This is a genomic window from Methylovorus sp. MP688 (assembly GCF_000183115.1).
In the GTDB taxonomy this organism is placed as follows: Bacteria; Pseudomonadota; Gammaproteobacteria; order Burkholderiales; family Methylophilaceae; genus Methylovorus; species Methylovorus glucosotrophus.
On sequence record NC_014733.1, the window covers coordinates 1,151,408 to 1,382,093 of the forward strand.

Annotated in this window: 200 protein-coding genes, 3 tRNA genes, 1 other RNA gene and 1 riboswitch (1 of these 205 only partly in view); of the genes, 92 read left to right on the forward strand and 112 right to left on the reverse strand. The window is 54.4% G+C overall.

From position 1 onward, the window contains the following. Positions 1-78: 78 nt before the first annotated feature. Positions 79-951 (reverse strand): EamA family transporter, encoded by an 873-nt coding sequence (locus MPQ_RS05605; RefSeq protein WP_041362640.1) that lies wholly within the window; start codon positions 949-951, stop codon positions 79-81. A 213-nt stretch (positions 952-1,164) separates the two neighbouring features. Further along, positions 1,165-1,422, forward strand: a riboswitch (cobalamin riboswitch). Positions 1,423-1,565: 143 nt separating this feature from the next. Between MPQ_RS05605 and MPQ_RS05610 the strand changes: the two genes are divergently transcribed. From MPQ_RS05610 to MPQ_RS05625, 4 genes are all read left to right on the forward strand, one after another. Next, the gene (locus MPQ_RS05610) at positions 1,566-4,379 is read left to right on the forward strand and encodes a ribonucleoside-diphosphate reductase subunit alpha (protein WP_013441930.1); all 2,814 of its coding nucleotides are present in this window, start codon (positions 1,566-1,568) and stop codon (positions 4,377-4,379) included. A gap of 96 nt (positions 4,380-4,475) precedes the next feature. After that, positions 4,476-5,621, forward strand: a complete 1,146-nt coding sequence (locus MPQ_RS05615) for a ribonucleotide-diphosphate reductase subunit beta (RefSeq protein WP_013441931.1) — start codon at positions 4,476-4,478, stop codon at positions 5,619-5,621. Positions 5,622-5,849: 228 nt separating this feature from the next. Further along, positions 5,850-8,162, forward strand: a complete 2,313-nt coding sequence (locus MPQ_RS05620; RefSeq protein WP_013441932.1) for an ATP-dependent endonuclease — start codon at positions 5,850-5,852, stop codon at positions 8,160-8,162. Then, positions 8,155-10,101, forward strand: a complete 1,947-nt coding sequence (locus MPQ_RS05625) for a UvrD-helicase domain-containing protein (RefSeq protein ID WP_013441933.1) — start codon at positions 8,155-8,157, stop codon at positions 10,099-10,101. Before MPQ_RS05620 ends, MPQ_RS05625 begins: the two co-directional genes overlap by 8 nt. A 146-nt stretch (positions 10,102-10,247) precedes the next feature. Here MPQ_RS05625 and dcd read toward each other — a convergent pair whose 3' ends face one another. From dcd to gnd, 3 genes are all read right to left on the reverse strand, one after another. Continuing rightward, entirely contained in the window at positions 10,248-10,817 is a 570-nt protein-coding gene (gene dcd / locus MPQ_RS05630; protein ID WP_013441934.1) for a dCTP deaminase, read from the reverse strand. 60 nt (positions 10,818-10,877) lie between these two features. Further along, positions 10,878-12,356 carry a glucose-6-phosphate dehydrogenase gene (gene zwf, locus MPQ_RS05635; RefSeq protein WP_013441935.1) on the reverse strand — a complete coding sequence of 493 codons (1,479 nt, stop codon included), beginning with the start codon at positions 12,354-12,356 and terminating at the stop codon, positions 10,878-10,880. Positions 12,357-12,510: 154 nt separating this feature from the next. Next, positions 12,511-13,422 carry a phosphogluconate dehydrogenase (NAD(+)-dependent, decarboxylating) gene (gene gnd / locus MPQ_RS05640; protein ID WP_013441936.1) on the reverse strand — a complete coding sequence of 304 codons (912 nt, stop codon included), beginning with the start codon at positions 13,420-13,422 and terminating at the stop codon, positions 12,511-12,513. 117 nt (positions 13,423-13,539) lie between these two features. Here gnd and pgl point away from each other — a divergent pair, with 117 nt between their 5' ends. After that, positions 13,540-14,253, forward strand: coding sequence for a 6-phosphogluconolactonase (gene pgl / locus MPQ_RS05645; RefSeq protein ID WP_013441937.1), 714 nt, complete (start codon positions 13,540-13,542; stop codon positions 14,251-14,253). Between the two features lie 78 nt (positions 14,254-14,331). Here the strand turns inward: pgl and MPQ_RS05650 are convergent, their stop codons facing one another. Together MPQ_RS05650 and apbC are read right to left on the reverse strand one after the other, a co-directional pair. Beyond that, positions 14,332-15,069 (reverse strand): class I SAM-dependent methyltransferase, encoded by a 738-nt coding sequence (locus tag MPQ_RS05650; protein ID WP_041362093.1) that lies wholly within the window; start codon positions 15,067-15,069, stop codon positions 14,332-14,334. A 16-nt stretch (positions 15,070-15,085) separates the two neighbouring features. Then, positions 15,086-16,174: an iron-sulfur cluster carrier protein ApbC gene (gene apbC, locus MPQ_RS05655; protein WP_013441939.1), complete on the reverse strand. Its 1,089-nt coding sequence runs from the start codon at positions 16,172-16,174 to the stop codon at positions 15,086-15,088. A 133-nt stretch (positions 16,175-16,307) separates the two neighbouring features. Here apbC and metG point away from each other — a divergent pair, with 133 nt between their 5' ends. Continuing rightward, positions 16,308-18,356: a methionine--tRNA ligase gene (gene metG, locus MPQ_RS05660; RefSeq protein ID WP_041362644.1), complete on the forward strand. Its 2,049-nt coding sequence runs from the start codon at positions 16,308-16,310 to the stop codon at positions 18,354-18,356. A gap of 106 nt (positions 18,357-18,462) precedes the next feature. Here metG and MPQ_RS05665 read toward each other — a convergent pair whose 3' ends face one another. From MPQ_RS05665 to cmk, 7 genes are all read right to left on the reverse strand, one after another. Continuing rightward, on the reverse strand, positions 18,463-18,762 hold the full coding sequence (locus MPQ_RS05665) for a helix-hairpin-helix domain-containing protein (RefSeq protein ID WP_041362095.1): 300 nt from the start codon (positions 18,760-18,762) through the stop codon (positions 18,463-18,465). A gap of 87 nt (positions 18,763-18,849) precedes the next feature. After that, complete coding sequence (gene pyrF, locus MPQ_RS05670; RefSeq protein ID WP_013441943.1) at positions 18,850-19,566, reverse strand: orotidine-5'-phosphate decarboxylase; 717 nt, start codon at positions 19,564-19,566, stop codon at positions 18,850-18,852. After that, a complete protein-coding gene (gene lapB, locus MPQ_RS05675; RefSeq protein ID WP_013441944.1) occupies positions 19,567-20,730 on the reverse strand; it encodes a lipopolysaccharide assembly protein LapB in 1,164 nt (387 codons plus the stop codon). 4 nt (positions 20,731-20,734) lie between these two features. Continuing rightward, a complete protein-coding gene (locus tag MPQ_RS05680) occupies positions 20,735-21,004 on the reverse strand; it encodes a lipopolysaccharide assembly LapA domain-containing protein (RefSeq protein ID WP_013441945.1) in 270 nt (89 codons plus the stop codon). 140 nt (positions 21,005-21,144) lie between these two features. Next, a complete protein-coding gene (locus tag MPQ_RS05685; protein WP_013441946.1) occupies positions 21,145-21,429 on the reverse strand; it encodes an integration host factor subunit beta in 285 nt (94 codons plus the stop codon). A gap of 12 nt (positions 21,430-21,441) precedes the next feature. Further along, the gene (gene rpsA, locus MPQ_RS05690) at positions 21,442-23,148 is read right to left on the reverse strand and encodes a 30S ribosomal protein S1 (protein WP_041362646.1); all 1,707 of its coding nucleotides are present in this window, start codon (positions 23,146-23,148) and stop codon (positions 21,442-21,444) included. Between the two features lie 106 nt (positions 23,149-23,254). After that, positions 23,255-23,932, reverse strand: a complete 678-nt coding sequence (gene cmk / locus MPQ_RS05695; RefSeq protein ID WP_013441948.1) for a (d)CMP kinase — start codon at positions 23,930-23,932, stop codon at positions 23,255-23,257. 102 nt (positions 23,933-24,034) lie between these two features. On the opposite strand from cmk, the gene MPQ_RS05700 reads away from it, so the two are divergent. Further along, complete coding sequence (locus MPQ_RS05700; protein ID WP_013441949.1) at positions 24,035-24,241, forward strand: DUF2061 domain-containing protein; 207 nt, start codon at positions 24,035-24,037, stop codon at positions 24,239-24,241. Positions 24,242-24,264: 23 nt separating this feature from the next. Here MPQ_RS05700 and aroA read toward each other — a convergent pair whose 3' ends face one another. From aroA to MPQ_RS05725, 5 genes are all read right to left on the reverse strand, one after another. After that, positions 24,265-25,563, reverse strand: coding sequence for a 3-phosphoshikimate 1-carboxyvinyltransferase (gene aroA / locus MPQ_RS05705; protein ID WP_013441950.1), 1,299 nt, complete (start codon positions 25,561-25,563; stop codon positions 24,265-24,267). A gap of 10 nt (positions 25,564-25,573) precedes the next feature. Beyond that, entirely contained in the window at positions 25,574-26,440 is an 867-nt protein-coding gene (locus MPQ_RS05710; RefSeq protein ID WP_013441951.1) for a prephenate dehydrogenase/arogenate dehydrogenase family protein, read from the reverse strand. A 183-nt stretch (positions 26,441-26,623) separates the two neighbouring features. Then, positions 26,624-27,367 (reverse strand): arginyltransferase, encoded by a 744-nt coding sequence (locus tag MPQ_RS05715; RefSeq protein WP_013441952.1) that lies wholly within the window; start codon positions 27,365-27,367, stop codon positions 26,624-26,626. Further along, on the reverse strand, positions 27,354-28,049 hold the full coding sequence (gene aat / locus MPQ_RS05720; RefSeq protein ID WP_013441953.1) for a leucyl/phenylalanyl-tRNA--protein transferase: 696 nt from the start codon (positions 28,047-28,049) through the stop codon (positions 27,354-27,356). The genes MPQ_RS05715 and aat overlap by 14 nt, the downstream gene beginning before the upstream one ends. Positions 28,050-28,106: 57 nt before the next feature. After that, positions 28,107-30,113 carry a Cache 3/Cache 2 fusion domain-containing protein gene (locus tag MPQ_RS05725; protein WP_238525360.1) on the reverse strand — a complete coding sequence of 669 codons (2,007 nt, stop codon included), beginning with the start codon at positions 30,111-30,113 and terminating at the stop codon, positions 28,107-28,109. Positions 30,114-30,387: 274 nt separating this feature from the next. On the opposite strand from MPQ_RS05725, the gene MPQ_RS05730 reads away from it, so the two are divergent. Both MPQ_RS05730 and MPQ_RS05735 read left to right on the forward strand, forming a co-directional pair. Then, a complete protein-coding gene (locus MPQ_RS05730) occupies positions 30,388-31,998 on the forward strand; it encodes a diguanylate cyclase (RefSeq protein ID WP_049821876.1) in 1,611 nt (536 codons plus the stop codon). 86 nt (positions 31,999-32,084) lie between these two features. Further along, positions 32,085-33,230 (forward strand): hypothetical protein, encoded by a 1,146-nt coding sequence (locus MPQ_RS05735; RefSeq protein WP_013441956.1) that lies wholly within the window; start codon positions 32,085-32,087, stop codon positions 33,228-33,230. Between the two features lie 78 nt (positions 33,231-33,308). Here MPQ_RS05735 and MPQ_RS05740 read toward each other — a convergent pair whose 3' ends face one another. Continuing rightward, positions 33,309-33,917, reverse strand: coding sequence for a TetR/AcrR family transcriptional regulator (locus MPQ_RS05740; protein WP_013441957.1), 609 nt, complete (start codon positions 33,915-33,917; stop codon positions 33,309-33,311). 203 nt (positions 33,918-34,120) lie between these two features. Here MPQ_RS05740 and MPQ_RS05745 point away from each other — a divergent pair, with 203 nt between their 5' ends. Next, positions 34,121-35,026, forward strand: a complete 906-nt coding sequence (locus tag MPQ_RS05745) for an alpha/beta fold hydrolase (RefSeq protein ID WP_013441958.1) — start codon at positions 34,121-34,123, stop codon at positions 35,024-35,026. A gap of 119 nt (positions 35,027-35,145) precedes the next feature. On the opposite strand, the gene MPQ_RS05750 is transcribed toward MPQ_RS05745, so the two are convergent. Next, positions 35,146-36,399, reverse strand: a complete 1,254-nt coding sequence (locus tag MPQ_RS05750) for an OmpP1/FadL family transporter (protein ID WP_041362096.1) — start codon at positions 36,397-36,399, stop codon at positions 35,146-35,148. A gap of 120 nt (positions 36,400-36,519) precedes the next feature. On the opposite strand from MPQ_RS05750, the gene MPQ_RS05755 reads away from it, so the two are divergent. Both MPQ_RS05755 and MPQ_RS05760 read left to right on the forward strand, forming a co-directional pair. After that, positions 36,520-38,694: a YgiQ family radical SAM protein gene (locus MPQ_RS05755; protein WP_013441960.1), complete on the forward strand. Its 2,175-nt coding sequence runs from the start codon at positions 36,520-36,522 to the stop codon at positions 38,692-38,694. A gap of 144 nt (positions 38,695-38,838) precedes the next feature. Further along, positions 38,839-39,705 carry a TraB/GumN family protein gene (locus MPQ_RS05760; RefSeq protein WP_013441961.1) on the forward strand — a complete coding sequence of 289 codons (867 nt, stop codon included), beginning with the start codon at positions 38,839-38,841 and terminating at the stop codon, positions 39,703-39,705. A gap of 10 nt (positions 39,706-39,715) precedes the next feature. Here MPQ_RS05760 and MPQ_RS05765 read toward each other — a convergent pair whose 3' ends face one another. The 7 genes from MPQ_RS05765 to MPQ_RS13685 all read right to left on the reverse strand — a co-directional run bounded on the left by MPQ_RS05765 (position 39,716) and on the right by MPQ_RS13685 (position 43,170). Next, a complete protein-coding gene (locus MPQ_RS05765; protein WP_193373543.1) occupies positions 39,716-40,210 on the reverse strand; it encodes a hypothetical protein in 495 nt (164 codons plus the stop codon). 56 nt (positions 40,211-40,266) lie between these two features. Then, positions 40,267-40,581, reverse strand: coding sequence for a multidrug efflux SMR transporter (locus MPQ_RS05770; RefSeq protein WP_013441963.1), 315 nt, complete (start codon positions 40,579-40,581; stop codon positions 40,267-40,269). 120 nt (positions 40,582-40,701) lie between these two features. Further along, entirely contained in the window at positions 40,702-41,091 is a 390-nt protein-coding gene (locus MPQ_RS05775) for a response regulator (RefSeq protein ID WP_013441964.1), read from the reverse strand. Positions 41,092-41,266: 175 nt separating this feature from the next. Beyond that, entirely contained in the window at positions 41,267-41,899 is a 633-nt protein-coding gene (locus MPQ_RS05780) for a response regulator transcription factor (RefSeq protein WP_013441966.1), read from the reverse strand. A 38-nt stretch (positions 41,900-41,937) separates the two neighbouring features. Further along, positions 41,938-42,495: a bacterioferritin gene (locus MPQ_RS05785; RefSeq protein ID WP_013441967.1), complete on the reverse strand. Its 558-nt coding sequence runs from the start codon at positions 42,493-42,495 to the stop codon at positions 41,938-41,940. A 50-nt stretch (positions 42,496-42,545) separates the two neighbouring features. Beyond that, the gene (locus MPQ_RS05790) at positions 42,546-42,968 is read right to left on the reverse strand and encodes a hypothetical protein (RefSeq protein ID WP_013441968.1); all 423 of its coding nucleotides are present in this window, start codon (positions 42,966-42,968) and stop codon (positions 42,546-42,548) included. 40 nt (positions 42,969-43,008) lie between these two features. Beyond that, the gene (locus MPQ_RS13685; protein WP_013441969.1) at positions 43,009-43,170 is read right to left on the reverse strand and encodes a DUF1328 domain-containing protein; all 162 of its coding nucleotides are present in this window, start codon (positions 43,168-43,170) and stop codon (positions 43,009-43,011) included. 119 nt (positions 43,171-43,289) lie between these two features. Between MPQ_RS13685 and MPQ_RS05800 the strand changes: the two genes are divergently transcribed. From MPQ_RS05800 to MPQ_RS05850, 11 genes are all read left to right on the forward strand, one after another. After that, entirely contained in the window at positions 43,290-44,693 is a 1,404-nt protein-coding gene (locus MPQ_RS05800) for a CHASE3 domain-containing protein (RefSeq protein ID WP_238525361.1), read from the forward strand. Between the two features lie 205 nt (positions 44,694-44,898). Then, on the forward strand, positions 44,899-45,414 hold the full coding sequence (locus MPQ_RS05805) for a BON domain-containing protein (RefSeq protein WP_013441971.1): 516 nt from the start codon (positions 44,899-44,901) through the stop codon (positions 45,412-45,414). A gap of 3 nt (positions 45,415-45,417) precedes the next feature. Beyond that, on the forward strand, positions 45,418-45,651 hold the full coding sequence (locus MPQ_RS05810; protein WP_015829884.1) for a BON domain-containing protein: 234 nt from the start codon (positions 45,418-45,420) through the stop codon (positions 45,649-45,651). 18 nt (positions 45,652-45,669) lie between these two features. Further along, positions 45,670-45,921 (forward strand): hypothetical protein, encoded by a 252-nt coding sequence (locus MPQ_RS05815; protein WP_148225262.1) that lies wholly within the window; start codon positions 45,670-45,672, stop codon positions 45,919-45,921. A gap of 217 nt (positions 45,922-46,138) precedes the next feature. Beyond that, a complete protein-coding gene (locus MPQ_RS05820; protein WP_041362099.1) occupies positions 46,139-46,897 on the forward strand; it encodes a membrane protein in 759 nt (252 codons plus the stop codon). A gap of 17 nt (positions 46,898-46,914) precedes the next feature. Beyond that, the gene (locus MPQ_RS05825; RefSeq protein ID WP_238525362.1) at positions 46,915-47,667 is read left to right on the forward strand and encodes a transporter; all 753 of its coding nucleotides are present in this window, start codon (positions 46,915-46,917) and stop codon (positions 47,665-47,667) included. A 16-nt stretch (positions 47,668-47,683) separates the two neighbouring features. After that, positions 47,684-48,349 carry a response regulator transcription factor gene (locus MPQ_RS05830; protein ID WP_041362101.1) on the forward strand — a complete coding sequence of 222 codons (666 nt, stop codon included), beginning with the start codon at positions 47,684-47,686 and terminating at the stop codon, positions 48,347-48,349. Beyond that, complete coding sequence (locus MPQ_RS05835; protein ID WP_049821878.1) at positions 48,325-49,704, forward strand: HAMP domain-containing sensor histidine kinase; 1,380 nt, start codon at positions 48,325-48,327, stop codon at positions 49,702-49,704. The genes MPQ_RS05830 and MPQ_RS05835 overlap by 25 nt, the downstream gene beginning before the upstream one ends. Before the next feature lie 140 nt (positions 49,705-49,844). Then, positions 49,845-50,186, forward strand: a complete 342-nt coding sequence (locus MPQ_RS05840) for a BON domain-containing protein (RefSeq protein ID WP_013441980.1) — start codon at positions 49,845-49,847, stop codon at positions 50,184-50,186. 196 nt (positions 50,187-50,382) lie between these two features. Continuing rightward, positions 50,383-50,661 carry a hypothetical protein gene (locus MPQ_RS05845; protein ID WP_013441981.1) on the forward strand — a complete coding sequence of 93 codons (279 nt, stop codon included), beginning with the start codon at positions 50,383-50,385 and terminating at the stop codon, positions 50,659-50,661. A gap of 205 nt (positions 50,662-50,866) precedes the next feature. Beyond that, on the forward strand, positions 50,867-51,358 hold the full coding sequence (locus MPQ_RS05850; RefSeq protein WP_238525363.1) for a BON domain-containing protein: 492 nt from the start codon (positions 50,867-50,869) through the stop codon (positions 51,356-51,358). A gap of 73 nt (positions 51,359-51,431) precedes the next feature. Here MPQ_RS05850 and MPQ_RS05855 read toward each other — a convergent pair whose 3' ends face one another. The 8 genes from MPQ_RS05855 to dhaL all read right to left on the reverse strand — a co-directional run bounded on the left by MPQ_RS05855 (position 51,432) and on the right by dhaL (position 58,083). Then, positions 51,432-51,971, reverse strand: a complete 540-nt coding sequence (locus MPQ_RS05855) for a lipocalin family protein (protein WP_013441983.1) — start codon at positions 51,969-51,971, stop codon at positions 51,432-51,434. Position 51,972: 1 nt separating this feature from the next. Beyond that, positions 51,973-52,446, reverse strand: a complete 474-nt coding sequence (locus MPQ_RS05860; RefSeq protein ID WP_013441984.1) for a YaiI/YqxD family protein — start codon at positions 52,444-52,446, stop codon at positions 51,973-51,975. Then, positions 52,443-54,068 (reverse strand): DEAD/DEAH box helicase, encoded by a 1,626-nt coding sequence (locus MPQ_RS05865; RefSeq protein WP_013441985.1) that lies wholly within the window; start codon positions 54,066-54,068, stop codon positions 52,443-52,445. The genes MPQ_RS05860 and MPQ_RS05865 overlap by 4 nt, the downstream gene beginning before the upstream one ends. Positions 54,069-54,238: 170 nt before the next feature. Next, the gene (locus MPQ_RS05870) at positions 54,239-54,952 is read right to left on the reverse strand and encodes a pseudouridine synthase (RefSeq protein ID WP_013441986.1); all 714 of its coding nucleotides are present in this window, start codon (positions 54,950-54,952) and stop codon (positions 54,239-54,241) included. Positions 54,953-55,031: 79 nt separating this feature from the next. After that, complete coding sequence (locus tag MPQ_RS05875; RefSeq protein ID WP_013441987.1) at positions 55,032-55,517, reverse strand: DUF3617 domain-containing protein; 486 nt, start codon at positions 55,515-55,517, stop codon at positions 55,032-55,034. Positions 55,518-55,665: 148 nt separating this feature from the next. Continuing rightward, the gene (gene rpiA, locus MPQ_RS05880; RefSeq protein ID WP_013441988.1) at positions 55,666-56,343 is read right to left on the reverse strand and encodes a ribose-5-phosphate isomerase RpiA; all 678 of its coding nucleotides are present in this window, start codon (positions 56,341-56,343) and stop codon (positions 55,666-55,668) included. A 48-nt stretch (positions 56,344-56,391) separates the two neighbouring features. Next, positions 56,392-57,381, reverse strand: coding sequence for a dihydroxyacetone kinase subunit DhaK (gene dhaK / locus MPQ_RS05885; protein WP_013441989.1), 990 nt, complete (start codon positions 57,379-57,381; stop codon positions 56,392-56,394). A 63-nt stretch (positions 57,382-57,444) separates the two neighbouring features. Next, the gene (dhaL, locus tag MPQ_RS05890) at positions 57,445-58,083 is read right to left on the reverse strand and encodes a dihydroxyacetone kinase subunit DhaL (protein WP_013441990.1); all 639 of its coding nucleotides are present in this window, start codon (positions 58,081-58,083) and stop codon (positions 57,445-57,447) included. Positions 58,084-58,286: 203 nt separating this feature from the next. Between dhaL and MPQ_RS05895 the strand changes: the two genes are divergently transcribed. Further along, positions 58,287-59,069 (forward strand): RNA methyltransferase, encoded by a 783-nt coding sequence (locus tag MPQ_RS05895; protein WP_013441991.1) that lies wholly within the window; start codon positions 58,287-58,289, stop codon positions 59,067-59,069. Positions 59,070-59,115: 46 nt separating this feature from the next. Here MPQ_RS05895 and MPQ_RS05900 read toward each other — a convergent pair whose 3' ends face one another. From MPQ_RS05900 to MPQ_RS05915, 4 genes are all read right to left on the reverse strand, one after another. Then, complete coding sequence (locus tag MPQ_RS05900) at positions 59,116-59,673, reverse strand: DUF2062 domain-containing protein (RefSeq protein WP_013441992.1); 558 nt, start codon at positions 59,671-59,673, stop codon at positions 59,116-59,118. A 78-nt stretch (positions 59,674-59,751) separates the two neighbouring features. Next, positions 59,752-60,645 carry an Hsp33 family molecular chaperone HslO gene (gene hslO, locus MPQ_RS05905; protein ID WP_013441993.1) on the reverse strand — a complete coding sequence of 298 codons (894 nt, stop codon included), beginning with the start codon at positions 60,643-60,645 and terminating at the stop codon, positions 59,752-59,754. A gap of 68 nt (positions 60,646-60,713) precedes the next feature. After that, the gene (gene gluQRS, locus MPQ_RS05910; RefSeq protein ID WP_013441994.1) at positions 60,714-61,607 is read right to left on the reverse strand and encodes a tRNA glutamyl-Q(34) synthetase GluQRS; all 894 of its coding nucleotides are present in this window, start codon (positions 61,605-61,607) and stop codon (positions 60,714-60,716) included. A 12-nt stretch (positions 61,608-61,619) separates the two neighbouring features. Continuing rightward, positions 61,620-61,931 (reverse strand): DUF3301 domain-containing protein, encoded by a 312-nt coding sequence (locus tag MPQ_RS05915; RefSeq protein WP_013441995.1) that lies wholly within the window; start codon positions 61,929-61,931, stop codon positions 61,620-61,622. 328 nt (positions 61,932-62,259) lie between these two features. Here MPQ_RS05915 and MPQ_RS05920 point away from each other — a divergent pair, with 328 nt between their 5' ends. Then, the gene (locus MPQ_RS05920) at positions 62,260-62,913 is read left to right on the forward strand and encodes a hypothetical protein (protein WP_013441996.1); all 654 of its coding nucleotides are present in this window, start codon (positions 62,260-62,262) and stop codon (positions 62,911-62,913) included. 54 nt (positions 62,914-62,967) lie between these two features. Here MPQ_RS05920 and pap read toward each other — a convergent pair whose 3' ends face one another. Continuing rightward, a complete protein-coding gene (gene pap, locus MPQ_RS05925) occupies positions 62,968-64,476 on the reverse strand; it encodes a polyphosphate:AMP phosphotransferase (protein ID WP_013441997.1) in 1,509 nt (502 codons plus the stop codon). Between the two features lie 114 nt (positions 64,477-64,590). Beyond that, positions 64,591-65,673: a bifunctional DNA-binding transcriptional regulator/O6-methylguanine-DNA methyltransferase Ada gene (ada, locus tag MPQ_RS05930; RefSeq protein WP_013441998.1), complete on the reverse strand. Its 1,083-nt coding sequence runs from the start codon at positions 65,671-65,673 to the stop codon at positions 64,591-64,593. A gap of 222 nt (positions 65,674-65,895) precedes the next feature. Between ada and MPQ_RS05935 the strand changes: the two genes are divergently transcribed. The 10 genes from MPQ_RS05935 (at position 65,896) to MPQ_RS05980 (ending at position 77,430) form a co-directional block, all read left to right on the forward strand. Next, positions 65,896-66,219, forward strand: coding sequence for a helix-turn-helix transcriptional regulator (locus tag MPQ_RS05935; RefSeq protein WP_013441999.1), 324 nt, complete (start codon positions 65,896-65,898; stop codon positions 66,217-66,219). A gap of 2 nt (positions 66,220-66,221) precedes the next feature. Continuing rightward, complete coding sequence (locus tag MPQ_RS05940; protein ID WP_013442000.1) at positions 66,222-66,707, forward strand: ArsI/CadI family heavy metal resistance metalloenzyme; 486 nt, start codon at positions 66,222-66,224, stop codon at positions 66,705-66,707. A 19-nt stretch (positions 66,708-66,726) separates the two neighbouring features. Continuing rightward, entirely contained in the window at positions 66,727-67,239 is a 513-nt protein-coding gene (locus tag MPQ_RS05945) for an arsenate reductase ArsC (protein WP_013442001.1), read from the forward strand. Continuing rightward, positions 67,236-68,258, forward strand: a complete 1,023-nt coding sequence (gene arsB / locus MPQ_RS05950; RefSeq protein WP_013442002.1) for an ACR3 family arsenite efflux transporter — start codon at positions 67,236-67,238, stop codon at positions 68,256-68,258. The genes MPQ_RS05945 and arsB overlap by 4 nt, the downstream gene beginning before the upstream one ends. Before the next feature lie 217 nt (positions 68,259-68,475). Then, positions 68,476-69,684: an ammonium transporter gene (locus MPQ_RS05955; protein ID WP_041362103.1), complete on the forward strand. Its 1,209-nt coding sequence runs from the start codon at positions 68,476-68,478 to the stop codon at positions 69,682-69,684. Positions 69,685-69,876: 192 nt separating this feature from the next. Further along, on the forward strand, positions 69,877-70,365 hold the full coding sequence (locus tag MPQ_RS05960) for a Spy/CpxP family protein refolding chaperone (protein ID WP_013442004.1): 489 nt from the start codon (positions 69,877-69,879) through the stop codon (positions 70,363-70,365). A 372-nt stretch (positions 70,366-70,737) separates the two neighbouring features. Then, positions 70,738-71,943, forward strand: coding sequence for an efflux RND transporter periplasmic adaptor subunit (locus MPQ_RS05965; RefSeq protein ID WP_013442005.1), 1,206 nt, complete (start codon positions 70,738-70,740; stop codon positions 71,941-71,943). Between the two features lie 8 nt (positions 71,944-71,951). Further along, positions 71,952-75,074: an efflux RND transporter permease subunit gene (locus tag MPQ_RS05970; RefSeq protein ID WP_013442006.1), complete on the forward strand. Its 3,123-nt coding sequence runs from the start codon at positions 71,952-71,954 to the stop codon at positions 75,072-75,074. Further along, complete coding sequence (gene adeC, locus MPQ_RS05975) at positions 75,071-76,522, forward strand: AdeC/AdeK/OprM family multidrug efflux complex outer membrane factor (protein ID WP_013442007.1); 1,452 nt, start codon at positions 75,071-75,073, stop codon at positions 76,520-76,522. The genes MPQ_RS05970 and adeC overlap by 4 nt, the downstream gene beginning before the upstream one ends. A 179-nt stretch (positions 76,523-76,701) precedes the next feature. Then, positions 76,702-77,430: a YoaK family protein gene (locus MPQ_RS05980; RefSeq protein ID WP_013442008.1), complete on the forward strand. Its 729-nt coding sequence runs from the start codon at positions 76,702-76,704 to the stop codon at positions 77,428-77,430. A gap of 89 nt (positions 77,431-77,519) precedes the next feature. Here MPQ_RS05980 and MPQ_RS05985 read toward each other — a convergent pair whose 3' ends face one another. Then, positions 77,520-77,987, reverse strand: coding sequence for a DUF4186 domain-containing protein (locus tag MPQ_RS05985; RefSeq protein ID WP_013442009.1), 468 nt, complete (start codon positions 77,985-77,987; stop codon positions 77,520-77,522). 148 nt (positions 77,988-78,135) lie between these two features. Here MPQ_RS05985 and ssrA point away from each other — a divergent pair. Then, positions 78,136-78,501, forward strand: a transfer-messenger RNA (tmRNA) gene (ssrA, locus tag MPQ_RS13690). A gap of 224 nt (positions 78,502-78,725) precedes the next feature. Here the strand turns inward: ssrA and umuC are convergent. Both umuC and MPQ_RS05995 read right to left on the reverse strand, forming a co-directional pair. Continuing rightward, positions 78,726-80,018, reverse strand: coding sequence for a translesion error-prone DNA polymerase V subunit UmuC (gene umuC / locus MPQ_RS05990; RefSeq protein ID WP_013442010.1), 1,293 nt, complete (start codon positions 80,016-80,018; stop codon positions 78,726-78,728). Continuing rightward, on the reverse strand, positions 79,996-80,433 hold the full coding sequence (locus MPQ_RS05995; protein ID WP_013442011.1) for a LexA family transcriptional regulator: 438 nt from the start codon (positions 80,431-80,433) through the stop codon (positions 79,996-79,998). Before MPQ_RS05995 ends, umuC begins: the two co-directional genes overlap by 23 nt. Positions 80,434-80,548: 115 nt before the next feature. Between MPQ_RS05995 and MPQ_RS06000 the strand changes: the two genes are divergently transcribed. The 5 genes from MPQ_RS06000 (at position 80,549) to MPQ_RS06015 (ending at position 83,177) form a co-directional block, all read left to right on the forward strand. Next, positions 80,549-80,827 (forward strand): hypothetical protein, encoded by a 279-nt coding sequence (locus tag MPQ_RS06000; RefSeq protein WP_013442012.1) that lies wholly within the window; start codon positions 80,549-80,551, stop codon positions 80,825-80,827. A 22-nt stretch (positions 80,828-80,849) separates the two neighbouring features. Further along, positions 80,850-81,938, forward strand: a complete 1,089-nt coding sequence (locus MPQ_RS13870) for a hypothetical protein (protein ID WP_148225263.1) — start codon at positions 80,850-80,852, stop codon at positions 81,936-81,938. A gap of 139 nt (positions 81,939-82,077) precedes the next feature. Next, positions 82,078-82,446, forward strand: a complete 369-nt coding sequence (locus MPQ_RS06005) for a VOC family protein (RefSeq protein ID WP_041362106.1) — start codon at positions 82,078-82,080, stop codon at positions 82,444-82,446. Between the two features lie 207 nt (positions 82,447-82,653). Then, entirely contained in the window at positions 82,654-82,890 is a 237-nt protein-coding gene (locus tag MPQ_RS06010; protein WP_041362108.1) for a hypothetical protein, read from the forward strand. A 23-nt stretch (positions 82,891-82,913) separates the two neighbouring features. Beyond that, positions 82,914-83,177 carry a hypothetical protein gene (locus MPQ_RS06015; protein WP_148225264.1) on the forward strand — a complete coding sequence of 88 codons (264 nt, stop codon included), beginning with the start codon at positions 82,914-82,916 and terminating at the stop codon, positions 83,175-83,177. Between the two features lie 2 nt (positions 83,178-83,179). Here MPQ_RS06015 and MPQ_RS06020 read toward each other — a convergent pair whose 3' ends face one another. Continuing rightward, entirely contained in the window at positions 83,180-83,503 is a 324-nt protein-coding gene (locus tag MPQ_RS06020) for a hypothetical protein (RefSeq protein ID WP_041362112.1), read from the reverse strand. Between the two features lie 601 nt (positions 83,504-84,104). On the opposite strand from MPQ_RS06020, the gene MPQ_RS06025 reads away from it, so the two are divergent. From MPQ_RS06025 to MPQ_RS13875, 9 genes are all read left to right on the forward strand, one after another. Continuing rightward, positions 84,105-84,599: a hypothetical protein gene (locus tag MPQ_RS06025; RefSeq protein WP_148225265.1), complete on the forward strand. Its 495-nt coding sequence runs from the start codon at positions 84,105-84,107 to the stop codon at positions 84,597-84,599. Between the two features lie 187 nt (positions 84,600-84,786). After that, positions 84,787-85,359 (forward strand): DNA-3-methyladenine glycosylase I, encoded by a 573-nt coding sequence (locus tag MPQ_RS06030; RefSeq protein ID WP_013442015.1) that lies wholly within the window; start codon positions 84,787-84,789, stop codon positions 85,357-85,359. 344 nt (positions 85,360-85,703) lie between these two features. Continuing rightward, positions 85,704-88,232, forward strand: a complete 2,529-nt coding sequence (locus tag MPQ_RS06035) for a methyl-accepting chemotaxis protein (RefSeq protein ID WP_013442016.1) — start codon at positions 85,704-85,706, stop codon at positions 88,230-88,232. A 646-nt stretch (positions 88,233-88,878) separates the two neighbouring features. Further along, positions 88,879-90,213 carry a type VI secretion system protein TssL, long form gene (gene tssL / locus MPQ_RS06040; RefSeq protein ID WP_013442017.1) on the forward strand — a complete coding sequence of 445 codons (1,335 nt, stop codon included), beginning with the start codon at positions 88,879-88,881 and terminating at the stop codon, positions 90,211-90,213. Between the two features lie 12 nt (positions 90,214-90,225). After that, positions 90,226-92,340 carry a type VI secretion protein IcmF/TssM N-terminal domain-containing protein gene (locus tag MPQ_RS06045; protein WP_013442018.1) on the forward strand — a complete coding sequence of 705 codons (2,115 nt, stop codon included), beginning with the start codon at positions 90,226-90,228 and terminating at the stop codon, positions 92,338-92,340. Further along, positions 92,316-92,777, forward strand: a complete 462-nt coding sequence (tssJ, locus tag MPQ_RS13560; RefSeq protein WP_304412117.1) for a type VI secretion system lipoprotein TssJ — start codon at positions 92,316-92,318, stop codon at positions 92,775-92,777. Before MPQ_RS06045 ends, tssJ begins: the two co-directional genes overlap by 25 nt. 37 nt (positions 92,778-92,814) lie before the next feature. Next, positions 92,815-94,158 carry a type VI secretion system baseplate subunit TssK gene (gene tssK, locus MPQ_RS06055; protein WP_041362658.1) on the forward strand — a complete coding sequence of 448 codons (1,344 nt, stop codon included), beginning with the start codon at positions 92,815-92,817 and terminating at the stop codon, positions 94,156-94,158. Continuing rightward, entirely contained in the window at positions 94,158-95,012 is an 855-nt protein-coding gene (locus tag MPQ_RS13985; protein ID WP_202944352.1) for a PAAR domain-containing protein, read from the forward strand. The genes tssK and MPQ_RS13985 overlap by 1 nt, the downstream gene beginning before the upstream one ends. 3 nt (positions 95,013-95,015) lie before the next feature. Next, positions 95,016-95,390 (forward strand): hypothetical protein, encoded by a 375-nt coding sequence (locus tag MPQ_RS13875; protein ID WP_148225266.1) that lies wholly within the window; start codon positions 95,016-95,018, stop codon positions 95,388-95,390. A 48-nt stretch (positions 95,391-95,438) separates the two neighbouring features. On the opposite strand, the gene MPQ_RS06070 is transcribed toward MPQ_RS13875, so the two are convergent. Next, positions 95,439-95,900, reverse strand: a complete 462-nt coding sequence (locus MPQ_RS06070; RefSeq protein ID WP_041362115.1) for a YdiL family protein — start codon at positions 95,898-95,900, stop codon at positions 95,439-95,441. Between the two features lie 153 nt (positions 95,901-96,053). On the opposite strand from MPQ_RS06070, the gene MPQ_RS14280 reads away from it, so the two are divergent. After that, positions 96,054-96,449 carry a hypothetical protein gene (locus MPQ_RS14280; RefSeq protein WP_015829921.1) on the forward strand — a complete coding sequence of 132 codons (396 nt, stop codon included), beginning with the start codon at positions 96,054-96,056 and terminating at the stop codon, positions 96,447-96,449. A gap of 165 nt (positions 96,450-96,614) precedes the next feature. On the opposite strand, the gene MPQ_RS06080 is transcribed toward MPQ_RS14280, so the two are convergent. Further along, entirely contained in the window at positions 96,615-96,941 is a 327-nt protein-coding gene (locus tag MPQ_RS06080) for a cupin domain-containing protein (protein WP_015829922.1), read from the reverse strand. A gap of 333 nt (positions 96,942-97,274) precedes the next feature. Between MPQ_RS06080 and MPQ_RS06085 the strand changes: the two genes are divergently transcribed. Then, positions 97,275-99,521, forward strand: a complete 2,247-nt coding sequence (locus tag MPQ_RS06085; protein ID WP_013442025.1) for a bifunctional diguanylate cyclase/phosphodiesterase — start codon at positions 97,275-97,277, stop codon at positions 99,519-99,521. 39 nt (positions 99,522-99,560) lie between these two features. Continuing rightward, positions 99,561-100,832 carry an OmpP1/FadL family transporter gene (locus tag MPQ_RS06090; protein ID WP_013442026.1) on the forward strand — a complete coding sequence of 424 codons (1,272 nt, stop codon included), beginning with the start codon at positions 99,561-99,563 and terminating at the stop codon, positions 100,830-100,832. Between the two features lie 368 nt (positions 100,833-101,200). On the opposite strand, the gene cfa is transcribed toward MPQ_RS06090, so the two are convergent. From cfa to adh, 4 genes are all read right to left on the reverse strand, one after another. Continuing rightward, the gene (gene cfa / locus MPQ_RS06095; RefSeq protein ID WP_013442027.1) at positions 101,201-102,379 is read right to left on the reverse strand and encodes a cyclopropane fatty acyl phospholipid synthase; all 1,179 of its coding nucleotides are present in this window, start codon (positions 102,377-102,379) and stop codon (positions 101,201-101,203) included. Positions 102,380-102,819: 440 nt separating this feature from the next. After that, positions 102,820-105,429 (reverse strand): bifunctional diguanylate cyclase/phosphodiesterase, encoded by a 2,610-nt coding sequence (locus MPQ_RS06100; protein ID WP_013442029.1) that lies wholly within the window; start codon positions 105,427-105,429, stop codon positions 102,820-102,822. Positions 105,430-105,609: 180 nt separating this feature from the next. Beyond that, a complete protein-coding gene (locus MPQ_RS06105; RefSeq protein ID WP_013442030.1) occupies positions 105,610-105,984 on the reverse strand; it encodes a DUF779 domain-containing protein in 375 nt (124 codons plus the stop codon). A 115-nt stretch (positions 105,985-106,099) separates the two neighbouring features. Further along, positions 106,100-107,620, reverse strand: coding sequence for an aldehyde dehydrogenase (gene adh / locus MPQ_RS06110; RefSeq protein ID WP_013442031.1), 1,521 nt, complete (start codon positions 107,618-107,620; stop codon positions 106,100-106,102). 412 nt (positions 107,621-108,032) lie between these two features. On the opposite strand from adh, the gene MPQ_RS06115 reads away from it, so the two are divergent. From MPQ_RS06115 to ispF, 7 genes are all read left to right on the forward strand, one after another. Then, the gene (locus MPQ_RS06115; RefSeq protein ID WP_013442032.1) at positions 108,033-108,503 is read left to right on the forward strand and encodes a formate dehydrogenase subunit gamma; all 471 of its coding nucleotides are present in this window, start codon (positions 108,033-108,035) and stop codon (positions 108,501-108,503) included. After that, a complete protein-coding gene (locus MPQ_RS06120) occupies positions 108,503-110,053 on the forward strand; it encodes an NADH-quinone oxidoreductase subunit NuoF (protein ID WP_013442033.1) in 1,551 nt (516 codons plus the stop codon). The genes MPQ_RS06115 and MPQ_RS06120 overlap by 1 nt, the downstream gene beginning before the upstream one ends. A 20-nt stretch (positions 110,054-110,073) precedes the next feature. After that, complete coding sequence (gene fdhF, locus MPQ_RS06125; protein ID WP_013442034.1) at positions 110,074-112,920, forward strand: formate dehydrogenase subunit alpha; 2,847 nt, start codon at positions 110,074-110,076, stop codon at positions 112,918-112,920. 6 nt (positions 112,921-112,926) lie between these two features. Then, positions 112,927-113,787: a formate dehydrogenase accessory sulfurtransferase FdhD gene (gene fdhD, locus MPQ_RS06130; RefSeq protein WP_013442035.1), complete on the forward strand. Its 861-nt coding sequence runs from the start codon at positions 112,927-112,929 to the stop codon at positions 113,785-113,787. After that, positions 113,784-114,008 carry a formate dehydrogenase subunit delta gene (locus MPQ_RS06135; RefSeq protein ID WP_013442036.1) on the forward strand — a complete coding sequence of 75 codons (225 nt, stop codon included), beginning with the start codon at positions 113,784-113,786 and terminating at the stop codon, positions 114,006-114,008. The genes fdhD and MPQ_RS06135 overlap by 4 nt, the downstream gene beginning before the upstream one ends. A 121-nt stretch (positions 114,009-114,129) precedes the next feature. Then, positions 114,130-114,849, forward strand: a complete 720-nt coding sequence (gene ispD, locus MPQ_RS06140) for a 2-C-methyl-D-erythritol 4-phosphate cytidylyltransferase (RefSeq protein WP_013442037.1) — start codon at positions 114,130-114,132, stop codon at positions 114,847-114,849. Then, positions 114,846-115,328 (forward strand): 2-C-methyl-D-erythritol 2,4-cyclodiphosphate synthase, encoded by a 483-nt coding sequence (ispF, locus tag MPQ_RS06145; protein WP_013442038.1) that lies wholly within the window; start codon positions 114,846-114,848, stop codon positions 115,326-115,328. Before ispD ends, ispF begins: the two co-directional genes overlap by 4 nt. A 107-nt stretch (positions 115,329-115,435) precedes the next feature. Here ispF and MPQ_RS06150 read toward each other — a convergent pair whose 3' ends face one another. From MPQ_RS06150 to MPQ_RS06180, 7 genes are all read right to left on the reverse strand, one after another. Beyond that, positions 115,436-118,543, reverse strand: coding sequence for an efflux RND transporter permease subunit (locus MPQ_RS06150; RefSeq protein WP_013442039.1), 3,108 nt, complete (start codon positions 118,541-118,543; stop codon positions 115,436-115,438). Positions 118,544-118,555: 12 nt separating this feature from the next. Then, positions 118,556-119,674, reverse strand: a complete 1,119-nt coding sequence (locus MPQ_RS06155; protein WP_013442040.1) for an efflux RND transporter periplasmic adaptor subunit — start codon at positions 119,672-119,674, stop codon at positions 118,556-118,558. Between the two features lies 1 nt (position 119,675). Then, positions 119,676-120,962 carry a TolC family protein gene (locus tag MPQ_RS06160; RefSeq protein WP_013442041.1) on the reverse strand — a complete coding sequence of 429 codons (1,287 nt, stop codon included), beginning with the start codon at positions 120,960-120,962 and terminating at the stop codon, positions 119,676-119,678. Between the two features lie 206 nt (positions 120,963-121,168). After that, positions 121,169-121,564, reverse strand: coding sequence for a VOC family protein (locus MPQ_RS06165; RefSeq protein ID WP_013442042.1), 396 nt, complete (start codon positions 121,562-121,564; stop codon positions 121,169-121,171). A gap of 56 nt (positions 121,565-121,620) precedes the next feature. Beyond that, the gene (locus MPQ_RS06170) at positions 121,621-122,142 is read right to left on the reverse strand and encodes a Smr/MutS family protein (protein ID WP_013442043.1); all 522 of its coding nucleotides are present in this window, start codon (positions 122,140-122,142) and stop codon (positions 121,621-121,623) included. Positions 122,143-122,306: 164 nt separating this feature from the next. Then, positions 122,307-123,257, reverse strand: a complete 951-nt coding sequence (gene trxB / locus MPQ_RS06175) for a thioredoxin-disulfide reductase (protein WP_013442044.1) — start codon at positions 123,255-123,257, stop codon at positions 122,307-122,309. Positions 123,258-123,311: 54 nt separating this feature from the next. Continuing rightward, positions 123,312-123,776 carry a Dps family protein gene (locus MPQ_RS06180; protein WP_013442045.1) on the reverse strand — a complete coding sequence of 155 codons (465 nt, stop codon included), beginning with the start codon at positions 123,774-123,776 and terminating at the stop codon, positions 123,312-123,314. Positions 123,777-124,018: 242 nt separating this feature from the next. Here MPQ_RS06180 and MPQ_RS06185 point away from each other — a divergent pair, with 242 nt between their 5' ends. Genes MPQ_RS06185 through serS form a run of 4 tightly spaced genes read left to right on the forward strand, consistent with a single transcriptional unit; the run spans position 124,019 to position 129,626 of the window. After that, positions 124,019-126,325, forward strand: a complete 2,307-nt coding sequence (locus tag MPQ_RS06185) for a DNA translocase FtsK (RefSeq protein WP_041362664.1) — start codon at positions 124,019-124,021, stop codon at positions 126,323-126,325. 3 nt (positions 126,326-126,328) lie between these two features. Further along, positions 126,329-126,958, forward strand: a complete 630-nt coding sequence (gene lolA, locus MPQ_RS06190; RefSeq protein ID WP_013442047.1) for an outer membrane lipoprotein chaperone LolA — start codon at positions 126,329-126,331, stop codon at positions 126,956-126,958. A gap of 22 nt (positions 126,959-126,980) precedes the next feature. Then, positions 126,981-128,303, forward strand: a complete 1,323-nt coding sequence (locus tag MPQ_RS06195) for a replication-associated recombination protein A (protein ID WP_013442048.1) — start codon at positions 126,981-126,983, stop codon at positions 128,301-128,303. Positions 128,304-128,336: 33 nt separating this feature from the next. Further along, complete coding sequence (gene serS, locus MPQ_RS06200; protein ID WP_013442049.1) at positions 128,337-129,626, forward strand: serine--tRNA ligase; 1,290 nt, start codon at positions 128,337-128,339, stop codon at positions 129,624-129,626. 103 nt (positions 129,627-129,729) lie between these two features. Here serS and MPQ_RS06205 read toward each other — a convergent pair whose 3' ends face one another. Further along, a complete protein-coding gene (locus tag MPQ_RS06205; protein WP_015829942.1) occupies positions 129,730-131,484 on the reverse strand; it encodes a cation:proton antiporter in 1,755 nt (584 codons plus the stop codon). A gap of 22 nt (positions 131,485-131,506) precedes the next feature. After that, positions 131,507-132,934 (reverse strand): membrane-bound lytic murein transglycosylase MltF, encoded by a 1,428-nt coding sequence (gene mltF, locus MPQ_RS06210; protein WP_013442051.1) that lies wholly within the window; start codon positions 132,932-132,934, stop codon positions 131,507-131,509. A 227-nt stretch (positions 132,935-133,161) separates the two neighbouring features. On the opposite strand from mltF, the gene MPQ_RS06215 reads away from it, so the two are divergent. Both MPQ_RS06215 and MPQ_RS06220 read left to right on the forward strand, forming a co-directional pair. After that, a complete protein-coding gene (locus tag MPQ_RS06215) occupies positions 133,162-134,094 on the forward strand; it encodes an NAD(P)-dependent alcohol dehydrogenase (RefSeq protein WP_013442052.1) in 933 nt (310 codons plus the stop codon). Next, positions 134,094-134,894 carry a YafY family protein gene (locus tag MPQ_RS06220; protein ID WP_238525364.1) on the forward strand — a complete coding sequence of 267 codons (801 nt, stop codon included), beginning with the start codon at positions 134,094-134,096 and terminating at the stop codon, positions 134,892-134,894. Before MPQ_RS06215 ends, MPQ_RS06220 begins: the two co-directional genes overlap by 1 nt. A gap of 97 nt (positions 134,895-134,991) precedes the next feature. Here the strand turns inward: MPQ_RS06220 and MPQ_RS06225 are convergent, their stop codons facing one another. The 9 genes from MPQ_RS06225 to MPQ_RS06265 all read right to left on the reverse strand — a co-directional run bounded on the left by MPQ_RS06225 (position 134,992) and on the right by MPQ_RS06265 (position 145,513). Continuing rightward, a complete protein-coding gene (locus MPQ_RS06225) occupies positions 134,992-137,004 on the reverse strand; it encodes an SGNH hydrolase domain-containing protein (protein WP_013442054.1) in 2,013 nt (670 codons plus the stop codon). A gap of 291 nt (positions 137,005-137,295) precedes the next feature. Beyond that, positions 137,296-137,385, reverse strand: a tRNA-Ser gene (locus MPQ_RS06230). Positions 137,386-137,554: 169 nt separating this feature from the next. After that, positions 137,555-138,628: a GNAT family N-acetyltransferase gene (locus MPQ_RS06235; protein WP_013442055.1), complete on the reverse strand. Its 1,074-nt coding sequence runs from the start codon at positions 138,626-138,628 to the stop codon at positions 137,555-137,557. A 4-nt stretch (positions 138,629-138,632) separates the two neighbouring features. After that, positions 138,633-139,868 carry a beta-ketoacyl synthase gene (locus tag MPQ_RS06240; RefSeq protein WP_013442056.1) on the reverse strand — a complete coding sequence of 412 codons (1,236 nt, stop codon included), beginning with the start codon at positions 139,866-139,868 and terminating at the stop codon, positions 138,633-138,635. Between the two features lie 5 nt (positions 139,869-139,873). Further along, positions 139,874-140,134 carry an acyl carrier protein gene (locus MPQ_RS06245; protein ID WP_013442057.1) on the reverse strand — a complete coding sequence of 87 codons (261 nt, stop codon included), beginning with the start codon at positions 140,132-140,134 and terminating at the stop codon, positions 139,874-139,876. Between the two features lie 16 nt (positions 140,135-140,150). Beyond that, complete coding sequence (locus MPQ_RS06250) at positions 140,151-140,984, reverse strand: carboxylesterase (RefSeq protein WP_013442058.1); 834 nt, start codon at positions 140,982-140,984, stop codon at positions 140,151-140,153. A 71-nt stretch (positions 140,985-141,055) separates the two neighbouring features. Continuing rightward, a complete protein-coding gene (locus tag MPQ_RS06255) occupies positions 141,056-142,429 on the reverse strand; it encodes an aspartate aminotransferase family protein (protein WP_013442059.1) in 1,374 nt (457 codons plus the stop codon). An 11-nt stretch (positions 142,430-142,440) separates the two neighbouring features. Beyond that, the gene (locus MPQ_RS06260) at positions 142,441-143,145 is read right to left on the reverse strand and encodes an MtnX-like HAD-IB family phosphatase (protein WP_041362667.1); all 705 of its coding nucleotides are present in this window, start codon (positions 143,143-143,145) and stop codon (positions 142,441-142,443) included. A 259-nt stretch (positions 143,146-143,404) separates the two neighbouring features. Further along, on the reverse strand, positions 143,405-145,513 hold the full coding sequence (locus tag MPQ_RS06265) for an autotransporter domain-containing protein (protein ID WP_083801048.1): 2,109 nt from the start codon (positions 145,511-145,513) through the stop codon (positions 143,405-143,407). Positions 145,514-145,729: 216 nt separating this feature from the next. Between MPQ_RS06265 and MPQ_RS06270 the strand changes: the two genes are divergently transcribed. Further along, positions 145,730-146,107: a surface-adhesin E family protein gene (locus MPQ_RS06270; RefSeq protein WP_013442062.1), complete on the forward strand. Its 378-nt coding sequence runs from the start codon at positions 145,730-145,732 to the stop codon at positions 146,105-146,107. Between the two features lie 39 nt (positions 146,108-146,146). Here the strand turns inward: MPQ_RS06270 and MPQ_RS06275 are convergent, their stop codons facing one another. From MPQ_RS06275 to MPQ_RS06295, 5 genes are read right to left on the reverse strand one after another with little or no spacing between them, the layout of a single operon-like run. After that, the gene (locus MPQ_RS06275; RefSeq protein WP_013442063.1) at positions 146,147-146,722 is read right to left on the reverse strand and encodes an SCO family protein; all 576 of its coding nucleotides are present in this window, start codon (positions 146,720-146,722) and stop codon (positions 146,147-146,149) included. A 25-nt stretch (positions 146,723-146,747) separates the two neighbouring features. Further along, a complete protein-coding gene (gene cyoE / locus MPQ_RS06280) occupies positions 146,748-147,653 on the reverse strand; it encodes a heme o synthase (RefSeq protein ID WP_013442064.1) in 906 nt (301 codons plus the stop codon). Position 147,654: 1 nt separating this feature from the next. After that, positions 147,655-148,659, reverse strand: coding sequence for a heme A synthase (locus MPQ_RS06285; RefSeq protein WP_013442065.1), 1,005 nt, complete (start codon positions 148,657-148,659; stop codon positions 147,655-147,657). A 3-nt stretch (positions 148,660-148,662) separates the two neighbouring features. Beyond that, the gene (locus tag MPQ_RS06290) at positions 148,663-149,325 is read right to left on the reverse strand and encodes a hypothetical protein (RefSeq protein WP_041362123.1); all 663 of its coding nucleotides are present in this window, start codon (positions 149,323-149,325) and stop codon (positions 148,663-148,665) included. Next, the gene (locus MPQ_RS06295; protein WP_238525365.1) at positions 149,322-150,011 is read right to left on the reverse strand and encodes an SURF1 family protein; all 690 of its coding nucleotides are present in this window, start codon (positions 150,009-150,011) and stop codon (positions 149,322-149,324) included. The genes MPQ_RS06290 and MPQ_RS06295 overlap by 4 nt, the downstream gene beginning before the upstream one ends. Before the next feature lie 127 nt (positions 150,012-150,138). Here MPQ_RS06295 and MPQ_RS06300 point away from each other — a divergent pair, with 127 nt between their 5' ends. Then, complete coding sequence (locus tag MPQ_RS06300; RefSeq protein WP_013442068.1) at positions 150,139-150,333, forward strand: twin transmembrane helix small protein; 195 nt, start codon at positions 150,139-150,141, stop codon at positions 150,331-150,333. Between the two features lie 26 nt (positions 150,334-150,359). Here the strand turns inward: MPQ_RS06300 and MPQ_RS06305 are convergent, their stop codons facing one another. From MPQ_RS06305 to guaB, 15 genes are all read right to left on the reverse strand, one after another. Continuing rightward, positions 150,360-151,238 (reverse strand): cytochrome c oxidase subunit 3, encoded by an 879-nt coding sequence (locus MPQ_RS06305; RefSeq protein WP_013442069.1) that lies wholly within the window; start codon positions 151,236-151,238, stop codon positions 150,360-150,362. Positions 151,239-151,333: 95 nt separating this feature from the next. Next, on the reverse strand, positions 151,334-151,876 hold the full coding sequence (locus tag MPQ_RS06310) for a cytochrome c oxidase assembly protein (protein WP_013442070.1): 543 nt from the start codon (positions 151,874-151,876) through the stop codon (positions 151,334-151,336). A 128-nt stretch (positions 151,877-152,004) separates the two neighbouring features. After that, on the reverse strand, positions 152,005-153,597 hold the full coding sequence (gene ctaD, locus MPQ_RS06315; protein WP_013442072.1) for a cytochrome c oxidase subunit I: 1,593 nt from the start codon (positions 153,595-153,597) through the stop codon (positions 152,005-152,007). Between the two features lie 41 nt (positions 153,598-153,638). Continuing rightward, positions 153,639-154,808 (reverse strand): cytochrome c oxidase subunit II, encoded by a 1,170-nt coding sequence (gene coxB, locus MPQ_RS06320; RefSeq protein ID WP_049821880.1) that lies wholly within the window; start codon positions 154,806-154,808, stop codon positions 153,639-153,641. A gap of 16 nt (positions 154,809-154,824) precedes the next feature. Then, positions 154,825-155,289: a DUF2244 domain-containing protein gene (locus MPQ_RS06325; RefSeq protein WP_041362124.1), complete on the reverse strand. Its 465-nt coding sequence runs from the start codon at positions 155,287-155,289 to the stop codon at positions 154,825-154,827. Between the two features lie 224 nt (positions 155,290-155,513). Next, positions 155,514-156,104 (reverse strand): Yip1 family protein, encoded by a 591-nt coding sequence (locus MPQ_RS06330; protein ID WP_013442076.1) that lies wholly within the window; start codon positions 156,102-156,104, stop codon positions 155,514-155,516. Between the two features lie 252 nt (positions 156,105-156,356). After that, a complete protein-coding gene (locus tag MPQ_RS06335) occupies positions 156,357-157,577 on the reverse strand; it encodes an ABC transporter permease (protein WP_013442077.1) in 1,221 nt (406 codons plus the stop codon). Continuing rightward, positions 157,570-158,289 (reverse strand): ABC transporter ATP-binding protein, encoded by a 720-nt coding sequence (locus tag MPQ_RS06340; protein WP_013442078.1) that lies wholly within the window; start codon positions 158,287-158,289, stop codon positions 157,570-157,572. The genes MPQ_RS06335 and MPQ_RS06340 overlap by 8 nt, the downstream gene beginning before the upstream one ends. A gap of 2 nt (positions 158,290-158,291) precedes the next feature. Next, a complete protein-coding gene (locus tag MPQ_RS06345) occupies positions 158,292-159,527 on the reverse strand; it encodes an efflux RND transporter periplasmic adaptor subunit (protein ID WP_013442079.1) in 1,236 nt (411 codons plus the stop codon). A 37-nt stretch (positions 159,528-159,564) separates the two neighbouring features. Then, positions 159,565-161,022 carry a TolC family protein gene (locus tag MPQ_RS06350; protein ID WP_193373544.1) on the reverse strand — a complete coding sequence of 486 codons (1,458 nt, stop codon included), beginning with the start codon at positions 161,020-161,022 and terminating at the stop codon, positions 159,565-159,567. 185 nt (positions 161,023-161,207) lie between these two features. Next, positions 161,208-162,803, reverse strand: coding sequence for an ABC-F family ATPase (locus MPQ_RS06355; protein WP_013442081.1), 1,596 nt, complete (start codon positions 162,801-162,803; stop codon positions 161,208-161,210). 126 nt (positions 162,804-162,929) lie between these two features. Further along, positions 162,930-163,532 (reverse strand): nitroreductase family protein, encoded by a 603-nt coding sequence (locus tag MPQ_RS06360; protein ID WP_041362125.1) that lies wholly within the window; start codon positions 163,530-163,532, stop codon positions 162,930-162,932. A 1-nt stretch (position 163,533) separates the two neighbouring features. Then, positions 163,534-164,037: a GreA/GreB family elongation factor gene (locus MPQ_RS06365; RefSeq protein WP_013442083.1), complete on the reverse strand. Its 504-nt coding sequence runs from the start codon at positions 164,035-164,037 to the stop codon at positions 163,534-163,536. Positions 164,038-164,373: 336 nt separating this feature from the next. After that, entirely contained in the window at positions 164,374-165,981 is a 1,608-nt protein-coding gene (guaA, locus tag MPQ_RS06370; RefSeq protein ID WP_013442084.1) for a glutamine-hydrolyzing GMP synthase, read from the reverse strand. Between the two features lie 86 nt (positions 165,982-166,067). After that, a complete protein-coding gene (gene guaB, locus MPQ_RS06375) occupies positions 166,068-167,528 on the reverse strand; it encodes an IMP dehydrogenase (RefSeq protein WP_013442085.1) in 1,461 nt (486 codons plus the stop codon). Positions 167,529-167,749: 221 nt separating this feature from the next. On the opposite strand from guaB, the gene MPQ_RS06380 reads away from it, so the two are divergent. Next, positions 167,750-168,226, forward strand: a complete 477-nt coding sequence (locus tag MPQ_RS06380; protein ID WP_013442086.1) for a DUF4124 domain-containing protein — start codon at positions 167,750-167,752, stop codon at positions 168,224-168,226. 90 nt (positions 168,227-168,316) lie between these two features. Here MPQ_RS06380 and MPQ_RS06385 read toward each other — a convergent pair whose 3' ends face one another. Together MPQ_RS06385 and MPQ_RS06390 are read right to left on the reverse strand one after the other, a co-directional pair. Then, positions 168,317-168,622: an RnfH family protein gene (locus tag MPQ_RS06385; RefSeq protein ID WP_013442087.1), complete on the reverse strand. Its 306-nt coding sequence runs from the start codon at positions 168,620-168,622 to the stop codon at positions 168,317-168,319. A gap of 8 nt (positions 168,623-168,630) precedes the next feature. Next, positions 168,631-169,062 carry a type II toxin-antitoxin system RatA family toxin gene (locus tag MPQ_RS06390; RefSeq protein WP_013442088.1) on the reverse strand — a complete coding sequence of 144 codons (432 nt, stop codon included), beginning with the start codon at positions 169,060-169,062 and terminating at the stop codon, positions 168,631-168,633. A 116-nt stretch (positions 169,063-169,178) separates the two neighbouring features. Here MPQ_RS06390 and smpB point away from each other — a divergent pair, with 116 nt between their 5' ends. Continuing rightward, positions 169,179-169,637 carry an SsrA-binding protein SmpB gene (gene smpB, locus MPQ_RS06395; RefSeq protein ID WP_013442089.1) on the forward strand — a complete coding sequence of 153 codons (459 nt, stop codon included), beginning with the start codon at positions 169,179-169,181 and terminating at the stop codon, positions 169,635-169,637. Positions 169,638-169,644: 7 nt separating this feature from the next. Here smpB and MPQ_RS06400 read toward each other — a convergent pair whose 3' ends face one another. Continuing rightward, positions 169,645-171,048 (reverse strand): phage tail sheath family protein, encoded by a 1,404-nt coding sequence (locus MPQ_RS06400; protein WP_013442090.1) that lies wholly within the window; start codon positions 171,046-171,048, stop codon positions 169,645-169,647. A 78-nt stretch (positions 171,049-171,126) separates the two neighbouring features. After that, positions 171,127-173,742: a chemotaxis protein CheW gene (locus MPQ_RS06405; RefSeq protein ID WP_083801050.1), complete on the reverse strand. Its 2,616-nt coding sequence runs from the start codon at positions 173,740-173,742 to the stop codon at positions 171,127-171,129. Positions 173,743-173,959: 217 nt separating this feature from the next. On the opposite strand from MPQ_RS06405, the gene MPQ_RS06410 reads away from it, so the two are divergent. Together MPQ_RS06410 and MPQ_RS06415 are read left to right on the forward strand one after the other, a co-directional pair. Next, complete coding sequence (locus MPQ_RS06410) at positions 173,960-175,195, forward strand: putative DNA modification/repair radical SAM protein (RefSeq protein ID WP_013442092.1); 1,236 nt, start codon at positions 173,960-173,962, stop codon at positions 175,193-175,195. 5 nt (positions 175,196-175,200) lie between these two features. Continuing rightward, positions 175,201-176,061, forward strand: coding sequence for a TIGR03915 family putative DNA repair protein (locus MPQ_RS06415; protein ID WP_013442093.1), 861 nt, complete (start codon positions 175,201-175,203; stop codon positions 176,059-176,061). A 91-nt stretch (positions 176,062-176,152) separates the two neighbouring features. Here MPQ_RS06415 and efp read toward each other — a convergent pair whose 3' ends face one another. From efp to greB, 3 genes are read right to left on the reverse strand one after another with little or no spacing between them, the layout of a single operon-like run. Further along, on the reverse strand, positions 176,153-176,710 hold the full coding sequence (gene efp / locus MPQ_RS06420) for an elongation factor P (protein WP_013442094.1): 558 nt from the start codon (positions 176,708-176,710) through the stop codon (positions 176,153-176,155). Between the two features lie 59 nt (positions 176,711-176,769). Further along, positions 176,770-177,894 carry an elongation factor P maturation arginine rhamnosyltransferase EarP gene (earP, locus tag MPQ_RS06425; RefSeq protein ID WP_013442095.1) on the reverse strand — a complete coding sequence of 375 codons (1,125 nt, stop codon included), beginning with the start codon at positions 177,892-177,894 and terminating at the stop codon, positions 176,770-176,772. A 14-nt stretch (positions 177,895-177,908) separates the two neighbouring features. Next, positions 177,909-178,403, reverse strand: coding sequence for a transcription elongation factor GreB (gene greB / locus MPQ_RS06430; protein ID WP_013442096.1), 495 nt, complete (start codon positions 178,401-178,403; stop codon positions 177,909-177,911). Between the two features lie 76 nt (positions 178,404-178,479). Between greB and MPQ_RS06435 the strand changes: the two genes are divergently transcribed. Both MPQ_RS06435 and MPQ_RS06440 read left to right on the forward strand, forming a co-directional pair. After that, positions 178,480-181,209 carry a PD-(D/E)XK nuclease family protein gene (locus MPQ_RS06435; RefSeq protein ID WP_041362127.1) on the forward strand — a complete coding sequence of 910 codons (2,730 nt, stop codon included), beginning with the start codon at positions 178,480-178,482 and terminating at the stop codon, positions 181,207-181,209. After that, positions 181,206-184,631, forward strand: coding sequence for an exodeoxyribonuclease V subunit beta (locus MPQ_RS06440; protein ID WP_013442099.1), 3,426 nt, complete (start codon positions 181,206-181,208; stop codon positions 184,629-184,631). The genes MPQ_RS06435 and MPQ_RS06440 overlap by 4 nt, the downstream gene beginning before the upstream one ends. Before the next feature lie 86 nt (positions 184,632-184,717). Here the strand turns inward: MPQ_RS06440 and MPQ_RS06445 are convergent, their stop codons facing one another. Next, positions 184,718-185,353 carry a DedA family protein gene (locus tag MPQ_RS06445; protein WP_013442100.1) on the reverse strand — a complete coding sequence of 212 codons (636 nt, stop codon included), beginning with the start codon at positions 185,351-185,353 and terminating at the stop codon, positions 184,718-184,720. A gap of 156 nt (positions 185,354-185,509) precedes the next feature. On the opposite strand from MPQ_RS06445, the gene MPQ_RS06450 reads away from it, so the two are divergent. Then, a complete protein-coding gene (locus MPQ_RS06450) occupies positions 185,510-186,415 on the forward strand; it encodes a choice-of-anchor A family protein (RefSeq protein ID WP_083801052.1) in 906 nt (301 codons plus the stop codon). A 100-nt stretch (positions 186,416-186,515) separates the two neighbouring features. Here the strand turns inward: MPQ_RS06450 and mfd are convergent, their stop codons facing one another. From mfd to MPQ_RS06480, 5 genes are all read right to left on the reverse strand, one after another. Then, positions 186,516-189,935 (reverse strand): transcription-repair coupling factor, encoded by a 3,420-nt coding sequence (gene mfd / locus MPQ_RS06455; RefSeq protein WP_013442102.1) that lies wholly within the window; start codon positions 189,933-189,935, stop codon positions 186,516-186,518. A 243-nt stretch (positions 189,936-190,178) separates the two neighbouring features. Continuing rightward, entirely contained in the window at positions 190,179-190,460 is a 282-nt protein-coding gene (locus MPQ_RS06465) for a DUF2934 domain-containing protein (RefSeq protein WP_013442103.1), read from the reverse strand. A gap of 91 nt (positions 190,461-190,551) precedes the next feature. Beyond that, on the reverse strand, positions 190,552-192,027 hold the full coding sequence (gene tldD / locus MPQ_RS06470) for a metalloprotease TldD (RefSeq protein ID WP_013442104.1): 1,476 nt from the start codon (positions 192,025-192,027) through the stop codon (positions 190,552-190,554). Between the two features lie 157 nt (positions 192,028-192,184). Continuing rightward, positions 192,185-193,045, reverse strand: a complete 861-nt coding sequence (locus tag MPQ_RS06475; RefSeq protein WP_013442105.1) for a carbon-nitrogen hydrolase family protein — start codon at positions 193,043-193,045, stop codon at positions 192,185-192,187. Positions 193,046-193,158: 113 nt separating this feature from the next. Then, complete coding sequence (locus tag MPQ_RS06480; RefSeq protein ID WP_013442106.1) at positions 193,159-197,076, reverse strand: YhdP family protein; 3,918 nt, start codon at positions 197,074-197,076, stop codon at positions 193,159-193,161. Between the two features lie 240 nt (positions 197,077-197,316). Here MPQ_RS06480 and MPQ_RS06485 point away from each other — a divergent pair, with 240 nt between their 5' ends. Further along, positions 197,317-199,218 carry an ATP-binding cassette domain-containing protein gene (locus MPQ_RS06485; protein WP_013442107.1) on the forward strand — a complete coding sequence of 634 codons (1,902 nt, stop codon included), beginning with the start codon at positions 197,317-197,319 and terminating at the stop codon, positions 199,216-199,218. Between the two features lie 42 nt (positions 199,219-199,260). Beyond that, positions 199,261-199,812: a hypothetical protein gene (locus tag MPQ_RS06490; protein ID WP_013442108.1), complete on the forward strand. Its 552-nt coding sequence runs from the start codon at positions 199,261-199,263 to the stop codon at positions 199,810-199,812. Between the two features lie 116 nt (positions 199,813-199,928). Here the strand turns inward: MPQ_RS06490 and MPQ_RS06495 are convergent, their stop codons facing one another. Together MPQ_RS06495 and MPQ_RS06500 are read right to left on the reverse strand one after the other, a co-directional pair. Further along, a complete protein-coding gene (locus tag MPQ_RS06495) occupies positions 199,929-200,588 on the reverse strand; it encodes an EF-hand domain-containing protein (protein WP_013442109.1) in 660 nt (219 codons plus the stop codon). A 204-nt stretch (positions 200,589-200,792) separates the two neighbouring features. Continuing rightward, positions 200,793-201,332, reverse strand: coding sequence for a Spy/CpxP family protein refolding chaperone (locus tag MPQ_RS06500; protein ID WP_013442110.1), 540 nt, complete (start codon positions 201,330-201,332; stop codon positions 200,793-200,795). Positions 201,333-201,586: 254 nt separating this feature from the next. Here MPQ_RS06500 and MPQ_RS06505 point away from each other — a divergent pair, with 254 nt between their 5' ends. From MPQ_RS06505 to MPQ_RS06530, 6 genes are all read left to right on the forward strand, one after another. Continuing rightward, a complete protein-coding gene (locus MPQ_RS06505) occupies positions 201,587-202,270 on the forward strand; it encodes a response regulator transcription factor (RefSeq protein WP_015829986.1) in 684 nt (227 codons plus the stop codon). A gap of 2 nt (positions 202,271-202,272) precedes the next feature. Beyond that, complete coding sequence (locus MPQ_RS06510; RefSeq protein ID WP_013442112.1) at positions 202,273-203,727, forward strand: HAMP domain-containing sensor histidine kinase; 1,455 nt, start codon at positions 202,273-202,275, stop codon at positions 203,725-203,727. A gap of 509 nt (positions 203,728-204,236) precedes the next feature. Beyond that, positions 204,237-204,920: a Crp/Fnr family transcriptional regulator gene (locus tag MPQ_RS06515; protein ID WP_013442114.1), complete on the forward strand. Its 684-nt coding sequence runs from the start codon at positions 204,237-204,239 to the stop codon at positions 204,918-204,920. Between the two features lie 251 nt (positions 204,921-205,171). Further along, positions 205,172-205,675 carry a DUF2059 domain-containing protein gene (locus tag MPQ_RS06520; RefSeq protein ID WP_013442115.1) on the forward strand — a complete coding sequence of 168 codons (504 nt, stop codon included), beginning with the start codon at positions 205,172-205,174 and terminating at the stop codon, positions 205,673-205,675. 178 nt (positions 205,676-205,853) lie between these two features. After that, the gene (locus MPQ_RS06525) at positions 205,854-206,246 is read left to right on the forward strand and encodes a flagellar brake protein (protein ID WP_013442116.1); all 393 of its coding nucleotides are present in this window, start codon (positions 205,854-205,856) and stop codon (positions 206,244-206,246) included. Positions 206,247-206,405: 159 nt separating this feature from the next. Next, positions 206,406-208,043: a phosphoethanolamine transferase gene (locus MPQ_RS06530; RefSeq protein WP_041362130.1), complete on the forward strand. Its 1,638-nt coding sequence runs from the start codon at positions 206,406-206,408 to the stop codon at positions 208,041-208,043. 28 nt (positions 208,044-208,071) lie between these two features. Here the strand turns inward: MPQ_RS06530 and MPQ_RS06535 are convergent, their stop codons facing one another. Continuing rightward, the gene (locus MPQ_RS06535) at positions 208,072-209,001 is read right to left on the reverse strand and encodes a helix-turn-helix transcriptional regulator (protein WP_013442118.1); all 930 of its coding nucleotides are present in this window, start codon (positions 208,999-209,001) and stop codon (positions 208,072-208,074) included. Between the two features lie 197 nt (positions 209,002-209,198). Here MPQ_RS06535 and MPQ_RS06540 point away from each other — a divergent pair, with 197 nt between their 5' ends. Continuing rightward, the gene (locus MPQ_RS06540) at positions 209,199-209,972 is read left to right on the forward strand and encodes a nuclear transport factor 2 family protein (RefSeq protein ID WP_013442119.1); all 774 of its coding nucleotides are present in this window, start codon (positions 209,199-209,201) and stop codon (positions 209,970-209,972) included. A gap of 57 nt (positions 209,973-210,029) precedes the next feature. Here MPQ_RS06540 and MPQ_RS06545 read toward each other — a convergent pair. The 4 genes from MPQ_RS06545 to MPQ_RS06560 form a co-directional block, all read right to left on the reverse strand. Then, positions 210,030-210,105 (reverse strand) — tRNA-Asn (locus MPQ_RS06545). Positions 210,106-210,162: 57 nt separating this feature from the next. Beyond that, positions 210,163-210,238: transfer RNA gene (locus MPQ_RS06550), tRNA-Asn, on the reverse strand. Positions 210,239-210,370: 132 nt separating this feature from the next. Further along, positions 210,371-211,582 carry a pyridoxal phosphate-dependent aminotransferase gene (locus tag MPQ_RS06555; protein ID WP_013442120.1) on the reverse strand — a complete coding sequence of 404 codons (1,212 nt, stop codon included), beginning with the start codon at positions 211,580-211,582 and terminating at the stop codon, positions 210,371-210,373. Between the two features lie 129 nt (positions 211,583-211,711). Further along, complete coding sequence (locus MPQ_RS06560) at positions 211,712-212,722, reverse strand: trypsin-like peptidase domain-containing protein (protein WP_013442121.1); 1,011 nt, start codon at positions 212,720-212,722, stop codon at positions 211,712-211,714. A 149-nt stretch (positions 212,723-212,871) separates the two neighbouring features. Between MPQ_RS06560 and uvrB the strand changes: the two genes are divergently transcribed. After that, positions 212,872-214,908 carry an excinuclease ABC subunit UvrB gene (uvrB, locus tag MPQ_RS06565; protein WP_041362678.1) on the forward strand — a complete coding sequence of 679 codons (2,037 nt, stop codon included), beginning with the start codon at positions 212,872-212,874 and terminating at the stop codon, positions 214,906-214,908. Between the two features lie 154 nt (positions 214,909-215,062). Here the strand turns inward: uvrB and MPQ_RS06570 are convergent, their stop codons facing one another. Beyond that, complete coding sequence (locus tag MPQ_RS06570; protein WP_013442123.1) at positions 215,063-217,804, reverse strand: Rne/Rng family ribonuclease; 2,742 nt, start codon at positions 217,802-217,804, stop codon at positions 215,063-215,065. Between the two features lie 547 nt (positions 217,805-218,351). Between MPQ_RS06570 and MPQ_RS06575 the strand changes: the two genes are divergently transcribed. From MPQ_RS06575 to MPQ_RS06590, 4 genes are read left to right on the forward strand one after another with little or no spacing between them, the layout of a single operon-like run. Then, the gene (locus MPQ_RS06575; protein ID WP_041362132.1) at positions 218,352-219,353 is read left to right on the forward strand and encodes an RluA family pseudouridine synthase; all 1,002 of its coding nucleotides are present in this window, start codon (positions 218,352-218,354) and stop codon (positions 219,351-219,353) included. A gap of 15 nt (positions 219,354-219,368) precedes the next feature. Continuing rightward, positions 219,369-220,028 (forward strand): HAD-IA family hydrolase, encoded by a 660-nt coding sequence (locus MPQ_RS06580; RefSeq protein ID WP_013442125.1) that lies wholly within the window; start codon positions 219,369-219,371, stop codon positions 220,026-220,028. Then, positions 220,007-220,369, forward strand: a complete 363-nt coding sequence (locus MPQ_RS06585; RefSeq protein ID WP_013442126.1) for a Rieske 2Fe-2S domain-containing protein — start codon at positions 220,007-220,009, stop codon at positions 220,367-220,369. The genes MPQ_RS06580 and MPQ_RS06585 overlap by 22 nt, the downstream gene beginning before the upstream one ends. Beyond that, the gene (locus MPQ_RS06590; protein ID WP_013442127.1) at positions 220,362-221,312 is read left to right on the forward strand and encodes a S49 family peptidase; all 951 of its coding nucleotides are present in this window, start codon (positions 220,362-220,364) and stop codon (positions 221,310-221,312) included. Before MPQ_RS06585 ends, MPQ_RS06590 begins: the two co-directional genes overlap by 8 nt. Positions 221,313-221,409: 97 nt before the next feature. Here MPQ_RS06590 and pgi read toward each other — a convergent pair whose 3' ends face one another. Next, positions 221,410-223,065, reverse strand: coding sequence for a glucose-6-phosphate isomerase (gene pgi, locus MPQ_RS06595; RefSeq protein WP_013442128.1), 1,656 nt, complete (start codon positions 223,063-223,065; stop codon positions 221,410-221,412). A gap of 174 nt (positions 223,066-223,239) precedes the next feature. Next, on the reverse strand, positions 223,240-225,420 hold the full coding sequence (gene glgB / locus MPQ_RS06600) for a 1,4-alpha-glucan branching protein GlgB (protein ID WP_013442129.1): 2,181 nt from the start codon (positions 225,418-225,420) through the stop codon (positions 223,240-223,242). 162 nt (positions 225,421-225,582) lie between these two features. Here glgB and glgC point away from each other — a divergent pair, with 162 nt between their 5' ends. From glgC to MPQ_RS06615, 3 genes are all read left to right on the forward strand, one after another. Beyond that, the gene (glgC, locus tag MPQ_RS06605; RefSeq protein WP_013442130.1) at positions 225,583-226,863 is read left to right on the forward strand and encodes a glucose-1-phosphate adenylyltransferase; all 1,281 of its coding nucleotides are present in this window, start codon (positions 225,583-225,585) and stop codon (positions 226,861-226,863) included. Between the two features lie 71 nt (positions 226,864-226,934). Then, on the forward strand, positions 226,935-228,653 hold the full coding sequence (locus MPQ_RS06610) for a glycoside hydrolase family 57 protein (protein WP_013442131.1): 1,719 nt from the start codon (positions 226,935-226,937) through the stop codon (positions 228,651-228,653). A gap of 75 nt (positions 228,654-228,728) precedes the next feature. Then, positions 228,729-230,686, forward strand: partial view of an alpha-amylase/4-alpha-glucanotransferase domain-containing protein gene (locus MPQ_RS06615; RefSeq protein WP_013442132.1) — the 5' portion only. The gene runs 49 nt beyond the window's last position; 1,958 of the gene's 2,007 nt are visible here — the first part of the coding sequence; the start codon lies at positions 228,729-228,731; its stop codon lies beyond the right edge, outside the window.

Sequence of the window (230,686 nt, forward strand, 5' to 3'; positions counted from 1 at the left end):
TCGTTCTTGTAACCCTTGCCAGCGGCCCACGTATGAATGCATGCGTGGGCCGCTGGCATTTTTAATGCTCGGCTTGGCTCAGGCGCTAATCACCAGCAGGCTGCCCAGCATCATGACGATGGCGGCGATCAGCTTGCGCAGAATGTCTTTTTCCTTGAACACCTGATAGCCCACCAGCACCTGCAACACCATGCTCATCTGAAACAGCGCCAGCGTGTACGCCACCAGCATGTGCGACAGCAGCACCAGCGTGCAGTACTGCATGATGAAAATCATGACGCCTATGCTGGCAATCGTGGGCAAATGCGACAGCGAGGTTTTGGTGCTTTCTTTAACACTCGCGGGTATGAACAGCAGATTCGCCAGCATCACCAGCGGCAAGCCCAGCAGCGACCAGAACACCAGCGTGGCCAGCGGCCCGCCATCCGTCACCGCGTTTTTCAGGAACAGCGTGCCGATGGAAAACAGCAAGATGGACAGAAAACGCGCCTGCACGCCGCGCTCCTTCAGCAACAGCAGCATGCGGTTGGCCTCGCGCTGACCATTGGCAGGCATCAGAAAAAAACTGCCCACTACGATGATGGCCACGCCTGCAAAGCCCTGCAGGGTAGGCACCTCGCCCAGAAACACAATGGCGAGCAGCATGGAAATCACCACCTTGTAGGCATTCAGCGGCCCAAACACCGACAGATCGGTTTTGGCGAGCGACATCACCATGAACATCCAGCCGCCCACATCGAGCAGGGCGGCCAGCAAGACATTCACCCAGAACGCCTGCGGCAGGCTGGCAGCATGCACCACAGGCACAAACGGTAGCGCCAGCACACTCAGCACCACATAGCTGGTCGCCACCATGAAGAAGGGGTGCAGCGGATGCTGCGACAGTTTTTTCTGATAGACATTGGCGAGGATGGAAAACACCAGCCTGCCAAATACGAACGCGATTTCCACGAACAACAACTTTCTTTTTTGGGGGATGAAATGCCGGGGAAGGGCAACAACCGACATTATGCGGGTGGATGTCATGTGATTGAAATATTTGTCGCCCGGGCCTGCGCCATCAGGCGTTTTAGCTTGCGGCGATAGCTTGATTCCGGACAGAGTACATAGGGCGTTATGCCCATATTTTGTATTTCTCTGTTGACGATACCACTCCCTATTGTGTTACATTGCCAGCACTACGGTCCTCAAGGTTTGATTCAAACCGCGAGTTAAAAGGGAATCCGGTGCGTGTATCTGCAGATGTTATCTCGCCGATATGCAACGCCGGGGCTGCCCCCGCAACTGTAACCAGCCATCGGGCTGACGCCATGTCAGTCTGGTAGCGCAAGGCATCTGAAGCCACTGAACCTGCCGGGGTTCGGGAAGGCGCCAAGCGTAAGGCCGGGAGCCAGGAGACCTGCCGTGGATTTTTTCAACGCGTTTGAGGCGGGGTGTCCTCGGCAGATGGAAGGTTTGCGCCTTCTCCCTTGCTGGTCCTGGTGGTGGATATACAGCGGCAGTGCAATGTCATTGCGCCTGCGTATGTCGGTCGCCGACTCCCGCTCCTGATAGGAGCCAAGTAGATGGATGATATCAATACCGCGCAGCCGGTTTTAAATGCTGCACTTCCCAGTTTGCAAGTCATACGCCGTGATGGCGCGGCCGTGCCGTTTGCCGCCGACAAGATTTCCATTGCGCTGACCAAGGCGTTTTTGGCGGTGGCGGGCGAGCACTCGACTATTTCCACCCATATGCGCACCGAGGTGCAGGCGCTGACCGATACCGTGGTGGCCGCCCTGGTGCGCCGCAAGCCAGCCGGTGGCTCCATCCACATTGAAGATATTCAGGATCAGGTAGAGCTGGCGCTGATGCGCTCCGGCGAGCATGACGTGGCGCGCGCCTATGTGCTGTACCGCGAAAAGCGCGCCGCCGAGCGTGCCGCCCAGCAAGCGCCTGCGCCCACCCTGCATGTGCTGCAGGATGGCAAGCGCGTGCCGCTGGATCAGCAGTTGCTGCTCAGCATGGTGACCGAGGCCTGCGTGAATCTGGGCGATGCCGTGCAACCCGCCGTGATTGTGGAGCAGGCCATGCGCGACCTTTACGACGGCATGCCGTTTGATGAAGTGCGCCGCGCGCTGATCCTCTCCGCACGCAGCCTGATTGAGCGCGAGCCTGCCTACAACTACGTCACCGCCCGTTTGCAGCTGGACCTGGTGCGTGCGGAGGTGCTGGGCGAAGCCGTGAGCCATACCGCCATGGCGCAGCGCTATGCCGAATATTTTCCGCAATACATCAAGGCCGGCATTGCCGCCGAATTGCTGGATGAGCGCCTGGCGCAGTTTGATCTCAGCCGCCTTGCCAGCGTACTGGTGGCCGACCGCGATCTGCAGTTTGGCTACCTGGGTTTGCAGACGCTATACGACCGCTACTTTTTGCATATTGAAGAGCGCCGCATCGAGCTGCCGCAGGTGTTTTTCATGCGCGTGGCCATGGGCCTGGCGATCAACGAGATTGACCGCGAAAGCCGCGCCATTGAGTTTTACCATGTGCTGTCCAGCTTTGATTTCATGAGCTCCACGCCTACCTTGTTCAACAGCGGCACGCGCCATTCGCAGCTGTCCTCATGCTACCTCACCACCGTGAGCGATGATCTGGATGGCATTTACCAGGCGATCAAGGAAAACGCGCTGCTGCAAAAATTTGCCGGTGGCCTGGGCAATGACTGGACGCCAGTGCGGGCGCTGGGCTCGCGCATCAAGGGCACCAATGGCAAAAGCCAGGGCGTGATTCCTTTCCTGAAAGTGGTCAACGATACCGCCGTGGCGGTGAATCAGGGCGGCAAGCGCAAGGGCGCGGTGTGTGGCTATCTGGAAAGCTGGCATCTGGACCTGGAAGAGTTTCTGGACCTGCGCAAGAACACCGGCGACGACCGCCGCCGTACGCACGACATGAACACCGCCAACTGGATTCCTGACCTCTTTATGCAGCGCGTGCAGGCCAATGCGGATTGGACGCTGTTCTCACCATCCGACGTGCCGGACCTGCATGATCTGTATGGCAAGGCATTCGAGACTGCCTATACCAACTACGAGCGCCGCGCCGACCATGGCGAGATCAAGCTGTTCAAGCGCGTGCCCGCGGTGCAGCTGTGGCGCAAGATGCTCTCCATGCTGTTTGAAACCGGGCATCCGTGGATCACCTTCAAAGACCCGTGCAATATCCGTTCGCCGCAGCAGCACGTGGGCGTGGTTCACAGCTCCAACCTCTGCACCGAGATCACGCTGAATACTTCCGAAACGGAAATCGCCGTGTGCAACCTGGGCTCGGTAAACCTGATGGCCCACCTCAAGCGCGAAGGCGACAGCTATGTGCTGGACCAAACCAAGCTGGCTGCCACCATCCGCGTGGCGATGCGCATGCTGGATAACGTGGTCGACATCAACTTCTACGCCGTGGGCAAGGCGCGCAATTCCAATTACCGTCACCGCCCGGTGGGCCTCGGCATCATGGGTTTTCAGGATGCCTTGCACGCCATGCGCGTGCCGTATGCCTCGGCTGCGGCGGTGGAGTTTGCCGACCGCGCGATGGAAGCCGTGTGCTACAACGCCTACCTTGCCTCCAGCTATCTGGCGGAAGAGCGGGGCGCGTATTCGTCATTCCGTGGCAGCCTGTGGGATCAAGGCATATTGCCGCTGGATACGCTCAATCTGCTATCCGAAGCACGTGGCGGCCAGGTGGAAGTGGACCGCTCAAGGACGCTGGATTGGGATAGCCTGCGCCAGCGCATACAGCGCGTGGGCATGCGCAATTCCAACTGCGTGGCGATTGCACCCACGGCGACCATCTCCAATATCGTCGGTGTCTCCGCCAGCATAGAGCCGGAATACCAGAACCTGTATGTGAAATCCAACCTCTCGGGTGAATTCACCGTGGTAAACGAGCAACTGGTGCAAGACCTGAAAGCGCGTGGCCTGTGGGATGAGGTGATGATTGCCGACATCAAGTATTACGACGGCTCGCTGGCCGCCATCGAGCGCGTGCCGGCGGACCTCAAGCAGCTGTACGCCACGGCGTTTGAGGTAGACCCGGTGTGGCTGGTCGAAGCCGCTGCCCGCCGCCAGAAGTGGATAGACCAGGCGCAATCGCTCAACCTCTACTTCGCCGCGCCCTCCGGCAAAAAGCTCAACGACGTCTACCTGCTGGCCTGGCTGCGTGGCCTCAAAACCACGTATTACCTGCGCTCGTTAGGCGCTACCTCGGCCGAGAAATCGACCGGGCAGGGCGGGGAGCTCAATGCGGTGTCGTCCGCCTTGCCTGCGGTGGCCGCGGCTACCAATGCCGAGCCTGAGCCCAAGCAATGCCTGATCGACGATCCCGACTGCGAAGCCTGCCAATAACCCTGACTGTCTGCGACTCACCTACGCTGGCTGCACATGATGTGCCTTGCCACCAGGGTGGGTCGCACCTTCATCGCCGAATTTTAAGGAAACACCATGCTGAATTTTGAAGACGATATCCTGACTGCCCCCGCTGCCGCGCCAACCGCCACGCCCAAGGCAGTCCCCGCCATGCCATCTGCCGCCGCCACTGCCATCTCAGCCGCCAACCAGCCCAGCGCTACGGGCCGGGTGCAAGCGGTGGATAAGCGCGTGATCAATGGCCAGACCGACGTTAACCAGCTCGTGCCATTCAAATACCACTGGGCGTGGGACAAATACCTGGCAGGCTGCGCCAACCACTGGATGCCGCAAGAAATCTCCATGAGCCGCGACATTGCCCAGTGGAAAGACAGCAGCGCGCTCACCGAAGACGAACGCTTGATCGTCAAACGCAACCTCGGCTTTTTCACCACCGCCGACTCGCTCGCCGCCAACAACATCGTGCTCGGCACCTATCGCCACATCACCGCGCCCGAGTGCCGCCAATATCTGCTGCGCCAAGCCTTTGAAGAAGCCATCCACACCCACGCCTACCAATACATCGTCGAAAGCCTGGGCCTGGACGAAAGCGAAATCTTCAACGCCTATCAAGAAGTCTCCAGCATCCGCGATAAAGACGACTTCCTCATCCCCTTCATCAACACTCTGACCGACCCCGAATTCAAAACCGGCACTACGCAAGCCGACCAGCAGCTGCTGCGCTCGCTCATCGTCTTCGCCTGCATCATGGAAGGCCTGTTTTTCTACGTTGGCTTTGTGCAGATACTCGCCCTCGGCCGCCAGAACAAAATGCAAGGCGCCGCCGAGCAATACCAATACATCCTGCGCGATGAATCCATGCACTGCAATTTCGGCATCGACCTCATCAACACCCTCAAGCTCGAAAACCCGCACCTGTGGACCCCCGAATTCCGCGAAGAAATCAAACGCCTGATGCAACAAGCCGTCGAGCTGGAATACCGCTACGCCGAAGACACCATGCCCCGCGGCGTGCTCGGCCTCAACGCCGCCATGTTTAAGGAATACCTCCGCTTCATCGCCAACCGCCGCATGCAGCAAATCGGCATCGACGCTCTATACCCCGGCGCCAGCAACCCCTTCCCCTGGATGAGCGAAATGATGGATTTGAAGAAAGAGAAGAATTTCTTTGAGACGCGGGTAACGGAGTACCAGACGGGTGGGGCGTTGAGTTGGGATTAGGGGGTATTTTTAGCCCATAGTCAGTACCGGCAGGATGAGCGAGCAGCGAGCCCGCAGCAGTTCGGTCCGCGAAGCGGAGACGGAGTAACGCGTTTCGCTTATTATTTGCTCTTGTGAGTGGCTGTTTTCGCCAAAAGCGTAGTGATGACTCTGGCAAGACAAGAATGCTTCGTCATCAAATGGTGAATACGGCCTCCAAAAGCCCATAAAAAAATAGCGGAGGGATTCGTGCATCTTCACTCATATCGTCTCAGGAATTTTCGACGCCTGAAGGATGCTCATATAGAGCTAGCTGACGACATATCAATATTTGTAGGATCGAATAACAGCGGAAAAACGTCAGCAACTCAGGCCATCCATGCGTTTGTCACAGGTGGAAGAGATCGTTTCAGTCTTTATGATTTCAGTTCTTCTTGTTGGAAAGCCTTCGATGAAGCTGGAGGCATTAACCTGGCCGAACCAGTTCCCGACGGTCTCTCTCTTCCAAGCATAGAGCTTGATCTCTGGTTCGAAGTTGCTGCGTCAGACCTCTATCTAGTGATTCCCTTGCTTCCGAGTACAGCATGGGAAGGAACAAAGGTCGGCATACGGGTTTCGCTGGCTGCACGAAATCCCATTAACCTCATTCAAAATTACCAAGAAGCCAAGGCTAAAGGTAGAGAGCAGGCCGCGGAACTGCCGCCAGGGTCAGAATATGTTCCTTGGCCTCGCTCCCTGACAGACTATCTTCAGCGCGAACTCAAGAGCGAATATGAGCTGCGCTACTTCATCTTGGATCGCACCCACTTTGATGAGAATTTCCGTGAGATCGGGGACTATATCCCAGAAGAATTAAGTGGAGAACCGGGTGGCGGAACAATCCTAAAATCGCTTATCCATATCGACAGTTTGGGGGCTCAACGACACCTGGCCGACCCCAATCCGGAAGCCGGCGGGAGATCGGAAGACCTATCAAAACGTTTGAGCCGCTTCTACAAGCGCAACCTTAATCAAAGGCAAGACGATCACACAGCTCTCAAGGCGTTGTTCGACTCTGAGCAAGCGCTCAACATTCACTTAGATGGCGTATTCAAGCCGATGCTTGATCGGCTCGCGAAGCTAGGTTATCCGGGCATTAATAACCCGCGATTGAAGATTATGTCGGCGCTAGACCCCGCCCACGTCATGAGCCAGGACGCGCGTGTCCACTACCAGATCGGAGACGGCGAAGACATTGCCACACTTCCTGACAGTTACAACGGACTTGGGTTCAAGAATTTGATTTATATGGTCGTGGAGATATTGGACGCCCAAGCGAGATGGGGGACGATGGACAATCGCCCTCCATTGCACCTGATTTTCGTGGAGGAACCAGAGGCCCATCTGCACGCCCAACTCCAGCAGGTATTCATCCGGAATGTGCTTGAGCTTCTGAACATAGAAGGCGACGACGGAAGTATTTTTGGCAGCCAAATGGTCATAACGACTCACTCGCCGCACATTCTTTACGAACGAGGATTCAAGCCAATCCGCTATTTCCGCAGGAAGAAAGTTGGCAATGAACAGTTGACCGAGGTTCTAAATCTATCTGCCTTCTACCAAGCCCAGCCAGATGATCGGGATTTTCTAGAAAAATATTTGAAGCTGACGCACTGCGACCTCTTCTTCGCAGATGCCGCTATTCTTGTTGAAGGCAATGTTGAAAGATTGCTCCTACCCCTAATGATCCGGAAGGTGGCGAAAACTCTCCGATCAGCTTGTCTATGTATTTTGGAGGTCGGAGGGGCCTTTGGTCATCGTTTCCAATCGCTCATAGAATTTCTCGGTCTAACGACACTAATCGTTACCGATATTGATAGCGTCGCCCTCGTGGCTCCTGAAGCCGGCGATGCAGTCGATGATGAGGAAGTCGAGGAGTTCGAGGTTCCTGCCGATGAAGAGGAAAGCCTAGCTCGGCATGATCAGGATGAAGGACAAAATCCGGTTGGTGAGCCGGTGGCAGCCCCACTTAAGAAAAAATACGGTAAAGCTTGTTTGCCCAATCAACCAGGCGCTGCAACCTCGAATCAAACCCTTATAAAGTGGCTTCCTGGCAAGCTAACGATCGAAGACTTGCGCAACGCCTTGGAAGCCGACAAAACTCACGAGCTTGTAGACGGCGCAAAGGTTCGCGTCGCCTATCAGACCGAACGGGCCGTTACTTGGAACGGTTCCACTGAAAACCTTTGCGGGCGCACGCTTGAGGAGGATTTTGGCCTTGAAAATCCAGAGTGGTCTCAAGCCGCAGCGAGGAAGCCTCTTGGCCTGATTGTGAAGGGGGGGATCGCCGATCCCAGCGCGCTTGCAAAAGGCCTCCATCAGAAGGTTTCGCGGAAAAATTTCGATAAGACGAAATTCGCACTCGCTTTACTCACTGAAAACGAGGATGCGTGGCATGTCCCGGCATACATCCGTGACGGATTGGTTTGGCTAAAGGGCGAAGTGCAGATCGAACTTGAGACCTTATTGCCTGATGCCGTTCCCGTCGCAGAAGTTGGCTCGATAGGGGCTGAACATGATTAGCCGAGCAAATAAGCCGGATACCCAGGCAGACATCGACCTGCGAAACTGTCTTGGGAACGTTCCACCACGCAGCTTCATAATGAAGGCCGGTGCCGGCTCCGGAAAAACCACCTCTCTCATTAAGGGGCTGTCATCGGCCATCCAAATACACGGAGAGAAACTGAAGAAAGCCCGTCAGCGCATCGCCTGCATTACTTACACGGAGATCGCAGCCGGAGAGATATGGAGGGATGTCGGCAGTGATCCGCTGGTTCACGTTTCGACGATTCACAGCTTCATGTGGCTGCTAGCCAAACCGTTTCAGAACGACATTCGCGTCTGGGTCTCTGCGCGCATCGCGGAAAAAATTGAAGCGCTTGTACAGAAACAGGCAAGCTATGGCCCCAGGGTTCAACAGCGCACAAAAGACAAGGACGCCCGAGACCTGGAGCGTCTCCACAGGCAGTCGGGGCGAATCGCTGCTGTAAAAGGCTTCCGATACGGAACAGGTAGCGACTACGTAAAGGGAATTTTGGGGCATGACGACATTTTGAGGCTTGTGCCCTACCTCATCGCTGAGCGTCCTCTCTTTCGAACCCTTCTCGCGCGCCAATTTCCTTTCATATTTGTGGACGAGAGTCAGGACACAACCACAGAAGTCATTGAGGCACTGAAGACCGTTGAGCGCGAGCCCGGCGTCACACTTTGCCTCGGCTTTTTCGGCGACCCGATGCAACGCATTTATGCCACGGGAACTGGTTTGGTTGAAGCCGAACCCAATTGGGCCGACATTCCTAAACCGGAGAATTTTCGGTGTTCAACTAAGGTTTTGAATCTTGCAAACGCTATTCGTCGCGATGGTGATGACCTCGTTCAGGTTCCTGGCCAACGTCTAGGCCCTGAGGGCATCAGACCAACTCCTGAAGGTTCCGCCCACCTTTTTATCTTGCCTGCGGACGATACGCGAGATGCCAACTTAGCTAGAGTGCGCGACTGGATGGCGGCGCAAACTGGTGATAATCGCTGGCGACTTGGTGATGGTAACGAAGAGCAGATCAAGCTTCTTGTCATTGTTCACCAGATGGCTGCGAAACGCTTAGGATTCGGAGAGCTTTACTCAGCGCTCAACTCCAAAGCGCCGGCAGCATTCAAAGACGGTTTTCTGGATGGCTCTGCATGGCCACTTTCACCGTGTGTGAAATTTCTGATTCCGATAGCAGTTGCCCATACAGAGGGGCGGCAGCTCGAAGTGATGCGGCTGATCCGGGAGTACTCGCCCCTTCTTGAGAAAGAAACTCTAGCCGGGGCGAACGTCGCAGAACGGCTAAAAACACTTAGAGAGCTTGTTGTCTCAATTGCAGAAGGCATAGCCGGGAATTCCAACGTAACGATTGGCGATCTTTTGAAGCAAGTGTATGCCGCAGGATTACTAATCCTTGATCCCCGGCTAGCATCTTACTTGGACCCAGAAGCAGCTCCACCTGCCCCGACCGCAGAAGGAGAAGAAAATGACGACGGCCAAGAAGACGATGAGTCCAATAAGGAAATGGCCTCGATGGATGCTTTTTTGGCATGTCCTGCTTCACAGCTTCTGGCGTACCAGACTTATATTTCGGAGCGTTCCCCCTTTAGTACTCAGCAAGGCATCAAAGGGGCTGAATTCGATAGGGTGCTCGTCGTGCTAGACGATGCGGAAAGTACGCATTTCCAGTTTTCTTATGAAAAATACCTAGGCCTTAAAGCGCCTTCGGATACTGACCGAAAACACATCGAGGCGGGTGAAGAAACGACTGTAGATCGAACGCGCCGTCTTTTCTATGTAAGTTGCACAAGAGCACTAAAAGACTTGGCAGTCGTCCTCTTCACGGCCGATTCCGAACAGGCTGAGGCACATGTACGCCAGCTTGATCTTTTTGAAGATGACTCCATCCATGTTCAAGCCGTCTTTGAAGAATCATAATTTAATAAAGTTTAATAACGTGGAACGTTATTAAAGGTTATGCATTTGGGCCAACGCATCCGCAAGCATGAAATAGCAATTAAAAACGGGAGCTTAAGGCTCCCGTTTTTAATGTGTGAAGGCGATATTACGCCGATATACAGCAATCAAATCTTCGGCAACGTAACCCCAACCTGCCCTTGATACTTCCCACCGCGATCCTTGTACGAGGTCTCGCAGATTTCATCGGATTCAAAGAACAGCACTTGGGCGCAGCCTTCGCCGGCGTAAATCTTGGCGGGGAGCGGGGTGGTGTTGCTGAATTCCAGGGTCACGTAGCCTTCCCACTCAGGCTCAAAAGGGGTGACGTTGACGATGATGCCGCAGCGGGCGTAGGTGGATTTGCCCAGGCAGACGGTGAGTACGCTGCGGGGGATGCGGAAATACTCTACGGTGCGGGCGAGGGCGAAGGAGTTAGGGGGGATAACGCAGTAGCCTTTGCCGGAGACTTCGACGAAGGATTGCGGGTCAAAATTCTTGGGGTCGACGATGGTGCTGTTGATGTTGGTGAATACGCGGAATTCGTCGGCGCAGCGGATATCGTAGCCGTAGCTGGAGGTGCCGAAGGAGACGATTTTTTCACCGTTGAGTTCACGGACCAGCTGGGGCTCGAAGGGCTCGATCATGCCGTGCTGTTCGGCCATGCGACGTATCCATTTATCGGATTTGATGCTCATAGGGTTCTCTTGAATATGTAAAAAGCGGAGCCGGGGCTCCGCTTTGTGCCGTTATAGGGATTAGTGTGCGTCGCCGCCCAGCTGGATGGAGTAGCGCCAGAATTGGTCTTCGTGCTCGAAGATGACTTTGGAGGCTTCTGGGTCGCGGCTGCCAGCCGGGTATTGGTGCACGGGCTTGCGGTCCTTGGCCCAGGCTTCGATCACGGGGTCTACCAGGCGCCATTGGGCTTCTACTTCGCTGATGTGCAGGTATTGCGAGTTGTCGCCTTCCATCAGGTTGAGCAGCAGCGCCTCGTAGGCGTCGACGGTTTCGTCGCCGTCCTGACGGTTGGCGGCGTCGAGCTCAATGGTGCGGGTGTTGATGTCCAGGCCTGGAATCTTGGATTCGATTTCGAGCTTGATGCATTCGCGTGGCTGAATACCGATGATGAGCCAGTTTTGATGCTGGCCATTGCCGATTTGCAGTGGGGCTTTTTTGAAGCGGATGCAGATGCGGGTGTCGGCTTCGTGCAGGCGCTTGGCGGTGCGGATGTAGAACGGCACACCTTTCCAGCGTGGGTTGTCGATAAACAGCTTGAGGGCGGCGTAGGTTTCTACCACGCTGCTGTTGTCGCCCAGCTCTTCCAGATAGCCGGGGACTTTTTCGCCATTGATTTCGCCAGCGGCGTATTGGGCGCGGAAGGCGTGGTGCTCAATGTCATTGACCGGGATCGGGCGGATGGCTTCGAGAACCTTGATCTTCTCGGCGCGAACGGCGTCGGGGCTCAGGTCTTTTGGCTGTTCCATGGTGGTCAGCGCCAGGGTTTGCAGCACGTGGCTCTGAATCATGTCGCGCAGGGCGCCGGTGGCATCGTAAAACTGGGTGCGGTCGCCCACGCCCAGCATTTCGGTGTTGGTGATCTGCACGTGGTCGATGTATTCGCTGTTCCAGATCGGCTCGAGCACCGTGTTGGCAAAGCGCTGCAGCAGGATGTTTTGCAGGGCGGATTTGCCGAGGTAGTGGTCGATACGGTAGATCTGGCTTTCCTTGAGGTGCTTGCTGATGGAGGCTTGCAGCTCTTTGGCGGATGGCAGGTTGGTGCCAAATGGCTTCTCGATCACCACACGGCGCCAGTATTTGTCTTCATTGGTGAGGCCGACTTCGGCCAGCTGGTCTACCACTTGCGCAAAGTCAGAAGGGCGCACCGACAGGAAGAACGCGAGGTTCTGCGGGAAGGTGGCTTCGTCCGACAGCTTGTCTTTCATCTTGGCGAAGGCATTCGGGTCGGTCGGTGGGTTGGCGTGGTAGAAGTTACGGGCGATGAAACGTTCGAAGACCTTCTGGTCATAGCCCTTTTTGAATTTGGCATCCAGCATGCCCTTGATGTCGGCACGCCAGGCTTCGAGGCTGACTTCGCTGCGGCCAACGGACAGAATTGCCATTTTTTCAGGCAGGCGGCCGAGGGCGTCGAGGCGGAAAAGGCCGGGCATGAGTTTGACACGGGACAGATTGCCGCTGGCACCAAACAGAACCAGGGTACAAGGATCGATTTGTTTCATGTGTTCAAAGCTTCCGTTGATAGCAAATTAATGAATTAGCGTGATTTTACCGTGATTGAGGCGGATTTGTCCTGACTGCGAACGGGATGCTGCAAAAAAACGAAAAGGGCACCGCTTGTGGCGGATGCCCTTTTGTTCTGCTGGTTAAACCCGATTACTTGGTTTTAACAGCGTGGCCGCCAAATGCATTACGCATCAGGGACAGCAGTTTGTAGCTATAGCCCTTGGAGTCCTGGCTTCTGAAGCGTGCTTGCAGTGCCACGGTCAGTACCGGGGCGGCTACGCCTTGCTCAACCGCTTCTACCACGGTCCAGCGGCCTTCACCGGAGTCAGCTACGTAAGGAGCAATGTTTTCCAGAGTCTGGTCAACCTTGAGGGATTCAGCGGTCAGATCCAAGAGCCAGCTGCGGACCACGGAGCCATGACGCCACAGTTCGGTGATTTGTGCCAGGTCCAGATTGAACTCTTCTTTGCCTTTCAGCAGGTCCAGGCCTTCAGCCATGGCTTGCATCATGCCGTATTCAATGCCGTTGTGGATCATCTTGGTGAAGTGACCAGAGCCAACTGGGCCTACGTGTGCCCAGCCGTGGTCTTCGTGGGCCAGGGCCTTCATTACAGGCTCCAGCACCTTGGCAACTTCAGGAGTAGCGCCGGTCATCATGCAGTAGCCGTTTTCCAGGCCCCAGATGCCGCCGGAAGTACCACAGTCCATGAAGCCAATGCCTTGTTCAGCCAGCCAGGCACCGCGGCGCTGACTGTGCTTGTAATTCGAATTGCCGCCGTCGACGATGATGTCGCCTTTGTTCAGCAGGGGGACGAGGTCCTTGATCTGATTTTCAGTAGGGTCGCCGCTTGGCAGCATGAGCCATACGATTTTAGGAGATTCACCGTCCAGTTTTGCAACAGCATCTTCTACCGAAGTAGAAGGGATCATGCCATTGACTGAGGCAATCTGATTGACGGTGTCCTGGCTGAAGTCAAAGCCCACTACTTGAATACCGCTTCTCAGAAGGCGACGTGTCATGTTGCCGCCCATTTTGCCCAAACCTAGCATTGCAATTTTCATTTGATTTTCCTTGATCGGGATGATGTGTCATCATCTCTTGTTGAGATATGTTACTTACATACGAGCGCTTTATGGGCTCTTGTATGTGGCCATTATTGTATAGCAAAGGTTTCAGGTATGACGAAAAACTCCACCCAAAGTTTAGTGTTAAATGGACAAATCAGTCGTTGGCACACATTTACATCACAACAGGCGATTAATGAAGCCACACTGCAGCGGATTTTAGCGCTGGCAGAGGAAGCGATAGCTGCACGCGGTGCGTTTACCATTGTGCTGGCGGGCGGCAATACGCCCAAGCAGGTGTATGAGTTGCTGCGTCATGCCAAGGCTGACTGGAGCAAATGGCATGTCTACCATAACGATGACCGCTGTCTGCCTGCGGATCACCCCGAGCGCAACAGCCTGATGGCGCGCCAGGCATGGCTGGACCATGTGGCGATTCCTGCCGATCAGATACACGATATTCCCGCTGAGCGGGGGCCTGTGGAAGGTGCCGCTGCATATGCTAAAACCCTGCAAGGCCTGGGCGAGTTTGACCTGGTGCTGCTGGGCCTGGGCGAAGATGGCCACACGGCGAGCCTGTTCCCCGGCCATGTGTGGGACGACAGCGTGGATGCGTTCCCCGTCTACAATTCCCCCAAGCCACCGGCAGAGCGCGTTTCCATCAGTGCGCGTCGGTTGAGTCATACACGGGCGGTGATTTTTCTGGTGACGGGCGCTGGCAAGCAGGAGGCCGTGAATAACTGGCGCAATGGGGTGGCGATTCCTGCCACCGTGATCAAGCCAGCGAATGGCGTGGATGTGTATGTGTTTGGGGTTGCGCTGGATTAGTCGTCAGGGCAGCCAGTAAAAAATAAAGCCGGAATGGCATGTGCCCATTCCGGCTTTATTTTTTCAATCGCTGGCTTCTTAGCTTAACCAGTCAGGCAATTCATCCCGATAAAACAGATGCGTACCGTTGGTGAGGCTACGCAATTGCAGGCCGTAGCGCTGGCCCAGCCATTTCAGGCTTTGCGCTGAAAACAGGCTGATATGGCCGTTGCGCGGCGCGGCATACCACCAGCCCAGTGTGCCGTCGTCCAGCTGACCATCCGAAAGCAGGGTGCTGAACAGAATGCCGCCCTTGTCTTCCAGTAAGGTATTCAGGTTTTGCATCAGCACGGAGACATCGGGCACATGCTCGAAAACCTCAAACGCCGTAATGCAATTGAATTTGCCCAGCGAGCTGATTTGCATGTCCGGGTCATTGAAGGGGTCGTAGCTTTTCGAGTTCCAGCCTTCGGCCTGCAATAGCTCGCTCATCATGCCATTGCCGCCGCCGTAATCCAGATGCCGGATGCGCGCTTTATTTTTGCCGAAGTTGCGTGACAGCAGATCGGCATTGTCATGCGGCCGTATGCTGAGATAGTCCGGGTCTACCGCGACATAATCCTCGTTGTAGATGTGCGTGGAGAAATCTTCCAGCGTCCACTGCTCAAACTCGGGCGCAAAGCAGAAGCCGCAGCCCAGGCATCGAAAGTATTGAATCATCACGCCCGTGGGTTGCAGTGCTATCCCCCGGCGTTCCTCGCAGGATTTATTGAAATCGGCTGTATCGAAGAAAGCGGCCTGGTTATTGCAAACCGGGCAGGGGAGAGTGTTGTCCATGAGGCGATCCGATGCGCTAGGTATTCTGGATGACGATGCTGGGGAATTTGCTGCTGTGATCCAGCCCCAGCTGGGCGATCTTGATGGCCGTGGTGCGGGCAATGCTGCGATAAGTGGCTGCGATTTTGCTGTCGGGATCTGCCACCACGGTGGGCGTGCCGCCGTCAGCCTGTTCGCGGATACGGATATCCAGCGGCAGACTGCCGAGCAGGTCGACGTTGTAATCCTTGCCCATGGCCGCACCACCGCCAGCGCCGAAAATATGCTCCTCGTGACCGCAGTTTGAGCAAATGTGCGTGCTCATGTTTTCTACAATGCCGAGGATGGGGATGCCGACTTTTTCAAACATTTTCAGGCCCTTGCGTGCATCCAGCAGGGCGATGTCTTGCGGGGTGGTGACGATGATGGCGCCAGTGACCGGGACTTTTTGCGAGAGCGTGAGCTGAATATCGCCAGTGCCTGGCGGCAGGTCGATGACCAAGTAATCGAGGTCTTTCCAGCGGGTATCGCGCAGCAGTTGCTCCAGTGCGCCCGTAACCATGGGGCCGCGCCAGACCATGGGGGTATCGACATCCACCAGAAAACCTATCGACATGGCTTGTATGCCATGGCTCTGCATGGGTTCTATGCTCTTGCCATCGGCACTGTCCGGGCGACCGCTGATGCCCAGCATTTGCGGTTGCGATGGGCCGTAGATATCGGCATCCAGTATCCCCACACTGGCGCCTTCGGCGGCTAGGGCGAGTGCCAGATTGACGGCGGTGGTGGATTTGCCTACGCCGCCCTTGCCCGAGGCCACGGCGATGATGTTCTTGACGCCAGGCAGCAGCTGCACGCCGCGCTGTACGCTATGCGACACGATGCGGCTGCCCACATTGACAGTGACACTGCCAATGCCGGGAATATGCTCCAGCGCGCTTTTTACCTGGGTTTGGATCTCGCTGATCACGCTCTTGGCCGGATAGCCCAGCACGATGTCCAGTGAAAGGTCATTGCCCTTGAGCTGGATATTGCGAGCCGATTTGCTGCTGATGTAATCCTTGCCGGTATTGGGGTCGGTGATGGTTTTCAGGACATTCTGGATATCGGATTCGGTCAAGGCCATGGCGAAGCTTCCTGCGGGTGGGCATCTGAAAAAACAAATTTTAACGCATGCGCCAAGTTAACGCATGTGAAAGCCGGGCTGATTTGTTAAAATGCAGGTCTATTCAAGCATTCAGGCCGATTCCAAAAACATTATGTCCGCATCATCCCGCAAAATCCTGGTTACTTCCGCCTTGCCGTATGCCAACGGCAGCATTCACCTCGGACATCTGGTTGAGTATATCCAGACCGATATCTGGGTGCGTTTCCAGAAAATGCAGGGCCATACCGTGCATTATGTCTGTGCCGATGACACGCATGGCACCCCCATCATGCTGCGCGCTGAGAAAGAGGGCATCACGCCTGAGCAGCTGATTGCCAAAGTGCACACCGAACACTATGCGGATTTTTCCGGATTTCTGGTGGAATTTGATAACTACTACTCGACCAATGCCCCGGAAAATCGCGAGCTGGCCAGCAATATCTATCTGGAGCTCAAGAAAAACGGCAAGATTGCCACCAAGACCATTGAGCAGTTCTTTGACCCGGTCAAACAGATGTTCTTGCCGGATCGCTTTATCAAGGGCGAATGTCCCAAATGCCACGCCAAGGATCAATACGGTGATTCCTGCGAAGTGTGCGGCACGACGTACAGCCCGACCGAATTGATCAATCCATACTCGGCCGTGTCTGGCGCGGCGCCGGTGCGCAAGGAAACCGAGCACTATTTCTTCAAGCTTTCCGAATGCGGCGAGTTTTTGCAGCAGTGGACCCGCTCGGGCACCTTGCAGGCTGAAGCCGCCAACAAAATGGGCGAGTGGTTTGCGTCTGGCTTGTCGGATTGGGATATTTCGCGCGATGCGCCGTATTTCGGTTTTGAGATTCCCGATGCCCCCGGCAAGTATTTCTACGTATGGCTGGATGCGCCTATCGGCTACATGGCCAGCTTCAAGAATCTGTGCAGCCGCTTAGGCCTCGATTTTGACGAATACTGGAAAGCCGACAGCAAGACCGAGCTTTATCATTTCATCGGCAAGGACATCCTGTATTTCCATGCGCTGTTCTGGCCTGCGACCCTGAAGTATTCTGGTCATCGCCAGCCGACGCAGATTTTCGCGCACGGCTTTTTGACGGTGAATGGCGAGAAAATGTCCAAGTCGCGCGGCACCTTCATCACCGCTGGCAGCTATCTGCAGCATGTGAAAAACCCGGAATACCTGCGCTATTACTATGCCGCCAAGTTGAATGGCTCGATGGAAGATATCGACCTCAATCTGGATGATTTCACTGCGCGCGTGAACAGCGATCTGGTCGGCAAATACATCAATATCGCCAGCCGCACTGCAGGCTTTATCAGCAAGCGCTTTGACGGCAAGCTGGCTGCGCTGGTGGATAACGCTGTCATCACGGAGTTGCGTCAGGCGGCAAGCAGTATTGCCGAATGCTACAACATGCGCGACTACGGCCGTGCCTTGCGCGAAATCATGGCGCTGGCTGACAAAGCCAATGGTTATGTTGCCGAGCACGCGCCGTGGGATATGGCAAAACAGGCTGGCCGTGAAGCGGAGCTGCATCAGGTGTGCACCGCTGCGCTGGAAATGTTCCGCCTGCTTACGCTGTATCTCAAGCCGGTATTGCCTAAGCTGGCAGGCCAGATTGAAGCCTTCCTGAATATTGCCGTGCTGGACTGGACACAAGTGGACAATGCCTTGCCAGCAGGCCATGCGATTGCCGCTTACCAGCATTTGATTACCCGTATTGACCCTAAACAGATAGAAGCCATGATAGAAGCCAATAAAGAATCCCTGCAGGCAACGCCTGCTGCAGCACCTGCTGCCGCGGCCCCCGTTGCAGCCAGCGCGCCTGCTGAAGTCAACTACATCAGCATTGATGACTTTGCCAAGGTGGATCTGCGTATCGCCCGTATTGTGACGGCGGAGCATGTGGAAGGCGCCGAGAAGCTGCTGCGTCTTGAACTGGATATTGGCGAAGAAAAACCACGCCAGGTGTTTGCCGGGATCAAATCGGCTTATGACCCAGCCACCTTGCAAGGCCGCTTGACGGTGATGGTGGCTAATCTTGCGCCACGCAAGATGAAGTTTGGCATGTCAGAAGGCATGGTGCTGGCAGCGTCTGATGAGCGTGGCGGGCCTTACATCCTGAGTCCGGATAGTGGCGCCGCGCCAGGCATGCGCGTCAAGTAAGCCAGGCTGTGACATTGGCTTATCGGCTCCCAAGAAGACCGAAGGCCAATGTGTAGCGCAATAAAAAAGCCCCGCAAGTTCGGGGCTTTTTTTATGGATGGGATGATTAAGGACTGGTTTTTTCTTTGGTGGTAATGGGGCCGGCAGCAGATTTACCCACGACAGAGACTTGTCCTTTGAGTTTTGCCAGCGATTTATCGCCAAAACCTGGCACATTGTTCAGGTCTTCCACTGTCTTGAAGTTACCGTTTTTCTTGCGGTAATCAATGATGGCCTGGGCTTTGGCCGGGCCAATGCCTTTCACGGTTTCCAGTTCTTCTTTGGAGGCTGTATTGATGTTCACCGCAGCATGCGCACTCAACGCAAAGCAAAGGGTGGCCAGTGCGATAAGCAAACTCTTTTTCATTACCTTAACTCCCATGATGATATTGACGAAATCCGGTCACGCCGTGGTGACCTCATGGGATATTACTCTGGCGGTAAAAAAACCTTTTTAAATCAAACTGATCTCGTGATTTATGTCACGGAGGGCTTGCAGCGGATCGGCCGCGCGCGTGATGGGGCGACCAATCACCAGATAGCTTGAGCCCTGGCGCAATGCATCGGCAGGGGTGACCACACGGGATTGATCATCCAGACTGGCGTTGCGTGGGCGTATTCCAGGGGTAACCAGGCAGAAATTTTCGCCCAGGGTGCTGCGTAAAACCGGCGCTTCCTGCGCGGAGCACACCACGCCATCCAGGCCTGCTGCTTGCGTGAGGCGGGCAAGCCGTAATACCTGATCCTGCAAGGTGCCTGGAATGCCCAGGCTCTGCATGACTTGCTGATCCATGCTGGTGAGGATAGTAACGGCGATCAGCAAAGGCTGGTGCCCGCTTTTGGCGACGCCTTCTTTGGCAGCTTCCATCATGGGCTGGCCACCCGAGGCATGCACATTCAGCATCCATACGCCGAGTCTGGCGGCGGCTTCGCAAGCCTTGGCCACGGTGTTGGGGATATCGTGGAATTTCAGGTCAAGAAATACGCCATAGCCTTTATCAACCAGCGTTTCCACCAGCTGCGGGCCTGCGGCGGTAAAAAGCTCTTTGCCTACCTTGAGGCGGCATTGGCTGGGATCCAGCTGATTTGCCAGCGCGAGCGCACTTGGGGCATCGGCGTAATCAAGGGCAACTACGATCCTGGGGTTGATCTTGGTATCGGGCGTGGTCATTTATAACGCTTCGGTCGGTTCTGAGGGGAGCGATTCCCAGGCATTGCATGCCGGGCATTGCCAGTGGTAGTTTTTGGCCTTGAAGCCGCACTGGTCGCAGCAATACACATTGCGATTGCCAATGGCGCGACGTATGGTCTGCTGCATCAACAAGGTCTCTTGCTGATCCTGAGGTTCCAGCGCGATTCTGGCCTGTAACAGCTGATCCAATGTCTGCAGGCTGGGCTTTCTGGCCAATTCGGTACGTGCCAGTTTTGCGGCAGGCTCCGGGCCTTTTTCTGCCATGGTGGCTTCATACACCACGGTTTGCAGGGTGGGCAGCTTGTAGCTTTCCAGGTAGCTCGCGAGCAGATTCAGGCCTTCTTCACTCTGGCCCAGGGCGCGGTAGCTCTTCAGGAGTTTGGCTGCCACCAGGCTGATGCGCTCTGCATCCTGATATTCAATGCGTTTCCAGATGGCAATGGCGGCTTTGTGATCTCCCGCGGCGGCTTCCATGTCGCCTAGCATGATGGTGGCGCGCACGCACGCCTTGTTGGCATCCAGTGCCATATCCAGCTCGTAGCGCGCGGTGTGGGCGTCGTTGTTGAGTATGGATTTAACCGCCATTTCACAGTAGTACTGGGCGATTTCCTTGCGGAAAGGAATGCCGGAGATGCGTTCCAGTTCGGTCGCGCATTTGATAGCGCGTTCCCACTCGCGTTCGCGTACATAAATTTCCAGCAGCGAGCGCAAGGCGGGCTGCTTGTAGCGGCTGCCATCGAGCGATTTGAAGAGTTCTTCCGCACGGTCCAGTAGGCCGGCTTTGAGGTAATCTTGGGCCAGCTCTGCCATGACGGCCAGCTTTTGCTGTTCGGGCAGCTCTTTGCGGTCCAGCAGATTGAGGTGCAAGTGGATGGCGCGATCTACCTCGCCACGTCGGCGGAACAGACTGCCCAGCGCAAAATGCAGCTCCAGAGAGTCCGCGTTGGCTTCCACCGCCTCAACAAAAGCTTCTATCGCTTTGTCGTGCTGGTCGGTGATCAGGAAGTTCAGGCCTTTGAAATAGGCGGCCGGGAGTGTGGTGGATTCAGAAAGCAGCTGGTTGATATCAACTCGGGCGGCAACCCAGCCCAACGCAAAAAACAGGGGCAGGGCCAATAGCCACCAATATTCAAATTCCATCATTAATTCAAGGTTCCTGCTGGGTGCTTTTGTTAAGTGTTTTAAGTTCTTTACGCAGGCTCATGACCTGGCGCTTTTGTTTGATCATCACGCCGACGCAGGCAAGGATGCCGGCAAGCACGCCTATGGAGAAGGTGATCAGCAGCATGAGCGAGAGTGGAGCCTGCCAAATCAGGCCGAGATAATAATGCAACTCGGCGGGCTGGGAGTTTTTGAGGGCAAACCCCAGCAACATGATGAAGAGCAGGGTGCCTAAGGGGATATATATATAGCGCATGGTAAGGATTTTACCTAAGCCGGTCTGATGTGGCGAATTTAAATACAGCTTGACCGAAAACGCCCCGCGCAGAGGATGGAAAGGCAAAAAAAAGCAGCATCCGAAGATGCTGCTTTTTGTACTGCTAGTAACGTCAAGTTTTACTCAACGAGGTCTACGCGTTCACGCAATTCCTTACCGGCCTTGAAGTGGGGTACGTATTTTTCAGGTACCTGCACTTTAGAGCCAGTCTTGGGATTGCGTCCGAGACGGGGAGGGCGATAGTTCAGACTGAAACTACCGAACCCTCTTATCTCGATGCGCTCTCCGCTGGCCAGGTTATCCGCCATGGAGTCAATGATGGCCTTCACAGAAAGCTCGGCATCCTTGACCACCAGTTGCGGAAAACGCGCAGCCAGATTGGCAATCAGCTCAGATTTGGTCATGGCGTGACTGCCTTACTCGTTGTTTTTGCCGTCAAGTTTCGCTTTAAGCAATGCGCCCAGGTTGGTGGTGCCTGCAGCGCCAGCATCATTGCTGTACTTCTGCATGGCATCCGCTTCTTCAGCGATGTCCTTAGCCTTGATCGACAGGTTGATGGAGCGGTTCTTGCGGTCAATGTTCAGGATGCGTGCTTCTACTTCCTGGCCTTCTTTCAGGGCAGTGGTAGCGTCTTCGATCTTCTCGCGAGCGATTTCAGATGCGCGCAGGTAACCTTCAACTTCACCGTCCAGGGTAATAACAGCACCCTTGGCATCCACAGACTTCACGGTACCAGTAACGATGGCACCCTTGTCATTGGTGGTGGTGTACGCGCTGAATGGATCATTGTCCAGTTGCTTAACGCCGAGAGAGATACGCTCTTTTTCAACGTCGATAGCCAGAACAACAGCAGCGACTTCGTCACCCTTCTTGAAGTTGCGGATAGCTTCTTCGCCAGTTTGATTCCAGGACAGGTCGGACAGGTGAACCAGGCCGTCGATGCCACCAGGCAAACCAATGAATACGCCGAAGTCAGTGATGGACTTGATCTGACCGCTAACCTTGTCACCCTTCTTGTGGGTGGCAGCAAATTCGTCCCATGGATTAACCTGGCATTGCTTCATGCCCAGGGACAGGCGGCGACGGTCTTCGTCGATTTCCAGAATCATGACTTCTACTTCGTCACCCAGTTGGGCGATCTTGGCAGGATGTACGTTCTTGTTGGTCCAGTCCATTTCGGAAACGTGTACCAAACCTTCAATGCCTGGCTCGATTTCAACGAATGCGCCGTAGTCGGTCAGGTTGGTTACCTTGCCGAACAGGCGGGTGCCTACTGGGTAGCGGCGAGTCAGAGCAACCCATGGGTCGTCGCCCAGTTGCTTGATGCCCAGCGATACGCGGTTCTTTTCTTGATCGAACTTCAGGATCTTGGCTTCAACTTCTTCGCCTACAGTCAGCACTTCGGATGGGTGTTTAACACGACGCCATGCCAGATCAGTGATGTGCAGCAGGCCGTCAATACCGCCCAGGTCAACGAATGCGCCGTAATCGGTAATGTTCTTGACGATACCCTTAACAACTGCGCCTTCTTTCAGTGAGCCCAGCAGAGCTTCGCGATCGGCACCCATGCTCTCTTCGAGAACAGCGCGGCGCGATACCACAACGTTGTTGCGCTTGCGATCCAGCTTGATAACCTTGAAGTCCCACTCTTTGCCTTCGAAAGGTGTGGTGTCTTTAACAGGGCGCAGATCAACCAGGGAACCTGGCAGGAAGGCGCGGATGCTGTTAACCATAACAGTCAGACCACCCTTCACGCGGCCATTGATCATGCCCTTGATGATGCGGGATTCGTTCATGGCGTTTTCCAGATCCAGCCATGCAGCAAGACGTTTCGCCTTTTCACGGGAGAGCTTGGTTGAACCGTAGCCGTCTTCCAGGGTTTCGATAGCAACTTGTACGAAGTCGCCAACAGCCACTTCGAGTTCGCCGCGGTCGTTACGGAATTCGCTGGTTGCGATGACGCTTTCCGACTTGAGGCCGGCGTTGACGATAACAAAGTCGTCGTCGATGGAAACTACTTCTGCAGTAATCACTTCACCGGAGCGCATTTCCTGGCGAGCCAGGCTTTCTTCGAAAAGAGCTGCAAAGCTTTCGGTAAAGGTAGGGGTGGAAAGGTTAGCCATTAATAAAATTACCTGATTAAACCCGCCGGGCAGCGGGGTAAAGTTAAAAAAGCCATGAACCACGAGGCTCATAGCACGGGTGCTGCATAATTAAAGGGTCTTGCTTTTACGCTTGTGGCGTCAGGTGTTGCGACGCCTGTCGATAATGCTGGAGAACTTTTTCAACCGCCTGGTCTATGGAGAGCTGATCAGTGACTAAAAGCATGGCATCATCTGTTTTTTGCAAGGGCGCCGTAGCGCGTTGCTGGTCGCGAGTATCGCGGTTTCGCAAATCCTGCAAAATATCCTGTAGATTAGCATGGATTTCTTTTTCCATCAACTGCTTATAGCGCCTCTCCGCTCGTACCTCAGCACTGGCTGTCAAATACACTTTTGCAATGGCATCGGGGAAAACCACGGTGGCCATGTCGCGTCCATCCGCCACCAGTCCAGGGGCTTGCCGGAAGCTATGCTGCAAGGCCAGCAGGGCGGTGCGCACGGCCGGATGCACTGCGACTTCAGACGCACCGCGACTGATTTCTTCAGACCTTACTTCTTCAGTAATGATGTTGCCATTCAGGTAAATCTGGCCGTCTTCAAACCGGATTTCAAGCTTTGCTGCCATCTCGGCCAGTGTTTCCCCCTGATTCCAGGCAATGTTGTATTGCTTGCCTGCGTAGGCCACGATGCGATAAAGCGCGCCAGAGTCAAGGTAATGAAAGCCGAGTTTGTCTGCCACGCGCTGCGCAACAGTACCTTTGCCGGAAGCTGAGGGGCCATCAATGGCAATTACGGGAATAGTCATATTTAATTAACTTATCAAACTGGTTTTTATAATCAATTGGATTGATTCAATGCCGTGCGCGATCATGCCGTAACACTATTATCACCTCAAGGGGATCGCATCATGACCAAAACATTTACCTTTGCCATTATTCACTTCACGGTAGCTTTTTCCGTGGGGTACGCCTTGACCGGCAGCTGGGCGCTTGGCAGTGCGATTGCGCTTGTGGAGCCGGCCTGCAATACGATTGCTTTCTTTTTCCATGAAAAAGTCTGGCAGCGTATTGAGCAGAACAACGGGCCGGAAATCGAGCTTTATAACGCCTATTAATTTAAACGGCGCTGGCTGGATATTCAGGCGCCAGCGCCCGTGATGGCGGCAAATCGTTCAAAGTAATCCGGGAATGTCTTGGCAACACACCCGGGGTCATTAATCGTCACCGGGGTTTGCCCCAGAGCAACCAGCGAAAAGCACATCGCCATGCGGTGATCATCGTAGGTATCAATCGTCGCGTTTGGCGTCAGGCTGGCGGGCGGTGTGATGCAGATATAGTCCTGACCTTCCTCTACGATCGCACCTACCTTGCGCAGTTCAGTCGCCATGGCATGCAGGCGGTCCGTTTCCTTGACGCGCCAGCTGGCAATATTGCGCAGGCGGGTGGTGCCATCGGCAAACAGTGCGGCGGTGGCTAACGTCATGGCGGCATCGGGAATATGGTTGCAATCCATATCCAGCGCTTTCAGCTTGCCCGAGGTCGGGGCGGAAGCGCTGATCCAGTTATCCCCGTGTTCAATCACCGCGCCCATTTCGCGCAGGGCATCCACAAAACGTACATCGCCCTGAATACTGTCAAGGCCAATGCCATGTACCTTCACCGGGCCACCGGCAATCGCACCCGCTGCCAGGAAGTAAGATGCAGATGAAGCATCGCCCTCTACATACAATTCGCCAGGGCTGCTGTACTGACTGGCGGCCGGGACGGTAAATGCTTGCCAGCCTTCGCGTTCAACCTTGACGCCAAATTTCGCCATCAGATTCAGGGTGATTTCGATATAAGGTTTCGAGATCAACTCCCCGACCACTTCAATCCGTGTTTGCTCCTTGAGCAGTGGCAATGCCATCAGCAATGCAGTCAGGAACTGGCTGGAGATATTGCCGCGTATTTGCAGGGTGTGCTGTCCGGTGATGCGTGCAGGACGAATTTGCAAGGGAGGAAAACCGGCATTGCCTTCGTATTGAATATCGGCCCCGGCTTGCCTGAGGGCATCGACCAGATCGCCAATGGGCCGTTCATGCATGCGAGGCACGCCCGACAGGCGGTATTCGCCTTGCGAAAATGCGAGCGCGGCGGTTAGTGGGCGGAATGCCGTACCGGCATTGCCCAGGAAAAGATCGGCTTGTCGTACCGGCCATTTCCCACGGCAGCCCGTGATGCGCCAGTCATGCGCTGCTAGCTGTTTCATCTCCACGCCCAAGGTTTGCAGCGCTTCCAGCATGCGAGCGGTGTCATCCGAGTCCAGCAGGTCGCGAATATCAGTGACGCCATCGGCGAGGGCGGCCAGCAACAGGCAGCGGTTGGAAATGCTTTTTGAGCCCGGCAACACGATGTCGCCATGCGCTTGGTGAATGGGAGCAAGGTCCAGGGTCTGCATTACGATAGCCTCAATATTTTTTATGACGTGCCCAGGCATTGCGAGCATGGCTGGCGCGCTCAAACAGCTGCTGCAAGCCTGCGCCATCCTGTTGCTGCAACAGTTCGCGCACATGGCTGAGCTGGGCCTGGTAAGCATCGATTTCATCTAGCAGGGCGGCCTGATTGGCCAGGCTGATGTCGCGCCACATTTCCGGGTGGCTGCCTGCAATGCGGCTGAAATCGCGGAAGCCGCTGGCAGCAAAATCAAACAGCTGATCGGCATTGGGCCGATTGGCCAGTTCATTCACCAGGGCAAACGCCAGCAGGTGTGGCAGATGGCTGACCGCAGCAAAAATGCGGTCATGTTCGGCGGCCGTCATCTTGATGACGTGTGCGCCGCAGGCTTCCCACATGGCTTGCACTTTGCCGATATCAGATGCCTTAGTGCTGCTGAATGGGGTGAGAACGACATTCTTTTTGCTGAAGAGATCGGCGCGCGCGGCGGTGACACCACTTTTCTCAGCGCCGGCAATCGGGTGTCCGGGCACAAACTGATGGTGGTGATCGCCCAGTGCGGTTTCGGCATAAGCGACGATGTCAGACTTGGTGCTGCCAGCATCAGTGACGATCGTCTCTGGTGATAGGTGCGGGGCAATGCTTTGCAGGATAGAGAAGGTCTGGGCGACAGGCGCTGCAATCAGCACCATATCTGCTTGGTCCAGCGCACTGGCAAGGCTGGTTTGTGCCTCATCAATCACGCCCAGTTCCAGGGCAGTTTGCAGGTGATCGCCATCGCGACCGATACCCACAATGTGCCTGACGGCTTGTGCTTGTTTAAGGGCCAGTGCGACCGAGCCACCGATCAGGCCAACACCGAAAATGACCAGCTTGTTCAAGGGGAAATGCCGAAGTTTATTAAAGCGCGCATTGTAACATGCGGCATAGCGCTGAGGCCTGAATGCAAAAACGGCATCCCGACATAAGGCTCAATTCATGTGGGATGCCGCTTGCGATGGAGATGACATTGAATAAGAGCGAGGGCTATGCAAAAAGTTCAGAGTCTGTGCAATTTAAATGCATCAGTCAAAGTGCATGTCCTGCCAATCGCCATTGATCAGGGCCTGCTGCGGGGTAAAGTTCTGTTTGTAGGCCATCTTCTGGCTTTGCTTGATCCAGTAACCAAGATAGAGATACGGCAGTTCGAGCGAATGGCACCACGCGCTTAGCCAGATGACATTGAAGGTACCGTAGCTGCAGCCTTTCTCGCTGGCATCATAAAAGGTATACACCGCGGAGATGCCATCGTGAACGATATCCACCACGCTGACCATCTTGAGGATGCCGTCCTGCCTAAACTCGATGAGCCTGCTGTTGACATTGCTTTGCACCAGAAAATTACGGTACTGGTCTTTGGTTTCAGTTTCCGTGTCCGATTCGCCATCTTGCTGGCCGCTGTGACGGGCAATCTGATACGCCTGATAAAGCTGGAAATGTTCCTCGCTGAAATGCAGGTCTTGTATTGTCACTTGCAGCGATAAATGCTGCTTGAATGCGCGCTTCTGGCTACGGTTGGGCTTGAACTGATCGACCAGCAGCCGCACCGGGATGCAGGCCTGGCATTCGCCACACTGGGGGCGATAGGCAAACTTGCCGCTACGCCGGAAGCCCAGCTGGATGAGACCGCTATAAATATTGGCATTAATCAGATGGTGCGGTGCTGCAATCAGCGATTGTGCCGACCGGTTCTCCAGATACCCGCAAGGGTATGAAGTGGTCGTGTAGAACTGGATGCTTTGTAGCGGAATGTCATTAGGCAGCGTCATCAATGAGTCCAGTCAAGCGTGACAAAAATTCCGCACGGGGAATCTCGCGGGCGCCGAGCGAGGCCAGATGGGCGGTTTTCATCTGGCAGTCTATCATTCTTACTCCTTGCCGCTGCAAATCCCGTACCAGATGCACAAAGGCTATTTTCGAGGCATCGGTTCGGGCATGAAACATGGATTCGCCATAAAACATCCCGCCTAGCCGCACGCCATACAAGCCACCCACCAGTTCGCCCGCCATCCAGGTTTCCGCGCTCATGGCATGTCCCATCTGATGCAAGGCATGATAGCCGGCCACAATTTCTTCGGTAATCCATGTGCCGTCCTGGTGCGCGCGCGGGATTTCTGCACAACGGCGCATCACCTGCAGAAAGCAGGTGTTGTAGCGCACCTCGTAGTTAGGCTTGCGCAAGCGCTTTTCCAAGGAGCGCGATACCTTGAGCTCCTCAGGAAAAAGCACCATGCGTGGATTCGGGCTCCACCACAGCACGGGTTCGCCTTCGCTAAACCAGGGGAAAATCCCTTGCCGGTAAGCATTCAGCAGCCGTTCAGCAGACAGGTCACCACCAATCGCCAGCAGCCCGTTGGGCTCCGCCAGTGCGCGTTCGGGGGCGGGGAAGGGCGAGTCAATATCCAGCGCCGCCACGCGGCCACCGGGAAGCTGGTAATAAGCGTTACTCATGTTGATCGGTCTGGTAACTGTGCCAAATCGGCAGGGCAATCTTCACGCATAGGGGATTCAGACCGGCCTCAATGGTTCCATGGTGGAGTCATACACATAAAAATCCAGCGCCTTGTTGGTTTTTGCCAGATACATGCAATGGTCTGCGCGGCTCAGGATAAAGTCGAGATCGTGATCGGGAGAGGGGTTCAAAAACATGCCTGCGCTCGCGCTGATATGCACTTCGGTATTTTTGACCTGAAAAGGCTGCTTGATGTTCTGCAGAATGCGATCCAGCGTGTCGCGCGCTTCCGCGCCTGAGCGCAGGTTGCACAGCAGCAGGGCAAATTCATCGCCCCCCATGCGGGCGATGGTGTCGCCGGAGCGCAAACTTTCCTTGATGCGTTCTGACAGCTTGATCAGCAAGTCGTCGCCGGCCTCATGCCCCAGGGTGTCGTTGATGGGTTTGAAGCCATCCAGATCCATATAGCACACCGCGATGGTTTCTTCCGTACGTGAAACACGCGCCAGCGCTTGCCGCAGGCGGTCCGCAAACAGGGCGCGGTTGGGAAGTTGCGTCAGCGTATCGTGGTAGGCCATGTGCTGCAGGCTTTCCTGCTGGCGTTTCATCAAGGTAATGTCGGAAAACGTGCCCACGTAATGGCTGATCAGGCCATCCTGATTCGCGACGCTGGAGACATCAATCGAGATCAGGTAGGTCTCGCCGCGTTTGTTGATATTCTGCAATTCGCCACGCCACTGGCCATTTTTTTTCACGCAGTAAATCATTTCCAGCAGGGATTTGGGGTCGTGGATGGCAAATGACAGCTCCTGCGGGTTTTTGCCCTTGGCCTCTTCGGCACTGAAGCCGGTAATTTTTTTGAAAGACGGGTTGACCTGCACGATGCACAGGCGGGCATCGGCAATGAAAATGCCATCCCCCGCATGCTCAAACACACTGGCCGCCAGGCTCAGGTTTTCGCTGTTGGAACGCAGGGTATCCATCATCCGGCGCAAGTTGTTGCGCATGGTGATCATGTGGGCAATTAGCGTATTTGGTTGGCCTGTCAGACCGTCATCCTGCAGATTGCCACTGGCAATCTTGCGCACCAGGGCTACCGCCAGCGCAGGGTCACCGCCGATAGGCTTGATCACCAGGCGCGTGAGTTGCGATTGCACAATCAGGGCCAGCACGCCCAAGCCCACCAAACCGCTCAGTAGCACATACAGTGCCTTGATCAGACCCTGGACAGCGGCTTCTTTCTTGGGGTAGGCGTACACCACCTTGAAACGCCAGCTGGGGACATCCTGGCTGATCAGTCGCCAGGTGGCAGGCCGCTCTGCTAGCAGACGCTCGGCCGCAGCGGTTTTGATGTGCGATGAGAGAAAACGAATATGCTCGTGGCTGTCCAGCATGGCGGCAAAGCCGGTTTCAAGAAAGCGGGTGTTTTCCATGGTGGTGCGCAGGGCATCCATATCTGCCTGAAAACCGACATACCAGATGCCGATCAGTTTTCCTTCCGCATCAAACATGGGTTCATAGCCGGTGATATAGGGATTGCCAAGAATATCCACCACGCCATAAAACGGTTTCCCTTCGCGCAGGGCTTGAATGGCACGGCCCTTGGGGTCGAGCAGGGTGCCGATGGCCCGGCTGCCATCCAGCTGATGCACATTGGTGGAGATGCGGATGAAGTCATCTCCCGCCCTGACAAACAGCGTGGCCGTTCCGCCATTGATGCGGGTGACTTCGTCCACCACACTGAAATTGCCGGTTTGCGGATGATTGCCAAAAACCAGGTTGGGGATGCGTTTGCCATTCAGCACCGTACTACTGTTAATGGCAGGCAGGCCGAGATTAAGCGCGTTCTGGCGCAGCAGTCGCATGGAGGCGAGCACTTGGGAATGCACCAGGTTTTCGGTGGTTTGCAGCAGCTGTATGCTGGCCCGTGTTTGGGATTGGGCATCCTGCTCCACGGTGGCCAGTTTGCCCCGGTATTCGAAATATGCCTGCAGTATCGCCGCCAGAATGATTAGTATGGCGATCGGCAGCAGAAACCTCTGTACGGTACTGATTCTCTTCATGGAGTGAATTTCTATATTTTGATATTGATTCACGCACAGTGTTGTACAAATCATATCACTGCTGACATCCGCCATGGCAAGCCATCGCAAATAATATAGCGCTTGGCAGACAAGGCTGGGCAGCCTATACCCAGTGGTATAAATCGATGAGCGTTGTCAGATATGTTTTATGTATTATGATGTGGTCTAATGCCCCTTAGGTTCAGGGAGCTGAGGGGGAGTTTCAGCTTTGATTCAAGGTTTGTCAGGCTTAAAAAAATTGCATAAAACAAATATGACGTTTCGCATGGTGTTAAACCTCTGCTTATGCATCTGGCTATTCGTGCTGGCAATGCCGGCATCGGCAACTCCCGTAGAGCTGAAGGGGGAGTGGTACAAGGCGGCGGAAGTCTGGGATTACCAGTTGCAATACGATATGTCGGAAACCGGCCTGCCCAAGGTTCCGCATCCCCAAAAAACCGGCGGCGTCTTCCTGCACCAGTCGGATATCCATCTGGATGGCAATACCACCTATGTGGTTGATTTCAAGAATTCCAGTGTCATCGAGCGGTTTACCCATTATGTGTTTGATGACAACGGCGATCTGGTTCTCAAGCTGACTGGCGGTATTTCCTCGGCGACGGATAATCCTTTCATGCTGCGCCATGGGCGCGAAATCAAACTGCCCGCCGGGCATTACCGCATCATCAGCGAGCTTTATTCTTCCTTTTACCTGGCCCAGCCGCAGCCCTATATCGATACGCTGGATGATTATCGTCAGGCCATCAAGCCGGGCAATGCGATTGTGCTCATTTGCATTGGGGCCATGCTGATTCTGATGGTGTATTACTCGGTGCTGGGCTATGTGCGCGGCCAGCGCACCGACACCATGTATGCGCTGTTTATTGCCGGCAATCTGGTCTACAACAGCATGGCCATGCTGGTCGCCCCTGATCTGTTTGGGGTGCACTGGTTCTATCTGGTCAGTATTCCCATCCTGTTTTCCAATTTTGCCTATGTTCTGTTTGTCTCCAGCCTGCTCGGCATCAAGCGCCATATTTACCGCAAGCTGCATGCCCTGCGGCGCTGGTCATTGGGGCTGCTGGGGATATTCCTGCTGGTCGCCTTGCTGTTCCCCAACTGGTCCATGGAGATGGATCGCTACGGGGTCGGCGTCATCATGTCGTATGGCCTGCTGGCAGGTATCGTCTGCTCATACCGCGGCAACCGCACCGCGCGCATGTACCTGGTGGCGATTGTGGCTTTTTTCGCGATCGGCTCCTACGCCATTACCAACTCCGGGCTGGAAGGCGTTTACACCATTTACATCGAGCATATCGGCTTGCTCGCCGTGACGGTGGAAATGATCTTGCTGGCGTTGGTGCTGGCACGGCAGTTTGCCCAGTTGCACTACGAAAAAGAGTACGCCCTCAACCAGTCTGAGCATAACCTGCAGATTGCCTACACCGACGCCTTGACCGGCCTGCCCAACCGCTATGCGCTGGACAAGGAGCTGGAACATCTGCCGCAGAGCGGTCTTCTGGTGTTTGTGGATATGGATGGCCTCAAGTTTTACAACGACAACTTTGGGCATAAGCGTGGTGACGAATTACTGTGCGCCTTTGCTTCCGCCATGCGCAGTGAGCTGATGAAATACGGCGCCCTGCACCGCATAGGCGGTGATGAATTTGCCATTACCTTTCCCAGCGGCGATCTGACCTCTATCGAGACCAAGCTGCATGCAGCCATGCAGAGCGTGCATGCCCAGGGCTTTGATTTTTCCGGTATCAGTTACGGTATCGCCATGGTGAGCGAGAGTGCAGACAGGAATGTGCTCAAGCATCTGGCGGATACCCGCATGTATGAGCACAAGCGCCAGCGCAAGAAGCGCAGCCTGTCGTCCTGACCGCGGGTTGCGCGCGGCCGCCAGTGCTGCCAACAAACAAGACAAATAAAAAATGTTGTTTCATCAACCCAAGGGGGAAGTTCGCAATGTCCAAGAAGTGGAGTTTTATCTGGCCTATCCTGCTGTGCCTGGCCTTGCCGTTAGTCGCGGCGTGGTTCGCCTATCCTGATCACCTGCCGCCCGGCTTCGGTGTGTTTCCACCGCAATACGTCCAGCCGGATCCCGGCTTCAATCTGCTCGTGTTTCTGCTTGTACTGGCTGTTGAGTTGGCATTTCTGGCGTTTCTGCTGTTCCCACAATGGTTCGGGTTCAAGCCTGTGGCGCCGCCGCCGCCCGTGCCCAAAGCAGCATTGCCGGTCTGGTTCTGGATTGGCCTGGTCTTTACCGTCGTGTTCCTGGGCTTGATGTGGGGCAGGGTAATCCCATGGGCCTACTATGCGTTTTCCCCTCTCTGGTGGGGGTTTATCCTCGCACTGGATGGGCTGGTATACAGTCGCAATAACGGAGTATCGCTGCTGTCCTCCAAACCCAAAACCCTGGCGATCAGCGCTTTGGTATCGGTGTTCGGCTGGCTGTTCTTCGAGTATTACGATTATTTCGTGCTGGCCAACTGGTATTACCCCAACGGCACCATGCCCGAACTCAGCCATGCGATGATCGTTGCGCTGTTCCTGATTGCCTACACCACCGTGTGGCCCGCCATTTTTGAGTGGTATACCCTGCTCAAGACTTGCCCCAAGCTGGCAAACCGCTACAGCAATGGTCCCAAGCTGCCCTTGCCAGGCAACCTGATGATGCTGGCAGGCTATATCTCGATTTTCGCCATGGTATTTCTGCCTTACCCCTTGTTCTGGGTAGTGTGGATAGGCCCGCTGGTGATCTTGAGCGGCCAGCTGATACGCAAGCAGGTAAGCAGTCCATTCACTGCGCTGGCGCAAGGCAACTGGAACCCACTGCTGCTGGTGGCGCTAGCATCGCTGTTCAATGGCTTTTTCTGGGAAATCTGGAATTACGGTAGTGCGCATCCCATGCCGGAATTGCAGACCAATCCGAATTACTGGATTTATGAGATTCCCTACGTTAATGTCATCCATATTTTTGCCGAAATGCCTTTGCTGGGCTACTTTGGCTATCTGCCGTTCGGCGTACTGGTGTGGGTAGTGTTTATCTGGGCAGGGCAGTTGTTTGGCTTTGATACCGATATTGAATTGACACCCAATACCAAAAACTAGCACTATTGCTAAATGTGAAAAGGGCTCCCGCGGGAGCCTTTTTTTGTGCGCTAACGATGCTTATGCATTTTTTCTGAATTACTTGCTTGGCCAATTCAATAGGGCCACATTCACCATGTTTGTTAACTCCTCCTGTGTCGCGCCATTAATCGCCTGGACTGACATTCCTTGATGCAGGGTCGCTAAATATTTCGCCAAAGCAGCAGGGTCCAGCTCCGGAGATAGATCGCCTGCCTGTTGCGCTTGCTTGAATCGTTCACTGAGCAAGGTTTCATAATGCTGCCTGTATCGTATCAGCTGCTCTTTGATAATGTCTGCACCTTGTCCGCAAGACAATGCTCCCTGGACAATCATGCATCCCTTGGGGTGCTGGTCATTTGCCAGAAATCCCACGGTGTCGAATAAAAATCTCTCGGCGACCATGCGTGCCGTCGGTTCCTTTACAACTGCGCCAATAAATGCCGCGGGCCCTGATACATATTTGTCCAGCGCTTGCCTGAACAATTCTTCCTTGTTGCCAAATGCAGCATACAAACTGGGTTTATTGATGCCAAGTTCAGCAGTTAATTCTGCCATGGATGCGCCTTCGTATCCCCGTTTCCAGAAAACTTCCAACGCCTTTTTCAAGGCCTGGTCGTTATTAAAGAGTTTGGGACGACCACGTAATTTTTTTTCCTGTTCAGTCATTTTCTCAAGAGCAATGAAATTAATATATACCAATTGTTACAAAAAACTGTTGACATGGCAAATGTTGCTCATTAGTATTTATATACTAGTTGGTATTTAAATATGAAATTTAACTGGCTGAAGTGGAAACAATCGCTATATCAGCTAAACATCGTACATAAGAAATCTTCATTTATCACTTAAGCTAAACAGGAGCCCTATTCATGAACAAATTACTAAAAACAGTTTTACTCTTTTCTGCTGCCATCTCCATCATTCCATCGGGTACGGCTTTTGCAGACGATAAACTGGAAACAGCGACTACAAAGTTTGTGGATGCCAACGGCGTCAAGTTCTCATACCGAACACTGGGGCCCAAAGCAGGCACCCCCCTGATATTCCTTCAGCACTTTACTGGCAACATGGATGCCTGGGACCCAGCGGTCGTGAATGCCCTGGCAAAAAACCGGCCAGTGGTGGTATTCAATAACAGAGGGGTAGGCTCAACCAACGGCGTTGTGGCCGATAACATTACGCAAATGACGACGGATGCTTATGCGTTTATTCAGGCACTGGGCTATAAGCAGGTGGACTTGTTGGGTTTTTCACTGGGCGGATTTATTGCGCAAGAACTCGCCGCACAGCATCCAGAACTGGTGCGTAAGGTAATCCTTGCCGGGACTACCTATCAAGGCGGCGGGAATAATTTGATGAAGGTGTTGGGCGAGGCTTTTTCAAGAGAAAACGTGCAGGACCCTCGTGACTATCTGTTCTTCTCGCAAAGCGATGCAGGCAAACAGGCGGCGGCTGCATTTTTAGCGAGAGTTTATGCCAGACAAGCAGGGCGTGACCCAGAGAGCGGCAAGGAGATTGCAGATGCACATGGCAAAGCGTTAATTGTGTGGACTAGCACCCCCGACCCTGAATTCAAAACACTGAAAGCCATTCAGCAACAGGTCTTGGTGGTGACAGGCAGTAATGACACCATGCTGCCTACGGAGGGTTCCATTACCTTGTTTAAAGAGATTAAGAATGCTCAGCTGGTGCTATACCCTGATTCAAACCATGGTTCAATCTTTCAATACCACGATGCATTTGTAAACACTGCTGATTTCTTTCTGAGTCACTAAAATTAAACCGGCCACCTTCTTCGCAAGGTGGCCGGTTTTATCACTTTCGCAAAAGGCATCTTCTGGTTTTAATCTGCACGCGCCAGTGCATGCCAACCGCGCTCAGACTTGTTTTTTTGTTACCACTTGCGCGTAAGCATGAAGTGGAAAAATACCGCTTCATTACTGATGGCTGAGTCGCCAAAGTAAGACAGATCCGGATTGTTGTATTTGACGCGAATGCGGGCGTCGTATTCCACGCCTCCGGTGACTGTCCATTCTTCATTCCATTTGTAAGCAGCACCCACGGTGTAATGGTGCTCCAGAATGCCGGCGATGAAAGGTGTGCTGTTGTTACGAGGAATGGGATTGCGCCCATAGTTATAACCGGCATAAAGCGTGGTACGGTCATTCAGTGTATATGCAGCACCCGTGGCAATCACCCACTGATTTTTCCAGTCCAGCGTATTGGTTTGGGTCAAGTCGGGGGCCGCTGGGTTATCGGGATTGGTGGCACGCAGCGTACTGGTTGTCAGGGCATCTGACCATTCGATCCAGTTCAGCTTGACCGAGAGCAGCCAGTCATCATTGGGCCTAAAGGCCGCACCGACCGCAATTTCGCGCGGCAAAGCAAAGCCTTTGAAACTGGCATCGTGATAAGTGACGACGCCTAGCGCCTGGGTATTCACCCGGAATTCACCATCTGTCATCGGCAATTCGGTTTTTCCGGTGTAGGAGGCTGCCAGCACAACGCGTGGTGTGAGTTTGTATTGCACACCCAGCTTGAAGGTAGGACGGATGGCGCTAACGTCTTCGAGCTTGATGCCATTAGTACTATTGCCATAGAGGTTTTGCTCCAGGCTCGCATACACCAGACCAAAGCTGCCGCCCAGCGCCAGATCATCCGTCACCTGGCAGCCAATGCCGCCCGTAAACTTCGCGATGCCAAACAATGCAGAAAATTTGTCTTCATTGCCTGCGGGCGTGGTGATGTTCTTGAACACACCGCCGGCGCCACCCTGGGCAAACATACCCACGCCTGCGGTACAGGGCAGGCTGTCCAGCGACTGCGCATAGCCGCCGCCGCCCAGGCCCGTGTATCGATTGGAGGCGTGTTCATCATTGCCCAATTGGTCTTCATGCCGCAAATCGGTGGTGCGCAGCAGCGAGGCAAAGCCGTTGAACATGCGCCCTTGAATCTGGGCGAGGCCTGCCGGGTTGGTGTTGAGTGCGGAAGGATCGCGTGCCACGGCAACATCGGCTCCCCCCATCAAGGTGGATTCAGCGCCAAAGCCAATCAGGTTGAATCCATTGGTGGCATAGGCTGGCAGACTGCATGTCGCCAGAATGACCATGGCCGCTATGCGACCCCCTGCAAATTGAGATGCTCCCATTTGTCTTCCCGTTGTTCCCGGTTTTCCCGGTGTTCGTGTAATTGATAGTTTGGCCGAAAACAAGGGCCTATAGTTATACAGTCGCGACGATTTTTTGTTTCCAGAGTAAAATAGTCAACTATGGAAACACCACGCTTAATCAATAGTTATCGCCCGTACTGGGCAAAACGCTTCGGTACTGCCCCTGTACTCCCCATGACCCGCGCTGAAATGGACGCCCGCGGCTGGGATAGTTGCGACATTATTCTGGTGACGGGCGATGCCTACATTGATCACCCGAGTTTCGGTATGGCATTGGTAGGACGTCTGCTGGAAGCCCAAGGCTTCCGGGTGGGCATTATCGCCCAACCTGACTGGTTATCGGCCGATGCCTTCAAAACTTTAGGCAAGCCCAACCTGTATTTCGGCGTGACTGCGGGCAATATGGACTCCATGGTCAACCGCTACACGGCGGATCGCAAGATACGTTCAGATGACGCGTATACGCCCAATGCCGAGGCCGGCAAGCGTCCGGACCGCGCCGTGCTAGTCTATTCGCAGCGCTGCCGCGAGGCCTATGCCGATGTGCCGCTGGTGATTGGCAGTATTGAAGCCAGCCTGCGCCGTATTGCGCATTACGATTACTGGTCGGACAAAGTGCGACGCTCCATCCTGGTGGATTCCAAGGCCGATATCCTGCTTTACGGCAATGCCGAACGTGCGCTGGTTGAGCTGAGCCACCGCATTGCGCGGGGCGACAAGATTGCGGATATCACCGATATCCGCGGCACGGCTTTCCTGCGCAAGCGTATCCCCGAAGGCTGGGATGAAATTGCATCCACCAATCTGGATCGCCCCGGCAAGGTCGACGTGCATGTGGACCCGTATGAAATGAAAATGGGCGCGGGTTCCAGTTGCGAAACCGACGACAAAATTGATGCCAAGCCTGCCCTGCCGGAAGGCGTAAGTGCCATCCAGATCGTGCGCAAACCCAAGGCTGACCGCAGCAAGCAGGTGGTGCGTTTGCCCGCCTATGAAGAGGTGATCAAGGACCCGGTTTTGTATGCCCATGCTTCGCGCGTGCTGCATCTGGAAGCCAACCCCGGCAATGCCCGTGCGCTGGTGCAGCGCCATGGTGACCGTGAAGTCTGGCTCAATCCGCCGCCGATTCCGCTGACGACCAAAGAAATGGATTACGTTTACGACTTGCCCTACGCGCGCAAGCCGCACCCGGTGTATCAGGATGCCCGCATCCCGGCCTGGGAGATGATCCGTTTCTCCGTCAACATCATGCGTGGCTGCTTTGGCGGCTGTACCTTCTGTTCGATCACCGAGCATGAAGGCCGTATCATTCAAAGCCGCTCTGAGGAATCCATCCTCAACGAGATTGTGGAAATCCGCGACAAGGTCGAAGGCTTTACCGGCATTATTTCCGATCTGGGTGGCCCCACTGCCAATATGTACCGCATGGCCTGCAAGAGCGAAAAAATCGAGCAATCCTGCCGCAAGCTATCCTGCGTGTATCCCGGCATATGCGAAAACCTCAATACGGATCACTCGGCGCTGATTCAGCTTTACCGCAAGGCTCGCAATATCAAGGGTGTGAAGAAAATCCTCGTCGGCTCCGGCCTGCGCTACGATCTGGCAGTGACATCCCCGGAATACGTCAAGGAACTGGTGCAGCATCACGTGGGCGGCTACCTCAAGATTGCACCCGAGCACAGCGAAGAAAACGTGCTGTCCAAGATGATGAAGCCCGGCATGGGCGCCTATGACAAATTCAAGGAAATGTTTGAGCGCTTCTCCAAGGAAGCGGGCAAACAGCAATACCTGATCCCGTATTTCATTGCCGCCCATCCTGGTACCACGGATGAAGACATGCTGAACCTGGCCCTGTGGCTCAAGAAGTATGACTTCAAGCTGGATCAGGTGCAGACTTTCACCCCCACGCCGATGGCGATGGCCACCGCCATGTATCACTCCGGCAAAAATCCGCTGCGCAAGGTCACGGCGGACAGTGAAGCCGTGCCTATCCCCAAGGCCGGTGGCGTGCGGCGCCTGCACAAGGCGTTTATCCGCTACCACGACCCCAACAACTGGCCGATGCTGCGTGAAGCCTTGAAGAAAATGGGCCGGGGAGACCTGATAGGCAATGGCAAGAAGCACCTGGTGCCTGCGTTCCAGCCTATCGTGCCTGCGGTCAACAAGTCGCGCCGCCCCGAGATGAATGGCCGTGCCCTGGTTGCCAAGAAAACCCCGGTCAAGAAAACCCCGTTCAAGCAAACGCCGTTCAAACAAAAGCAGACCACGCGCTGATGCCCCCGGTGATTCAGGCCTGCGCCTGAATCACTGTGCGTGTCTTGCGCTGCCCTGCAAATGCCCAAAGCAATGCAGGCTGCTCCCCACGCCATATCAATGCGAGAATGGACACCTGTTTACCTCTGGTTCAGGTGTTTCATTATGTCGCTCACATCGTACTCCATTTCCCTCACTGCCAGATGGCTGCTCGGGCTAAGCCTGCTGGCTGGCGTTTCAGCCCAGGCGGCTGATCGCCCCTTGCTGTGGCAACTGCAGGCACCAGGCGGCAAGGTGAGCTATCTGTTTGGCACCGTGCATACCGATGATGCCCGAGTGAATGATTTTGCCCCTGCCGTGTTAACGGCGCTGGGCGAGGTGGATGTCTTCATGATGGAAACCCTGCCGCCCAAGGATCAAGGTGTTTATCTCAATCCCGACCAACAGTTGCAGGAGCTGTTGACTGCCAGCGAGCTGGAGCAGGTGAGAGCGCTGGCGGAAGTGCATGCCATAGGCAGTATGGCCATGCAGATGAAACCATGGCTGCTGGCGGTGGTGTTTGATCTGCCGCGGCCGCAGGGGCCCTATACCCAGGACATTCAGCTCTATGCCAAAGCCCGTGACCTGGGGCGTGATGTCAAAGGCCTGGAAACCTCGGAAGAGCACTTCGGCCTGCTGGATGGTCTGAGCCAGCAAGAGCAGCTGGGCATGTTGCGAGCGGTATTAAAGCGCAGTCAGCGGGACAAGGAGCGGGATTACGAGATGCTGGTGAAAGCCTATCTGAAAGGCGATCCTGCGAGGATTGCCGATATTGATACACGCATGACCGGCAATCTGCTACCTCCGGCGCTGTGGGCCAAGCTGCGGGTCAAATTGCTGGATGATAGAAATGATCTCATGGCGCCGCGCATTGATGCCGAAGCGCGTGAAAAGTCGGTGTTTGTCGCCGTTGGTGCGGCTCATCTGGCGGGCAAGCGTGGTTTGCTGGCCCAACTGCAACAGGCCGGTTACAAGCTGAAACGCCTCAAGTAGGGAATGCCCCTTAATTAGAAACCGTGGTTTCAGGCAGGCGCGTGGTTTCCTGCAGGGCAAGGTTGCGGATATACGCGGCAAAATCCGGGTCTTCGCCATGCAGCAGGCGGGGCAGGGTGTTACGGAAGTCATCGCGCCGGCACCACTCGCGCATGTAGTCATCCCACGAGCGCCAGCGCCGCAATTGCTTGCCGACCATCTTCTCTTCATATGCCAGCAGGTAGGCACGTTCAAACAGCGATACCAGGATTTCAAACAGCACCAGCTTGCGTTCGCGCTGCTCCTCGCTCAGCTCCTGGCTGGCACTCTGTGAGCGCAGCTTGAGGTCCGGGTTCGCCATCACCAGCTTGAGAAAATCGGTATAGGCGTCGGACAGCTCCTGGTACACCTCTTCCTCTTCGTTTTCGCGTTCCTTGCGCTGCTCCAGCACAAAGGAAAAGATCGCCAGCGGCAAGCCGAACACGGTAACAACGTAGCTTAGTAATTCCCAGGTTTCGAGTGACATGATGTTCTATCGATAGCGAAAGGTTGATCAGGCATCCATCAGCGCGGCATGGTGGCTCAGGAGACTGCCTTGAGGCCGACGATCGCGCCAATCAATAATACTAGAAACAACAGGCGCAGGGGGCTCAGCGGGTCGTTGAACACAACAATGCCTATGATGACAGTGCCCAGCACACCTATCCCCGTCCATACCGCATAGGCGGTTCCCAGCGGAATGTCGCGCGTGGCCTGCATCAGCAGCCAGAAGCTGATTCCGGCGCAGACGATAAAGCCTAGCGTCGGCCAGGGCTTGGTGAACGTATCAGAGAGCTTGAGGCAGGTAGTGAAGCCGATTTCAAACAGCCCCGCAAGTATGAGTAGTATCCAGGACATATGACCCCTTTGCCGGGTCGTCCCGAATAAAAAATGCAGCTCAGGGTCGTCCCCGAGTGGCGGATGGAAAACATGGATTATATAACGAGAGGCAAAGCGCCCGGCGATGGATCGCCAGGGTTAATCGTTTTCAGGAACGAATTTCTTGACTTCGGCTTCCAGCGTGTCGATGGCTTTGTCGAAGTCCATCGATTTGTCGAAGAAATAGTCTACGCCCAAGGTTTGGGCTTCCTGACGGTAATGCGGATGGGCATGATTGGTCAGGATCATGTACTTGGGACGCGGGTAAGGGAAATCTTCGCGCTGGGTCATGCGTATCACCTCAAACCCATTGCCTTCAGCCAGCTCAATATCGACCAGTAAAAAGTCGAATGGGCGGTCTCGCAGGATTTTAAAGGCTTCGGACTGGGTGGCGGCGACCCCATCAAACACCAGGCCATCACATGATGACAAGGTCTCCATAATGGTTTCTCGCAACAAGGCCGAGTCTTCAATGAGCAAGACTCTCATATAGGGCTGCTGTGTAGAAAGTTGTGCATTGGTTACAGACATTGTTAATCCATACTGCTGGAAGGATTGTTTTCCATGGTTAAACTCGTGGCATGATAATGAAATATCCATATCGCTCCTATCCGCGCTTGTCCTACAAACGCTGACAAAATATCGATGTGATCGTGATTCCAGTTCATGTAATCAGGCCGTTCTTGATGGCGTAATACGTCAAATCTGCATTGGTTTTCAAGCTCATCTTCTCCAGAATCCGCGTCCGGTACGTGCTGACGGTTTTCACGCTGATGCAGAGCTCGTCTGCAATTTCGGTGGCACTCAGGCCGCCTGCAAGTTTGAAAAAGACCTGGAACTCGCGATCTGACAAGGTCTCGTGTAACTGCTTTTCCGTCGGATGACTCAGCTCATTGGTCATCAGCTCAGCCAGTTCGGATGAAATATAGCGTTTGCCATTGGCAATCGCCCGAATCGCCGAGATGATTTCCTCAGGCTCTGCATCTTTTGATAAATAGCCCTTGCAACCGTTCCGCATGAGGTTGAGTGCATACTGTTCTTCTGCATAGCCACTCAGTATCAACACGGGCAGGTCAGCATTGACATGCTTCAGGTCGTGCAAGGTATCCACCCCATTTTTATCCGGCATGGAGATATCCATCACCACCACGTCGTAGGTATTGCTACGCACCAGCTTGATCGCTTCGATGCCGGAGGCAGCTTCACCTGTTACCTCCAGATCCGACTCCAGTTCGATCAGATTGCGCAGGCCTTGCCGCACAATGCTGTGATCGTCCACCAATAATATTTTTTTCATGATTTTTTATGTCTGCTCTTAAGGGTAAGTTAATACGATCAGGAGCGGGCCAGCCAATCCGATAACTCATCGGCGTGCTCTTCCTCGGTCGCCAGAATGCTTTCCAGCAAGCGGCGTGTTGTCGGGTCTTTGTCGCCAATATAATGGATGAGTTCGTGATAGGTGTCGATAGCGATACGCTCGGCCACCAGGTTCTCCTTGATCATCTCGCGTAAATCGAGGCAGGGTACGTAGTCTGCATGACTGCGGCCTGCCAGACCATCGGGCGAAAAATCAGGCTCGCCACCGAGCTGCACGATACGGGCGGCAATCTGGTCGGCATGTTGCAGTTCTTCTTGCGCATGGACATTGAATTCCTTGGCGATGCCTTCGGAATTCAGGCCCTTGGCGGTAAAGTAATGGCGCTTGTAACGCAAGCTGCACACCAGTTCGGTGGCGAGTGCCGCATTCAGGTGGCGGATGACCTCTTCGCGGTTGGCTTCATAACCGGCGGTCGCTGCGCCATCTTCCACGCTTTGGCGTGCATTCTTGCGTATGGTGGCCATATCCAGTTTGAATAACTGATCGGCGGTTTGCAGATTCGTCACTTCGTCCATGATCTCTTTCCTTGTCTGTTAGCTGGCAATGTGGGCTGGCGGTATAGGCTTCAGTCTTCGGAATGCTGGCTGCCCAGCAGATAGCCAAGGGCGGCACCCGTACCAAAGACCACAGACAGGCTCAACAGGGTACGCTTGCGCACGATCTGCCTGGAGCGTGTTTCGCCGGTTTTAATAGCTTGCTGGACTTCGCCGCGCAAGGTGCTGCTCCAGTCACTGAGCTTGGTAGATAGCTGATCTTTCAGCGTTTCCAGTTTTTCGCCAGGATCCTTGGATTCCAGCAAGTCTTTTACACTTTCCAGTAAAGCCAGAATTTCATCCTTGGATGCATTGGATTTATCCTGCAGCTTGTCTTTCAGTTTCGCCGTGGCAACTTTTGCTTCTTCGGCAATGTCGGTGACATTATCTTTGACATCTTCTGCAGTTGTTTCGAGTTTTTGTTGGATATCTTGTGTTTTGGATGTGCTGAACATAATCGTTACCTTCTTTTAAAAAATTAATTGAAATAATTGATTACTTTGAGAAAAATCCTGTTAATAATGAAATAACAAAGATCACAAGAAAGATGTAGAAGAGGATTTTTGCAATTTCGGCAGCCCCTGCAGCGATTCCACTGAACCCGAAGAGGGCTGCAATCAAGGCGATGACCAAAAACACGATAGAATAGTTGAGCATTGCGTTTTCCTTGCTTGGCTAAATAGTGCCTCCAGCTTAATGGCTTGGGCGTTTCCCCATGAGAGGGGATACTCTGAAACGCTTGTAAGAGAGCGCTGACAAATTCGAATATGACCTTAATGAAAAAAATCTGGACCCAGACGGAACGTGTGATTGAAAAGCTGGGTGGCCGCGTGGTGGCTACCCTGATCGCCGCCATGACACTGACCTTGCTGGCCGTGGTGATTGCCGATGGCTGGATCGTCTCGATCAGCCGGTTGGCGGAGGATATCTTTGTCATCCGCAACAATATTTCCACCTTGTCGGATTTGCGCTACCGCGCCACCGAAGCCGAAAGCGCCCAGCGCGGCTATCTGCTGACCAAAAAGGACAAGTACGCCACCACTTTTAACGAGGCAATGGCAGCTGCGCGGCTCGATATACGCAAGCTGCGTGGACTGGTGACCGAAGACAGCCGTCGCATGCCCGTCAATAATGAAAAAGACTGGCTGATGACGGTGAGCGGCACGCTGGAAGCAAAAGCAGCAGAGATGAAGTTGACCATGGCGCTGGCGAATGCCAATCGCACACAGGAAGCCAATAGCGTTGTGGACCTCGACCAGGGGGCTGAGGAGATGCTCAAGCTGAATGGCTATATCACCACGCTGCTGAACCAGCAGAATGATGCGCTTAACAAGCTGGTGGTCAAGCGTCGCAGCAGTGTGCTGTATACCCGTATCGCGATCGTCGGCACCTCGCTGGTTCTGCTGGTGTTGGTGATACTGGTGATCCGGCAGTTGCTGAGTGAAATGTCCATGCGCGACAAGTTGCGCCAGCGCCTGGAAGAGGAAGTCCATACCTATGAAAGCCAGCTGAATTCGCGTACCCAGTTGCTGCGGACCCTTGCCCTGGGCTATCAGTCGGACGTGGAACGCGAGCGCGAGAAACTCGCCCGTGAGTTGCACGATGAGCTGGGCTCAATTCTGACCGCGACCAAGATGGATATTTCCTGGGTGACGCGCAAAACTCGCGATACATTCCCGGATGTGGCAGACAAGCTTGCCAAAACCATGCGCTACATTGATCAGGGCATTCAGTTCAAGCGCCAGGTGGTGCAAGACCTGCACCCCTCCATGCTGGCAACATTTGGATTCTGGGCAGCGTTGCGCTCGCTGATTTCCGATATGGCCGAGCGCAACCAATGGGAGCTCAACCTGGTGTTGCCGGATGAGAGTGTCAAGTTTGGCGACACCATAGGCCTGATTGTCTACCGCGTGGTGCAGGAAACCCTGAACAACGCCAGCAAATACGCCAAGGCGACCAAAGTCTCCATTCACCTGATGGCGGAATTGTCCTTCGTCAAGCTGGAAATTGAAGATAATGGCGTCGGTGCGGATCTTAGCGTCAGTGGCGGCACCACCCATGGATTATCCGGCATGCGGCACCGCGTGATGGCGATTGGTGGCAATCTGGAAATCCAATCTTCCCCCGGTCATGGCATGCTGACCCGCGCCTTGATCCCTCTTGATATCAATCAGGCCTGATCGGCCTGTCCATTTGCGTCGAATCACCTACAGGCCCGCCAATCGGGCATTCCCAGCTGTAGTCTTCATCTGACATCAATTACAGAATAGCGCTGACTGTTTGTCAGGTCGCGCATCCCGTAGCATGCCTCCAATGCCAGTAGAGCTCCTGCTGGCAAATTTGTCTCCGGCTCGTTTCGATGCCGGACAAGAACAAGGAGAAATCATGAAAAAAATCCGCACATCCCATATCGCAACACTGGCGCTGATCGCTGGTGTAGGTTTTGGTAGTACCGCTGCATTTGCCTTTGGCACCGCAGACACCATAGACCAGACCCCTCTGGCCACCGAGTTTCGCAACCTGGATACCAACAGCAATGACCTGCTGACACCGGCAGAAGCCTCCAAGGACAAGCTGTTCACCAAAAAACACTTCAAGGCAGCCGATGTTGATGGCGATGGAACGCTGGATCAAAAGGAATACTCTGAATACAAGTCGAAAGACCAGCAGAAGAATGCCAAGCGCGTTATCAACGACAGCGTGATCACCAGCAAGATCAAAGCCAACATCCTGAAGGATGAAGGTTTCAAGGGTCTGGAAATTTCCGTGGAAACACACAATGGCGTCGTGCAATTAAGCGGTTTTGTTGAAAACAAAGCCCAGATTGACCGCGCCAAGGAAATTGCTGCCGGTACCGAAGGTGTTAAATCCGTACACAACAGTCTGATTGTAAAGGGCTAAATCATGAACCTCTCTAGCATGCTGGGCGATATGATGACGACATTACGCGTAAAAACCAGCCTGCTACGAGAGGCGGGTTTGCTCGGCCTCACCATAGGCGTGGCAACACGCCATGGTGTGGTGTACCTGAGCGGCAAGATTGCTTCCTATGGTGATATTGCCGAGGCGATGGCAATCGCACGTGGGGTGGCGGGCGTGCGCTCGGTACAAAACGGTTGCCAACTCCGTCATGCGTGACGCGCATTGCCATGCATCATGAATAGCATACGATTCGACATGAAACAGGTGAGAAAACACGAGCGGCTCATCAACATGGCCGCCCTCAGTGTCATCATTTTTGCCTTCAGTTCCAGCATCATCATGGTGGGATGGTTTATCAAACAACCTCACCTGAATGCCGAGACTCCGCCGCGTGAACCCAACCATGCTGTCGAGTTACCGTCTGAGCATGCCTCGCCTGATACCAAGTCGGAATTGCCACCTAACACCGGCGTTATTCTCATTTGATAGTCCTGTCATCTTTGCAATAGCATAGAAGATCCCGTCGCCATCCCCTTATGAATTCAAGTGTCTGCACTCTGCAGTACTTGCCATTTTTGCCTTATGCCACGTTCGGAATGACCTTCCAACGACTTTCATGTAATCCACCCTAAGTTTGTCCTAAGCTTCCCCACGTAAGATGTGCCATGTCGTGACCGAATAACACTAAACGTGGGAGTAAAAATTGAATTCATCATTCAAACAGGCAATATCCAAAGTGCCTGAAGTGACATTGGTATTTTGGGTAATCAAAATTATTGCGACGACATTGGGCGAGACGGGTGGAGACGCATTATCCATGTCCCTGGGCTTGGGGTACCTGGTCAGTTCGATTGTCTTCGGCGTGCTGTTTCTGATGATTGTTTTCGCCCAGGTGAAGGCGAGAAGATTTCGTCCCACGCTTTATTGGGGCACCATCATTGCAACTACCACCCTGGGCACTACGCTAGCCGATTTCGCTGATCGCTCACTGGGCATCGGTTATGCCGGAGGCTCAAGCGTGCTTTTTATCTTGCTGATCGTCTCGCTCTTATCATGGCATCGCGTTATGGGGAGTATCGCGATAGAAGATATCAAAACGCCAGGCGCAGAAATATTTTATTGGGTCACGATCATGTTTTCCCAAACCCTTGGCACTGCGCTTGGTGACTGGTCTGCGGATACGCTCGCACTTGGCTATCTGGGGGCTGCATTGGTGTTTGGTGGATTACTGATGGTGGTTATCCTGGCGCACTTTTGGACAAATCTCTCCAAAACAATTCTTTTCTGGACCGCATTCGTGCTGACCCGTCCTTTGGGCGCTGTGCTGGGAGACTATCTGGATAAACCAATTTCCCATGGCGGCTTGGAGTTAAGTCGATATAGCGCCAGCGCCGTCTTGCTCTCTCTTATCCTGATTTTAATTTGGATGTTTCCCTCGCGTGCTGCGAAAAAATCACACTAGACATAGAGCAAAAAACGATGATGATCACACGCACACACTTGATTACCGTGGCATGCCTTCTTTTTTTATCACCACAGGTACTGGCGGGACCCCCATTTGTGACGGATGACCCTGAACCGGTTGCAGAGCATGGGTGGGAGGTGAATTACGCGGTGAGTAAATCCTGGGAGCCTCATGCGGCATCGGTCGCCATGCCGGCGATTGATATCAACTATGGCTTTACTTCAGATATTCAACTGCATGCCCAACCGCGATACTCTTATGAGCGCGATGGCCATCAGCATGAATACGGGATTGATAACACGGAAGTAGGTGTTAAATATCGATTTTTCCATCAGACCGTGGATGGCAAAGAGTTTATGCTTGGGATATATCCGCTCCTGCAATTGCCTACCGGCAATCGCCACTTAGGTGATGCAAGAGGTCGTACGCAATGGTTTTTGCCTCTGTGGGGGCAGCTGAACACAGAGAACTGGACCCTTTATGGCGGGGGGGGCTATCGGATAAATCAATATGCCAATAGCAAAAACTCCTGGTTTACAGGCGCAACGGTTCTTTATAACGTCAGTCATTCTCTCAGGCTCGGGGGAGAGATGTTTAACGAGTCTGCCACTGAGCAAGAGGGCAAGCATGTAGCTGGGTTTAATCTGGGTGGTATTTATAACCTGAGCCCAGACTATGCCATTCTGTTTTCTGCAGGGAAGGCGTTAAATAATCTCTCTGAAAACTACAAGCTTTCTACCTATATAGCATTACAAGTTATTTATTAGCAGTCACAGGGGATATATGCGGGTGTTACTCATTGAGGATGACGTCATGATTGGCGAGTCCTTGCAGGCAGGGCTGCGTGATGCTGGGTATGCTGTGGACTGGGTAAGAGACGGGAACCATGCCATGCCTGCACTGGCGCATGAAAAGTATGATCTTCTCCTTCTCGATATTGGACTGCCCGGTATGGATGGAATTTCTATACTGACCACATTGCGAACAATGCGTAATCCTGTTCCAGTGATGGTTATAACAGCGCGCGATGCTCTGGAAGACAGGATTCAGGGGCTGGACATAGGAGCGGATGATTACCTTGTTAAGCCATTCGAGTTAGCGGAGCTCATGGCGAGAATGCGTGCTGTCATTCGCAGGCATGCAGGGGATGGCATGCCATTGCTCAGCAATGGCTGGCTCACGCTCAACCCGATAACACGAGAAGTGGCGATGGCATCCGGCATTTGTCATACATTAACCAAACGTGAATACACCTTGCTGGAAACCTTATTGATTCGCCCGGGAGCCATATTGTCGCGTAGCGAGCTGGAAACCCGGGTTTATGGATGGGGCGAAGAGGTGGAGAGCAACGCCATTGAGTTTTTGATTCATTCATTAAGGAAAAAGCTGGGCAATGCCACCATCAAAAATATCCGGGGTGTGGGATGGATGATTTCAAAAAACATATAAACAACTCCATTCAGTTTCGCTTGTCTTTCGGTCTCTTTATCATCATAGGGGTTGTGGCTGCGTTAGCGATGCTGGTTTCCTATCGAACAGCGCTGACAGAGTCTAAAGAGATTCAAGATGGCACGCTTAAACAAATCGCCCTGATGGTTGAGCATGATCAAATCCAGCCCTTGTCAGTATCGCACCCCAATAAAAAATCATTGATCATTATTCAAGAGTTGGGCGCAGGCGCCTCTCAAGTCAATGCGGACCATGCGTATCTAACGCTGCCTGCGCATTTGAAAGATGGGTTTCATACACTGGAGTTGCAGAGCCACCGCTATCGCGTGCTGGTTTACCGGCTACCGGACGCCCGTCAAATAGCGATAGCCCAGCCTACTGCCCTACGTGACGATGCCGTGAGGAGCGGCGTGCTGGCTACCGTTTCCCCTCTTGTTATCTTATTGATCCTCCTGCTCATATCGACTTACTTTCTTATCAGAAAAGCATTCGCTCCGGTGATTGCCGTCTCCAAAAGCGTGGCATTGAGAGAGGCGCATGATTTATCGCCTTTCCCTGTGGATACATTGCCCAACGAAATACGGCCTTTTGTGATGGCTATTAATCAACAACTCGAAAGAGGTGCCTCACTGCTGGCGGCCCAGAAGCGGTTCATCGCCGATGCTGCCCATGAACTTCGTACGCCTATGACAGCGCTATTACTTCAATCAGAGCGACTGGCACATACCGACATGAGTGAGCTGGCAAAGGAACGCTTGTCGACGCTTAGACAAGGCATATCGCGAAGTAAAAAACTCCTGGAGCAGTTGCTTTCATATGCCAGGGCACAAACACCTTTGACTACCCCCGCCATGGTGCCGCTGCAAAAAATCTTTGCCTATGTGCTGGAAAATGTCATGCCCATGGCAGAAGAAAAAAATATCAAGGTAGAGGTGCTGCTGAATGAAGATATTGCCGTCAGGGCGAACGAGGCTCAACTTATATGTCTGCTAACCAATATATTGGATAACGCAATTCGCTATATACCGACGAACGGCAGGGTATACCTGTCGGCGATGGTCATGGATTCACAAATCGTTTTGGAAGTTGAAGACGATGGTCCCGGCATAGCGGAAGAGGAAGTCCCTCGGGTGTTTGAGGCATTCTATCGTGGCAATGCACAGGATGCCCAAGGCTCTGGGCTGGGACTGGCCATTGTGAGTGCCATCTGCAATCAAATGGGAGCCGCCATTAGTTTGAAGCCTGCCGATCGTTTCAAGACTGGTTTGAAAGTTAAGGTTTCCATTGGCAGGGTCATTGAATATGACCATCAGCAACATACTCGTGAGACTATCCCATATGCGCGTCGGAACTGACTGACACGACAATCAGCATGCTGCCGACTGCTGCTTGCATAAGCCTTGATTATCATGCCCTTACTTTGTTAACCCTCTGCGAAGGCTCCCGCGGCAAGAGCGGCGTCCTTCCTCAAGTTTGAACAGAAAGAGAGCTAATCATGGATGACTTGTCCGCCGAATTCACGATGTCAGATTACATTGCTGATAGCTTCACCCTCTCGCCCCCAGCCCGCATGCCGGACAACATTGCCAAAGCCCGTGAGCTGGAGCCTCCTGTCGTATTGACGCAGGATGAGCAGATTCGCAACACGGTCTTGCAACGCTTGTCTGCCGATCCGTATTTCAAGGGTTTTGATATTGAGGTGGAATCCAAGCGCTGCATCGTCGTATTGAAAGGCCAGCTCGGCAGCTACGACCAGATCGCCTGCGCTTATCGCCATGCGGTGACCGTGCCGGGCGTCAAGGCCGTATACAACGGGCTGGTCTGCAATTACCACTAACAACCATTAGTAGAGTGTTGTAGGTGTTTTCCTACGCTAATTCAGGAACTCGGCGGACGGACAGCAAGGGAACCAACTCCTACAATGCCATTACTGGTTTATCACTTGCACGGGCCAACAATCGCAACTTAACAATGGTTACTAAAGCGAGAGCCCGGCAAGCCATATTCACCACATGATTTCAGGGAGACGCATCATGAACCAACATCAGAATTTTCATCAGGGCCAATACCACTGGCTAGTGAACCTTGCCGCATCCAGTCTGATTCTTTTTGCCGTCGTGGGCAGCGTGTCCTTGTTTGCTCCCGAGATCAAGCAATCGGCCATCACACCGCATAACCAGGCCAATACCATCAGACAGGATAACTTTGATCGCAGCTACCTGCATCAAGCGAGCCCGGACAAGGAGATTCTCAACCTCAAGCCCAAGGCTGAAAACAATGCGTTTACGCGCGTGAGAAAAGTCACTGCCTGACAGGTCTGATGTTGAATTGCAAAAAGCGCCCAAGGGGCGCTTTTTTTATGGGCTGGCATCAAACATGCATGGCGTTAACAAAACTGTTGTAGGTTGAAGCCGACACCAAAAAGTGCCACTTGCCGACGGCTGAGCTCGCGCGGCACTTGTAGACTGAATGCATATTCATCAGCAATGGAAGGGAGTTTGTATGAACACAGCGTTTATGAAACATCTTCTCATGGCGGTGGCGCTCACAGGCATGGCCGCCAGTTTGCCTGCCATGGCCAGACCCGACGATATCACGGAAAATCCCCAGATTGAGGCCTTCAAAAAGCTGGATGTGAACAAGGATGGCGTGCTCAGCGTAAAAGAAGCGGGCAAGGATTCCCTGTTCAATACCACGCACTTTGCCAAGGCCGACCTCAACAAAAGCGGCACGCTGGATCAGCAGGAATACATGGATTACAAATCTGCCGAGCAAAACAAAGAGGTGGAACGTATTGCGGATGACAGCGTGATTACTGCCAGTATCAAGGCGGCGATCCTGAAAGAAGAGGGATTCAAGGGATTGCAGATCAGTGTGGAAACCCATCGTGGCGTGGTGCTACTCAGCGGTTTTGTGGATGCGCAGGCACAAGTCAGCACGGCCGAGCGCCTGGCGAAGGAAACCACAGGTGTGATATCCGTGAAGAATAGCCTGATCGTAAAACGCTAGCTTTCAAATGCAATGCGTAAAAAAAGCCGGGGCATGCTCCGGCTTTTTTATTGCTTGTGTAGTTGTGCGCTACTTAAGGCTTCTCCGGCTGACGCGGGTAGATCAGCTTGTCGGTGGCAAAGCCCAGGCTTTTGGCCTTTGCCAGCAGGGGCTCCAGCGTTTTTTGCGGGAGTTGCGGCGTGCGCGACAGTATCCAGAGATAAGACGTATCCGGCCCGCTGACCAATACATACTGATAGTCAGGATCCAGCACCAGAATGTTATAAGCCCCGTAAAACGGCCCGAAAAAAGACACTTTCAACATGCCGGGGTAGCGCCCATCGGCATCCGCTGGTTTCAGGAAATAGGCTTTGCCTTCGGCTTCCTGCCATTTGGCCTTTTCCGGGTCATAGCCACGGTTGATCACCTTGATGCCGCCATCTTCACGCGGAGAGTAGTTGGCAGATACCTGCTCCAGGCCACGCTCAAAGCTGTGGTCGAGGCGGGCGATTTCATACCATTTTCCCAGATAGCGCTGGGCGTCTACCTTGGTAACAGGTTCGGCGCCAGGTGGCACGCCCATACACGCGGTCAGCAGGCTGAGAAGGGCAATTACAAACAGTCTATGAAGCATGTCATGATTCCTCAGGTGAAGTTCCAGAGCGCGGCAGGCGCGCCAGAAAACGATCCAGCGATGCGGCAAAGGCTTGCCTGTCCTGCTGGTTGAGTGTGGCAGGGCCCGAGAGTTCCACGCCGCTGCTACGCAGGGTTTCCATGAGATTGCGCATGCTGAGCCGCTCGTGGATATTGGCTTTGTCATACATTTCACCGCGTGGGTTGAGCGCATGCCCATCCTTCGCGATCACGGCGGCGGCCAGCGGAATATCGGCCGTGATGACCAGATCGCCCGCTTCCAGCTTTTCTACAATTTCATTGTCCGCCACATCAAACCCGCCCGGCACCTGCATGGCCTGCAGATAGGGGGAGGGCGGCAGACGCAGCAGCTTGTTGGCAACAAACACTGTGGGCAGGCGGCAGCGTTCCGCTGCGCGGTAGAGTATTTCCTTGATGGCGACCGGGCAGGCGTCGGCGTCTACCCATATCTTCATCTGCCGCGGCCACCTCCGCCGCCACTGCCGTTACGTGGACCCTTGGGCATGTGGCGTGGGCCGGGCTTGGGGGCAAATATCGGTGTCTGCGGCAGGGCCTGATGACGCGCTGCTTCAGATAATGGCTTGCCTGCATCAGCAGTTGCCTGCGCTTTGCGGTTGCCTTGCGGGGCGCCATTGGCGCCGCCAGCCTTGCCAGACTGCGGGCGGCGTTGGCCTTGCGGCTGGGCGCCGTTGCGTGCGCCATTCGCATTGGCCGCAGCTGGTTTGCCCTGGCGTGGCTGACCACCGGGACGGGCTGCATTTTCTCTTGGCTGGCGCGGTTGCGATGGTGAAGCTTGCGAATCACGCGGTTGGCTTTGGCGTGCTTGATTCTGGCGCGGCTGGCCCTGACGCGGTTGGCCTTGACGAGGGCGCGGAGCGCGTGGCTCGCGCTCTTCGCTGGCGGCCGATTTGTCTACCGGCGATGGTACAAAGCCTTCGACTTCCACACGTGGAATTTCGCGTTTGATCAGGCGCTCAATGCCTTTCAGCAGCTTGATTTCTTCTTCATCGACCAGCGATACGGCAGCGCCCGTAGCGCCTGCACGACCGGTCCGGCCGATACGATGCACATAATCTTCTGCCACATTCGGCAGCTCAAAGTTGACCACTTGCGGCAGCTGGTCAATATCCAGCCCGCGCGCTGCAATGTCAGTCGCGACCAGCACCGGCAGGCTGCCATCCTTGAATTGCGCCAGTGCCTTGGTACGGGCGGACTGGCTCTTGTTGCCGTGAATGGCAGCGGCGGGGATGCCATCTTTGACCAGCTTGTCGGCCAGGCGGTTGGCGCCATGCTTGGTGCGGGTGAAAATCAGCACCTGCTGCCAGTTGTTCTGCTTGATCAGGTGGCTGACCATGTCGCGCTTGTGGCTCTGGCGCACCAGATGCACGGTTTGCTCCACCAGTTCAGACGCGGTATTGCGGCGCGCCACTTCCACAAAGCCCGGGTTATGCAGCAGGCCATCGGCCAGCGCCTTGATTTCATCGGAGAAGGTGGCCGAGAACAGCAGGTTCTGCCGCTGCTTTGGCAACAGGGCCAGCACGCGCTTGATGTCGCGGATAAAGCCCATGTCCAGCATGCGGTCAGCTTCGTCCAGCACCAGGATTTCCACGGCCGACAGGTCCACGGTTTTCTGGTTGGCGTGATCCAGCAAGCGGCCAGGGGTTGCCACCAGAATATCCAGTGGCTTTTTCAGTTGGGCGACCTGTGGGTTGATTCCCACGCCACCAAACATCACCATGGATTTCAGCGGCAGGTATTTGCCATAGGTTTGTACGGATTCTTCTACCTGGGCAGCCAGCTCGCGTGTGGGTGTCAGGATCAGGCAGCGTGGCTGTCCGGCCTTATTTTTGCCGGGACGGCCTTGCAGCAGATGCAGCAGCGGCAGGGTGAAACCGGCGGTTTTGCCGGTGCCGGTCTGGGCGCCAGCCAGCAGGTCTCCCCCGGTTAATACCTGGGGGATGGCCTGCAATTGAATGGGGGTGGGCGTGGTGTAGCCAGCATCGGCAATCGCACGCAAAATGGGTTCGGCAAGGCCGAGCTGGGCAAAGCCAGCGGCGTTTTCAACTACGGTAGACAAGATTAAAACTCCTGCAGCTGCCTATTGCTTTGTGAGCATACCAATTCAGGCAACGAGATGGGGTGGTGTGAGGGACGCTGCGGTCATTGGTGAAGCGCAGGAACCTGCATTATACGGTAATGCCTGTGACTTGCGGGCATGAGATTCGGTTCCATGCCCGGGATCGTCACTCAGGCGCGTGCGGCGCCATTCAGCGAGGCGAGTTCGCTTTCCGTCAGCCAGCGCCATTGGCCTTCTGCCAGGTCGTCTGGCAATACCAGCTCGCCAATACGGATGCGCTTCAGGCTTTCCACGCGATTGCCCACGGCGGCCAGCATGCGCTTTACCTGATGGTATTTGCCTTCTGCCAGGGTCAGATGCAGCACCTGATCGCTGATCTGCTCGCAAGCCAGGGCGGCGATAGGGGCGGGCTCATCCACCAGTTGCACGCCTTCCTGCAATTGGCGGATCTGGTCGGCATCCACCGCATGCTTGGCGCCGACTTCGTAAATTTTGGGCACTTTCCACTTCGGCGAGCTCATGCGATGGATGAACTGACCATCGTCTGACAGCAGGATCAGGCCAGTAGTGTCTTCATCCAGCCGCCCTATGCATTGCACGCCGCGCTCCAGCAGCGGGTGCGGCAGCAGGGCAAACACGCTGGGGTGATGCTGCGGCTTGTGCGAGCACTCATAATTGGCGGGCTTGTTCAGCATCAGGTAAGCCTTTTCACGGTACTCCCAAGGCTCATCGTTCACCGTGAATGCCAGCTTGTCCGTGTCAAAGTCGGCAAAGGGGTTATCGCAAGGCTCGCCATTGACGGTCACCGCATGATGGCGGATCAGGATGCGGCAGTTTTTGCGGGAGCCGAAGCCCTGCGCGTGAAGGATACGTTCAAGATGCATGAAATAAAGACTCGGTGATAAGCGGGTTAAAAGCTCGGGTTAGGGTAATCAGATGCCGGGTCAACGGGGTGAGCTGACATCATGGAAAGGTAGGAGTATCCGCATTGCAGGCCGCTTGTACCCAGCGGCCACTGAAGTCGGTGGTCTGGTCGATAGGGCCCAGCTCATTGCTGTTGCCCTGCGCCGTCAATTGGCCCGTGAATGCCGTATCGCTCTGCACCTGCATGCTGAACTTGCCGGTTCCCTGCAAGCTGCCGGAGCATACCACATCCCCATTTACCTGTTTGCCCGCGTGGCGGTAATTGCGGATGACGCAGCCCTGGTCATTGGCCGGTACGATGGGTTTGTCCAGCCTGGCTTGCTCGGGCGTCAGGCATTGCAGCACGGTCATGGGCTGGTTGCCCACCGGCAGCTGTATGCCCAGCATTTCCAGCTGCTGCAGCTGTTCGTCAGGAATCTGCGGCATATTGTGCAGCTTGAGCTTGATGCTGGTTTCCCATAATCCCGGGCGCAGGGCATCCGCGGCATGCGCGGGGTGGCTGGCGAGCAGCACCAGACCCAGCATCAGGCCTGTCCCCAGCTGCCAACCAAGAGTTAGCGGAAGGGTTTTGATTGAACATCGAGTGTTGGGCACATGCATCCTTAGCAACGTTATTCCAGAAAAAATCAGCCTTAAATTTCGGCTTCAACCTATGCCTCAGCGCATGGCGCCTTCATGCATGCACCACATCTACCTGTCCCTGGTCGGCAATCAGGACCAGGCTGGCGAGGCCACGAAATACGCCATGCTCAACCACGCCAGGGGTATTGTTGAGCAGAATGTCCAGCTCGGCATCGTCCAGCCAATCGGGGAACCGCACATCCAGTACATAACTGCCGTGCGCGGTAACCGCGACGTTATCCTTGCTGGCGTTGAGGCGCAGCTCGGCTTCGCCGTTGGCTTTTTCCAGCGCGTGGCGGACGATCTTCCAGGCAGCTGGCATCACTTCCACCGGGATCACGAATTTCTCGCCTATGCGGCTCACTTGTTTGCTCTTGTCCGCCACCACCACAAAGCGTTCGGCAGCACGCGCCAGCAGTTTTTCCATGACCAGGTCCTGGCCGCGGCCTTTCAGCAGGGTCAGACCCGGTGTGATTTCATCGGCGCCATCCACATACAGATCGAGATGCCCCAGTTGCGAGATATCCAGCAGTGGCAAGCCATGCTCGGCTGCCTTAATAGCGCTGATGGTGGAGCTCGCCACGGTGGTGATACGCAGCCCTTCGTCACGCTGACGACGGCTGAGTGCTTCGATGAAGTAATTGGCGGTGGAGCCAGTGCCCAGGCCGACGATCATGCTGTCTTCCACCAGGCTGGCGGCATGCTCGGCTACCAGTTGTTTGTCGTTCATGATGCTGCTCCTTTTCGCGTGAGCGGTTATTCGGACGTGAGTACGGCGTTACATGCCCCAGCGCAGGGCGGCGGTATGTACCGGGCTATCCCAGTGCTGCTTGATCTCGTCATCAAGCAGGCACACGGTGATCGAGGCGCCTGCCATATCCAGCGCGGTGGTGTAGTTGCCGACCAGCGAGCGGCTGATGATGAGACCATGCGATTGCAGCAAACGTGCGGCGCTGTTGTACAAGAGGTAAAGCTCCATCAGCGGGGTAGCAGCAAAACCATTGACCAGCAGCAGGATTTCACTGCCGGCGGCGGGGGCCAGATCATGCAGTATCGCCTTGACCAGGTCCGCCACAATATCATCCGCGGGACGCATCGCTTCGCGGCGGCGGCCGGGTTCACCGTGGATTCCAACACCCATTTCCAGCTCCTGCTCGCCCAGCTCAAACGTGGGTTTGCCTGCGGCCGGTACCGTACAGCTGGTGAGCGCCACTCCCATGGAGGCCGTGCGCCGGTTGACCCTGTCGCCCAGCGCCTTGCAGGTGGCCAGGTCGGCCCCGGTTTCTGCCAGGCTGCCAACCACTTTTTCCACGATCACGGTGCCCGCAACGCCGCGACGGCCCGTGGTGTAGGTGGAGTTTTCCACCGCCACATCATCGCTGGTCAGCACGGTGGCGCTTTCACAGGAAAGCATTTCTGCCGCCATTTCAAAGTTCATGACATCGCCCGCGTAATTCTTGACGATGAAGAGCACGCCCTTGCCGCATTCCACCGCTTCGGCGGCGGCCAGCATCTGGTCGGGGCTGGGCGAGGTAAACACAAAGCCGGGGCACACCGCATCCAGCATGCCATAGCCCAGCAGACCGCTATGCAGCGGCTCGTGGCCGGAGCCGCCGCCCGAAATCACGGCTACCTTGTTCTGGGCTTTTTTGGCACGAACCAGGTAATTGGGTTCAAGATGCAGTGTCACCAGATCGGCATGCGCAGCCGAAAACCCTTGCAGGCTCTCGGTGAGCATGGTGTCGGGCTGGTTCATGAATTTTTTCATGGGGTCTCCTCCTGCTGTTTGTGATGGCTATTGTTTGAGTCAGGGCAATGCTTGGGCGATGCCTTAATGGGCCTGGCCCAGCAGCATGTCGCACACGGCATGGATCATCACCTGGCAGCTTTTTGCACCGGGGTCGATGTGGCCGATGGCGCGTTCACCCAATCCGGCCGCCCGACCTTTGGTCGCCAGCATGTCACGCGTGGCCAGCATGCCTTTTTCTGCTTCGGCCTTGATGGCGTTCAGGATGTCTGCATCAAGCTCGGCATGCGTGCTGGCGAGCTGAGTGAAAAGGGCAGATACCGGTATCAGGACATCCATCATGGTCTTCTCGCCGACCTGGGCTTTGCCACGATGCTGGATGCCAGCAACGCCAGTCGCAAACAGTGCCGCATGATCAGCCAGCGAAACAGGGTCCTTGAGCTTGATGGCTTTGGCCATCTCCAGAAAAAAGCTGGCGACCAAGGGGCCGGAGGCACCGCCTATGCTGGATAGCACTTTCATGCCGATTTTCTGCAGCGCGGCATCCGGTGTCAGGTTCTCCAGCTCTGGCCGCATGGCAGCGGCGGCTGCACAGCCGCGTTTGATGTTGATGTAGTGATCGCCATCGCCAATATCGCGGTCCAGACCCTCGATATCAGCCTCATGGCTGAGGATGGCAGAATTGACGGCATCAATCGCCGCCAGAATAAAATCAGTCTTCACGTATTGGATACTCCTTAGGCTCGTGCTGGCGTAGCCGGATGGCTGATGGTGTCGATCGGTGATGATCAAGCGCCATGCCGGCGACAGGTCCGGGTGCAAAAGTATTACCCCGAACGCCATCTTTTGCAAACCTCGTCGCGGGCTTGCCTACGGCCCGTTGGCGTAATCGGGTAAAATGCCGGCATTCCCCTCTGGAACCTGCCATGAGCTTCAAACATATTACCTCGCGCGACAACCCTGTCTTCAAGCAACTGAAAAAGCTGGCGGAGTCTTCCCGCGAGCGCCGCCGCCTGGGGCAAACCCTGCTGGATGGTCCGCATCTGCTGCGGGATTACATGGCGGTATTCGGTACGCCGCGCCAGCTGATTATTGCAGAAGGGCAGTCCACCAATGAAGTGAATGGCCTGATACAGGAGCTGGCGGATATCCCCACCCTGATGGTCACCACGCTGATGTTCGCCGAGTTATCGCCGGTGACAACGCCGACCGGTATCCTCGCGCTGGTGGATACGCCCCAGCTGCCATTGCCCGAGACGCTGGAGTTTGTGCTGATGCTGGAAGATATTCAGGACCCGGGCAATCTGGGTAGCATGTTGCGCTCGGCCGCCGCCGCAGGCGTGCAGGTGGTCTATTTGTCGGAAGGCTGTGCCGAAGCGTGGTCGCCCAAGGCGCTGCGCGGTGGGCAAGGCGCGCAGTTTGTGCTGCCGGTGGTGGAGCGCTCGGACTTGTTGGCTCTGGCCGGGAATTTCCCGGGGGAGACGCTGGCGACGGTCATGCAGGGAGAGTCCTTGTATGCGCAGAACCTGCGTCAGCCGGTGGCATTCCTCATCGGTAATGAAGGCGCCGGCCTCAGCCTGAAGCTGCAAGCGGCGGCCAGCCGCAAGATTCATATTCCCATGCAGGGGCAGGTGGAGTCACTCAACGCAGCCGCGGCAACATCTATCTGTGTGTTTGAGCGTCTGCGGCAGAATCTGAACCAGGGTTAATCTCCCGGTTCTGACTGGGGATACTGGCTGGGCCAAACCCGCGCTATCAGGCCGCAGGTTTGCGACGCTTGGCGCGGCGTTGATCCTGCCGCCATTTCCAGATCACCAGCGTCCCAAAATACGTCACGATGGAGCCGACCACGGCCAGCGTGGCCAATCCCGTCACTAGCGGCAAGCCCGCGCTTTTCAGCCAGGCCAGACTGCTGTCTATCCAGTGCATGTCCACCATCATGGGTTCAGCTTCAATGGCATGCTCCAGCAGCGGTGCTATCTCCTGCTGGCCGATTAAGAGCGAGCCTATGCTGTACGCCAGCCAGTACACCGGGGGAAAGGTGAATGGGTTGGTCACCAGCGTCGCCAGCATGGCAATGCTGATGTTGGCACGCATGAACAGCGCGGTGAGCGCCGCGGCGAAAAATTGCCCGAAGGGAATGATGAAGGCAAAGAAAATACCGATGGCCGCGCCGCGCGCCACGGCCTTGCGCTCAAGGCGCCACAGGCGCCTGTCCTGCAATTGCTTGCGGAATGGGCTCAGCCAGCGTGAAGCCAGAATGGTATCGCGGGTTGGAATGTGCTGCTGGAAGCGCTTGAATGAGAAGGCCATGCTTATGCCTGAGGGGAGAGGGCGTGCAGATTAGCACGGCCCTCGTGACAGCTTGATGACCAGCTAAGGCCACGCCGCCTAGTGGCGGCTTTGCGTCGCAGGCATGACAATGTCCGGGCTGAACAGCTGCTCGGTGTCGACCTTGTCAAAAGTGTATTCGGCGTTGCAAAAATCACAATGTATTTCAATGGTGCTTTGTTCCTCCAGTATCTCGGCCACTTCCTGCGGGCCCAGCATTTTCAGCATGTTGCCCACGCTGGTGCGCGAGCAACTGCAGTGAAAATTCACTGCCTGCGGCTCAAACAGCCGCACATCTTCCTGATGAAACAGGCGCTGCAACATCTGCTCGGCGGATAATCCCAGCAGCTCTTCAGGCTTGACCGTGTCGGCCAGAAAGCCCATGCGGTCCCAGGCATCCAGGTCTTGCTCAGGCTGATCTGGCAGCTTTTGCAGCAGCATGCCGGCGGCACTGTTTTCATTGGCGGACAGCCAGATGCGCGTGGCAATCTGCTCCGAGCGCTGCATGTAGTTTTGCAGGATTTCGCTGATGTTGTCGCCTTCCAGCGGCACAATGCCCTGATAGGTCTGGCCGCCATCCTTAGGGTCCAGGGTAATGACAAAATGGCCATTGCCGACCAGTTCGGTAAAGCTCATGCCATCGAGGTCGCCTGTCCATTTGGCCGTGGCGCGCAGCCCAAGTTCCGCAGTGCACTCCACAACAAGCAGATTGACCGGGCCTTGGCCCTGAATCTGCAGTACAAGTGCGCCACCTTGCATCTTGAGCGTGGCGGAGAGCAGGGCGCTGGCGGCCATCAGTTCGCCGAGGGCGCTTCTCAGCACAGGTGGGCAGTGCTGGTGTTGCAGCGCGCTTTGCAGGGTACGGTCGAGATGCACGGTATTGCCACGTATCGGCGTGTTGTCGAAAACGAAGCGGTGCAGGAGATCTTGGTGCTGGAGAGATAAAGTATTCATGGTGTCATTTTAACATGGAGGCTTAGCCGGTGCTTTGCAAGCAGGCTGGCGCAAACTGCTGCAAGCGGCTAAATCAGGTGGGGGATATGCCGGGTGCGCGGGATAGCCTGTAGCCGCCAGTGCTCATGGGCCCAGGCCCATAGCTCTTCAAGCGGTGCCTGCCGCAAGGCATCTGGCGGGGATTGCTGCAAAAACTGCAATACCTGCCAGAGTTGTTCGCTGGCATGCTGCCATTCCAGCGCGGGCGCCAGTGTCTGTTTGCTCAGTTTTTCGCCTGCGGCATTGGTGGCCACCGGCACATGGGCATAGCCGGGCTGCGGCAGCTGGAGCACTTGCTGCAGAAAAATCTGCCTGGGGGTGGAATCCAGCAGGTCGGCGCCACGCAGCACATGCGTAATGCCTTGCCAGCCATCATCCACTACCACGGCGAGCTGGTAGGCAAACAGGCCATCGGCGCGTTTCAGCACAAAGTCGCCGATGTCGTTTGCCAGATGCTGAGCCTGCGGTCCCTGTATTTCATCCTCAAACCGAATCGTCTGATCACCCACCCGGATGCGCCATGCCCGGGCGGACTTCCCCGGCGCCAGCCCATCGCGGCAGGTGCCGGGGTAGACCACGCCATCAATACCGTGGTGGCCCGAATCGGCAATTTCCTTGCGCGAGCAGCCGCAGCCATAGATGGCACCTTGCTCTTTCAACCGGGCCAGTGCGGCTTCATACGCCTCCTGGCGCTGGCTTTGGTAGATCACCGGGCCTTGCCACTCAAAGCCATAGTGTTCCAGCGTGCGCAGAATATGGTCGGCGGCGCCGGGCACGGTGCGCGGGGTATCGAGGTCTTCCATGCGCACCAGCCATTCGCCCTGCATGGCATGCGCCTGCAGGTAGCTTGCGGTGGCGGCGATCAGCGAGCCGAAATGCAAAGGCCCGGTAGGTGAGGGGGCAAAACGGCCGCGATAGGGCATGCGGATAAGGGCCTAATGCACTGCCTGCAGATAGGGAGGAATGTGCCAGGAGTGCAGCTGGCGCCCCAGCAATTGCAGCTGGCAGGCCATGCGGTCGCTGCCATGGGCGCTCACATCAAACTCATAGGTGCGCAGCAATTGCACACGGCCACGACTATTGCGGCCCAAGCGCAGGCGCGTGCAGGCCACGGTTTCATCCAGCAATTGCAGGTTGGTACGATCCACCAGTGCGTTGCCATGCTGGATGGCGGCCTCGCGGCTGCCAATGCTGTCCAGCCAGAACCAGGCGCTGGCGATCAGAATCACGATCAGTAAAATTTCCACGGTCAGGACTTTTTGGTTGGTTATTTTTCTAAGTTGGCTATTTTTCTAGCTTGACTATTTTTCCAGGTTGACTATTTTTACAGTAAACAAGGTTTTGGGTGTGTCCGCGACATTCTCCCATGCAGACTGAATGGCGACCCTGCCCATTTTTGCACGGAGACCATGCCCTGGAAAGCAAATTAGAGATGGGGCTGACAGCCCACTTTTAAAGAGCCGTGGTAACCAGGCGTGTGGATGTGTGGCATACGCGCATGCACCTTTCATTCTGCAGCGCTTATCAGTTATAGTGATTCGTCAGAATTCAGGCTTTCCATTGTCAAGTGCATGTATGAGCAATAGTCGTGAGCAAGAGGCCCGTCAGGCCTACCTCAATTTATTGAAAGCCAAAGGCGTGGATGCCGCTACCCTGCAGCATCGCGAACGTTTTTTACAGGCATTGGCGGCGGATCTCGCAGACCAGCCTGCGGACAGCATGGTTTACCGGGATGTGGTCGAAAAGCATCTGGAGCAATTGCCACGCGCCGATTGGCCGCTCCTGCTGGCGGTAGCGCGCGAATACTTCCCTTTCTGGATTCAGGATATCAAGGCCGTGGCGGCCATGAATGCCGAAGCGGGCTTTGCGCCGCCGGCCATTACCTGGCAGCCGCTGGCGCAGAGCCTGCAAGCCCTGTGGGATAGTCTTGATCAAACCCAGTTCAGCACCGCTGAAAACTGGCCGCTCAAAGCTTATCGCCATGCGCTACGCCAGGAAGGCGCCGAGCTCGACGTGGTGGAAACCCGCATCAAACTGGTGAAATTGCTGTTGGTGCGACTGCGCGATGCGCCTGCGCAGGATGCCAAGCTGTATCGTCTGGCGGTGGACAACACCTTGCCCCTGTTTGACATGAAAGAAACCCGCCGCCTGTTTCTGGTGGTGGTGCGCGAGTTTTATTACTTCTGGATAGGCGATCCCGAAGCGCTCGACCATATTGTGCTGGGTTAGCCCCTCGCCTGCGGGCGATAAGGGCCCGCAGCCTGTTATTGCCAGATTCTGCGTTTACTTCTTGTTGCCTTCTGCTTTCTCCTGATCTTCCAGCGCTGCTTCCAGGCGTGTGCATAGCGTTTTCAGTATCTTGATGCGGGCAAAGTATTTGTCATTCGCCTCGATCAATGTCCACGGTGCCTGACCGGTGCTGGTGCGGTCTATCATGTCGCACACCGCGTCCTGGTAGGCATCCCACTTGCTGCGGTTGCGCCAGTCTTCTTCGGTGATCTTGAAGCGCTTGAAAGAAGTTTTTTCGCGTGCCTCAAACCGCGCCAGCTGCTCCTCCGGGCTGATTTGCAACCAGAATTTCACTACCAGCGTTTTATGGTCGGCGATCTGCTCTTCAAAGTCATTGATCTCGGCATAGGCGCGTTGCCAGTCGGCATCGGCGCACAGACCTTCCACGCGCTCCACCAATACCCGGCCATACCAGCTGCGATCAAAAATGGTAATGCGCCCACGGCGGGGCAGATGCCGCCAGAAACGCCAAAGGTAGGGATGCTGGCGTTCTTCTTCCGTGGGTGCGGCAATCGGCACTACGTTGTAGCTGCGGGCATCCAGCGCCTGGGTAATGCGCCGTATGCTGCCGCCTTTGCCTGCGGCATCCACGCCTTCAAACACTACCACTACGGACATTTTTTTAAAGGCCGGGTGGCGGGTCAGCTGGTTCAGCTTGCCCTGGGTTTTCTCCAGTTGCAGGCTGTATTCTTCCTTGCCTAGCGACTGATCCAGATTCAGGGTGTCGACTATGCGTAACTGGTCCAATGGCGGCATGAACGGTGCTGCCAGTGCGCTGGGCGGACGCGGCTTGTTATCAAGCCGGTTGCGTATGGCCTCGAGGATTACCTGGCCCGCCGTCAGATTGCGATAGTTGGCGTCATAGCCTTCCACGATCACCCATGGGGCAAACGCGGTGCTGGTCTCGCGGATCACATGGCCGCTCACATTCTTGATCTTGTCGTAGAGTTTAAGCTCGGCCATATCCTGATCGGTAATGCGCCAGCGCGTGGCCGGGTCTTTCTGCAGGCTTTTGATGCGGGTTTTCTGTTGGTCCTTGCTCAAGTGAAACCACAGCTTGATCAGCAGCGTGCCTTCATCGGTCAGCATGCGTTCCAGCCGCACAATGTCTTCAATCGCCTTGTCCAGCGCATTTTTCTTGATCTTGCCGTGCGATTTATTCGTGATGGGGTCGTTGTACCAGGAGCCAAACAGTATGCCGATTTCGCCCTGCGGTGGCAGTGCCTGCCAGAAACGCCACATCGGCGGCCGCTGGCTTTCCTCACTGGTGGCCGGGCCAAAGGCAAAGGTATTGATGTGCCGCGGATCAAACCATTCGTTGAGGATGTTGGCGGTTTCACCCTTGCCACCGCCGTTGACGCCACCGATCAGCACGATCACCGGGAATTTGCGGCTTTGCAGCATATCGTATTGCGCATCGAGCAGGGCTTCGCGCAGGGCTGGCAGGCGTTTCTTGTATTCCTCCCGGTCTATCTTGTGGCCAATTTCGGCGGATTCAAACATGGCTAAGTGGCTCCGGTGATAAGGCCATGGGTGCGCAGCCATGGCGGTATGTTTAAGGGTAAGGGCTCCAGTGTATACCCGCGAAGTCGAAAGGCGTATGACATGGGCGCCTCTTCATTGACTGGCTTCGCGCTTCAATAATTCCTGCTTGCGCGTAATTCCCCAGCGATAGCCGGTTAAACGGCCATCACTGCCTATTACGCGGTGACATGGAATAGCCATTGCCAGCATATTGGCCGCACAAGCACTTGCCACCGCGCGAATGGCCTTGGGCGCGCCTATGCGCTCGGCGAGCTGCCGGTAACTGATGGTGCTGCCACGAGGAATATCCCGCAAGGCCTGCCACACTCGCTGCTGAAACGCCGTGCCCTGAATATCCAGCGGTAAATCCAGGCCAAGCGCCGGTGTCTCGATAAAGCGCAATACCGATGCCAGCTGCTGCTCCAGCGCAACATCCTGTTCCACGACGCTGGCATGGGGGAATCGGGCACGTAAATCCTGCAGCAGCGTGGCGGCATCATCGCCCATGGCAATGGCGCACACGCCGCGCTCGCTGGCGGCGACCAGCACCATGCCCAGGCTGCATGGCGCGACTCCTGCGCGTATCAGCATGCCGCGACCGCCTTGCTGGTAGCGCGTGGGCGTCATCCCCAGCAGGCGGCCAGATTGCGCATAAAAGCGGCTACTGCTGTTAAAGCCTGCCTCCAACATGGCATCAGTGACGCTACCATTGGCTTGCAGATGCTCCCGTAGCTGCTGGCTGCGGTGTGCCATGGCATACGCTTTTGGGGTCAAGCCAGTGACTGCCTTGAACAGACGGTGAAAATGCGAAACGCTGAGCCCGGCCATCTCTGCCAGATGTTGCAGGCTGGGGATGTGCTCTGCTTGCTCAATCTGGCGGCAGGCCTGGGCAATGCTTTCAACATGAGCTGCTTGCGCATCCGTCTTTGCCAGATCTGGCTTGCAGCGCTTGCATGCGCGAAACCCCGCCAGTTCGGCCTCCGCCGCCGAGCTGAAATATTCCACATTTTCCGGTCTGGGCGTGCGTGCGCCACATGTGGGACGGCAATAGATGCCTGTGGTCCGCACCCCATACAAAAAGTGCCCCTCAGCCGCCGGGTCGCGCTGCTGGATCTGTTGCCAACGGGGATCAATCAAGGGCATGGAGTAGGGCGTGCTTGTTAATGAACTGCACATGATTTTACGCTCAATGAATCTGTGGAGTACCAATCTAGCGCGTTGGCTTCCTGCCCGCACTCCGCTTCTTATCATTGAATTTTCTGATGAGTGGGCGCGGGGCTGCACGGCGCGTAGCGGCGAATGGGTAAGCCCAAGTTAGCTGACTCAGCCTTGCAATATCAGTCTCGCATATTAATAAAAACCGGTTGACCATTTCCATATTTCGACTATTATAGAAATATGGAAAACACATCAGCAGTAAAAGCACTCGCCGCATTGGCTCAGGAATCACGCCTGGGGATATTTCGTCTGCTGGTTCAGGCCGGGCCCGAGGGGTTGGCGGCTGGCAAGATCAGCGAGCTGGCTTCTATCCCGCCTTCATCGTTGTCGTTCCACCTCAAGGAGCTGGCGCATGCCGAGCTGGTGAGCGCGAAGACAGAGGGGCGCTTTGTGATTTACTCGGCCAACTTTACCCGCATGAATGATCTCTTGGCATTCCTCACTGAAAACTGTTGCGGCGGAACCGCCTGCATCTCTCTCGATTGCGCAAGCAAAGGAGCTTAACCATGAAACGCATGCATATCCATATCGCAGTGGACGACCTTGACGCCAATATCCAGTTTTATTCGGCGCTGTTCAACGCGGCCCCGGCGGTGCTCAAGCCCGATTACGCCAAGTGGATGCTGGATGATCCCCGCATCAACTTTGCCATCTCCATGCGCAACGCGCCCGCTGGCCTCAATCACCTGGGCATACAAGTCGAAAGCGAAGGCGAGCTGGCGGAGATGCACACTCGCCTGCAGGCGATAGAGCAGCAGACAGCAGCGCAGTTAAAGCCTGAGCTGGGCGCGGCCTGTTGTTATGCCAAGTCCGACAAATACTGGGTTACCGATCCCCAGGGAGTGCCATGGGAAACTTACCATACGCTGGAGGCCATCCCCGTGTTTGGCGCGTCGTCGGCGGAACCCGCCACGCAGGGCGAATGCTGTGTGCCGATCACCATGATAGGCAAAGCAACAAAACCGGTAGGCGCCAAACCCGGCTGTTGCTGATTATCTGGATGGCACGAAGATGAGCGAGAACATGGTTAAGGTACTGATTTTATGCACGGGGAACTCCGCCCGCAGCATCATGGCGGAGGCCTTGTTTAATATACTGGGGCAGGGGCGTTTCAAGGCTTACAGCGCAGGCAGCCATCCCAATGGCAAGGTGAATCCGTATGCCATCGAGCAAGTCGCGGCGATAGGCTATGACACCAGCGCCTTGCGCAGCAAGAGCTGGGATGAGTTTGCCGAGGCGGATGCGCCGCAAATGGACTTCATCATTACCGTATGTGACAACGCCGCAGGCGAGCTTTGCCCGGTATGGCCCGGTAAGCCCATCGCAGCCCACTGGGAATTCGAAGACCCCGCGGCCGTGCAGGGCACGGATGCTGAAAAGCGCGCCGCGTTTAAGCGCATTTTTCAGCAGATAGAAAACTGCGTTGCCCAGCTGGTGGCGTTACCCCTGAGCCAGCTGGCCCCCGATGCCATTCGTCAGCACATGCAAGCGATAGGGCAAAAACAACAGGAGCAGACCTCGTGAACATATTCGAGCGCTATCTCTCGCTATGGGTAGGCTTGTGCATTGTGGTCGGCGTCATGCTGGGGCAATGGCTGCCCGCGTGGTTTGAAGTCGCTGCTGGCCTGGAGTGGGCGGGAATCAACCTGCTGGTGGGCCTGCTGATCTGGGTCATGATCATTCCCATGCTTATGAAAGTGGATTTTCGTTCCTTGAGCGAAGTGAAATCACACTGGAAGGGCATCTCCGTCACGATTTTCATCAACTGGGCGATCAAGCCTTTTTCCATGGCGTTACTGGCCTGGCTGTTCATCCATCAGGTGTTTGCCTCGTATTTGCCCGCAGAGCAGCTTGACAGTTATGTCGCCGGACTGATTTTGCTGGCCGCCGCACCCTGTACCGCCATGGTGTTTGTCTGGAGCCGACTGGTGAATGGCAATCCGCTGTTTACACTCTCGCAGGTGGCGCTTAATGACAGCATCATGGTGATTGCCTTTGCGCCTATTGTGGCGCTATTGCTGGGGCTATCGTCCATCCATGTGCCGTGGACTACCCTCATGGTGTCGGTGCTGTTTTACATCGTGATCCCCGTGATCATCGCCCAGGGCTGGCGCAAACACCTGCTGCAGCAAGGCACGCCCCGCCTCAATGCCGTGCTGGAGAAAACCGGGCCATGGTCCATGCTGGCCTTGCTGCTTATGCTGGTGCTGCTGTTTGCCTTTCAGGGGCAGGCGATCATGACGCAGCCCTTGGTGATCCTGTTGCTCGCGGTGCCGATTCTGGTGCAGGTCTTCTTCAATTTTGGGCTGGCTTACTGGCTGAATCGGCAAGTGGGCGAGGTGCATGCGATTGCCGGACCTTCTTCCCTCATTGGCGCCAGCAATTTTTTCGAGCTGGCCGTGGCCACCGCCATTAGCCTGTTCGGCTTTCATTCCGGTGCGGCGCTGGCTACTGTGGTTGGTGTGCTGATCGAGGTGCCCGTCATGCTGCTTATCGTGCAACTGGTGAATCGCAGTCAGCATTGGTATGAGGCAAAGCGTTGATGCTCCATTTTCAAGCGCGATATCGCGGCCGGAAGCAATATCCTTAAGCCAAAATCCTCTTAATGCACACAAAACGTGCAATGCACTTATAAATGCACTTCAATAGTGCAAAATCTAAAATGCCCCAAAACTGAAATCCTGAAGAAACAATAACTTGCTGTATTGGCTTGAATTTTGCTCTTTTGAGCCAAACAAAAATTTCACAGGAGAGTAAGTAATGGAGACAGTGCAGTCAGCAAATGATGTAGTTTTTATGTTGCTCGGGGCGATTATGGTGCTTGCCATGCATGCCGGGTTTGCCTTTCTGGAGGTAGGCACGGTGCGCAGCAAAAACCAGGTGAATGCGCTGGTCAAGATCATGGTGGATTTTTCAGTATCCACCATTGCCTATTTTTTCATCGGCTATGGCATTGCCTATGGCGTGGATTTTATGCACGGCGCCGATGTGCTGTCCGCCAAGAACGGCTATGAGCTGGTCAAGTTCTTCTTCCTGCTGACCTTTGCCGCCGCCATTCCCGCCATTATCTCGGGCGGCATCGCCGAGCGTGCCAAATTCAATCCGCAAATCGCCGCGACATTTGCACTGGTCGGGCTGGTGTATCCCTTCTTTGAAGGCATCGCCTGGAACGGCCATTACGGTATTCAGGCCTGGCTCACCCAGCAGTTCGGCTTTGCCTTCCATGACTTTGCCGGATCAGTGGTAGTACATGCCATGGGCGGCTGGATCGCCCTCGGCGCCGTCATCATGCTAGGCGCCCGCCACGGCCGCTACAGCAAAGATGGCCGTCTGCATGCATTTCCACCATCCAATATCCCATTCCTGGCATTGGGTGCATGGATACTCACCGTCGGCTGGTTTGGCTTCAACGTCATGTCCGCCCAAACCCTTAATGCCGTCAGCGGCCTGGTCGCGCTGAACTCCCTCATGGCACTGGTCGGTGGCACCATCGCCGCCGTCATCCTCGGCCGCAACGACCCCGGCTTTGTACACAACGGCCCGCTGGCTGGCCTGGTCGCCGTGTGCGCAGGCTCAGACGTCATGCATCCCCTGGGCGCCCTTGTTACCGGTGGCGTTGCTGGTGTGTTGTTCGTCTGGACCTTCACCTTGGTGCAAAACCGCTGGAAAATCGACGACGTCCTCGGCGTATGGCCACTGCATGGCCTGTGCGGCGCCTGGGGTGGTATCGCCGCTGGCATCTTCGGCTCACATGCTTTGGGTGGCATGGGCGGCGTCAACATCGTTTCGCAGTTAATCGGCACGGCGCTGGGTGTCGTGATCGCCTTGGCGGGCGGATTGGTGGTCTATGGCGTGCTGAAGGCGGTGGTCGGCATCCGTTTGACGCAGGAGGAGGAGTACATGGGCGCTGATCTAAGTATTCATAAAATCCCTGCGACTTCGCAGCTTAGTGCGTTGGGAGATGATTGAACCCGGATTAAAAAATTTAACTGAATCAATTTTAATACGCCCGATTAGTCGGGCGTTTTTATTCGGTTTGATGGTCTTTACAACTATTTACCCAAGTTAACATACTTTGATTCAGACCCCTTTAACCTTTTGCTCCACGCGGCGTCTTACTTTGCGTGACACTTAATACTGAGTGAGTTAAAGGAGCGAGACATGAAAATCAATAAACACATTATTTTGCCAGGACTGTTGCTGGTGGGTTCACTTGCGGCATTTGGTACGGCGCTGAGTTATGCCGGTGACGATGAGGCTTGTGCCGGTCCGCATGGCAAACATGCGCATGCCGGTGGCCCTGGCGCTGAGGATGGCGGGTTTCATCGCGGTTTGCGTGGGCTGGACCTGACGGCGGATCAGAAGGCGCAGATAAAGCAGATTATGGATAAGCAGAAGCCGGTGCGTGAGCAGAAGATGCAGGCCTTGCATGATGGCATGAAGAATCTGCAAACCCTGGCCAAGGCTGAGCCTTACGACCCTGCCAAGGTGCAGGCGGCAGCGGCCGAGCAGGCGAAGATTCAGGCGGACCTGATTGTCTTGCGCACGGATGCGGCGCATCAAGTGTATGCCTTGCTGACGCCAGAGCAGAAGCAGAAGTGGAATGATCGGCCGGAGCGTGGGCCTAAAAAGCCGGATGATCGTGGCTAATAGAAGGTCCATTTTTTATCGCTCGCATTACTCCGGCGATCTATCTTTCAGTCTGGAGTAATACCCGTCACGATGGGTGTATGGCCTGAGAGCCCTTGCCACAAGCATGCGGGCTCCTTGGGTGCGAGATTAAAGCAGGGCGCAGTTAAACGCGTCCTGTTTTTATGTCTATGTGCATGACGTTGAATAATGCCAATGTTATGCTTGTGTTCTGCCCGGGTTCTTCCGTGCTTGAATGCCAGTCTTGGCTGAATTTCCGTCCCATGTTTGAATGCAGAGCCTGCCCAGCATGCCTTTCGTATGGAATTTGATGATTGAATTGATCCTGTACGTATTTCCCGGCGCTCAAAAAAACGGGAAAGCGGAGAATAAATGAAAACAATACCTTACCAGCAGATAGCATCCGTTGCGGTGCTCGCTCTTATTTCTGTATTGACGGTCGCCTGCCAATCTGGCGACAAATCCCCCAAAGACAAACCCGCGCCTGAAGTTGGGGTGATGACCATCAAGCTGCAGTCGCAGCCACTTGAAACCGAGCTGCCTGGCCGCACGGCGGCGCACATGGTGGCGGAGATACGGCCGCAGGTCGGCGGTATTATCCTGAAGCGTGCCTTTACTGAAGGTGCCAATGTGAAGGCAGGCGAGTTGCTGTACCAGATTGACCCGGCGCCTTATCAGGCTGCGTATGCCAGCGCGCAGGCCGCGCTGCAGAAGACGGAAGCCAGTCTGGTGTCGACGCGGCTGAAAGCAGAGCGCTATGCCCAGCTGGTGAAGATTAACGCGGTCAGCAGCCAGGATAATGATGACATTCAGGCTACCTTGCGTCAGGGAGAGGCGGATCTGGCATCGGCCAAGGCGGCGCTGGAAACCGCCCGCATCAATCTGGCCTACACGCGTATCGTATCGCCGATTGCCGGCCGGGTAGAGACCTCAACGGTCACCCCGGGTGCATTGGTAACGGCGAACCAGACCACAGCGCTGACTACCGTGCAGCAGCTAGACCCGATTTATGTGGATATCACCCAGCCCAGCAGCGCCTTGCTGCAGCTGAAACGCCAGCTCGCCAGTGGCGCCCTGAAAAAATCCGGTGAAAATGCCACGCGCATGCAGGTGGTGCTGGAGGATGGCAGCCGCTATGCGCACGATGGCGTGCTGAGCGTGACGGGTGTAACCGTCAATCAAAGTTCCGGTGCCGTGACCTTGCGCGCCGTGGTGCCCAATCCCGAAGGCTTGCTGCTGCCGGGCATGTATGTGCGCGGTATTTTGCAGGAAGCGGTGAATACCAATGCCATCCTGATCCCGCAGCTGGCGATGAGCCGCAATAACCGCGGTGAAGGCACCGCTCTGGTGGTGGATGCTGAAAACAAGGCGGAGCTGCGCACGCTGACGGTAGAACGGGCCATAGGCAATCAGTGGTTGATCAGCAAGGGCTTGAGCGCTGGCGAAAAGCTGATTGTCGAGGGCCTGCAGAAGGTTAAGGTCGGTGACACGGTAAAAAGCGTGGAAGTGGCTGCACCTGGTGTGGCTAACACTACGCCGTCGCCTGCCGGTGCTGCTGCTCCGGCCGCCGGGAAGTAGAGGCAAGCATGGCCCGTTTTTTCATTAACCGCCCTATCTTTGCCTGGGTTATTGCCATTGTCATCATGCTGGCGGGTCTCGCCGCCATTGAGACCTTGCCCCTGGAGCAATACCCGGATATCGCGCCGCCGCGCGTTTCCATCAATGCCACTTACACCGGCGCCTCCGCCAAAACCATTGAAGACTCGGTCACCCAGATTATTGAGCAGTACATGAAGGGGATCGATAACCTGACCTACATGGCTTCGACCAGCAGTTCGAGCAGCGCCAGCGTGTCACTGACGTTTGATGCCGGCACCGACCCCGATGTGGCGCAGATGCAGGTGCAGAACAAGCTGCAACAGGCCTTGCCGCGCTTGCCGCAGATTGTGCAGAGCCTGGGCGTGACGGTGAACAAGACCGGCACCGATTTCCTGATGGTGATGTCGATCTACTCTGATGACCCCAAGGTCACTACCACCGATATTGGCGACTACATCAGCAGCAGCCTGCTGGATCAGATCAGCCGTGTGGATGGCGTGGGTGATGTGCAGACCATGGGCAGCGGGTACTCCATGCGCATCTGGCTGAACCCGGAAAAACTGCAGAAATACGCCTTGATCCCCTCGGACATTACCTCCGCCGTTGAGGCACAAAATACCGAGGTGTCATCCGGCCAGCTGGGGGCCTTGCCTGCCGTTGGCCAGCAGCAGCTCAATGCCACCATTACCGCGCGCAGCAAAATGCAAACGGTCGCGCAGTTCCGCAATATTGTGGTGAAAGCGGCGGCGGATGGCTCCGTGGTACATCTGGGCGATGTGGCGCGGGTCGAACTGGGCAGTGAGAATTACGCGATTGCCGGGCGGTATAACGGCAAACCTGCCGCAGGTATGGGCGTGAAGCTTGCATCGGGCGCCAATGCGCTCAAGACTTCCGAGGCCGTGCTAGCCAAAGTCAAAGAGCTGGAGCCTTATTTCCCCGCCAGCCTGAAACTCAAAACCGCGGTGACCTACGACACCACCCCGTTTGTGCGCATCTCCATCAAGGAAGTCGTCAAGTCGCTGTTCGAAGCGGTTCTGCTGGTGGTGCTCATCATGTACATCTTCCTGCAGAGCTGGCGCGCCACCATTATTCCTGCGGTGGCGGTGCCCGTGGTGCTGCTGGGGACGTTTGGCATTCTGGCGGCCTTTGGCTATTCCATTAACACGCTCACCATGTTTGGTCTGGTGCTGGCGATTGGCCTGTTGGTGGACGACGCAATCGTCGTGGTGGAAAACGTGGAGCGCGTGATGCGCGAGCAGGGGCTGTCGGCGCGCGAGGCTACCCGCAAATCCATGGATGAGATTACCGGCGCCCTGATCGGCATTGCCCTGGTGCTCTCTGCGGTATTTATCCCCATGGCCTTCTTTGGCGGCTCTACCGGGGTGATTTACCGTCAGTTTTCGATCACCATTGTGTCGGCCATGCTGCTATCGGTACTGGTCGCCCTGACCCTGACGCCTGCGCTCTGCGCCACGGTGCTCAAGCCAGGGGAGCACGCACCTCGCCGCGGATTTTTTGGCTGGTTTAACCGAAACTTTGACCGGGGCTCCAAGGCTTACCATGGTGGCGTGCAGGGCATCCTCAAGCGCAAGGCGCTCGCCATGCTGGTGTATGCGGCTATCGTCGGCGTGATGGCGGTGCTGTATGTACGCCTGCCCACTTCGTTTATCCCTACCGAAGACCAGGGCGTGCTGATGGCCCAGGTGCAATTGCCGGTGGGCGCTACTGACCAGCGCCTGCAAAAGGTGATGGATCAGGTACAGGAGTATTTGCTCAAAGAGCCCGATATTGTGGCGATCAATATTTTCACAGGCTTGGGCGTGAGTGGAAACAGCCAGAATACCGGGCGGATTTTCATACGCCTCAAAGACTGGGATGAACGCACAGGGCCGGGGCAAAGCGCTGCCGAAATTGCGGACAAAGCTACGCGTGCGCTGGGCAAGATACGCGATGCCACCATTTTTGTGACGCAGCCGCCGAGTGTGCGTGGCTTGGGCGCGAGCGCTGGCTTTACCGTAGAGCTGAAGGACCTGGGTGGGTTGGGCCACGAAGCTCTGGTGGCCGCACGCGATCAGTTCCTCAAAATGGCGCGCCAGGATCCGCTCATGACCCGCGTGCGCAGCAACGATCTCGATGACACGCCGCAATACAACGTGCAGATTGATGACCAGAAAACCGGCGCATTCAGCCTCAGCACCGGCAATATCAATGAAACGCTGGCGCTGGCGATGGGCGGCAGTTATGTCAATGACTTTATTGACCGCGGACGCGTCAAGCGCGTCTATATCATGGCGGACGCGCCTTACCGCATGCTGCCGGAGAATATCGGCCAGTGGTATGTGCGCAATGCGAATAACGACATGGTGCCATTCAGCTCATTTTCGCAGGGCAACTGGACCTATGGCTCGCCGCAGTTATCACGCTTTAATGGCATCTCGTCCATCGAGCTGGTGGGGGAGTCTTCCCCTGGCGCCAGCTCGGGTGACGTGATGGACAGCGTGGAAAACATGATGCAGCAAATGCCAACCGGCATAGGCTACGAATGGGCAGCCCAGTCCTATCAGGAGCGCTTGTCCGGCTCCCAGGCACCCATGCTGTATGCCGTGTCCGTGGTGTTCGTGTTTTTATGCCTGGCAGCGCTGTACGAGAGCTGGGCGGTGCCTTTCTCCGTCATGCTGGTCGTGCCGCTGGGGATACTTGGCGCCTTGCTGGCAACCACTCTGCGCGGATTGTCGGGCGATGTTTACTTCCAGGTGGGCTTGCTGACCACGGTGGGGCTGGCGGCAAAAAATGCCATCCTGATCGTGGAGTTTGCCAAGCACTTACAAGAGCAGGGGCTGAGCCTGATGGAGGCTACCCTGCAAGCCGTACAACAGCGCCTGCGGCCTATTCTGATGACATCGCTGGCCTTTATTTTTGGGGTGCTGCCACTGGCAGCCAGCAGTGGCGCAGGCGCCGCCAGCCGCCAGGCGATTGGCACCGGCGTATTGGGCGGTATGTTGACCGCCACCTTGTTGGGTATCTTTTTTGTTCCGCTGTTCTTTGTGCTGGTCAGGGGATGGTTCCCTTATAAAGCACCCGAGGCGGAAGCGACGGAGCAGAAATCATGAAATATTCCCTGATCACCCAGGCCGTGCTGGCGGCCATGCTGGCGGGTTGCGCGAGCATGGCGCCGGATTATCAGCGTCCGGCAGCGCCAGTGGCCGAGCAATGGCCGGCGCAAGCATCGAACCAGGGCACGCCAGCGGCGGATATCGGCTGGCGCGAGTTTTTGCTGGATAACCGTTTGCAGCAGCTGGTTGAGCTAGCCTTGCAAAACAACCGCGATCTGCGAGTGGCTGCCCTCAATATTGAGCAGGCGAGGGCAGAGTACCAGGTGCAGCGCGCTGACTTGTTCCCCACCGTGAATGTGATCGCCAGCCGCACGGCACAACTGGGTAGTGCGAGCAGTACCAGCAGCAGTACCAATGCGACGACCGGTACCGTGACTTCAAGCTCGGGCGGTTCGGTGGTGCAGAGCTATCGCGCCACCGTGGGCTTTAGCGCCTATGAGCTGGATTTCTGGGGCCGTATCCGCAGCCTGAATGAGCAGGCGCTGCAAAGCTTTTTTGCCACTGAAGAAGCCAGACGCAGCACGCATATTTCGCTGGTATCCGAAGTTGCCTCGGCATGGCTGACGCTGGCGGCGGATATGCAACGGCTGAAGCTTGCGCAAGATACCTTGCAAAGCCAGCAGGCCTCGTATGATCTCACCAAACAGGGCTTCGATATCGGCGTGTATTCTGCGCTGGAGCTGCGTCAGATTCAGATCAGCGTGGATACGGCGCGTGCTGATGTGGCCAATTATCGCAGCCAGGTGAAGCAGGACCAGAATGCGCTGGTGCTGCTGGTAGGCCAGCCAGTGCCGGAGAACCTGCTGCCGCAATCACAGCCTGATCAGGTCACTAGCGTGGCCGATTTGCCCGCAGGTATTCCTTCTGAAGTTTTGCAGCGGCGCCCGGATATCCTGCAAGCCGAACATAGCCTGCAGGCGGCCAATGCCAATATCGGTGCGGCACGGGCGGCGTTTTTCCCGACCATTACCTTGACCACCACGCTGGGTAGCGCCAGCAACCAGCTTTCCGGGCTGTTTGCCTCGGGCTCCAAGGTCTGGTCGTTTGCTCCGCAACTGACATTGCCGATCTTTGATGCCGGGCGTAACCGTTCAAAACTCAAGAGTGCCGAGGTGGCGCAGCAGATCACCGTGGCGCAGTATGAAAAAGCCATCCAGAGTGCTTTCAAGGAAGTCGCCGATGCACTGGCGATCCGCGAGAACCTGACCGAGCGGCTGCAAGCCCAGCAATCGCTGGTTGAAGCTTCGCAAGAAAGCTACAAGCTGTCCGATGCCCGTTTCCGTGGCGGGATTGATAGCTACCTGGCGGTGCTGGATGCTCAGCGGACGCTGTATTCTGCGCAGCAAACCCTGATCACCGTAAACCTGACAGCGCAAACCAATCAGGTGACGCTGTATAAAGTGCTGGGTGGCGGCTGGAACGAATCGACCCAAACCAATCCATAGTCGCTGAATCCCGATGGTGGCTTGATGCGAAAGGCAGGTCTGGAACAGATGCATGGCCAGACCTGCTTTCGGCACAGCCCGCTTGGGATGTGATTCAAGTCAGCGACGGTTGCATGCTACTATCGCAGACAACAGCGCTGTTTGTTTGCCCTCGCTTAAGATTGACCGCCGGATAACGCATGAAACTACCAGACCACCCATTAGAGCCCGAAATCAGCCCGATCGCGCGCGATGAATTCGCCATCATCTGCCAGTCCAATCTGCTCTCATATGTGGCGGGGTTTGTTGATGTGCTGGGGTTTGTCGCGCTATTTGGGCTGTTTACCAATCACGTGACGGGCAATATCGTGATGATCGGTGGCCTGCTCACCACCCATGCCGATGGCCTTATCCCCAAGCTGCTGGCGATCCCTGTGTTTGTGATGTGCGTCGCGCTGTGTCGCCTGGTGGTGCTGTACTACCAGCGCCGCGGTCAGCAATGCTGGCGCCTACTGTTTTGCACTCAAATGCTGTTTTTGCTGCTGTTTATGGTGATCGGCCTGTCTGCGCTGCCCATTACGGATCCGGATGCGCCCATGGCGATTCTCGCTGGCATGATGGGGGTGGCTGCCATGAGCATACAGAATGCGCAGGCGCGCCTCATCAACCCGGGCCAGGTGCCCACCACCATCATGACTGGCAATATCACCCAGGCCGTGATTGATATGGTCGATATCCTGAGTCGCGATGTCACGCATCGCGATACCGCGCTTAAACGCCTCAAGATCATTGGCCCCGCCATCTTTGCCTTTATGGCGGGCGTGGTAACAGGTGCTTATGCGTTTCTCTATGTCTCGTTTTACGCGCTGGTGGTGCCCTTGTTGCTGCTGGCTGGCCTGGTGTTGCACGCCTCTTTGCGCCGGGCATAAAAATACCTGGCAACGTTACCGCTGCCAGGTATAACCCCTTGCGGAGTATTTCGGCATGAAGTGAGAGAGGTCATGCCGCGTGATTCATACTACTCAGCCTCATCCGCAAACAGTATCGGGAGTTGTCCGAGATGCTTGTCAGTGTTTCGCCTAGGCTTGGGTTTTGCCGCGGGGCGAACGGCCGACTCCGCTACTGGCGGCAGATTGCCAGCCGCCTGCTCCAGCCATCGTGCCAATACCCGCACAATATACGCCTGCTGATCCGCCGTTAACGCCTTACCTTGGGCTATGCCATGCCACTCCGCCAGACAGCCGCGGCAACAGCACGCCGTGGCATGCTGCGCAATAAACACCGGATGCCCGCGAAACGGCGTTTGCTTGCCATCGCGTGCTGGCAAGGCTGCCGCCAACCGGTTCGCCACGATCTCCCCCGCGTGCTGCATTACCAGTGGCAAGCCCTTGTCACGCAAATACGCCTGCTCCTTGAGCCCAAGCTTGAACTGACGGCGAAAAGCCGACTGTTGCAAACGGTCAAACAGGGCATCCAGTGAGGGCATTTATCTACTCCGGCAAATAATGTGAGCGGGGACGCCAAGCCGATATTCAGCTTGTGCTGCGGGATTCAGCGATTAACGCGTATAATTGCACTCTTGCAAACCGAATGACAATCCCCATTGTCATAGTGTTGCAGATGCAAAACCAACAGGGGCCGACCAGGTTTCGACGTGGGTTGCAAAGCAGTGCAGGGCATACCGAGGCCTAGTCACCTCGTAAATAAACTAGAAAAAAGTATAGTCGCAAACGACGAAACTTACGCTTTAGCCGCTTAATCCCGGCTGAACGCTGCACCGAAGAGCCTCTCGGTCGGGCGGGGTAAAACCCGCAGCAGCGTCATATAGAGAGGATCGTGCGCTATTGGGTTACTTAATAACGCATTAAATCCAAGGTAACTCGCTTGATATTTGCTTGCTCGTTGGTGTGTATCAAGTTAAATCAAACAACACAGCTAAGTATGTAGAACTGTCTGTGGAGGGCTTGCGGACGGGGGTTCGATTCCCCCCGGCTCCACCATTTAAGGATGTATAGTAGTACAAAGCAATACAAAGTAAGATGACGTAAGATAAAAAGCCCAATGGTGTCAGCCACTTGGGCTTTTTTATTTTCTGATGAATTTAACCTCTTGCATTCATAGTGGATGAGCCTTGACGGTATTTTTTTACAGTATCTTCAAATCGATCATTTCGTATACTGTAAAAAAATACCGTCACTCTTAACGCGGGTGAATTTTTAAGTGCTTATCTGACCTTAAGCAAACCCTTCCATTGATGTAGATACCCCGGACTTTTAAGCACACGTCGCATCTGCCAATCCTGCCTGACGCCCTCAGCCGCGGTCTTAACCGTGCCCCGGCCATATTTGGCGTTCACCTTGTCGATCATCCCCATCAAACGATGGTTTTTACTGTCCTGCTGGCTGAAACCAAAAAGCTCGCGTTGCTGGCCGCCTTCTGCCACCAGCTCCATGAGCATGACGCCGCCTTTGAGGTAGTAAACGCCCGGTTGATAAACTTTACTCAGCAACCATAACGCCGCCTTGGTAATTTGCTGGGTACTGTTGGTGGGTGAGGGCAGGGCAATCATCTGCTGGCCGCAGTAATAAGGGGCTTCGTCATGCGGGCTATTCTGTATGAACACATACACGGCGTTGCCATAGAGCCCTTTTTTGCGCATGCGCTCGGCGGCATTGCCCGCGTGAAAGCTGATGGCGGCCTGAAGGTCTGTTAACGAATCAAGGCGATGCCCAAATGAGCGGGATGACATGACTTGATTGGCCTCGGGCACCATCTGGTCCAGCTCAAGCCATACTTCGCCATTCAACTCGCGCACCGTGCGTTCCAGCAGTACGCCAAATTTGTCACGGATACGTTTGGGGTCTGCATGTTTCAGCCGCAGCACGTTAGTGACCCCCACGGCATGTAACTGTCGTTCAAGGCGTTTACCTACTCCCCAAACCGTCGAAATTTCCAACGATGCAAGTAAGTGGTCAAGTTCAGGCACGCTCAAGCTGGTCAGGTCGCATACGCCATCCCATCCAGGCTGTTTTTTTGCGCAGTGGTTGGCCAATTTGGCCAGAGTCTTGGAGTGACCAAATCCAATGCAAATAGGTAAGCCGGTCCATTGCCTGACGGTGTGTTTGATCTTATGACCATACACACTGAGATCGCGCTTGATACCAGTCATATCCATAAACGATTCGTCGATAGAGTACACCTCGACTCGGGGGCTGAAATGCCTGAGCGTCTGCACAAAGCGATTGCTCATCGCCCCGTATAACTCGTAATTGGACGAGAAAGCGATAGTGCCAATTTTCTCGGCGGCCTCTTTTACCTCAAACCAGGGACGGCACATATACAGCGCAAGCGCGGCCTTGGCTTCCTTGCTTTGTGCAATCACACAGCCATCGTTATTCGATAGCACCACCACCGGCTTGCCTTCCAGCTCGGGCCTGAATACCTTTTCGCAAGAGGCATAAAACGAGTTGGCATCCGCGAGCGCATACACCGATTTAAGTGGCTGCGGTAATGACATAGGTCACCACTCCCCAGATCATCAGCTCCTGCCCTTCAGTCAGCGTAATCGGCGCATACGCCGGATTCTCCGATAGTAGTTTTACCATCCCGGCATGTTTATAAAGCCGCTTCACCATCAACTCCCCATCCAGCAATACCACGACAATGCTTGAAGAGCGAGGCTTGAGCGCGCGATTTACCACCAGAATCGAGCCTGGATAAATGCCCACGCCAGTCATGGAATCCCCGGTTACCCGGGTTAAGAACGTAGCAGGTGGGTTGGTAATCAGCTGCTTGTTCAGGTCAATCTCGGCTATCTCGTAATCCTGTGCCGGAGAAGGAAAGCGGGATTGCCCGGCCGAAACGGAAATATCGTAAAAAGGCAAAGGGATATGGAATAAATCCTGATCGCTGGCGGTAGGGGTGGTTTTCATGGCTGGCGAATTGTACAATCGTACAGTGGATGCTAACAATCAGCGATGGTAGTGTCCAGCTTAATAACAATGAATAACGACAATCGTTTTACAATTTATCCAAAAGGGGAGCTTCATGAAAAAACAAATCACCCACATTTCACCTGTTCAAACCGCCAAAGTGCTGGCCTTGCTTTACTTTATGCTCAGCATTCCGTTTGTTGTGTTTATGGTGTTAAGCCTTTGGGGTATGCCATCTGAGCAACGGCCTCCAGTATTTTTCTTTGTATTTCTTCCCTTGTTTTATCTCGTGTTTGGGTTCATTTCCACCGCTATTGGCGCCTGGGGCTATAACTTGGTGGCTAAATGGATAGGTGGGATTGAGTACACATCTAGCGAACCATCTGCTTCGTAGTTGTTTAAAAAAGAAAAATTATATGAGTGAAATAGTATTTATATTGGGGGCAGGTGCTTCTAGAGACTGTGGGGCACCGCTTATGAATGATTTTCTAGATACAGCTTCAAGACTTCTTAGTACAAATGAGGTTGGAAATAAAAAAGAACATTTTGAACGCGTTTTCCGGGCAATTTCATCTTTACAATCAGTTCACTCAAAAGCGCAAATAGATCTTAATAATATTGAATCAATTTTTACAGCCCTGGAAATTGCTAATGTACTTCAAAAACTTCCTGGTTTTGAACCTGAGGAAATACCATTAACGATTGCTTCACTTAAAGAATTAATTGTCGTTACTCTTGAAAATACCATTAAATTTCCCACTGATGGATCGTATATTTTAGCTTCAAAAAGCTATGATTCTTTTACTAAATTAATAGAATATATAAAAAAAGATGCCAATCCCATAAAGGACTGCTCAATCATCACTTTTAATTATGACATTGCATTAGATGTTGCAATGTATAGAAATGGTTTTGGGCCTGTTTATGGGTTTGGACCAGTGGAAAAGGCTCAATATCCAACTAAATTATTAAAACTGCATGGCTCACTTAATTGGGCAGTCAGATCTGATACGAATGCCGTTGAAACCTTAACTATGCGTGAATATTTTTCTTCATATCGATTTCAAGGATATGATGGAAATTCATATTGTCGTTTACCAATAGGAAGTCAGCTCAAAGAATATTACAAAAAAACGAATATTAAAGTTAATGATGAGCCCGTAATAGTACCTCCAGCATGGAATAAAGCCGATTATCATCATTCACTTTCAACTATTTGGAGTACATCTGCTAAAGAGTTAGAAGAGGCGGAGTATATTTTCATTATTGGCTACTCCCTCCCTGAAACAGATGCTTTTTTCAGACTATTATATGGGCTAGGGACAGTAGGGGTTAAACCTTTAAAGAAAATTATTGTTTATAACCCAGATGAAACTGGAATTATAGAAAATAGATTTAGAGATATGATGGGGCCCGGGGCACTTGCTAGATTTGAGTATAGGCCATTAACTTTTGCAGACTCAATCTCCGATATTAAGAGTTTTTTCCCTGGACGAAGGCATTAGGCACAAAGTCATCATTCCTCATTACTTGTAGTAATGTAATTTGAATACACACTGCTCCTTTTGGGAATGGTACAACTGCGGACTCCATGTAACTAAAAATCTGTAATTGATAGACCATCAAAATGGAAGTAAGGAAAATATGCCCCCTGTATTAGGAACAATCATTATTTATGCTCGAAATATACAAGCTAGCGCGGCTTTCTACAGCAAATATTTCGGCTTCCATACAAGCGGGGAGGTGATTGATGGCTTAATCGAGCTTATCAATCCTCGCGGCGGTGCCAGTATATTAATTCATCAAGCTGCCAAGTCGGTTAAGCTTGGGCAGGCTGGGCTTAAGCTTTCTTTTGACGTGGAAGACATAAACGATTTCATTTTAAGTGCGCGAGTGAACGGGCTGGAGTTTGGATCTATACATGAAGCTAATGGGTATAGTTTTGCCAATGTCAAAGACCCAGATGGTAATTCGGTCAGCATCTCAAGCCGTAAATTTCGGAATACAGCTTAAGGATAAGGAGGCGTGAGGTGGTAGACCTCAATGACGGAAGCGTTGATATGCCGCCTGGGGGGGGGCGCCTGACTGTTATGTTTGATTCTATAGATTGCCCCTGTCGATAGCTCAACATTCGCTGACATGACATTCGGCCCCGTCCTATATCCGGTGAATGGTATTGCATGATTAATCAAGAGTCGACTGGATGAAGGGAGAGGGGCAATGGAACTCGAAAACTGGCAGCGCCTTCATGAGCAATGGGCAACCTCAAAATTAGTGCTAGATGAATATCAAGACTCTATCGATCAGGAGGTTGAGCTGGTACTAATGGGCAAGAGTCGAGGACCCACAAATGCAATGAAGATTGGCTTGGTTCAGCAACGGAAACTTGAGGCGGGCCTAAGGAATGAACTAGACCATTTCTTGGATGGATGCTTTGATCTGGATGTTATGAACTAGAAACGTTGATCATAAGGGGAGTCATGAAGCATTCATTGATAACCGTTTTCTTCCTGTGCTGCTCTTGCTCCCACACGCCCCCGCCTTCAGAAGAGGAGGTGAGGGCGTTGCTGGCTAAACAAATTCCGCAGCCAAACCTTGTTCATGAAAGCGATCTTGAGAACTTTCATTGCTATGTTTCAGAAGCTGATGAAGCGGACTACGAGTGTGAGTTCGTCCTTGCTGGTGTGAAGCATAAACACTTTTACGTTAGAGTTGGTGGCAAGTGGAAGGCGGTCTATGAGTGAGGTTAAGAAAAAAAATGCAGAATAAGTTTTAAAGTAGTTGGAATCAAAATATTTTTAGCTAAAGCAATATAGATAAAGGTCACTAGATAATATCCTAGAGTGCCAACGCTACCTGCGACAGAAAGGCGTTTTAAACCTTTCGGGGAAAGGAGCATGGTCCAAAGAAATGGAAGTCCGACAATGCTTGAAGCTGCAAAAGCGCTAGCGAAGGCTGGGTCGATACATGCTGATATGAGTATGACCAGAGCGCAGGCAGCTAAAAGCCAGTATCCTAAATTGTCTTTGCGCTCGAGAGAGATGTTAAGGCTGTTGGGTTCAAGTTTCACTCTAAATTCCTAAAGACATTAATAAAACAATTAGGATGAAAAATGGTCAAGAAACTCATAATTACTGTGATCATATGTTTGGTAGTCATTTTGTCAGTTATTTTGATTAGAGGACAGCTTCAGATTGACCGCTGCTTGGACTCTGGAGGACGTTGGAGTTATGAGCGTAAAATGTGTGGGAATTAGGCGACCGCAAAATGAGTGAACCTGAGAAAGGAATTTTCCCGCGTATACTCGCAAGTTACATGGAAATGATCTAACTGATGAACTTGAGCAAGTTCCAGATGCTTGGGGTAACATTGGGGGTAACTACCATTATTTAAATGATTAAAATGGCTTAAATATTGGGTTTCAGGCATTTGTTCAGTTGCCCCCGGCCCATTTAAGAATGTATAGTAGTCTAAAGCAGTACAAAGCAAGATGACGTAAGATAAAAAGCCCAATGGTGTCAGCTGCTTGAGATTTTTTATTGCCTGATGGGGTTTAATGGTTTTTATTGACAGTGCATAAATTTTGACGGTAGAAAATGAGGCTATTAGGTTACTGCTTGCAGGCAATAAGTACGTTCACGATTTTGATATTCTATGTCATTCCTATATTGATGCTGCCGTTTGTAAATGAGCTTCCTTACTTGCACTATTTAACATTCTGGCAACGAACACAAGTTTCATTTTTGATTTTTATAATAAGCTATTTTTTGATGTGGTTAGGAGCCACCTCTAAAAACAGAAAGGCTTCTGCAAGAATGGGGTCGGGCATAAAAAATCAAATAGGAAAATGGCTTGGTTTTTGTTATTTTATATTTTCCGGTGCGTTGTTTAATGCAAATGTAATGGGTTTGCTAGTACTTCATACGGTGCCGACTCAACCATATCTTGAAGAGATGTGCATAGATAAAGTTAAATATCAAGGCAAAAAATCAAAATCTATTTATTTGACTTTGCATTCAGAAGCTAATGGGGAAACTTATTATTTGACGCTTGCGGAAAAATTATTTATTTACCCGAGATTCGAGGCGGGTGACAAAATGATTCTTAAAGGCCAGCAAAATATTTTTGGGGTTTATGTTGAAAAGTTTGATCTGGGGCCGGTGTGAAATAATGGCATTAACTAATGCAATAACTGCAAGTCAATTCTGCAAATACTGACGCATATCTCTTGTTTAATAATGTCATCATGCGGTGTTTAACTCGTTACGATGCTTAGGTAAAACACTGAATGACCGGTTGTGAGGTAGTTAACTTGCTATATCAGGCACTTCCATTCCTTTCTTGACTGCAAAAATGACCAATAATCCATTATTCACCCGATGCTCATGGGCCGAAGGCGACCCGCTGATGCAAACCTACCACGACACGGAATGGGCGATCCCCATCCATGACTCACGTTTGTTGTGGGAAACGCTGATGCTGGAGGGTTTTCAGGCCGGGTTGTCATGGATTACGGTGTTGCGCAAGCGGGAGGCTTTTCGCCAGGCGTTTGCCAACTTTGATCCTGTGAAGGTCGCTGGTTTCGGGGAGAGTGACATTCTGCGATTGATGGCGGACCCTGGCATTATCCGCGCCCGGGCCAAGATTGAGGCGACGATTCGGGGAGCGCAGATTTACTGTGAAATGGAAAACCGTGGGGAAAGCTTCCGTGATTTTTGCTGGTCGTTCACGGATGGCAAGGTAATCGAGAGCGATGGTCAAAGCTGGGTGGCGAATTCCCCGCTCTCCGAGCGCATCTCAAAGGAATTCAAGAAAAGGGGCTTAAAATTCGTGGGGCCGACGATTGTATATGCCTGGATGCAAGCCGTCGGTATTGTGAATGATCATGCGGCTGACTGTTTTTGTCGTAGTAGGAAAACCCCGTAACATCTGATTAATGTCGGCCTCCACCTTCACTGAACTATATGTCCCCCGCACACTCAGCTTTGCTGATTTCTCCATCCGCGTCTCTTACACTCGCCCCAGCTAGCCTCGAATACCTTACCCGCTATTAATGTTCATAGCGTAGCGCTCTATTGGTTAACTCTCGCTCAATGGCGCAGGGCGCTATCCGCTGATCCATCATGCGGATTGGTCTTTCCCCTTCGCCAGTCCGCCCGCATTTCATCAAATTGTCATAAATAGTTCATCTAAGGTTTATCTGTAAATTGACGATAAGTAGTTGATCCTTTTAATTTCTGTACGTCAATCCTACCTATTAGAGGTTGCATATGCTCTCCAAACTACAGAATTTTCGTGTGGGTACCAGGCTATCCATAGGCTTTGTCGTCATCATGACATTAATGATTGGCAGCTCAGTGTTCGCTGTGCTGCAGGTGAATGATGTAAGCCGAACATGGGAAAGTTTTGAGTCCATCACCTTGCAAAAGCGCGATGCCATCGACACTGCCTCTAAAGGCCTCGCAGACGGGGTGCATTATTTTAAAAATTACGTTCTGCGCGGCGGGGAGTACGCGGATAAATTTGCGCAGAGCATGGCGAATATTGAAAAAGGCATGGAAAGCTACAAGCACCTGGGTGCCATGTCAGACGAAGAGTCTCTCTTGCTGGAAAAGATCTCAAAGGGTGTGGCGGATTACAAGGCGGCACAGGCGCAGGTCATGCAGCTGAAGCTTGCGGGGACGGATATTGTTACGCTGGATAAATCCGTCAAAGGCGCTGACAAATCGGTGAATGCTGCGCTCGCGGAGCTGCTGGAGCTTAATCATCGTAATACTTCGATTGCTTCAGCCCATATGAAAGCGACGGTAAGTGCCGCCATCAAGTGGGTGATCATATTGTCGGTGATTATATTAATCATGGGGTTCTTGATCGCCTGGATCCTCACCCATTCCATTACCAAGCCATTAAACAAAGCTCTGCAAATGGCAAAAAACATTTCGCATGGCCAATTGGAAGAAACTTCCATTCCGGTGCATCGCGATGAAACGGGACAGCTGCTGATCGAGATGCAGTCTATGGCCAGAACAATTAACACGTTCATCTCGGATGTTCAGCAAATGTCTTTTGCGCACAAGGCTGGCGACATTGATGTGCATGTCGCGGCGGAAAAGTTTCAAGGCGCTTACCAGGCCATGGTCGCAGGGGTGAACAATATGGTCGCCGATCATATTGACCTCAATCGTCGGGCACTCAAGGTGGTGCTGGAGTTTGGTGAGGGAAATTTCAACGCGCCATTAGAGCTCTTCCCCGGGAAGCAAGCCTTTATAAATGACACGATTGAGCAGGTGCGCAATAACCTCAAACACCTGATTGTCGATGTTGATACCCTGGCAAAAGCCGCCCAGGAAGGTAATCTTTCTGTACGCGTGGATGCCGCGAAGCATCAGGGAGATTTCAAGCGGATTGTGGATGGGTTCAACCATACACTGGATGCCGTGATCGGGCCGTTGAATCTGGCCGCCCAATATATCGACGATCTATCCAAGGGAAGTATTCCCAAGAAGATTGATCAATCCTTCCATGGGGATTTCGAGCGCCTGAAACTCAATATCAACCAGTGCATAGATGCCATCAACGGCCTGGTTGAAGATGCATCATTACTGGCGGCCAGCGCTGCTGAGGGTAATTTGGCGATTAGAGCCGATGCTCAGAAACACTTTGGCGAATATAGAAAAATTGTCGATGGCGTTAACGCCACTCTGGACGGGGTGGTCGGCCCATTGAATATTGCCGCCTCCTACATCAGCCAGATATCACAAGGCTCAATACCCAAGTCGATTAATGAGGAATTTAAAGGGGATTTCAACATCATTAAATCCAATTTGAATACCTGTATTCTCGCCATTAATCGCCTTATTCAGGACACCAAAGTATTGGTCGATGCCGCTGAGGATGGCCGCATTTATGTGAGGGCGGATACTCGCCAGCATGAAGGGGATTTCAAGAAAATTGTGGAGGGAATTAACCAAACCCTGCAATTAATTGCGGACCCGATAGTTGTCGTGAAGCTGGCTGCCGAAACCATCAATCAAGGCGCCAGCGAAATATCCAACGGAAACAATGACCTCTCTCAACGCACGGAAGAGCAGGCCAGCTCGCTGGAAGAAACCGCCAGCAGCATGGAAGAGCTGGCCTCTACGGTAAAGCAGAATGCCGACAACGCAAGGCACGCCAACGAACTTGCCAATGAAGCCTCCAATATCGCGGTCAAGGGCGGCGAGGCCATGAGCGAAGTGATTAACACCATGAGCGACATTAACTCCAGCGCGCACCAGATTGAAGAAATTATCAGTGTTATTAATGGCATTTCATTTCAAACCAATATCCTCGCATTGAATGCAGCGGTGGAAGCGGCACGGGCCGGGGAAAATGGCCGAGGCTTTGCCGTGGTCGCAGAAGAAGTTCGTAACCTGGCACAACGTTCATCTACCGCCGCAAAAGAAATTAAAGAGCTTATAACGGCCTCGGTTTCGAAAACGATTGATGGGACAAGACAAGTGGAAGCCGCGGGAAAGACGATAGATGAAACCGTGACTGCGTTTAAACGCGTGGCACAGATTATTGCCGAAATTGCAGCGGCATCCGCTGAGCAGAGCTCCGGTATCAATCAAGTCAATAACGCGATTACATTGATGGATCAGGTCACGCAGCAAAATGCCGCGTTAGTTGAAGAAGCTGCAGCTGCCGCCGAATCCTTAATGGAGCAAGCGGATAATCTGGTTGGCGCCGTCTTGAAATTCAAGACTGATCCAGCTCAGTCTTCCAATGTGCGTCAATTGAGTTTCACTGCGGGATAATCTTGATCGGAATGCTCTAAATTCCATCATTCTTACACACTAATTAAATAGTTTTTTACGCAAAAATCCCGTTATTTTTTGCATGCCTCTAAAGGCATTCAGCGGGATTTTTCAGGTGGCAACAGCTCGACTGTATTCAATTCGCACGTTGAATAACTAAAAGTATTCCAAATCCTCAATAAAAGTCGAAGCATCAGTATCCATGCTGCTTTTCTTTTTCCTCGAACATTAAGGATGACTGGTTTTTACAGAGTATTTATCTGTAAGCATCAGATTTAAAACATTTTTTATCGAACATATCCCTTTGGGGTAATGTTTGCTTTTCCTCTTCATGTGCATCATCTGCATTGTCTCCACCATTCGTGGCAGGACGCATCCCTTCCGTGCGGTTTCATAGACTGAGTTTATCGACAAAAGCGTCGGTGATCCGATGAGTATCGCCACCGATAGGCTGAAGTGTTTGTAAACCTGCCGCTCATCTCGGTAAAAACACTCGCGAATATCAGGTTGGTCAGGCGCTGTATTTTGACTTGAAAGTCATTGTCGGATTAGCGGTCCTGCAGTGGAGGGGAACACGCGTTACAAGATGCGCTAGTGCCGAAGACATATCGGTGTTTATTAGAATTTTTAACTTAATGGTCAAGCGATGAATGAAGACATAGTAGCTTCTGAGGATGGTGTTTCTGCCCTGGGTGAACGTAGCGGCATCGATGATTTAGGGATGGGTTTACGCGATACCAGCACTCAACTGCATTTTGAGGCCGGTCCAAATTACGATGACCGTTTAGCTGCTGTATTGCGGGCTACTGAAGAAGGACGGAATGCGTTTCTGGAGGCAGCTTCTATTTTGCTTCGCGCATTGGCTGAAATCCCCAATGAACTTAATCATCAGGCGATGAATGGATTGCATGAGTTGCTCAGGCAGGAAATTCAGTTGTTCACTCGCTTATGTGAGCAGGCGAACCTTCGCCGCGATCAGATGCTGGCGGTACGCTACGCTCTCTGTACAGCCCTGGATGAGGCGGTGAATCTACGCAGCTTGAATGAGGCTGGTCAGGAAAATCCGGTTGCATGGACAACGCAGGCCTTGCTTAACGAGTTTCATGGGGATGGAGAAGGCGGACGTAAGGTATTTCTTCTGATTGGTCGCCTGGCAAACGCTCCTCAAGAGCATGTCCACGTCCTGGAGGTCATCCACCATCTTTTAAGTTTAGGGTTTATGGGGGACTACCGGGTACAAGCTGATGGACATCGGCTGATTGAGTCTATCCGTCATCGACTTTATACCCTGGTAGCTTCAAGTCGTGAGCCAGTTCCTCGTGAGCTATCGCCCCATTGGCGTGGGGCGCCTCAGGGAAAGTTTCGCTTATTGCGCTCCATTCCCGTTTGGGTCTCAGCCAGCGTATTGCTACTCGTGCTTTTTGGGCAATTCGTTTGGTACAAATATCACTTGCTTAATCTTTCTGAAAATCTGCAGAAACGCATCTCTGCTATTTATTTGATGGAGCCAGCCCACTCCAGCTTGCGGCTATCTGAGCTTCTTGCTACTGAAATCGCCCAGGGGAAAGTACGGGTGGAAGAAGATTCCGCTCATGCCATTGTCGTGTTTAAAGGCGATGGGATGTTTTCAGGTGGTCTGGCCATGCTTAGTCCGGCCACTCGTGAAATTGTCGAGAAAGTAGGGCGAGCGGTGGCTGATGTGCAAGGCCGTGTGCGCGTCGTTGGACATAGTGATAACCAGAAACTATCCGGCAAAAATCCTGAATTCAAAAACAATCAAATCCTTTCCGAAAAGCGGGCCCAAGCGGTTGTGCAAGTAATGACGGAAATGGGGGTCGATAACTCACGCATTGAGGTCGCAGGGATGGGAGACACCCAGCCAATTACCTCCAACAGTACGGCCTCGGGTCGGGCCAAAAATCGTCGAGTCGAGATTGAGGTGTTTTTTGCGCCAGCCTCCGTCACTCCCAAAGCCCAATAACAGGAAAATATCATGCAAGAGTTCTTCAATTCTCCGATCCTGAAGTCATTTCTGGCTTTCTTGGCATTTGCGCTCGTGGGGGTGGCTATTTGGTTTCTGGGGCCATTGCTCGCCTTTGGGGAAATGTACCCATTGTCTTCTGCTGCCATGCGGATCACCGTTATTTTGCTGCTGGGCATACTGGTGGTTCTGACTTTATTGGAGTGGCCTAAAAGTCCTGTAGCTGTTGCTGTATTGCTTTTGAGCGTATGGCATGCCGGGCCTTTGCTTTCTATTGGTCATGTCAACCCTCTTGCTCCCGTAAGTGTCAGGGTGACAGTCATATTGGTTATCCTGCTTTTGTATGGCATTTGGGCTTTGTATTCTCTGTGGCAATTAATGCGCAACGATGAAGCCTTCGCGCGAAAGATGCTACCGAATCACGAGGGTAAGCATATCCCCGCAAAGAATGAAATAAAAGCCATCGGCCAACTGGCCCGCAAGGCCGTTTCCCAATTAAAAATGATGCACATAAGCATGGCGGGAAATACCGGCTCATTCTGGCGCACCTTGCGCAGAGTGGTAGAGGGTAAGCGTTACCTTTATGAATTACCCTGGTACATGATTATTGGTAATCCTGGTGCAGGCAAGACCACGGTTTTGCTTAACTCAGGTCTGAGTTTTCCCAGTTCAGAGCAACCGGAGGCTGTTAGTGCAAAACAAACGCTGGCAAACAATACTGGCACCCAGCATTGTGTCTGGTGGTTTACCAATGATGCGGTATTGATCGATACATCAGGGCGCTACACGGATCAGAATGACGGTAAGTCAGCTGCCTTGGCTGCATCTTCAACGACTGCTTCGCAAGTCAACATTGCAGAAAAGTCAGAGGAAACTGATTCTGATCAAGATGATAAGAAAAAAAAGGCGCAAAAGAAAAAACCTGAAGAGCCTAATTTTTCACCACAAGAAAAAAACCGGGCAGAGTGGCTGGGATTTCTTGGCGTCTTGCGACAAACACGCAGTCGTGCGCCTGTAAATGGTGCTTTATTAGTCGTGGATGTGGCTGAGCTGCTCTCATCGGATAGCTCACAGCGGATGGCGCATGCCGCCAATCTTCGGGCGAGACTTGCAGAGTTGCGGCATGAGCTGGGAATACGTTTCCCCGTGTATGTGCTTTTGACAAAATCGGACACGCTTTCAGGGTTCAGTGAGTATTTCAGTAGTTTGACCAGCGAGGGACGCGCTCAGGTATGGGGGTTCACTTTGCCATGGCAGGAAACAAAGTCCGGTTCATTTACCTCTCGCAAAAAGAGTGCTGTATCTGGAGGTCAGCAGGCTCCTGCAGTATCGCAGTTGCTGGAGCAGGAGTTAGGGCATTTGCATCAGCGCCTGAAGGATGGGGTTGCTTTGCGCTTGCAAGAAGAGTTTGAATTGGATCGACGTCAGGCGCTTTATATGCTGCCGCATGAATTTTCCGCATTGCAACCACCACTGATTGAACTGCTGGACGCGGTGTTTTCTGATTCGCGTTTTGATACTACACAGCTGACGCATATGCTGAGAGGCGTTTATCTCACCAGCGCCATGCAGAATATGTCTCCAGATGTTGTGGCAGATCATCGCGCATTAATCCCACGTTTGCAAAAGGCTCTTTCCAACATAACCCGGAAAATCTCAGGTAAGCAGCAACCTGAGTCAGGCATGCGCGCAAATGCAGTCACTGGGATGCGTAGCTACTTCATTGCGGATGCCCTGATACGTGTTGTTTTCCCTGAAGCGCACTTGGTTAAGCCGAATCTTAAGTGGGAGGCGAGATTACGGCTGCTACGCTTGGTGGGCCATGCACTGGTCCTGATGATATTTTTCTGGTTAACGCTAGGTTTGATGGGTAGCTATGAGCGTAATCATGACTATCTTGCAGCTATCAGTACAAAAACGGATTCGCTGGCGAAGGAGGTTGGACAACTGCTTGGTAAGGCAGATGTTTCCAAAGTAAACGATGTGCTGACCGAGAGCCGGTTGTTACCTCAATTCCATGATCTTGATTTATCCGACCCATCTATTGCTTACCTTTACGGGCTTTATGCCGCTGAACCAATCAAAGAGCGTGCCGATCTTGTATATGTCCATTTGCGAGTGCATTAGCCGATGAGGCTAAAGAGCCAACAAAGTTAACTATGAAGATCGAGGTTTCTTCAGATGTTAATCCAGATCAGAGTGGGAGAGCTTCGCCGATTAAAGTCCGGATATATGAGTTAAAAGATACATCATCTTTTATGGATGCCGATTATTTTACTCTTGATAGCTCCGATAAAACATTACTGGCAAGCGATATGCTTGCCAAAGACGAATTCATCTTAAAACCTGGTGAATCAAGAATAATCGAACGAGATAGTAAATCGCAAACAGTCGCTGTGGGTGTTTTGGCTGGTTATCGCGAACTCGAAAAGGTAACCTGGCGTGCTATTTACAAGCTAAAGGAAGCGCCAGAACAAGCTTGGTATCGAAAGCTTATTCCATCAAACAAAGCCAAACTAAATATTCAGATGATGCCCCAAGGCGTCATTCTTGTCGAACAATAGCTCTCTGGTCAGAGGGTGTTTATCAGAAAACATAATCATGTCCTGGACAAACAAAGTGGTGTGGAGTGAGGGGCTGTTTCTGCGTCCTCAGTTGTTTCAGCAGCAAGAGCGATACCTTGAGACATTCAGTCATAAACGGTGTCAGCCATTATCACCTTTTTATTGGGGATTCAGTCACTATGATATCGACAATGAAGCATTGACGTTGGGCAAGCTTGTGCTTGCGAAAGCGAGCGGGATTTATGCTGACGGTACACCATTTGATGTACCAGTTCAGACACCAACACCAGCTCCTTTGACCATATTGCAGGAGCATTTGGGACAAACTATTTATTTGGCACTTCCTATCCGTGTTCCAAACGGTGAGGAGACATCGTTTGACGATATGAATGGCTCTGTTGCTCGAAATTCGGTTTTTGATACGGAGTTGACGGACTCCAACTCAATTGGGCAGGGACCAAAAACTGTACAGTTGGGCTATTTGCGGCTCAAGCTAATTCCACAGAAGGAGCTTACCAGTGCGTGGATGGGCTTGCCGCTGGCCCGCGTTATTTCTCTTAGGGCTGATGGTAGCGCCGAATTAGAGACTGAATTAATACCCCCAATTAATATTTATGGTGCGAGCGAAATGCTCACGCAATGGCTCGTGCAATTACATGGAACTACCCGGCAGCGGGCTGAACAACTTGCGCAGCGGCTTAGCGGGAGTGCGGGAACCGGCGCAACGCAAGCTGCAGAAGTGAGTGACTTTTTGCTCTTGCAAATTCTCAATTGCTATGAACCCCAATTAGCCCATTTGCTCAGGGTAAAAGAAAGTTCTCCAGAGCATATATATACAATACTGCGTAGCATGGCTGGCGAATTGTCAACGTTCATACACGTACAAACCCGTCGTCCACGGGATTTGCCCCCGTATAACCATATTGATCCTTATGGCACATTCAAGGCGCTTGTCGAAGAAACGCGGGAGTTGCTGAATAATCTGCTTATCAGAAGCGCCCAAAGTATTGAGCTGATACAAAAGCCAAATGGAATGTATCTAGCCAGTCTGGATCCTGCCGAAATTTCAAGTTTCAGCAATATTGTGTTAGCAGTGACTGCCAATATGCCCGCAGAGTTGCTGGCTAAGCAATTTACTGCGCATGGAAAGCTTGCTCCTGCCGATCGACTGCCGGAGCTGGTTCATTTGCATCTCCCAGGGATCGCATTGCGAGTACTCCCTGTACCTCCGCGTCAAATACCGTTCAATGCAGGATATGTCTATTTTCAGGTAGATGCACAAGGATCGCTTTGGGAGCACATGCAAAAACATGGTGGTATTGGATTGCATGTTGCAACCCGTTTACCTGACTTGCGGATGGAATTGTGGGGGATACGGTAATGTCGCGCAGGTTTATTGTGGTGGGGGATCCAACAGATCATGATGGCAAGGTGATCAGTGGCTCGCCAACGCACACCATCTCCGGAAAACCGGTGGCAAGGCTAGGGGATAAAGTGGATTGCCCTAAAAAATATCCCGATGGGTCTCCTCACGGCGTTAATGCTATTGTCGAAGGGGAGCCGAACTGTTTGATTGATGGGGTCCCGGCGGCACTGGAGGGCCATAAGTCAGAATGCGGATGTCGTCTTCTGGCTACCGTCAGTGCTTTCTATGGAGGTGAAGGTGGCACTCTTGATTCAAAAATTATGAATGTAAAAAAAGAGAAAATTTCCTCATCCACATTAAAAGCCAATAGGTTAAACGAAGACAAAGAGTCATTGAAAGATCCTAATGTCAAAGCGTTTCTTGACGCAATTTCCGAAGCCGAAGGTGGGGATTATTATTTTAAATATGGCGCAATAAAAGGTAAGGTGAATGATAAATGGAGGTTCACAGATGACTCAACTCATCCAGGAGCTGGATTTGATGGAAAAACCACAGCAGCAGGGCGTTATCAGATTAACTATGCAACATGGGAAGATATGGGTGGTAGAGTTGGCTTGAGTAATTTTTCCCCGGAGACCCAAGATGTTATTGCTGTCGAGATTCTTCGATCAATAAAAGTGATAGACTCGATAAAAAAAGGTGATTTGGACACTGCATTATCAGCTGCTTCTAAACGATGGTCTGCTTTGCCACAAGGAAAAAATTTACCTGGAAGATTTAAAGGACAACCTTACATGTCCTATGAGAATTTTTCTGAAATATTTAACCAAAGAGTGGATTTTTATAAAAAAAACAATACAAGAGAGTAAATTATGAAAATATTATCTTTCTTTTTGATTTTTTTTAGTTTGATAGATTCCTCTTACTCCTCTTCTTTTTCAAATGAAAATTTATCGAGTCCTGTTGGTTCATATTTTTTAAATGAAAGAAATCGTCTTTTGTCTAAAGGTTGGCAACCGAAGAGAATGCATAGAGTAAACGAATATGATTACATTGGGTTTGAGAAATATATTGTAAATAAAAAATTTTATGAGCTTGAGAGTTGTTCTGTAGATAACAAAAGCTTTTGTATATTCAACTACGTTAAAGGTGATAAGTGCTTGCGTATTACAACAGAAGGGGAGGAGTTTAGATCACTCAGGGTAATTAGCATAAGTAGTGAGTGTGCGCCTGATGATGCTCTTTAAGTAATTCGCACTTGATAAATTAATCGCCATTTTATTTGCATACTCATCTCATCGCGTCACCACCGACGCCCACTGATCTCGCATCAATTGGCTATCCAGGCGGCCATCTAGCCAGCTTTGGTAGGCGTTGTTGTCAAACAGCACTAACTCAATCACGGGAAACTCTTCCGCCAGGGCGGCCATGGCCATGCAGTGGGGTTTCCATTGCACGGCGGTGGCGTCTTGTTGTGTGAGCCAGTCGGTTTCGGTGCCGTAGTAGGTTAGGGTGAGTGACTCGGGCATGCCTTGCACGTTGCAGATGTGTAGAAGTTGGCCACGGGCTTCTTCAATCAGCTGGCGTTTGTAGCTGACGAGCTTGCGCAGGGTATTTTCTATTTCGTCGGGGATAGGCTGGGCGTTGCTTTCCCAGTTTTTCCATGTGGCGAGGGGGACGGCGGCGACCATGTAGGCGGCTTCTTGCGGGGTGTAGCCTAGTGAGAGGCGGAGTGCTTGTAGGGTGGTTCCGTTCATGGGGTGATTTTACCTTGTTGCGTGGGCGAATCAGGCTTTTTTGTTGGGGTGATGTTGAGTTGTCATTAAAGTGACGCAAAACTGTAACGCATGCCTGTCGCGCCTTGCTATAGACTTGAGCCCTTGAATTTATGATGTAAATCGGGGGTAGTTATGAAGATGAGTAGTCCGGAGTATTTGGAGCAGGCCAAAAAGCTGAGTGCGGAAGAGCAGGAGCGTTTGCTTTCCAGAATGGCAGGTAAGTTGCCGCGCCGTCTGCAAAAAGACAAGCTCAGCAAGGAAGAGGCCCTGGCGATTCAGCTGGAAATCGAGGACGAGCAACTGCATGAGTGGCGTGCACGCATGCATGCCATCAAGGCTAAAAGCAAGGCGGATGCCGAGCCCAAGGTGAAAGCCAAGTCGTCCAAGCAGGCAGTGGAAGAAGCGCCTGCTGCCGTCAAAGCAGCGGTCAAGAAGGCCGTGGCTGAGAAAGAGGCGGTAACGCCTGCGGCACAAAAAGCAGAATCGCCAGCGAAAAAGCCTGCCAGCAAGAAGAAAACATTAAGTTAATGCGGATTGCCTGAGTATCACTGTTAGACCCGATGCCGCGTGCAGATCAAGCGCTGAGGTAAGGCATCACTGAGTACACTCAGGCGTAATCCAATAAAAAAGCCCCATGCTTGCATGGGGCTTTTTTATTGCCTAATGGCAGGCCAAGGCTCTTGGAGCCTGGGTTTAGCCTTTGATTTTGAGCAGGATTCTTCTGAAAACCTGGGTGAGGGCGTTGCCATCAAGCTTGTAGTGTTTGTAGAGCGGCTGTTTTACTTCCCACTGAATTTTGAGACCAGCAGGGAAGGTGACGAGATCGCCTTTGCCGAATTTGACGGTGTCACCGTTTTCCAGCGTGGCGATGCATTCGCCTTCCAGCAGGTAGGCTACCTCTTGCTCGGGGAATACCCATGGAAATACGGAAACTTCTTTTTTCCAGGTAGGCCATTTGGTGACGCCCAGCGTGGCCAGATGGTCTTTGGAGGGATTGTGTTCAACGATGATCTTGCTCATGTGCTTGTGATGTCCTGTCTGGTTTTCGTGGTTCATGGTGCAACGCATGCGTATGGTAGTGCAATTGCGCTTGCTCGTGTGCTTATGCACGCCATGTTGTGCAGATTTTCATGCGAAAGCAATGACGTGCTGTATTCGCAGTAGAGGAGTAGCATGTACTTGTCTGCATGAGGATTATTAAAGAAAAAAGCACATGCGACGATACCTTAATTAAGAGTAAAAAAATAATAAGATCAGTGCGGAGAGGGTATGTCAGGGAATGGATATCGGCCGTCGCCAGAAGCATTGTTATATTCGGGTAAGCATTCAGATTTAACGCTGGAAATCGTGGAGATGCTCTACGCCAGTAGCACGCGGTCGTTTGTGTTTGCGGCGATTGTGGCAAGTTTGCTGGTGTACGTGCAGTTGGATGTAGTTCCACTGGCGGTATGCCTGGCCTGGATGACATTTTTTCTGATTGTCTATGGCTTGCGCAAGGCGCTGGTCTGGGTTTACAAGCGCACGCCTGTGCATGCTTATCCTCCAGGGTTCTGGCTTAACTGGTTCCGCGCCTTGTCGGGGTTGTGCGGTATTGCCTGGGGCCTGTCTGGCATTTTCCTTTTTTATCCTCACGATACAGCGCATCAGGCTTTTCTGACGCTGGCACTGGCAGGGGTGTGCGGCGGCGCCGTCATGGCCTATGCCACCGATAAGCCTACCGCCTATGCCTTTGCGGGTGGGTTGATACTGCTGGGCTTGCCTCGGTTTTTCTGGGGCGGCAATCACTTCTCCATGCTGATGGCAGTCAATCTGCTGCTGTTTATCTTATATGTCACCATTGCCAGCTTTAAATTAGCCAATCGGCTACGCGAAAACATCGTGTTGCGCATCATGGCACACGAGAGCCAGGAGGCCATCAATGCGATGGCTCAGCGCCAGAAGCTGCATATCGACCATACCCCGCTTGCCGTGATTGAGTGGGATGTGAATTTCAGGGTCACCTCATGGAACGCTGCTGCCGAGCATATCTTCGGCTATCCGCCGTCGGAGGCGTTGGGGCGGCACATGAGCTTTATTGTGCCCCCCGACGGGCAGATGATGGCGCAGGACATCATGAGCAAGCTGGCGCATGAGGCCGGCGGTCAGCATTGGCAGCATGACAATGTGCGGCGTGATGGCCGCGTGATTCATTGCGAATGGTTCAATACCGCCATCAAGAATGACCAGAACCGCATTATCGGGTTTGCCTCGCTGATTCAGGACGAAACGGCTTACAAGAAGGCGCAGGATGAGATTGAGCGCCTGGCGTATTTTGATGCCTTGACCAATCTGCCCAATCGCCGGCTATTGATGGAGCGGCTCTCGCAAGCGCTTAACAATAGTCGAAGCTCCCATCGCATTGGCGGCCTGATGTTTATTGATCTGGATAACTTCAAGACCCTGAACGACAGCCGTGGCCATGCGTTTGGTGATTTGCTGCTGAAAGAGGTAGCGGCACGTTTGCTGCGTGCCGTGAGAAACCACGACACGGTGGCGCGCATTGGCGGGGATGAGTTTGTCTTGTTGCTGGAAGACATTGGCCGCGATGAAGGCGCCGCCATCCAGACCGCCAGCCAGATTGCCGAAAAGATTCTTGCCGATATCAGCCTGCCGTTTGACTTGGGGAATTACAAGCATCAATGCTCTGCCAGCATTGGCATTTGCATGTTTTATCGTCAGGGCATGCACGTGGAAGAGGTGCTCAAGCGCGCCGATGCCGCCATGTATGAGACCAAACGGGCGGGCCGCAACAACTATCGTTTTTTTGATGAGAGCATGCTGCCGGTGATTGATTCACGGGCCAGCCTCAAAAATGACCTGCGATTTGCGCTGTCGCTGGGCCAGTTTGAGCTTTATTACCAGCCTCAAGTAGATGGCGAATTGCGGACAACGGGTGCGGAGGTGTTGCTGCGCTGGCACCACCCCGAACGTGGCATGGTGCCGCCCGGGGAGTTTATCCCGCTGGCGGAGGAGTCCGGCATGATTATTCCCATTGGCAACTGGGTGCTGCAGCAAGCCTGCATGCAACTGGGCAAGTGGAGCCACCATGCCAAGACCAGCCAGCTGCGACTGTCCGTCAATGTCAGCGCGATGCAGTTCGGGCAGGCAGATTTTGTCGAGCAAGTGCGCCATGCTTTGCTGGAAAGCGGCTGCAATGAAAAATTGCTGGTGCTGGAGCTGACGGAAAGTCTGGTGATACAGAATATTGATGACATTGTCAGCAAGATGCAGGCACTCAAAAGTATCGGTGTTTCGCTTTCCATGGATGACTTTGGGCTAGGCTACTCTTCGCTTTCACTATTGCTGCGCTTGCCGCTGGACTCGCTGAAGATAGACCAGAGCTTTGTGCGCGAGATCCAGGACAACGCGCCCAAAAACGACAGCGCCGTGATTGTGCAAACCATCGTCGCCATGGGTAAAAACCTGGGGCTGGATGTGATTGCAGAGGGCATAGAGGAGCCGTATCAGCAGGCGTTTCTTGAGCAGGTGGGGTGCCATGCCTATCAGGGGTATCTGTATGGCAGACCCAGTGAGTTATCGGTATTTGAGCACACACTTTAAACACCAGACACCTTACTAAAATAAAAAAGCGGGGGGATTATGCGGAATAATCAGGTAACGATAGGTCTGCTGTTCAGGGCACTTTCGGTGGTGGCGATTCCCATTCTCCTGCCCTCGGCGGCACATGGCGCAGGTTTTTCGCTGATTGAGCAAAGCGTGAGCGCCATGGGCAATGCCTATGCTGGCGCCGCAGCCAGTGCGGAGGATGCCACCACGGTGTATTTCAATCCGGCGGGGATGGTCTATCTGCCGCAATCGCAACTAGTGGTGGGGGCGCATGCCATTCGCCCATCGGGCCATTTCAACAACGAGGGCTCAGTGAGTGCCTTGGGTCGGCCCGGGACTGGGGAAGGAGGTGACCTCGGAAGCTGGGCGGTGGTGCCTAATCTTTATTACTCGCATGTGGTCACGCCAGACATACGGATTGGTATTGCCGTGAACGCACCTTTTGGCCTCAAAACGGAATATGACAAGGACTGGATAGGCCGCTTTCAGGCCATGAAGTCGGAACTCAAAACCTACAACATCAACCCCGCCGTGGCATTTCGGGTCAATGATCGCCTGTCACTAGGCTTGGGTGTATCGGTGATGTATGCCGATGCCGAGCTGACGCGCGCAGTGAACCTCGTCACGAGTGAGAGCACGGCCAATATTTCAGGCGATGACTGGGGCTATGGGTTTAACCTCGGCGCCATCTATCAGCCAGCCAGCGATACGCGCATTGGCGTCACTTACCGTTCGCGCGTGGTGCAGCATCTGGAGGGCACGGTGAAGTTCGGACAGGCGCTGGCGGCCAATAATGGCAAGATCAGCGCCAATCTGGATTTGCCTGAATCCCTGTCCTTGAGCGCTGTTCATCATGTGAATGAACAATGGGAGCTGCTGGGTGATATCAGCTGGACGCGCTGGAGCCAGTTCAATGAATTGCGGATTCTCAATAGCAACGGCACTGTGCTTAGTCTGACCCCGGAAAACTGGCGCAACACCATGCGCTATTCGCTGGGTGTCAGCTATCGATATAACCCGCAATGGAAGCTGCGTGCCGGTCTGGCTTACGATGAAGAAGCCATGAACGAGCGTGATCGCACCACGCGCATTCCGGGCAATGACCGGCTTTGGCTCACCCTGGGCGCAGGCTGGGACTTTTCAGAAAAGGATCGTCTGGATGTGGGCTATGCCCATTTGTTTTTAAGGGATGCGCGTATAGATGACAACCAAAGTAGTGCATCTGCCGGCTTTAATGGCCGTATTACCGGAAGTTATGACAGCGACGTCAATATTGTTTCCGTGCAGTGGAGCAGGCGGTTTTAATAAAAAATGAGACGAATGAGCGGAGAGAAGCCGGGGTTTTAAAACTTTTACAAACTGTTACATTTTTAGAATTAGCTATCAAACCCTATGTGGATAGTAAGCATTACTTATTAAGTAATTGATAATCCATAAAAAAATAAATGCTCTCAAATGGCGTTTTATTGGCAGTCAAGGCTTGTAGGACTAATCCTACAAAGTCGACAGACAAACTCGTCTGAGAGCATGAGCGGGAAATATATACCATTGGTTCTGCAATATTTTCATTCCCTAATAGAAGTATTGCACAACCCTTCGTTATATACCCGTCGTTTCCCCAACGGCGGGTATTTTTTTATCTATCGATTCTACTGGCTTTTGACACGTATACGCTAGCGGACAGAGCGATAAACCTGCCTCTTTTCACGTTTGCTCAATACCAGCTGCCATAGCTGGCCTTGCCGCGAGCGGAAGTAGCCCGCGCAACACATCAGGTAATAGCGCCACATGCGGTAAAAACGCTCGCCATATTGTTCTGAAAGGGTAGGCCAGGCCTCGTTGAAGTTCTGCCACCAACTCATGAGCGTGCGGTCGTAATCCTGTCCAAAGTTGTGCCAGTCTTCGAGGATGAATTTGTCTTCAATGGCGTGCGTAATTTCGTTAGCCGACGGAATCTTGCCATTGGGGAAGATGTAATTGTCTATCCATGCATCGGTGTTGGGCGCCGTCACATAATTGCCTATGGTATGCAGCAGGAATAACCCATCCTGCTTGAGCAGGTCGTGCGCCTGCTGAAAGTAGACTGAATAATTCTTGGGCCCCACATGCTCAAACATGCCAACGGACACAATTTTGTCGTACTGCCCGCGCAGATCACGATAATCCATGAGCCTGATCTCAACGGGTAAGTGCGCGCAGCGTTGCTGGGCCAATGCTTGTTGTTCTTTGGAAACAGTAATGCCGGTGACATTCACGCCATAATGCTCCGCCGCATAGCGCGCGAGGCCGCCCCAGCCGCAGCCGATTTCCAGCAGATGCTCGCCTGGCTTGAGCGCCAGCTTGCGGCAGATCATGTCGAGCTTGTGCTGCTGGGCTTGTTCCAGATTGTCGGCGTGTTCCCAATAGGCACAGGAGTAGCTCATGGTGGAGTCGAGCATGGCCTCGAATACATCGTTGCCGATGTCGTAATGTTTGTGGGCCACGGTAAATGCGCGCTCTTGCGACTGCAAATTGAAGATGCGATGGCGCACGGCTTCCGTCAATAAGCGAACACGGGCCCAGCCTTTCAACTTGCGATCCAGATCTGCGCTCAGCAGGCGATGAAAGGTTTCATCCAGCTGTTCTGCTTCCCACAAGCCTTCCATATAGGCGACACCGAATCCCAGCGAGCCTTTGTACAGAATCATCCGGTAGACTTTTTCATCGTAGATCTGGATATCCCATGGCTGGTTGCCATTGATGGAAAGCCCGACATCGGCCAGAAGATCGCTGATCACCCGCGGCGGCTCAGGTTGCGGTCGCGATGGTTGATGAAAAAACGGCGTGGTTTCTGTTAGCTTGTGCACAACCATTCACTCCCATGACTAAGGCGGCGCAGGGCGCCACGGTTAAGCATCGACAAGAACTGGATGAACGCGTTTGCCTGAAGCCTGCAACGGCCAAGGCGATATAGAACGAAGCTTTACTGAATATATGGGGTTAATCCTAGCAATACCAATGCCAGCTAAATCCTTGAGGCAGAGAGCCCGAGGGATATGCGTTCTGTTTTTTTAAAGGGTATTACCAGCGAATGGGGATTTCAAGAGCCTGGATGGCATGCCAGGCGTTTAAATCCGCTGTCTGACATGCATATCAGACAAATGCCGACAGATAAGAAACCGGAAGGCCACTATTATGAACTCACAACATTTCCTGACTCTTAATGTTGTGACTCTCTCTGATGAGTGAGCCTGTTATACCCGCTGTTATCCCCGATGGCGGGTATTTTTTTGCCCATTTTCTGCGGCTGACTTCAGGGACGAAGGTAGGCTTCAAACGCTGGCGCCGGCAAGGGCGGCGAGAAGAGGTAGCCCTGACCAAAATCGCAGCCGATCTGTTGCAATAGTTCGCGCTGCTCTTCTGTTTCGATACCCTCGGCAATCACTTTGATATCCAGCTTGTGCGCCATCATGACAATGGCCTCGCACAAGGCCATATCACTGGAGTTGCGGCTGAGGTTGCGTACAAAAATGCGGTCTATCTTCAGGTAGTCGATGTCGAATTTCTTGAGGTATGAGAGGGATGAATAGCCTGTCCCGAAGTCATCCAGCGCCACCTGCACGCCCGCATCGCGGAACCCCAGCAGCTGGGCAGAAATACTTTCGTCGGTATGCATCAGCAGACCTTCGGTAATTTCCACCACGATGCTCTGACGGGGCAGGTCATTCATCAGCAAAAACGAAATCCATGCCTCATGCCCGTGCGTCTCGTTATGGAATTGCACGGGAGATTTGTTGATGCTGATCTGGAAACTGGCGTGATGCAGCGACTGCAGGCGTTTGACCTGGCGGGCTGCTTCGTAAAATACCCAGTTGCCAATATCCACGATAAGCCCGGTCTCTTCCGCCAATGGAATGAAATTGTCAGGAGGAATCATGCCGCGGGTGGGGTGCTGCCAGCGCAAGAGCGCTTCGGCCTTGTGTACCTGACCGGTGGCGAGCTCCACAATCGGTTGGTAATACAACTCGAATTGCTGTCCCGGCAGCGCGAGATGCAAGTCGTTGCTTAGCCGCATGCGGTTCTGGGCATGGGCCTGCATGGACGCGGTGAAGTAGGAATAGCGATTGCGGCCATTGTTTTTGGCGACGTACATGGCCTGGTCCGCATTCTTGAACAGAACTTCCCCCGCGTTGCCATCCTCCGGATAAATGGTAATGCCGATGCTGACAGAGACATGGGTGAGGTCATTGTCGAGCTGAAAAGGGGTGTCGAATTTTTTCAGGATGGACTGAGCAATATCCTGCACCACATCCTTATCTTGCAGGCCAGACAAAATCACCACAAATTCATCCCCACCCAGGCGCGCCACCGTATCGCACTCGCGCACGGAATGCAGTAGACGATGTGCAGACTCCTGCAGCAGTTGGTCACCCATCAGGTGACCGTAGGTATCGTTGACTTCCTTGAAGCGGTCCAGATCCAGGAACAATACCGCCAGCATTTGATGGTTGCGGTCCGCTTTCAGAATTTCCTGATTCAATCTGTCGTGCAGCATACGGCGGTTAGGCAGGCCGGTGAGCTGGTCAAAATTGGCCTGCCGCCAGATGACTTCCTGATTCTGCTTGTTCTTGGTGATGTCCGAGAATAAAGCCACGCGGCGGATGACTTCTCCGTGTTCATTGTAAATGGTATCGATGGTCAGCCACTCGGCGTAACTTTCCCCATTCTTGCGGCGGTTCCACACCTCGCCTTGCCATTTGCCATTGCTATCCAGCAAATGCCACATTTCTTCGTAAAATTTGCGGTCCTGCTTGCCAGAGGCAAGGATTTTAGGCGTTTTGCCCACCACTTCCTGCGCGGTGTAGCCGGTCATTTCCGTGAAAGCGGGGTTCACCGACAAAATCTGGCTCTCCGCATCCACCACCATGATGGCCTCGCTACTGTTCTCAAACACCAGCGTGGCGAGCCGCATTTTATCTTCGGCCACCTTGCGATCGCTGATATCCTGAAACGATCCTTGCAGCTTTAGCACGCGGCCATCAATGATGTGCGGTGTACAGACGGTGCGCACCCATTTGCGGATGCCACGAGCGGTGACCAGTTCCAACTCCAGGTCGTAAGGCTTGCCATGGTCGATGGCTTGTTGAATGGCGGCTTCAATTTTCTCGCGGGATTCTGCTTCATAAAATCCAAGGCCGAATTCGGCAGAAATGTTGTCCTTGAACTCCACTCCATGAATATGCGCGACTTCCCGCGTCCAGCTTCCAATACCGGTTTCCACATCAAATTCCCAGCCACCGATATGGGCAATGGCCGACATATGGGCGAGAAGCTGTTCACTCTCACGCAGTTTTTCGACAACACGCAGGCGCTCGGTAATATCGCGCACAATGGCCTGAATATAATCACTACCGCCAATTTTCAGCAGACAGGCGCTGACCTCTACCGAAAAAGTGCTGCCATCCGCATGCTTGTGCTCGGATTCAAAAATAATGCCGTTATGCTGCGCCTCCGCCAGAAAACAGCTGCGCCAATCGCTGGTGGCATCCGGCAACAGCTGGCGGGCGTGTATGTGCTGCATCTGCTCGCGCGTGTAGCCATACATGCGCAAGGCCCGGTCATTGGCATCCACCAGTTTGCCCTGATGGTCGAACAGCAGAATGCTGTCATTGGCATGCACCGTCAGACTGTTATAACGCGATGCCAGCAATTGCTGGCGGTGGATCAGGTGATAGAGCAGGGCGGCTGTGAGCAGAATGAACAGCAAGCCCTTGAGGGTTTGAAAATGCGTAATGCTGGCGGCTTCGGGGAGGAGTAATGCCAGTATCTGATCCGACGCCATGATCCACAGTACCGCAAATACGCAATAGATCAGCGGGATGCGAATGGCTGCATAGCGTAGTTTTCGGCTAAATAGTTTCATCGGTTTCCATAGGCTTGGCTGCTTTGTTCAACACTATAAAAGTGGCTGGGCCGTGTTTATTAACACCGTGCGCGATGGGTTGGTCGGAATAGTCAGTTTGCTGATAATCAGCTTGCTATTGTGCCGTATTTTATTGAAAAGCTCGTGTGTGGCTAGGGTAACGTTTACCTCTGGTTTTGGCTAACTGCAGCTTTCAATCGGGGCGAGCTGGTGCCATTCTTCGTCAGTAAACAGTCGGGAACGTATGATGAAATGTTTGCCGGTTGCCTGCTCCAGCGAAAACATGCCGCCATGACCGGCAATCACATCCAGTGTCATGTGCGTATGCTCCCAGTATTGAAACTGGAATTTCGCCATATAAAAAGGCACACCATGCACATCGCCCAGTTTGACATCCGAGCTGCCTATCATGAATTCACCTTCCTGGAGACACATGGGGGCGCTGCCTTCGCAGCAACCACCGGACTGGTGAAACATGAGATTGCCATGCCTGGCTTTCAGCTCATCAATAAGCGCTTCTGCTGCGGGGGTTGCCACAATACGTGCTGCTGTCATAGGTAACTCCTGTTCAAGCGCTACTGAATGTAGCACACAATAAAAATGAAAAAGCGAGAGGACGGGTAATAGCTCCGTCGCTCTCGCTGGTATGACCCCTTAAAACAGCCAGGGTTTAGAAAAAGCCCAATGCGTTAGGGTTGTAGCTGACCAGGAGGTTCTTGGTCTGCTGGTAGTGATCCAGCATCATCTTGTGGTTTTCACGACCGATACCCGATTGCTTGTAACCACCGAAGGCGGCATGGGCAGGGTAGAGGTGGTAGCAGTTGGTCCACACGCGGCCAGCCTGAATGCCACGGCCCATGCGGAAGGCACGGCTGCCATCACGCGTCCACACACCGGCACCCAGGCCGTACATGGTGTCATTGGCAATCGCCAGAGCCTCGGCTTCATCCTTGAAGGTGGTCACCGACAGCACAGGGCCGAAGATTTCTTCCTGGAAAATGCGCATCTTGTTATGGCCCTTGAACACGGTAGGCTCGATGTAATAGCCTTCGCCCAGTTCGCCAGCCAGCTTGGTGACGTTGCCGCCGGTCAGCACTTCCGCGCCTTCTTCACGGCCCAGCTTGATGTAAGACATGATGATCTCGACCTGCTCGCTCGATGCTTGCGCACCGATCATGGTCGAAGCATCCAGCGGGTTACCCTGCTTGATAGCCTTGACGCGCTTAAGTGCGCGCTCCATGAATTTCTCGTAGATGGATTCCTGAATCAGGGCACGCGAAGGACAGGTGCAGACTTCGCCCTGGTTCAATGCAAACAGGGTGAAACCTTCCAGACATTTATCGAAGTAAGCATCGTCGGCGTCCATGATGTCTTCAAAGAAGATGTTCGGGGATTTGCCACCCAGTTCCAGCGTCACTGGAATCAGGTTTTGCGATGCGTATTGCATGATCAGGCGACCCACGGAGGTGGAGCCGGTAAAGGCGATCTTGGCGATGCGTGGGCTGGTGGCCAGCGCCTTGCCTGCTTCTACGCCAAAGCCGTTGACCACATTCAGCACGCCAGGTGGCAGCAGGTGACCGATGATTTCCATAACCACCAGAATGGAAGCTGGCGTTTGTTCGGCCGGCTTCATGACAATACAGTTGCCAGCAGCCAGGGCTGGTGCCAGTTTCCATGCCGCCATCAGAATCGGGAAGTTCCAGGGAATGATCTGGCCGACAACGCCCAGTGGTTCATGGAAGTGATAGGCAATGGTGTCGTGGTCGATTTCGCTGATGCCGCCCTCCTGAGCGCGCACCGCGCCAGCAAAGTAACGGAAGTGATCAATGGCGAGCGGGATATCTGCCGCCATGGTTTCGCGGATGGGCTTGCCGTTGTCTATGGTTTCGGCAATCGCGATTTTTTCAAGGTTGGCTTCCATCGCGTCGGCGATTTTAAGCAGAATATTGGAGCGGGCTGTGGTCGAGGTCTTGCCCCAGGCTTCCTTGGCGGCATGTGCCGCATCCAGTGCCAGGTTGACATCCTTATCGTTAGAGCGGGCGACCTTGCAGAACACTTTGCCAGTCACCGGGCTGATGTTATCGAAATATTCGCCGTCTACAGGAGCTACCCATTTACCGCCAATGTAATTGTCATATTTGGCCTGATATGGAATCTCAACACCCAGGCCCTTCAAGCTTTCCAGACTCATAGCAACTCCTCCAAGAGTTATTGAAAAATACTAAAAAACAACGACATAAAACATTTTTTTATAACGACTTATAAATTACTGTACAGCCCATGCCGATTGGATCAGCATGTCCTTCTTAACCTGATTTTTTGTGGGGTTAATAGGCTAGTGTAGGCACAATCCATGGCTTCTGGCTAGCGCTATCCCACATAAATCATTTTTCAGTGAAGCCGAACTGATGCAACTCCGACTCTGATGGCGCAACTTAATTCACAGGCATGCTTCATAAGCTCGGCAATTCGCATGTCAGCACATGCAAAATTAATGAACTTGTGATTTGACACGCTTTCTAAAATTGTATCAAAATGTAAACGGGCAGTCTCAACGAACTCGAATAATAAAAACCAAGTTGTTTTGTAGTAGAGGAGATGTTGTGTTACCTGAGCAAGCAGCGCGTATAGACGCGCACATTACTGCACACAAGGCACTGCCTGGCGGGTTGTTGCCTTTGCTGCATGCCATACAGGACGACGTGGGATATGTGCCGGAGGAGAGCTATGGCAGCATATCCAAAGCCCTTAATCTTTCTGTGGCCGAAATTCACGGCGTCGTCACTTTTTATCACCACTTCCGAACGCATCCTCCCGGACGCCATGTCATCCAGATATGCCGCGCCGAATCCTGCCAGTCCATGGGCTCCACCGAACTCGAAGCGCATGCGAAAGCATCGCTGGGCATTGATTACCATCAGACCACCTCTGACGGCAGTATCACGCTAGAGCCGGTGTACTGTCTGGGCAATTGCGCCTGCTCACCGGCGATTACCGTGGATGAAGAAGTCTATGGCCGCGTCAGCCCCAAGCGGCTGGATGCGATTATTGCCGAAGCGAAGGGAGTGGCGTGATGACCCGTATCTATGTTCCCCGCGACTCCAGTGCCTTGTCACTGGGAGCGGAAAAAGTCGCCAAGGCGATTGCCGAGCACGCAGCACGCCAGAATCTGGCGGTTGAAATCATACGCAATGGTTCGCGCGGTATGTTCTGGCTTGAGCCGCTGGTAGAGGTGGAAACACCCGCCGGCAGGATTGCCTATGGTCCAGTCGATGTCGCGGATGTGCCATCGCTGTTTGCTGCGGACTTTGTCAATGGCGGTGCCCATGCCCTGAAGCTGGGCGTGACCGATGAGCTGCCCTGGCTCAAGCAGCAAGAGAGACTGACCTTTGCCCGCGTCGGCATTACCGATCCCGTATCCCTCACCGATTATCTTGCGCACGATGGTTATCGCGGTTTGCAAAACGCCCTGGCACTGCAGCCTGCCGAGATTGTGCAACAGGTGACCGACTCAGGCCTGCGCGGGCGCGGTGGCGCGGCTTTCCCGACGGGCATCAAGTGGAAAACCGTGCACGACTGCAAGGCCGACCAGAAATACATCGTCTGCAATGCCGATGAAGGCGATTCCGGTACCTATTCAGATCGCATGATTATGGAAGGTGACCCGTTTGTCCTGATTGAAGGCATGACGATTGCTGCGCTGGCCGTAGGCGCTACGCAGGGCTATATCTACCTGCGCTCCGAGTATCCGCATGCGCTGGCCGTGCTCAATGAAGCCATTCAGCATGCCCGTGAAAAGCATTACCTGGGGCCGAATATTCTCGGCAGCGGCCATGCCTTTGAGCTTGAGGTGCGTCGCGCTGCCGGTGCGTATGTCTGTGGCGAAGAAACCTCGCTGCTGGAAAGCCTGGAGGGCAAGCGTGGCCTGGTGCGTTTCAAACCACCATTGCCTGCGATCGAAGGCTTGTTCGGCAAGCCGACCGTGGTCAATAACGTGATTTCCTTTGCCAGTGTGCCGATTATTCTGGATAAAGGCGGCGCTTTTTACCGTGACTACGGTATGGGCCGTTCTCGCGGCACGCTGCCTATTCAGCTGGCAGGCAATATCAAACATGGTGGCCTGGTGGAAAAAGCCTTTGGCGTCACCTTGCGTCAGTTGCTGTATGACTTTGGCGGTGGTTCGGCCACCGGGCGTCCTATCCGGGCGGTGCAGGTTGGCGGCCCGCTGGGTGCCTATCTGCCGGAGTCGCAGTTTGACACGCCACTGGATTACGAAGAGTTTTCCAAATTGTGGGCGGTGCTTGGTCATGGTGGCATTGTGGCGTTTGATGACACGGTGGACATGGCCAAAATGGCCCGCTATGCCTTTGAATTCTGTGCCATTGAGTCCTGCGGCAAATGCACGCCATGCCGCATCGGTTCAACCCGTGGCGTGGAAGTGATGGACAAGATCATGCAAGGCCGCGACCACGCGCAGAACATTGCCCTGGTGCGCGATCTCAGCGACACGATGCTGAATGGTTCGCTCTGCGCACTGGGCGGCATGACGCCATACCCGGTGTTGAGCGCGATTAACCATTTTCCAGAAGATTTCGGCCTTAATAAAAAAGCACAAGCGGCCTGAGCAGTATTTAGGAGATAGCCATGGAACACCAAAAAGATTACGGTACCCCAGCCAGCCATTCCGATCAGCAAGTGACCCTCAATATTGATGGCACCGACGTCACGGTACCTGCTGGCACCTCCATCATGCATGCGGCTATGGTCGCTGGCGTGAGCGTCCCCAAACTCTGCGCGACCGACAGTCTGGACCCATTCGGCTCCTGCCGTTTGTGCCTGGTGGAAATCGAAGGCCGCCGCGGATATCCTGCTTCGTGCACCACGCCAGTGGATAACGGGCTGAAAGTCCGCACGCAAAGCCCCAAGCTGGCCGATATTCGCCGCGGTGTGATGGAGCTTTACATCTCCGACCACCCGCTGGATTGCCTGACCTGCGCTGCCAATGGTGATTGTGAACTGCAGGACATGGCGGGCGCTGTAGGCCTGCGCGAAGTGCGCTATGGCTACGAAGGTGAAAACCACCTGCGTGCCGAAAAAGACACCTCCAATCCGTATTTCACGTTTGATCCTTCCAAGTGCATCGTCTGCTCACGTTGCGTGCGCGCTTGCGAAGAAACCCAGGGCACGTTTGCGTTGACCATTCAAGGCCGTGGCTTTGAATCCAAAGTCGCTTCCGGCGTGAATAATTTCCTGGAATCTGAATGTGTGTCCTGTGGTGCCTGCGTGCAGGCCTGCCCGACCGCTACCCTGATGGAAAAGTCGGTGATACAGCATGGTCAGCCCGAGCATAGCGTGACGACCACCTGTGCCTACTGTGGCGTTGGCTGCTCGTTTAACGCCGAAATGAAGGGCGAAGAGCTGATTCGCATGGTGCCGAACAAGGATGGTGGCGCCAATCATGGACACTCCTGTGTGAAAGGGCGCTTCGCCTGGGGCTACGCCACACACAAGGATCGCATTACAAAACCCATGATCCGCAAGAGCATTACCGATCCGTGGACGGAAGTGTCCTGGGACGAGGCAATTTCCTATGCCGCCAGTGAGATTCAGCGCATTCAGGGCAAGTATGGCAAAGAGTCGGTCGGTGCGATTACCTCTTCGCGTTGCACCAATGAAGAAGTCTATGTCGTGCAAAAGCTGGTGCGTGCCGTGTTCGGCAGCAATAACGTCGATACCTGCGCCCGCGTGTGCCATTCACCCACTGGTTATGGCCTCAAGCAAACCCTGGGTGAGTCCGCTGGCACCCAGACATTTGACTCGGTGATGAAGTCGGATGTCATCATGGTGATAGGCGCTAACCCCACCGATGGTCACCCGGTATTCGGTTCGCAAATGAAGCGCCGCCTGCGTGAGGGCGCCAAGCTGATTGTGGCCGATCCACGGGCGATCGACCTGGTGTCGTCACCCCATGTGAAGGCGGATTACCACCTCAAGCTGCGCCCAGGTACCAATGTGGCGTTGATTTCCGCCATGGCGCATGTGGTCGTGACGGAAGGCCTGGTGGACGAAGAATTCGTAAAGGCCCGCTGCGAGTGGGATTCTTTTGTAATGTGGCGCGACTTTGTCGCCAAGCCAGAAAATTCGCCAGAAGCGCTGGAAAGCGAACTGGGCATCAAGGCTGCTGATTTACGCGCGGCGGCACGCTTGTTTGCCACTGGCGGCAATGCGGCCATCTATTATGGTTTGGGCGTGACCGAGCATAGCCAGGGCTCCACCATGGTGATGGGCATTGCCAACCTGGCCATGGCCACTGGCAATATCGGGCGTGAAGGCGTGGGCGTTAACCCCTTGCGCGGCCAGAACAATGTGCAGGGTTCCTGCGACATGGGTTCCATGCCGCATGAGTTCACTGGCTATCGCCATGTGTCGGACGATGCTACCCGTGCCTTGTTCGAATCCGCCTGGGGTCGTCCGTTGTCGGCTGACCCTGGCTTGCGCATTCCCAATATGCTGGACCAGGCGATTGAAGGCAGCTTCAAGGCGCTGTATTGCAATGGCGAGGATATCGCCCAGTCTGACCCGGATACCCAACACGTCACCCACGCGCTGGAATCCATGGAGTGCGTCATCGTGCAGGATCTGTTCCTGAACGAAACCGCGATGTACGCCCATGTGTTCCTGCCAGGTGCTTCTTTCCTGGAGAAGACCGGTACATTTACCAATGCCGAGCGTCGTATTTCGCCAGTCCGTCGCGTCATGACGCCTAAGAATGGCTATGAGGATTGGGAAATCACCGCCAAGCTGTCCACGGCACTGGGCTACCCCATGCATTACAAGCATGCTTCGGACATTCTGGATGAAATTGCGGCGCTCACGCCCACGTTCGCAGGCGTCAGCTTCAAAAAACTGGATGAGCTGGGCAGCGTGCAATGGCCTTGCACGGATGAATTCCCGAATGGCACGCCGACCATGCACATTGACGAATTCGTGCGCGGCAAGGGCAAGTTCTTTATTACCCAATATGTGCCGACTACCGAAAAGGTCAACGCCAAGTATCCATTGATCCTGACCACGGGCCGTATCCTTTCGCAATATAATGTAGGCGCGCAGACACGACGTACCGATAACGTGGCCTGGCATCCTGAGGATATGGTCGAGATTCATCCGCATGATGCTGAAGATCGCGGCATCAGCGAAGGTGACTGGGTGGGGATTGCCAGCCGTGCCGGTGAAACGGTGCTACGCGCCAAGATTACCGAGCGTGTACAGCCTGGCGTTATTTACACCACCTTCCACCATCCGGAATCCGGCGCCAACGTCATCACCACCGATAACTCCGACTGGGCGACCAATTGTCCCGAGTTCAAGGTAACGGCAGTGCAGGTCACCCGTGTTTCACAGCTTTCCGACTGGCAGCGCAGCTATCGGCAGTTCAGTGAAGAGCAGATTGCTTTTGCGCAAAACACAGCTAAAGAGGCGCGGATTGAGTAGAGATGTGTGACTGAAAAATTAGTGAATGCCGAGACCGGGTTGGATATTACCGGTCTCTATCCGGTCAGAAAGTGGCGTGCTGATGGGGACGGAAGTGGCGTAACGGCCTTGCAGGATCGCGTGGCGGAAGAAATGCCGGTCGCCATGATTTATAACGATATTTCGCATGCGGTGATGCTGGCAACGCCGGATGATCTGGCCGATTTTGCCCTCGGGTTTTCGCTGTGCGAAGGCATTTTGCGCGAGCCCAGTGATCTTTACGGGCTGGATATCGTGCCGCAGGAAAAAGGCGTTGAACTGCGCATGGAGATTGCCAGCGAGTGCTTTGCCAATCTTAAGGAGCGACGTCGCAGCATGGCCGGGCGTACCGGCTGCGGCTTGTGCGGTGCCGAGAGTCTGGAGCAGGCCCTGCGCATTCCCGAAAAAGTGGTGGCATCGGACCTGAAGTTTGATTACCGAGCGATATTGCGGGCGCAGGAAAGCATACAGAAAAGCCAACCCCTGCAAGCGCTGACGGGCGCTACCCATGCCAGTGCCTGGGTAAGTCCGGAAGGCGAGATACGCATGGTGCGCGAAGACGTGGGACGGCACAACGCGCTTGATAAGCTGATAGGCGCGATTGCGCGCGCCGGGGATGACAGGCGCGGCTTTGTGCTGACGACCAGCCGGGCAAGTTATGAAATGGTGCAAAAAACCGTGACAGCCGGGATCCCCATGCTGGTGGCCATTTCGGCGCCTACTGGCCTCGCGATTCGCGTGGCAGAAAACAGCGGGATTGCACTGGTCGGGTTTACTCGCAGTCACCAGCATGTGGTGTATGCAGGCGCAGAAAAGATTATTTACGGGGATTTTGAAGAGTCGACATGAATATTGAGCATCTGATTACCATGGCCAACCAGATTGGCACGTTTTTTTCTGCATACCCTGATCGCGAGCTGGCAAAAAATGAAATTGTCAGCCATATCAAACGCTTCTGGGCGCACAACATGCGCCAGCAACTGGTCAGCCATGTGAATGAGCAGCAAGGCCAGGGGCTGGATGCGATAGTCACCGATGCTGTACGCCAGCATGTGGGACAACTGGTTTAGCCTGCTTTCCTGCGGTTTGAAGTGCGGCGCCCGGCTGTCAGCGATCTTGCTGTCAGCCAACCATGTTCTCCTGTTTCTGCCTTCGTCTGTTTCCGCCAGGTCGGCATGCTAGAATCTGGGCATGCAAAAAAGTCATGTCCTGATCCCGGCAAGTGGCTCTGGTAGCCGCATGCAAGCCTCTCTCCCCAAGCAGTATCTGCCCTTGCTCGGCCAAGCCGTGGTGCTGCGTACCGTGAATCTTTTTCTCGCCAGTCCCTGTATCAGCAGCGTGCATGTGGTGTTGAATCCAGACGATGACATCTGGGCCACGCAGCCCGATTTGCCATCGTCTGAGCGTTTGCATGTGCATTACCAGGGCGGTGATACGCGCTCTGATTCCGTGCTGAATGGGTTGAGCGCCATGCAAAGCCTGGTGGATGAGCATGACTGGGTACTGGTGCATGATGCTGCCCGCCCCATGCTGACACCTCATTTGTTGCAGCGCCTGATCGATGCCGTGCAGCAGGATAGCGTAGGGGGAATACTGGCGATACCACTGGCCGATACACTTAAGCGGGCTGACGTCGAGCAGCGGGTGCAGCGCACCGAGTCGCGCGATACGCTGTGGCAGGCGCAGACTCCGCAAATGTTTCCGCATGGCTTGTTGAAGCGGGCGCTGGAGCACACCAGACAGCTGCCTGACTATATTCCAACCGATGAAGCACAAGCCGTTGAGGCGCTGGGCCTGAAACCACTGCTGGTGCAAGGCGAGCTGCGCAATCTTAAAATCACCTATCCGCAGGATCTCTGGCTGGCCGAAGCCATTCTGCGGGCTGACCAGACCCAAGGAGAACAAGCATGATACGTATAGGCCATGGCTTTGATGTACATCAACTGATTGAAGGGCGCCGCTGCATTATCGGCGGCGTGGATATCCCGCACAGCAAAGGCCTGCTCGGGCATTCGGATGCCGATGTGCTGCTGCATGCCATTTGCGATGCCATGCTGGGCGCGGCGGCGCTGGGCGATATAGGCAAGCATTTCCCGGATACCGATGTGCGCTACAAGGGCATTGATTCGCGCGAACTGTTGCGCCACGTGGTCAAGCTCATACGCGCCAAGCACTACGCCATTGTGAATATCGATGCCACCGTCATGGCGCAGGCGCCGCGCCTGTCTGCCCATATCGACCAGATGTGCGCCAACATCGCCGAGGACTGTAACTTGCTGCGCGATGCGATCAACGTAAAGGCCACGACTACCGAGAAGCTGGGCTTTGTCGGCCGTGAAGAGGGGATTGCGGCTGAAGCTGTCTGTCTGCTGCAACGCTTCCAGATCTAGTATTCGCGCCATCCGCGATATTGTGATCGCACAATAAAAAACGCCCGGGCATTGCTGTCCGGGCATTTTTTATTGGCTTTGCCAGCTACTGACTGGCAAAGCTGGGCTTATTGCTCTTTGCGCCAGGGTTTGCTGCGTGCTTCATCCGAGAATGTGGGGAAGAGCAGAGGCAGCAACAGCAGGGTGAAGAAGGTGGCTGTCACCAGACCGCCCACAATCACCACGGCAAATGGACGCTGTGTTTCCGAGCCTATGCTGTGCGACAGTGCCGCAGGCAGCAGGCCCAGGCCTGCCATCAGCGCCGTCATCAGGATGGGCCGCAAGCGGGCGACGGCGCCATCCAGCACGGCATCCTTCACGCTTACACCATCCAGTATCATGCGCTTGATCTGCTCCACCATGATCACACCGTTTTGCACCGAGATGCCGGCGAGGGCGATAAAGCCTACCGCAGCGGATACCGACAGATGCAAGCCAGCCAGCCACAAGCCACCCAGGCCGCCAATGAGGGTGAATGGAATCATCATCAGCACCAGCAGCGCATTGCGTACCGATTTGAAGGCGGTAAACAGCAGCACAAAGATCAGCATGAGGGATAAAGGCACAATCACTTCCAGCCGCTGCATGGCGCGTTGCTGGTTCTCAAACTGGCCGCCCCAGGTGATGTTGTAGCCAGGGGGCAATGCCACTTGCGCTTTTACCTTGGCCATGGCTTCTTCTACAAAGCTGCCCTGGTCGCGGTCAATCAGGTTGGCCTTGATCGCCACAATACGGGATACCCCTTCACGGCCCACGCGCGATGCCCCTTGTTTTACCTGAATATCGGCAATCTCGCTCAGGGGAATGCTGCCTGCATTGTTGGGCAGGGCAATCGGCAACTCGGCAATATCATCCACCGCATCGCGATATTCCTCATTCAGACGCAAGGTGACATCAAAGCGGCGATCGCCATCGTAGAAGGTATTGGCGGCATTGCCCGCCAGCGCCGTTTGCACGGTGCTGTTAACGTCGCCCACCTGCAAGCCATAGCGGGCCATGCGGGCGCGGTCCAGCTGAATATCCAGCTCCGAGTTGCCTGAAATGCGGATGGCAGCCACATCGGTTGCACCTCTGATGCCATTCAGTACATCCACCACTTGGTCAGCCTTGGCTTCCAGAATCCCGAGGTCGGGCCCGAAAATCTTGACCGAAATTTCCCCTTTCACGCCAGAGAGCGCTTCTTCCACGCTGTCCTGAATTACTTGCGAGAAGTTGGTGGGAATGCCGGGGATGGTATGTATCTTGGCCGACATGTCCTTGATCAAGGCTTCCTTGTTGGAAAACTTCCAGGTGTCCTTGGGTTTCAGATCAGCCAGGATCTCGATATTGTTCGGGCCCTTGGGGTCGGTGCCATCGTCCGGGCGACCCACATGGCTCACTACCAGATGCACTTCCTGATAGCCCAGCAATATCTTGCGCACATGGCGTTCCACCTCCTTGGTTTTTTCCAGACTGGTGGAAGGCGGCAGGCTGATGGTGAGCCAGATATTGCCTTCATCCAGCCGTGGCAGAAACTCGGACCCCAGCCGCGGTGCCAGCAGCACCGATATGGCGAGCAGGGCAACCGAAACAATCACCACACGCTTGCGCATGGTGCCCATGCGTACCAGGAAATTGCGATAGGCATGCTGCACCTTTTCCAGCCATGGGCTGTGGCTCTCGGCCATATCTTCCCGGCGCATGGTGTAAGAGAGCAGGGCCGGTACCAGGGTCAGCGTCAGCAAAATGGCGCCCAGCAAGGCAAAACTCAGGGTAAATGCCATGGGCGAGAAGATTTTGCCCTCCACGCGCTGGAAGGTGAAGATAGGCAAGAACGCCAGAATGATGATGAGTTTGGAAAACAGGATAGGACGGCCCATCTCAATGGCGGTCTGCTTCAGCGTATGGATGCGCCAGCCATAACTGGCCTGCTGCGGGAATTTATCCAGCTCGGTCACCGCCAGCCGCACCATCAGCGCTTCAACCAGCACCACGGCACTATCGATGATGATGCCGAAGTCCACCGCGCCTAGCGAAATCAGGTTGGCTGATACGCCGCGAATATCCATGATGATGAAGGCGAACAGCAGCGACAGCGGAATCACACTTGCGACAATCAGCGCCGCACGCCAGTTGCGCAGGAAGACGATGAGGATCGCCACGACCAGCAGGGCACCGACGATGAGGTTCTCCGTGACGGTATGCACCGTGTGGTCGATCAGGCTGGTACGGTCATAGAAGGGGGCAATGCGCACGCCAGGTGGCAGCTTGGCATTCACCTCCTTGGCTTTTTCGCGCAGTGCTTCAATCACCTTGGCCGGGTTCTGGCCCTTGTTCATGAGCACGATGCCCTCGATCACGTCATCGCGATCGTTATAGGACACAATGCCGGAGCGGGTCTTGTCGCCAATCACGGCCTGGCCCACATCGCTCACCACAATCGGCCGCCCATCCCGAGAGGTGATCACGGTCTGGCCAATATCATCAATGCTCTTGAACAGGCCGATGCCGCGCACCACCAGCGCCTCGTCGCCGCGATGCATGAGGCCACCGCCGACGTTGCTGCTGTTGTTGCCCAGAGCCTGGTTGACCTGATCAATGCTGATATCAAATTTCTTCAGCAGATATGGATCAAGCCTGACCTGGTATTCCTTGACCGCACCACCAAAGCTGGTGATGTCGGCCACGCCGGGCACGGTGCGCAGCATGGGGATGATCTGCCAATCCTGAATCGCCCGGATTTCCCGTTGCGGCATGTCCTTGGGCGCTTCGACCAGATAGCGGTAGATTTCGCCCACCGCGGTGGTCAGCGGCGCGAGGGTCGGCTGGTAAGCCGCGGGCAAGCCAACGCCCTGCAGGCGCTCCAGCACTTGCTGACGGGCGAAATAGTCATCGGTATGCTCGGAAAAGGTCAGGGTAACTACAGACAGGCCGGTAATGGATACCGAGCGCATCTGTATCAGGTGAGGCACGCCGCTCATTTCATGCTCAATCGGCAGCGTGACCACGCGCTCGACTTCTTCTGGGGCGAGCCCGGCGGCCTGGGTGACGATGCCGACGTGCACATCTTCCACATCCGGGAAGGCCTCAATCGGCAGGTTTTGAACCGCAAAGTAGCCTGAAATAATCACGGCCAGTGTGCCCAGCAACACGAACACACGCTGCTGGAGCGAGAAGGTAATCAGTTTTTCCAACATGGTGTGATCGCCTTATTTGCCTGCGGCCAGCTCGGAATTGAGCAGAATGGCTCCCGAGGTCACCACGCGTTCGCCCAGTGCCAGGCCGCTTTTGACGGTGGCAAAGTCGCGGGCCTGGGTTGCAAGCTCCACGCGGCGTTTTTGCAGGTGGCCAGGGGAGGTCTCCACAAACACATAGCTATACAAGCCTTCGGTAATGAGCGCGCTGTTAGGCAGGCGGATGACCTTCTCCTGAGAGCTTTGCAGCGGGGTAATGCGGGCATACATCTCGGGCTTGAGGCGGCCCTTGCCGTCTACACTGCAACGCACCTGGATGCGCCGTGTCGCCGGGTCCACCATGCCACCGATAGTCAACACGCGACCGCTGAAGGTTTCGCCAGGATACGCATCCACCTCAATGGCCAGCGCCTGACCGACGGATACCTTGGACAAGTCACGCTCCGGCAGATCAATCGATGCCCACAGGGAATTGGGATCGCTGATGATGAACAGCGGGCTGGCGGCGTCTGGCCGTACCTGGCTGCCAGGGTTGATCTGACGATCCACAATCATGCCGTTGATCGGGCTGCGCAAGCTGAAGCTCTCGCCATTCACACTGCCATGGGTACCGAGATTGCTCAGCATGGCGGAGGTGCGGGCGGCTTCTGCCTGTGATTCGGCCATGTCGGCCTGGGTGTTTTCAAATTCCTTGCGCGCGATGACGCCGCCTTCCAGCAATAGGCGGCTGCGTTCCAGCGCCTGTTTCTTGAGCTGCAGGTCGGCTTGCGCCTTACGGTGATCTGCCAGGGCGGTGCCCAAATCTGGGGAGTCGAGCACCGCCAGTGCCTGGCCAGATTTCACCGTATCACCCAGCTGCGCACTGATGCTGACCACGCGGCCGGTGACGGGGGAACTGATGCGTACAGTATGGTTTTCATCAAACGCAATCTTGCCGTTCAATGGTTCGCTGGCAGGCGCGGGAATCGCCGTAACCGCTTCCATTTTCAGGCTGGAGAACTGGCTTGAGCCAGGTTTTAACACGACCTCCTGCGAGGTGGGAGCCGGACTGGCAATGCGCGGCTTGTCGGCGGCAAATCCAGGGGTGGCGACGCTGAGGCAGATCAGGCTGAGAGAAATAATGCTGCGGTTCATGTTACGGAGCTTCCTGTGGTTGGGTGGCTGCCTGCCAGGCGGCCAGGGATTTTGCATAATCGGCGCGCGCATTGGCGGCGTCCAGTTGCAGGGTTCGGTATACACGGCGTGCATCCAGCAGATCGGTCACGCCCATGGCGCCATGCTGATAGGCAAATTCGGCCGCGTCAGCTGCAGTCTTGGCTTCTGCCAGCATTTGTTCATCGTAGCGACGTACTTTATCGATGGCGGCATTGAGATCAGCACGTGCGCGCGAGATTTCACCCAGGGCAATCGCCTGCGTCTGTTGCCGGGCTTCTTCGGCAGTCGTCAGGTTGACTTCGGCCCTGGCGATTTCGCCCTGGTACTGATAGTTGGTGAACAAGGGGATACTGACAGCTGCGCCCACGGTATTGCGGCTGTCGTCCGGGTAATGCTCATATTGCACGCCCACGGTAATGTCGCGTGTCTGCAGTGACTCGGCAAGCTTGCGTGCTTCCATGGCCTGGGCGGTGCGGGCGGCAGCAGCCTGAATGTCAGCACGCTGGTCCAGCAAGGTCATATCGGTATTGGCGGTATTCGGTGCATTCGCCAGCGTAGGCCATTCATCGGTCAGATACAGGCTGGTGGCATTTTTTTCCTGCCCGATCATATACGCCAGAATGGCCTGCGCTTTTTCGCGGTCGGCCTGGGCCTGGCGTACATCGTTTTTGGCGCGCAAGGCGTCAACGCGGATACGCGCCACATCGGTGGCCGATATATCGCCTGCCTTGAGACGCAACTCGGCGGACTGCAATACCTTGTCAAAAATGGCCTGATTTTCTTGCTGCAGGCGCTCGGCCTGCTGTGCCAGCAGCAGATCGTAATAACTGGAGCGCAGATTGAGCGTCTGCTGGCGCATGCTGTCTTGCAGGTCAAAGCGCGAGGCCTTGATGGCATCTTCGGCCACGGCGGTACGCAGCTCACGTTTGCCGCCGCGCTCTATCAGCTGGTCAACCCGCACAATGCTGTCCAGGGTTTTATCCTGCAGGCCGCCATTGCCATTGCTGCCATGCAGTTTGAAATTGGTGCTGCTGAGGCTGAGGACGGGGTTGGGTTTCTGACCGGCACTGAGTTTGTCGGCTTGCGAGCCTTCCAGTGCGCGACGGGCAAACAGTACTTCGCGATTATTGGTCTGTAACAGACGCTCGGCCTGAGAGAGGCTGAGGTGTTGCAAGTCGGCGGGTTGTACTTCTGATGTTTCATCCGCATGGGCAAGCGATACCAAGCCCAGCGTGCAAAGCAGCAATACGATGTAGCGGTGTTTCATGGGCACTTTCCTGCAGCTATTCGAAAGGTCAAATTTTGCCACCTCTTTATGAGGGCATGGTGCGCATGCTAAGCACGCAACCTTATGGTTTGCTTACAACCCAAAAATACTTTTTCACAATATGAAAAATGTGTGATGAGCCCAGCTACTCTACTGCGGTTTGGCGCCATCGCATAGGGCGAGCTGACGCAGGTTGACGGCCTACTTCAGGCGTTGGCGGGAGGCAGCTGGTTGGCGATTTCGATCAGGTTGGCGTCCGGGTCGCGCAGGTAAATCGACAGGATGCGACCGCTGGCGCCGGTACGCTCTACTGGGCCTTCAATCACCGTTGCTCCGCATGCTTGCACATGCTGCATGACATCAGGCAGTGGGGTGGATGTGATGAAGCAGAGGTCAGCGGAGCCTGGGGTAGGGTGCTCGGCCTTGGGCTCAAACTCATGCTGGTATTGGTGCAGATTGATTTTTTGCGCGCCGAATGCCAGTGCCTGTCTGCCTTGACCAAATGTCACGAGCTGCATGCCGAGCACCTGAGTATAAAAATCGATGGTCGCTTGCATGTCGCGGACGGTGAGTACCAGATGGTCGAGATGGTCAATTTTCATGATGAGTCATTGGGGAAAGGTGGGGGTGGAGAGTGCAAGCGTCACGTGGCCCGCGCTCAAGCCTTGAGCAACACGATCACCGCGCCGCTGCCGCCATCGTTGGCACGTGCCTGGGCATAGGCCAGCACTTCATCCTTCTGCATCAGCCAGTTGCGCAGCTTGTGCTTGAGTATGGGTTCGCGGTTACGTGAGCCCAGCCCTTTGCCATGGATGATGCGTACACAGCGTATGCCCTTTTTCTTGCAATCGGCAAGAAACTCGGCAACATAAAGCCGGGCTTCATCCACGACCAGGCCATGCAGGTCTATGCCTGCCTGCACTACCCAGTGGCCGCGCCGCAGCTTGCTCAGAATGGCGGGGGATTGGCCTTCACGCAGATAGAGCAGCTCTTCGCCGCTCTCCAGTTCGTGGGCGGGGATGTAGTGATCGCTCAGTGAGTCAATCAGGGCCTGCCGCTCATCGCGAATGAATTGTTTGGGGATGGGTTTGGGGCGTGGCGGCGTAAAGGTGACCTTGGACGATTGCAGAGGGCGAGCGCCTTTCACTGCCTCGCGAAAGAGCAGCTCGTCGTCGTCCAATGGGTCATCTGCGGGTGTGTCAGTCACGAAAATTTACCAGGTAAGCAACTGAATCAGTTAAACAATAGCCGCTTTTGTGCTCAAGCGGCAATATCACAAACAAAAACGCACGGCAGGGCCAGAGCCTGTTGCCGTGCGCGCATGTTGGCTTGCGCCGCGATGCCTTACTTCAGTTGATCCAGGTAGCGCTCGGCATCCAGGGCGGCCATGCAACCACTGCCTGCACTGGTAACCGCCTGGCGGTAAATATGATCCTGCACATCGCCTGCCGCAAATACGCCAGGCACACTGGTCGCGGTGGCATTGCCATTACGACCAGCCTTGGTGACGATGTAACCGCCTTCCATTTCCAGCTGGCCGGCAAAGATGTCGGTGTTGGGCTTGTGACCAATCGCAATGAACACGCCTTGCAAGGGGATATCCTTGGTGGCGCCGGTTTCATTGTTCTTGATGCGCATGCCGGTCACACCGCTATCATCACCCAGCACTTCTTCCAGCACGGAATGCAGTTCCAGCACGATCTTGCCTTCCTTCACGCGCTCCATGACCTTGTCCACCAGAATGGCTTCGGCCTTGAACTTGTCGCGTCTATGCACCAGCGTTACTTTGCTGGCGATATTGGCGAGATACAGCGCTTCTTCCACGGCGGTATTGCCACCGCCGATCACGGCCACTTCTTGGTTGCGATAGAAAAAACCGTCACAGGTGGCGCAGGCAGACACGCCCTTGCCAGAGAATTTTTCTTCAGAGGGCAAGCCCAGATACTGTGCCGAAGCGCCGGTGGCAATGATCAGCGCATCACAGGTGTACTCGCCGCTATCGCCGATCAGCCGGATAGGCTTTTCGGTGAGTTTGGCGGTGTGAATGTGATCAAAGATCATTTCTGTATTAAAGCGCTCGGCATGTTTCTGAAAACGCGCCATCAGCTCGGGGCCTTGCACACCATCTGCATCCGCGGGCCAGTTGTCCACCTCGGTGGTGGTCATCAGCTGGCCACCCTGGGCAATCCCCGTGACGAGCACGGGCTTCAGGTTGGCGCGCGCCGCGTAAACGGCTGCTGAGTAGCCCGCAGGGCCAGAGCCCAGAATGAGCAGGTGGGCGTGTTTTGTTGCCATGATGTTAAGACTCCTGAGTACGATTTTTTCTATAGGTCGATAGTGCGGTAAGGCTTATTTTTCCAGCAGGCTGCGCAGCATCCATGCGGTTTTTTCGTGCAATTGCAGGCGCTGGGTCAGCAGGTCTGCACTGGCTTCGTCAGATGCTTTTTCCACGACAGGGAAAATCGAGCGGGCAGTGCGGACTACGGTTTCGTGACCAGCGACCAGTTCGCGGATCATGTCCTGCGCATTGGGCACGCCATCGGTTTCCTTGATGGAAGTCAGCTTGGCGAAGTCCTTGTAAGTACCAGGTGCATAGACATCCAGCGAGCGAATGCGCTCAGCGACCAGATCTACTGCCAGCCACAGTTCGTTATATTGTTCCTCGAACATCAAATGCAAGGTGCGGAATTGCGGACCTGTGACGTTCCAGTGAAAGAAATGGGTTTTGAGGTAGAGCGTGTAAGTGTCTGCCAGAAAACGGGAGAGGCCTTCAGCAATCTTTTTGCGATCTTTTTCATTGATGCCGATATCCATGAGGTGTATCCATCCTTTTCTTTTGTTGTGGTTAACGTTATGCCAGACAATTTTTATGTATGGTAGGTTCTCGAAATTAATAGTGCAAATTGATTCTGTAAATTTGCCTGATAAGTATCGCTAACCGGCGTGTGAGGAATACAAGCAGTACCAGCCATAACTGATATAATTCGCTGGTTATTTATATAATAACCGTTAATGATTTATTGTTGCTCAACCACTGTCCGGATAGCCTGATCATCTTGTTCTTCCAGAAAAAAAATCTCCCTTTAAACAGCAAGCGCGAGACGCCCCGTACCGAAACACCGGGCATCGTCAAGGAGGCCTGGTGGCTTGGGCTTGTGGTTGTTGGTCTCTACCTCACCATTATCCTGGTGACATACCAGCGCGATGATCCTTCCTGGTCACACACCGCCAGCGATGCCGCGGTGACCCATAACGCCGGCGGTACGGTGGGTGCCTGGCTGTCGGATATTCTGCTTTACCTGTTTGGTTTCTCGGCGTGGTGGCTGGCGGTGTTTGCCTTTTATGCCATCTGGCTGGTGTATTTGCGTCTGGAAGTCGTCGCGGCTACGCGCAAGCCGCTGTTATTGCTTAATTTCATTGGCTTTGGCCTGTTGCTTGTGGCGTCTGCCAGCCTGGAGTCCGGGCATTTGGTAGCTTTGCCCGCGCAATTGCCTTTAGGACCGGGTGGGATGCTCGGTAGCGTTTTCGATGGCTTGTTGCGCGGCATGCTCGGCTTTGCTGGCTCAACCATGGCGTTGCTACTCATGATGGCGGTGGGCTTCAGCCTGTTTACCGGCTGGTCGTGGATCATGATGACGGAAAAACTGGGTGGTGCCCTGGAGTGGGCGTATGCCTATGTGCGCAACAAATGGCAGGACAGGCAGGACCGCAAACTGGGCAAAGTGGCCGAACAGCTGCGTACCGAATTTGTTGATAACGAGCGCAAGCGCACCGAAGACCGGCCGCCTATCCAGATTCAAGCGCCTGCGCTGGAGATTCCCAAGAGCGACCGTATTGAAAAAGAGCGCCAGACGCCTTTGTTTGAAACCTTGCCGGATTCTCCCTTGCCGCCATTACATCTGCTGGATGAACCCAGTGGCGTGGTGGAAGTGCAGTCTGCTGAAACCCTGGAATTCACCTCGCGCCTGATCGAGCGCAAGTTGATGGACTTTGGCATTGAGGTCAAGGTGATTGCGGCCTTGCCCGGCCCGGTGATTACCCGCTATGAAATCGAGCCTGCGGCGGGCGTCAAAGGCAGCCAGGTGGCCAATCTCTCCAAGGATCTGGCACGCGCCTTGTCCGTGATCAGCGTGCGCGTGGTGGAAACCATCCCCGGCAAAACCTATATGGGCCTGGAGATTCCGAATCCCAAGCGTCAGGTGGTGTTCCTCTCCGAGATTCTCGGCTCGCAGGTGTATGCCGACATGAATTCGCCGCTGGCCATCGCCATGGGCAAGGATATCTCCGGCAAGCCGGTGGTGGCTGACCTTGCCAAGATGCCGCACGTGCTGGTCGCGGGTACGACTGGTTCGGGTAAATCTGTTGCCATCAATGCCATGATCCTGAGCCTGCTGTACAAGGCAGAGCCCAGCAAGGTGCGCCTGATTCTGATTGACCCCAAAATGCTGGAACTGTCGGTGTATGACGGCATTCCGCATTTGCTGGCCCCGGTAATTACCGATATGCGCCAGGCCGGCAATGCGCTGAACTGGGGCGTAGCCGAGATGGAGCGTCGTTACAAGCTGATGTCGGTGCTGGGCGTGCGTAACCTCGCAGGCTACAACCAGAAAATCCGCGACGCCGCCAAGGATGGCAAGAGCATTCCGCATCCATTTACACTCACGCCGGACAGCCCCGAGCCGCTGGAAGAACTGCCGGTTATCGTCGTTATCATCGACGAACTGGCCGATCTGATGATGGTCGTAGGCAAGAAGGTAGAAGAACCGATTGCCCGTCTGGCGCAGAAAGCCCGTGCCTGCGGCATCCACCTGGTGGTGGCAACACAGCGGCCGTCGGTGGATGTGATTACCGGCCTGATCAAGGCCAATATCCCGACCCGCGTTGCCTTCCAGGTATCCAGCAAGATCGACTCGCGTACCATTCTTGACCAGATGGGCGCCGAAGCCTTGCTGGGGCAGGGCGACATGCTGTACCAGCCACCCGGCACCAGCGATCCGCAGCGCGTCCATGGCGCCTTTGTGTCGGATCAGGAAGTGCACCGCGTGGTCGAGCACATCAAGACCTTGGGCGAGCCCAACTATATTGAAGGCATCCTCACCGGTGCCACCGAAGAAGGTGGCGATGTGGGGGATGGCGGCGAAGGTGTTGGTGGTGGCGGTGAAGCAGACCCGCTGTACGATGAGGCCGTGGCGATTGTGCTCAAGTCGCGTCGTGCTTCCATTTCCTCGGTGCAGCGCCAGTTGCGCATAGGCTATAACCGCGCTGCCCGCCTGATTGAAGACATGGAACGTGCGGGCTTGGTCTCTGCCATGCAGAGCAACGGTAACCGTGAAGTTTTAGCCCCTAACAGTCATAGCGAGTAACTGATGCGATCTTTTCTGAATACCCTTCTGCTGGCTTTCTCCAGCGCCAGCATGCTGGCCCCCACGCTAGCACAGGCCGATGGCCCCGAGCGGCTCAAGGCCTTTTACCAGAATACGGTCGGGCTCAAGGCCCAATTCAAGCAGACCGTCTCCGATGCGCAAGGCCGCAAGGTGCAGGAAGTAACCGGCGATATGCAATTGCAGCGCCCCGGCAAATTTCGCTGGGATTACCAGAAGCCTTATGTGCAGCAGATCGTCGGCGACGGCCAGAAGGTCTGGCTGTATGACCCCGAGCTTAACCAGGTGACGGTGCGTTCGCTGAGCAAGGCCATCGGCTCCAGCCCGGCTGCCATGCTGGCCGGCAGCAAGGAAATGGAAAAAAGCTTTGCCCTGCAGGATGGCGGTAACCAGGGCGGGCTGGAATGGGTGAAAGCCACGCCGCGCGAAAAAGAAAGCGGCTTCGAGCAGATCATGATCGGCTTCAAGGGCGACCAGCTGGCGCAGATGGAGTTGCTGGACAGCTTTGGGCACCGCACGCTTATCGAATTCAGCCAGATTGAGCGCAACCCCACGCTGGCCGCACAGGCGTTCCGTTTTGTGCCGCCTGCCGGTGCGGACGTCGTAGGCGAATAGCCTTATCCCTGCGGACACTGTTTTGAGCGATCTTTTTCAGCCGAATACCCCCGATGCCCCCTTGGCCGAGCGCTTGCGCCCAGCCACGCTGGATGATGTGGTCGGCCAAAAGCATCTGCTGGGCGAGGGCAAGCCCTTGCGGCTGGCGTTTCAGTCCGGCAAGCTGCCCTCGATGATCTTGTGGGGCCCACCTGGTGTCGGCAAAACCACACTGGCGCGGCTGATCGCCAATACCGCCGATGCGGAATTCATTCCCTTGTCGGCGGTACTTTCCGGCATCAAGGACATTCGCGAAGCCGTGGAGCGCGCCCAGCACACCTTGCAGCAGTCCGGCCGCCGCACCATTCTGTTTGTCGATGAAGTGCATCGTTTTAACAAGGGCCAGCAGGATGCCTTTCTGCCGTTTGTGGAAAGTGGGCTGATTACCTTTATCGGCGCCACCACCGAAAATCCGTCGTTTGAAGTCAACAGCGCCTTGCTGAGCCGGGCGCGCGTGTTTGTACTGCAGGCCCTGTCTGAAGCGGACCTTGCCGAGCTGCTGGAGCGTGCCCGCGCCAACATGGCACCTGACATGGCCTTGAGCGATGAGGTGAAAGAACAGGTGCTGGCCTATGCCGATGGCGATGCGCGACGTCTGCTCAACTTTGTTGAAGGCTTGTTCAATGCGGCGTTGACCAGTGGTCTAACCGAGATCAACGCCGAGTTTTTGCAAAGCACCATGGCGAGCAAGCTGCGCCGCTTTGATAAGGGCGGTGAAGCGTTTTACGACCAGATATCCGCCTTGCACAAGTCGGTGCGCGGCTCCAACCCTGACGCGGCCTTGTACTGGTTTTTGCGCATGATTGATGGCGGAGCTGACCCGCTTTACCTGGGCCGCCGCCTGATCCGCATGGCAGTAGAAGACATCGGCATTGCCGATCCGCGTGCGCAGACCATGACGCTGGAAGCCTGCCAGATATACGAGCGGCTGGGCTCGCCCGAGGGCGAGCTGGCATTGTCGAATGCGGTGATCTACTGCGCGGTGGCGCCCAAGAGCAATGCCGCCTATATGGCCTATAATCAGGCCAAAGCGTTTGTCGCACAGGACAAATCGCGCAATGTGCCCTTGCACCTGCGCAATGCGCCGACCAAGCTGATGAAAGAGCTGGATTACGGCAAGGAATACCGCTACGCGCATAACGAGCCGGATGCCTATGCCGCGGGCGAGCAGTACTTTCCCGATGATCTTGAGGCCATTCAGTTTTACGTGCCCACGCCGCGCGGACTGGAAGGCAAGATTGCCGAAAAACTGGCAAGGCTGCGCGAGCTGGATGCGCAAGCCCTGCGTGCCCCCAAGAAAAAATAAACTATCAAGCAGAAATAACGATCAGGAAGCCTTATGTTAGACATACAACAATTACGCAATGAACTGGACACCGTGGTGAGCCGTCTGGCGAGCCGTGGCTTTGCGCTGGATACCGCCAGATTTGAAGCGCTGGAGAGTGATCGCAAGCTGGTGCAGACGCGCACGCAGGATTTGCAGGCCAAGCGCAACGCCACCTCCAAGCAGATCGGTATTGCCAAGTCCAAGGGCGAAGATGTCAGCAGCATCATGGCCGAAGTGGCCGGGCTGGGTGAACAGCTCAAGGCCGATGAAGAGCGCCTGGGCGTGATTCAGGCTGAATTGCAGCAGTTCCTGCTCAATATCCCCAATCTGCCGCACGCCAGCGTGCCACAAGGCAAGTCCGAAGAGGATAACGTGGAAGTGCGCAAGGTCGGCACGCCACGGAATTTTGATTTCGAGATCAAAGACCACACCGATGTTGGCATGCCGCTGGGGCTGGATTTTGATACCGGTGCCAAGCTGGCAGGGGCGCGCTTCACGCTGATGCGCGGCCAGATCGCGCGCCTGCATCGTGCACTTGCCCAGTTCATGCTGGATACGCAAACCGAGCGCCACGGCTACACCGAGTGCTATACACCTTATATCGTGAATGCGGACAGCCTGCGCGGTACCGGCCAGTTGCCCAAATTCGAGGCTGATTTGTTTGCCGCGCAAAAAGGCGGGCAAGAAGGCGAGGGCGAAGCGCTGTACCTGATCCCGACCTCGGAAGTGACCCTGACCAACACCGTGCGCGACGAGATTCTGGCGGCGGAAAGCCTGCCAGTGAAGCTGACCGCGCATACGCCATGCTTCCGCTCCGAGGCTGGCTCCTATGGCCGCGACACTCGCGGCATGATACGCCAGCACCAGTTCGACAAAGTGGAAATGGTGCAGATCGTGCATCCGGAAAAAAGCTACGAGGCGCTGGAAGAAATGGTCGGTCACGCCGAGTATATTCTGCAGGCGCTGGGCCTGCCGTATCGCGTGGTGTCGTTGTGCACTGGCGATATGGGCTTTGGCGCTGCCAAGACCTATGACCTGGAAGTCTGGCTACCCGCGCAGAATACCTACCGCGAGATTTCATCCGTATCCAACTGCGAGGCCTTCCAGGCACGCCGTTTGCAAGCGCGTTTCCGCAATGAAGGCGGCAAGCCCGAGCTGGTGCATACCCTGAATGGTTCCGGCCTGGCCGTGGGCCGCACCCTGGTGGCGGTGCTGGAAAACTATCAGCAAGCCGATGGCAGCGTAGTGGTACCTGAGGTGTTGCGCCCCTACATGGGCGGGCTGGAACGCCTGGGCGCATGAGAGCGTAATGGTGAGCGTGAAAAGCCTGAACTGATGCCGGGCTCACAATCGCGCGCATGACCAAATGAAAAACCACCGGACCCGGTGGTTTTTTATTTGCCTGCTAGTGCTCGTCTTTCTTCTGGTTCAAGGTTTCCAGCAGTGAGATTTGCAGCAGGTAATGCATGCGTACAAACCAGCGGCGCAGAATAATGAACAGCAGGCCCACAATCACCGCCACAGCCAATGTCAGCTTCAGGCTGGGGATCAGCGGCCAGCTCAGCGCCAATAGCAGGATGGTCAGAAAGGCCAGCGAAATCGCCGGTATGCCGCGTGAGATGACGCGCCGGACTTTGTCTGCCTGCGCACTGGCCAGTGTTTGCGTAGCATGGTCCGCCAGCAGCAGGCTGAACGCTTGCAGCTTGCGAAAAGCTGCAATCAGAAAAGGCGCTGAAAGCAGCAGGGTGCTGCCCCAGATCAGGGATTTCTTCAGATCGATTTCCCCAGCCCAGGCGGGCAGGTGCAATAGCGGACTCGCCAGCAAATGGCGAGCGGCCACAAATAGCGCCGCCACCAGGCACACATTCACGAATATCTGCAGTATCAGCTTGCGGTAGAGACCTGCCAGCAGCGCGCGGTCTTCGGCGTTGCCTTCGCCTTGCAGCCAGCCCTGGTACCAATCAAAAAAGCGGGCGATCTTGCCAGGCACCCGTTGCGTCAGTCGATTGGAAAGCGGGTCAGCTGCGCGAATCAGATAGGGCGTCAGCAGCGTGGTGACCACTGAGGTGGCCACGGCAATCGGATACAGAAAATGGCTGGTGACATTCAGCGTGAGGCCGAGTGTGGCTATGATGAAGGAGAATTCGCCGATCTGCGCCAGCCCCATGCCCACACGCAATGACGTGCGACCATCGTTGCCTGCCAGTAGCGTGCCGGTGCCGCAGGAGATGATTTTGCCGAGGATGACGGCTGCCGAAATTACCATGATGGGCACGGCGTACTCGACGATGGCGTTGGGGTCTAGCATCAAGCCGATGGTGACGAAAAAGATGGCGCTGAACATATCGCGCACCGGCTCAATCAATCGTTCGATGGCGCGTATCTGCTTGGCTTCGGCCATGATGGCACCGATCATGAAGGCGCCCAGGGCGATGCTGTAATCCATTTTGATCACCAGCAGGCAAAAGCCAAACAGCAGGCCCAATACGCTCACCAGCAGGGTTTCATGCCGCTTGAACGAAGCCACATAATCCAGCAGGCGCGGCACCACCAAGATACCCACGACCAGCGACACCACCATAAACAGCACCAGCTTGCCTATGGTGCCTACGGCCTCACCGGTGCTGACGGTCCCTGTGGCCGCCATGCCGGAGAGCAGGGCGATGATGCCGATGGCGAGAATATCTTCCACAATCAGAATGCCGAAAATAAGCTGCGCGAAGCGCTCCCGCTTCATGCCCAGCTCTTCCAGCGCCTTGACGATAATGGTGGTCGACGAGATCGCCAGCATGGCGCCCAGAAAGATCGAATCCATGACTTTCCAGCCAAAATACTGGCCGATCTCGTAGCCTATGCACACCATCACCACGATCTCGGTAATGGCCGCCACAAACGCCGTGGCGCCGACTTTTTGCAGCTTGCGCAGGTTGAATTCCAGCCCCAGCGAAAACATCAGAAAGACGATGCCCAGCTCGGCCAGGGTTTCTACCGTTTCCTGATTATGAATCAGCGGCAAAGGCGGCGTATGCGGCCCGATGATCAGCCCGGCGAGGATGTAGCCCAGCACCACCGGCTGCTTGATGCGCTGGAAGACGACCGTCACAAACCCCGCCACCAGCATGATGACAGCGAGATCCTGTATGAAAGAGAGAGCGTGCATGGTTAGTCTGACTGGTCGAACATTATGGTACGGGTTGGTAGGGCGCGATTCCTGTGGTCATGCCGGCATTCACCAGATTGAAATCCGGCAACACGGGCTGATGCTTGGGCTCGTAGCGCTCCAGAATCTTGTGATAGGTGCGGATGGATTCCACAAACACCACCGGTGCACCGCCGCTGGCATAACCGTATTTCAGCGTGGAGTAATGTTCCGCGCGATTAAGCAGGGGCAGGGTTTTTTTCACATCCGCCCAGCTATCCGGGTTCAGCTTCAGACGCTTGGTCAAAATCCGCGCGTCTTCCAGATGCGCAAAGCCGATGTTGTAAGCGGCCAGCGCCAGCCAGGTACGGTCTGGCTCGGGGATGCGCTCAGGCAGCATGTCTTTGAGCATCACAATATAGCGTGCGCCACCCAATATGCTTTGCCGCGCATCCAGCCGGTCGGTGACGCCCAGGCGGTCCGCGGTATCTTCCGTCAGCATCATCATGCCGCGCACATTGGTGGGTGAGGTATTGAATCGATCCCAATGCGACTCCTGATAGCTCACCCCCGCCAGTAGTCGCCAATCCAGACCAGTGATTTCCTGCGCCTGCTTGAAAAGCCCCACATACTGCGGCAACACATTACGCGTACGCACCAGAAAGTTCGTCACGTCCATGGGGTTCAGCCGCTCGCTGTGCCCGTAGTAGCGGTCAATCAGATTGCGCAGCCGTCCGTCTTTTTTGATCTTCTCGATAAAGGCATTGGCCCGCTGGTAAATCCAGGCCTGCCCGCGTTTGGGGAAGGCCCACGCCACCTGTTCCGGCTTGCCCACGCTCATGCCATCCGCCAGATTAGGGTAGTAATTCTTGAGCATATTCGCCAGATGCGAATCCGCCACCGTAAAATCCAGCGAGCCATCCGCCACCTGCTCCATCAGCTCATCCGCACTGGCTCGCTTCAGCTCCTCCCATTGCAGGGCAGGGGCACGCTCTTTCATCTCGCGCAGGCGCTCGGCATAGCTCGTGCCTGCAGGCACCGCAATCCGTTTGCCTATCAGGTCGCTCACCGTCTTAGGCGGCTTGCTTTGGGATTCGTTATAAATGACTTTCTGCTGGGTGTTCTGATAAGGCACACTGAACTTCACCAGATGCTGGCGCAGCTTGGTAATGCTCAAATCCGCCGCCGCAAAATGCGCCTGCCCCTTCACCAGGGTAGGAATCACCTGCGAAATATTCCCTACCACCAAAAACTTCGCGCTGTACTCCGGCCCCAGATCCTTCATAAACATCTGCACCAGATCATACTCAAACCCCGCGTTCTGGTTCTCGCCATCTACATAATAGGTATTCGGCCCGTTGTGCGTTACCACAATCAGTTCTTTGGTAAGCGGCCTGTGGGCGGGGCTGTCGCCAGATTGCTCGCAGGCCGAGCAAAGAAGGGCCAGTAGTATGGTCAGGAATATGCGCATCGGCCCAAGTTTCGCCAAGTTTTGGGGGTTTGTCCAGTTGGAAAATTGAGCCAGGAGTCAAAGAGGGCGGTCTGATTCAGATCAAGGATAAGGAGGCTTGCCACGGAAAGGCTATTTTGCAAAGGGAGCGATTGGTCATGTGGCAGCGCAATGGTGAGCAATCAATGGTGCCATTTTTTGGCACCATGAGGTGCTAAGATTGACCTCTACTTTGAGAGGTCACTTATATGAAGCGTATCCAGTATCATCGCTATGGCGGTCCAGAGGTCATGCGGCTGGAGTCCTTTGTCCCGGATGCGCCGGCGAAGGATGAAGTCGCGATCGCGGTGCATTTTGCCGCCCTCAATCCTGTCGACTGGAAGGTTCGCAATGGCGCTATGAAAATCGTGACTGGGAAATCGTTTCCGCGGGCGATGGGCCTCGATCTATCGGGTACCGTTACTGCGGTTGGGGCCGATGTCAGCCGTTTTCGGGTTGGTGACGCGGTGTTCGGTATGGCTCGGTTCAAAGAGGCCGGTGCTTTGGGCGAGGTCGCCATCGCCAAGGAAAATGCGCTGGCGAGAATTCCCGAAGGCATCAGGTTTGAAGATGCCGCATGTTTGCCAACGGTGGGCGTCGTCGCCTGGAATGCCTTGGTCGACAAAGCGAAAGTGAGGCCGGGGCAGAACGTATTCATCAATGGCTGTGCTGGCGCGGTAGGTCAGGCTGCGGTCCAAATCGCACGCATGTTCGGCGCTCGTGTTTCCGGAAGCTGTAGCGCAGACTCGATCGACACGGCCCGCCTGCTCGGAGTGAGTGACGTCTACGACTATGCCACGACCGACTTGGCAACGCTTCAGGGGGCCTACGATATTGTTTTCGATGCCGCGGGTACTATCCCGACTTCCGTAGGCATTCGAATGCTGCGCAAGAAGGGGACATTCGCGACCGTCGAACCAACACCCATGAGGTTTCTTCGCGCTTTGTTTGACCGGCGTTTGAAGCCGATCGTCGGCACGCCGCGTGCGGATGTGCTCGAAAGACTGGGCAGCGCCGTTGCCTCAAACGCACTGACTCTTCCGATTGCCGACATCGTGCCGTTGGCTAAAGCTATCTACTTGATTGCATCTGTTGAAGGCGGGCGACGCTTGCGCGGCAAGGCATTGGTTACGATGGAGTAATGATGTCCCGTAGCCAACGTTTGCTGGATCTGATTCAGATTTTGCGTCGACATCGCGGCGTGGTTTCAGGCGCGGTACTCGCACGTGAGGCCGGAGTATCTCTGCGTACCATCCGACGGGATATTGTGACATTGCAAGCCATGGGGGCGGATATCGCTTCCGAAGCCGGGGTGGGCTACGCGCTTCGTCCCGGGTTCGTGCTTCCTCCACTCGTGTTCACCCATGAGGAATTACAGGCCTTGATGCTCGGGGCTGAATGGGTGGGCCAGCAGACCGATGTCGTGTTGGCAGCCGCAAGTCGAAACGCAATAGCGAAAATAGCAGGAGTCCTGCCTCCGCATCTGCTACATGGGCTCGACAACACGAGCGTTTACATCCAGGAAGCCAGTCAAGCTTCGAGCTCCAGGTTTGATCTCGCACAATGTCGGCTGGCAATCCGTGAACAGCGCAAAATGCGAATTCTTGTACGCGATGACGATGGAGCCATCCTGGAGCGGATCGTCTGGCCGGTTATGCTGGGATTCGAAGGGGGTGAGCACAGTTTCGCTGCTTGGTGCGAACACGACCAAGCTTATAGAATATTTGCGGCAGATCGAATGGTGGAAGCGAAAGTGCTTGACGAGCGATATCTCGGGAATCGCCGACAAATGGTAAAAGAATGGCTAGCGATAGCGGCGACCGTCTGCGGTAAGGCGAGCTCTGAACAATCACGTGACCAGTCTGACGGTCATTCTGATGCTCATTTTCTCGATGACGAGAACACGCAATCGCGTGGGGGAGCGGATTCAGATTTAGGATAAATAAAGCTTAACAACTGGCCGGTCTTGCTAAGATTAAGTCTGTACTGAAGCTTAATGTAAAAACCGCTATAAACGTGCCTGGTAATCCAATAATGCCTCACTTGGAAGTGACTATCTCCTTATTAAGATGTGAGTTCATGCTCATCCGCTTATCAGATGCTGCTATTTGAACTTGAGGAATTTCAACTTGGCGCATGATTGTCGGCGCAATAAATTCCGAAGCTGTAATGGTGAGGTGACCGTAGTCCCATGAAGTCATCCCGGTCTTAGGATCGTTGCCTAAATAAGTAAGGCATCCACTGTCGTTGCAAAATATATCAAACATGGAAATGTATACCACCCCGGCAGGAAGTGCCTTACTTTTCATGATGGTATCTGTAGATTTAATATCTTCATTGAGGTTTTCTAGTGTGCGGCTATTAGCACTTGCCCATAAATTTTTTGCATAGTATCGATTCAATAGTTGGTTCCACTGCGGTACTGGACCCACGATAACAATTTTCTTTGCGCCATTCTTTTTCAGATAATCGACAATAAGATTCCAGTCCGAATTCTCGTGATCACGACGTTGTGCAAGGATGACCGTTTCTGGGTGAGCAGTTTTGATCTTCTCCATCGTCACCAGATTAGCTCTGTCGCAGGCTGTTAAATGATCTGAATCACTCGAGCCGGTAATTACTTTTGGTGCGCACCCAAAGCTTGCAATTTGGAGGAGATCGGTCTCTTTATCGAGATTTCTTCTCAGCCCCGGTAAAAGCTGCTGAGCATGGGAGTCGCCCCAGACAAATATTGTTCTGTCCTTTGTTCGGGTATAGCAGCTCTTGGAAATATCAGGGTTAAAAACCTTGCTGTCCTTTATTAAGCTGCAATCAAATCGATATTCGTCTTTTATGTTTTGGGTGGTTTGATAGCTGGCAAAATACTCAAGGAATTCTTCTTGCTGATGATGCTCATTGCCACGTTGATTGATGGAAAAAACGGCTATGGCTAGGAATATTAATGAGCCAAGCAAAAACCATGGTTTGCTTTGAACTTGGACACGAAATCTTAACGGTAGCTCAACAAAACGGTATGTTCCCCAGGCTAGGACAACCGAAAGCATCAGTGCAGCTACTTTCGCAATTCTTGAGGGCTCCCCTAGTTCGATATGCATCATCGAAAGAATAGGCCAATGCCATAAATAGAGCGGATAGCTGATGAGTCCAAAAAATAAGAATAGAGGGTTGCCAAGTAATCCCCTCAAAACACTAGACTCGGAGCCAAGTGCAATGATGGCCACAGCGAGGGTGACCGGTATTATTGCGATCCAGCCAGGGAAAACCATATCCGAGCGTATCAAAAAAAGACTTGCGAACAGAAGGCCTAGCGTTATTACACTGATAGATTCTCTCCCTAAGGGCGAGATTCCTTTCAGAAACTTCAGGTTTGTATATTTTGATTGAAAGCACGCAAGCAGTGCTCCAGCCCCAAGCTCCCAGAAACGCATTACGGGTAAATAAAAGGCTGCGGTCTTATTCGTGTATGAATAGTGCAGGCAAGCTACGAATGAAATGAGCAGGATGGGCAGTATGACTGACAATATTCCATGTTTTGTCCTGCAAAAAATAAACAGTACCAACGGCCAAACGATATAAAACTGCTCTTCAACGCCTAAAGACCATAGATGCAATAGCGGGGTGGTTTCTGCGGAAGCAGAAAAATAATCGCTGTGGAAATAAAGGAAAATATTGGCAAAGAAAGCAGCCCCTGCAGCGAGACTATTTTTAAAGGAGTCAAATTCGTTGCTGAAGAGATAGTGGTGGGCCAATAATGAAGTTGCTGCCAGAACCAGAATCAGGGCAGGAAATATTCTATTAATTCGGCGCTTGTAGAAATCCAGAATACTGAATTTGCCACGGTTGAGCTGGGTGAGAATGATAGATGAGATGAGGTAGCCAGAAATAACAAAAAAAATATCGACGCCGATGAATCCGCCAGGGAACATCATGGGAAAGGCGTGAAACAATAGAACGTACCCGACCGCAACCGCCCTCAAACCATCAATATGCGGCATATAATTATCCGCTTGATGCGCTTCCCCAAAAAATAAACTTCTTAATGTGGCGCTCATACGAATTCCCCATTGCTTCCCAAAAAACGACAGTTTGTCAGTTATTTTTATTTTCGATGATCCAGTTTATTTTATTTACCCCTTGAAGCCCATAGGCTGTTTGGATCATATCCAGGTGCCAGTCTTCCTGGGCTGATAGGAGATGGGAGTGATGGGGTGTCTTAGTTGAGTTTATTGCGGGGCAGCAAGGTTGAGCGCTACTCTTTGCAAGACTCAGGATTTAATTTTGCAAACCAAACCCTGTTTTGCAAACTAATTGCTGAAAGTGGAAATTGCTTGGAGCCTTGTTGCTGGCGGAGAGGGAGGGATTCGAACCCTCGATACGCTTGCACGTATGCCTGATTTCGAGTCAGGTACATTCAACCACTCTGCCACCTCTCCGCGACTCGGTTGCTGGATTGCCCAGCTAATGAGGGCGCTATTCTACCATTATCGGCTTTTGATGCTGTACTTTTTGTGGGGCATTTTTGCTTGCGGCCTTGGCAGGGGCTGTTGCTGAAACACCCCTCTGCCATTCACCACGTCACTATCTTATTCACCAGCGCCGCGATCAGGCCAGCTTGAGCAGGGTGTGTGTGTCGTGCAGCTTGGCGGGCATGGTGTTGCGGGTGTGGTATACCTCGCGGCTGCTTTGGTAGGTGTGAAAACCATCGCGTATGCACATCTCGATGTTGTGTATCCAGCTTAAGCAATCAATATGGTGCTGAGCGTTGGCGGCTGGGTTGATGCCGATGTATTTGTCCAGCACGACGCCTTGATGATGCAGCAGCAGGTTGAAAGCAACGAGGGTGTTTTGCTTGAAATACAGTACAAAGCGCGTTTGCTCGGGCATGAGGCCAGCGACGTATTCAAAGAATTTTTTGGTGAGCAGCTCGGACTGCGCCTGTTGGCCGGCGTGGGATTCGAGGTACAGGTTGTAGATTTCGTCCAGGTGCGGCGGGATGCCTTGGTGCTCTTCAATGCGAATGTCGCGGGCTGCGCTGAGTTTTTGCTGGATGTCCGTGCGCAGATTTGTGCTCAGGCTGGCCAGGTAGTCTTGCACGGAGCCATGCGTAATCTTGTTGATGGCGAGTGGCATGCTGGGCAGGGCGTTGTAGCCCAGGTCTTTGAGCACCGGGCCGTATAACTGGTAATCCGCGTCTTTGACATCCTTGAAGGCGATCAAGGTGGCGTTTTCTTTTTTTGCGATAGTAGCCAGCGTGCGGTTCAGCACCTGAATCAGCGCAGGGTCAAAAGGGTACTCGCGGCTGATGGCGAGCTTGCAGGAGTCGGTGACTGGCGAGCCTACGCATAGCATCTTGATGGTCATAAGGCTGGGCAGTTGCTCTTTTACCTGCGTGAGGATGTTCTGCATGGTGCCTTTGAGGCTGCTTTCGAGCGCATATTGCGTAACGAAGTAGGGCGCGATGCAGAGCAGCACCTGGTTTTTGCGGATGCCGATATAGCCGGTTTTAAAACCGGGGGTGTGGCCGGTATCAAAGGCGAGATGCAGACGATAACCTTCAATGTCGTCCTGCAGCAGTGCTTTCCAGTTTTCTTCGAGGAACTTGGCGGCGCTGAAGCCGGTTTCGACTTCAAAGGCGGCAAGGGTGTCGGGCTGGTAGTGGCTTAAATCAGGTTGCATGGCGTTAGCTCTTTTTCAGGATGATGACGCCACCGGTGCCGCCAAAAGCAAACGAATTGCTCATGGCGTACCGCACGTGCTGCGGGGTGGCGTGGTTGGCAACATAGTGGAGGTCACACTCGGGGTCGGGCTGCTGCAGGTGCATGGTGGGTGGGAGCAATTGCGCTTGCAGGGCCAGCGTGGTGGCCACCAGCTCAACCGCACCGGCGGCGCCCATGAGGTGACCATGCATGGACTTGGTGGAGCTGATGGCGAGTTGGTAAGCATGGGGGCCGAATACCTGCTTGATGGCGGCGGTTTCGGTGGCGTCATTCAGTGGTGTGCCGGTGCCATGCGCATTGATGTAGTCAATCTGCTCGGGGGCCAGCCCGGCATTATCCAGCGCAGCCTGCATGGCGCGTGCTTGTCCCGTGACGGAGGGCTGCGTGATATGGCTGGCGTCGTTGGCGGTGCCGTAGCCCATGATTTCGGCATGGATGGTGGCGCCGCGCGCCATGGCGGAGTCGTAGCTTTCCAGCACAAACACGGCGCAGCCTTCGCCCAGCACCAGTCCGCTGCGGTCGGCCGAGAATGGTTTGCAGGAGGCGGCCGGGTTTTGCTCATCTACCTTTGCCAGCGTACGCAATGCTTCCCAGGCTTTGATGGTGCCGAAGGTGAGCAGCGCTTCGCTACCGCCCGCCAGCATGTAATCGCAGTGTCCGTACGCTATCTGGCGGCTCGCTTCGCCAATGGCAATGGCAGACGAAGAGCACGCGGTGGTGTAGGTGAGGTTGGGGCCGCCCAGGCCGTAATGCATGGCAATGTGCGAGGCGGCGGCGTTGTTCATCGCCATCAGCACGGTAAACGGTTTGAGGCGGCTTTGGCCTTCTTTAAAAAGCCGGTGGTAGCCTTCTTCGGTGGAGGCGGCGCCGCCCATGCCGGTGCCGAGATAGCAGCCGGTTTTGTTGGTGTCCATGCTGTCAGCGTCCAACCCGGCATTGTCCAGTGCCTGCTGGGCGGCATAGAGCGCAAACTGGCTCACCCGATCCAGCACCGCCAGCTCTTTTTTAGAAAAGTGCTGGGTGCCATCGAAGTCGGCACTGGCGGCGATGTTGATTTCCAGCTGATCGCTGAAGTCGGTCTCCAGACGTTTGATGCCGGATACGCCCTGCATCAGGTTCAGCCCAAACTCTTCAACGGTATTGCCCAGCGGCGAGACGATGCCCATGCCGGTAATGACGACGCGACGCGTGTTTGCCATGATGCTTACTTCTGCACCTGCAGGCTGGGTGCTTGTTCCTGCAGCAGCTGGTCCAGCAGGTTCGCGACATCCTGCACGGTCTTGATTTCTTCCTTGGGCGTGGGCACCTTGATGCCGAATGTATCTTCTGCCTCAAAAATGATGTCAAAGGTGTCGAGCGAATCCAGCCCGATCTCGGTCAGTACGCTATCCGGTGTAATCGTCGCTTTGTCGATTTCCAGTTTCTCTGCAATCAGCGTTCTTACGGTTTCAAAGGTGTTTTCCATGAGACTACTCCTGTGTTCAGTGAGCGAGGGCAAGGCAAAACTCGGCGCTGCGCTTGGCAATGTCGTCTTTGCGTTTATCCAGGGTTAATACGTGATAGGTGTCGCTGATATACATGGTCTGGATATCACGCGAACCCAGGCGCTTTTCCACGTAATGCGCGTTTTTGATGCTCGCCATGTCGTCTTCCGTGGAGTGCACGATCAGCACTGGCGATACCACATCTGCCAGCTGTTTCTTGGCCTGGCGGATCAGGCGTACGCTTTCCAGAATCACGGTGGCGGGCGTTTTGAAATAACCGATCTTCTCGGAAGCCTGGGCATCCTTGTTATCCAGAATCGCCGCGACCAGCGCCCGGGTGCGTTCACACTTGATGCCGTAGGGCGCAGTTTCTTCCCAGTGCACGAAGTATTTGAGCGGGGTATACAACACGATAGGCAGCAGGAAGCGTTGCTTGAATGGCGGCATGTTCCAGCCGTCATAAAACAGCGTGACCGATAGCAGAATGACGCCCGCCACCGCTTCCTTATAACGCGCAGCTACCATGAGGGCGATCAGCGCCCCCATGGAAAGCCCTGCGATAAACACCTTGCGATAACGCTTGCGCATTTCCAGAAACACCTGCTCTATCGAACTCACCCAATCCTGCCAGGTGGTGGCGGTCAGGGTTTTGATCGAAGCGCAGTGCCCGGCCAGCACCGGGCAAACGGCGGTGAGACCCTTGCGGGCGAGCACTTTGCCATAATGCTTCATCTCGGCCGGGGTGCCGGTGAGGCCGTGCACCAGCAGCACGGCATCTTGCCCTTTGCCTTCGATAAAGCCGTTTTCACCAATCAGCTGTTCCAGACTCATGCGGCTTGCCCTTGTTTGGCATGTGTCTGGAGGCGGGGCATGATGGCTTGCCTGTGGAGAGTGGCTTGCAATTACTCGGCTCCGCAACGATGTAATAACTGCTCAAACAGCTTAATGCCGAGGTCGATTTCTTCTTCCGAAATCATGAGCGATGGCGCTAGCGTGATGACGTTTTTCTCGTAGCCGCCAATATCCAGCACCAGGCCATAGCGCTTGCCATCGACCATCAAGTCGCCCTTCAAACCTTCGTTGAACATGCGGTCGGCAAGTGCGCGACTGGCGGTAAAGCCATCTTTCTCACACAGTTCGATACGCAGTGCCAGGCCCAGGCCGCTGACATCGCCGACTACTTTCCAGCGCGATTTGAGTTCTTGCAGGCGCTTGAGGAAATAGGCGCCGCGTTGCCGTACATGCGGCTCAAAGTCGGCTTCCTGCGTCATCTTCAAGACTTCCAGCGCGACTGATGTGCCGAGCGGATTGGAGGCAAATGTGGAATGGGTGGAGCCCGGCGGGAATTTCTCGGGGGAGATCAATTCCTCACGCGCCCAGATGCCGGAGAGTGGATTCAGGCCGTTGGTGATGGCTTTGCCGAAGACGAAAATATCGGGGACGATGTCGAAGTTTTCCCACGACCACAGCTTGCCGGTGCGATAGACACCCATCTGAATTTCATCGGCCACCAGCAGCACATTGCGTTTCTTCAGCGATTCCTGCAGCTTTTTCATGTAGCCCTCAGGCGGGATGATGTAGCCGCCTGTGCCTTGCATAGGCTCGATGTAAAAGGCACCGAATTCGCACTGCTTGGCTTTCTCATCCCATACCGACTGGTATTCGGTATCAAACAGTTTTTCAAATTCCTTGTGGCAATAGGTATCGCAGGTTTCCACTTTCAGGTCATACGGGCAGCGGAAACAGTAAGGGTAGGGAACGAAGTGCGCGCGGTCGGCAAAGTTGCCGAAGCGGCGGCGATAACGGTAACTGGAGGTAATGGCCGAAGCGCCCAGGGTGCGGCCGTGATAGCCGCCCATGAAGGCAAACTGGTGGGTTTTGCCGGTATGGTTGCGCACGACCTTGAGCGAATCTTCAATCGCCTGCGCACCGCCCACATTGAAATGCACCCGGCCTTTGACGCCGTATTTGTCTTCCATGTACTTGCATACGATCTCGGCAAGCTCGACTTTCTCGCGGTGCAGGTACTGGCTGGCGAGCTGAGGCAGCGTATCAATCTGCTTTTTCAGCGTGTCGGCAATGCGCTTGTTCTTGTAGCCAAAGTTGACGGCGGAATACCACATCTGCCAGTCCAGATAGGGCGTGCCGCGCTCATCAAACAAAAAGCTGCCGTCACAGCCTTCGAACACTTTGGGTGGGTCGGCATAATTGACGGTATCCCCGTGAGAGCAGTACTTGCTGTTTTTATCCAGGATTTCGATGATCTTGGTTTCCATAGTGGCCGTGGTTATCCTTTAACGTGAATAGCGGTTGGGAATGTGTTGTGCTCCAGCGGCCAGGTCCGTATGGCCTCCAGAACATCCTTGAAGGTAGAAAAGGGGTGGTAGGCGATATCCTGCTGTTCGCAGTAATCAATCAGCTTGCCTTTGGCGAAGACCACATCGGCTTGTCGCGCAATGCAGGCATCCGATTTGCCATCGCCAATCAGAATCACCGGACCACCGGAGATGGCGGACTGCTCACGGGCAATGGCACATTTGCAATTGCCGTTGCCGCCCTGGCAATCGGTCCGGCGGTTGGGAAAGCTGATGGCAATGCCTTCAGACGTGAAATCAAGGCGATTGGAAAAAATCTGGACAGCTGGAAAACCTGAATGCCGGAATGCCATGTGGATGGCATGATCGACACCATCACTGGCGACAATCACCTCACCAAAGCGCGAGGCATACTCATAAAAAGGCACAAAACCCTGATCCAGCTCGATCTGCCGGAAAAAAGCATCCAGTGCATCGCGGTCACCGCGCACCATGCCAATCTGTCGTGACATGCACTCCACGGCATCTATTTCCCCGCGTAACCACGATTGTTCGATCTCCTCCCAACTGGCAGGAGCAAACTTTTCCAGCAAGGCATCGATCGTGTCTTTCTTGGAAATCGTGCCGTCAAAATCCACAATAAACAGCATTCTTAAAACATCCGTTTCTTGGCTCATGATGCGTTGCACAAGGGCAAGCACACTTTTCTTTTGGTCGTATTTCCCATTCCAAAGCGCTGATTTTGTGGCGCTTTATTTTTCTGGAAATTCGAGTCAGGGGTTTTTCATGTCGGCTAGTTTGATGTTTTATGCTTACTTAACCCTTACGGTTAGCATCGTCGTGTGAGCTAGTCGTCTTCTTTTTGAAATAAAAAACTGGCATAAACCACTCACACGTTTATGCCAGTTTGCGAGAAGGGCTTGGGCCGTTGTGGCTTCAAAACACCCAGCGATAGCTGCCATAGAGCCAAACGCTGGGCGTGCTGGCTTCGGTAGTACCGCTTAATGTGAGGGTTGCGGTGCCTGGGCCGATCAGGCCTTCGGCGCCAATGGATGCTCGCGCCCATTCCTGCTTATAGTGAATACCAGGTAACTCATATTTTTGAAGTCCCATGATCTGAACAGATGATTTAGAAGCCTGATCTTCCATGCGATGAACAGCTTCCATACGTCCTAACAGATTGAATCGCTCGTTGATTCGATACACGCCATCAAGACCCAGGCGAACTTGAGTAGAGTAATCATTTCTCCTATCCCAGATGGCGGCGAAACCGCCCCCATGTTCGCTATAGCCATCTACATGGCTACGGGCGTAGCTCAGGCTGGAGTAGGGCGTAAAGCGAGTGTTGCCGAGTTTAAAAGCATCCAGCCAATCCAGTCGGGCGCGCCATGCTGTTTCTTTTACATTCGCGCTGCCTGCGGAGGTGGCGTTGGACCCTGCATTGCTGTAACCCCGGCGTATATCAGCCTCACCTGTGTTGTAGTAAGCACTTAAGGTGGCAAAGAGCGGTGTATCAGGCAGGCGGAAGATCAGTTCAGGAAGAATATAGGTTCCTCGCAGCGTGGTTTTGCCACGGAGCATGCTGCTGGTATCGCTAAAAGTACGGCCCAATGCCATCTTCAGCATGGCGCCATTGGCAAAACCATGGGCAAAGCCAATCTCGCCGGCATCACTGTTGCCACTGTTGTCTTCATGATCCTGACGACCAATATCCCCCGCAACCCAGAAGTTGTTCTGACCAGGATTAAGCAATCCACGCATGGGATTGCTGTGAGCGCCATGTAGCACCTGATCCGTTTGCTGATTTGCCAGAGTGGCGACATGAGAGACACTCATCAGACTGGTGGTGTAGTCAGTTTCATCTATCATCCCCGAGCCAGCGTCGGGATCGGTATTGCCCCCGCTATTACCGCTATTGTTATTGACGACTCGTGCAATATACCCATGACCATTGCTTAATACCCCAACGACGACTGACCCATCGGTATTCGTGGCATTGGCATTGGCGACAGTGACAGAAGAGCTAACATTGACGCCTGCGCTAGCCAGCCATTGCTCAACGGTTTGCATGCCGGTTTCACTGGTCCAGCGGAAACCTTTTTCATTGATGAAGTTGACACCGTAACTTGTCCCTACTACAACCTTCCCATCTCCTGAAATACCATACGCATAGGAGCCGACATCGCCTTGGATGACGCCGAGGCTTTTCATCCCTGTATCAGCTGTCCAGCGGAAAGCTCTGAGTTCATTTTGTGCATCGCCATCGTGTGCTTGCCCCACCACTACATTGCCATTGTCAGATACAGCAAAAGCAACTGAGGAGTTACCATTGTTCAGCTGGCCAAGACTTACCATTCCAGTATCCGGTGTCCATCTAAAAGCAACGGACTGGTTGTTGTGAGCGCCATCAGCAGATTGCCCTACGATAGTGAGAGTATCTGCAGCGATGGCATGAGCTGCAGAGAATAAGCCATTGTTTATAGTGCCTATATCATGCAGGGAGTAATGTAGATCCCCGCTACCCAATGGGTAACCATTTCCCGTATTTTCCCAGTAAACGGCATGCTTTTGATTAGCGTCAGTAGTTGACCAGCCTGCGATATAGTGACCGTTTCTTGAAATGCCTGTAGCCTCTGAGTCTTTTAACGCGTTTAGTGAATCCAGAGCTAACAGTCTGTCTGATCCTGAAATTGTCCAGATATAAGCTTGTCTAGGAGCAGAGTCGGTTTGTTGAAGCCATCCAACAACAGCCGTACTGATGCCATTGCTATCTGCAGCAATCGCGGAGATATCAGACCTGTATATGCTACTTATTGCCGGATTGGGAGAACTTTTCAGATAGAAGCCGTGGCCTGAATTCCAGATAAAACCATAATCATTGTTCGAGCCAACAACGATGGATCCATCTGCAGATATGCCGAAAGGAATATCGTTGAAGCCAAAGTCTGTAATGCTATCTTCAGCCCGGCTAATATGACTGCTAGCAGCAAATGCAATGGCGATCAGAATGGGTATGGGTTTTGCCTGGAGGCGATTGACGTGCATATGAAAGTCCCTGAGTGATACTGTGAATTTTTGTAAAGTCGAAAAGTATCGTGAGGGGCATATGCAGGGATATATCCCTTAAGGGCAGGTGGGAGTTGTTAAGCGCGAATCTGTTTTTTTAAATTGGGCCTTCAGGCTATATAGAAGATTGAGGAAATATTGAAGAATATGAGAATGTGTTTTCGGGCAGTGGCAGGTCTTGCGCTTTGGAGTTTATTGGCTGGAATAGCGCCAGCGCATGCAGCCGATTGGGAGTCCATTAGCAAAGCTGAGGGTAGCGAGCTGTGGGTGGATACGGATTCGTATGCGGATGATGATGTGTATTCGTCGATCTGGACCAAGACCTTGTACAAGCCAGCTTTGGCATTGCCTGGTGCTGCGGCAGGGGTTAAGTATGTGGAAAAGCGTGCGAGGTTTGAGTTTGATTGTGTGAAGCATGCCTTTCGCTTGCGCGAGTTCATGTACTACGGTGCCAAGGGCGAGCTCTTGAGCAAGGGCAAGGGTGAGGATGCGTTTGTGCCAGTGGCGCCGCAATCGGCGGGATACAAGGTGGGCACGTTGACATGCCAGGTGAGGCGCATGGTTCGGCCTTGAGCATAAGGGCTGGCACAGAGCCCTTATGCGGGATGTGGTTTACATCAGGAGGCGGAGGTCGTGTGCCATCATGGCTGGTGATGCGCCGTAGTTGAAGTACAGTCTTATCTTGCCTTGTTTATCATAGACATAGGTGCCAGCGCTATGGTCTATGCTGTAGTTGCCGCGTTCATCGGGCGGTTGCTTGCTGGCGCTGATCTTAAAGTGATGGGCGGTCCCGGCGATCTCGGCTTCAGTTCCATATAAGCCTATAAAGCGTGGGTCAAAATACGGGACATATTTGGCCAGTACATCTGGCGTGTCACGCGCCGGGTCCAGTGTCACAAACAGCACTTGGACCTGGTTGGCATCCTTGCCCAGCAGTTTCATGGTCTGTGCCATGTCCGACATGGTGGTGGGGCAGACATCCGGGCAGTGGGTATACCCAAAAAACAGCACTATGACCTTGCCTTTGAAGTCCTGAAGACTGGCAGGTTTGCCGTGATGGTCAGTTAAATGGAGGCCGGATGCAAAGTCGGCGCCCGTGATATTCGTCGCCTCAAAGGCTTCTTTCGGCTGTGGTTTGCATGCACTCAGGCATGTCAGTATCAAGCACAGCATCAGGGCTCTGACCATCGGCAACTTCCTCAACACAGGTAATTTACCATTCTAGCATCCAGTAATGATCGAGCATCAGCGCGGCAAACAGCAGCGTCAGATAGGTGATCGAATAACGGAACGTGCGCTTGGCAAGGGCATCCGAGTAATCCGCATACAGCGCCACCACATACACCATGAACACCAGATTGAGCACCAGCGCCGAGATCAGGTAGATCAGGTGGCTCATGCCCATGCTGTAGGGGATGAAGGTGATGGTGACCAGGATGATGGTGTAAAGCACGATATGCAGCAGGGTGAATTGCACCCCATGCGTGACTGGCAGCATGGGAATGCCTACCTTGGCGTACTCTTCGCGGCGATACAGCGCCAGTGCCCAGAAGTGCGGGGGCGTCCAGGCAAAGATAATCAGGAACATGATAAGCGCTTCATGCGAGACGACATTATTAATGGCGGCCCAGCCCAGAATCGGCGGCATGGCACCAGATGCCCCGCCGATGACAATATTGAGTGGCGTGGCGGGCTTGAGAAACACGGTATAGATCACGGCGTAACCGAGCAATGTGCCGAAGGTCAGCCACATGGTCAGCGGGTTCACCATGGCATACAGCAGGCTCAGTCCGGCGAAACCCAGCAAGGTGGCCAATACCAGAGTTTGCCGCGTGCTGACCTGACCGGTGGGGAGTGGTCGGTGCCGGGTGCGGGCCATGCGGGCGTCGATCTTTTGCTCAATGATGCAATTAAAGGCCGCCGCAGCGCCAGATGTCATGGCGATACCGAGTGTGGCGGCAATGAGTATATCCAGCGGTGGCAGATGCGGTGTGGCCATGAACATGCCTATCATCGCGGTGAACACAATCAGCGCACTCACGCGCGGCTTGCACATCATGAAGAAACTTCGCAGGCTGACGCGGATTTCCTGAATATTCAAAGCGATAGCATGGGCCATGTCATGTCTCCTCAGGCTGTTTGAGTGGGGTGATGGTGGAATTGAGCACAACCAGCGTGCTTAACAGCAAAGCCGCAAATACGTTATGGCTGACGGCCAGCACCAAGGGCAGCCGCAGCAATACATTGGCAATACCCAGGCTGATCTGGCAGACCAGCAAAAGCAGCAGCACCAGCGCGATATTTGTCAGCGTGCCTTTATTCAGCAGGCTGAACGCCAGCGTGCCGCAAACAATCAGCGTAAGCAGGGCGCCCAGCCGGTGTGTCCACTGGATGGTCACCAGTGCATCCGCTGACAATGCGCTGCCATCCGGCCCTTGGCCGAGCTCGCGCAATACATGGTAGGCATCTGCATAGTTGAGTGTGGGTATCCAGCTGCCCTGGCAAGCAGGGAAATCCGTACACGCCAACGCGGCATAGTTGGCGCTGGTCCAGCCGCCAAGGACGATCTGCAGTAACACCACGATTAGTGCCATCCTGATCCAGACGTGATGCGTGGATGTGACTTGCGAGCTGGCGATGCGCCCCCAATGCCGGTGTGCCATCCATACCAGCAGTGCGAGGGTCAACATGCCACCCAGCAAATGCGCAGATACTACCGCTGGCTTCAGCAGCAAGGTCACAGTCCACATGCCCAGCATGGCTTGCAGCGCCACCAGAGCAGTCGTCAGGGTGGGTAGCCATGGCGAGATTGCCAAATAAAGTCGGCCGCGCCAGCCCAGCACGCACAGCGCCAATATCACCAGACCCAACGTGCCTGCCAGGTAGCGATGCAGCATTTCTTTCCAGGCTTTGTGCTGTTCGAGCGGTTTGTCCGGATAGGCGCTGGCGGCTGCCGCGACATCGGCCGGGTGTTGCGGCACGCTTAATTGCCCATAGCAGCCAGGCCAGTCCGGGCAGCCCAGCCCGGCATCTGACAGCCGAACGTAGGCGCCGAGGCCAACCACGGTGAGCGCCAGCAGCGGAGCCAGCAATATCAGGCGTTTAAACCAGAGCGCGGCGGCCATGCCTTAGCCCGCCCAGGCATAGTTGAGCAGGCGGGCGATATCGGCCCGAATATCCCCAGGCGCCAGGCTGGCGGGGAAATACATCATCAGGTTCGCCAGCGGGTCCACCAGATAAATGGTGTTGTTATCAGTGACTGGCGCCTCCAGGTTTGCCGATGGGTCTCCAGTGATCTGGAAGTGCTGCGCGTAAGCCTGAACTTCGCCGGAAGGCGTGTGCAGAATGATCATGTCGGGGTAGCGTTCCTGCATCGCTTGCAGATGGGTGTCGCTGGAAATCAGGATGCGCTGCACCCGGCCCATGTTTTTATCCATGGAAACATGAATTTGTCGCATGAGATGCAAGCGCTCTTCGCATGCCTCGCGGCATGGCCCGGTAACGTAGACCATGCTCCATTTATCGCGCCACAGATTGGCTGGCACGGCAGCCCCGCGCATATCCTGTATGCCAGCGGGGGGCGGCAACAGTTTCAATGGCGAGACCAGAGTGCCATGGCTGCGCCCATTCGGATGCCAGTCCAACCCATACATGGCGGCCACCACGAGCAGTGGCAGGGCAAAAAACACCAGCATCCCGAGCAGCATCTTGCGGCCTTGGGGCCATGATGAGGCGGGGCCGGTGGCAGCAGGGGATAAGGAAGAATCGAGCGAAGACTTAGCCATGGTCATGAGGCAGATTTTTCTTGTGGTGGGGTTGGTGAATTGGCGGGCACAATACTGAGATAGACATAAATGGCCAAGGCTGCAAACGCAAAGCCAAACCATTGATAGGCATAACTTAAATGCATGCCAATGCGCTCTGCCGGTTGCGGCCAGTCGCGGTCAAATCCACCGGCCTGGCTATCGGCATCAAGCCGGACGATGACGGGGCTGATGGCAAACGGTACCAGGGCGGCGTAGCGTTGCATGTCCATGTTTTGCCACACGGCATCCCAGCGTTTGGGATCGCTTTTTCCCAGCGTGTAATAGCGGGTGGACGGCACCCATACTTGCCCGGTGACGCGTTGCGGCCCGGTGGGCGTGATTATGGTTGGCAATTCACGATGCTCGGGCATGGCTGGCACCCAGCCGCGGTTTACCAGCACGTATTGCTGAGTATTGTGTATGCGCAATGGCGTGATGACATGGTAGCCCGCCAGTTCATGGCTGACCTGATTGTCCAGGAATACCTGGTAGCGCGGCTCGTATTCGCCTTCAACGGTAACGCGGCGATAACGCCAGACCTCGGCGTTATTCAGCTGCAGGGGCAGAGGGCTGGGCTCAGCATGAAGGTATTGTGAGTACAAGGCCTGCAATGCCTGTTTTTGCTGGGCTTTATCGTATTGCCACAAGCCAAGTTTGATGCATATCGCCATGCAGAAAAGAGTGATCAATGCGCCGGGAATGCGCGGAGAAAAACGATAGCGCTGCCTTGTTTTTATTGGAAATTGCAAAATAAGCTGACCCCATCCATACTGATTAAAACCTGACCTGGACATCGCCATGTTGATTAAGCTCGCTATCGTTGTCATGCTGGTACTTATCGTTGGCAGCCTGTTTTACGCCTTGTTTTCAATGGTGAGAAACAAGGGACAAGGGCAGGCCACCATCAAGGCGCTCACTTTGCGCATTGCCCTCTCCCTGGGGTTGTTTCTCTTGCTGATGCTGGGGTTTTATACCGGCGTCATCGGGCATTAACCCTTCCGGTATAAAACCAGGCCGTATTAAAGCCAGTAGACAAACACGAACAGCCCCAGCCACACCACATCCACAAAGTGCCAGTACCAGGCAACGCCTTCAAAGCCGAAGTGATGCTCGGGCGTGAAGTGCCCCTTGATACTGCGCAGCCAGATCACGATCAGCATGAGTGTCCCCAGCGTGACGTGAAATCCGTGAAATCCGGTCAGCATGAAAAAGGTGCTGCCATAGACACCGGCGCCCAGCGTCAGCCCCAACTCGGTATAGGCATGGTGATATTCGAAGGCCTGCAGGCTGATAAACGCCAAGCCCAACACAATAGTGAAAAACAAGCCCCATACCAGCTGCCGACGGTTGTTTTTGAGCAAGCCCCAATGCGCCCAGGTGACGGTGACGCCGGAACTGAGCAGTATCAGCGTGTTGATGGCAGGAATGCCCCATGCACCCATGGGGGTAAATTGTGCTGGCTGATATTCGCGCCCCAGCACATGCCCGCCCGGCCCGGCGGAAGGCCAGGTGGCGACAAAATCCTTGTACATGGTAAAGGCCGGGTCAAAGCTTGCGAGCTCAGGCACCGAGATAATGCGTGCAAAAAACAGCGCCCCAAAAAACGCGGCAAAGAAGGCAATCTCGGAGCAAATGAAGGCGATCATGCCCCAGCGGAACGACTTGTCCTCCCATGTGCGGTACATGCCGCTCTGGCTTTCGGCAATGATTTTGGCAAACCAGCGGAAGATCATGCTGAGCATGAGCACCAGGCCCAACAGCATTAGCCACTTGCCCGCGGCATAGCTGTTGGTGCTGAAGATAAAGCCCATGGTGAGCAGCAATAGCCCGCTGGACAAGACCACCGGATAAAGGCTGGGGGTCGGGACAAAGTATTTGTCATGCGTTTGAGTGGACATCCATATGCTCCTGTTAGCCAGATGATGCTATGTTATTGGTTTGATTAATCCTTCTGCTTCAATGCTGATGCCTTTTCTGTACTGTTTCGGTGCTGCTATTTGATTGCACTGTAAAACGCATACGACAGGGTCAGCGCTTTTACATCATCCGGAATGTCGGGACTGACATAAAAGCGCAAAGGCATTTCACGCGATTCGCCCGCCTTCAGATCCTGTCGCTGAAAACAAAAACACTCGATTTTCTTGAAATACTCTGATGCCTTGCCCGGGCTGACGCTGGGGACTGCCTGCCCGGCGACGGTTTCATTGGCCATGTTGCGGGCAATGAAGGTCACGGTTTCTATCTTGCCTGGATGCACGCGTATGCTGGATTGCACAGGGTGAAAGCTCCATGCAAGCCCCGGCATGACATTGCTCGTGAAGCTCACTTCCACCCAACGCGAAGTATCTACTCGCGATTGCGCGCTTACCGCCACATTTTCTGTCTTGCCATTGAGGCCGGTGACGCGGCAAAGCACGTCGTACAGTGGCACCAACCCGTAGGCGAAGGCGAGTGCCATCGCCACAATGACCAGCAGCTTGTAGCCGAGCTGGCGATTTAGCTGGCTGAGGCTGGCAATCGCGCTTATCTTTTCCATAGCATCCACATGCCCAGGGCGTACCAGAACAGGGCAACGGCCGTCAGCAGCAGCGCAATCAAGCGGTTGCGGCGACGTTTGTCCTGGGCGTTTTTCATATCGTTTGCCATGGGAATAAGCGACATGGCTTAGCGGATAACCGGTTGTTCATTGAAGGTGTGATAGGGCGGTGGCGACGGCAATGTCCACTCCAGTCCGTTGGAGCCTTCCCACACCTTGTCGGTGGCTTTTTTGCCGCCGCGCGCGCAACTCACGATGTTGTATACAAACAGCAGCTGCGTGAGCCCCAGGGTAAACGCCGCAATCGAGGAGATCATGTTGAACTCCGAGAACTGCAGGGCGTAATCCGGAATGCGGCGTGGCATGCCTGCCAACCCCAGAAAAAACTGTGGAATGAAGGTGAGGTTGAACGAAATCGCCGTCAGCCAGAAATGCAGCTTGCCCAGCTTTTCGTTGTACATGTGGCCGGTCATCTTCGGCAGCCAGTAGTACACGCCTGCCATGATGCCCATGATGCCGCCTGCAAACAGTGTGTAGTGGAAATGCGCCACGACGAAATAGGTATGGTGGTATTGCGCATCCGCCGCTACATCTGCCAGTACCAGGCCGGTGAGGCCGCCGATGCCAAACAGGATGATCCAGCCGATGGCAAACAGCATCGGCGTTTCAAAGGTCATGGAGCCGCGCCAGATGGTGGCGATCCAGCAGTAAAACAGTACCGCCAATGGCAGGGAAATCGCCATGGTGCTGTACATGAAGTAAAGCAGCGCAGGCACAGGCATGCCCGCGGTGAAGAAATGGTGCGCCCATACCACCACCGAGAGAATGCCGATGGCACAGAGCGAATACACCTGCGCCTTGTAACCATAGATAGGCTTGCGGGCAAAGGTGGAAAGGATCTGTGGAATAAAGCCCCACACAGGTAGCAGCAGGATATACACCTCAGGATGGCCAAAGAACCAGAACAGATGCTGGAACAGGATAGGGTCGCCACCGCCAGCGGCATCAAAGAAGTGAGTGCCGAAGTGGCGGTCGGTCAGCAGCATGGTGACGGCCCCGGCCAGCACGGGAATGGTGGCGATGAGCAGGAAAGCGGTGATCAGCCAGCCCCAGGCAAAGAGCGGCAGCTTCATCAGCGTCATGCCCGGCGCGCGCATATTGAAAATGGTGACAATGATGTTGATCGAGCCCATTACCGATGAAATCCCCAGCAAGTGCACGGCGAAAATCGCAAAATCCACGCCTATGCCGCCCTGCACCGAGAGCGGGGCATAAAAGGTCCAGCCCGTGGCAATCGCGCCATCGCCTATGCCAAACAAAGCCAGGGTAAAGGGCAGCGTAAGCAGGATGGCAGCCGGAGGCAGGAGCCAGAAACCCCAGTTGTTGAGGCGGGGCAGGGCCATATCCGGCGCGCCTATCTGCAAGGGCAGCATCCAGTTGGCGAAGCCAGTGGCTGCGGGCATGAGCGCCGCAAAAATCATCACCAGGGCATGCACGCCGATCAGCTGGTTATAGAACTCGGGATGCATGAGCTGAAGGCCCGGCTGAAACAGCTCGGCGCGTACCGCCATGATCATCGCCCCGCCCACCATGAACATGATGAGCGAGAAGGTGAGGTACATGGTGCCGATGTCTTTGTGGTTGGTGGTGGTCAGCCAGCGCAGCATTCCGCTTGGATGATCGTGATGTTCTTCATGGTCGACTGTGGTGCTATAACTCATTTTCGAACTCCTTTAAATCCTTGATGCAGATGGGATATGGCTTAACGCATGGCCTTTACTTGAGCGGGCTGCAACATATCGCCCACACTATTGCCCAGCGCATTGCGCTCGTAGGTGATCACGGAAGCAATTTCGGTATCGTTCAAAATGCCTTTCCAGGCGGGCATAACCCCCTTGCCATTCATCACCCGATCAAGATGCCCGTCTTTGACCATCTTGTTGTCCTTGTCCAGGATCGGGCCGGTGGCAATCTTGCTACCGGTCAGCGCCGGGAAGGCGGGTGGCAGGCCCTGGCCGCCTACCTGATGGCAAACAGCGCAGTTTTTCTCGTAGATGCCCTTGCCATTGGCAATCAGGTCTTCCTTGGTCCACTCCTTGTCAGCGCCGGCGGCGGCGGCTTGCAGCTCGGCTTTTTTGCTGGTGGCCCAGGCATTGAATTCCTGCTCGTTTTTGGCAATGACCACCGCAGGCATAAAGCCATGGCCCTTGCCGCAGAGCTCCTTGCATTGACCACGGAAGGTGCCTGGCTCCTCGATCTTGACCCAGGTTTCACGCAGGAAGCCCGGAATGGCATCGCGCGCCGCGCCAAAGGCTGGAATCCACCAGTTGTGGATGACATCGCTGGAGGTGAGCAGGACACGTACTTTCTTGTCGGTGGGGAGGACCAGGGGGTTGTCTACCTCCAGCAGATACTCCGGATTTTTGGCAGCCTGGTTATTGATCTGCTCCTGGGGCGTGGTCATATTGCTGACAAAGCTGATGCCTTTGGCCGGGCCGTCCATGTATTCGTATTGCCAGCGCCACTGCGAGCCGGTGACCTTGATCACCATGTCGGCGTCGGTGCGGGTATCTTCCATGGCGACCACGCTATGAAAGGCGGGTATGCCCATCAGGATGAAGTCGATGTAAAGCAGGATGGCAAATGGCACCAAGGTCCAGAAAAGCTGCGCGCGGGTGCTGGGGCCAGTGAAGCCGGCGGGCTGGTAATCGCGGCTTTTGCGATGCATGACGATGGAGTAGATCATGATGCCCAGTACCACAACGAAGATCACCATGACGATGATCATGAACTTGTTGTGTACCTGCAGGGTGTCCAGCGCCATCGGTGTGACAGGTTTTGGAAAATTCCACGCGTAGTCCGCGTGTGCTGTCAGGGGCAAAAGAGCGCCCAGTAAACATTGCCAGATTCTTGTTATGCGTAACCTTGCCATGCCTGCTCCCATTGGATTAGCGACCATATTGAATGGCTTGCTGTAGTTGGTGGGCGAGTTCCAGGCGTTGCTCATTGTTCATGAAGCGGTGCCCGAGCTCGACTTCCTTTCCATGCGATCGGACAAACAGCGCCTGCTCGCCATAAGGCCGGTTGCGCAGCTGGACCTGGGCCCAGTAACGCTGCATGACGATCTGGCGGTGCGTGTGGATGTCGTGTTTTTCAATCGCGAGGTGGGTTTCGTTGATCACGATGGATTCATAGTCTGCTGCATGCCGGTGGATGAAGTAGAACGCATAAGCGACAGCGATCAGTTCAAGTCCGGCAAAGGGCAAGACCAGCCATGCACCAGCCATGGTGAATACAAGCGCGATAACGAGGGAGAGGAGAGCGATGGACGCAACAACGCTTAACTTGCCCTTGAGGGACAAGGCGCAGTTGGGACGTGCAATAAAGCTTACTTCTACAAAGTTCGATGCCATCTTGCTTCTCCTCAAATTGCCCCGTTTCTGACGAACGGTTTTTGATGCGAAGACTACTTGGACGATCTTGAAACTTGTAAAACGTATAACCTTGATTGACTTGCCTGATCCGTATTCAAGTGAGACTTTTGAATGCGAATGAGGGCGAGTCTACATAAAAAATTCCAGCTTGCGTAGCCCTGTGAATAAAAAGCCGCAGGACTCAGCTCAAAAAAACAGCGGGTTTAATTCACCAGCAGATTCTGGATACTGCCCCAGACCACCAGCGTGCATATCATCAAAAACCCCCATGCAATCACGCCTGCCATGAAAACGGCACCGAAAAACAGGGCGGATTGTCCGCTGTCGCGGATATTGAAAATAGTGGGAATCCCGAAATAAATAAATCCGGCGGAAGCCATCATCGCCAGCGAGGCGATGGCCAGATTGACGTAAATATCAGGCACCAGCAAAAAGATGGGCGCCATCCAGAGTGGCGTAGGGGCTACTGCGGCCAGGATAAAGCTTTCGCGATACGTCGGATGAATGTCGGCTACTTCTGCCAGCTGCCGGACGATGCTCGCCATGATGGGCACGACCACGAGTTGCACAATGAAAAAGGCAATCGACACCAGTAACAGCTTGTTGCCGGGCATGAGCTCGAGAAACGCAAAGCTATGAGCGGAACCCGCGATGTAGAGCATGGCCGCGGGAATCAGGGAAAATGGAATGACGTGTAACAGGTAAAGCCGGTGTATGGATGGTTGGCCTTGGAGCAGAGATTGCCAGCCAGCCACGGGGGCGAAAAACAACTTGAATAACGTCAGCGGATGCATCTTGTATCCTCCTGCGCAGTTGATGGGAATACCCGTGCGTTGCACTATACGCCTAACTGAGCGGTGAAAGAAAGCATTCCGATCAACAGCTTGCGAGGATTAAGCTAAGTCATTGAAAATACTGATCTGTATAAATTTTGTTTAATGATCGGTAAAAGTGCCGTTTGACGCATGCGTAAATTGCTCGGGATGCCTTGCATGCGTTTGCATGCAAGGCCGGTGAAATGTGACGAACGTCGGTGAAAATGTCGGTTATTGAAAGCGCAGTGCTTCGATCGGGTTCAGCTGTGCTGCTTTGCGTGCAGGGTAGAATCCGAAAAAGACGCCGACGCTAGCGGCGACAATAAAAGCGGTGAGAATTGACTGGCTGGAGACAACAATCGGAGCCTGGGTGATGTGGCTGACGAGGAGTGCACCTCCGACGCCAATGCCGATGCCAATCAGGCAGCCGACAATAGAAATCACAATGGCTTCCAGCAAAAACTGCATCAGGATATCGCGCTCACGTGCGCCTATCGCCATACGGATGCCGATTTCACGAGTGCGTTCGGTTACGGATACCAGCATGATGTTCATGATGCCAATACCGCCCACGAGAAGGGAGACTGAGGCAATGGCGCCTAGCAGCAGAGACATCGTCTTGGTGGTTTCCGCTGCCGAGTTGGCAAGCGCAGTGAGGTTACGCACGGAAAAATCGTTGTCCATGCCTTCGCGTATGCGATGACGTTGACGCAGCAGACTGTTGAGGCTGTCTTCTACCATGGGCATGACTTTATCTGAGTCTGCCTGCACGATGATCTGGCGCACACTGCCTGAGAATTGCGCGCCAAATACCCGTCTTTGCGAGGTGGTGAGCGGGATGATGATGGTGTCATCCTGATCACGACCATCCAGGCTTTGTCCCTTGTTATCCAGCACGCCCAAAATGATAAACGGACTATCCTTGATGCGGATGGTCTTGCCGACCGGGTCATCATCTCCAAACAGATTCTGCACCACGGTTTTGCCGATAAGCGCGACACGAGTAGCCGAGCGGATATCGGAATCTGAAAATACATAGCCGTCGCTCAGATTCCATGAGCGCACATCCAGATAGCTCGGCGTCGTGCCGATAATGCTGGTGTTCCAGTTGTTCCCGGCATAAATCACCTGGGCGCTGCCCATGTTGATCGGGGCCACATTGCTCACGCCTTCCAGATCCTCCATGGCGGCAGCATCCTTGACGTTGAGCGATGGCGCGTTGCCTGTCGCGGAGCGGGCGCCGCCCATATTGGGGGGGCCAGCCAGCACGATAAAGAGATTGCTGCCCATGGACTGGATGGATTTCTTGACCGCTTGTTCGGCCCCCTGGCCAATCGCCATCATGAGTACCACTGCACCCACGCCGATCACCATGCCCAGCATGGTGAGAAAGGTGCGCAGGCGATTGGCGCCCATGGCATGCCAGGCTTCTCCCAGCATGGCGCTAAACATGAGGCGCTCCTTTCACGGCAATCGGCGCTGTCCGGGTGTCTTCCACAATCTTGCCATCCAGGAATCGCACCTGGCGGCTGGCGTGCTCGGCAATGTCGGGCTCATGGGTGACCAGCACGATGGTAATGCCTTCGCGGTTAAGCTCGCCAAACAAGGCCATGATTTCTTCGCTGGTCTTGCTGTCGAGGTTGCCGGTGGGTTCATCAGCCAAAATCAGGCTGGGGCGATTGATCAGGGCGCGTGCGATGGCGACGCGTTGCTGCTGGCCACCCGAAATCTGGTTGGGGTGCGAGTTCACATGATTCGCCAGGCCGACTTTCTCAAGTAATAGCCTGGCGCGGGCATGCCGCTCGGGTTTGTCTATTCCGGCGTAGACCAGGGGCAGGGCGACATTGTCCAGCAGGCTGGAGCGTGCCAGCAGATTGAAGCCCTGGAAAACAAAACCTATGGTGTGGTTGCGGACTTTAGCCAGACGATCCCCCTGCAGACGCGCCACCGGCTGGTCATTCAACATGTATTCGCCGCTGCTGGGTTGATCCAGGCAGCCAAGGATATTCATGAAGGTGGATTTGCCGGAGCCCGACGGGCCCATGATGGCCACAAAGTCGCCTGCATCTATTTCCAGGTTAACCTCCTTCAGCACCGGGAATTTTCCGGCGGCGGTCTGGTAATCCTTGTAGAGGTTTTTTACCTCGATCACATGGCCAGGCATGGCTAGAACATCCGCATCTTGGGGCCGGGCGAATTTTGCTGCGGCATGTTTTGCCCTTGCAGATCGCCCACAATGACCTTGTCGCCCGGCTTCAGATGACGGCTCCTGATTTCGGTGACTTTGCCATCGGTGATGCCAAGCAAGACATTGACGGCCTCGGGTTTGTCCCCATTCAGCACATATACCTTGCCTTTGGCCATGTCGCCGCGCGGTTTTTTGCCATCTGGACCACCGCGATGCTTGCGCTCGCCCGGGCCTTTGCCACCATCCGGTCTTGCGCCATCCGGCGGCATGTTGCCGGCATCGTCATCATCGAGTTTGGGCTTGTAGCGCAGGGCCGCATTCGGTACCAGCATGACATTGTCGTGCTTGGCGACGCCGATATTCACGTAAGCGGTCATGCCCGGCAGTAGTGTTTGATCTGGGTTATCGACCGAAATGACCACGTTGTAGGTGACCACGTTGGAGGTTGTCGTGGGGTTGAGGCGCAGTTGTTTGACCACGCCTTCAAAATTGCGGTTAGGGAAAGCATCCACGGCAAACTTCGCGGCCTGACCTTCCTTGATATTGCCGATGTCCGCCTCGGCAAAGCTGGTGTTGATCTGCATCTTGGACAGATCCTGCGCAATGGTAATCAGGGTCGGGGTTTGCAGACTGGCGGCCACGGTTTGGCCGACGTCAACAGCGCGATCCACTACCACGCCGGAGACCGGGGAGCGGATGATGGAGTAACCCAAATTGGTCTGGTCACGCCGCAACTGTGCCTGGATGGTGTACAGGTTAGCCTGGGCAGATTTCAGCGCCTGCACGGCCTGATCGAGTTCCTGGCGGGATACATACTCCTGCTGGAACAGCGAGCGTATGCGGGCTTCATTCGCCTTGGCGAGATCCAACGATGCCTGGGCATTGCGCACATTGCCCTCTGATTGCGCAATCTGGGCGGAGAAAAGCGCATCGTCCAGCTCCAGCAATACCTGGCCTTTTTCCACCTTGTCATTGAAATCCACATACAGCTTGCTGATACGGCCTGACACCTGCGTACCGACGTTCACCAGCGTCACCGGGTTCAGCGTGCCGTTGGCGGAGACGGACTGCTCCACATCGCCCTGGGTTACCTCCTTGAAGCGATAAAGCTCATCGGGTTTGGGTTGATGGCTTTTGTCATAAAAATAATAGCCGCCACCTGCTACCGCAAGCAGTACCAGGCTAAGTCCGATTTTTTTAAAGGAAGTACTCATGAGCGTGCTTTCAGCATAAATGCATGCATAAGATGGATTATGGGTTGTTTTGGTCTGGCAGGGTCTGGATCATGGCGTTGTCCAGCACCCCAACAGCTTGCGCCAGCGTTGCCCTTGCCACATTGCCATTCAGATAGGCCTGTATCAATTGCTGCTTGGCTGATGCTAGTGCGCTCTGGGCATTCAGGGTATCGATGATGTTGCCGACACCTGCCTTGTAGCGACCGAGGGCGACGCGGGATGACTCTTCGGCGCTTTGCACCAGCACTTGGGCGGCAATCACCGATTCATTGGCGGTGCGCAGATTCTGGTAGGCGTTCCACACATCCAGCGAGATTTGCAGGCGGATGCGATCGCGCTGCGCTGCCCGCACTTCGCGCGTGGCTTCGGCGGAGCGTATGCGATAGGTCGGCGCATAGCCGCTGAATAATGGAATGGAAACTGTGAGGCCCAAGGTTGAGGTGTTGGCAGAAGTGAGGCTGCTGCCATCTTGCTGGCTATTGCTCATGGCAATCGAAACCGTAGGCTTGGCGGCGGCTTTCGACGCGTCAATGCTGGCTTGCGCCGCTTTTACCTGCGCCTCGCTCGCCATCAGGTCGGGACGGCGATTGCGAGCTTGTTCGATCAGGGCGTCAATATCATCACTCACCGGTTGCAGGGTGGAGTAGTTGGTATTGTTGACCAGTCGAATCGGCTGGTTGGCCTGTATCCCCATGACATTCGCCAGCGTGCCGTAGGCGGTTTTCAGATTGCCCTCGGCGGTAATACGGGAGAGGGTGGCCTGGGCATATGCCGTTTGTGCCTGCAGTTTATCGGCAGGCGTGGCAACACCGGCCTTGTAGCGCGCATCCGCGGCCTTAAAGCTTTCTTCGCTGGCGCGCTCGGCTTCGCGGCTGGCATCCAGCGCAGCAATGTTCGCTTGCACCTGATAATAGGCCTGCACGGCAGATAACAGGAGCGTCTGCACGGTGACATCCTGGGTAGCGCTGGCCGCCTGCAATAGCTGACGTGCGCTTTCCAGCGTGGCATCGCGATTGCCAAAGTCATACAGCAGGTAAGACGCCACAATGCTGTTGCTCAGGTTGCTGTAGGCGTTGTTGCGCGTGGCCAGTTCCGGGCTGGTTACGTTGATATTGGTGCCTACGGTATCCGTAACGCTGGGCAGATAGGCCGAGCGGGCGATGCCTACCTGGGCTGCCTGCACGCGCGCGTTGGCCCAAGCTTCCCGGGTTTGCGGGTTGTTGCACAGTGTCGCATCCGCCACTTCGCCCAGGGTGAGTGCGTTTTGCAGATTGGGGGCAGCGCATGCGGTATTGCCTACATAACCATTGGGGATCGCAGTAGGTACGGTCACATCAAGCGGATTCCCATCTTTGTACCAGATGGAGCTCTCGGCCTGTGCGGGCATGGCGGTTGTGAGGGAGATCAGGCTTAGGCAGATAGGCAGTGCAGCATATGGCGAGGCGGTAAAACCGGATCGTGCAAGGGGCGACATGTGATCTGTTACTTTCAGCGCTTTATAGTGATTGGACACAATTATCGCTGATATGGACGTAAAGGCGCGTAAGCGGTTCAAAAATTGCTAATCATTTTACAAAAATTAACAGGCCATTGAATAACAGCGCTGAGGCTGCCATGCAATGGCCTGTTTTAGCTCGTTTTTTAAGTGAGATTAAATGCTTATTCGACGCCCTGGCTTGCCAGGTAGTCCTCGTAATTGCCGGTGTAATCGCTGATGCCATCGGCCTTGATTTCGATGATGCGGGTCGCCAGCGAACTCACAAATTCACGGTCATGGCTCACGAAAAACAGTGTGCCCTTGTACTTGTCCAGCGCGGTATTCAGCGCTTCGATGGATTCCATGTCCATGTGGTTGGTCGGTTCATCCATCAGCAAGACATTGGTGCGGGCCAGCATAAGTTTGCCGTAGAGCATGCGGCCTTTTTCACCACCGGAAAGTACCTTGACTGACTTCTTGGTATCTTCCCCCGAGAACAACAGGCGGCCCAGCATGCTGCGTACCGAGTTGTCATCGTCACCTTCCTGGGTGAACTGGGACATCCAGTCGAACAGGTTGAGGTCTTTTTCAAACTCGTATTCGTGATCTTGTGCAAAGTAGCCGAGCTTGGCTTTCTCTGCCCATTTCACTTCGCCATGGTTAGGCTGCAGATCGCCTGCCAGACAGCGCAGCAAGGTGGTTTTACCAATGCCGTTTTCACCAATGATGGCCACTTTTTCGCCTGCTTCAAAAATCAGGTCGATGTCATTGAACAGGGGGCGGTCAAAGCCATGGCTGAGCTTTTTCAGCTCAACAGCGTTACGGTGCAGTTTTTCGCGATCATCGTATTCAAAACGGATGAAAGGATACTGACGGCTGGATGGCTTGAATTCCTCAATCTTGATCTTGTCGATCTGCTTGGCGCGGCTGGTGGCCTGCTTGGCCTTGGAGGCGTTGGCCGAGAAGCGGCGAACGAATTCCTGCAGGTCGGCGATCTGCTGTTTGGCCTTGGCATTGTCCTTGGCCTGCTGTGCACGGGCCTGGGCTGAGGCTTCCATGTAGTCGTCATAGTTGCCGGGGTAAACCGTCAGCTTGGCGTAATCCATGTCGGCGGTATGCGTACATACCTGATTCAGGAAGTGTCGATCGTGCGAAATGATGATCATGGTGCAGTCACGATTGTTCAGCACATCTTCCAGCCAGCGGATGGTGTTGATATCCAGGTTGTTGGTCGGTTCATCCAGCAGCAGGATGTCAGGATTGGCAAACAGCGCCTGCACCAGCAGCACACGCAGTTTCCAGCCGGGAGCCACTGCGCTCATCGGCCCGGTGTGTTGCTCGATGGGAATGCCCACGCCCAGCAGCAGCTCGCCTGCGCGTGCTTCGGCGGTATAGCCGTCATATTCGGCGTAGACACCTTCCAGCTCGGCCGCCCGCATGTAGTCTTCTTCGGTGGCTTCCGGGTTCATGTAGATTTCGTTCTTTTCTACATTCGCCTTCCACATCTGCTCGTGGCCCATCATCACCACATCGATGACGCGCTGGTCTTCGTAGGCAAACTGGTCCTGACGCAGAAAGGCCATGCGTTCATTGCTATCCAGCGAGATATTGCCCGCGGTGGGCTCCAGCACGCCGGCCAGAATCTTCATAAAGGTCGATTTTCCGCAGCCATTGGCTCCGATCAGACCGTAGCGGTTACCGTCGCCAAACTTGACGGAGACATTTTCAAACAGTGGCTTGGCGCCAAACTGCATGGTGATATTGTTTGCTATAAGCATTACGTATACGTCCAGAAAGTTGAATCTTTTTTAATTCATTATTTATTTAATAAACAAGGAATTGAGTAATTTTATTAATGTATTTTATTGCTATATTGTTCGTGCTGCGAGTGCATGTGCAGCGACTTAAAACGTGTCGCGGATAACTACCTCGTTCATGGGCAGCTGACCGCCACGTGGCCATGGTTCCTTGATACCCTTGCCAATCGCCACAAACATGGCAGGCACATGGTCGGCAGGCAGTTTCAGCAGTTTGGCCACCGCATCAAAATCAAAGCCATCCATGGGGCAGCTGTCGTAGCCCATTTCCTTGGCTGCCAGCATCAGGGTCATCGCAGCCATGCCGCATGAACGCATGCCTTCATCACGTTGCACCTGTTCCTTGCCAGCATAATATTGACCAATGGCAGGTACCAGATAATTCCTCACCGCTTCCGGCGCATTGGCCCAGTAACGCTCAGGCTGTTTGCTCCAGGATTGCAGATCCGCCACCAGAACGACCAGCAAGGAAGCATCGGTCACCTGCGCCTGATCCCAGCTGGCTGCGCGTACCTGCTTGCGCAGCTCGGGGGATTGCACCAATACAAAACGCCAGTTCTGAATATTGAATGCAGTTGGGGAGAGCAGTGCCAGCGACATCAGCTGTTCGATCTCGGCTTCGCTCATCGTATGTTCCGGGTCGAATGCTTTGATTGAGCGACGGGTTTCAATGGCTTGGCTTACGTTCATGCTATTCCCCATAATGGATATCCATAATTTCAAGTTCGAGATTGCCGGCAGGCCGTTGCCATGTGACAACCTCACCTCGCTTATGACCGATCAAAGCCCGCGCCAGGGGTGAAATCCAGCTCACCTTGTTCTGTGCAATGTCTGCCTCATCCTCCCCAACAATCTGGAAAACTTGGCGTTGACCTTCGTCGTCTTCTACATGCACATGAGCGCCAAACAGCACCTGTTCTCGAGACTGCTGCGTCGGATCGACGATGATAGCGGCTTCCAGTCTTGCTTCAAGATAACGCAAATCGCGATTAATCATGCTCAGACGCTGTTGGGCCGTTGGATCGTCCTTGCGCGCTGATAGCGTCGCGCGTTCTTTTTCCAAGGCTTGCATATCCTGCTGTAACAGTTGCAAGCCATGTGGCGTTACATAATTCGGGTGCTGGCTTACCGGACGCTCCGGCACATCCGTGCCAGCATGCTCCAGATCATCCTCTTTAACGAAGCCGCGGCTCAACGCAAGCCTCTTTGCATCATGCTGGCTACAGCCAGCCATTCTAACTGATTCATCCCGCCTATAGCGCTTGGTGCAGGTGCGCTACCACTCGCTACGCGAGCGGAGCCAACTACTCCTCCCGAAAGCCGGGCCTCATAGGCGGTGGTAGGTTCATTTCCCATCACGTTTCGGCCCGCAGCACTTTCTACGGGGTCGCTACCACTCGCTATGCGAGTGGAGCCTACTCCTCCCTTCGAAAGCCGGGCCTCATTCACGGTGGTCGGTTCATTTCCCATCACGTTTCGGCCCCGCTACCACTCGCTACGCGAGCGGAGCCTACTCCTCCCTTCGAAAGCGCTACTCCCATTCAATCGTCGCCGGTGGTTTGCCGGAGATGTCGTAGACGACGCGGTTGATACCACGGACTTCGTTGATAATGCGGTTGGAGACGCGGCCGAGCAGGCTGTAGGGGAGTTCGGCCCAGTGCGCGGTCATGAAGTCGCTGGTGATCACGGCGCGCAGGGAAACGACGTAGTCGTAGGTGCGGCCGTCGCCCATGACGCCGACGGATTTGACTGGCAGGAAAACGGTAAAGGCCTGGCTGGTGAGGTCGTACCAGCTTTTGCCGCTGACCTCGTCTATGGTGCTGCGCAACTCTTCGATGAAAATCGCATCTGCCTGACGCAGCAGGTCAGCAAACTCCTGTTTTACTTCGCCCAGAATACGCACGCCGAGGCCGGGACCGGGGAATGGGTGACGGTACACCATGTCTGGCGGCAGGCCGAGGGCCACGCCCAGCTGACGAACTTCATCTTTGAACAGGTCGCGCAGAGGTTCCAGCAGTTTCAGGCCCAATTGCTCAGGCAGGCCGCCTACATTATGGTGGCTCTTGATGGTGACGGCTTTTTTGGATTTGGCGCCGCCGGATTCAATCACATCCGGGTAAATCGTGCCTTGGGCGAGGAAGCTGGCACCCTTGTGCCCACCTGTGCCTGCCTTGAGTTTGGCGGCTTCAGCCTTGAAAACCTCGACGAACTCACGGCCGATGATCTTGCGTTTGGCTTCCGGGTCACTCACGCCAGCGAGCTGACCCATGAATTGCGCGGTGGCATCCACATGAATCACGCGCGCGTGGAGTTGGCCGGCAAACATTTCCATGACCATCTTGCCTTCGTTGAGGCGCAACAGGCCGTGGTCAACAAACACACAGGTCAGCTGGTCGCCGATGGCACGGTGGATCAGCGCAGCGGCCACGCTGGAGTCCACGCCGCCAGACAGGCCCAGAATGACTTCTTCATCGCCCACTTGCTGACGAATACGCTCGACGGCTTCGCTGATGTAATCACCCATGATCCAGTCAGCGCGGGTCTGGCAGATATCCAGCACAAAGCGGTTCAGCATGGCCTGGCCCTGGCGGGTGTGCGTGACCTCGGGGTGGAACTGCACCGCGTAGAATTTGCGCTCTTCATCAGCCATGGCGGCAATCGGCGTGGTGTCGTTGCTGGCAATGACTTTAAAGCCGGGCGGCAGCTCGGTGACCTTGTCGCCGTGGCTCATCCAGACCTCCAGCAGGCCATGGCCCTCGCTGTTGGTGCGATCCTGAATTGCATTGAACAGGGCAGAGTGCCCGCGTGCACGGACTTCGGCAAAGCCGAATTCACGCTTGGTGCCTGCTTCCACCTTGCCGCCAAGCTGCTGGGCCATGGTTTGCATGCCGTAGCAGATGCCGAGCACGGGCACGCCCAGCTCAAACACCGCCTGCGGGGCGCGGTCGGTTTCTTCTTCGTACACGCTGGCATGGCTGCCGGAGAGAATGATGCCGTTGGCGCCAAAGTCGCGCACGAAATCATCGGAGACATCACATGGATGAATCTCGCAATAAACATGCGCTTCACGCACGCGACGTGCAATCAGCTGGGTGACCTGGGAGCCAAAGTCAAGGATAAGGATTTTCTGGTGAGCCATGGTATTGAGTGCCATTAAAATGATGAAGGGCAAACGGCTTTAATCAGTATCAAAGCGGTTTGCCCATGCATCAATGCAGGTTGATGTTAGTCGATATGATAGTTCGGAGCTTCTTTGGTGATCTGCACATCGTGCACATGCGATTCGCGCATGCCGGCCGAGGTAATCTGCACAAACTCGGCTTTTTCGCGCATTTCGTTGATGCTCTTGCAGCCCACATAGCCCATGGAGGCGCGCAGGCCACCCATCAGCTGGTGAATGACGGCAATCACGCTGCCTTTGTAGGGCACGCGGCCTTCAATTCCTTCCGGTACCAGCTTGTCGGCATTGCCTTCATTGTCCTGGAAGTAGCGGTCGCTGGAGCCTTTTTGCATCGCGCCAACCGAACCCATGCCACGGTAGGACTTGTAAGAGCGGCCCTGGAACAGTTCGATTTCGCCCGGGGCTTCTTCTGTACCGGCAAACATGCCGCCCAGCATCACGGAATAAGCACCAGCGGCGATGGCCTTGGAAATGTCGCCTGAGTAGCGGATGCCACCATCGGCAATAAACGGAACGCCAGTGCCACGCAATGCTTCTTCAACGTTGGATACGGCGCTGATTTGCGGAACGCCTACACCGGCCACGATACGGGTGGTGCAGATGGAGCCTGGGCCGATACCGACCTTGACGCCATCAGCGCCAGCATCCACAAGTGCCAGTGCAGCCGAAGCGGTGGCGATATTGCCGCCGATCACCTGCACTTGAGGGAAGTTCTGTTTGACCCATTTGACGCGATCCAGCACGCCCTGAGAGTGACCGTGGGCGGTGTCGACCACGATGGCGTCAACGCCGGCTTCTACCAGCGCGGCGACGCGCTCTTCGGTGCCTTCGCCCACGCCGACTGCAGCTCCTACGCGCAAGCGACCATGGGCATCTTTACAGGCAAGGGGGTGATCCGTCGATTTCTGAATATCTTTGACCGTGATCAGGCCCTTGAGGTCAAAGGCATCGTTCACGACCAGCACGCGCTCCAGGCGGTGCTTGTGCAGGAGCGCCATGACGGCTTCACGTGGGGCGCCTTCTGGTACGGTAACCAGACGCTCGCGTGGCGTCATAATATTGACGATAGGCTGGTCAAGATTGGTTTCAAAGCGCAAGTCACGGTTGGTGACAATGCCGACTACCTTGGTGCCATCAACAACAGGCAGGCCGGAGATCTTGTGCTGGCGGGTTAAGGCCAGAACATCACGTACGGTCATGTGCGGCTGAATGGTGACGGGATCGTTGACCACGCCGGATTCAAAACGCTTGACGCGAGATACATGGGCAGCTTGCGTCTGAATGTTCATGTTTTTGTGAATAATGCCCATGCCGCCTTCCTGGGCGAGAGCAATCGCCAGTGGGGCTTCCGTCACGGTGTCCATGGCTGCAGACACAAGGGGGATATTGAGGCGAATAGAGCGGGTGAGCTGGGTGGCGAGGCTTACTTCGCGTGGCAGCACATTGGAGTGTGCCGGTACCAGTAATACGTCATCGAAGGTAAGCGCTTGTTGCAACAGACGCATATAATTTCTTTCCGACAAAAGCTAATTATACCGATTTGCCGTATTTCGGTAAACGACCATCATGCGTTGCTGTATCTCTGGTGTCACTTTACGGTTGTTGCCGTGCTGATCCGGCCTGCATGGCGCTATGCGCCACATGGGCCAGCACCCTTGGTCAGGTACGCATTGACGGCAGGCGCCACTGGTTTTACGCTAGGCCCTATCTTAGCCAAGGAATTTTCATGATGCATTCGCGCTTGCTGCTTGTTGCTTTATTACTGTTGCCGATGATGGCGATGGCGGATGTGTATAAATGGAAAGATACCAATGGCACCACGCGGTACTCGGATATTCCTCCCAAAAACCTGCCCTATGAAACCATAGGCGGTGGCAAGATCGCCGCTCCTGCGCCAGCACCGGCCAAGGCTGCGCCCGAGGAAGGAGCATCCATCAAGGACCCCAAGCTGTCGAAGGAGATCGATGCCCAGCGTCGGCGGGATGATGCGGAAAGATCCAAAAAGCAGGATCAGCAAAAGCAGGCCGCAGAGAAACAGAAGCAGGATAACTGCGCTACAGCGCGTGGCAATCTGGCCAACTATCAGCAGGGCGGGCGCATTTACAAGATGAATGCCGATGGCGAGCGCGAGTATCTGGATGACAGCGCGATTGACAAAGGCCTGGAAGAGGCCCAGAAGCAGGTGGATAAATACTGCAAGTAGCCCCAGGGTATAAACAGGCCCAAGATACAATAGGCTCAGCCTGGCTGGCTGACCAGAACAAGCGGTGGCGATATTGCCACCGCTTTTTTGTTAGCGCTTTTTCAGGTCCCGACCTTCCGCCACGCGCTTCCTGCGTATGTCTTTGGGGTCGGCAATCAGCGGACGGTAAATCTCGACTCTGTCCCTTGCGCGCAAGGGGGTTTGCAGACTGGCATGCTTGCCGAAAATCCCGATCTTGTTAACGCCGAGATCAATCTGCGGGAACTCCGTCAAAATGCCGGAATGCCGGATAGCCTGTTCTGCTGTTGCGCCGCTCTCTACCATGAGTGGGATAATGCGTTGCCGGTCAGGCTCGGCATAGGCAACTTCAACCAGTATTTGCGGGCTGGAATCCATGGTGGCGTTTAGCGGTAAACCTCGTCGGCGCGCACGACAAAGGCATCGACGAAGGTGTTGGCAATGTGGCTGAATACCGGCGAAATCAGCTTTTCCAGCAAGCCATTTGAGAATTCATAGCTTAGTCGGAACTCAATCTTGCACGCTTCTTCAGCCAGCGGAATAAAGCGCCATACCCCCTCCAGATGGCGGAAAGGGCCATCCTTCAGCCGTATTTCCATGATGGTGGGGTAGGTCTTGATATTCTGGGTGGTGAAGTGCTGCTTGATGCCGTGATAATCAATGCGCAGCGTGGCGGTGGTGGATTCTTCGTCGCGCTGGATGACTTCGGTGCCACCACACCAGGGCAAGAAGGCGGGATAGTTTTCGACGGCATCCACCAGCGCATACATGCGCTCGCAGGAATGCGGGACCAATACTGTTTTTTCAACCTGAGCCATCGGAGCTTTGCAACTGGAGTAAAATGGCAATTTTAAGCCATATTCCCGGTGCGGCACCATAAACTTTGACCCTGGCGACATGGTCATGTGGATATGCATCACCGGAACGGATAGACATGAGCATTGCACAGAACAAAAAAGCATTTCACGATTATTTCATCGAGGAAAAATACGAAGCGGGCATTGTGCTGGAAGGCTGGGAGGTTAAAGCCATACGGGATAACCGTATCCAGCTGAAAGAAGCTTACGTCATCATTCAGCGCGGGGAGATTTACCTGATTGGCTGCCATGTCACGCCATTGGGTTCTGCCTCAACGCACGTTCGGCCAGATGCCATTCGTACCCGCAAGCTGCTGCTACATTCGGAAGAAATTGCCAAGCTGATCGGCAAGGTGGAACGCGCTGGCTATACGCTGGTGCCGCTTGATTTGCATTTCACCCGGGGCCGCATCAAGCTGCAGATCGGGCTGGCCAAGGGCAAGAAGCAGTACGACAAGCGCCAGACCGAGAAAGAACGCGACTGGAAGATGGAGCAGAATTCGCTCATGAAACGTCACGTCAAATCGCAGGCCTGATGTCCTCTCAGGCCTGCGCTCCCAGCATGAAGCTGAGCTGCATATGAACAAACTCGGCTGGGCGTTGGGTGGCAACCCCGATCTCCAGCCGGACCCGCCCATCTGCCACATCTTGCAGGGTCATGGTAAGCCCTTGACCCACCCGCACAAAAAAGGCCTGCTCGGGCTTTTCCCCTGTAAACACACTGTTACGCCATAACATCATCAGAAACGTCTCGACGCTGGATTGCAGTGTTTGCCAGGTAGCGGGCGTGTTTTCTTCAAATGTCAGCCAGCCGGAGCTGCGGCGGATGCAGGTTTCTATCCAGGTACACAAGCGTCTGGTGGGTACATAACGCCATTCATTGTCGTTACCCGCCAGCGTGCGTGCACCCCATACCAGCGTGCCCTTATGCGTGAAAAGCCGGATGGGGTTGATGGACTTGCCGCGCATCACATCCACATTCATGGTTTCGTAATCCGCCACCGGCAGCTCCACGGCAGGAGCGTTGACCAGCGACAGTGTCATGTTGGCGGGAGCCTTCCAGATGCCGCGGTTGCGATCCTGGGCCGCATAGCATCCGGCGATGGCACCGGACGGTGGCAGTACCCGCGGCTGGGCATGAATGGCGGCAATGACGGCGGTATACAAAGCCCGATGATGCGCAAACAGATTGGACAGCGACAGCTCGCTGCCATCGGCCAGAGTGACCTGGATATTGGGCTCATCCAGCCTGCGCGGCAGGCTGACCAAAAGATGAGGCGCATACACCGCTCCCCAGCTCAGATGCTGCTGACCTATGCCCTGTTCCCGGTAGATTTCCAGGCCCTCATGAAAATGCTGCGCCAGGCTGGAGGTATTGCCCGGAGCGGGTTTGAACAGCATATCGAGAATCACAAAGCGATCATGGCAGGTGGCGGCATGGGACAAGGCAGCATCGGCCAGGGTGCGATAGTCATCCAGGCTGAGTGCCTGCATTTCGGGGATGACGATGAGGTCTACGCCCTGCATGGTGGCCGCGATATCCAGGCCTGCCTGCAACTCTGCCAATTGCAGTGTCTCATTGGCTGTTTTGAATCTGCCGACGGAGATTACCCAGCAATCCTGCCCGCCATTGGCAAAAAACAGTTCCAGGCTGTCATGCAGCACATGCGGGCTGGTCGATTGCACCTGGGCTGCGGCCGTGCCGTCGGCCTTGATGGAGACCGCAAAGCCGCTTTCGGGATACGCACTGCCGAATAGCTGGATGAATTCCCATTGATGACTGATACGGCGAGGGACGAGAGTGAGCGGCTCCTGCGAAGTGCCGGCGAGCTCGGTATAGCCGATGAATACCGGTACTCCGCTCGCCATGGCTTCAATGGCGGGCGGAGTTGAGGATGTTTCTTGCACATACACGCCAGGCGTGATGTATTCCTTAGGCATGCTCATGATCTCGCGCGGATTTCAAGCCGCCATCATACTCGCTTGTGCGCGGTGTCTTGCGATGTGTACCGACTGCGATGGCAATCAAGCCGCTATCTGCACGACATTGTTTTCCAGTGCATGCTGGTAGTTATATATTTTCTTCCAGAGACTTTGCGTGGATAACACAATGAGCAGGTTGTCTTTGCCATTGTCGGATTTAACGCGGGTAACCCCTTCCGCAGGCGTATTGCCGATGGAGAAGATGGTCGCGATAAGCTCAATATTCGAAGGCACAATCGATGGAATCTCGCCCAGGGCGCTGACCAGAATGCCAAAGCGCGGGGATTCCTCCGTTGCTTCAATCACAATCACCTGGCGATTTTCCGGCGCTGTGTGGCACTCGGTATTGATCAGCTTGGCCAGATTCAGCACCGGAATCACGCCACCCCTATGCTGCATCATACCCTCAAGGATATGGGCGCTTTCTGGCAACTGCTTGATGTTTTCCGGTTGCACCGCCTCGAGTACCTGACCGGCAGGCAAGGCCATCCATTCGTTGCCGACATAGAAAGTGGCGTACTCTTCTGCGCCCGCGACCGGTGTGCTGCTGGAGGTAGGCTTGAATTGCGTGTGCTGGTAGGTATTATCGGAGGTGATCATGGCATCGATATCCGCCGCATTGCCCAGGGGGATGAAGATCAGCGCCGTCACTGGATTCTGGTAGGGGTCATTCGGTCCCTTGAACTCGCGATAGCCTGAGGATGCACGGGCGCCGACAGCGTAATAGCGACCTTCATGCAGCACGATATCGAACGCCGCTTCGCCCGGTGCCAGTTTGCACAGGGCAGGCTGGATGGTGAATGTACTGCCCACGCTGAAGGCGGGCAGGGTGGAGGAGATGACCTGCAAATCGCCGTCTACATAAAGCGTGAAACTGCCGGGAATAGGCTCGCCGGCTGTATCGCGTGGCAAGGCATCCGTGAGCATGGCGGAGAATTGCGGGGCGCTGTCAAACACAATGCCGATACCGCCGACGATGCCGACGTCATCTTCTGAACGAATGGCGGCGGCGTAAATGTAGGTTGGCTTGTTTTTGTACAGCGGGGTGGCCTCAAAGCGCGACACCACGTAATCCTGCGAGCTGCGCAGCCCTCTCAGGCGCGACATCCATTCGGCTTCGATGAATGTGCCTACACAATCGTTGTAGGCCGGATTGGAAACGGCGATGATCTCGCCCTGACGGTCGAACACCACCAGATTGGCATACACCGTGTACAAGCCATTGATGTACGACAGCACTTTTTCAATCGCGGCAACATCGCTGCGGGAGCGGTTGCTGTGGCTGAGCAATTGACGGAAGGTCGTCGTCAATGCCCACCAGCGACAGTCGTTGGCGCGCTCATACAGATTGCGATCCATGATGTCGACGGCGAGCGATGCGAAGAAACGCGAGTTTTCCAGCATCACCGATACCACCGTCTGATAAAGGTCAGACACGGTAGTTTCAATGACATGTTGTGTCTTGAAGCCGGTGTTGCTGATTTCCCACAGCAAGGTCTTGGAAAAGCTGGATTGATGCGCGGTCTGGCCAGATTCGCGTTTCTGCCAGATATTGCCGTTCCAGACCGACTGATTGAGGCGGTTCTGGATGGTGGATGCCTGCTTGGGAATGCCCAGCAGCGTTTGCGAGAAGAGCAGAGGGCTGCGCATAACCTTGGCGAGCAGTTTTTTATCAATGCCGGCGACAGAGGTCGCGATATCGCCATCAAACGCATGCTCCAGCGGAATCATGGCGTGACCTATCCAGCCTGGTCCCATATAGCCTTGGTAGCCTTTGGTTTTGCAGGTAACGGCGATGTATTCACGCCCGGCAAAGCGGGTCAGCAGATAGTCCTTGTCGGCGGCCACTTCAAGCGGAGCACCAATCGGGATCTGATATTTGTCGCTGCTGGCGACGACGCACCCTTTTTGATCCAGCAACAAGCCCACGGCCCAATCCTGGTGCGTGATCAGGTCGCCGAACACGCCTTCCATTTCGTTTTCAAAACGGAAGCACAGGCATAGCACCCCAGCCACGCGCTGGTTGGTAGTGGTCACGCGATACGCGTAGATCAGGCTGGTGTTCTGCTCAGGCAGCAGATCGGTTTTGCGGAACACTTCCACATAGGCTTCTGTCGTCTCCAGCGCCTCGGCAATCAGGGCATCCTGGCTTTGTGTCACGGGGTTTTTCTCATCCAGCTGTACCAGCACATTGCCATCGGTATCGAGCAGGATGATGTTGGAGTAAACCGAGTATTTTTTGACGTATTCGCGAAAGCGATGGCGCAGGGCATCCAGGTCCGAGGGGTAGGCGGCGCCACTGAAATGTTTGTCCAGAAATGCACGGATGTCATCGTCAGTCGCCAGGAAACCGATGTCTGCGGTGCGCTCAAACAGGTTTCGCACCACAATGTCCACGGTTACCTGGGCTTTGGAGGTGAGGGAGGTAACGGTCTTGTCCAGCGTTTCCTCGGCCAGGCTATTCAGCACATCATTGGTCACCTGGCTGAAGGCCTGGCGGGTTTCTGTCATGTCGGTCCCGGTACCCGAAAGCTGGCTCAGCAGGGAAAGGTTGTCCCATACATTCTGCAGTTGCTGCAAGCCATCCCGATAACGGTTAAGACTGACCATGCTGTCTATCATGTGACAGTGGCTGCTGGGGATTTGATCGGTAGGCATAAGAGACTCACTTTCTTGTTTGGGTACGGCGCGTAGAAAGATATAGCAAAACTTGTGCCCGTTGAGGTTGACACGCGAACTATTGTCATAATTTCCTGAATCTGGAAGCGAGATTTTTCGGTATTTACACGAGTGAAGGTAAGTGGGTGCCCAAGCTCAATACGATGCAATTAGCCACTTGCTAGGAAAGTGGGTTGAACGAACGTACAATAACTTCATGCAGCTAAAACAGAAGTTGGAGATACTGGCGGATGCCGCCAAATACGATGCCTCGTGTGCCTCCAGCGGCACCGAGCAGCGCAACTCGCACTATGGCAAAGGCATAGGCTCCACTACGGGCATGGGCATTTGTCATAGCTATGCGCCGGATGGTCGGTGTATTTCGCTATTGAAAATTCTGCTCACCAATTTTTGCCTGTATGACTGTGTGTACTGCGTTAACCGGGTGACCAGCAATGTGCCCCGTGCGCGCTTCAGTATCGATGAGGTGGTGCAGCTCACCCTGTCGTTTTATCGCCGAAACTATATCGAAGGCCTGTTCCTCAGCTCCGGCATAATCCAGAGCCCGGATTACACCATGGAGCAGGTGGTGGAAGTGGCACGCATACTGCGGGAAGAGCATGATTTTCGCGGTTACATTCATCTGAAAACCATCCCCGATGCCAGCCCGGAATTGCTGGCGCGCGCCGGGCGTTATGCCGACCGCCTCAGCATCAACATTGAACTGCCGACGGCGGCAAGCCTGTCGACCCTGGCACCAGAAAAAGATGGCGTGGCGATTCGCGTTTCCATGGGCAAATTGCGCGAGCGCATTGATGCGAGCAAAGATAAAACCCTGACGGGCAAGCGGCCGCCGCGCTTTTCACCCGGAGGCCAAAGCACCCAGATGATCGTCGGGGCCGATGCCACGGATGACAGGACTATCCTGAATACCAGCGCCGATCTTTATGGCCAGTATCGCCTGCGGCGTGTGTATTACTCGGCTTTCAGCCCCATTCCTGATGCCAGCCCGGTCTTGCCCCTGCAATCACCACCGCTGGTGCGCGAGCACAGACTGTATCAGGCCGATTGGCTGATGCGGTTTTACGGATTTGAATCGCATGAAATCATTACCGGTGAACAAGGCATGCTGGCGTTGGACATGGACCCCAAGACCGCCTGGGCCTTGCAGAATCGTGCCATGTTCCCGGTTGATATCAACCGTGCTCCCAAAGCAACCTTGTTGCGGGTGCCCGGCCTGGGTGTGCGTAATGTGCAACGCATTCTGGCTGCACGTCGTGTCAGGGCGGTGCGGCTGGATGATCTGGTGCGCATGCGGGCGCCGGTGAACCGCATGCTGCCGTTCATTCAACTGCCTGACCATCACCCCGGCGCCACGCTGGATGCGGCAAGCCTGCCTGCCCAGCTGAAAGAAATACCCGCCCAGCCACAGCAACTGGGATTATTCCTGTAGTTGATATGGAAACGGTTTATCTACAGCATGAAACCGATATGGATGGCTGGCGCGATGCGGCACGCCGCCTGATTCTGGCAGGCGTGGCCCCGCATGATGTGCACTGGAGTGTGCGGCCTACCGAGGAGTCCATCATTCAAGAGGATATATTCGCGAGGCCCTCTGTCGAGTCAGTACCTGACACGCAGGCGCCACCCGCCAAAGACGGCCAGCGGCTGATGGTGTCCAAGCAGTTTGTTGAGCTTGCACGCATGGTTATTTTGCATGCTGCGACTGAGCGGTTCGGCTTGCTTTACCGGGTGCTATGGCGATGTCAGCGCGAGCGCGGATTGATGCGGCTGACGGGGGATGCCGATGTTGCTCGGCTGCATGCCATGGCAAAGGCGGTGGGGCGCGACAAGCACAAGATGAAAGCCTTTGTCCGCTTTCGCGAAACCGTTGTGGAAGGGCGGCCACGCTACCTGGCCTGGTTTGAGCCCGAACATCACATTATGGCGGCGATCGCGCCTTTCTTTATTGGCCGATTCACCAGCATGGATTGGACCATCATGAGCCCGCGCATGGGCATGCATTGGGATGGCAAAGCCTTGCAGTTTTTGCCCGGCGGCATGCCGGAGGCCTTGCCCGAAGAGGATGCCAGTGAGGCGCTGTGGCTGAGTTACTACCGGCATATTTTTAATCCGGCCCGGCTCAAGCTCAAGGCCATGCAAAAGGAAATGCCCAAGAAATACTGGCATAACCTGCCCGAAGCCGAGCTGATTGAAGAGCTGATTGCGGAGGCGGGGGCACGTACCCAAGCCATGCTGGAAAGACCGCCTGAAGCGCCAAGGCGGAAAATTGTCGGCTACAAACGCAAGCCTGATTGACGGGGTTAAGGGATGTGTTCGGACAATAAAAAAGGGAGCCTGAGCTCCCTTTTTTGCATGGTGCATGCCACCATGAAATGCCGTGTATCGATTACTTGACGCGGTTCTTGTATTCCAGCGTACGGGTGTCGATTTCGATCTTGTCGCCGATGTCACAGAACAAAGGCACTGGCAATTCAAAACCGGTGGAAATACGGGCTGGCTTCATGACCTTGCCGGAGGTGTCGCCCTTGACGGCTGGCTCGGTGTAGGTGATTTCGCGAACAACGGAGTTAGGCAGTTCAACGGAGATAGGCTTGCCGTTGTAGAACACCACTTCACACTGCATGCCGTCTTCCAGGAAGTTCAGGGCATCGGCCATGGTTTCGGCTTCGATTTCGTACTGGTTGTATTCGGTATCCATGAACACGTACATCGGGTCAGCAAAGTAGGAGTAGCTCACTTCCTTCTTTTCCAGCACGACAACATCAAACTTGTCATCGGCTTTGTAAACCGCTTCGCTCGGGGATTCGGTGAGCAGATTCTTGAATTTCATCTTGACCACGGAAGAGTTGCGGCCCGATTTGCTGTATTCGGCTTTGAGTACGACCATGGGATCGTTACCCACCATAAATACGTTGCCTACGCGAAGTTCCTGAGCTGTTTTCATGTGTTGTCCTGCGACCTTAAAAAGGGTGAAGTGTAAAAAGCCGCGAATTATACCCTAGATTATTGAAAATTTCTCACAAAAATCACCAGCTTGGCCGCCAGATCGTCTTGTGCAGCAAGGGCTTGCGATTGCTGGCTGGCATGCTGCTGAATGGCGGGCAAGGCATGCGCCAGCCGGGGCCAGCTGTCGGCTGCCAGTTGCCCTTGTGCCCATTGCCGATGAAACGTGGCCCAGACATCCGCCGCAGCTGTTTCCAAAGGCGGCAGGTAGCGTTGCAAAAACGCTTCGAGTTTAACCAGATGCGTATCTTCGCTCTGGATATAAGGCTGCCAGACGAAGGGCCGTCCTGCCCAGATGGCGCGGATCCAGCTGTCTTCACCGCGCACAAAGTTGAGGTCGCACGACCACAAGAGCTGGTCATACTCCGCCTGGCTGAGAAACGGCAGGATATGGACACTTAGTGCACCTTGCGAGTAATGATCGCCAGGCTGGAGTGTTTCTGTGTCGAAAAACTGGCTGACAGGCGCCAGCAGGCTACTTTCCGGTATCAGACAAACCACGGGTCTATCGCCATTCGCCATGGCGTTGAACAAGCCAGTAATGTGGGCTTGCGGATAAGCGAACAGGGAAACCCGCAAGGCATCGGCAGGGCTTGCCATGGCGCTGAACGTGGCAGAAGAGCCAGCTTGCGCGGCATCTCTCTCTTTCATTAAGTGGCGCTCGCGCAATAGCCCACCGGTGTTTTCCGTAAAGCCAGGGAAGAAAAACGTCTTCGTGAGCGCAAGTCGGGGGTGAGGGGAGGGTTGCAGGTGGAACTCTTCCACCCATGCTTCGGCGCTGAGATATTCCAGGTTGATCCACACCGGCGGCTGCGCCGCCATGGCGTTGATATAGGGCTCGGGCAATTCGCAGCCAAAGGCTTCGATCACTACGTCAGCTATCCGGTCAAACTGGAAGTCTGGCGACCAGTGCGCGATGGTGACGCCATCCAGCACTTGCTCGGCCCGCTGCGTATCCAGCGCTGGCAGCAGACGTTGTGCCACCGGCAAGGCATCAACCCACAGCCTGACATCCAGTGCATATTCATGGGCCAGTTGGCGTGCCAGCCGCCAGCAAACGCCGATGTCGCCGTAGTTATCGACGATGCGGCAGAAGATATCCCAGCGTTGTCGCTTGTCTGTCATGCGTGCGTTTTCGCTCAGTTTTCCGGCGGGCTGTAACGGATATCGATGATTTCGTAGCTTTCCTCACCGGCGGGCGTCTGCGCGCGAACCACATCGCCGATCTGCTTGCCTAGCATGGCGCGCGCGAGCGGCGAAATCCAGCTGATATAGCCGCGCGTCGGGTCCAGTTCATTCTGGCCCACGATGCGGTAATGGTGTTCGATGTCGCGCTCCAGTGAGTAAAGCGATACCCAGGCACCAAAAAACACTTTCTCCAGCGACTGCTGCTCCTTGGGGTCGACGATCACGGCCAGGTCCATGCTTTTCATCAGAAACCGCAAGCGCGAGTCGATCTGGCGCAACCGTCGTTTGCCATAGATGTAATCGCCGTTTTCGCTGCGGTCGCCATTGCTCGCCGCCCACGAGACATCGCTCACGACCTTGGGGCGCTCAATTTTATAAAGCTGTTCGAATTCCGCCTTGAGGGTGGCGTAGCCTTCCGGCGTAATGTAATTTTTCTGGTCTGCCATATCGGTTCGCGCCATCTAAGTGGCCTATATGTTAACCTTGAGTCCGGTTAATTGCCCATCTGATTCCATCTTTTACATGCCTGATTCTCCCGCCCTGATCCTTTGCTCCACGGCCCGCCTCGCACGCAGCTTGCGTTTGCATCATGACCGCCGTCAGCATGCCACCGGATTGTCGGCATGGCAGCCTCTTCCCACCCTTACGCTCAAGCAATGGCTGGATGATGTCACCGAGCAAGCGATCCTCAGTGGCGAGGTGGATGTGGCCACGGCGCCGCAGGGCGTGCTCAGTGAGCTGCAGGAACGCATGCTGTGGGAAAAGGTGATAGAAGAAGCGCTGGCGAACGACAATGCCGCCGCCTTGTTTGATGTGCCCGGCATGGCGCAAGCCGCCATGGAGGCGCATCGCCTGATGTTTGAATGGCAGCTGCAGATTCCGCCGGGCGGCCACACGGAAGAGAGTCGCCAGTTTTTGAGCTGGCGCGAGCATTTTGTGCAGCGTTGCCGCCAATCCGGCTGGCTGGAGCCTGTGCGCTATATGGCATGGCAGCTGGATTGCCTGGAGCGCGGCCAACTGCCTTTGCCTGCCAGTATGGCCTTTGCCGGATTTGACCGGCTGGGCCCGCAGGAACAGCGTCTGCAAAGCCTGTTGCAGCAGCGCGGCGTGGTGCTCAGCAATCACGCCACCTTGCTGGCGCAGCCCGGACACGCACAGCATGCCATGTTGGAGACGCAGGAGGCCGAATGCCGTGCCGCCGTCGCCTGGGTCGCGCAGCAGCTGAATGATAACCCGCAAGCGCGGCTGGGGCTGGTGGTGCCTGAGCTGGGCAAGCTGCGCACGCGGCTTGCAGCATTGCTGGATGAGGTGCTGCACCCCGTTACCGTACGCCCCGGCCTGGTGGAGGCGGATCGCGCCTATGACTTTTCCCTGGGGTTGCCGCTGAACACGCAGCCGGTGGTGCATGCCGCCTTGGCCTTGCTGCGTATCTTCTGGCAGCAGCGCATAGAGCAACAGGATTTTTCCGTATTGCTGCTTAATCCCTATTGGTCGGCCAGTCTGGGCGAGGCGGACGCCCGCGCCCAGCTGGATAGCCGCATGCGGCAATGGCTGCCACAAACAGTCAGCATGATGCGTTTGTTACGCCTGATTGAGCGCTTGCAGGAAGGCGAAAACCCGCTGCCCATTGGCCAGCTGCTGCAGGATTTACGGGCTGGCTGGGCAGTGCGTGAGGCGCAGCCGCGTCGGCAATTGCCTTCGCTATGGGCCGCCGAATTTGAACAATTGCTGGCTGCCTTGCAATGGCCAGGCGAGCGCAGTATCTCCAGCCATGAGTTCCAGGCACAGCGCGCCTTTTCGCGCAGCTTGCAAGCCCTGGCACGGCTGGATGTGTTTGGTGACACTCTGAATGGCATGCAGGCATTGCAGCGTCTGGGCGAGCTCTGCCGCGAGCAGATATTTCAGCCCGAGGTCAGTGGCGATCCGCCCGTGCAGGTGATGGGTATGCTGGAAGGCGCCGCCGCCCCGCTGGATGCGCTGTGGGTGATGGGCATGAATGATCATGTCTGGCCACCACCACCAAGACCTAACCCGCTTATTCCTGCCACGGTGCAGCGCGCCGCTGGCGTGCCGAATGCCGATAGTGCGGTGCAAACGGCGTTTGCCCGCATTCTGCATCAGCGCTTGTTGCATACCGCACCGTTGATCGTGTTTTCCAGCGCATTGAAAGATGGCGAACGGCAATTGCGCGCGAGCCCGATATTGAGCGATATCCCCGTGTTCGATGGCGATTGGGCCAAGGCCCAGACCCTGGCTGAGCAACTGGCGCATGGCGAACACGCAGCCCTGCAAGTGCTGGACGACCACATGGCACCGGCGGTGGGCGAGGGCGAACATGTGTCTGGCGGCACGGGCCTCCTGAAAGCGCAGGCGATCTGCCCGGCATGGGCGTATTACCAGTACCGTCTTGGTGCACGTGAGCTGAAAGCCCCGGTGAATGGGCTTGAGCCCGCCGAGCGCGGCACGCTGGTGCACGGCGTGTTACAGCATTTCTGGCAGGGGCGTGACCTGGCTTATTTGCAGGCGCTGGATGCCGAAGAACTGCATGCGGCGCTGGCAGAAGCCGCGCAACAGGCCTTGCAGGACTTTGCCGCCGAACGCGACGAAACGCTGTCGCCTGCGTTTTGCCAGCTGGAGCAGGAGCGCCTGATCAAACTGGTCAGCGCCTGGCTGGCCTTTGAAAAAACGCGCGAAGTGGATTTCAGTGTGCTGGATTGCGAACGCGACACCAAGGTAATGATTGAGGGCGTGGAAATCCGGCTGGTGCTGGACCGGATTGACCAGCTACCGGATGGGCGCGTACTCATCATGGACTACAAAACCGGGCAAAAGCCGGATATCCGCAACTGGGCGGAATCGCGCATCACCGAGCCACAACTGCCGGTCTATGCCGCATTCAGCCTGGACGATGGCGAGGTGGCAGCCGTCAGCTTTGCCATGGTGCGCACCGAGGAGCATGCGTTTTCCGGGATTGCCGGTGAAGAAATCCTGCCTGCGCTGATGACACTGGATGATCGCAAGGCACGCGATATTTTTGATGCCGAACGCTTTGCCGACTGGCATACCTTGCTCGATCACTGGCGCGAAAGCCTGCAAGCGATTGCCCGCGAGCTCAAATCTGGCGAGGCCGCAGTGCGGGTGGCGGATCCTCTGCAGCTCAGGTATTGCGAAGTGTTGCCCTTGCTGCGTTTGCCCGAGCGGCAACTGCAGTTTGAGCGCCTCCAGGCTCAGCAAGACGGGAGCCGCGCATGAGTGACAATATGCTGAATGACGAAGCCGCGCTGCAAGAGCATTTGCTCGCGCAGGATGACGAAAGCCGTCGTCGTGCCCTGGAGCTGGAAAGCTTTATCGTTGAGGCTCCGGCGGGCGCGGGTAAAACCGAGCTGCTGACCCAGCGCTACCTCAAGTTGCTGACCACCGTGCGCGAGCCGGAAGAAATCATCGCCATTACCTTTACCAACAAGGCGGCAGCCGAGATGCGGGCGCGTATTCTCGATAGCCTGCTGATGGCGGGCAGTGGCGAACGGCCGCCGCAGCCACACAAGCAGAAGACCTTTGCGCTGGGTCAGGATGCTTTGCAGCATGCCGCGGAGCGCGGCTGGCATTTGCTGGAAAACCCGGCGCGCCTGCGTATTTTTACCATTGACTCGCTGAGCAGCCATCTTGCACGGCAGATGCCGCTGATGAGCCGCTTTGGCGCGCAACCGGCGGTGACGGAAGATGCCTCCGCCTATTATCAGCTGGCGGCCGAGCGCACGCTGGATCTGGCCGATGGCAGCAGCGATGCAGTGACGCAAGCCTTGCGCTATGTGGATAACGACAGTTTGCGCCTCACCCAGTTGCTGGCCGACATGCTGGCCAAGCGCGATCAGTGGCTGCCGTATGCCAATCGCACCGATACCCGTGATCTGGCCGAGGCCGCCTTGCAACATCTGATTACGCAGGACATGCAGGAAGCGCTGGCTGCTTTCCCGGTGCGACTGCAGCAGGTGCTGATGCCGATTGCGCGCTATGCCGCCACCAACCTGCCATGCGAAGCGCCGATTGCCCTGCTGCGCGATTGGGAAACCCCCATGCCCGCCACCCCGAATGCCTTGCCAATGTGGCTGGCCGCCTGCGAGCTCCTATTTACCGGGCAGGATAGCTGGCGCAAAACCGTCAACGTCAATACCGGCTTTCCGGCGGTCCCTGAATCCAAACCTTATAAGGAGCAGCTGGCGGAGCTGATAGCCGCTCTGCAAGCCACAGCGGGTGCCGATGCTGCCCTGTGCCGCTTGCGGTGCCTGCCGCAGTTGCGTGCAGGGGAGGAGAGCTGGCAGGTGGTGTCGGCCCTGGCGCAATTGCTTAACCTGGCCGTGGCCCAGCTGTGGTTTGTATTTCAGGAGGCGCGTGAAGTTGATTTTGTCGAGATATCACAGCGTGCCTTGAATGCCCTGGCGGATGATACTGATGCGCCCAGTGACCTTGCCCTGCGGCTGGATTACCGTATTCAGCATCTGCTGGTCGATGAGTTTCAGGACACCAGCCCTGGTCAAGTGCATCTGCTGCAACGCCTGACGCGCGGCTGGGAAGCGGGAGATGGCCGCACGCTGTTTGCCGTGGGCGACCCCATGCAATCCATTTATCGCTTCCGCAAGGCTAACGTCGGCCTGTTTCTGGAAGTGGCGCGCGAGGGCATAGGCGATATTCACCTGACGCCATTGCAGCTGTGCCGCAATAACCGCTCCTGCCCGCCGGTGGTGGACTGGATCAACCATGCATTCGCAAAAGTATTCCCGCGGGAGGACAGCATCGCGCGCGGCGCCATTCGCTATCGCCCGTTTGTGGCTACCCGTGCAGACGAGGTTGATACCGGTGTTGTGATGCATCCGCTTATTCAGGGCACGGATGAGAGCAATGAGCAATTGCGCACGCGCGAAGCGGCGCTGATGGTCAAGCTGATCCGCGAAGAGTGGGCCGCTCATCCGCAGCGCCGTATCGCGGTTTTAGTGCGCGCTCGCAGCCATCTGGAGCATCTGGTGGCGGATATTCGCCGTCATCATCGCGATATCCGTTTTCAGGCGGTGGAAATTGAAGCGCTCGCCGGGCGCCAGATCATTCAGGATTTGCTCGCGCTCACGCATGCCTTGCATCATCGCGCGGACCGCGTGAACTGGCTGGCTATTTTGCGCGCGCCCTGGTGCGGGCTCACGCTGGCGGACATGCATGTGCTGGCGGCGAGTGATCATCGCAGCACTATCTGGCGCTTGTTACAGCAGGATGCGCGCCTGGCGGCCATGACCGAAGATGGCCGTCAGCGCGCGTTGCATGTGCGCAGCATTTTGCAGGAAGTGTTGGCACAGCAAGGCCGGCTGCCCGTAAGCCGCTGGTTGCATAGTGCCTGGCTGATGCTGGGCGGGCCATGGTGCCTGTGGGAGCCGGGCGATGTGCAGGACGTGCAGGCGTTTTTTGCCTTGGTGGACAAGCTGGACAATCAGGGGCAATTCACGCCGATACGCTTGGCGGAAGAAGTCGAGAAACTCTATGCCGCTGCTGACGAGGCAGCGGATGGTCGCCTGCAGCTGATGACTATCCACAAATCCAAAGGCCTGGAGTTTGATACCGTGATCTTGCCTGGCCTTGAGCGCAAGACGGGGAATCAGGATAGTCCCTTGCTGCTGTGGGAAGAAGTGGCGATTGCAGATGAAGAGCAGGGCAGCAGCGTTGAACTGGTGGCCGCGCCCTTTGTGCCGAAAGGCGCGAGGCTGGATGACGGCCTAACGCCTTATGATTACCTGCGGCTGCTGGAAAAAGAGCGCGCTGAACACGAAGATGCCCGTGTACTGTATGTGGCAGCCACGCGTACCGAGCGCCGTCTGCATCTGATTGCCACCGCCACGGTCAATGCCAAGGGCGAACCACGTCCGGCGTCTGGCAGCTTTTTGCAATTGCTGTGGCCGCAAGTGGCCTTGCAGTTTGCCGAGGCCATGGCAGCAGAGGGCGTTAGCGAGACCAGCCCGCAGGCGGAAGCCACGCTTGCCGATTTTGTGCCGCCGCTGGTTCGGCTGCAACAGCCGCAGATGCCCGCCGTTTTGCAAACCGCCACGCCCTTTACGCCACTGTGGAACCCGGGAGAAGCCAGTGAGTCGCTTAGTCTGGCGGCCAGCCTGGAGGCCGATATTGGTACGCTGGCCCACCGTTATCTTGAGCTGATGGCGCGCCAGGGCTTGGCTACCTGGCCGGAGGCTCGCATACACCAGGCCATGCCCGCCATGCTGCGCTGGTTGCAGCAACAGGGCCATGCCGAAAAACAGGCACATGATGCCGCCGCTGTGGTGGTGCAATTGCTGCTGACGACTTTACGCAGCGCAGATGGCCAGTGGGTATTGCAGGCTCGCGAGGGCGCGGATGCCGAAGTGGCCTGGAGCTATGCCGATGCCAGCGAGCTGAAGCGCTATGTGGTGGATCGTACGTTTGTGGAAAATGGCGTACGCTGGATTATCGATTACAAAACCGTGGCGCTAGCGGCTGACATCAGCGAAGAGCAGTTAAGGGCGCAAGTGGCGCGCTACCGGTTGCAACTGGATAACTACGCCAGTCTTTTTGCCGATCAGGGAACTCTGGTACGCAAGGCCATTTTCTTCCTGGCGCTGGGGAGGCTGGTGGAACTGGCTGCTGAGGATCAGCTTTTCTGATTTAGCGGCTTTATCAAGCGCGAATCAGGCAGATCAGGGTGTGGTTGCAGTGCGCCCACGCTCTGATCTGCAAAAGTCTTCCGGCTTTAATCGTGATGATGGTGACTGCGACTTACCGCCTTGAAGTGGCGGCGCACATACCACACCAGGAAAATAACCCCGGCGATCACCAGTACGATATGAAATTCGTGGAAATACACCTTGAGCTGATCCCAGTGCTGACCAAACTTCATGCCGGCATAGGCCAGCAGACCGCACCAAAGGACGGAGCCGGTAAAGGTGTAGAAAATGAATTTGCCCATATTCATTCGGGCAATCCCTGCCGGAAAGGCAATAAACGTCCGCACCGCGGGTAGCAGGCGGCCGATGAAAATGGTGATTTCCCCGTGTTTTTCAAACCAGCGGTCGGCCAATGCCAGATCATGGTGCGAAATCAGTAACCATTTGCCATATTTGTGCACCAGCGGGCGGCCGCCATACATGCCCAGATAATAGGCTGGGATAGAGCCAATCACGCAGCCCACTGCGCCCGCCAAGGCCACGCCCCACAATGTCAGCTCCCCTGTATAAACTAGATACCCCGCAAACGGCATGATGATCTCCGAGGGTAAGGGGATACATGCGGATTCAATGGCCATCAGCAATGCCACGCCTCCATAACCCAGGGTTGAAATGACCAAAATGATCCATGAAGCCACCATGGCTATAAGTTTTTCGAGCATCGTGTGAGGGCCTTAACATCGTTTTAAATTTTGAGCTTGTATCATACCGGCAACGAATGAAAGGATTATGCATAAAATTTACTAATCAAATATGGCCTGGTAATTGCTTTTTATATTATGCATACATGTATCAGCCCATTGCCAAAGGGAGCAAAAATGAAGTTAGTAAGTATGGTCGTCATGGCCGCTGCGCTTTTTTCACAGCATGCAGTCGCCCAAACAGTAGATCTTGGGGTAGCGAGCAACTATAACGTTTTCGTATTTGATAGCTACAAAAGTACAGGTTGGAGTTCTATCGGAGGTGCCGTTGCTGTGGGTGGCAATGCAGATATCAGCACATCCACCATCAGCAACTCTGCCAATAACCCCTATGGATTGGTCGTAGGCGGAAACCTCACCAAATCTTATGGCGGTGTCAATGGAACTACCTGGGTCGGCGGTGCAGTCGGCAAACCTCAATGGGATAGTTACAACAACTACTCCAGCAGTGATGCTCCCATTGATTTTGCCGCGGCCAAAACATCGTTTTCAGCCTTGTCCGACAAACTGGCTTCAACCGCCTCTACGGGCACTGTGAGCTATAGCTATGGCAGCACCGGCAACCTTACAGGCACCGGCTCAAGCGTTGAATACTTTTCCGTGAATGGCAGTGACCTCACCAACATCTCCAACTGGAGCTTTGCCAATGTACTCGCCAACGCCACATTGATCATCAATGTTTCCGGCAGCAATATCAGCCTGAGTGGCGGTTGGTCAGGTTTCAGCAGCTATAACGTGCTGTTCAACTTCTATGACGCGACAACGGTGAACCTAAGCAACATCAGCTTCGCCGCCAGTATTCTCGCTACAGACGCCACCATCACCGGTAGCGGCGGCAGTTTCATCGGCACCGCAGTCGCCAATAGCTGGAGCAACTCCCTGACGGTAAGCAATCGAGCCTTCTCTTCTTTCGAAATGGCTACTCCCGCCGTAAGTGCTGTTCCCGAGCCTAATGCCGTGATCCTTCTGATCATGGGTATTCTGATGATTCTGGGTTACAGGCAATTTAGAAGCATACTCTGATTTTTCGACGAGTCCTCATGAGGTAAAAACACTACAGGCCGCAACTGCGGCCTGTAGTGTTTTTATTGGCTATCAAGGTTGTGGTAAAGCCGATTATGCCTCAACTTAGATCCTTGATTAGCGTTTCAATCAATTCACTCCGTTGTTTAATCGTGTGGGTTTCCACCGTCATCCTTAGTTTGTCCGGCCCATTCATGCGGTAGCGGCGGTCGCGCTGTAGCAGGCTGACCAGTTTGGTTGGATCAAGCTCGCTACTTTGACTAAACGTGAGCTGAATGGCGCTATCACTGGCGTCGATTTTCGTAATGCCGAGCGGCTTGGCGGCGATACGAAGGCGATGGCAGGCGATCAGGGCTTCGCCTTGTTCGGGGAGTATGCCAAAGCGGTCAATCAGTTCTTCCTGCATGGTGTCGAGGTCGTCGTCGTTGTCGCAGTTGGCGAGACGCTTGTAAAGCACCAGTCGCTCGTGCACATCGGGACAGTAGTCATTCGGCAGCAGGGCGGGGGTATGCAGGTTTATTTCGGTGGTGACGCCCAGTGGGGCGTTGATGTCTGGTTCCTTGCCAGCTTTTAGTTGCTTCACCGCGTGGTTCAGCATGTCGGAGTAGAGTGAAAATCCGATCTCCTGCATTTCGCCGCTTTGTGAGTCGCCCAGCAGTTCCCCAGCGCCGCGGATTTCCAAGTCGTGCATGGCCAGGTGGAAGCCGGCGCCAAGGTCTTCCAGCAGTTGAATCGCGTCCAGGCGCTTTTGCGCTTGTGGGGTGATGTTGCGGTCGGGGTCCGTCAGCAAATAGGCATAGGCCTGATGGTGTGAGCGGCCGACGCGGCCACGTAGCTGATGCAGCTGCGCCAGGCCAAACATATCGGCCCGATTCATGATGATGGTGTTGGCGGTGGGCACATCAATGCCGGTTTCAATAATGGTGGTGCAGAGCAGCAGGTTGAAGCGTTGCTGGTAGAAGTCGCGCATGACGTGTTCGAGTTCGCGTTCGCGCAGCTGGCCGTGGGCAATGCCAATCCGGGCCTCGGGCAGGATGCGTTCCAGCTTTTCTTTCATCACGAAAATAGTGTCGACTTCGTTGTGCAGGAAGTACACCTGGCCACCGCGCTTGAATTCGCGCATGGCGGCTTCGCGGATGATGCCTTCTGAATAGTGCGTGGCAAAGGTTTTGATCGCCAGTCGCTTTTGCGGCGGCGTGGTAATAACCGAAAACTCGCGCAGGCCTTCCATGGCCATGGATAGCGTGCGGGGAATCGGGGTGGCGGTCAGCGTCAGCACATCCACTTCGGCGCGCATGGCTTTCAGCTGTTCTTTCTGGCGCACGCCAAAACGATGCTCTTCATCGAGGATGACGAGGCCAAGGTTCTTGAACTTCACATCTTTCTGGATCAGGCGGTGGGTGCCGATGATGATGTCGATATTGCCGTCTTCCAGTCCCTTGATCGCTTCTGCTTGCTCTTTCGCGGTGCGGAAGCGCGAGATTTCCGCGATCTTGATCGGCCAGTCGGCAAAGCGGTCGGCAAAGTTGTTGTAATGCTGTTCGGCAAGTAGCGTGGTTGGCACCAGCACGGCTACCTGGCGGCCGCCCATGACGGCAACAAACGCGGCACGTAAGGCGACCTCGGTCTTGCCGAAGCCCACATCGCCACACACCAGGCGATCCATCGGCCGGCCGGATTGCATATCGCTGATGACTGCCTCAATGGCAGAGAGTTGATCCGGGGTTTCTTCAAACGGGAAGCCTTCGGCAAAGGCTTCGTAATCCTGCAGGGTGAGGGTAAAGGCATGGCCTTTGCGCGCTGCGCGCTGGGCATACAGGTTAAGCAGCTCAGCCGCCGTATCGCGGATTTGCTTGAGGGCTTTTTTCTTGGCCTTTTCCCATTGACCGCTACCCAGTCTGTGCAGGGGCGCGGATTCCGGTGGCCCGCCCGAGTAGCGCGAGATCAGGAATAACTGGGAAACCGGCACGTAAAGCTTGTCATCGCCTGCATATTCCAGCAGCAGGAATTCGGTTTCGCCCTCGCCAAAGTCGAGATTGACCAGGCCCTTGTAACGGCCTACGCCGTGCTGTTCGTGCACCACGGGGTCTTGCTCGCGCAGCTCGGATAAATCCTTGAGCATGCCTTCGGTATTGCGTGATTTTTCCTTTTCACGGCGGCGCTGCTGGCGCACCGTGGCCGCATAAAGCTCGGCTTCGGTGATGATGCAGAATTTATCGGCGACAAAACCGCCATGCAATGCCGCGACACCGAGCATCACACGTGCATCGCCTTGCTGAAATTCTTCCCAGGAGTTGCCATGACCATCGCCACAGGCAGAAAACGGCACCTGATGATCGCTGAATAGCTGGGCCATGGTCTCGCGACGCCCCAGGCTTTCAGCCGCAATCAGGATACGGCCTTTGTATTTCTTGATGAACTCCTGCAGCTTGTGCAATGGGTGATCGGCGCGGCGCTCAATCTCCAGCGCGGGCAAGCCGCTAGCGGTTTCTGTGGTGAGCTGAATCCGGCCCCAGACATGGGTGCGGGCAAAAAAGTCTTCGGTTTTGAGCAGCAATACCTCCGGCTGCAGGATAGGTCGCTCAGGATCATGCGCCAGCTGGCGGTAGCGGGATTGCGCATCACGCCAGAAGCCTTGGGCGGCATGGTCGATATTGCCGTGCATGCAGAGAATGGCAGAGCTCGGTAAATAATCCAGTACCGTGGCTGTTTCCTCAAAAAACAGCGGCAGATACCACTCAATGCCACCGCTGGCGATGCCTTTGCTCACATCCTTGTAAATGCGGCTACGTGAAGGGTCGCCTTCAAAGGTTTCGCGGAAATTCTGTCTGAAGCGGCTGATGCCAGCCTCATCTAACGGGAATTCACGTGCGGGCAGCAGGCGTATCTCGCTAACCGGATAAACACTGCGCTGGGTATCAACATCAAAGGTGCGGATGCTTTCGATTTCATCATCGAATAAATCAAGACGGTAGGGCAGGCTGCTCCCCATGGGGAACAGATCAACCAGCCCGCCACGCACGCTGAATTCGCCCGGGCTCATGACCTGGCTGACATGGTGGTAGCCCGCCTCTGCGCATTGCGTGCGCAAGGCGTCCAGATCCAGACGCTGGTTTTTCTTCAGCATGAAGGTATGCGCGGCCAGATAGGCATTGGGCGGCACCCGGATCAGGGCCGTAGACACCGGCACGATAATGACATCGCAGGTGTTCTGGCTGATCTGGTACAGCGTCGCCAGTCGCTCTGAAATCAGGTCAGGATGCGGTGAGAAGTGATCATAGGGCAGGGTTTCCCAGTCCGGCATCATATGCACGCTGAGGTCAGCGGCGAACCACGGCATCTCTTCCAACAGGCGCTGAGCTTCAAATGCGCTCGCACACAGGATCACCAGCGGTGTGCGCTCAGGCTTCTGCTTAAGTTCGCGCGCGAGTCGTGCCAGGGCCAGGCTGTCGAGGCCGGTTGGCAAAGGTTTGATACGTTCGGAGGAGCCAGACGCCGGGATGGGCAGGGAAAACTGCATGAAAAAACCGCAAATGAATGAATAACAAATGCATTATAGCCGCTTGCGGCAAGCTGCGGCTATGCAAGCGGCACTATACAAGGGCTTAAGCCTTTCATGGCCTGGTCAGAACACGGCCTTAAGGCTCATACATCAGAGGGTGGATTCAAAAAGAAGGAAATGCTGCGGAGCGAGCTTGTCGCAGCTATTCCAGTTCATGTATCCACAGACCAGCCTGCTGGTTAAAGCCAGTCAGGCTGAAGCTTAGCCCAGCAATTGGCTGATCTGTGCTTCCGCCTGTTCCCAGTATTCGACAGGGTTGCCTTTGAAGCCATTGCGTTCCGCCAGGAAATAGGCGGCAACCTCGGTCATTTTGTAGCGCTCTTCTGCGCTGATCTTGCGTGGGGAGGATTTGGTTTTTGCCGAAGCAGCCTTGGCTGTGGCCGTTTTTTTAGGGGTGGTTTTTTTGGCAGCAGGCTCTGCTGCTTTGGCAGCCGTTTTTTTGACGGCGGGTTTCTTTTCTTCAGTTGCTTTCGATACAGCCATTTCCGTTCCTTTCGTTAAGAGGGACTTCCATGATGCATGCAGCGTATGCGCTGCGTTGGAGGCAAGGCTGGTAAGCCTTGCCTCCATCATATTAAAGCGTTCCGCCTACCGTCAAGCCGTCGATGCGAAGTGTGGGTTGGCCGACACCTACTGGTACGCTCTGGCCTTCTTTGCCGCAGGTGCCGACGCCACTGTCAAGCGCCATGTCATTACCTATCATCGATACGCGCTTCAGCACCTCAGGGCCATTGCCGATCAGGGTGGCGCCCTTGACGGGATAGGTGAGCTTGCCGTCTTCGATCATCCAGGCTTCTGCGGCCGAGAACACGAATTTGCCGCTGGTAATGTCGACCTGGCCGCCGCCAAAGTTGGCCGCATACAAGCCTTTTTTCACCGACTTGATAATCTCTTCCGGGGCCATGTTGCCATTCAGCATGTAGGTGTTGGTCATGCGCGGCATGGGAATGTGGGCATAGGATTCGCGACGGGCATTGCCCGTCATCGGCATGCCCATCAGGCGTGCATTCAGGCTGTCCTGAATGTAGCCACGCAGGTAGCCGTCTTCAATTAATACCGTACGCTGGGTCGGGTTGCCTTCATCGTCTATGTTGAGCGAGCCGCGGCGATTGGAAATCGTGCCGTCATCCACTACCGTCACGCCGCGCGCTGCTACTTGCTGACCAATCGCATTACTGAAGGCAGAGCTACCCTTGCGGTTGAAGTCGCCCTCCAGGCCGTGACCAATCGCTTCGTGCAGCAAAATGCCGGGCCAGCCTGAACCCAGCACCACGGTCATGCTGCCAGCCGGAGCAGGGCGCGCTTCCAGATTGACCAAGGCTTGATGCACGGCTTTCTGGGCGTAATCCTGTAATACCTCATCGGTGAAGTACGCATAGTCAAAGCGACCCCCGCCGCCAGCCGAACCTTGCTCGCGCCGGCCGTTGGCTTCGGCGATGACCTGAATAGAGAGGCGCACCAGAGGGCGCACATCGGCGGCCATCATGCCATCGTGACGGGCGATCATGATCACTTCGTATTCGCCCGCAATCGATGCCATGACCTGGGTAATGCGCGGATCGGCTTTACGCGCATAGCCTTCCAGGCGCTCCAGCAGCTTCACTTTGGCTTCGGCACTGAGTGAGGCGATGGGGTCGTGCGGAATATAGAGTTGTGGCGCATCAATGCGTTGAATCGCGCTACCTGCTTGCTCGGCGCCTATCGCGGCAATGGCCTTGGTGGCGTTGGCTGCTTGCTGCAGGGCAGGCAGATTGATGTCGTCCGAGTAGGCAAAGGCGGTTTTTTCACCACTGACGGCGCGCACGCCCACGCCTTGGTCTATGCTGAAATTGCCGGATTTGACCTGACCTTCTTCCAGGCCCCAGCTTTCGGCACGGCTGTACTGAAAGTAGAGGTCGGCATAATCCACCTTGTGCGACATCATATTGCCCAGCACGCCTTGCAAGGCGGCGACATCGAGGCCGCTCGGTTTCAAGAGCGTTTCGGTGGCGGTGTCAAAATGGCTGCCGGCTAAAGGGCTGGAACTGCTGGGTATCTGGTCAGGCTTCATGGCCGTTACTCTCTAAGGGACTATAGGTCAGAATATAACAGGGGAGCAGAGTTCCCCTGTTACGTATTTTCTGCAATTGTGACTCATTAAAGCCTGTGTTCAGGCGATAAGTTGTAGCGTAAATCTTTAAAACGCAGTCTGTGGTGAGGTGAGCTGGTTACAGGGTGCGGTGTTTCAGCGCTGGCAGGCTGCCGCGCAGGCTGGCCTGATAACCGGCATTCACCGAGGCGATGACCACACCGGAGCCACGCGGCAAGCGGTCCAGCACCACACCCCAAGGGTCCACAATCATGCTGTTGCCATGGGTTTCGCGGCCGGAGGCATGGTAGCCACCTTGCGCCGGGGCGATGACGTAGCTCAGGTTTTCAATGGCACGCGCCCGCACCAGGCTTTCCCAATGGGCTTTGCCGGTAGTCTCGGTAAAGGCCGATGGCACCACGATGATATCGACTTCTTTCATGGCCCGGTAAAGCTCAGGGAAGCGCAGGTCGTAACAGATGGAGAGGCCGATTTTGCCGAAAGGGGAGTCCAGCACCACGACTTTATCGCCTGCTTCGATTGTCGTTTCTTCACGGTAATGCTCATTGCCGAGATCGAGGCCGAACAGGTGAATCTTGTCGTAGCGTGCGACTTGCTTGCCTTTGTCATCAAACACCAGACAGGCATTGCGGACTTTGTCTTCGGTGGAGGATTCCAGCGGTATGGAGCCGCCGATCAGCCAGATTTCGTGCTTCTTGGCGATTTTGGATAAAAAGCGTTGTATCGGGCCGCTGCCTTCTTTTTCGCGTGCGGCCACCTTGTCGGTATCGCGGATGCCCATGATGGCAAAGTATTCCGGCAAGGCCACCAGTTTGGCGCCCTGGGCGACGGCGATCTCAATCAGTCGCTCTGCTTCACTGAGGTTGGCGGAGACATTCGGGCCCGAGGCCATCTGAATGGCTGCGACCCGGACGTTACCCGGAGCAGGGGCTGCAGGTTTGCTGGATTTCACTACTTTTGCGCGAGATTTGATAGCCATCTTGATTCCGAACAATATTATCGTTTTTTATGGATGATACTTTATGGGCACTGCTTTTTCATGGGGCGGTACACAGGATACGCCCATCCTTGACACCTGGTCTGCAAGCCTGATTACTTGCCGAGCGGGTTCGCCGCCGGGCTGGCCGGAGCACGAGTGCGGCTATCGCCCTTGAGCTCCTGCGGGTTATCCCATGTTCCGCCGATTTCGTACTCGTCAGCCGCCAACTGATTCAGCGGGTCTTTCAACAGTTTTTGCGCAACATACGCGGCAGCGCCCACCACCGGCCCCCCTGCCAGCGCCGCTATGGACAGGCTGTCGCTTAGGTAAGGCGTGACCTTGATGTAAAGGTGCTGGGTTTCTTTCTGCAGGTCGGTTTCACCGCGCATATCCACGCGTGCGGTTGGGCCTTCCATGCGGAAATCATCGCTGCGCATCACGCCTTTGTCGATCTTGACGCTACCGCCGATTTTATCGAAGGTAAAGCCGCTACTGAAGACATCGCGGAAATCAAACGTCAGGCGGCGCGGCAGGTTTTGCAGACTCAGCATGCTAAACAAACGACCAACGCCAGGCTGAATTTTCAGAATCTGCCCGTGGCGCGCATCCAGTTGCAAGTTGCCGCTCAAGCCGGCAGAGTTAAACTCATGTGGACTGCCTGGCCATTTCAGCTGACCAGTCAGGTCGGCTTCGCCACCCTTGACGGTGCCGGGGTAGCCAAAGCGTTCCAGGGTCTTGCCCAGATCTTTGATATCCCAGTTCAGGGTGATGCGGGTATTGGGGTTACGCTTCCAGTTATGCCATTCGCCCTCGGCAGTCAGGGTGCTATCCGGATTGATGATCTTGAGTTTTTCTATGCTCCAGTCATCATTCTGCTCGCTGGCCTGCAGCTCTAGCCGCCCAAGCTTTTTGTTCCCCATTTCGTAGTTTTCCGCCACGATATCCAGAGCCGGGTATTGCTGCGCCTGCTGCTTGAAATCGCCCTGGGTGCGCAGCTCTGCGGTATTCGGCGTGGAGCTGGGGGAAATCAGGTTTTTCAGCCGGGCAATGACCTTCCCATTGCCTGCGCTCAGCCATTGAATGTCGCCATTCATTTCATGACTCTGCACATTCAACTGCCAGCCGCCAGTGATGGGGCGCGCGTTAAGCTTGAGGCTATTGATGCGCTTGTCAAAAATATCCAGGCGATTAACCGTCAGGTCGACCTTGGCAATCGGCGGCAGGGCAGTACTGTTATTGCCGCTTGTTACGCTGGCCGCCGGGGCAGCGGCGCCATTAATGCTGGGGGTATTGCTCGTAGCCATGCTGGCAGTGGCTTTGTCTGCCAGATTACGCCATTCATCCGCATCCAGCTGTTCCAGTACGGCGCGCACGTTAATGCCAGGTTGCGCACTTTGGCTTGGCGACTCGGCGGGTGCATTCACGGCAATGTCACCATGGTCTATCTTCATTTTTCCGTTCAGCTCGGAACGGAGTATTTTCGCGGTGATGAAATTGCCCAGCGCGACATTGAAGCTATCTTGCGATGGCGTTGTTTGGCGCTTCTCAACGTGCAAAGGCATGATGTCCGCTGGCGATTTGTTCAGTGGCGGTGGTAGCGACGAGGTAATGCCCACCAGACTTGAGTCTATGGTCAGATTGAGCATTTTGTTCTGGATATGGATATCGCCGTTCCAGTCGGTGCTGCCCGAAATACGGTCTGCCATTCCGGGGCCAAATGCCTGGCGCAGGCCAGCATCATTGAGGCGGCCGCGTGCGGTGATATGAACGGAATGATCCTTGTTGGTTACCAGATTGAGTACGGCAGGGCCGCCATAAATCCAATGGCTGACATTCTGGGCATGCAGTCCGTTTTCGGTGAATTCCAGCTTGCCATTGATGCGGGTGATCTCGGGGATTTCCTTATCACTCATGCTGCCATTCTTGATGGTGTATGCCCCTTTTACCTTGGTGTTATTGGGGTCATGCAAGGGGATGTTCAACTGCAGGTTGAGCTTGCCATCGCCGGATGTTACCAAGGTGGGCGTGAAGCCCTCTGCCAGATGCAGCAAGGGGCTGTTGTTGATGAAGCGTATGCCATCGCTGACCAGGCCGCTGGCTTCGCCTGTGATGTTGAGGACAGGCTCAGCGACATGCAGTCCAGGGATGGCAATATTGGCTTTCGTGATGCGCGTTCCCAATATCGTGCCATCGGTGGCATTCAACTCCATGCGATTGCCCTCAAACAGCATGTCCAGCTTGATGCCCAGGATTTTGGGCCAGCCTGGGGCATAGTCCAGCTCCCCGTCATTGATTTTGGCGGTGACACGGAACAGGCCGGTTTTGTTATTCGGGTAGGGGAAATCATGCAGATTGCCTTTGACCGTCACATTGATATCCTGGCCACGACCCTTCAGAATCGCGCTATCCAGCCATGCCAGCGTATGTTCGCCGAGAATCTTGGGGTAGTAGAAGCGGGCATACTGCGCATCGGCCTGACCAAACTTCGCATTCAGGTCCAGATAGCCACCCTTGACGCCGTTCATCAGGTAGTTGGCATTGATGGTTCCGGCCAGATGGGGGTTGGCGATGGCGAAATTCTTGACGCGAATATCCAGCCCAGTTTTATTGTGGGTCCATTTTACTTCGCCACTCAGGCGGTCAGCCGGAATCGGCCAGCGCATGATGTTTTCCAGCTCAAGCGACGCGTTGCGCGCATTCAGTGTCAGTGTGCCGTTATCTTCGTCTGCATCCACGCTGCCGCTGAGATTGCTGAAGCCAGGGAACTGTTTGAAAGGCCGCATGCCAAGATTGCTGAATTTGCTGCGCAAGCTGTATTCCTGCGGAATTGTCTCGCTACCGCGCCAGCTGATATCGACATTTTCCAGCTTGCCGGTAGGGCTGATCTCCTGCAGGTTTTGCTTCAAGTTCTTTGGCAGCGGAATGTAACCCGCAAACGTGTTCAAGGTGTCCAGCAGAATCTCGTCCAGGCGAACGCGACCTTCAATCCATTGTTTGTCCTTGATCCAGCGCTCGCGCAGGCTGATGCTGCCGTTTTGCATGTCCAGGCCATCGGGGGTATTCAGCTTGATGTTTTCGGCGGTGAATTCCTGCCCATCTTTATGTTTGTCCCAGCTCAGGCGGCCGGAAAGGTGGTTGAGCGTGGCTTGCGGGCTGCTTGCCGATAAGCGCGTTTTAACATCACTCAGGATGACATCGCTGACAATATTGCTGGGCTTGCCGTCATCCAGCTGCAACCAGAAACGGGCTGCGCCATAGCCTTCATAAAGATCGAACGGATAGGAAATCCATTTGCGCCAGGCCGAGATATCTGTGCCCTCCAGCTTGGCGTACACAGTGCCACTCCAATCTTCTGGCTGGCTGATGTCTTTGCCGTAGAGGTTGCCGCGGATGTCGATGGGGGCGGATGAACCGGCGGAAGGCAAGGCGCGCAGACCAAACATATGATGGCCTATCAAGCCTTTCCAAGCCGGGCTGACCACGCGCAGATTCAGTTGCGTCAGGCTGAGCGGAGGGGCTTTGCGCAATTCGTCTTCCCAGATCACGCTGGCGTCCAGCACATCAATGCGCGACTGTCGCAGCGCCCAGTTGGCAAATTGTGGCCGCGAAGGGCCGCCCATGGCCATGCCGGCCACATACAGGGTGCCTTGTGCGTCGCGGCGTATGGTCAGCTCAGGCTGGTAAATTTCGATGCTGGAAAGTCTGGGCTCCAGCAGAGGAATGCTGAGCCAGGACAGGCTTGCTTCCACATGCCCCAGGCTAAGGGCAGGGCGCTCTTCCGCGTCGTGGATATCCACGTTATACAGGCTAAGGTGGGGGTTGAGGCCATCCCAGCTGGCCTTGATTTCACCGATGCTGACTTTCTGGCCCATCGCGGCGGTGGCGCGTGCTTCGATATCCGCTCGATATTTGTCTATGTTGGGTAACACCAGATAACGCATGCTCAGTACCGCAGCCGCAAATGCAAAGATGGCGAGCCACAGGGTGAGCAGGGTAAATCGGTAAACCCAAAACAGAGACTTTTTGACCATAATCTTTCAAAGCCGTACCTGTTAGCCGGTACGTATAGAGGGAGCGGTGCGCCGCAATGCTAACAACCTGTGAGTATTTCATTTTCAATACAGATTGGTCAACGCTTTAGGCGATTAAATTGGCCGTTGGAAGCGGGTTTCCGCCACTTTTGTTGGATATGGCGGAGGCGGGAATACCCTGATTCATTTAAAATGTCGCCTTTGGCCTTTAGACAAGGCACAGCAGATAAAGAGACCAGATTGATTCAATTCAAGAATCTCCACCTCACACGTGGCGTAAAAGTGCTGATTGAGGATGCCAGCTTCCAGCTGCACCCCGGCCATAAAGTCGGTTTAACAGGCGCCAATGGCGCGGGTAAATCCAGTGTGTTTGCCATGTTGCGTGGCGAGCTGCACCCGGAGTCGGGCGATCTTGATATTCCTCCGCATTGGGTAATCGCCCATGTGGCGCAGGAAACACCCGCGCTGCCGGATGCGGCCATCGAGTTTGTACTGGATGGGGATGCGGAATTGCGGCGCCTGGAGCATGAGGTGAAAGCAGCGGAAGAGGCACAGGACGGTGTGCGGCTGGGCGAATTGCATGCGCGCCTGGGTGAAATTGGTGCCTATGCAGCGCGGGCCCGTGCTGCCGAGCTGATGGATGGTCTGGGCTTTACTTCGGCGGACCTTGAGCGTCCGGTATCGGATTTTTCGGGCGGCTGGCGCGTGCGGCTGAATGTGGCGCGAGCGTTGATGTGTCGCTCTGATTTGCTATTGCTGGATGAGCCCACCAACCATTTGGACCTGGATGCGGTTATCTGGCTGGAGAGCTGGCTGAAAAGTTACCCGGGCACCTTATTGCTGATTTCGCATGATCGCGATTTTCTGGATGCGATTGTCAATCACATTGCGCATATCGAGCAGCAGAAATTCACGCTGTATCGCGGCGGTTATTCGGATTTTGAGCGGCAGCGTGCCGAGCGCCTGGCGCAACAGCAATCAGTGTATGAACGCCAGCAACGCGAAGTCGCCCATCTGCAAAGCTACATCGACCGTTTTCGCGCCAAAGCCACCAAAGCCCGGCAGGCCCAAAGCCGCATCAAGGCACTTGAGCGCATGGAGCTTATCAGTGCAGCACATGCGGACAGTCCTTTTGGCTTCGAATTTCGTGCACCATTGGCGACCCCGGATCCGTTGCTGGTGCTGGATGACATGGCGGCTGGATACGCAGGCAAGACCGTGCTGGATGATATAGCCCTGACCATACGGCCAGGTGAGCGTATTGGCCTCTTGGGGCGCAACGGGGCGGGTAAATCCACCCTGATCAAGCTACTTTCCAATAGCATGCCTGCCTTGGGTGGCAAGCGGGTGGAAGGCAAAGACCTCAGCATAGGCTATTTTGCCCAGCATCAGCTTGAGCAGCTCCGGGCCGATGAGTCTCCACTGCAGCACATGCTGAGACTTGATCCGCAAACACGCGAGCAAGAGCATCGCAATTACCTGGGTGGCTTTGACTTTCGCGGCGACATGGCCAGTGCGCCTTGCGGGATGTTTTCCGGCGGTGAAAAGTCACGTTTGGCCCTGGCGCTATTGATCTGGACGCGCCCCAATCTGTTGCTGCTGGATGAGCCAACCAACCATCTGGACCTGGAAATGCGCCATGCCCTGACGGTGGCGCTGCAGGCTTATGAGGGTGGCGTAGTGCTGGTGTCTCATGATCGGGCATTGCTACGCGCAACCTGCGATCGTTTTATTCTGGTCGCTGATGGCAAGGCACAGGTATTCGATGGCGATCTTGAAGATTACCGGATCTGGCTGGCGGAGCAGAAGGCGCAGGACAAATTGCGCGCGCTACCCCCGCAGACCGAACTTGTAAAAAAGAACGACAAAGCCCAGAACAAAGCTGAGCGTCAGGCCAGGCTGGCCGAACGCCGCCCGCTGACCAAGGAAGCGGAACAACTGGAGAGTCGCATGGCCGATTGGCAGCAGCAGAAAGTGGCGCTGGAAGCGCGTTTGGCCGATGGCGAGCTTTATAGTGCCAACGACAAGAGCGAGCTGCAGCAGTTACTGAAAAAACAGGCCGAGCTGACGCAGCAGATAGAAACTGCTGAAGAGCGCTGGCTGGAGGTCATGGCACAGCTGGAAAGCATGCCGGCCGCATAATCCTGCTTAATTTTTTACCCATTGAATCAACGGAAAAACACCATGCAATATTCTCAACGATTGAATCTGCTCTACGGCATTGCGCTGCATGAAATGGGCGGCGATGCCGGCTCCATCAGCGTGGACGACGGTGATGTGCAGGATGCTGCGCATTTCCTGGCATGCTATCTCACTGTCAAGGCGATCCAGCTGGCAGAGCGCTCCCCGGCGGATGAGCGCGTTGAAAATTTTGACATGCTGAGTGTCTATCAGGCCTATGCCATGCTGGTATATACCTATCTTGTATTGCCCTTAGGCGATGAAGGTGTGCAGCCGGACTTCCAGAAAACGGCCGTGACCATTGCCAAATCCTTGTTTGTGGAGCTGAGCGAGGATGAGTGGCTGGAGATTATTGAGTCCGGTCAGCATAAATATCAGCTGATCGGGGATGCAGAGGCCGAGCACTGGATGAACTACCGGCAGGATCTGGACAAAGCCGTGGTGGCGTTTGTCGTCGCCGGGACGGATGAGAATGCACCATTCAGTCCTGAGGATATCTTGCCTATTTTCGGCACCATGCTGAGCATGCTGTGCGAAGCCTTTGAAAGCCTGTGATGTTGCACTGCTGGGAGTGAAGCTGCCAGCCTCTCATATGATGAATTTTGAGAAATAAACAAAAAGGCGCGGTCAAATGACCGCGCCTTTTTGTTTTCAGGACTTTAAAGACCTGCTTATGCTGAATACGACAAGCTGGAAGAGTTGCTATCGTTCAGCCCATACGCAGAAATCAATTGCTGGATTTGCCGCGTGATCTGACTCATGGCTGAGTTGCTGGAAGAGCTGCTCGTGGAGTCGGTACTATCCGAACTGCTTCCGTTGGCTTTGTTAGTGGATTCCTTGTAAGCCATGGCTTCCTGCATGGTGACCTTGCCATCCTCATTGGTATCTGCCGCTTCAAAATTCTCGGAGATATCCGTCATCAGGCTTGAAAGCTTGCTGTCATCGGTGCTGGATGCAATGCTGGTCATCTCATCCTTGGTGAGGCCGGTGTCCTCCTTGCCTTCGCCGCCTTTAGGGGGAGGAGGTGGCATGCCTTGCGGGCCACCTGATCCGCCCATGCCGCCTTGCATGCGCATGCTGTCAAACTGGCTGTTTAGCCCGCTCAACAGATTGTCGATGCCGGACGTCATCTCATCCTTGGTAATCTTGCCATCGCTGTCGCTATCAAGTGCGCTGAAAAGATCGTCGACATTGCTGCTACTGCTATCTGAACTGATGGAAGAAAACGCCGATTCAAGATCGGTTTTTTCTATGTAGCCCTGACTTTTGGTATCCAGTTTTGAAAACAGACTACTGGCAATTTGTGATGTAGAAACGCTAGATATCATCATTGTTCTCCTTGTTGTTTTTACTGCTCCCCCCGGAACAATGTGGAACAAGGATATGGCAGGACCATACCGTGTCCACATGGACTAGTATCGGCCAAAGCGCTCCATTTTTTCGACTTGCAAGTGTTAAGTTGGGTAAAACAATGTTAAGGAAAAATCCCGCTAAATCAGCATGATAAAGCGGGTTTTAGAACATCAGGTTTGCTATCAGATCAAAGTCAAGGCGGGCTTTTTGCTGTTCTGCGGCGTGAATTTTACGGGCTCTTGTGGCTTGTGTTTGCCGAATTGCGCTTTGGTTTCTTCCAATTGCTTGCGCTGTTCAGCGGTCAATATGCCATTGATCTTGAAGTCATTGCGTACGCGGGAAAGTACAAATTGTTTTTCGATTTCACTCAACTTTTCCGCCAGTTGCTGCGCCTTGCGCTCATCAAACGTGGGGGCTTTGGCCAATGCTTCCAGCTCCTCCAGCGCATGACGACGCTGTTTTTGTTGTTCGCGCAGAGCGGGAATCTGATCATGCATCAAGGCGAATATTTGATCTTCCTGGACTTCGCTCAGATCCAGGCCGCGCAGATAAGGTGGCAGGCCGGGGCCTTGCTTGTTGTCGGGAAGAGCGGGGCCCATATGATGCGGAAACCCTGGGGCAGGGGGATCCTGCAGCAAGGGCTGTGCTTGCAATAATAATGGCAGGCTAAGGCCAAGCAGGCCAATCGCCAGTGTGAGCTTGTATAATGTGCTGGTGTTCATGATCTCTCCTGATTTGTAAGTCCTGAATCTGTAAGTCCTGAATCTGTAAGTCAAGTCGGTCATCATCGCCGACAACTGCCATGCCATTCTGCCGATTTTGTCTGTAAACCTCTGTTAAATAGAGGTTAAATTAGGTAAACCTCTGCTGTGTTTTGTGTGTAAAAATAGGTAAAACACAGGGTGCAGCGTTGTCTCATGTATGTCTCGCTCGTTATCATCATCAAATGATCAAAATGAGGAATGATGTTTACGCCATGAATAAAGTCTTGCTGATTGACGACGACGTTGAATTGGTAGGAATGCTGAAGGAATATCTTGAGCAGGAAGGCTTTGATCCAACGGTCGCCTATGATGGTGAATCAGGCGCGGAGCAAGCCTTGCGTGATACCTATGATCTGATCCTGCTCGATGTGATGATGCCCAAGATGAACGGGATTGATGCCTTGCGCGCCATTCGGGCTGAGAAAAATACACCGGTGTTGATGCTGACCGCCAAGGGCGAAGATGCTGATCGTATCGTCGGGCTTGAACTGGGGGCGGATGATTACGTACCCAAGCCATGTACCCCCAGAGAAATAGTGGCCCGCGTTCGCGCCATTTTGCGTCGCACCCAGCCTTCGGATAATGCGCAGCCAGTCCAGATTACCGTGGGTGCATTGACCCTGTGGCCGGAACAGCGCCGCGCCGAGTGGTCAGGTAATGTGCTGGAACTCACCAGTACCGAATTCAATCTGCTGGAAGTGCTGGTACGTCATGCTGGTCGTGTGGTCAGCAAGAGCGATCTTTCCTTGCAAGGTCTCGGGCGTCCCCTGGCCAGGTTTGATCGCAGTATTGATGTCCATCTCAGTAGCATCCGTCAGAAAATTGACGCCTATGCCAATGGCCGCCATTACATACAAACGGTTTATCGTATGGGTTACCAGCTCGTCCGCGAATAACTATGGGGCGGCTTTACTGGAAGTTCTTTTTCTTTTTCCTGTTTGCACAGCTGACATCGGTATTCGGTGTTGGCTTGGCCGTGTGGGCCCATAATCGCAGCCTGGAAAACTCCCGATCCCTGATTGAAGCGAGTCCTCCTGCCATGTCCGTCCTGGCCGCGGTCTCCGCGACGCTGGAGCACGGCGGTGTGGGCGCCACGCGCAAAATGCTGGAAGGCTGGCCGCAACGTCGTATGCCACAGATTTATGTGGTAAACGAGGCGGGTGAGGATCTGCTTCAGCGCAGGGTTTCTCCCGAGTTGCTGCAGCTGGCTATTTCGCAGCTCGATAAAGACGAGGCGGTGCGAAGCATTCACGCAGATGATGGTCATGAATACATTTTGTTTGTTCCCTCGCGTTCTCGCGGTGGACAGCCTCCCCCCAATGAGGGCATGGGGCATCCGGATGGACCACCGCCCGACATGCACGATCCCTCAGACATGCATCAGCCACCACCGGGCGAACGTGCTGGAGACGGGCCGCCACCCAATGGCGGCATGCGCTCACGTTTCTGGCGAGTGTTCCCATTAGTTCCGCTGTCGGCAGGGGTGATCGCCAGTCTGGTATTCGCTGCCTTGCTGGCATGGTATTTCTCCAAACCCATACGCAGTTTGCGTCAGGCATTTATTACGGCAACGGATGGGGATCTCGAGGTGCGTGTAGCCGGCTCCATGGGGCATAGGCGCGATGAGCTGAGCGATCTTGGGCGTGACTTTGACACGATGGCATCACGCCTTGGGGCTCTGCTACAAGGGCAGTCAAGACTGTTGCATCATGTCTCGCATGAGTTGCGCTCGCCGTTGGCGCGCATGCAGATGGCAATCGGCCTTGCACGGCAAAGCCCGGAAAAAGTCAGCAGCTCGCTTGAACGTATCGAGCGCGAGTCCATACGCATGGATAAATTGGTAGGCGAGCTCTTGGCGTTTTCAAGGTTGGAATCCGGTGTGACCAATATCCACAAGGAGCGCGTTGATCTTAGTGATCTCCTGTTTACATTGGCGGAAGACGCGCAGTTTGAAGGCAAGGATCGTAAGATGGAGGTGAGATTGCTGCCACACGATGATTTTGTGCTGGAAGCGCAACCAGACTTGCTGCATCGAGCGCTGGAGAACATCGTGCGAAATGCGCTCAAATATGGTCCCGATGGAAGTGATGTGGATATTGACGTCAGCAGTGATCCCGCAACACGCATGGTACTCATCCGCATACGTGACCAAGGCATGGGTGTTGCCCCACATGAGTTGGAAACCATCTTTCAGCCGTTTTATAGAGCCAACTCTGGATTGGGCTCAGATGGCCACGGCATCGGGCTTGCCTTGGCCAAGCAGGTGGTCGAGATGCATGGCGGCAAAATTGCCGCGCGCAATATTTCTCCTGTAGGCTTTGAAGTCGCCGTCCAACTGCCATATCTGGACTAGCGCTGCATCAACTCGACTCATGAGTGCGATGTAGCGCGCATCATCCCCTCAATATTTTTCTATCATTTCATCTCTCTGCAGATTTTCCTTCTCGCGGCGATTTCCTTCGGGTAATCGCCTGCGCATCGTAATGGCATAAGCCTCTTTTTGTACATTGAATTTATACTTTATTAAAATCAATGGCTTGAGATTTTATTTGGTCGCTTTTGATGCTCTTGCCTGCTTGTTTTTCCGTTTTATAACTTCCTGATAATCCTCTTCCGCACGTCTTCCATATAGCACCTTGAGCCAATGGTTGAGGTGTGAATCTACTGCTAGCCTTTCACTTGTTCATAGCAACTCTCCAGGCTGCAGAAAACCTGGCTTGCTCTGAGCAATGCATGGCAAATCCAAAATAAAAATTGATGAAGGAATGTTGTACCGGGTTGTGCATCCGGCAGCCATCAATACTGATGACCGGATACGCAAATAACTATAAAGCAGGTTCACAAGCGTCTATAGGGGTTCATATGAGTATTACACAAGTTAAAACGCTGCCCTTGCTCCAAGGGCTCCCTCAGCCATTGCTGGATGAGTATTCCCGATATTTCAGAATGTTTCGAATCGAGAAAAAGCATTTTGTATGTCATAAAGGGGATGAGGCCAATGAGTTGTTTTTCTTGCTGAGTGGTCGCCTCATGGTGGTGGATATTTCGCTGGAGGGCCGCCAGACCGGGCTTAACTTCATCGCTCCGGGTGATTATTTTGGAGAGTTGTCGGTATTGGATGATCTGCCTCGTCCAGCTTCCATTGTTGCGGTTTCAGAGTCCCTCATCGCGGCCTTACCCAAAAGCAAGGTCAACAGCCTGGTCAACCATGTTCCAAAGGTTGCCGAGCGCATGTTGAAGGATATGTGCCATCGCATGCGAATGGTGACAGATCTTCGTTGTTTGCTGGGCGTGCCAAATGCATATAGTCGTGTTTTTTTGCTGATTTCCCGCATGGCAAAAAATCAGCCATATGTCGATCATTTCCCCTCGCACCAGCAGGTGGCTATCATGGTTAACACGAGCCGTGAAACCGTCTCACGCGCTCTCGGTTTACTCGTGACCGAAGGTGTGATCGAGAAGGAAGGCATGCGTCTGATCGTCAAAAATCCTGCCGCTCTGCATCAGATGGCGAGTGATTTCATGATCTCTGGATCAAAAGTCTGACGGGGGAATCAGGCCAGTATCTATCGGGTGCGTGTGGCAGTGACTGCGGGAAAGTGGAGAGGATTGCCTCTGGGTGAGGCAATCCAATGAGAGTGGATGGAGGGAGTGGGGTGACTTAATGTTTTTTTGACACAGGGAGTCTTAACATTAGCGGAGCACCCACAAGGTGACCCATTAGAGTATGATTTACGTTCGATAGTGGCCTGAATCGGGCTTTTGCCATCTAACCGACATACTCTACAGGAGGTCACGTGACACGTTTTATCGTATTTATCTTCGTTTTGCTTCTCTCTTTTCAATCGCTGGCAGCGGAAAGTGCGCCCACTGATGAGTCGATTAAAAATCTGCTGGATGCCATGAATGCAAAGCAGATGCTGGAAAAAATCCGGGCACAAAATGCAAGCTCGGTAAAAGCCTCGATTCTTGGGCAATTAGGCGGAAAGCAATTGAACTCGCAACAGGAAAAAGTTTTGAATACCACATCGGAAAAAATTTCCAGCATCATGGCTGAAGTCATGACCTGGGAAAACTTCCAGAGCATTTATACCAGCCTCTACAAAAAGAACTTTACCCAGGAAGAAGTGAATGCCCTGACCGCATTTTACAAAACGCCAGCAGGCAAATCGGCCATGAACAAAATGCCAGCGGTTACCCAGCAAATCATCCTGGAAAGCCAGAAGCTGTTGGTCCCGGTACAGGATCGAATCCAGCAGGCGGCACAAGAGGGAGCTGTCGAGTTTCGCAAAGCACAGTAACAACTTTGCTTGAAATGTAAAAGTCATGCCACGCAAGATTTTCGCGTGGCATTTTTCATTCAAGCAGGAAAAATACCTGCTAGAATCCCACTCAAGGGTTATCGGTTTCAGAGGCGTCAGGGCGCGCCTGAAACCGACTTTCGGTTTTGTAATAACTTTAATTCAATGATAAAAAACCATGATTCATCCAGAACATAATCAGCGGGAATTTTTCCGTATTCCACCACCGGGGCTGTTGTGCACTATCCCGATGATAGAAAGCGCACCTTCCTTCCCTGTACTTGATATCAGTATCGCAGGGCTGGCACTGGTATTACCCAAGAGCAAGCACAGCACACTTGAGGTTGGGGCGACGTATCACGACTGTAACTTTGTGGTGCCCGAGTTTGGCGAAATCAACGTCACCATGCTGGTCAGAAATGTACTGGAAATGAACGAGGGTACTGCCTTACGTCATTTCCGCGCTGGGTTTTCCTATGTGGACGTTAAGCCGCAAACCCAAGCCCGCCTGATGCGCTATATTGCCTATCTTGAGCGCTTGCTGCACAAGCAGCAGATTGCGGCGGAATAAGCCGACTGCATTAATTGAATGAATCAATAGAGCCTGCTGATCGCAGGCTTTTTGTTTGGATTTGCATTGAAGTGATCGCCTGAGCATTTACGCTGGGCTTTGGAGTTTCTCCGTCAACGTGTCAGGCGTTGGCTACTTCATGATAACAATATTAAGGTGATGAACATTTTTACCCGCCAAACCCGCTTTCTCGCGATTGCCTCGCTGTTCTTCATACTCGCGGCCAATCTTTCGCTATGGGTCAAGTTGCTTGAAATTTATCCTCTGGATAAGCCTTTCAGTATCAACTTGCTGCATTTCTCCAGCATTGCCTTATTTTTTGCGCTAAGCACCGTGCTTTTCCTGTTGTGGGTATGCCATGGCAGGATGGGCAAATGGGTACTGGCCACCTTGTTGCTTGTTTCGTCGCTGGCTGCTTATTACATGGATCATTACGGGGTGGTGATGGATGTTGTGATGATTAACAATATCTTTGAGACCGATGCCAAGGAAATCGCCGGCTTGGTCAATGCCAGCATGGTCTTGCGGTTCCTGGTTCTGGGCGTGATTCCAGCGGCGCTCGCCATACGCTACTGGCCGGCCTCCGAAGGACGTAAGCGAGAGCTGGTTTCCCGCGTCAAACTTTCTTTGTGGCTGTTGCTGGCGCTGATTCTGTCTATTGTCATTGCTCTCTCCAATTTCACCGGTTTTGTGAAAGAACACAAGATTACCCGGCTGTATGCAAACCCAACGGGGTGGAGTTATTCGACCCTGTCATATGTCAGCCAATATGCACGAGCAGCGAGCTCGAAAACCGTGTTGCATGAGTCTGCGGCCGATACTCAGGAGGTGGGTGTGCATCCCGAGAACGAACTTGTCATTCTGGTGGTGGGTGAAACAGCCAGGGCGGATCGTTTTTCGCTCAATGGCTATGACCGCCCGACAAATCCCGAGCTGGCAAAGCGCGATGTCATCAGCTTCAAGCATGTCAGCTCCTGTGGAACATCGACAGGTGAATCGGTGCCTTGCATGTTTTCCGCCTTGGGCCGTGAACATTACACGCGTCAGAAGGCCAGCCAGTATAAAAACGCGCTTGATGTGCTGTCAGAAGAGGGCGTGCAAGTCCTCTGGCGTGATAACAACTCCGACTCAAAAGGAGTGGCTGCCCGCGTTGAATATCAAGATTTCAAGAGTCCTACCTTCAATCCTGAATGCGATACGGAATGCCGCGATATCGGCATGCTTTCAGGCCTGGATAAATATATCGAAGGGCATAAAGGCAAAGATATATTGATCGTGCTGCATCAGATGGGTAACCATGGACCGGAATACTACCGGCGCTACCCCCAAGCCTTTGAGTATTTCAAACCTGTCTGCATGACGGGCGAACTTCGTAGTTGCAGCCAGGAAGAAATCAATAACGGCTATGACAATGCGGTTCGCTATACCGATTACTTTTTAGCCAATGTTATCGATTTCTTGAAGAAGTACGACAACACCCATGCAACCGCGATGTTTTATGTCAGTGATCATGGTGAATCATTAGGGGAGAAGGGCGTATACCTGCATGCAGCTCCTTATGCCACCGCGCCGATAGAACAAACCCACGTTCCTGCTGTTTTCTGGGCCGGTAAACACTTTGACTACCCGGTCAGCATGATCAAGGCATATGAAGATGCACCGCTTAGCCACGATGACTTGTTCTGTGCCTTGCTGATTGCCTTCGAGATGAAGACCAAAACCTGTGCGGCCAAGGATGACTGGCTATTTAAAAATCCTGATGTGAGCGGCACTTTTCGCGAAAAAAGTGCGCCATGATGCTGCCATGCCCAATGGCGATGTCTCGTCAGTTATAAATCGAATAATGTAGTTTGCGGAATGCATTCGGAGCCATTCCGCTATTGCGTTTAAAAAATTTGACGAAGTTAGTTGCTTCATCAAACCCCAACACTTCAGCGATGATGGTGACGGGCATCTGTGTATGTGTGAGCAGGCGTTTGGCTTCCAGGTTAATTCTGGCTGCAATGTATTCCTTGGCCCCCATGGTAACCGCTGCCTGTGTTGCCCGTGTCAGACTCTTCACCGTGCAGCCCAGTTCAGCAGCATAGTCGGCCACTGCGTGTTGATGCGCGAACTTCTCTTCAACCAGTTTTCTGAATCGCCGGAACCGGGAAAGCTCAGCCGGATGCGGCTCAGCCTCTGCCATCTGTTCTCCCAGCATCGTCAGCCTTAGCATCAGCGCCTGCAACTCAAACCTCAGCATGGCATTCTTCATGGCTTTGGTGCCGGCTGCCAGGGTATCTGCATGCATCTGCTTCATGCGTGCGCAAATAATGCTTTCTGCATCCGCCGCCAGATTCAGCTTGGCTGCAGCACCGTGCATCGCATTGGCCATGAAGATATTGACGCCTGCATCTTCATTCGAAGACGTCAGAAACTCCGCCTTGAAAATGATCATCCATCCATCGCAACCTTCATGAAGATCAAATTGCAGCGCCTGGTTAGGGCTCAGCAATAGCAGCGTCCCTTTGCTGCATTCAATGGGACGGTAATCCACCACCGGGGTAGAGCTACCCTCAGTGATCAGCAGCATCAGGTAGAAGTTAATCTGGTGCGCCTGCCGGAAATGGTTTTCAAGGATTCGCGTTCTCAGGATGGCAAATGGAATCACTTCAATGTCCAGCCCATAAGACGCTGGTGGTGTATAGACCACGCGTTCCAGTGCCGGAGGCGATGTTTTTTCGCGCGTGTTCAGAAAATGTCTTTTATTTACCATAAATAGCGCCAAAAATACCTGTGATTACCTCATTCAATTTCCTAATATTACCTCGTCTTATCTTTAATGTCTTTTTCCATATGGAGCTTTGAATGCGTATGAATGTTGACAAGATGCCATCGCTTTTTGCGATAGGGCTTTTGCTTCTGGCGATGAAAAGTTTCGCCGCCCCCACCTCTGAACGAAAGGAAACTGCTATGACACCCACAGCAAAGCAACAGGTAATTCAGTTACTCAAAAGTATCGAAACCGGTGAACAGGCACCCGTTGGCTACATTAATGCCGAAAAATATATTCAACATAACCTGAATGTAGGCGATGGTTTGGCAGGATTTGGCTCGGTCTTGCAGCAATTGCCCAAAGGCAGTGCCAAGGTCAATACCGTCAGGGTGCTGCAAGATGGCGACTTTGTGATCACCCACACGGAATATGATTTTTTTGGTCCCAAGATCGGGTTCGATATATTCCGGTTTGAACATGGAAAAATTGTCGAGCACTGGGATAACTTGCAGCAAACGCCTGCACAAGCCAACCCGAGTGGGCACACCATGACGGACGGAGATAAAACCATCAAAGACCTTGAAAAAACCGCCGCTAATAAAAAGCTGGTGGCCGATTTCGTCGATGATGTCCTGGTGAATGGCAAGCTGGAAAAGCTGGCGTCTTACTTTGACGGTGATCATTATATCCAGCATAACCCGGCCATTGCAGATGGCTTGTCAGGCCTGGGTGCAGCCCTTAAATATCTGGCCGAGCAAGGCATCACCATGAAATATAACCGCGTGCATCAGGTATTGGGCGAAGGCAATTTCGTACTGGTGATCAGTGAAGGGGAGTTTGCCGGCAAGTGGACTTCTTTTTACGATCTTTTCCGCGTGCAGAACGGCAAGATCGCCGAACATTGGGACACCATGGAAGCAATCCCGCCGCGGCAGGACTGGAAAAATCAGAATGGAAAATTCGGATTCTGATTGAGTGCTGAGCTGTAAAACAAAAAAGCCCACAAAACGGTGGGCTTTTTTTATATTTGGCTCCCCGACCTGGGCTCGAACCAGGGACACACGGATTAACAGTCCGTTGCTCTACCGACTGAGCTATCGGGGAATATCGGTCAAAGTTCATCGGAAAAAAAGCCCACAAGACTGTGGGCTTTTTCATATTTGGCTCCCCGACCTGGGCTCGAACCAGGGACACACGGATTAACAGTCCGTTGCTCTACCGACTGAGCTATCGGGGAATCGATGAAGGCGCTACTATAAAGACTCGGCGGGCTTCGGTCAACATTTTTGTGCAAAAAACAGCGTGTAAAATCGACTGTTTTTTTGCGGAAAAATGTGGCTAAAATCCGCCTGATCTTATGCTTTTATAATCAAACAGTAAGTGCCTTTTCAATCCGGTCGAGGGCGTTTCTCAGGTTTTCCATGGACGTGGCAAACGAGATACGGAAATAGCCTTCGGCACCGAATGCAGAGCCGGGAACGACGGCAACGCCGACATTTTCAAGCAGGTATTCTGACAAGGCCATATCGGTGGTATCGCTAATTACGCCTGCCTTGTGCAGATTGGCGATGGCAACGCGCGCATCGGGGAAGGCGTAAAACGCGCCGCCAGCCTTGATACACTTGAGGCCTGGCATCTGGTTGAAGCGATTCACCACGTACTCGTGACGCTCGCGGAAGGCTTCTACCATGGGGGTGATGCATTCCTGCGGGCCTTCCAGCGCGGCTTGCGCAGCGACTTGTGAGATGGAGGTGGGGTTGGAGGTGGATTGCGACTGCAAAATCTCCATGGCCTTGATGATGTGAGCTGGGCCTGCGGCATAGCCAATACGCCAGCCGGTCATGGAGTAGGCTTTGGATACGCCATTCAGCACCACGCAGCGGCTCTTGAGTTCAGGCGTGGCATTCAGGATGTTATGGAATTTTTCGCCAGTGAGGTTGACGTGTTCGTACATGTCATCCGTGGCAACCAGAATCTGCGGATGCTTCTTCAGCACCTCACCCAGGGCCTGCAACTCAGCCAGGGTATACACCGAACCTGTTGGGTTAGATGGCGAGTTGATCATGAACATGCGGGTTTGCGGCGTGATGGCGGCTTCGAGTTGCGCTGGCGTGAGTTTGAAGCCTTGTTCAATGCCGCACTCGATAATCACGGGCTTCGCACCTGCCACCATGGCGATGTCAGCGTACGATACCCAGTAAGGCGCAGGCACAATGACTTCGTCGCCCGGGTTGAGCACAGCCAGCGCCAGGTTGAAAATACATTGCTTGCCACCTACGCCGACGATCACTTCCTTTTCGGTATAGTCAAAGCCGTTTTCATTTTTGAACTTGGCGACGATGGCTTTTTTCAGGCCAGGAATGCCACTGACAGGGGTGTACTTGGTGAAGCCGCTGTCGATGGCTTTTTTGGCGGCATCCTTGATGTGTTGCGGCGTATCGAAATCGGGTTCGCCAGCGCCGAGACCAATAATGTCGCGGCCTTCAGCCTTTAGCTTGGCTGCACGTGCCGTCACAGCCAGAGTGGGGGATTCTTTGATGGTTTGAACGCGCTGCGAGAGCGGTAAAGCTAAGGGCTCCAAAGTAACTTCCTTGAATGGGGGTGAGTGATAAAGCGCTAATTTTACTCACAAAACCCATCCTGCGGAACTGGCAGCGCGTTTTTTTGATTGTTCTTTCATGTGCTTGTCATGAAATTCATGCTCGGTATTTCAGCATTCCAGCTTGCAACCCACAGTATCGCCGAATTCCTCTGCAATATTTTTATCCAGATTGATCAACGCCAGGCTGATTTTATGCACTTCCTGCTTGTCGCCCTTGTCGTTGGCGATAACACCTATCCTGAATAAGGCGTCGGTATTGTTGGCATCCAGCGCCAGCGATTTGCGGTAGTGTTTTTCAGCTTCTTCGGTGCGTGCAAGCTTTTCCTCAGCCCATCCTAATTCGTACCATGCCTCGGTATTGTTGGGTTCTGCCTTGGCCCAGCTCTGAGCGATCTGTTCCAGTTTCAGCCAGTCTTCCTGCAGCTCTGGCACGGCGATGCGCAGGAAGTAGGGTTTGGTATCTTCCTCTTCCTCCCAGAAAGCCTTGCCGGTGATTTGCATGACGCTTTCAGCAGGCTGCTGGGCTACCTTGTCCAACCATTCAATCGGTACCGCATAGAAGTAAGCGACCCGCCCTATGGTTTTGAAGGTATTGATGCCCACCAGCTGACCTTCTTCGTTAAACAAGCCGCTACCGCTGGCGCCAAGGGCAAAGCGGGCAGTGCTGCGTAGGATGATGCCATCATCCAGTGGGTAAGCTGATTTGACCGTGCCCAGTGACGTGACGGGAGCGGGGGAGCCGCTGGAGTGGCCAATAGCAATCACCTCTTCGCCTTTTTTCATGTCGGAGGCTTTGCCTAGCGTGGCAGGTTTGAATGGCAGGTTGTCTGTCGTTATCAGGCAGAGGTCATGCCAGCGGTCCGCCTGTATCGAGGCAATGGTGTAAGTATCTTCGCCGCGGGATATCCATGGCTCTTTGGTCTGGCGAAAAATATGACAGTTGGTCAGCACTTTGTTGGGGGCGACAATCACCCCGGAGCCATAAGCCAGACTACCATTCTGGTTATAACCACGGATCATGACGATCGAGAAAAAGGAATCCATCAGTTTTGCACGGTCAAACGCATGCGCAGTGGGGATAAGGCTTAATGCCGTGAGCAGGGGCAGCAGGTAACGCATGAGTCATTCTCCATAATGTCGTTATTGTTGCGGCCTATGGCCGTCTTGTTTGTAAGTGAGCCTGCCAGAAAGACATTTAATTAATAATCGAGTTCGGCTTAATAGATTTGAACTGCTAGAATACCTATTCGCTTTTATAGGTGTTTGATGTGATTGTTACTTTCCCCAATAGTCGATACCAGCTTCATCAGCCTTTCCCCCCCGCCGGCGACCAGCCTGCCGCCATAGAAAAACTTATCACCGGTATAGAGCAGGGCATGCAATACCAGACTCTGCTGGGGGTAACCGGCTCCGGTAAAACCTATACCATGGCCAATGTGATTGCCCGTACCGGGCGGCCTGCCATGGTCATGGCGCCCAACAAGACGCTGGCTGCACAGTTGTATTCGGAGTTTCGCGAGTTCTTTCCGAATAATGCGGTGGAGTATTTTGTGTCCTATTACGATTACTATCAGCCTGAGGCCTATGTGCCCTCGCGCGATCTGTTTATCGAAAAAGACTCTAGCATCAATGATCACATTGAGCAGATGCGGCTCTCAGCGACCAAGTCGCTGCTGGAGCGCGAAGACAGCATTATTGTCGCCACCGTCTCGGCCATTTACGGCATCGGGGATCCGGGTGAGTACCATGGCATGGTGCTGCATATTCATCAGGGCATGAAGATCAGTCAGCGCGACATTGTGAACAAGCTGATTACGATGCAGTACGACCGTAATGACTTTGACTTCTCACGCGGTGCCTTTCGGGTGCGTGGCGATGTGGTGGATGTGTTCCCATCAGAAAACAGTGAGACGGCGGTACGCATCAGCCTGTTTGACGATGAAATCGAAACCATCCAGCTGTTTGATCCCCTGACCGGACAAGTATTCAACAAGATTCACAATTTCCGCATCTTCCCTTCCAGTCATTATGTGACTGCGCGGGAAGCGACAGTGCGGGCGATGGAAACCATCAAGCAGGAGCTGCGTGATCGCGTGGACTTCTTTATCAAGAACAACAAGCTGGTTGAGGCGCAACGCATAGAGCAGCGCACGCGGTTTGATCTGGAAATGCTTAATGAAATCGGCTTCTGCAAGGGGATTGAGAACTACAGCCGCCATCTTACCGGTCGCTCCCCGGGCGATGCGCCGCCGACACTGATTGATTATCTGCCAGCCAATGCCTTGATGATCATTGATGAAAGCCACGTGACTATTCCGCAGATCGGTGGCATGTACAAGGGCGACCGCGCGCGCAAGGAAAACCTGGTGGATTATGGGTTCCGCTTGCCTTCGGCGCTGGATAACCGGCCGCTGCGATTTGAAGAGTTTGAGCGCATCATGCGACAAACCGTGTTTGTCAGCGCCACACCTGCCGACTATGAGGCCACGCACCAGGAGCAGGTAGTGGAGCAGGTGGCCCGGCCGACTGGCCTGATCGACCCGGAAATCACCGTGAAACCGGCAGATACCCAGGTGGACGATCTGCTCTCGGAAATCAAGCTGCGGGTGGCCGTGGGCGAGCGCGTGTTGGCGACGACCCTGACCAAGCGCATGGCAGAAGATTTAACGGATTACCTCTCTGAACATGGGGTTAAGGTGCGCTATCTGCACTCGGACATTGATACCGTGGAACGGGTGGAAATCATTCGCGACTTGCGCCTTGGCGAGTTTGATGTACTGGTCGGCATCAACCTGCTGCGTGAGGGGCTGGATATTCCCGAAGTATCTCTGGTTGCTGTGCTGGATGCTGACAAGGAAGGTTTCCTGCGGTCAGAGCGCTCCCTGATTCAAACGGCAGGCCGCGCTGCGCGTAACCTCAATGGCAAGGTGATCTTTTACGCCAATAACATTACCCGCTCAATGAAGCTGGCCATGGATGAAACGCAACGGCGTCGTATCAAGCAGATGGCATTCAATGAGGCACACGGTATCGTGCCCAAGGGGGTGACCAAGCGCATCAAGGATATTATTGATGGCGTATATGACAAGGATGACGCTAAACGCGAACGGCAGGCTGCGCAGGATCAGGCCAGCTATGAAGCCCTGAGCGAAAAGCAGATCATCAAAGAAATGAAACGCCTCGAGAAATCCATGCATGACAGCGCACAAAACCTGGAGTTTGAGAAAGCAGCAGAATTCCGGGATCAGCTGAAAAAACTCAAGGCCAAATTCTACGGAACAGATGTTCCCGATATTCTGCCTTGAAGCATGAAAGCCAGTCACTGAGAGATGGCTTGATATGATGTAGCTTAAATCATGGCACTATCATGGCAGTGCCAGGCATAAAAAAGCCCGTTCCGAGTTGGAACGGGCTTTTTATTTGGCAACCGTTGACCGGCTGCCAATAGGGTCTACATGTTTACTTCTGTGTTTCGATCAATACCAGTGGCGCTTCAGCACTTTCATCGCTGGTGGCTTTTTGCTGCCATGCCGCTGGTTTACGGCTGCGTGGGGCTGCAGGTTCTGCTTCCACTGACGCAGCTGCTACCGGCGCATCGGCTTTGGTTTCCACCAGTTGCAAGCCACTTGCTGCGAGATCCAGAGGCTTGGTTTCTGCCTCAGCCTTGCGGCGGCGTGGTGCGCGAGGTTTCTTCTCGGGCTTGTCAGTAGCTTCTGGTTTTTCTGCCACTACAACAGGTTCGGCTACAGGCTCTGCAGCTGGTGCTGCTTCAGCCACTGCGGCAACAGGTTCTGCTGCCACTACCGGAGCTGGGGTATCACTGACCAGTGCCAGATCCGCTTGTTGTGGTTCCACTACCTTGGCAACAGGCTCGACTGCGGGGCTGGTCTCAACGGCAGGTGCCGCTGCAACTGTTTCTACGACAGCAGGCGCTTCGCTCACGGTGTTGTTTTGAGCAACGGTTTCAACTGCGGCCGCGACAGGTGCTGCGACTTGTTGAGCCACATCCTCTGCTACCGGGGCACCAATAGCGGCATCATCGGCTGCCTTGCGTGCCTGGTTTTCACGTGGCTCGCGTGCTGGGCGCTCACGGCGACCATTACGGCCGCGACGGCTACGAGGCTCATTGCCAGCTTCGCCATTGGTGGCTTGTTGGGTTGCTGCAGGCGCTGGAGATGCGATGGCCGGTTTTTCACGTGGCTCACCACGCTCTGCACGCGGTTGGTTTTGCTGGCGTGGTTCACGGCCTTCCTGCTGACGTGGCTCCTGACGGTTGCCACGTTCCTGGCGTTCGCTACGCTCATTGGCTGGGCGCTCACCGCGTTCTGCGCGCTCGTTGTTGCGTTCGCTACCACGCTCCGCATTGCGTTCCGCGGCTGGACGTTCACTGCGCTCACCATTGCGGCCATTGCGGTTGTTACGCGCATTGCGTGGCTGATTGCGATTGTTACGGTTGTTGTCGCTGCGCTGCTTGGTGGTTTCCGGCGCAACAACTTCTTCCTTGGTTTCGGTGATCTTGCTGAGCCAGTTCTTGAAACGTCCAAACAGGGAAGGCGCGGCAGGCACTTCAACTGCTTTTTCCGTGGCAATCGGCGCTGGAGATGCTGGGGTAATGCCCTTGACGGCAGCCTCGGCGCGCACGGCTTTGACTTCCTGTTGCGCAGCCGGGTTGTATTCACCCTCGGTTGGCAGCTCTACCATCTGGTAGCTGGCGCGGCTGGTTTCCTCGTTGACATCATCACTGCGAATACGCGAGATGTTGTAGTTCGGGGTTTCCATGTGAATGTTGGGGATCAGCACAACCTGTACACCGGAGCGTTGCTCGATCTTGTGTATCTCGGCACGCTTTTCATTCAACAGGAAGGTTGCTGCTTCCACCGGCAGCTGCACCTGAATAATGGCACTGTTTTCCTTCATGGCTTCTTCCTGCGTGATTCGCAGGATATGCAGCGCAGTGGACTCGATGCCGCGGATATGGCCTGTACCATGGCAACGAGGACATGGGATATGGTTGGACTCGCCCAGGCTTGGACGCAGGCGCTGGCGTGACAGCTCCAGCAGGCCGAAGCGGGAAATCTTGCCGGTTTGTACGCGGGCACGGTCATGATGCAGGGCATCGCGCAGGCGGTTTTCAACTTCGCGCTGATTGCGCTGGTTTTCCATGTCGATGAAATCGATCACCACCAGACCACCCAGGTCGCGCAGACGGAGCTGGCGAGCTACTTCATCGGCAGCTTCCAGGTTGGTATTGAACGCGGTGTGCTCAATGTCGCTGCCTTTGGTGGAGCGGCCGGAGTTAACGTCGACGGATACCAGGGCTTCCGTGTGGTCAATCACGATGGCGCCGCCGGAAGGCAGGCGCACTTCGCGTGAAAACGCGGTCTCAATCTGGTGCTCGATCTGGAAGCGGGAGAACAAAGGAATCTCGTCGCGATACAGCTTCACACGCGATACATTGCCCGGCATGACGTGGTTCATGAACTGCACGGCTTGCTCGTGAATGTCGGCGGTGTCGATCAGGATTTCGCCAATGTCTGGCTGGAAGTAATCGCGGATGGCACGAATGACCAGGCTGCCTTCCTGATAGATCAGGAAAGGGCCGCTTTGCATGGTGGAGGCACCCTCAATGGCTGTCCACAGTTGCAAGAGGTAGTTCAGGTCCCATTGCAGCTCTTCGATATTGCGGCCAATACCTGCGGTACGGGCAATGATGCTCATGCCGTTAGGTACTTCCAGCTGGGCCATCAGATCACGCAGTTCATTGCGGTCTTCGCCTTCGATGCGGCGCGATACACCACCACCACGAGGGTTGTTCGGCATCAGCACCAGATAACGGCCCGCCAGGGAAATAAAGGTGGTGAGGGCTGCGCCCTTGTTGCCACGTTCGTCCTTGTCAACCTGGACGATAAGCTCCTGGCCTTCCTTCAGAACATCCTGAATGCGGGCGCGGCCATCGCTGTCGTTCTGGAAATAGCTGCGAGCGACTTCCTTGAAGGGGAGAAAACCGTGACGGTCAGTACCGTAATTGACAAATGCAGCCTCAAGAGAAGGCTCGATGCGGGTGATGATACCCTTGTAGATATTGCTCTTGCGTTGTTCCTTGCCAGCGGATTCGATGTCGAGGTCGATCAGTTTTTGACCATCGACGATGGCGACACGTAGTTCTTCCGACTGTGTCGCATTGAAAAGCATGCGTTTCATTGTAAGGCTCCCGCGCTCTAAGCGGTCTGGCAGACCTTGTCGCTTCAACGACAAGCAGGATTGCTGATGTCCGGCAGGGAGTGCTCCTGTGAATCACAGTGTATATGAGTGCACTTTTACTGCGTGAGCAGAGTTTGCTGCAGGAGGTAAAACCAGGCGGTTAGGCCGCTTTTTTCATCGCACGGGTTGCGATTCTGTCGCATGGCGGAAAAAAGAATTCTGATCGTTTTAATGTATCAGACTGATTTAGTTGACGAAAAATCTCGTTAACGGGTTGCTTTAAACCTCGGTGCTTTAATTCTGTCTCTGGTTAGCCGTCATATCGGCTAAAATTCTTTAGTTCCAGCAATTCCTGGCCGCGCATTTATTAGCGATTCTGGTTTGCAGCGGCTTGAGCGCAATTAGTAATGTTGCAGAAAATCGCTACGATGTTTTATTTGGCGAGCGAGTTAACCAAGGTATTTTTCAAGGTGTTTTTTCAAACATCAATTCATTCCCGAATAAGCGCTTAGCGCATTTATTTCGAGATTTTCGTAGTATAGGTGAGATGACTAATTTAAGCAAAGCAAGTAATGCAAATGGCACGACCATTGGACCCAACAGCGCAGCTATGCTGACGGTGGACGAAGGTTCGGCTGGCCAGCGCATTGATAATTTCCTCACCAAAACCCTGAAGGGTGTGCCCAAAAGCCATGTCTACCGCATATTGCGTAGCGGGGAGGTGCGGGTCAACAGCAAGCGCATAGATGCGACTTACCGTTTGCAACTGGGGGATCTGGTGCGGGTGCCACCTATCAGGGTGCAGCCACAGCCTGTCGCAGAAGAAAGTCGGCCAGTTGCCGCCAGGTTCGAAGAGGCCGTCATTTTTGAAGATGAAGCCATGCTGGTCATCGACAAGCCTGCTGGCTTTGCCGTACACGGTGGCAGTGGCGTCAGCCGCGGGGTCATCGAGCAACTACGTCTGGAACGCCCCCATGCCAAATTTCTGGAGTTGGTGCACCGGCTGGATAGGGAAACCTCAGGTGTCCTGATGGTGGCAAAAAAACGCAGCGCATTGGTCGGCCTGCACGAAGCCATGCGCGCCAATCACATGGACAAGCGTTATCTGATGCTGGTCAGCGGGGACTGGAAAGAAAAGAAAAAGCGCGTGGTGCTGGCCTTGCAAAAGCATGTCACGGCCAATGGCGAGCGCAAGGTGACGGTGGAAGAAGAGGGGCAGAACTCGGAAACCATTTTCCACCTGAAAAAATCGTATGGGGAATTTACCCTGCTGGAAGCGCAACTGATTACCGGCCGCACCCATCAGTTGCGGGTGCAGTTAGCCCATTTGGGATTCCCGATCGCTGGCGATGACAAATACGGCGATTTTGCCCTGAACAAGGCGTTGCAAAAACGCGGACTTAAACGCATGTTCCTGCATTCGGCGGAAACTGGCATCCGTCATCCCTTGTCTGGAGATAAGTTGAAGTTGATTGCCCCGCTCCCGGCAGCGTTGCAAGCTTTCCTCACCTCTCTCGAAAAATCACCATCCACCAAGAATCCTGAATAGAAGCAAGAGTCAACCATGCGCAGTAATCAATTCGATCTTATTATTTTTGACTGGGATGGCACGCTTGCCAATTCCACCCAACTCATAGTCGACGCCATTTGCCAGAGCAGTGTGGATGTCGGCTTGCCCTTGCCTACCCAAGAGGCCGCGAGCGGCATTATCGGCCTGGGCTTGCGTGAAGCCCTCATTGAACTATTCGGTACAGTGCAGGAGTCGCAAATTCAGCAACTGATGGCGCGATATGCGCTCTATTACAATAGTGGCGAAAACGAGATTCCCCTGTTTAACGGCGCAGCGGAAGCTGTTGCCGAACTGCATGGCCGCGGTATTGCATTGGCGGTGGCCACAGGCAAGGGGCGGGCGGGCCTGAACCGTGCCCTGAAAAACAGTGGCATAGGGCATTATTTTCATGCAACCCGTTGTGTGGACGAGTGCCATTCCAAGCCGCACCCCCAAATGATCCATGAGTTGATGGACGAGGTAGGCGCGAGCCCGGAGCGTACCTTGATGATAGGAGACACCAGTTTTGATTTGCAGATGGCGAGCAACGCCGGGGTGCGAAGCCTGGGGGTGAGCTATGGCGCACACCCGCTGGAGCGCTTGCTGCCCCATGCGCCGCTTGCCCATTTCGATGAATTTACTAAATTAAATCAATGGCTGATAATGAACGCCTGATCTGTGAAAGCGCCAGCCTGCTGGAAAAAGGGCAGGGTGTGCGATTTGAGTTACCTGAATTCGGGCCGCGCGTGACCGGGTTCGTGGTGCGCTATAAAGGCAAGGTCTGTGGATTTATCAATCAATGTGCACACGTGCCGGTGGAGTTGGATTGGAATCCTGGCGATTTTTTTGATCTCACCCAGCAATATATTATTTGCGCCACGCACGGCGCGCACTTTATGCCTGATAACGGGTATTGTGTGATGGGGCCTTGCAAAGGCCGCAGCCTCAAGCAGCTTCCCGTATTCGAGCGGGATTCCTTTATTTTCATTAACCTTGAAAGTTTGAAGCATGTCTGACACTAATCAAAACGATCCGAACTGGGAACGTCAAACGCTGGAAAAGCTGGCTTTTGCCGCCATTCGGGAGCAACGCCGTAACCGTTTCTGGGGCGTGCTTTTCAAATCGCTTACTTTTATCTACCTCTTCATGTTGTTGTTTTATGCGCTGGACTGGGTAGGGGGCGATAGCAGTGCCAATAGCGACCATACCGCGATCATTGATATTTACGGTGTGATCGGCAGTGATGATCAGGTGAGCGCCGATGATGTCATCGGCAGTCTTGAGTCTGCCTACGAAAACAAGCATACCAAGGGCATTATCCTGCGTATCAACAGCCCGGGTGGCAGTCCAGTGCAGGCGGGCATTATCAATGACGAGATCCATCGTCAGCGCAAACTGCACCCCAATATCCCGGTATACGCCGTGGTGGAAGATATTTGCGCATCCGGTGGTTACTATATCGCGGTTGCGGCTGACAAGATTTTCGTCGACAAGGCCAGTATTGTTGGTTCGATTGGCGTTCTGATGGATGGCTTCGGCTTTACCGGCATCATGGACAAGGTCGGGGTTGAGCGTCGTTTGCTCACCGCAGGTGAAAACAAGGCGATTCTGGATCCGTTCTCCCCTGTGAATCCCAAGCACAAAGAATACGCGCAAAGCATGCTGAACCAGATTCACCAGCAATTCATTGCCGTTGTGCGTGAAGGTCGTGGCAAGCGTCTGAAAGAAACCGATGATACCTTCAGCGGCTTGTTCTGGAGTGGCGAAACCAGCGTGCAAATGGGTCTCGCAGATGGCTTTGGCAGCTCGGATTACGTGGCGCGCGAAATTATCAAGCAAGAGAAAATCGTCGACTTTACCGCGCGTGAAGGCCTGGCAGACAAGTTTGCCAAACGCATCGGCGCTTCCATGGGCAATGCTGCCATGGGCACCGTATTCAATGGCATGAAGATGCATTGATCCTGAAAGTCCGGCCTGGCTTGCAGCCAGGCAGGGCAATAAAAAAGCCCCGATATTCGGGGCTTTTTTATTGCGGGTAAACCGCTGAAGTATGTTGCTAGATGTTTTGTGACTTGATGTAATCAATCAGCTTGTTGGTGGATTCATCGTAATCGCAGGTCAGCTTGCCATCGGTGAGTTGCGGCAGAATCTTCTGGGCAATCTGTTTGCCGTATTCCACACCCCATTGGTCGAAGGAGTTGATGTTCCAGACGATGCCCTGCACAAAGATCTTGTGCTCATACAATGCAATCAGCTTGCCCAGGGTTTTCGGGTCCAGCTTGTCGAACAGCATGGTGCTGGTCGGGCGATTGCCACCAAAGACGCGGTGCGGCAGCAGGTTCATGATGGTGTGATGATCCAGGCCTTGGGCTTCCAGCTCAATCTTGGCTTCCTTGGCGGACTTGCCTTGCATCAGCGCGCGCGTTTGCGCGAGCAGGTTGGCAATCAGGATATGGTGATGTTCATCGCCATTTTTACCAATCGAGTAATGGCTGTGCAGCGGCATCAGGAAGTCACAAGGAATAAGCTTGTTGCCCTGGTGAATCAGCTGGTAAAACGCATGCTGGCCGTTGGTGCCGGACTCACCCCAGATAATCGGGCCTGTGGTGTAGTTGATGCGTTCGCCCGCACGGTTGACAAATTTGCCATTACTTTCCATATCCGCTTGCTGCAGATATGCCGTAAAGCGTGACAGGCCTTGATCATAGGGCAGGATGGCGTGGGTTTCTGCCTCGAAAAAGTTGTTGTACCAGATACCCAGCATGGCCATGATGACAGGCAGGTTCTGCTCCAGCGGTGCACTGCGGAAATGCAGGTCCGTTTCATGACCACCTTCCAGCAGCTGCTCGAAGTTATCCATGCCGATATAAATGGCGATAGGCAGGCCAATGGCCGACCACAGCGAGTAACGGCCACCCACCCAGTCCCAGAATTCGAACATGTTGGCAGTATCGATACCGAAGTCGCTCACAGCCTTGGCATTGGTGGACAGCGCCACGAAATGCTTGGCTACATGGGCTTCATCGCCTGCGGCCTCCAGGAACCATGTGCGGGCAGAGCGCGCATTGGTCATGGTTTCCTGAGTGGTGAATGTTTTGGAAGCGACGATGAAAAGCGTGGTGTCGGGCTGACATTTTTCCAGTACCTGCGCGAGGTGGGCGCCATCAATATTGGATACAAAATGCGCATTCAATTCTGGACTGGCGTAAGCCTTGAGCGCGGTACAGACCATGACAGGCCCCAGATCGGAGCCGCCAATGCCGATGTTGACGATATCGGTAATGCGCTTGCCGCTATAGCCTTTCCAGTCACCTGAGCGCACTTGCTCGCTGAAGCTGCGCATTTGCGCCAGTACGCGATTCACATCCGGCATTACATCCTTGCCATCGACCAGCACCGGCGTATTGCTGCGGTTGCGCAAGGCGGTATGCAGTACCGCACGGTTCTCGGTGAAGTTGATTTTTTCACCGCTGAACATACGCTCACGCCACTGCTCAACATCCGTTTCGCGTGCCAATGTGAACAGCAGCGACATGGTCTCCGCCGTGATGCGATGCTTGGAATAGTCCAGCAACAGATCACCCCATTGCAGCGAGAATTTCTCAAAGCGCTTGTCGTCTTGCGCAAACATGTCGCGCATTTGCAGAGGGAATATGTCTTGGAAGTGGCGTTGCAGCTGTTGCCATACAGGCAAATTTGTTGGATTACTCATGCAGTTTTTTAGTTTATTCGGTATTGGAAGGTTGTGTTGTTAGCGGTATGCGCACTTGCTGCGTGGCATTTGGCTACTAGTCTAACTATTTTTACGATATTTCGATACTGCCAGCCCAGTCTAGACTGGCTTAATTAACATTTTATTAATAAATCAGCGAATGTGATGCAGGCCTTATGCAGATTCGGGCTTCAATATCAGTCCGGCAAGCGGTGGCAAGGTAAGTTCAATGGAATGCTGACATCCCATCCAGGGCACAGGTTCACTGTGCAACAAGCCGCCATTGCCCATATTGCTGCCGCCATAGCATTCGGCATCACTATTGATCAGCTCGCGATAGCTGCCTGCCTGAGGAACACCAATCCGGTACTGCATGCGCGGCACTGGGGTGAAGTTGAGCAAGATAACCAGAGCTTCGCCCGCCTGGCCCGTACGTACAAAGCTGATCGTGGATTGCTCGGCATCGTTGCAGTCTATCCAGCGGAATCCGGTCTGCTCGAAATCCAGCGCGTGTAAGGCGGGATAGTTTTTATAGGCATGGTTAAGATCACGGCAGAGGCGCTGAATCCCTTGGTTGAACTGCTCTCCAAGCAAATGCCAGTCCAGCGATGCGTTAACATTCCATTCGCGACTTTGCCCAATTTCATTGCCCATGAAGCTGAGTTTTTTGCCGGAAATCGTGGCCTGGTAAGTCATCAGCAAACGCAGGTTGGCAAACTTTTGCCAGGTATCGCCCGGCATTTTTTCCAGCAAGGAGCGTTTGCCATGGACAACTTCATCATGCGAGAAGGGCAGCAAAAAGTTTTCCGTATAGGCATAGAGCTGCCCAAACGTGAGCTTTTGCTGGTGATATCGCCTGTGTATAGGATCATTGGCCATGTACGACAGCGTGTCGTTCATCCAGCCCATATTCCACTTCATGGAGAAACCAAGGCCGCCCAGATAAACGGGGCGTGAAACCATGGGGAAAGAGGTGGACTCTTCGGCGATGGTGAGGGCGCCAGGAAAATCCTCATGCACCATCATGTTGAGCTGGCGCAGAAAGTCGATGACTTCCAGATTCTCGCGCCCGCCAAACTTGTTGGGCAGCCATTGGCCCTCTTTGCGCGAGTAGTCGAGGTAAAGCATGGACGCCACGGCATCCACGCGCAAACCATCAATGTGCAATTCCTTAAGCCAGTAATAGGCATTGCTGATCAGGAAGTTGCGAACCTCATTGCGGCCGTAATTGAAAATATACGTGCCCCAGTCCTGGTGTTCACCCAGGCGCGGATCCTCGTGCTCAAACAGTGCCGAGCCATCAAAACGGGCCAGCGCCCAGTCGTCTTTGGGGAAATGTCCAGGCACCCAGTCCAGAATCACGCCAATGCCCGCCTGGTGACAGCGATCCACGAAGTAACGGAAATCATCGGGACTGCCAAAACGGTTGGTGACACCGAAATAGCCTGTGGTCTGATAGCCCCATGATTCATTGAGGGGGTGTTCGGATACTGGCAATAACTCAATATGGGTGTAGCCCATGTCCTGAACATAAGGGATCAGTTGCTCGGCCAACTGCCGATATCCGAGGAAATGGCCGTGCTCATCGCGCCGCCAGGATCCGAGATGCACTTCGTAACAGTTAAGTGGGGCATGCAGCCAATCACGTTCTGCACGTGCCTTGAGCCAGGCATCGTCCTGCCATTGGTAGCCGTCCAGCCGGGTGATCTTGCTGGCAGTGCCGGGCAACTGCTCAAAGCTGAAGCCGTAAGGGTCGGTTTTGACATGAAGGTTGCCGGTGTTGCGATTGCGAATTTCAAATTTATAGAGCTGATTTTCGGTGAGCAGGGGGATGAAGAGCTCCCACACGCCGCTGGAGCCATGGCAATGCATGGCGTGAACCCGGCCATCCCATTGATTGAAATCCCCGACAACGCTTACGCGCTCGGCGGTGGGCGCCCATACGGCAAAGCGAACGCCGGCAACCCCTTGGTGCGTACACAGATGTGCGCCCAGGGTGCGGTAGGCCAGCTTGAGTTTGCCTTCACCCAGCAAATACAACTCGTCATTGCTGAGCATTGGGCCAAAAGAATAGGGGTCCCAGGTTTCAATGATTTCCCCATGTTGCTCAATCCTGAGCTGGCATGGCGTTTCAGGCTGTTCCTGGCCTGACCACTCAAAAAAACCATCCGATTCGCCACGGACTAGAGGTTGCCAGTCGTGCCCTAATTTGAGCCATGCCTGTTCGGCGAATGGCAAAAATGCGCGAAAACTGTGCTGCCCGTCATGCACATGCAATCCAAGCACGTTATGCGGGTTGTAATGTTTCGCTTGAAGAATCAGCGATAATTCATCGTTTTTATTGGGCTTTGGCAAAATGGCAATCGAAAAAAAATATCTGGATTAAGGAATTAAATCTACTGGATATCCGTCAATTATCGTGACTATAATGAGTCACAACGGCCTCTACACAGGCTGTGGAGTCCATAACGGCGGCCTTCACGCACTAATTACAACTATAATTCAGGAGTAGTAATAATGCACCAGGATTTGACCTCAACTCGCTTCATTAGTGCCCTGACCAAAAATACGGTCGCTTTAATTCTCGCTGGCGGTAAAGGTAGCCGTCTCAAAGACCTCACCAATTGGCGTGCCAAACCGGCGGTGCCCTTCGGCGGCAAGTTCCGCATCATCGATTTCCCGCTGTCCAATTGCATGAACTCGGGCGTACGCCGTATCGGCGTTGTCACCCAGTACAAATCACATAGCCTGATGCAACATATCCAGCGCGGCTGGGGCTTTCTGCGCGGTGAATTCAATGAGTTCGTCGAGCTTCTTCCGGCGCAGCAGCGCATTCAGGAAGAGTGGTACAAAGGCACGGCGGATGCCGTTTTTCAGAATCTGGATATCTTGCGTAACACAGGTGCGGAGTACGTGCTGATTCTGGCAGGCGACCATATCTACAAGATGGATTATGGCCAGATGCTGGCTTCGCATGTGAAGAACAAAGCCGATATGACGGTGGCTTGCGTGAATGTTCCCGTGGAAGATGCCAAGGCCTTTGGCGTGATGGGGGTGGATGATGAAGACCGCGTCATCGACTTCAGTGAGAAGCCAGACAATCCCAAACCACTGCCGGATAATCCGGACCAGGTGCTCGCCAGCATGGGCATTTATGTCTTTAATGCATCGTTTCTTTACGAGCAATTGATTCGCGATGCTGACGCTCCGCATTCTCAACATGACTTTGGTCGCGACATCATTCCCTACATGATCAAAAAGTATCGTGTTTACGCCCACCGGTTTACCGAAAGTTGCGTTGGCGCCTCCGACGGCAACTACTACTGGCGCGATGTTGGTACGGTTGATGCTTATTGGGAAGCGAATATGGAGCTGACCAAAGTGATTCCCGAGCTGAATCTTTATGACCGTCACTGGCCGATCTGGACCTATCAGGAGCAACTGCCTCCCGCCAAGTTCGTGTTTGATAATGCCGATCGTTGCGGCATGGCAACCGATTCACTGGTCTCCGGCGGATGCATTATCAGTGGTGCCAAGGTCAGCCGCTCGGTGCTGTTTTCCGATATTCGCGTCAATAGCTATTCGAATATTGAAGACTCGGTCATTCTGCCCAAGGTGGACATAGGCCGCTATGTCACGCTCAAACGGGTAGTGGTCGACAAAGGCACTCGAATCCCCGACGGCATGGAAATCGGGGTAAACCCGGAGCAGGATCGCAAGCGGTTTTACGTATCTGAAAAGGGAATCACGCTGGTCACCCCCGATATGCTGGGGCAATCCATACATCAAGCAAGATAGGCGTTCCCGGGCACTGGCCTGGGGACTTTCATTGTTCAGTACAGCAGCAGCCTGCTGTCTTGAGAGGCCACATGACGGATAAACGCCCCAAGCTTTACCTTAATCTTTACTGGCACATGCATCAGCCCGACTATCGCGATACGCTGACCGGGCAATATGTGCTGCCCTGGACCTACCTGCACGCCATCAAGGATTACACCGACATGGCATGGCACCTGGAGGCCAACCCGCAGGCCCGGGTTACCTTCAATTTTGTGCCTGTATTGCTCGACCAACTGGAAGATTACAGCGATCAGTTTGCAACGGGCGATATTCGCGATCCATTACTGGCGCTTCTTGCTGAAGAGGCGCTGGACAATATCAGCACCGATCAATGCAATCTGATTATTGATAGTTGCTTCAAAAGCCACCACGAAAAAATGCTGGCGCCCTTTGCGCATTACCAGCGCCTGCACAATATTTACAAAGCACTGCAGATCGAGGGCAGTGCGGCCTTCAATTACCTTTCTGCCCAGTACAAGGCTGACTTGCTGGTCTGGTATCACCTGGCATGGACGGGCGAAAGCATACGCCGGACCAACACCTTTGTTCAAAAGCTGATGGAGAAAGGGACGCAATTTACCCTGGAAGAGCGGCGTGCCCTGTTTCGCCTGATCGGCGAGCTGATCAGCGGCTTGATTCCGCGTTATAAAGCCTTGCAGGATCAGGGTCGCATCGAGCTCTCCACCACTCCGCATTACCATCCCATCGTCCCTTTGCTGCTTGATTTCAAATCTACCCGCGACGCCATGCCTTATGCGCCTTTGCCGCATAGCCCAAGGTATCCGGGCGGTAGCGACAGGGCCTGTGCCCATATCCGCCAGGCGCAGGCATCGCATGCCGCGCGCTTCGGCAAACCGGCAACCGGCATGTGGCCAGCCGAGGGGGCCGTGTCTTATGCCACACTGACGTTGATGGCGCAGCACGGACTTAAATGGGCCGCCACCGGCGAAGGCGTCCTGACGCACAGCCTTTACAAATCATTTGAAGGCTTCGGCCTGGCCAAGCAGGATTACCTGTATCAGCCATACCGCATTACCGATGGTCATCATGACATTCTGTGTTTCTTCCGCGATGACGGGCTGTCGGACAAGATCGGCTTCGAATATTCCAAGCTTTACGCCAGCGAGGCGGTGAGCGACTTTATCCGCTCGCTGGAGCAGATTCAGTCAGCCAATACCCGCACGCAGTGCCCCGTGGTCAGTGTGATTCTCGATGGCGAAAATGCCTGGGAATACTATCCCTACAACGCTTATTACTTTCTCAGCGAACTTTATGCCGCTCTGGTGGATCATCCCAATATCGAGATGGCAACCTTCAGCGACATTCTTGCCATGCCAGGCAATACGGTGGCGATGGAAACCCTGCCGGAGGTGGCCGCGGGCAGCTGGGTCTATGGCAGCTTCAGCACCTGGATAGGTTCTGCCGAAAAAAATCGGGGTTGGGATCTGCTATGTGATGCCAAGGAATGCTATGACCGGGCGATGCAGGATGGTCTGCTTACCCAGGAGGAAATCGTGGCGTGTGAGCGGCAGCTGGCCATTTGTGAAGGCTCCGATTGGTTCTGGTGGTTTGGCGATTACAACTCCGCCATGAGTGTCGACAGTTTTGACAGGCTTTACCGGCGCAACCTGAGCAATCTGTACCATTTGCTCAAGCTGCCAGTGCCGGAGGTATTGAATCACCCCATCAGCGTGGGCGCTGGAGACCCTGCAGTGGGCGGTACCATGCGGCGTGGGCAGGAAGCCTAACTCATCGCACTTAAGGCATCCCACGTAAAGTCATGAAACATACACTTTTAACGATTGAAGCGACAGGAGCGTAATTTGGCCAAGACCGTTGCACTTTTGCTGGGAGTCCATGCGCACCAGCCCGTGGGCAATTTCGAGAGCGTGCTGGATGATGCGCATGTACGCTGCTATGGGCCTTTTTTGCGCGTGTTGCATGAGTACCCGGCATTCAAGTTTGCCATTCACATCAGCGGCTGGCTGCTGGAGTACATGTTGAATAAATACCCGGAAGACATGGCCTTGCTCAAGGAAATGGTGGCGCGTGAACAGGCGGAACTGGTAGGAGCCGGGTTTACCGAGCCTGTGCTGGCTTCTATTCCCGCTCGCGATCGCGTCGGCCAGATCGGCATGCTTTCCACCTGCCTCAAGAAAAAATTGGGGCAGACGCCACAGGGCGCCTGGCTGACCGAGCGCGTTTGGGAAGCCACGGTAGTGCCCGCGCTGTCGGATTCCGGCATCCGTTATGTCATGGTCGACGATTATCACTTCATGTGCACCGGCCGCGGCGGCGACGCGCTCAAGGGCTACTACACTACGGAAGAAGATGGCCGCCAGATTGATCTCTTCCCCATCTCCGAGTCCCTGCGCTATCGCCTGCCGTTCTCCCCAGCCGAAGAAGTGGTGGGCTACCTGGAAAGTCTGGCTGACGACAGCAAGCAGGCGGCTGCCATTTACTTTGATGACATTGAAAAGTTTGGTATCTGGCCCGAAACCTATGAGTGGGTGTATGAGCGTGGCTGGCTGCGTAACTTCATTGAAGGCGTACTGGCTTCATCGATTATCAAACCCATGCGCTACATTGATTACCATGCCATGGCCAAAACTCGCGGCGTGGTTTATCTGCCAACCGCTTCGTACATTGAAATGAACGAATGGACCCTGCCTGTGCCAGCGGCGCATCATTACGCCGATCTGGTCGGGCAGGAAAAATACAATAATCGCTACGAGATTACCAAGCCCTATGTGCGCGGTGGTATCTGGCGCAATTTCTTCATGCGTTATCCGGAATCAAACTGGATGCACAAGCGCATGCTGGCCTTGTCAGAACGCTTTAACCAGCTGCCGGACAACAAGAAAACGGCCGATATGCGCCAGGCCCTGTATGAATCGCAGGCCAATGATGCCTACTGGCATGGCTTGTTCGGCGGTCTTTACCTGCCGCATTTGCGGCGGGCGGTCTATAACGCCATGCTCAAGCTGGAAAGCCTGCTGGACAAGGTGTCCAGTCGTCCCATCAAGGTCATGGAGGATATCGACCTCGATGGTCACGATGAGGTGTTTTTGCATAGTGGTGAGGTGCAGGCAGTGATTCGTCAGGATGGGACAGCCTCCGTCTGTGAATTTGACACCTACCGTTTGCACCACAATTTCGGTGATACCTTGACCCGGCAAGAGGAACATTATCACCGCAAGGTACATGCCCAGCCCGAGCATACGCATAGCGGGGAGGGCATCGCCAATCCGCATGAGCGCCTCAGCCTCAAGCACGAGATTACCCAGGCTGACCTTGCTACGGACAGTTATCGAAAAGTACTGTTTTGTGACTTTGTCATGCACGAGGCCGACAGTTTTACTGGCCTCAGCTACAAGCCTGCTGCGGGTGGCAAAAATGCGGTGCATTACAAAGCCGAACATAAGGGGCTGACTTTCCAGAAGAAAATCAGTGTGCAAGGCGAGTCGCTTGATGTCAGCTATGAAGTAACGTCCAGCGCAAATGGTGTCTTCAAGGTTGAAATCAATCTGGCCATGCCCAGCTGCGATGGTCCCGCCGGTCGGTTTGTCATTGGTGACCACATTCCCGGTGGATTCGGTCAGCCCTTGCAATGGCCTGAACTGAGTCGATTGACCCTGGAAGACGAAGTCCTTGGCGGCGCCCTTCAGCTGGATGTCAATATTCCGTGTCATTTGAATACATACCCGCATTTCAGTGTGTCGCAATCCGAGGCCGGGTTTGAAAAAATCATGCAGGCGGTGACGCTGGAACTGAGCTGGCC

Coding starts and splice junctions, on each gene's coding strand:
- MPQ_RS06535 (WP_013442118.1), bottom strand. CDS start 209,001: ATGGTAAATAAAAGACATTTTCTGAACACGCGCGAAAAAACATCGCCT.
- MPQ_RS06525 (WP_013442116.1), top strand. CDS start 205,854: ATGATTCATCCAGAACATAATCAGCGGGAATTTTTCCGTATTCCACCA.
- rpiA (WP_013441988.1), bottom strand. CDS start 56,343: ATGAACGACAAACAACTGGTAGCCGAGCATGCCGCCAGCCTGGTGGAA.
- MPQ_RS05610 (WP_013441930.1), top strand. CDS start 1,566: ATGGATGATATCAATACCGCGCAGCCGGTTTTAAATGCTGCACTTCCC.
- MPQ_RS05810 (WP_015829884.1), top strand. CDS start 45,418: ATGAACCTCTCTAGCATGCTGGGCGATATGATGACGACATTACGCGTA.
- dcd (WP_013441934.1), bottom strand. CDS start 10,817: ATGAGCATCAAATCCGATAAATGGATACGTCGCATGGCCGAACAGCAC.
- MPQ_RS05850 (WP_238525363.1), top strand. CDS start 50,867: ATGAAACATCTTCTCATGGCGGTGGCGCTCACAGGCATGGCCGCCAGT.
- MPQ_RS06590 (WP_013442127.1), top strand. CDS start 220,362: ATGTCTGACACTAATCAAAACGATCCGAACTGGGAACGTCAAACGCTG.
- MPQ_RS05700 (WP_013441949.1), top strand. CDS start 24,035: ATGACCAAAACATTTACCTTTGCCATTATTCACTTCACGGTAGCTTTT.
- MPQ_RS06480 (WP_013442106.1), bottom strand. CDS start 197,076: ATGGTCAAAAAGTCTCTGTTTTGGGTTTACCGATTTACCCTGCTCACC.
- MPQ_RS06260 (WP_041362667.1), bottom strand. CDS start 143,145: ATGAGCCAAGAAACGGATGTTTTAAGAATGCTGTTTATTGTGGATTTT.
- MPQ_RS06580 (WP_013442125.1), top strand. CDS start 219,369: ATGCGCAGTAATCAATTCGATCTTATTATTTTTGACTGGGATGGCACG.
- MPQ_RS06070 (WP_041362115.1), bottom strand. CDS start 95,900: ATGAACGGAACCACCCTACAAGCACTCCGCCTCTCACTAGGCTACACC.
- MPQ_RS05855 (WP_013441983.1), bottom strand. CDS start 51,971: ATGCTTCATAGACTGTTTGTAATTGCCCTTCTCAGCCTGCTGACCGCG.
- MPQ_RS06215 (WP_013442052.1), top strand. CDS start 133,162: ATGAAGCGTATCCAGTATCATCGCTATGGCGGTCCAGAGGTCATGCGG.
- MPQ_RS13875 (WP_148225266.1), top strand. CDS start 95,016: ATGAAAATATTATCTTTCTTTTTGATTTTTTTTAGTTTGATAGATTCC.
- MPQ_RS05665 (WP_041362095.1), bottom strand. CDS start 18,762: ATGAAAAAGAGTTTGCTTATCGCACTGGCCACCCTTTGCTTTGCGTTG.
- MPQ_RS06285 (WP_013442065.1), bottom strand. CDS start 148,659: ATGGCCGCCGCGCTCTGGTTTAAACGCCTGATATTGCTGGCTCCGCTG.
- MPQ_RS05790 (WP_013441968.1), bottom strand. CDS start 42,968: ATGTTCAGCACATCCAAAACACAAGATATCCAACAAAAACTCGAAACA.
- cfa (WP_013442027.1), bottom strand. CDS start 102,379: ATGGTTGTGCACAAGCTAACAGAAACCACGCCGTTTTTTCATCAACCA.
- MPQ_RS06560 (WP_013442121.1), bottom strand. CDS start 212,722: ATGCGTTACCTGCTGCCCCTGCTCACGGCATTAAGCCTTATCCCCACT.
- MPQ_RS06510 (WP_013442112.1), top strand. CDS start 202,273: ATGGGGCGGCTTTACTGGAAGTTCTTTTTCTTTTTCCTGTTTGCACAG.
- ctaD (WP_013442072.1), bottom strand. CDS start 153,597: ATGAGTTATAGCACCACAGTCGACCATGAAGAACATCACGATCATCCA.
- MPQ_RS05685 (WP_013441946.1), bottom strand. CDS start 21,429: ATGACCAAATCTGAGCTGATTGCCAATCTGGCTGCGCGTTTTCCGCAA.
- MPQ_RS06335 (WP_013442077.1), bottom strand. CDS start 157,577: ATGTTTAGCGCCATGCTGGGAGAAGCCTGGCATGCCATGGGCGCCAAT.
- ispF (WP_013442038.1), top strand. CDS start 114,846: ATGATACGTATAGGCCATGGCTTTGATGTACATCAACTGATTGAAGGG.
- MPQ_RS05775 (WP_013441964.1), bottom strand. CDS start 41,091: ATGAGAGTCTTGCTCATTGAAGACTCGGCCTTGTTGCGAGAAACCATT.
- adh (WP_013442031.1), bottom strand. CDS start 107,620: ATGAGTCTGGAAAGCTTGAAGGGCCTGGGTGTTGAGATTCCATATCAG.
- MPQ_RS06105 (WP_013442030.1), bottom strand. CDS start 105,984: ATGACAGCAGCACGTATTGTGGCAACCCCCGCAGCAGAAGCGCTTATT.
- MPQ_RS05965 (WP_013442005.1), top strand. CDS start 70,738: ATGAAAACAATACCTTACCAGCAGATAGCATCCGTTGCGGTGCTCGCT.
- MPQ_RS06100 (WP_013442029.1), bottom strand. CDS start 105,429: ATGAAACTATTTAGCCGAAAACTACGCTATGCAGCCATTCGCATCCCG.
- MPQ_RS05985 (WP_013442009.1), bottom strand. CDS start 77,987: ATGCCCTCACTGGATGCCCTGTTTGACCGTTTGCAACAGTCGGCTTTT.
- aroA (WP_013441950.1), bottom strand. CDS start 25,563: ATGCAGACCCTGGACCTTGCTCCCATTCACCAAGCGCATGGCGACATC.
- MPQ_RS06585 (WP_013442126.1), top strand. CDS start 220,007: ATGGCTGATAATGAACGCCTGATCTGTGAAAGCGCCAGCCTGCTGGAA.
- MPQ_RS06295 (WP_238525365.1), bottom strand. CDS start 150,011: ATGGCGATATGCATCAAACTTGGCTTGTGGCAATACGATAAAGCCCAG.
- MPQ_RS05895 (WP_013441991.1), top strand. CDS start 58,287: ATGAGCTTCAAACATATTACCTCGCGCGACAACCCTGTCTTCAAGCAA.
- glgC (WP_013442130.1), top strand. CDS start 225,583: ATGCACCAGGATTTGACCTCAACTCGCTTCATTAGTGCCCTGACCAAA.
- adeC (WP_013442007.1), top strand. CDS start 75,071: ATGAAATATTCCCTGATCACCCAGGCCGTGCTGGCGGCCATGCTGGCG.
- pgl (WP_013441937.1), top strand. CDS start 13,540: ATGACGAAAAACTCCACCCAAAGTTTAGTGTTAAATGGACAAATCAGT.
- MPQ_RS06220 (WP_238525364.1), top strand. CDS start 134,094: ATGATGTCCCGTAGCCAACGTTTGCTGGATCTGATTCAGATTTTGCGT.
- MPQ_RS14280 (WP_015829921.1), top strand. CDS start 96,054: ATGAAGATGAGTAGTCCGGAGTATTTGGAGCAGGCCAAAAAGCTGAGT.
- gnd (WP_013441936.1), bottom strand. CDS start 13,422: ATGAAAATTGCAATGCTAGGTTTGGGCAAAATGGGCGGCAACATGACA.
- MPQ_RS06385 (WP_013442087.1), bottom strand. CDS start 168,622: ATGGATTCCAGCCCGCAAATACTGGTTGAAGTTGCCTATGCCGAGCCT.
- MPQ_RS06300 (WP_013442068.1), top strand. CDS start 150,139: ATGTTGATTAAGCTCGCTATCGTTGTCATGCTGGTACTTATCGTTGGC.
- MPQ_RS06415 (WP_013442093.1), top strand. CDS start 175,201: ATGGAAACGGTTTATCTACAGCATGAAACCGATATGGATGGCTGGCGC.
- serS (WP_013442049.1), top strand. CDS start 128,337: ATGTTAGACATACAACAATTACGCAATGAACTGGACACCGTGGTGAGC.
- MPQ_RS05845 (WP_013441981.1), top strand. CDS start 50,383: ATGAACCAACATCAGAATTTTCATCAGGGCCAATACCACTGGCTAGTG.
- MPQ_RS06235 (WP_013442055.1), bottom strand. CDS start 138,628: ATGCAACCTGATTTAAGCCACTACCAGCCCGACACCCTTGCCGCCTTT.
- MPQ_RS06310 (WP_013442070.1), bottom strand. CDS start 151,876: ATGGAAAAGATAAGCGCGATTGCCAGCCTCAGCCAGCTAAATCGCCAG.
- MPQ_RS06450 (WP_083801052.1), top strand. CDS start 185,510: ATGAAGTTAGTAAGTATGGTCGTCATGGCCGCTGCGCTTTTTTCACAG.
- MPQ_RS06360 (WP_041362125.1), bottom strand. CDS start 163,532: ATGAACGTAAGCCAAGCCATTGAAACCCGTCGCTCAATCAAAGCATTC.
- MPQ_RS05860 (WP_013441984.1), bottom strand. CDS start 52,446: ATGAAGATATGGGTAGACGCCGACGCCTGCCCGGTCGCCATCAAGGAA.
- MPQ_RS05920 (WP_013441996.1), top strand. CDS start 62,260: ATGAGCAATAGTCGTGAGCAAGAGGCCCGTCAGGCCTACCTCAATTTA.
- MPQ_RS05805 (WP_013441971.1), top strand. CDS start 44,899: ATGAAAAAAATCCGCACATCCCATATCGCAACACTGGCGCTGATCGCT.
- MPQ_RS05875 (WP_013441987.1), bottom strand. CDS start 55,517: ATGCTGGGTCTGGTGCTGCTCGCCAGCCACCCCGCGCATGCCGCGGAT.
- fdhF (WP_013442034.1), top strand. CDS start 110,074: ATGGAACACCAAAAAGATTACGGTACCCCAGCCAGCCATTCCGATCAG.
- MPQ_RS05935 (WP_013441999.1), top strand. CDS start 65,896: ATGGAAAACACATCAGCAGTAAAAGCACTCGCCGCATTGGCTCAGGAA.
- MPQ_RS06570 (WP_013442123.1), bottom strand. CDS start 217,804: ATGAAACGCATGCTTTTCAATGCGACACAGTCGGAAGAACTACGTGTC.
- metG (WP_041362644.1), top strand. CDS start 16,308: ATGTCCGCATCATCCCGCAAAATCCTGGTTACTTCCGCCTTGCCGTAT.
- MPQ_RS05625 (WP_013441933.1), top strand. CDS start 8,155: ATGATTAGCCGAGCAAATAAGCCGGATACCCAGGCAGACATCGACCTG.
- pgi (WP_013442128.1), bottom strand. CDS start 223,065: ATGAGTAATCCAACAAATTTGCCTGTATGGCAACAGCTGCAACGCCAC.
- MPQ_RS06180 (WP_013442045.1), bottom strand. CDS start 123,776: ATGGATATCGGCATCAATGAAAAAGATCGCAAAAAGATTGCTGAAGGC.
- MPQ_RS06255 (WP_013442059.1), bottom strand. CDS start 142,429: ATGGAAACCAAGATCATCGAAATCCTGGATAAAAACAGCAAGTACTGC.
- MPQ_RS06090 (WP_013442026.1), top strand. CDS start 99,561: ATGCGGAATAATCAGGTAACGATAGGTCTGCTGTTCAGGGCACTTTCG.
- guaB (WP_013442085.1), bottom strand. CDS start 167,528: ATGCGTCTGTTGCAACAAGCGCTTACCTTCGATGACGTATTACTGGTA.
- tssL (WP_013442017.1), top strand. CDS start 88,879: ATGAATGAAGACATAGTAGCTTCTGAGGATGGTGTTTCTGCCCTGGGT.
- MPQ_RS06350 (WP_193373544.1), bottom strand. CDS start 161,022: ATGTCGCCCCTTGCACGATCCGGTTTTACCGCCTCGCCATATGCTGCA.
- MPQ_RS05980 (WP_013442008.1), top strand. CDS start 76,702: ATGAAACTACCAGACCACCCATTAGAGCCCGAAATCAGCCCGATCGCG.
- MPQ_RS05840 (WP_013441980.1), top strand. CDS start 49,845: ATGGATGACTTGTCCGCCGAATTCACGATGTCAGATTACATTGCTGAT.
- MPQ_RS06030 (WP_013442015.1), top strand. CDS start 84,787: ATGACCAATAATCCATTATTCACCCGATGCTCATGGGCCGAAGGCGAC.
- greB (WP_013442096.1), bottom strand. CDS start 178,403: ATGGCAGACCAGAAAAATTACATTACGCCGGAAGGCTACGCCACCCTC.
- MPQ_RS06400 (WP_013442090.1), bottom strand. CDS start 171,048: ATGAGCATGCCTAAGGAATACATCACGCCTGGCGTGTATGTGCAAGAA.
- MPQ_RS06610 (WP_013442131.1), top strand. CDS start 226,935: ATGACGGATAAACGCCCCAAGCTTTACCTTAATCTTTACTGGCACATG.
- MPQ_RS05770 (WP_013441963.1), bottom strand. CDS start 40,581: ATGTCCTGGATACTACTCATACTTGCGGGGCTGTTTGAAATCGGCTTC.
- MPQ_RS06010 (WP_041362108.1), top strand. CDS start 82,654: ATGGAACTCGAAAACTGGCAGCGCCTTCATGAGCAATGGGCAACCTCA.
- MPQ_RS06150 (WP_013442039.1), bottom strand. CDS start 118,543: ATGTTGGAAAAACTGATTACCTTCTCGCTCCAGCAGCGTGTGTTCGTG.
- MPQ_RS05715 (WP_013441952.1), bottom strand. CDS start 27,367: ATGACGCTGCCTAATGACATTCCGCTACAAAGCATCCAGTTCTACACG.
- MPQ_RS05745 (WP_013441958.1), top strand. CDS start 34,121: ATGAACAAATTACTAAAAACAGTTTTACTCTTTTCTGCTGCCATCTCC.
- MPQ_RS06495 (WP_013442109.1), bottom strand. CDS start 200,588: ATGATGATATCTAGCGTTTCTACATCACAAATTGCCAGTAGTCTGTTT.
- MPQ_RS06575 (WP_041362132.1), top strand. CDS start 218,352: ATGACTAATTTAAGCAAAGCAAGTAATGCAAATGGCACGACCATTGGA.
- gluQRS (WP_013441994.1), bottom strand. CDS start 61,607: ATGCCCTATCGCGGCCGTTTTGCCCCCTCACCTACCGGGCCTTTGCAT.
- MPQ_RS05825 (WP_238525362.1), top strand. CDS start 46,915: ATGATGATCACACGCACACACTTGATTACCGTGGCATGCCTTCTTTTT.
- MPQ_RS06340 (WP_013442078.1), bottom strand. CDS start 158,289: ATGCCTGGCCATGTGATCGAGGTAAAAAACCTCTACAAGGATTACCAG.
- MPQ_RS05755 (WP_013441960.1), top strand. CDS start 36,520: ATGGAAACACCACGCTTAATCAATAGTTATCGCCCGTACTGGGCAAAA.
- ada (WP_013441998.1), bottom strand. CDS start 65,673: ATGTGCAGTTCATTAACAAGCACGCCCTACTCCATGCCCTTGATTGAT.
- MPQ_RS06345 (WP_013442079.1), bottom strand. CDS start 159,527: ATGAGTACTTCCTTTAAAAAAATCGGACTTAGCCTGGTACTGCTTGCG.
- MPQ_RS06045 (WP_013442018.1), top strand. CDS start 90,226: ATGCAAGAGTTCTTCAATTCTCCGATCCTGAAGTCATTTCTGGCTTTC.
- MPQ_RS06160 (WP_013442041.1), bottom strand. CDS start 120,962: ATGAAACACCGCTACATCGTATTGCTGCTTTGCACGCTGGGCTTGGTA.
- MPQ_RS05900 (WP_013441992.1), bottom strand. CDS start 59,673: ATGGCCTTCTCATTCAAGCGCTTCCAGCAGCACATTCCAACCCGCGAT.
- dhaK (WP_013441989.1), bottom strand. CDS start 57,381: ATGAAAAAATTCATGAACCAGCCCGACACCATGCTCACCGAGAGCCTG.
- MPQ_RS13685 (WP_013441969.1), bottom strand. CDS start 43,170: ATGCTCAACTATTCTATCGTGTTTTTGGTCATCGCCTTGATTGCAGCC.
- MPQ_RS05800 (WP_238525361.1), top strand. CDS start 43,290: ATGAAAAAAATCTGGACCCAGACGGAACGTGTGATTGAAAAGCTGGGT.
- MPQ_RS05940 (WP_013442000.1), top strand. CDS start 66,222: ATGAAACGCATGCATATCCATATCGCAGTGGACGACCTTGACGCCAAT.
- MPQ_RS05815 (WP_148225262.1), top strand. CDS start 45,670: ATGAATAGCATACGATTCGACATGAAACAGGTGAGAAAACACGAGCGG.
- MPQ_RS05835 (WP_049821878.1), top strand. CDS start 48,325: ATGGATGATTTCAAAAAACATATAAACAACTCCATTCAGTTTCGCTTG.
- MPQ_RS05785 (WP_013441967.1), bottom strand. CDS start 42,495: ATGGACGAAGTGACGAATCTGCAAACCGCCGATCAGTTATTCAAACTG.
- MPQ_RS05680 (WP_013441945.1), bottom strand. CDS start 21,004: ATGCGCTATATATATATCCCCTTAGGCACCCTGCTCTTCATCATGTTG.
- MPQ_RS06515 (WP_013442114.1), top strand. CDS start 204,237: ATGAGTATTACACAAGTTAAAACGCTGCCCTTGCTCCAAGGGCTCCCT.
- tssK (WP_041362658.1), top strand. CDS start 92,815: ATGTCCTGGACAAACAAAGTGGTGTGGAGTGAGGGGCTGTTTCTGCGT.
- mltF (WP_013442051.1), bottom strand. CDS start 132,934: ATGCGCATATTCCTGACCATACTACTGGCCCTTCTTTGCTCGGCCTGC.
- MPQ_RS06275 (WP_013442063.1), bottom strand. CDS start 146,722: ATGGTCAGAGCCCTGATGCTGTGCTTGATACTGACATGCCTGAGTGCA.
- cyoE (WP_013442064.1), bottom strand. CDS start 147,653: ATGGCCCATGCTATCGCTTTGAATATTCAGGAAATCCGCGTCAGCCTG.
- MPQ_RS05780 (WP_013441966.1), bottom strand. CDS start 41,899: ATGAAAAAAATATTATTGGTGGACGATCACAGCATTGTGCGGCAAGGC.
- efp (WP_013442094.1), bottom strand. CDS start 176,710: ATGAAAACAGCTCAGGAACTTCGCGTAGGCAACGTATTTATGGTGGGT.
- MPQ_RS05960 (WP_013442004.1), top strand. CDS start 69,877: ATGAAAATCAATAAACACATTATTTTGCCAGGACTGTTGCTGGTGGGT.
- MPQ_RS06445 (WP_013442100.1), bottom strand. CDS start 185,353: ATGCTCGAAAAACTTATAGCCATGGTGGCTTCATGGATCATTTTGGTC.
- MPQ_RS06035 (WP_013442016.1), top strand. CDS start 85,704: ATGCTCTCCAAACTACAGAATTTTCGTGTGGGTACCAGGCTATCCATA.
- MPQ_RS06435 (WP_041362127.1), top strand. CDS start 178,480: ATGCCTGATTCTCCCGCCCTGATCCTTTGCTCCACGGCCCGCCTCGCA.
- MPQ_RS13870 (WP_148225263.1), top strand. CDS start 80,850: ATGAGTGAAATAGTATTTATATTGGGGGCAGGTGCTTCTAGAGACTGT.
- MPQ_RS06330 (WP_013442076.1), bottom strand. CDS start 156,104: ATGCATCCGCTGACGTTATTCAAGTTGTTTTTCGCCCCCGTGGCTGGC.
- MPQ_RS06120 (WP_013442033.1), top strand. CDS start 108,503: ATGACCCGTATCTATGTTCCCCGCGACTCCAGTGCCTTGTCACTGGGA.
- MPQ_RS06240 (WP_013442056.1), bottom strand. CDS start 139,868: ATGGCAAACACGCGTCGCGTCGTCATTACCGGCATGGGCATCGTCTCG.
- umuC (WP_013442010.1), bottom strand. CDS start 80,018: ATGTCATTACCGCAGCCACTTAAATCGGTGTATGCGCTCGCGGATGCC.
- pap (WP_013441997.1), bottom strand. CDS start 64,476: ATGTTTGAATCCGCCGAAATTGGCCACAAGATAGACCGGGAGGAATAC.
- MPQ_RS06390 (WP_013442088.1), bottom strand. CDS start 169,062: ATGGCTCAGGTTGAAAAAACAGTATTGGTCCCGCATTCCTGCGAGCGC.
- mfd (WP_013442102.1), bottom strand. CDS start 189,935: ATGCAGTTTTCCCTGCCCATCCCGGCGTCTGGCTCCTCCGAACGTATC.
- MPQ_RS06410 (WP_013442092.1), top strand. CDS start 173,960: ATGCAGCTAAAACAGAAGTTGGAGATACTGGCGGATGCCGCCAAATAC.
- lolA (WP_013442047.1), top strand. CDS start 126,329: ATGCGATCTTTTCTGAATACCCTTCTGCTGGCTTTCTCCAGCGCCAGC.
- rpsA (WP_041362646.1), bottom strand. CDS start 23,148: ATGGCTAACCTTTCCACCCCTACCTTTACCGAAAGCTTTGCAGCTCTT.
- MPQ_RS06225 (WP_013442054.1), bottom strand. CDS start 137,004: ATGAGCGCCACATTAAGAAGTTTATTTTTTGGGGAAGCGCATCAAGCG.
- zwf (WP_013441935.1), bottom strand. CDS start 12,356: ATGAAACAAATCGATCCTTGTACCCTGGTTCTGTTTGGTGCCAGCGGC.
- MPQ_RS06355 (WP_013442081.1), bottom strand. CDS start 162,803: ATGCTTATAGCAAACAATATCACCATGCAGTTTGGCGCCAAGCCACTG.
- MPQ_RS06080 (WP_015829922.1), bottom strand. CDS start 96,941: ATGAGCAAGATCATCGTTGAACACAATCCCTCCAAAGACCATCTGGCC.
- MPQ_RS13985 (WP_202944352.1), top strand. CDS start 94,158: ATGTCGCGCAGGTTTATTGTGGTGGGGGATCCAACAGATCATGATGGC.
- guaA (WP_013442084.1), bottom strand. CDS start 165,981: ATGGCTCACCAGAAAATCCTTATCCTTGACTTTGGCTCCCAGGTCACC.
- MPQ_RS06265 (WP_083801048.1), bottom strand. CDS start 145,513: ATGCACGTCAATCGCCTCCAGGCAAAACCCATACCCATTCTGATCGCC.
- MPQ_RS06005 (WP_041362106.1), top strand. CDS start 82,078: ATGCCCCCTGTATTAGGAACAATCATTATTTATGCTCGAAATATACAA.
- MPQ_RS06290 (WP_041362123.1), bottom strand. CDS start 149,325: ATGACCATGGCTAAGTCTTCGCTCGATTCTTCCTTATCCCCTGCTGCC.
- MPQ_RS05870 (WP_013441986.1), bottom strand. CDS start 54,952: ATGCATCTTGAACGTATCCTTCACGCGCAGGGCTTCGGCTCCCGCAAA.
- MPQ_RS06530 (WP_041362130.1), top strand. CDS start 206,406: ATGAACATTTTTACCCGCCAAACCCGCTTTCTCGCGATTGCCTCGCTG.
- MPQ_RS05615 (WP_013441931.1), top strand. CDS start 4,476: ATGCTGAATTTTGAAGACGATATCCTGACTGCCCCCGCTGCCGCGCCA.
- coxB (WP_049821880.1), bottom strand. CDS start 154,808: ATGGCAAGGTTACGCATAACAAGAATCTGGCAATGTTTACTGGGCGCT.
- MPQ_RS06250 (WP_013442058.1), bottom strand. CDS start 140,984: ATGAGTCTGGAACAGCTGATTGGTGAAAACGGCTTTATCGAAGGCAAA.
- MPQ_RS05995 (WP_013442011.1), bottom strand. CDS start 80,433: ATGAAAACCACCCCTACCGCCAGCGATCAGGATTTATTCCATATCCCT.
- MPQ_RS05765 (WP_193373543.1), bottom strand. CDS start 40,210: ATGTCACTCGAAACCTGGGAATTACTAAGCTACGTTGTTACCGTGTTC.
- MPQ_RS05750 (WP_041362096.1), bottom strand. CDS start 36,399: ATGGGAGCATCTCAATTTGCAGGGGGTCGCATAGCGGCCATGGTCATT.
- smpB (WP_013442089.1), top strand. CDS start 169,179: ATGAGCATTGCACAGAACAAAAAAGCATTTCACGATTATTTCATCGAG.
- MPQ_RS05830 (WP_041362101.1), top strand. CDS start 47,684: ATGCGGGTGTTACTCATTGAGGATGACGTCATGATTGGCGAGTCCTTG.
- MPQ_RS06155 (WP_013442040.1), bottom strand. CDS start 119,674: ATGAACCGCAGCATTATTTCTCTCAGCCTGATCTGCCTCAGCGTCGCC.
- MPQ_RS05740 (WP_013441957.1), bottom strand. CDS start 33,917: ATGACTGAACAGGAAAAAAAATTACGTGGTCGTCCCAAACTCTTTAAT.
- MPQ_RS05945 (WP_013442001.1), top strand. CDS start 66,727: ATGAGCGAGAACATGGTTAAGGTACTGATTTTATGCACGGGGAACTCC.
- earP (WP_013442095.1), bottom strand. CDS start 177,894: ATGACAGACAAGCGACAACGCTGGGATATCTTCTGCCGCATCGTCGAT.
- MPQ_RS06505 (WP_015829986.1), top strand. CDS start 201,587: ATGAATAAAGTCTTGCTGATTGACGACGACGTTGAATTGGTAGGAATG.
- MPQ_RS06500 (WP_013442110.1), bottom strand. CDS start 201,332: ATGAACACCAGCACATTATACAAGCTCACACTGGCGATTGGCCTGCTT.
- ispD (WP_013442037.1), top strand. CDS start 114,130: ATGCAAAAAAGTCATGTCCTGATCCCGGCAAGTGGCTCTGGTAGCCGC.
- MPQ_RS06305 (WP_013442069.1), bottom strand. CDS start 151,238: ATGTCCACTCAAACGCATGACAAATACTTTGTCCCGACCCCCAGCCTT.
- MPQ_RS05735 (WP_013441956.1), top strand. CDS start 32,085: ATGTCCAAGAAGTGGAGTTTTATCTGGCCTATCCTGCTGTGCCTGGCC.
- MPQ_RS06465 (WP_013442103.1), bottom strand. CDS start 190,460: ATGGCTGTATCGAAAGCAACTGAAGAAAAGAAACCCGCCGTCAAAAAA.
- MPQ_RS06085 (WP_013442025.1), top strand. CDS start 97,275: ATGCTCTACGCCAGTAGCACGCGGTCGTTTGTGTTTGCGGCGATTGTG.
- MPQ_RS06245 (WP_013442057.1), bottom strand. CDS start 140,134: ATGGAAAACACCTTTGAAACCGTAAGAACGCTGATTGCAGAGAAACTG.
- lapB (WP_013441944.1), bottom strand. CDS start 20,730: ATGATGGAATTTGAATATTGGTGGCTATTGGCCCTGCCCCTGTTTTTT.
- MPQ_RS06475 (WP_013442105.1), bottom strand. CDS start 193,045: ATGGCTATCAAATCTCGCGCAAAAGTAGTGAAATCCAGCAAACCTGCA.
- MPQ_RS06015 (WP_148225264.1), top strand. CDS start 82,914: ATGAAGCATTCATTGATAACCGTTTTCTTCCTGTGCTGCTCTTGCTCC.
- MPQ_RS06205 (WP_015829942.1), bottom strand. CDS start 131,484: ATGCACGCTCTCTCTTTCATACAGGATCTCGCTGTCATCATGCTGGTG.
- MPQ_RS06540 (WP_013442119.1), top strand. CDS start 209,199: ATGACACCCACAGCAAAGCAACAGGTAATTCAGTTACTCAAAAGTATC.
- MPQ_RS05725 (WP_238525360.1), bottom strand. CDS start 30,113: ATGAAGAGAATCAGTACCGTACAGAGGTTTCTGCTGCCGATCGCCATA.
- aat (WP_013441953.1), bottom strand. CDS start 28,049: ATGAGTAACGCTTATTACCAGCTTCCCGGTGGCCGCGTGGCGGCGCTG.
- tldD (WP_013442104.1), bottom strand. CDS start 192,027: ATGAAGCCTGACCAGATACCCAGCAGTTCCAGCCCTTTAGCCGGCAGC.
- MPQ_RS06165 (WP_013442042.1), bottom strand. CDS start 121,564: ATGAAAATTGACCATCTCGACCATCTGGTACTCACCGTCCGCGACATG.
- MPQ_RS06000 (WP_013442012.1), top strand. CDS start 80,549: ATGAAAAAACAAATCACCCACATTTCACCTGTTCAAACCGCCAAAGTG.
- MPQ_RS05955 (WP_041362103.1), top strand. CDS start 68,476: ATGGAGACAGTGCAGTCAGCAAATGATGTAGTTTTTATGTTGCTCGGG.
- MPQ_RS06135 (WP_013442036.1), top strand. CDS start 113,784: ATGAATATTGAGCATCTGATTACCATGGCCAACCAGATTGGCACGTTT.
- MPQ_RS06025 (WP_148225265.1), top strand. CDS start 84,105: ATGCTGCCGTTTGTAAATGAGCTTCCTTACTTGCACTATTTAACATTC.
- cmk (WP_013441948.1), bottom strand. CDS start 23,932: ATGACTATTCCCGTAATTGCCATTGATGGCCCCTCAGCTTCCGGCAAA.
- trxB (WP_013442044.1), bottom strand. CDS start 123,257: ATGGCAACAAAACACGCCCACCTGCTCATTCTGGGCTCTGGCCCTGCG.
- MPQ_RS06405 (WP_083801050.1), bottom strand. CDS start 173,742: ATGCCTACCGATCAAATCCCCAGCAGCCACTGTCACATGATAGACAGC.
- apbC (WP_013441939.1), bottom strand. CDS start 16,174: ATGGCCTTGACCGAATCCGATATCCAGAATGTCCTGAAAACCATCACC.
- MPQ_RS06440 (WP_013442099.1), top strand. CDS start 181,206: ATGAGTGACAATATGCTGAATGACGAAGCCGCGCTGCAAGAGCATTTG.
- MPQ_RS05650 (WP_041362093.1), bottom strand. CDS start 15,069: ATGGACAACACTCTCCCCTGCCCGGTTTGCAATAACCAGGCCGCTTTC.
- pyrF (WP_013441943.1), bottom strand. CDS start 19,566: ATGACCACGCCCGATACCAAGATCAACCCCAGGATCGTAGTTGCCCTT.
- MPQ_RS05970 (WP_013442006.1), top strand. CDS start 71,952: ATGGCCCGTTTTTTCATTAACCGCCCTATCTTTGCCTGGGTTATTGCC.
- MPQ_RS05730 (WP_049821876.1), top strand. CDS start 30,388: ATGACGTTTCGCATGGTGTTAAACCTCTGCTTATGCATCTGGCTATTC.
- MPQ_RS06325 (WP_041362124.1), bottom strand. CDS start 155,289: ATGGCATCGAACTTTGTAGAAGTAAGCTTTATTGCACGTCCCAACTGC.
- MPQ_RS06490 (WP_013442108.1), top strand. CDS start 199,261: ATGCAATATTCTCAACGATTGAATCTGCTCTACGGCATTGCGCTGCAT.
- MPQ_RS06380 (WP_013442086.1), top strand. CDS start 167,750: ATGATGCATTCGCGCTTGCTGCTTGTTGCTTTATTACTGTTGCCGATG.
- hslO (WP_013441993.1), bottom strand. CDS start 60,645: ATGAATACTTTATCTCTCCAGCACCAAGATCTCCTGCACCGCTTCGTT.
- MPQ_RS05760 (WP_013441961.1), top strand. CDS start 38,839: ATGTCGCTCACATCGTACTCCATTTCCCTCACTGCCAGATGGCTGCTC.